Origin of the sequence: Nitrospira sp. (assembly GCA_024760525.1) — a bacterium.
Taxonomy (GTDB): domain Bacteria; phylum Nitrospirota; class Nitrospiria; order Nitrospirales; family Nitrospiraceae; genus Nitrospira_D.
This window is the reverse complement of sequence record CP060499.1, coordinates 3,088,350-3,319,035: the sequence shown is the minus strand read 5'-3', so window position 1 is coordinate 3,319,035 and position 230,686 is coordinate 3,088,350. Positions and strand designations below refer to the sequence as shown.

At 56.3% G+C, this 230,686-nt stretch carries 213 protein-coding genes, 2 tRNA genes and 3 pseudogenes (2 of these 218 only partly in view); 163 read left to right on the top strand and 55 right to left on the bottom strand.

Annotated features, from left to right (window positions below; all coding sequences use genetic code 11):
* The 4 genes from H8K04_15610 to H8K04_15595 all read right to left on the bottom strand — a co-directional run.
* Window positions 1-350, bottom strand: the 5' portion of a protein-coding gene (locus H8K04_15610) for a 2'-deoxycytidine 5'-triphosphate deaminase (GenBank protein UVT15226.1). The gene continues 808 nt to the left of window position 1, outside the view; the window shows 350 of its 1,158 coding nt (coding positions 1-350); its start codon is at window positions 348-350; the stop codon falls past the left edge of the window.
* A complete protein-coding gene (locus tag H8K04_15605) occupies window positions 347-1,540 on the bottom strand; it encodes a KamA family radical SAM protein (GenBank protein ID UVT15225.1) in 1,194 nt (397 codons plus the stop codon). The genes H8K04_15610 and H8K04_15605 overlap by 4 nt, the downstream gene beginning before the upstream one ends.
* Window positions 1,541-1,557: 17 nt before the next feature.
* The gene (locus H8K04_15600; GenBank protein ID UVT15224.1) at window positions 1,558-1,896 is read right to left on the bottom strand and encodes a glutathione S-transferase N-terminal domain-containing protein; all 339 of its coding nucleotides are present in this window, start codon (window positions 1,894-1,896) and stop codon (window positions 1,558-1,560) included.
* A 72-nt stretch (window positions 1,897-1,968) separates the two neighbouring features.
* Window positions 1,969-3,525, bottom strand: coding sequence for a hypothetical protein (locus H8K04_15595; GenBank protein UVT15223.1), 1,557 nt, complete (start codon window positions 3,523-3,525; stop codon window positions 1,969-1,971).
* A gap of 122 nt (window positions 3,526-3,647) precedes the next feature.
* Between H8K04_15595 and H8K04_15590 the strand changes: the two genes are divergently transcribed.
* From H8K04_15590 to H8K04_15565, 6 genes are all read left to right on the top strand, one after another.
* On the top strand, window positions 3,648-5,138 hold the full coding sequence (locus H8K04_15590; protein UVT15222.1) for a DUF2156 domain-containing protein: 1,491 nt from the start codon (window positions 3,648-3,650) through the stop codon (window positions 5,136-5,138).
* Complete coding sequence (locus H8K04_15585; protein ID UVT15221.1) at window positions 5,135-8,266, top strand: PAS domain S-box protein; 3,132 nt, start codon at window positions 5,135-5,137, stop codon at window positions 8,264-8,266. Before H8K04_15590 ends, H8K04_15585 begins: the two co-directional genes overlap by 4 nt.
* A gap of 117 nt (window positions 8,267-8,383) precedes the next feature.
* On the top strand, window positions 8,384-9,199 hold the full coding sequence (locus tag H8K04_15580) for a CbbQ/NirQ/NorQ/GpvN family protein (GenBank protein UVT15220.1): 816 nt from the start codon (window positions 8,384-8,386) through the stop codon (window positions 9,197-9,199).
* Window positions 9,200-9,231: 32 nt separating this feature from the next.
* Window positions 9,232-9,540: a DUF167 domain-containing protein gene (locus tag H8K04_15575; protein ID UVT18011.1), complete on the top strand. Its 309-nt coding sequence runs from the start codon at window positions 9,232-9,234 to the stop codon at window positions 9,538-9,540.
* Window positions 9,537-9,968, top strand: coding sequence for a hypothetical protein (locus H8K04_15570; protein ID UVT15219.1), 432 nt, complete (start codon window positions 9,537-9,539; stop codon window positions 9,966-9,968). The genes H8K04_15575 and H8K04_15570 overlap by 4 nt, the downstream gene beginning before the upstream one ends.
* A gap of 381 nt (window positions 9,969-10,349) precedes the next feature.
* Entirely contained in the window at window positions 10,350-10,784 is a 435-nt protein-coding gene (locus H8K04_15565) for a hypothetical protein (protein ID UVT15218.1), read from the top strand.
* A 28-nt stretch (window positions 10,785-10,812) separates the two neighbouring features.
* Here the strand turns inward: H8K04_15565 and H8K04_15560 are convergent, their stop codons facing one another.
* A complete protein-coding gene (locus H8K04_15560) occupies window positions 10,813-11,304 on the bottom strand; it encodes a hypothetical protein (protein UVT15217.1) in 492 nt (163 codons plus the stop codon).
* 318 nt (window positions 11,305-11,622) lie between these two features.
* On the opposite strand from H8K04_15560, the gene H8K04_15555 reads away from it, so the two are divergent.
* The 16 genes from H8K04_15555 (at window position 11,623) to H8K04_15480 (ending at window position 27,784) form a co-directional block, all read left to right on the top strand.
* On the top strand, window positions 11,623-12,480 hold the full coding sequence (locus H8K04_15555) for an NmrA family NAD(P)-binding protein (protein UVT15216.1): 858 nt from the start codon (window positions 11,623-11,625) through the stop codon (window positions 12,478-12,480).
* 11 nt (window positions 12,481-12,491) lie between these two features.
* Entirely contained in the window at window positions 12,492-13,376 is an 885-nt protein-coding gene (locus tag H8K04_15550) for a pirin family protein (GenBank protein ID UVT15215.1), read from the top strand.
* Entirely contained in the window at window positions 13,373-14,035 is a 663-nt protein-coding gene (locus tag H8K04_15545; GenBank protein ID UVT15214.1) for a DsbA family oxidoreductase, read from the top strand. The genes H8K04_15550 and H8K04_15545 overlap by 4 nt, the downstream gene beginning before the upstream one ends.
* 42 nt (window positions 14,036-14,077) lie before the next feature.
* Window positions 14,078-14,755 (top strand): ankyrin repeat domain-containing protein, encoded by a 678-nt coding sequence (locus H8K04_15540; protein ID UVT15213.1) that lies wholly within the window; start codon window positions 14,078-14,080, stop codon window positions 14,753-14,755.
* Between the two features lie 45 nt (window positions 14,756-14,800).
* On the top strand, window positions 14,801-15,229 hold the full coding sequence (locus H8K04_15535) for a VOC family protein (GenBank protein ID UVT15212.1): 429 nt from the start codon (window positions 14,801-14,803) through the stop codon (window positions 15,227-15,229).
* A 55-nt stretch (window positions 15,230-15,284) separates the two neighbouring features.
* Window positions 15,285-17,120 carry a glycoside hydrolase family 15 protein gene (locus H8K04_15530; GenBank protein ID UVT15211.1) on the top strand — a complete coding sequence of 612 codons (1,836 nt, stop codon included), beginning with the start codon at window positions 15,285-15,287 and terminating at the stop codon, window positions 17,118-17,120.
* Window positions 17,121-17,198: 78 nt separating this feature from the next.
* Complete coding sequence (locus tag H8K04_15525) at window positions 17,199-17,789, top strand: histidine phosphatase family protein (protein ID UVT15210.1); 591 nt, start codon at window positions 17,199-17,201, stop codon at window positions 17,787-17,789.
* Window positions 17,786-18,232, top strand: a complete 447-nt coding sequence (locus H8K04_15520; protein UVT15209.1) for a VOC family protein — start codon at window positions 17,786-17,788, stop codon at window positions 18,230-18,232. The genes H8K04_15525 and H8K04_15520 overlap by 4 nt, the downstream gene beginning before the upstream one ends.
* 32 nt (window positions 18,233-18,264) lie before the next feature.
* Window positions 18,265-19,059, top strand: coding sequence for an SDR family NAD(P)-dependent oxidoreductase (locus H8K04_15515; GenBank protein ID UVT15208.1), 795 nt, complete (start codon window positions 18,265-18,267; stop codon window positions 19,057-19,059).
* 128 nt (window positions 19,060-19,187) lie between these two features.
* Window positions 19,188-19,526 carry a hypothetical protein gene (locus H8K04_15510; GenBank protein UVT15207.1) on the top strand — a complete coding sequence of 113 codons (339 nt, stop codon included), beginning with the start codon at window positions 19,188-19,190 and terminating at the stop codon, window positions 19,524-19,526.
* Window positions 19,527-19,672: 146 nt separating this feature from the next.
* A complete protein-coding gene (locus H8K04_15505; protein ID UVT15206.1) occupies window positions 19,673-20,866 on the top strand; it encodes an efflux RND transporter periplasmic adaptor subunit in 1,194 nt (397 codons plus the stop codon).
* A complete protein-coding gene (locus H8K04_15500) occupies window positions 20,863-24,045 on the top strand; it encodes a multidrug efflux RND transporter permease subunit (protein ID UVT15205.1) in 3,183 nt (1,060 codons plus the stop codon). The genes H8K04_15505 and H8K04_15500 overlap by 4 nt, the downstream gene beginning before the upstream one ends.
* Before the next feature lies 1 nt (window position 24,046).
* Window positions 24,047-25,480: an efflux transporter outer membrane subunit gene (locus H8K04_15495; GenBank protein ID UVT15204.1), complete on the top strand. Its 1,434-nt coding sequence runs from the start codon at window positions 24,047-24,049 to the stop codon at window positions 25,478-25,480.
* A 50-nt stretch (window positions 25,481-25,530) separates the two neighbouring features.
* Entirely contained in the window at window positions 25,531-26,208 is a 678-nt protein-coding gene (locus H8K04_15490; protein UVT15203.1) for an SDR family oxidoreductase, read from the top strand.
* 28 nt (window positions 26,209-26,236) lie between these two features.
* The gene (locus H8K04_15485; protein UVT15202.1) at window positions 26,237-27,343 is read left to right on the top strand and encodes an NAD(P)H-dependent oxidoreductase; all 1,107 of its coding nucleotides are present in this window, start codon (window positions 26,237-26,239) and stop codon (window positions 27,341-27,343) included.
* Window positions 27,344-27,373: 30 nt separating this feature from the next.
* Complete coding sequence (locus tag H8K04_15480; protein UVT15201.1) at window positions 27,374-27,784, top strand: hypothetical protein; 411 nt, start codon at window positions 27,374-27,376, stop codon at window positions 27,782-27,784.
* A gap of 68 nt (window positions 27,785-27,852) precedes the next feature.
* Here the strand turns inward: H8K04_15480 and H8K04_15475 are convergent, their stop codons facing one another.
* Window positions 27,853-29,553 carry a cation:proton antiporter gene (locus tag H8K04_15475; protein ID UVT15200.1) on the bottom strand — a complete coding sequence of 567 codons (1,701 nt, stop codon included), beginning with the start codon at window positions 29,551-29,553 and terminating at the stop codon, window positions 27,853-27,855.
* Between the two features lie 660 nt (window positions 29,554-30,213).
* Between H8K04_15475 and H8K04_15470 the strand changes: the two genes are divergently transcribed.
* The 4 genes from H8K04_15470 (at window position 30,214) to H8K04_15455 (ending at window position 34,780) form a co-directional block, all read left to right on the top strand.
* Window positions 30,214-31,314, top strand: a complete 1,101-nt coding sequence (locus tag H8K04_15470; GenBank protein UVT15199.1) for a PAS domain-containing sensor histidine kinase — start codon at window positions 30,214-30,216, stop codon at window positions 31,312-31,314.
* 45 nt (window positions 31,315-31,359) lie between these two features.
* The gene (locus H8K04_15465) at window positions 31,360-31,989 is read left to right on the top strand and encodes a response regulator transcription factor (protein ID UVT18010.1); all 630 of its coding nucleotides are present in this window, start codon (window positions 31,360-31,362) and stop codon (window positions 31,987-31,989) included.
* Between the two features lie 279 nt (window positions 31,990-32,268).
* Entirely contained in the window at window positions 32,269-34,251 is a 1,983-nt protein-coding gene (locus H8K04_15460) for a response regulator (GenBank protein ID UVT15198.1), read from the top strand.
* Window positions 34,252-34,411: 160 nt separating this feature from the next.
* Window positions 34,412-34,780: a response regulator gene (locus H8K04_15455; protein UVT15197.1), complete on the top strand. Its 369-nt coding sequence runs from the start codon at window positions 34,412-34,414 to the stop codon at window positions 34,778-34,780.
* Between the two features lie 368 nt (window positions 34,781-35,148).
* On the opposite strand, the gene H8K04_15450 is transcribed toward H8K04_15455, so the two are convergent.
* Together H8K04_15450 and H8K04_15445 are read right to left on the bottom strand one after the other, a co-directional pair.
* Window positions 35,149-35,682, bottom strand: a complete 534-nt coding sequence (locus tag H8K04_15450) for a hypothetical protein (GenBank protein ID UVT15196.1) — start codon at window positions 35,680-35,682, stop codon at window positions 35,149-35,151.
* 286 nt (window positions 35,683-35,968) lie between these two features.
* On the bottom strand, window positions 35,969-36,931 hold the full coding sequence (locus H8K04_15445) for a universal stress protein (GenBank protein UVT15195.1): 963 nt from the start codon (window positions 36,929-36,931) through the stop codon (window positions 35,969-35,971).
* Window positions 36,932-37,154: 223 nt separating this feature from the next.
* On the opposite strand from H8K04_15445, the gene H8K04_15440 reads away from it, so the two are divergent.
* The 13 genes from H8K04_15440 (at window position 37,155) to H8K04_15380 (ending at window position 51,200) form a co-directional block, all read left to right on the top strand.
* Window positions 37,155-37,391 carry a CDGSH iron-sulfur domain-containing protein gene (locus H8K04_15440; GenBank protein UVT15194.1) on the top strand — a complete coding sequence of 79 codons (237 nt, stop codon included), beginning with the start codon at window positions 37,155-37,157 and terminating at the stop codon, window positions 37,389-37,391.
* A 79-nt stretch (window positions 37,392-37,470) separates the two neighbouring features.
* Window positions 37,471-39,012, top strand: a complete 1,542-nt coding sequence (locus tag H8K04_15435; protein ID UVT15193.1) for a sigma 54-interacting transcriptional regulator — start codon at window positions 37,471-37,473, stop codon at window positions 39,010-39,012.
* A gap of 332 nt (window positions 39,013-39,344) precedes the next feature.
* Window positions 39,345-39,485: a hypothetical protein gene (locus H8K04_15430; GenBank protein UVT15192.1), complete on the top strand. Its 141-nt coding sequence runs from the start codon at window positions 39,345-39,347 to the stop codon at window positions 39,483-39,485.
* Window positions 39,486-39,499: 14 nt separating this feature from the next.
* Window positions 39,500-39,991 carry a DoxX family protein gene (locus H8K04_15425; GenBank protein ID UVT15191.1) on the top strand — a complete coding sequence of 164 codons (492 nt, stop codon included), beginning with the start codon at window positions 39,500-39,502 and terminating at the stop codon, window positions 39,989-39,991.
* A 281-nt stretch (window positions 39,992-40,272) separates the two neighbouring features.
* Window positions 40,273-40,614 carry a hypothetical protein gene (locus H8K04_15420; protein UVT15190.1) on the top strand — a complete coding sequence of 114 codons (342 nt, stop codon included), beginning with the start codon at window positions 40,273-40,275 and terminating at the stop codon, window positions 40,612-40,614.
* A 138-nt stretch (window positions 40,615-40,752) separates the two neighbouring features.
* The gene (locus H8K04_15415) at window positions 40,753-41,937 is read left to right on the top strand and encodes an efflux RND transporter periplasmic adaptor subunit (protein ID UVT15189.1); all 1,185 of its coding nucleotides are present in this window, start codon (window positions 40,753-40,755) and stop codon (window positions 41,935-41,937) included.
* Window positions 41,938-41,946: 9 nt separating this feature from the next.
* The gene (locus H8K04_15410) at window positions 41,947-45,117 is read left to right on the top strand and encodes a multidrug efflux RND transporter permease subunit (protein ID UVT15188.1); all 3,171 of its coding nucleotides are present in this window, start codon (window positions 41,947-41,949) and stop codon (window positions 45,115-45,117) included.
* Between the two features lie 2 nt (window positions 45,118-45,119).
* Window positions 45,120-46,532, top strand: coding sequence for an efflux transporter outer membrane subunit (locus H8K04_15405; protein ID UVT18009.1), 1,413 nt, complete (start codon window positions 45,120-45,122; stop codon window positions 46,530-46,532).
* Window positions 46,533-46,537: 5 nt separating this feature from the next.
* Window positions 46,538-47,131 (top strand): nitroreductase family protein, encoded by a 594-nt coding sequence (locus H8K04_15400; GenBank protein UVT15187.1) that lies wholly within the window; start codon window positions 46,538-46,540, stop codon window positions 47,129-47,131.
* Window positions 47,132-47,163: 32 nt separating this feature from the next.
* A complete protein-coding gene (locus H8K04_15395; GenBank protein ID UVT15186.1) occupies window positions 47,164-47,895 on the top strand; it encodes a glucose 1-dehydrogenase in 732 nt (243 codons plus the stop codon).
* Between the two features lie 37 nt (window positions 47,896-47,932).
* Complete coding sequence (locus tag H8K04_15390; GenBank protein ID UVT18008.1) at window positions 47,933-48,574, top strand: DNA-3-methyladenine glycosylase 2 family protein; 642 nt, start codon at window positions 47,933-47,935, stop codon at window positions 48,572-48,574.
* Entirely contained in the window at window positions 48,574-49,455 is an 882-nt protein-coding gene (locus H8K04_15385; GenBank protein ID UVT15185.1) for an MBL fold metallo-hydrolase, read from the top strand. The genes H8K04_15390 and H8K04_15385 overlap by 1 nt, the downstream gene beginning before the upstream one ends.
* A 110-nt stretch (window positions 49,456-49,565) precedes the next feature.
* Entirely contained in the window at window positions 49,566-51,200 is a 1,635-nt protein-coding gene (locus H8K04_15380; protein ID UVT15184.1) for a hypothetical protein, read from the top strand.
* A 32-nt stretch (window positions 51,201-51,232) separates the two neighbouring features.
* Here the strand turns inward: H8K04_15380 and H8K04_15375 are convergent, their stop codons facing one another.
* The 5 genes from H8K04_15375 to H8K04_15355 form a co-directional block, all read right to left on the bottom strand.
* A complete protein-coding gene (locus tag H8K04_15375; protein ID UVT15183.1) occupies window positions 51,233-51,778 on the bottom strand; it encodes a DUF488 domain-containing protein in 546 nt (181 codons plus the stop codon).
* A 7-nt stretch (window positions 51,779-51,785) separates the two neighbouring features.
* Window positions 51,786-52,097: a TfoX/Sxy family protein gene (locus H8K04_15370; GenBank protein UVT15182.1), complete on the bottom strand. Its 312-nt coding sequence runs from the start codon at window positions 52,095-52,097 to the stop codon at window positions 51,786-51,788.
* Between the two features lie 3 nt (window positions 52,098-52,100).
* Entirely contained in the window at window positions 52,101-52,958 is an 858-nt protein-coding gene (locus tag H8K04_15365) for a class I SAM-dependent methyltransferase (protein UVT15181.1), read from the bottom strand.
* A 3-nt stretch (window positions 52,959-52,961) separates the two neighbouring features.
* The gene (locus tag H8K04_15360; protein ID UVT15180.1) at window positions 52,962-53,396 is read right to left on the bottom strand and encodes a hypothetical protein; all 435 of its coding nucleotides are present in this window, start codon (window positions 53,394-53,396) and stop codon (window positions 52,962-52,964) included.
* 96 nt (window positions 53,397-53,492) lie between these two features.
* Entirely contained in the window at window positions 53,493-53,699 is a 207-nt protein-coding gene (locus tag H8K04_15355; GenBank protein ID UVT15179.1) for a DUF1059 domain-containing protein, read from the bottom strand.
* Between the two features lie 246 nt (window positions 53,700-53,945).
* On the opposite strand from H8K04_15355, the gene H8K04_15350 reads away from it, so the two are divergent.
* The 4 genes from H8K04_15350 (at window position 53,946) to H8K04_15335 (ending at window position 59,049) form a co-directional block, all read left to right on the top strand.
* A complete protein-coding gene (locus H8K04_15350) occupies window positions 53,946-54,527 on the top strand; it encodes a DNA-3-methyladenine glycosylase I (GenBank protein ID UVT15178.1) in 582 nt (193 codons plus the stop codon).
* Between the two features lie 937 nt (window positions 54,528-55,464).
* On the top strand, window positions 55,465-56,541 hold the full coding sequence (dinB, locus tag H8K04_15345) for a DNA polymerase IV (protein UVT15177.1): 1,077 nt from the start codon (window positions 55,465-55,467) through the stop codon (window positions 56,539-56,541).
* Between the two features lie 361 nt (window positions 56,542-56,902).
* Window positions 56,903-57,343 carry a hypothetical protein gene (locus H8K04_15340; GenBank protein ID UVT15176.1) on the top strand — a complete coding sequence of 147 codons (441 nt, stop codon included), beginning with the start codon at window positions 56,903-56,905 and terminating at the stop codon, window positions 57,341-57,343.
* 215 nt (window positions 57,344-57,558) lie between these two features.
* Window positions 57,559-59,049: a sodium:solute symporter family protein gene (locus H8K04_15335; protein UVT15175.1), complete on the top strand. Its 1,491-nt coding sequence runs from the start codon at window positions 57,559-57,561 to the stop codon at window positions 59,047-59,049.
* Window positions 59,050-59,067: 18 nt separating this feature from the next.
* Here the strand turns inward: H8K04_15335 and H8K04_15330 are convergent.
* Window positions 59,068-59,429: pseudogene (locus H8K04_15330) on the bottom strand (response regulator).
* Between the two features lie 68 nt (window positions 59,430-59,497).
* Window positions 59,498-59,743: a hypothetical protein gene (locus tag H8K04_15325; GenBank protein UVT15174.1), complete on the bottom strand. Its 246-nt coding sequence runs from the start codon at window positions 59,741-59,743 to the stop codon at window positions 59,498-59,500.
* Window positions 59,744-59,967: 224 nt separating this feature from the next.
* Between H8K04_15325 and H8K04_15320 the strand changes: the two genes are divergently transcribed.
* The 3 genes from H8K04_15320 (at window position 59,968) to H8K04_15310 (ending at window position 64,054) form a co-directional block, all read left to right on the top strand.
* Window positions 59,968-62,268, top strand: coding sequence for a PBP1A family penicillin-binding protein (locus tag H8K04_15320; protein ID UVT15173.1), 2,301 nt, complete (start codon window positions 59,968-59,970; stop codon window positions 62,266-62,268).
* A 104-nt stretch (window positions 62,269-62,372) separates the two neighbouring features.
* The gene (locus tag H8K04_15315; protein ID UVT15172.1) at window positions 62,373-62,816 is read left to right on the top strand and encodes a polymer-forming cytoskeletal protein; all 444 of its coding nucleotides are present in this window, start codon (window positions 62,373-62,375) and stop codon (window positions 62,814-62,816) included.
* Window positions 62,817-62,956: 140 nt separating this feature from the next.
* Complete coding sequence (locus H8K04_15310; protein ID UVT15171.1) at window positions 62,957-64,054, top strand: AI-2E family transporter; 1,098 nt, start codon at window positions 62,957-62,959, stop codon at window positions 64,052-64,054.
* Between the two features lie 74 nt (window positions 64,055-64,128).
* Here the strand turns inward: H8K04_15310 and H8K04_15305 are convergent, their stop codons facing one another.
* From H8K04_15305 to H8K04_15290, 4 genes are read right to left on the bottom strand one after another with little or no spacing between them, the layout of a single operon-like run.
* Window positions 64,129-64,722 (bottom strand): DUF3365 domain-containing protein, encoded by a 594-nt coding sequence (locus H8K04_15305; protein UVT15170.1) that lies wholly within the window; start codon window positions 64,720-64,722, stop codon window positions 64,129-64,131.
* On the bottom strand, window positions 64,671-67,166 hold the full coding sequence (locus H8K04_15300; GenBank protein ID UVT15169.1) for a HAMP domain-containing protein: 2,496 nt from the start codon (window positions 67,164-67,166) through the stop codon (window positions 64,671-64,673). Before H8K04_15300 ends, H8K04_15305 begins: the two co-directional genes overlap by 52 nt.
* Window positions 67,163-68,308, bottom strand: coding sequence for a hypothetical protein (locus H8K04_15295; GenBank protein UVT15168.1), 1,146 nt, complete (start codon window positions 68,306-68,308; stop codon window positions 67,163-67,165). Before H8K04_15295 ends, H8K04_15300 begins: the two co-directional genes overlap by 4 nt.
* Window positions 68,305-68,739, bottom strand: a complete 435-nt coding sequence (locus tag H8K04_15290; GenBank protein ID UVT15167.1) for a response regulator — start codon at window positions 68,737-68,739, stop codon at window positions 68,305-68,307. Before H8K04_15290 ends, H8K04_15295 begins: the two co-directional genes overlap by 4 nt.
* Before the next feature lie 251 nt (window positions 68,740-68,990).
* On the opposite strand from H8K04_15290, the gene H8K04_15285 reads away from it, so the two are divergent.
* The 3 genes from H8K04_15285 to H8K04_15275 all read left to right on the top strand — a co-directional run bounded on the left by H8K04_15285 (window position 68,991) and on the right by H8K04_15275 (window position 70,711).
* Entirely contained in the window at window positions 68,991-69,230 is a 240-nt protein-coding gene (locus H8K04_15285; protein UVT15166.1) for a BolA family transcriptional regulator, read from the top strand.
* Between the two features lie 9 nt (window positions 69,231-69,239).
* The gene (locus H8K04_15280; GenBank protein UVT15165.1) at window positions 69,240-69,563 is read left to right on the top strand and encodes a glutaredoxin; all 324 of its coding nucleotides are present in this window, start codon (window positions 69,240-69,242) and stop codon (window positions 69,561-69,563) included.
* A 353-nt stretch (window positions 69,564-69,916) separates the two neighbouring features.
* Complete coding sequence (locus H8K04_15275) at window positions 69,917-70,711, top strand: cyclase family protein (GenBank protein ID UVT18007.1); 795 nt, start codon at window positions 69,917-69,919, stop codon at window positions 70,709-70,711.
* Window positions 70,712-71,103: 392 nt separating this feature from the next.
* Here the strand turns inward: H8K04_15275 and H8K04_15270 are convergent, their stop codons facing one another.
* On the bottom strand, window positions 71,104-72,363 hold the full coding sequence (locus tag H8K04_15270) for an adenosylhomocysteinase (protein ID UVT15164.1): 1,260 nt from the start codon (window positions 72,361-72,363) through the stop codon (window positions 71,104-71,106).
* Window positions 72,364-72,480: 117 nt separating this feature from the next.
* Window positions 72,481-73,629 (bottom strand): methionine adenosyltransferase, encoded by a 1,149-nt coding sequence (locus H8K04_15265; protein ID UVT15163.1) that lies wholly within the window; start codon window positions 73,627-73,629, stop codon window positions 72,481-72,483.
* A gap of 363 nt (window positions 73,630-73,992) precedes the next feature.
* Here H8K04_15265 and H8K04_15260 point away from each other — a divergent pair, with 363 nt between their 5' ends.
* Together H8K04_15260 and H8K04_15255 are read left to right on the top strand one after the other, a co-directional pair.
* The gene (locus H8K04_15260; GenBank protein ID UVT15162.1) at window positions 73,993-74,490 is read left to right on the top strand and encodes a TlpA family protein disulfide reductase; all 498 of its coding nucleotides are present in this window, start codon (window positions 73,993-73,995) and stop codon (window positions 74,488-74,490) included.
* A gap of 2 nt (window positions 74,491-74,492) precedes the next feature.
* The gene (locus H8K04_15255) at window positions 74,493-75,239 is read left to right on the top strand and encodes a sulfite exporter TauE/SafE family protein (protein UVT15161.1); all 747 of its coding nucleotides are present in this window, start codon (window positions 74,493-74,495) and stop codon (window positions 75,237-75,239) included.
* A 212-nt stretch (window positions 75,240-75,451) separates the two neighbouring features.
* Here the strand turns inward: H8K04_15255 and bamD are convergent, their stop codons facing one another.
* On the bottom strand, window positions 75,452-76,369 hold the full coding sequence (bamD, locus tag H8K04_15250) for an outer membrane protein assembly factor BamD (GenBank protein ID UVT15160.1): 918 nt from the start codon (window positions 76,367-76,369) through the stop codon (window positions 75,452-75,454).
* A 215-nt stretch (window positions 76,370-76,584) separates the two neighbouring features.
* Between bamD and H8K04_15245 the strand changes: the two genes are divergently transcribed.
* From H8K04_15245 to H8K04_15235, 3 genes are all read left to right on the top strand, one after another.
* On the top strand, window positions 76,585-77,577 hold the full coding sequence (locus H8K04_15245) for a ketoacyl-ACP synthase III (GenBank protein ID UVT15159.1): 993 nt from the start codon (window positions 76,585-76,587) through the stop codon (window positions 77,575-77,577).
* A gap of 72 nt (window positions 77,578-77,649) precedes the next feature.
* The gene (locus tag H8K04_15240) at window positions 77,650-78,267 is read left to right on the top strand and encodes a DUF47 domain-containing protein (protein UVT18006.1); all 618 of its coding nucleotides are present in this window, start codon (window positions 77,650-77,652) and stop codon (window positions 78,265-78,267) included.
* Window positions 78,268-78,361: 94 nt separating this feature from the next.
* Window positions 78,362-79,354, top strand: a complete 993-nt coding sequence (locus H8K04_15235; GenBank protein ID UVT15158.1) for an inorganic phosphate transporter — start codon at window positions 78,362-78,364, stop codon at window positions 79,352-79,354.
* Here H8K04_15235 and H8K04_15230 read toward each other — a convergent pair.
* The 5 genes from H8K04_15230 to H8K04_15210 form a co-directional block, all read right to left on the bottom strand.
* Window positions 79,327-81,183 carry a PAS domain-containing protein gene (locus H8K04_15230; GenBank protein ID UVT15157.1) on the bottom strand — a complete coding sequence of 619 codons (1,857 nt, stop codon included), beginning with the start codon at window positions 81,181-81,183 and terminating at the stop codon, window positions 79,327-79,329. The two genes, H8K04_15235 and H8K04_15230, sit on opposite strands and share 28 nt — an antisense overlap.
* Window positions 81,180-81,890 carry a response regulator transcription factor gene (locus H8K04_15225; GenBank protein ID UVT15156.1) on the bottom strand — a complete coding sequence of 237 codons (711 nt, stop codon included), beginning with the start codon at window positions 81,888-81,890 and terminating at the stop codon, window positions 81,180-81,182. Before H8K04_15225 ends, H8K04_15230 begins: the two co-directional genes overlap by 4 nt.
* A gap of 51 nt (window positions 81,891-81,941) precedes the next feature.
* A complete protein-coding gene (locus tag H8K04_15220; GenBank protein UVT15155.1) occupies window positions 81,942-82,967 on the bottom strand; it encodes a methyltransferase in 1,026 nt (341 codons plus the stop codon).
* A 75-nt stretch (window positions 82,968-83,042) separates the two neighbouring features.
* Complete coding sequence (locus H8K04_15215; protein UVT15154.1) at window positions 83,043-83,426, bottom strand: hypothetical protein; 384 nt, start codon at window positions 83,424-83,426, stop codon at window positions 83,043-83,045.
* 270 nt (window positions 83,427-83,696) lie between these two features.
* Complete coding sequence (locus H8K04_15210) at window positions 83,697-83,981, bottom strand: hypothetical protein (protein UVT15153.1); 285 nt, start codon at window positions 83,979-83,981, stop codon at window positions 83,697-83,699.
* A gap of 219 nt (window positions 83,982-84,200) precedes the next feature.
* On the opposite strand from H8K04_15210, the gene ispH reads away from it, so the two are divergent.
* The 28 genes from ispH to H8K04_15070 all read left to right on the top strand — a co-directional run bounded on the left by ispH (window position 84,201) and on the right by H8K04_15070 (window position 116,360).
* A complete protein-coding gene (gene ispH / locus H8K04_15205) occupies window positions 84,201-85,163 on the top strand; it encodes a 4-hydroxy-3-methylbut-2-enyl diphosphate reductase (GenBank protein ID UVT15152.1) in 963 nt (320 codons plus the stop codon).
* 268 nt (window positions 85,164-85,431) lie between these two features.
* The gene (gene smc, locus H8K04_15200) at window positions 85,432-89,109 is read left to right on the top strand and encodes a chromosome segregation protein SMC (GenBank protein ID UVT15151.1); all 3,678 of its coding nucleotides are present in this window, start codon (window positions 85,432-85,434) and stop codon (window positions 89,107-89,109) included.
* 332 nt (window positions 89,110-89,441) lie between these two features.
* Window positions 89,442-89,699: a hypothetical protein gene (locus H8K04_15195; protein UVT15150.1), complete on the top strand. Its 258-nt coding sequence runs from the start codon at window positions 89,442-89,444 to the stop codon at window positions 89,697-89,699.
* Between the two features lie 346 nt (window positions 89,700-90,045).
* On the top strand, window positions 90,046-92,226 hold the full coding sequence (gene shc / locus H8K04_15190) for a squalene--hopene cyclase (GenBank protein ID UVT15149.1): 2,181 nt from the start codon (window positions 90,046-90,048) through the stop codon (window positions 92,224-92,226).
* 38 nt (window positions 92,227-92,264) lie between these two features.
* A complete protein-coding gene (locus H8K04_15185; protein ID UVT15148.1) occupies window positions 92,265-93,050 on the top strand; it encodes a hypothetical protein in 786 nt (261 codons plus the stop codon).
* A 2-nt stretch (window positions 93,051-93,052) separates the two neighbouring features.
* A complete protein-coding gene (locus H8K04_15180; protein UVT15147.1) occupies window positions 93,053-93,820 on the top strand; it encodes an ABC transporter permease in 768 nt (255 codons plus the stop codon).
* A gap of 2 nt (window positions 93,821-93,822) precedes the next feature.
* Window positions 93,823-94,581: an ABC transporter ATP-binding protein gene (locus tag H8K04_15175; protein ID UVT15146.1), complete on the top strand. Its 759-nt coding sequence runs from the start codon at window positions 93,823-93,825 to the stop codon at window positions 94,579-94,581.
* A 12-nt stretch (window positions 94,582-94,593) separates the two neighbouring features.
* A complete protein-coding gene (gene mlaD, locus H8K04_15170) occupies window positions 94,594-95,037 on the top strand; it encodes an outer membrane lipid asymmetry maintenance protein MlaD (protein UVT18005.1) in 444 nt (147 codons plus the stop codon).
* Between the two features lie 64 nt (window positions 95,038-95,101).
* Complete coding sequence (locus H8K04_15165; protein ID UVT18004.1) at window positions 95,102-95,740, top strand: ABC transporter substrate-binding protein; 639 nt, start codon at window positions 95,102-95,104, stop codon at window positions 95,738-95,740.
* A gap of 29 nt (window positions 95,741-95,769) precedes the next feature.
* Window positions 95,770-96,966 (top strand): BamA/TamA family outer membrane protein, encoded by a 1,197-nt coding sequence (locus H8K04_15160; GenBank protein ID UVT15145.1) that lies wholly within the window; start codon window positions 95,770-95,772, stop codon window positions 96,964-96,966.
* Window positions 96,967-97,181: 215 nt separating this feature from the next.
* A complete protein-coding gene (locus H8K04_15155) occupies window positions 97,182-99,128 on the top strand; it encodes a 1-deoxy-D-xylulose-5-phosphate synthase (GenBank protein ID UVT15144.1) in 1,947 nt (648 codons plus the stop codon).
* Window positions 99,129-99,151: 23 nt separating this feature from the next.
* Window positions 99,152-100,336, top strand: a complete 1,185-nt coding sequence (gene ispG / locus H8K04_15150) for a flavodoxin-dependent (E)-4-hydroxy-3-methylbut-2-enyl-diphosphate synthase (GenBank protein UVT15143.1) — start codon at window positions 99,152-99,154, stop codon at window positions 100,334-100,336.
* Window positions 100,337-100,446: 110 nt separating this feature from the next.
* A complete protein-coding gene (locus H8K04_15145; protein UVT15142.1) occupies window positions 100,447-101,793 on the top strand; it encodes a DUF2029 domain-containing protein in 1,347 nt (448 codons plus the stop codon).
* 108 nt (window positions 101,794-101,901) lie between these two features.
* Window positions 101,902-101,976: transfer RNA gene (locus H8K04_15140), tRNA-Cys, on the top strand.
* Between the two features lie 367 nt (window positions 101,977-102,343).
* The gene (hpnH, locus tag H8K04_15135) at window positions 102,344-103,360 is read left to right on the top strand and encodes an adenosyl-hopene transferase HpnH (protein ID UVT15141.1); all 1,017 of its coding nucleotides are present in this window, start codon (window positions 102,344-102,346) and stop codon (window positions 103,358-103,360) included.
* Window positions 103,361-103,448: 88 nt separating this feature from the next.
* Window positions 103,449-103,841, top strand: a complete 393-nt coding sequence (locus H8K04_15130; protein ID UVT15140.1) for a hypothetical protein — start codon at window positions 103,449-103,451, stop codon at window positions 103,839-103,841.
* A 306-nt stretch (window positions 103,842-104,147) separates the two neighbouring features.
* Entirely contained in the window at window positions 104,148-104,561 is a 414-nt protein-coding gene (locus tag H8K04_15125) for a hypothetical protein (protein ID UVT15139.1), read from the top strand.
* 221 nt (window positions 104,562-104,782) lie between these two features.
* On the top strand, window positions 104,783-105,274 hold the full coding sequence (locus H8K04_15120; GenBank protein UVT15138.1) for a c-type cytochrome: 492 nt from the start codon (window positions 104,783-104,785) through the stop codon (window positions 105,272-105,274).
* Window positions 105,275-105,515: 241 nt separating this feature from the next.
* Window positions 105,516-107,228 carry a cytochrome ubiquinol oxidase subunit I gene (locus H8K04_15115; protein UVT15137.1) on the top strand — a complete coding sequence of 571 codons (1,713 nt, stop codon included), beginning with the start codon at window positions 105,516-105,518 and terminating at the stop codon, window positions 107,226-107,228.
* A gap of 39 nt (window positions 107,229-107,267) precedes the next feature.
* Window positions 107,268-108,080, top strand: a complete 813-nt coding sequence (locus H8K04_15110; GenBank protein UVT15136.1) for a c-type cytochrome — start codon at window positions 107,268-107,270, stop codon at window positions 108,078-108,080.
* A complete protein-coding gene (locus H8K04_15105) occupies window positions 108,080-109,015 on the top strand; it encodes a ubiquinol-cytochrome c reductase iron-sulfur subunit (GenBank protein UVT15135.1) in 936 nt (311 codons plus the stop codon). The genes H8K04_15110 and H8K04_15105 overlap by 1 nt, the downstream gene beginning before the upstream one ends.
* An 11-nt stretch (window positions 109,016-109,026) precedes the next feature.
* Window positions 109,027-110,154 (top strand): cytochrome bc complex cytochrome b subunit, encoded by a 1,128-nt coding sequence (locus H8K04_15100; GenBank protein UVT15134.1) that lies wholly within the window; start codon window positions 109,027-109,029, stop codon window positions 110,152-110,154.
* Between the two features lie 35 nt (window positions 110,155-110,189).
* Entirely contained in the window at window positions 110,190-111,173 is a 984-nt protein-coding gene (locus H8K04_15095) for a hypothetical protein (protein ID UVT15133.1), read from the top strand.
* A gap of 25 nt (window positions 111,174-111,198) precedes the next feature.
* Complete coding sequence (locus H8K04_15090) at window positions 111,199-113,046, top strand: cytochrome ubiquinol oxidase subunit I (protein ID UVT15132.1); 1,848 nt, start codon at window positions 111,199-111,201, stop codon at window positions 113,044-113,046.
* Between the two features lie 55 nt (window positions 113,047-113,101).
* Complete coding sequence (locus tag H8K04_15085; GenBank protein UVT15131.1) at window positions 113,102-113,725, top strand: cytochrome c; 624 nt, start codon at window positions 113,102-113,104, stop codon at window positions 113,723-113,725.
* A 10-nt stretch (window positions 113,726-113,735) separates the two neighbouring features.
* Window positions 113,736-114,452, top strand: coding sequence for a cytochrome c (locus H8K04_15080; GenBank protein UVT15130.1), 717 nt, complete (start codon window positions 113,736-113,738; stop codon window positions 114,450-114,452).
* A gap of 52 nt (window positions 114,453-114,504) precedes the next feature.
* Window positions 114,505-115,332 (top strand): hypothetical protein, encoded by an 828-nt coding sequence (locus H8K04_15075; GenBank protein ID UVT15129.1) that lies wholly within the window; start codon window positions 114,505-114,507, stop codon window positions 115,330-115,332.
* Between the two features lie 2 nt (window positions 115,333-115,334).
* Window positions 115,335-116,360, top strand: a complete 1,026-nt coding sequence (locus H8K04_15070; GenBank protein UVT15128.1) for a c-type cytochrome — start codon at window positions 115,335-115,337, stop codon at window positions 116,358-116,360.
* On the opposite strand, the gene ubiA is transcribed toward H8K04_15070, so the two are convergent.
* Window positions 116,357-117,250 carry a 4-hydroxybenzoate octaprenyltransferase gene (gene ubiA, locus H8K04_15065; protein ID UVT15127.1) on the bottom strand — a complete coding sequence of 298 codons (894 nt, stop codon included), beginning with the start codon at window positions 117,248-117,250 and terminating at the stop codon, window positions 116,357-116,359. The genes H8K04_15070 and ubiA overlap by 4 nt on opposite strands.
* A 103-nt stretch (window positions 117,251-117,353) precedes the next feature.
* Here ubiA and H8K04_15060 point away from each other — a divergent pair, with 103 nt between their 5' ends.
* Together H8K04_15060 and H8K04_15055 are read left to right on the top strand one after the other, a co-directional pair.
* On the top strand, window positions 117,354-119,375 hold the full coding sequence (locus tag H8K04_15060; GenBank protein ID UVT15126.1) for a hypothetical protein: 2,022 nt from the start codon (window positions 117,354-117,356) through the stop codon (window positions 119,373-119,375).
* A 95-nt stretch (window positions 119,376-119,470) separates the two neighbouring features.
* Window positions 119,471-119,546, top strand: a tRNA-Thr gene (locus tag H8K04_15055).
* Window positions 119,547-119,551: 5 nt separating this feature from the next.
* On the opposite strand, the gene H8K04_15050 is transcribed toward H8K04_15055, so the two are convergent.
* Window positions 119,552-120,622, bottom strand: coding sequence for a tyrosine-type recombinase/integrase (locus tag H8K04_15050; GenBank protein UVT15125.1), 1,071 nt, complete (start codon window positions 120,620-120,622; stop codon window positions 119,552-119,554).
* 403 nt (window positions 120,623-121,025) lie between these two features.
* The gene (locus H8K04_15045) at window positions 121,026-121,412 is read right to left on the bottom strand and encodes a hypothetical protein (GenBank protein UVT15124.1); all 387 of its coding nucleotides are present in this window, start codon (window positions 121,410-121,412) and stop codon (window positions 121,026-121,028) included.
* A gap of 507 nt (window positions 121,413-121,919) precedes the next feature.
* Here H8K04_15045 and H8K04_15040 point away from each other — a divergent pair.
* A complete protein-coding gene (locus tag H8K04_15040) occupies window positions 121,920-122,129 on the top strand; it encodes a hypothetical protein (protein UVT15123.1) in 210 nt (69 codons plus the stop codon).
* A gap of 65 nt (window positions 122,130-122,194) precedes the next feature.
* A pseudogene (locus H8K04_15035) lies at window positions 122,195-123,229 on the top strand (IS481 family transposase).
* A gap of 49 nt (window positions 123,230-123,278) precedes the next feature.
* On the opposite strand, the gene H8K04_15030 reads toward H8K04_15035, so the two are convergent.
* Entirely contained in the window at window positions 123,279-125,363 is a 2,085-nt protein-coding gene (locus H8K04_15030; GenBank protein ID UVT15122.1) for a hypothetical protein, read from the bottom strand.
* A 674-nt stretch (window positions 125,364-126,037) separates the two neighbouring features.
* Here H8K04_15030 and H8K04_15025 point away from each other — a divergent pair.
* The 3 genes from H8K04_15025 to H8K04_15015 all read left to right on the top strand — a co-directional run bounded on the left by H8K04_15025 (window position 126,038) and on the right by H8K04_15015 (window position 129,422).
* Window positions 126,038-126,595, top strand: coding sequence for a hypothetical protein (locus tag H8K04_15025; protein UVT15121.1), 558 nt, complete (start codon window positions 126,038-126,040; stop codon window positions 126,593-126,595).
* Between the two features lie 106 nt (window positions 126,596-126,701).
* Window positions 126,702-127,808: a caspase family protein gene (locus H8K04_15020; protein UVT15120.1), complete on the top strand. Its 1,107-nt coding sequence runs from the start codon at window positions 126,702-126,704 to the stop codon at window positions 127,806-127,808.
* A gap of 222 nt (window positions 127,809-128,030) precedes the next feature.
* Window positions 128,031-129,422 (top strand): hypothetical protein, encoded by a 1,392-nt coding sequence (locus H8K04_15015; GenBank protein ID UVT15119.1) that lies wholly within the window; start codon window positions 128,031-128,033, stop codon window positions 129,420-129,422.
* Between the two features lie 277 nt (window positions 129,423-129,699).
* On the opposite strand, the gene H8K04_15010 is transcribed toward H8K04_15015, so the two are convergent.
* From H8K04_15010 to H8K04_14995, 4 genes and pseudogenes are all read right to left on the bottom strand, one after another.
* Window positions 129,700-130,820 (bottom strand): IS3 family transposase gene (locus H8K04_15010; protein UVT15118.1). Its coding sequence is split into 2 segments (ribosomal slippage): window positions 129,700-130,559 and window positions 130,559-130,820, totalling 1,122 coding nucleotides; the frame shifts between segments, so codons are not numbered across the junction.
* Between the two features lie 45 nt (window positions 130,821-130,865).
* A pseudogene (locus H8K04_15005) lies at window positions 130,866-131,990 on the bottom strand (IS3 family transposase).
* Between the two features lie 771 nt (window positions 131,991-132,761).
* On the bottom strand, window positions 132,762-133,361 hold the full coding sequence (locus tag H8K04_15000; protein UVT15117.1) for a hypothetical protein: 600 nt from the start codon (window positions 133,359-133,361) through the stop codon (window positions 132,762-132,764).
* A gap of 1,763 nt (window positions 133,362-135,124) precedes the next feature.
* A complete protein-coding gene (locus H8K04_14995; protein ID UVT15116.1) occupies window positions 135,125-136,021 on the bottom strand; it encodes an SDR family oxidoreductase in 897 nt (298 codons plus the stop codon).
* A gap of 1,108 nt (window positions 136,022-137,129) precedes the next feature.
* On the opposite strand from H8K04_14995, the gene H8K04_14990 reads away from it, so the two are divergent.
* Both H8K04_14990 and H8K04_14985 read left to right on the top strand, forming a co-directional pair.
* The gene (locus H8K04_14990; protein UVT15115.1) at window positions 137,130-137,336 is read left to right on the top strand and encodes a hypothetical protein; all 207 of its coding nucleotides are present in this window, start codon (window positions 137,130-137,132) and stop codon (window positions 137,334-137,336) included.
* A gap of 71 nt (window positions 137,337-137,407) precedes the next feature.
* Entirely contained in the window at window positions 137,408-137,569 is a 162-nt protein-coding gene (locus H8K04_14985; GenBank protein ID UVT15114.1) for a hypothetical protein, read from the top strand.
* Between the two features lie 298 nt (window positions 137,570-137,867).
* On the opposite strand, the gene H8K04_14980 is transcribed toward H8K04_14985, so the two are convergent.
* The gene (locus tag H8K04_14980; protein UVT15113.1) at window positions 137,868-138,224 is read right to left on the bottom strand and encodes a hypothetical protein; all 357 of its coding nucleotides are present in this window, start codon (window positions 138,222-138,224) and stop codon (window positions 137,868-137,870) included.
* Window positions 138,225-140,383: 2,159 nt separating this feature from the next.
* Here H8K04_14980 and H8K04_14975 point away from each other — a divergent pair.
* The 24 genes from H8K04_14975 to fdhF all read left to right on the top strand — a co-directional run bounded on the left by H8K04_14975 (window position 140,384) and on the right by fdhF (window position 162,592).
* Window positions 140,384-141,820, top strand: coding sequence for a hypothetical protein (locus tag H8K04_14975; GenBank protein ID UVT15112.1), 1,437 nt, complete (start codon window positions 140,384-140,386; stop codon window positions 141,818-141,820).
* 94 nt (window positions 141,821-141,914) lie between these two features.
* Window positions 141,915-142,400, top strand: coding sequence for a thermonuclease family protein (locus H8K04_14970; GenBank protein ID UVT15111.1), 486 nt, complete (start codon window positions 141,915-141,917; stop codon window positions 142,398-142,400).
* A 788-nt stretch (window positions 142,401-143,188) separates the two neighbouring features.
* The gene (locus tag H8K04_14965) at window positions 143,189-143,668 is read left to right on the top strand and encodes a thermonuclease family protein (protein ID UVT15110.1); all 480 of its coding nucleotides are present in this window, start codon (window positions 143,189-143,191) and stop codon (window positions 143,666-143,668) included.
* Window positions 143,669-144,217: 549 nt separating this feature from the next.
* Window positions 144,218-144,439, top strand: coding sequence for a hypothetical protein (locus tag H8K04_14960; protein UVT15109.1), 222 nt, complete (start codon window positions 144,218-144,220; stop codon window positions 144,437-144,439).
* Between the two features lie 897 nt (window positions 144,440-145,336).
* Window positions 145,337-145,513 carry a CsbD family protein gene (locus H8K04_14955; protein ID UVT15108.1) on the top strand — a complete coding sequence of 59 codons (177 nt, stop codon included), beginning with the start codon at window positions 145,337-145,339 and terminating at the stop codon, window positions 145,511-145,513.
* A 212-nt stretch (window positions 145,514-145,725) separates the two neighbouring features.
* A complete protein-coding gene (locus H8K04_14950) occupies window positions 145,726-145,914 on the top strand; it encodes a hypothetical protein (protein ID UVT15107.1) in 189 nt (62 codons plus the stop codon).
* 187 nt (window positions 145,915-146,101) lie between these two features.
* On the top strand, window positions 146,102-146,290 hold the full coding sequence (locus tag H8K04_14945) for a hypothetical protein (GenBank protein ID UVT15106.1): 189 nt from the start codon (window positions 146,102-146,104) through the stop codon (window positions 146,288-146,290).
* Window positions 146,291-146,434: 144 nt separating this feature from the next.
* Window positions 146,435-147,652, top strand: a complete 1,218-nt coding sequence (gene nhaA, locus H8K04_14940; GenBank protein ID UVT15105.1) for a Na+/H+ antiporter NhaA — start codon at window positions 146,435-146,437, stop codon at window positions 147,650-147,652.
* A gap of 383 nt (window positions 147,653-148,035) precedes the next feature.
* Window positions 148,036-148,317 carry a hypothetical protein gene (locus H8K04_14935; GenBank protein ID UVT15104.1) on the top strand — a complete coding sequence of 94 codons (282 nt, stop codon included), beginning with the start codon at window positions 148,036-148,038 and terminating at the stop codon, window positions 148,315-148,317.
* A gap of 606 nt (window positions 148,318-148,923) precedes the next feature.
* Window positions 148,924-149,160, top strand: a complete 237-nt coding sequence (locus tag H8K04_14930; protein ID UVT15103.1) for a hypothetical protein — start codon at window positions 148,924-148,926, stop codon at window positions 149,158-149,160.
* 521 nt (window positions 149,161-149,681) lie between these two features.
* Window positions 149,682-150,386, top strand: coding sequence for a DUF3047 domain-containing protein (locus tag H8K04_14925; protein UVT15102.1), 705 nt, complete (start codon window positions 149,682-149,684; stop codon window positions 150,384-150,386).
* A gap of 289 nt (window positions 150,387-150,675) precedes the next feature.
* A complete protein-coding gene (locus H8K04_14920) occupies window positions 150,676-151,251 on the top strand; it encodes a hypothetical protein (protein ID UVT15101.1) in 576 nt (191 codons plus the stop codon).
* A gap of 205 nt (window positions 151,252-151,456) precedes the next feature.
* The gene (locus H8K04_14915) at window positions 151,457-151,894 is read left to right on the top strand and encodes a response regulator (protein ID UVT15100.1); all 438 of its coding nucleotides are present in this window, start codon (window positions 151,457-151,459) and stop codon (window positions 151,892-151,894) included.
* 311 nt (window positions 151,895-152,205) lie between these two features.
* Window positions 152,206-152,646, top strand: a complete 441-nt coding sequence (locus H8K04_14910) for a Slp family lipoprotein (protein UVT15099.1) — start codon at window positions 152,206-152,208, stop codon at window positions 152,644-152,646.
* A gap of 161 nt (window positions 152,647-152,807) precedes the next feature.
* A complete protein-coding gene (locus H8K04_14905; protein UVT15098.1) occupies window positions 152,808-153,356 on the top strand; it encodes a trypsin-like peptidase domain-containing protein in 549 nt (182 codons plus the stop codon).
* A complete protein-coding gene (locus H8K04_14900) occupies window positions 153,356-153,985 on the top strand; it encodes a PDZ domain-containing protein (protein UVT15097.1) in 630 nt (209 codons plus the stop codon). Before H8K04_14905 ends, H8K04_14900 begins: the two co-directional genes overlap by 1 nt.
* A 111-nt stretch (window positions 153,986-154,096) precedes the next feature.
* Entirely contained in the window at window positions 154,097-154,246 is a 150-nt protein-coding gene (locus tag H8K04_14895; protein UVT15096.1) for a hypothetical protein, read from the top strand.
* Window positions 154,247-154,456: 210 nt separating this feature from the next.
* Entirely contained in the window at window positions 154,457-154,774 is a 318-nt protein-coding gene (locus H8K04_14890; protein UVT15095.1) for a PilZ domain-containing protein, read from the top strand.
* 274 nt (window positions 154,775-155,048) lie between these two features.
* Window positions 155,049-155,708 carry a hypothetical protein gene (locus H8K04_14885; GenBank protein UVT15094.1) on the top strand — a complete coding sequence of 220 codons (660 nt, stop codon included), beginning with the start codon at window positions 155,049-155,051 and terminating at the stop codon, window positions 155,706-155,708.
* Window positions 155,709-156,570: 862 nt separating this feature from the next.
* Window positions 156,571-156,978: a MarR family transcriptional regulator gene (locus H8K04_14880; GenBank protein UVT15093.1), complete on the top strand. Its 408-nt coding sequence runs from the start codon at window positions 156,571-156,573 to the stop codon at window positions 156,976-156,978.
* Between the two features lie 349 nt (window positions 156,979-157,327).
* Window positions 157,328-157,840 (top strand): universal stress protein, encoded by a 513-nt coding sequence (locus H8K04_14875; GenBank protein UVT15092.1) that lies wholly within the window; start codon window positions 157,328-157,330, stop codon window positions 157,838-157,840.
* Window positions 157,841-157,889: 49 nt separating this feature from the next.
* Complete coding sequence (locus H8K04_14870) at window positions 157,890-158,360, top strand: NAD(P)H-dependent oxidoreductase subunit E (protein UVT15091.1); 471 nt, start codon at window positions 157,890-157,892, stop codon at window positions 158,358-158,360.
* A gap of 24 nt (window positions 158,361-158,384) precedes the next feature.
* Window positions 158,385-159,884 (top strand): SLBB domain-containing protein, encoded by a 1,500-nt coding sequence (locus tag H8K04_14865; GenBank protein UVT15090.1) that lies wholly within the window; start codon window positions 158,385-158,387, stop codon window positions 159,882-159,884.
* Window positions 159,881-162,592, top strand: a complete 2,712-nt coding sequence (fdhF, locus tag H8K04_14860; protein ID UVT15089.1) for a formate dehydrogenase subunit alpha — start codon at window positions 159,881-159,883, stop codon at window positions 162,590-162,592. The genes H8K04_14865 and fdhF overlap by 4 nt, the downstream gene beginning before the upstream one ends.
* A gap of 166 nt (window positions 162,593-162,758) precedes the next feature.
* Here the strand turns inward: fdhF and H8K04_14855 are convergent, their stop codons facing one another.
* A complete protein-coding gene (locus tag H8K04_14855) occupies window positions 162,759-163,112 on the bottom strand; it encodes a cytochrome c (protein ID UVT15088.1) in 354 nt (117 codons plus the stop codon).
* A gap of 498 nt (window positions 163,113-163,610) precedes the next feature.
* Here H8K04_14855 and H8K04_14850 point away from each other — a divergent pair, with 498 nt between their 5' ends.
* Entirely contained in the window at window positions 163,611-164,105 is a 495-nt protein-coding gene (locus tag H8K04_14850; GenBank protein ID UVT15087.1) for a hypothetical protein, read from the top strand.
* Window positions 164,106-164,168: 63 nt separating this feature from the next.
* Here the strand turns inward: H8K04_14850 and H8K04_14845 are convergent, their stop codons facing one another.
* The 4 genes from H8K04_14845 to H8K04_14830 all read right to left on the bottom strand — a co-directional run bounded on the left by H8K04_14845 (window position 164,169) and on the right by H8K04_14830 (window position 169,115).
* Window positions 164,169-165,167 (bottom strand): zinc-binding alcohol dehydrogenase family protein, encoded by a 999-nt coding sequence (locus H8K04_14845; protein ID UVT15086.1) that lies wholly within the window; start codon window positions 165,165-165,167, stop codon window positions 164,169-164,171.
* A 75-nt stretch (window positions 165,168-165,242) separates the two neighbouring features.
* Complete coding sequence (locus H8K04_14840) at window positions 165,243-167,186, bottom strand: acyl-CoA dehydrogenase family protein (protein UVT15085.1); 1,944 nt, start codon at window positions 167,184-167,186, stop codon at window positions 165,243-165,245.
* Between the two features lie 91 nt (window positions 167,187-167,277).
* Window positions 167,278-168,240 (bottom strand): helix-turn-helix transcriptional regulator, encoded by a 963-nt coding sequence (locus tag H8K04_14835; protein ID UVT15084.1) that lies wholly within the window; start codon window positions 168,238-168,240, stop codon window positions 167,278-167,280.
* A 119-nt stretch (window positions 168,241-168,359) separates the two neighbouring features.
* Window positions 168,360-169,115, bottom strand: coding sequence for an iron-containing redox enzyme family protein (locus H8K04_14830; protein ID UVT15083.1), 756 nt, complete (start codon window positions 169,113-169,115; stop codon window positions 168,360-168,362).
* Window positions 169,116-169,356: 241 nt separating this feature from the next.
* Here H8K04_14830 and H8K04_14825 point away from each other — a divergent pair, with 241 nt between their 5' ends.
* The 22 genes from H8K04_14825 to H8K04_14720 all read left to right on the top strand — a co-directional run bounded on the left by H8K04_14825 (window position 169,357) and on the right by H8K04_14720 (window position 191,797).
* Window positions 169,357-169,950 carry a VOC family protein gene (locus H8K04_14825; GenBank protein ID UVT15082.1) on the top strand — a complete coding sequence of 198 codons (594 nt, stop codon included), beginning with the start codon at window positions 169,357-169,359 and terminating at the stop codon, window positions 169,948-169,950.
* 32 nt (window positions 169,951-169,982) lie between these two features.
* Window positions 169,983-171,089: a homogentisate 1,2-dioxygenase gene (locus H8K04_14820; GenBank protein ID UVT15081.1), complete on the top strand. Its 1,107-nt coding sequence runs from the start codon at window positions 169,983-169,985 to the stop codon at window positions 171,087-171,089.
* On the top strand, window positions 171,086-172,099 hold the full coding sequence (locus H8K04_14815) for a fumarylacetoacetate hydrolase family protein (GenBank protein UVT15080.1): 1,014 nt from the start codon (window positions 171,086-171,088) through the stop codon (window positions 172,097-172,099). The genes H8K04_14820 and H8K04_14815 overlap by 4 nt, the downstream gene beginning before the upstream one ends.
* Entirely contained in the window at window positions 172,080-172,832 is a 753-nt protein-coding gene (locus tag H8K04_14810; protein ID UVT15079.1) for a hypothetical protein, read from the top strand. Before H8K04_14815 ends, H8K04_14810 begins: the two co-directional genes overlap by 20 nt.
* 21 nt (window positions 172,833-172,853) lie before the next feature.
* Window positions 172,854-173,852: a thiamine pyrophosphate-dependent dehydrogenase E1 component subunit alpha gene (locus H8K04_14805; protein UVT15078.1), complete on the top strand. Its 999-nt coding sequence runs from the start codon at window positions 172,854-172,856 to the stop codon at window positions 173,850-173,852.
* A gap of 27 nt (window positions 173,853-173,879) precedes the next feature.
* On the top strand, window positions 173,880-174,875 hold the full coding sequence (locus tag H8K04_14800) for an alpha-ketoacid dehydrogenase subunit beta (protein ID UVT18003.1): 996 nt from the start codon (window positions 173,880-173,882) through the stop codon (window positions 174,873-174,875).
* 106 nt (window positions 174,876-174,981) lie between these two features.
* Window positions 174,982-176,118: a 2-oxo acid dehydrogenase subunit E2 gene (locus H8K04_14795; GenBank protein UVT18002.1), complete on the top strand. Its 1,137-nt coding sequence runs from the start codon at window positions 174,982-174,984 to the stop codon at window positions 176,116-176,118.
* The gene (locus tag H8K04_14790; GenBank protein ID UVT15077.1) at window positions 176,115-177,299 is read left to right on the top strand and encodes a thiolase family protein; all 1,185 of its coding nucleotides are present in this window, start codon (window positions 176,115-176,117) and stop codon (window positions 177,297-177,299) included. Before H8K04_14795 ends, H8K04_14790 begins: the two co-directional genes overlap by 4 nt.
* A gap of 19 nt (window positions 177,300-177,318) precedes the next feature.
* The gene (locus H8K04_14785) at window positions 177,319-178,218 is read left to right on the top strand and encodes a 3-hydroxybutyryl-CoA dehydrogenase (protein ID UVT15076.1); all 900 of its coding nucleotides are present in this window, start codon (window positions 177,319-177,321) and stop codon (window positions 178,216-178,218) included.
* A 40-nt stretch (window positions 178,219-178,258) separates the two neighbouring features.
* Window positions 178,259-179,854 (top strand): methylmalonyl-CoA mutase family protein, encoded by a 1,596-nt coding sequence (locus H8K04_14780; protein UVT15075.1) that lies wholly within the window; start codon window positions 178,259-178,261, stop codon window positions 179,852-179,854.
* Between the two features lie 26 nt (window positions 179,855-179,880).
* Window positions 179,881-180,210, top strand: a complete 330-nt coding sequence (locus tag H8K04_14775; GenBank protein ID UVT15074.1) for a hypothetical protein — start codon at window positions 179,881-179,883, stop codon at window positions 180,208-180,210.
* 77 nt (window positions 180,211-180,287) lie between these two features.
* A complete protein-coding gene (locus tag H8K04_14770) occupies window positions 180,288-181,136 on the top strand; it encodes an MBL fold metallo-hydrolase (protein ID UVT15073.1) in 849 nt (282 codons plus the stop codon).
* Window positions 181,127-181,534 (top strand): cobalamin B12-binding domain-containing protein, encoded by a 408-nt coding sequence (locus H8K04_14765; protein ID UVT15072.1) that lies wholly within the window; start codon window positions 181,127-181,129, stop codon window positions 181,532-181,534. Before H8K04_14770 ends, H8K04_14765 begins: the two co-directional genes overlap by 10 nt.
* Before the next feature lie 6 nt (window positions 181,535-181,540).
* Window positions 181,541-183,145: a methylcrotonoyl-CoA carboxylase gene (locus H8K04_14760; GenBank protein UVT15071.1), complete on the top strand. Its 1,605-nt coding sequence runs from the start codon at window positions 181,541-181,543 to the stop codon at window positions 183,143-183,145.
* Between the two features lie 7 nt (window positions 183,146-183,152).
* The gene (locus H8K04_14755) at window positions 183,153-184,007 is read left to right on the top strand and encodes an enoyl-CoA hydratase/isomerase family protein (GenBank protein ID UVT15070.1); all 855 of its coding nucleotides are present in this window, start codon (window positions 183,153-183,155) and stop codon (window positions 184,005-184,007) included.
* Complete coding sequence (locus tag H8K04_14750; GenBank protein UVT15069.1) at window positions 183,985-184,929, top strand: hydroxymethylglutaryl-CoA lyase; 945 nt, start codon at window positions 183,985-183,987, stop codon at window positions 184,927-184,929. The genes H8K04_14755 and H8K04_14750 overlap by 23 nt, the downstream gene beginning before the upstream one ends.
* 23 nt (window positions 184,930-184,952) lie before the next feature.
* Window positions 184,953-185,684 (top strand): methylmalonyl Co-A mutase-associated GTPase MeaB, encoded by a 732-nt coding sequence (gene meaB, locus H8K04_14745; protein UVT18001.1) that lies wholly within the window; start codon window positions 184,953-184,955, stop codon window positions 185,682-185,684.
* A gap of 36 nt (window positions 185,685-185,720) precedes the next feature.
* The gene (locus H8K04_14740) at window positions 185,721-186,494 is read left to right on the top strand and encodes an enoyl-CoA hydratase/isomerase family protein (protein UVT15068.1); all 774 of its coding nucleotides are present in this window, start codon (window positions 185,721-185,723) and stop codon (window positions 186,492-186,494) included.
* 107 nt (window positions 186,495-186,601) lie between these two features.
* Window positions 186,602-188,005 carry an MmgE/PrpD family protein gene (locus H8K04_14735; GenBank protein ID UVT15067.1) on the top strand — a complete coding sequence of 468 codons (1,404 nt, stop codon included), beginning with the start codon at window positions 186,602-186,604 and terminating at the stop codon, window positions 188,003-188,005.
* Between the two features lie 19 nt (window positions 188,006-188,024).
* The gene (gene prpB, locus H8K04_14730) at window positions 188,025-188,909 is read left to right on the top strand and encodes a methylisocitrate lyase (protein ID UVT15066.1); all 885 of its coding nucleotides are present in this window, start codon (window positions 188,025-188,027) and stop codon (window positions 188,907-188,909) included.
* Window positions 188,910-188,922: 13 nt separating this feature from the next.
* Complete coding sequence (locus H8K04_14725; protein ID UVT15065.1) at window positions 188,923-190,101, top strand: citrate synthase; 1,179 nt, start codon at window positions 188,923-188,925, stop codon at window positions 190,099-190,101.
* On the top strand, window positions 190,076-191,797 hold the full coding sequence (locus H8K04_14720) for an acyl--CoA ligase (protein UVT15064.1): 1,722 nt from the start codon (window positions 190,076-190,078) through the stop codon (window positions 191,795-191,797). The genes H8K04_14725 and H8K04_14720 overlap by 26 nt, the downstream gene beginning before the upstream one ends.
* 448 nt (window positions 191,798-192,245) lie before the next feature.
* Here H8K04_14720 and H8K04_14715 read toward each other — a convergent pair whose 3' ends face one another.
* On the bottom strand, window positions 192,246-192,965 hold the full coding sequence (locus tag H8K04_14715) for a response regulator transcription factor (GenBank protein UVT15063.1): 720 nt from the start codon (window positions 192,963-192,965) through the stop codon (window positions 192,246-192,248).
* Window positions 192,966-193,036: 71 nt separating this feature from the next.
* Window positions 193,037-193,990: a hypothetical protein gene (locus H8K04_14710; GenBank protein UVT15062.1), complete on the bottom strand. Its 954-nt coding sequence runs from the start codon at window positions 193,988-193,990 to the stop codon at window positions 193,037-193,039.
* A gap of 512 nt (window positions 193,991-194,502) precedes the next feature.
* On the opposite strand from H8K04_14710, the gene H8K04_14705 reads away from it, so the two are divergent.
* Window positions 194,503-194,745, top strand: a complete 243-nt coding sequence (locus H8K04_14705; GenBank protein UVT15061.1) for a hypothetical protein — start codon at window positions 194,503-194,505, stop codon at window positions 194,743-194,745.
* Window positions 194,746-194,798: 53 nt separating this feature from the next.
* The gene (locus H8K04_14700) at window positions 194,799-195,143 is read left to right on the top strand and encodes a hypothetical protein (protein ID UVT15060.1); all 345 of its coding nucleotides are present in this window, start codon (window positions 194,799-194,801) and stop codon (window positions 195,141-195,143) included.
* 117 nt (window positions 195,144-195,260) lie between these two features.
* On the opposite strand, the gene H8K04_14695 is transcribed toward H8K04_14700, so the two are convergent.
* Entirely contained in the window at window positions 195,261-195,578 is a 318-nt protein-coding gene (locus tag H8K04_14695) for an RNA-binding protein (GenBank protein ID UVT15059.1), read from the bottom strand.
* A gap of 374 nt (window positions 195,579-195,952) precedes the next feature.
* Between H8K04_14695 and H8K04_14690 the strand changes: the two genes are divergently transcribed.
* Window positions 195,953-196,444, top strand: a complete 492-nt coding sequence (locus tag H8K04_14690; GenBank protein UVT15058.1) for a thermonuclease family protein — start codon at window positions 195,953-195,955, stop codon at window positions 196,442-196,444.
* Here H8K04_14690 and H8K04_14685 read toward each other — a convergent pair.
* From H8K04_14685 to H8K04_14675, 3 genes are all read right to left on the bottom strand, one after another.
* Entirely contained in the window at window positions 196,441-197,043 is a 603-nt protein-coding gene (locus H8K04_14685) for a class GN sortase (protein ID UVT18000.1), read from the bottom strand. The two genes, H8K04_14690 and H8K04_14685, sit on opposite strands and share 4 nt — an antisense overlap.
* Window positions 197,040-199,160, bottom strand: coding sequence for a marine proteobacterial sortase target protein (locus H8K04_14680; GenBank protein ID UVT15057.1), 2,121 nt, complete (start codon window positions 199,158-199,160; stop codon window positions 197,040-197,042). Before H8K04_14680 ends, H8K04_14685 begins: the two co-directional genes overlap by 4 nt.
* A 91-nt stretch (window positions 199,161-199,251) precedes the next feature.
* Window positions 199,252-200,070, bottom strand: coding sequence for an OmpA family protein (locus tag H8K04_14675; protein UVT15056.1), 819 nt, complete (start codon window positions 200,068-200,070; stop codon window positions 199,252-199,254).
* 523 nt (window positions 200,071-200,593) lie between these two features.
* On the opposite strand from H8K04_14675, the gene H8K04_14670 reads away from it, so the two are divergent.
* Both H8K04_14670 and H8K04_14665 read left to right on the top strand, forming a co-directional pair.
* Window positions 200,594-201,382, top strand: a complete 789-nt coding sequence (locus H8K04_14670; GenBank protein UVT15055.1) for an SIR2 family protein — start codon at window positions 200,594-200,596, stop codon at window positions 201,380-201,382.
* Window positions 201,312-203,729 carry a hypothetical protein gene (locus H8K04_14665; protein UVT15054.1) on the top strand — a complete coding sequence of 806 codons (2,418 nt, stop codon included), beginning with the start codon at window positions 201,312-201,314 and terminating at the stop codon, window positions 203,727-203,729. Before H8K04_14670 ends, H8K04_14665 begins: the two co-directional genes overlap by 71 nt.
* Before the next feature lie 101 nt (window positions 203,730-203,830).
* On the opposite strand, the gene H8K04_14660 is transcribed toward H8K04_14665, so the two are convergent.
* The 4 genes from H8K04_14660 to H8K04_14645 form a co-directional block, all read right to left on the bottom strand.
* Window positions 203,831-204,622, bottom strand: coding sequence for a hypothetical protein (locus H8K04_14660; protein ID UVT15053.1), 792 nt, complete (start codon window positions 204,620-204,622; stop codon window positions 203,831-203,833).
* A 172-nt stretch (window positions 204,623-204,794) separates the two neighbouring features.
* On the bottom strand, window positions 204,795-205,895 hold the full coding sequence (locus H8K04_14655) for a hypothetical protein (protein ID UVT15052.1): 1,101 nt from the start codon (window positions 205,893-205,895) through the stop codon (window positions 204,795-204,797).
* Between the two features lie 191 nt (window positions 205,896-206,086).
* Complete coding sequence (locus tag H8K04_14650) at window positions 206,087-206,389, bottom strand: hypothetical protein (protein ID UVT15051.1); 303 nt, start codon at window positions 206,387-206,389, stop codon at window positions 206,087-206,089.
* A 132-nt stretch (window positions 206,390-206,521) separates the two neighbouring features.
* The gene (locus H8K04_14645) at window positions 206,522-206,869 is read right to left on the bottom strand and encodes a 4Fe-4S dicluster domain-containing protein (GenBank protein UVT15050.1); all 348 of its coding nucleotides are present in this window, start codon (window positions 206,867-206,869) and stop codon (window positions 206,522-206,524) included.
* 270 nt (window positions 206,870-207,139) lie between these two features.
* Here H8K04_14645 and H8K04_14640 point away from each other — a divergent pair, with 270 nt between their 5' ends.
* The 10 genes from H8K04_14640 to H8K04_14595 all read left to right on the top strand — a co-directional run bounded on the left by H8K04_14640 (window position 207,140) and on the right by H8K04_14595 (window position 215,752).
* Window positions 207,140-207,673, top strand: a complete 534-nt coding sequence (locus H8K04_14640; protein ID UVT15049.1) for an AAA family ATPase — start codon at window positions 207,140-207,142, stop codon at window positions 207,671-207,673.
* Window positions 207,674-208,087: 414 nt separating this feature from the next.
* Window positions 208,088-208,627 carry a hypothetical protein gene (locus H8K04_14635; GenBank protein UVT15048.1) on the top strand — a complete coding sequence of 180 codons (540 nt, stop codon included), beginning with the start codon at window positions 208,088-208,090 and terminating at the stop codon, window positions 208,625-208,627.
* A gap of 134 nt (window positions 208,628-208,761) precedes the next feature.
* Complete coding sequence (locus H8K04_14630; GenBank protein ID UVT15047.1) at window positions 208,762-209,196, top strand: hypothetical protein; 435 nt, start codon at window positions 208,762-208,764, stop codon at window positions 209,194-209,196.
* A 251-nt stretch (window positions 209,197-209,447) separates the two neighbouring features.
* Window positions 209,448-209,987, top strand: coding sequence for a hypothetical protein (locus H8K04_14625; protein UVT15046.1), 540 nt, complete (start codon window positions 209,448-209,450; stop codon window positions 209,985-209,987).
* A gap of 950 nt (window positions 209,988-210,937) precedes the next feature.
* A complete protein-coding gene (locus tag H8K04_14620) occupies window positions 210,938-211,609 on the top strand; it encodes an isoprenylcysteine carboxylmethyltransferase family protein (protein ID UVT15045.1) in 672 nt (223 codons plus the stop codon).
* A 273-nt stretch (window positions 211,610-211,882) separates the two neighbouring features.
* Window positions 211,883-212,746, top strand: coding sequence for a hypothetical protein (locus H8K04_14615; GenBank protein ID UVT15044.1), 864 nt, complete (start codon window positions 211,883-211,885; stop codon window positions 212,744-212,746).
* Between the two features lie 270 nt (window positions 212,747-213,016).
* A complete protein-coding gene (locus H8K04_14610; GenBank protein UVT15043.1) occupies window positions 213,017-213,286 on the top strand; it encodes a hypothetical protein in 270 nt (89 codons plus the stop codon).
* 250 nt (window positions 213,287-213,536) lie between these two features.
* Window positions 213,537-214,562 (top strand): toll/interleukin-1 receptor domain-containing protein, encoded by a 1,026-nt coding sequence (locus tag H8K04_14605; protein ID UVT15042.1) that lies wholly within the window; start codon window positions 213,537-213,539, stop codon window positions 214,560-214,562.
* A 141-nt stretch (window positions 214,563-214,703) separates the two neighbouring features.
* Window positions 214,704-215,165 carry a DUF3574 domain-containing protein gene (locus H8K04_14600; protein ID UVT15041.1) on the top strand — a complete coding sequence of 154 codons (462 nt, stop codon included), beginning with the start codon at window positions 214,704-214,706 and terminating at the stop codon, window positions 215,163-215,165.
* A gap of 35 nt (window positions 215,166-215,200) precedes the next feature.
* On the top strand, window positions 215,201-215,752 hold the full coding sequence (locus H8K04_14595) for a GNAT family N-acetyltransferase (GenBank protein ID UVT15040.1): 552 nt from the start codon (window positions 215,201-215,203) through the stop codon (window positions 215,750-215,752).
* A gap of 45 nt (window positions 215,753-215,797) precedes the next feature.
* On the opposite strand, the gene H8K04_14590 is transcribed toward H8K04_14595, so the two are convergent.
* The 4 genes from H8K04_14590 to H8K04_14575 form a co-directional block, all read right to left on the bottom strand.
* Window positions 215,798-218,443, bottom strand: coding sequence for a sigma 54-interacting transcriptional regulator (locus tag H8K04_14590; protein UVT15039.1), 2,646 nt, complete (start codon window positions 218,441-218,443; stop codon window positions 215,798-215,800).
* A 5-nt stretch (window positions 218,444-218,448) separates the two neighbouring features.
* On the bottom strand, window positions 218,449-219,669 hold the full coding sequence (locus H8K04_14585; protein UVT15038.1) for a tetratricopeptide repeat protein: 1,221 nt from the start codon (window positions 219,667-219,669) through the stop codon (window positions 218,449-218,451).
* Between the two features lie 79 nt (window positions 219,670-219,748).
* Window positions 219,749-220,150: an HIT family protein gene (locus tag H8K04_14580; protein UVT15037.1), complete on the bottom strand. Its 402-nt coding sequence runs from the start codon at window positions 220,148-220,150 to the stop codon at window positions 219,749-219,751.
* 23 nt (window positions 220,151-220,173) lie between these two features.
* A complete protein-coding gene (locus tag H8K04_14575; protein UVT15036.1) occupies window positions 220,174-220,815 on the bottom strand; it encodes a hypothetical protein in 642 nt (213 codons plus the stop codon).
* A gap of 223 nt (window positions 220,816-221,038) precedes the next feature.
* Here H8K04_14575 and H8K04_14570 point away from each other — a divergent pair, with 223 nt between their 5' ends.
* The 10 genes from H8K04_14570 to H8K04_14525 form a co-directional block, all read left to right on the top strand.
* Window positions 221,039-221,854 (top strand): hypothetical protein, encoded by an 816-nt coding sequence (locus H8K04_14570; GenBank protein ID UVT15035.1) that lies wholly within the window; start codon window positions 221,039-221,041, stop codon window positions 221,852-221,854.
* Window positions 221,854-222,276, top strand: coding sequence for a YjbQ family protein (locus H8K04_14565; protein UVT15034.1), 423 nt, complete (start codon window positions 221,854-221,856; stop codon window positions 222,274-222,276). The genes H8K04_14570 and H8K04_14565 overlap by 1 nt, the downstream gene beginning before the upstream one ends.
* A gap of 37 nt (window positions 222,277-222,313) precedes the next feature.
* A complete protein-coding gene (locus H8K04_14560; GenBank protein UVT17999.1) occupies window positions 222,314-223,387 on the top strand; it encodes a trypsin-like peptidase domain-containing protein in 1,074 nt (357 codons plus the stop codon).
* 65 nt (window positions 223,388-223,452) lie between these two features.
* A complete protein-coding gene (locus H8K04_14555; protein UVT15033.1) occupies window positions 223,453-225,189 on the top strand; it encodes an AAA family ATPase in 1,737 nt (578 codons plus the stop codon).
* A gap of 83 nt (window positions 225,190-225,272) precedes the next feature.
* A complete protein-coding gene (locus H8K04_14550; protein ID UVT15032.1) occupies window positions 225,273-226,799 on the top strand; it encodes a proteasome accessory factor PafA2 family protein in 1,527 nt (508 codons plus the stop codon).
* Window positions 226,796-226,990: a ubiquitin-like protein UBact gene (locus H8K04_14545; GenBank protein UVT15031.1), complete on the top strand. Its 195-nt coding sequence runs from the start codon at window positions 226,796-226,798 to the stop codon at window positions 226,988-226,990. Before H8K04_14550 ends, H8K04_14545 begins: the two co-directional genes overlap by 4 nt.
* A gap of 91 nt (window positions 226,991-227,081) precedes the next feature.
* Window positions 227,082-227,855, top strand: coding sequence for a proteasome subunit alpha (locus H8K04_14540; protein ID UVT15030.1), 774 nt, complete (start codon window positions 227,082-227,084; stop codon window positions 227,853-227,855).
* Window positions 227,856-227,867: 12 nt separating this feature from the next.
* On the top strand, window positions 227,868-228,677 hold the full coding sequence (locus H8K04_14535) for a proteasome subunit alpha (protein ID UVT15029.1): 810 nt from the start codon (window positions 227,868-227,870) through the stop codon (window positions 228,675-228,677).
* Between the two features lie 4 nt (window positions 228,678-228,681).
* Window positions 228,682-230,169: a proteasome accessory factor PafA2 family protein gene (locus tag H8K04_14530; protein UVT15028.1), complete on the top strand. Its 1,488-nt coding sequence runs from the start codon at window positions 228,682-228,684 to the stop codon at window positions 230,167-230,169.
* A gap of 116 nt (window positions 230,170-230,285) precedes the next feature.
* Window positions 230,286-230,686, top strand: partial view of a hypothetical protein gene (locus tag H8K04_14525; GenBank protein UVT15027.1) — the 5' portion only. 58 nt of this gene lie beyond the right edge of the window; the window shows 401 of its 459 coding nt (coding positions 1-401); the start codon lies at window positions 230,286-230,288; the stop codon falls past the right edge of the window.

Sequence of the window (230,686 nt, the reverse complement as noted above, 5' to 3'; positions counted from 1 at the left end):
TTGGGGTTTGCCCGTGCACGAATTGTTTGCGGCAGAGCCAGCTGCTCCAGCAACGGAACGAGATAGACATGGCCCTTTTCCAGAATGGCACCGTCGGTCAGGTCCATCTCGTACATCACGAGGTCCGATTGATAGAAATCCAGCACATTCAATCTGGAGGAAATGGCCGAGAGTTCCGGCAAGAAGCTGCTGATAAGCCGATAGGCTTTACGGCCCAGACGGAGATCAAGGCTGGCCGGTTGGATCTGCCTGTCTTCAACTGCGGGAGATGCACTGATGGCTTTATTCGCGATCAGGCGTTTGATGTCTTGATAGGGAAGAATGCCGGCGCGGCGTGAATGAGTTGTCACAGGTCGTCCGAATCTCCGCCGCAGCTGTTGCCCCAGGCGGCATAGCCATCGCGATCAGGGTAACTATCACCGCAGGCCACATAGGCCTCTTCTGCATCATCACGCGATGATCGCGCATCAAGCATCGGAAGTTCGCGCCCGTGCTCAGCCTTGGGCTGCGGATAGTGGAATGATTTGTTCTCGTAATTACGGAGAAGCGCGCCGTCTTTATCAAGATGTACCAAGTAATTGTTCGGCAATAAAGGGATCTTTCCTCCGCCGCCGGGCGCATCGATCACAAAATGAGGCACGGCCATTCCACTCGTGTGCCCTTGCAGGGCCTTGATAATATTCAACCCAGTTTCGACCGTGGTTCGGAAATGATTGGTGCCCTTCGTCAGGTCCGCTTGATACAGGTAGTAGGGTTTCACCCGTGCCAGGAGCAGTTGATGGACGAGACGTTTCATGATTTCCGGATCGTCGTTCACCCCTTTGAGGAGAACTGTTTGGGCGCCCAACGGAACGCCGGCATCTGCAAGCCTGCCACAGGCCGCTTTGACTTCAGGGGTGAGTTCGTCGGGATGGTTGAAGTGTAGGTTCATATAGATCGGATGGTACTGTTTTACTAACTCACAGAGCTTCGGCGTGATCCGTTGTGGCAACGTTCCGGGGACTCGTGACCCAATCCGTATGAGCTCCAAGTGCGGAATCGTCCGAAGCGCTTTCAGCACACGTTCGAGCAGATGATCAGGGAGCAACAGCGGGTCACCGCCCGAGAGAATGACGTCGCGCACCTCCGTGTGTTCGCGAAGATACTGGATGGCGCGGTCCAATTCGCCCTTCTTGAGGAACCCAGGTTTGCCGACCAACCGTTTCCTGGTGCAGAACCGGCAGTAGATCGGACATTGGTTGGTGACCATGAGCAGTACCCGGTCCGGATAGCGGTGCACGAGATGGGGTACCGGGCTCATGAGGTCTTCTTCGAGCGGATCATCGTCGGCTTCAAGGTCGTCCAACTCCGCCGCGTCAGGGATCACCTGTTTCCAGATGGCATCCCCCGGTGATTTGATCGTCTCGAGTACGGTCGGCGTGATCCGCATGGGATACGGGCCGACGATCGCTTCCACCTCCTTCTCGTCGAGGCCGAACCGATCCGCCAGATCTTTGGCCTTTACGATACTTTCGGCTAGGACTTGTCTCCAGTCTTCCATGAATCGTCCTTTGGTGATCAGTTGATCCTGCAAGAAGGGAATTCGTCGTCCGGGCCCGACGCGTCGGGCGTCGTTCGGGCCTGCGACTGAAACTGTGTCGATGATGCGGACCCTTCGGCGCGGGCTCCGTATCGCTCATCCAGATAGGCCAGAATGTCTGCGGTTTCCGTCAGAACGAGATCTCCGTCCTTGATGACCGGCACATAATACTGACCGGACGCATCGTAGACTTGCGTCCGCATTCGTCTGCTGTCGGGCACGACGACAGCTTCATACGCCACTCCCAACTCGGCCAGCTTGTCGCGGACGACGTCGCACTCCGGACACCAATCAACATGGAAAAGCGTGAGTGTCACAATCGTATAAGGCTACCAGGAAAAGCCGGAAAGTGAAACGCCCATTTTTGAGGTTTATCGTCCGGGAATGCATCAGTCGGGAAGAAGGGCGCAGGGAGCCATGATCGCGTCCTTCATGCCATGAAGAATTTTTTTATCTGAAGGGCAGATCGTCGCGAGAATACCGGCGAGTTCTGTCCTCCCCTCTGAGACAAAATAGTAGGGAGAGAGTCTCGCTCGGCCTGACAGAGGTGCAATCGTGCCTCGGTCCTCGTCCATAAAGTTCATCTCAAACAATCGCCCCTTATGAAATTCTTGCAAAATATAGGGTGTCCTCGAAAAGGATCCAAGCGCTTCGCGAAGCGCTTGCGTCCATTCGGACTGCGGCATGTCGTGCCCGATCGAGACGCCACGGCTTCCCCACGCCAATTCGGAAAATCCGGAAGGCTTGAGGACGAAATGCCGCTCTTTCTGCGTCGCCGTCTCGAGAGCACCCCAATTTGCCACTGGGCGGGTTCCCACATGCAAGTCGGGAATCGTCGCGATGGCGGGAAGCGGGGTTGGATCAAGAATCCAGGTCTTCGGCAGGATCGCACTCAAATGGAGCATGCCGTCGGCTCCGAGCTCCTTTTCCCAGAAAGGCCGAAGCATGGGATGGTGGAGCAGCGCAAAGGCGGATTTTTCCTCCAGGGCCGGCTTGTAGGGTGGTGTGATGGAGACCACCCCTTTCTTGGCGGCATATTGGATGAGCTCGGCTTTGGGAATGTTCAGAAGGTCGAACAATTCGTAAAAGCGGTAGACCACGCTGATGGGGTGCTCGCTACCGTCGGTCTGGAGCCGAAGCCCGTCTTCCGTAAATCGAATGTCCCGTGGTTCGACGCACCAAGCGGAAATTCCGTCTTCGCGGAGTTGAGCGGCCAGCCAAGACATTTCCGGCCGATAGTCTTTGGATTCTTCAGAGACCAGAATTGCAATGCATCCCTCACGCTGATCACGATAGGATCGCAGCATGCGGGCAAAGCCCCGTACCATGCCGTCCCGTCCGCCGATGATCTGGGAGCGATCTCCGTCAAGGTCGTGATAGATGCGGGAGAGACAGGCGGTGAGCCCGATACCCCCTGGAACTGAATCGAGCTCGGTAATGACCATGCCGTCTTGGGTCGGAATGATATCCGGCCGGATGACGGCGGGCAATGTGTCCCGAAATCGTTTCATCCGGCCGTACTGAACCAATGCTTCCGGTTTGCCCTGATCCAAGTAGCCGGCGACCCAGCCCGGTTGAATTTCTTTGACGCTCTCGTTGTAAAGCCGATTCAGCCCTCGATAGAACGACAGGAGTTGCGGCCCCAATTGTGTGAAGAACTGCAGCTGATCAGAAGACAGGAAAAACGGGCAGGGGCTGATTCGCCAGGAATTGACCGCCGATACGTCTGAGGCTGTTTCTTTAGGGGGAGCGGTGGATGGAGCTCCAAACAGATTGGTAAGAGACAGCTGCGTGCGGATGGCGGCACAGCGATCGCGCGCAGCCTCGGTGGAGAGCGTCTGGCAGATGGCTTCGGTCTGTGCCAATAAAAGATCCTTGGATATTCCGGCAAAGCGGAAATGCGGCGTCGGATGATTTAAAAATTCAAATGCTAGCACGTAGCGCATGGGCGGACAAGGGGTCCGCGACTTTCTCGGGTGCAAACGTGAGGCGCGGAGGTACGGAGAGCGTTGATCGGAAACGAACCATCCTTGCTACCTTTCGGCTTGCGTCGTATGATTGGAAGCCGATGAATCTCATTACATTGGATTCCAAACTTCTTATGAGGACGCTGCCCCAGTTGGTGCCTGATTCAACGTGTTTACGCTGTGATGTCTGCTGCCGTTTTCCGGAAGCGGACAGTTTTTTGCGCCCATACTTTACGCGCCAAGAAATCGCCGATGCCGTGAGGCATGGAGTGTCCGATTCGTTCTTTCCCGACAAGTCCGGCACGCAGGTCAATCTCGTCGAGAATTCGGCAGGTGAGGGCTATCTCTGTCCTGCTTTTGATGGAGCGTCCGGCCGGTGTGGAATCTACGACGTGCGCCCGTTGGATTGTCAACTCTATCCGCTGGCACTGATGTGGGATGCCTCGGGACAGGAAATCCTTCTTGGCTGGGATACCAAGTGCCCCTTTATGCGCGAAGAGTCGTCAGATGCGATTCGCGTCTATGCCGAGCATGCGGCAACTTTCTTGGAGTCAGACCCCATTGTTGAGAGGATTGTTGCTCACCCTCGTCTGATTGGCCCCTTTCAGGATGATGTGGTCGTTCTCAGGACACTTTCTCACCTGACCGCCCGTCTCGCACCAAGGCGAATTGATTCTCGCCTCCGATCATTGACGGCCTCGGACGCGCCGTGTATCAAGGAGGCGATCGAACGAGCTCAGGTGCTCCGCCATGACTCGCCGGCCGCCTTCGCATTCCCGTACCACTACATATGGACGTCGCTACTCCCGTCATGGTGGATGGAATCCAATGATACGTTGTTTCTCTTCGCGAAATCTCCAGACGGGTGGTTCATGCTGCTGCCACCGCTCGGGGCGGGTCCTTTGGATCAGGCCGTCGATCAAGCCTTTGCATTGATGCATCAGTGGAATGGGCGGTCGCCGGTGAGTCGAATCGAAAACGTGACGGAGTCACAAAAACGCCTCTTGGAACGCGACGGGGTTTCGTTCAGGAAGAAGGATGGGGACTATCTGTACTCCGCCGCTGCGCTTGCTGCAATGGCAGGAGACCACTATAAATCCCAACGGGGGCTTTGCAATCGAGCCGGCCGAGACCACGCCATCGCGATCGAACCGTATCGTGCTGAATATGGAGGTGATTGCGCGCTCCTGCATCGACGGTGGGCCGACCAAAAACGTCAGGGGAATCTCGATCGCGTGGGGAAGCTGCTGTTGGAGGATGCCGAAGCCGCCCATGCTCGTGTCTTGCGAGAACATGAGCAAATTGGGCTGTCGGGTACAGTGGCCAAAATCAACCATGACATTGCAGCGTATACGTTCGGTTACTGGCTGACTCCTCACACCTGGGCCATCTTGTTGGAAGTTGCGGATCGTTCGATCCCAGGTCTCGCTCAGTGGGTTTTTCGCGAAACCTGTCGAACCGCGATGGCCAAAGGGGCTGTCTATATCAATGCCATGGACGATGCAGGCCTTCCCGGGCTGCGCAGGGCTAAGCTGGGATATCGCCCCATGGCCGTCATTGAAAATTGGACCATGACGGATTTTCTACGATGACATTGCCGAAGGCTTCGCCACCGGATGTGCAAGTGGAGGCACAAGCGGGAGGCACACCCCACCGGTATAGCTGGCTCACATTTCTGATCGTCTGGATCAGCGTGTTCGCGCTGGGGAACGGCATCATTCTTTTTGGTGCCGTCGAGCGTCGACTCGTCGCCGCCTCCGGAGAAGAGCTGATGCTGGCGGCGGCCTGTGTGTCGGACAAACTGGATCAACTGCTATACGAGCGCTACGGCGATACCCGGATGATAGCCCGGGCGCTGGCCAATCATATCGCCGACCAGCCTTACCTGACGAACTACCTCAAGTCGATCAAATTGAGCTACGTACCGGTCTATGCCTGGTTGGGGGTGACAAACCGACAAGGCATCATGACGGCTTCCACGGAAAGCTCACTGGTCGGGCAAGATTTCAGCAAGAACGAGTGGTTTCAGTCTGCTCGGGTGGATCGGAAAATTGTAGCCGACGATGTCGGGGGCCATCAGGCGGACAATGGGATCGAAACGGTGGCCTTCACCGCGCCGATGCTCGACCCGGAAGGCAACTTCCTGGGCGTAGTGATCAGCCGGATCGCGGTGACTACGGTCGAAGAGATCGCCCTCCGGACGATCCGATCCCTGGAACTCCGTGCAGGGTTTGTGGGGGCGGTTGAATATCAGATGATCACCCGACACGGTGACGCTTTCGTGGATTCCGACTTGGCCTACAAGGGCAACGTGAATCTGCGGGAGATGGGGCTGCCCTCCGCCGTGGTGAGCCGGGACGGCCGGACCGGATTCCTCGAAGAAGATCACCTGCGGCGGCATGTCCGGGCTGTCACCGGCTTTGCCTCGTCCAAGGGGTTCAGGGATTTTCCCGGCCTCAACTGGACGGTGTTGATGCGCATGGATCGCGACGATGTGCTCCACCCGATCCGATCCGTGCTGTGGAAGATCGGGACAGTCGGTATCATCGTCTGGTTGGCCTTGGTCGTGTTCCTGCTGTGGACGACGGCGCGATTGCGCGCAGAATATCGCCAAGCCCAACAGGAAAGCGCATGGGCGAGAGCCGCGGAAGCAGCGTTGCGGCAAAGTGAGGAACGGAATCGAGCAATCGTCGATACGGCGCTCGATGGAGTGATTACCATCGATGCTGCCGGGATCGTGACGGAGTGGAACGCCCAGGCCACGGCTATATTTGGGTGGACCCGCGACGAAGCGCTTGGGAAATTGCTTTCAGAAACCATCATCCCTGAACGCGATCGAGAGGCCCACGCTCACGGGATCCGGGAGTATCTTAGGAGCGGGGTCGGTCCCGTGCTGAATCGGCGGATTGAGATTGCTGCCCGCCACAAAGATGGTCACGAGTTCCCTGTTGAGCTCGCCGTCTCGCCGGCGCGCATCGGCGAAACGTATATGTTCAGCGCCTTCGTCCGCGACATCACGGACCGCCGCTGGGCGGAACGTCGCCTTGCCTCGCAGTATGCGGTCACGCGCGTGCTCTCCGAGGCCGTGACGATCGAGGAAGCGGTCCCAAGAATCATTGAAGCCGTCGGAGAGAGTCTTGAATGGGATCTGGGTGTCTTTTGGCGAGTGGACAAACACACGGGGACATTACGGTGTCTCCATCATTGGCAAACAGGGGCGATCTGTGCCGATGAGTTCGTGGCAATGGATCAGGGTCAGAGCTTTAAGCCAGGGATAGGGTTGCCGGGTCGGATTTGGGAATGCGGACGACCGGTGTGGATCAGAGATGTAGCGCTCGATTCCACCTTTGTGCGAGCGGATCTCGCGGCCAAGACGGGGCTTCACGGAGCCTTTGGGTTTCCCATTCGTATCGGAGGTGAGATCGAGGGCGTCATCGAGTTCTTCACCCATCAGATACGCGAGCCGGATGGGGAACTGCTGAGCATGATCGCCGATGTCGCCCTCAAAATCGGGCAGTTCGGGGAACGCACCAGAGCCGAGGAAGCGTTGCGCCAGACCGAGGCGCAATTGCGCCAGGCGCAGAAGATGGAGGCTGTGGGACGCCTTGCCGGCGGCGTCGCCCATGACTTTAACAATCTGCTGACTGTGATCCGTGGGTATAGCGAGCTGATCCTCAGCCGCTTGGCGCAGGGCGATGCTTCGCGACGCGAAATGGAAGAAGTGAAAAAAGCCGCCGACCGGGCTGCCGGACTCACCAGCCAGCTGCTGGCCTTCAGCCGACGGCAGTTCGTGGCCACGAAGGTTGTCGACCTGAACGCGATTGTCATGAACATGGACGGCATGCTCCGGCGATTGTTGGGTGAGGACATCATTGAACTCTGCGCCGACCTCCAAACGAAATTGGGATCGATCAAGGCCGATCCGGGGCAGATCGAGCAGGTGATCATGAATCTTGCCGTCAACGCTCGGGATGCCATGCCGACGGGAGGTAAGGTGACGATCGAGACCCGAAACGTCACGATCGGGAAAGGCCCTCGGCGCGAAACGATGATGCTCGATCAAGGATCTTACGTGCTCTTGGCGATCCGGGATACGGGACAGGGCATGAGCGAAGAAACCCAATCGCATTTATTTGAGCCGTTTTTTACCACGAAAGAGAAGGGGAAGGGGACGGGGCTCGGATTGTCTACCGTGTACGGTATCGTGAAGCAAAGCGGTGGAACGATCGGGATTGAGAGCAAACTGGGGTTGGGAACCACCTGCAAGATCTTTTTCCCGAGAGTCGAAGAGGCCGCGCAGGCCGTGCCGGTCGGCAGCGGAAACGTAGGCCGAGCCATCGGACGAGAAACGATCCTCGTCGTTGAAGACGACCCGTCGGTTCGTGGGCTTGTGCAGGATGCCCTTCGCCTGAGCGGGTATGAGGTCTTAGTGGCGCGTCATGGGATCGAAGCGCTCCTGACCGGCGCGAAGCACATGGGCCCGATTCATTTGTTGCTGACCGACGTCGCGATGCCGCAGATGAGCGGGCCTGAGGTTGCGGAAAAACTGACGGTTGTGCGGCCGGAGATCAAAGTTTTGTATATGTCTGGCTATCCCGATCATCCGGTGTTCGCGCAAGGAGGAGTGAAACGAGATACGGCGTTTCTCCAGAAACCATTCACACCGAATATCCTCACGCAAAAAGTTCGTGAAGTCCTCGACGGGAAGAAGGTTGCCTAGATTGCCAGGCCCTCCTATCGCTTGATCTTCGCGGTTTGTTCCGTTTATTGTTGCGGTGCTTGAAGCCTGCTGTGGTCAGCTGAACAGGTTCATGTCACGACCAGGAATGATGCGGTGATGCAACAGATACGCGAAATCGACGTGGCAGACTATCGCATCGCCCAGGAGCCGTTTTATGCCGAAGTCGCCGGAGAGGTCGGTCTGTTCACCATTGCGGCCGAGAAAAAGCTGCCGGTCATGCTCAAGGGACCGACCGGCTGCGGGAAAACCCGCTTTGTCCAATACATGGCCTATAAGCTCGGCCGGCCGCTGATCACCGTCGCGTGTCACGAGGATCTCACTGCGTCCGACTTGGTCGGTCGCTATCTTCTCAAGGGACAGGATACGGTCTGGATGGATGGACCGCTGACGATCGGCGTGAAGCATGGGGCCATTGTCTATCTTGACGAGGTGGTGGAAGCCCGGAAAGACACTACCGTCATCATCCATCCTCTCAGTGATGACCGGCGGGTGCTGCCGATCGAGAAAAAAGGCCAAATCCTGGAAGCGGCCGACGATTTCATGTTGGTGATCTCCTATAACCCGGGGTATCAAAGTGTCCTCAAAGATCTGAAACAAAGCACGAAACAACGATTTCTGGCGATTGAATTCGACTACCCCGCGCCTGAGATCGAAACAATTGTGGTTCAGCGTGAGGCAGGTGTGGAGTCTGTGATTGCCGGGAATCTCGTCAAGCTCGGCAGAAAAGTGCGTAACCTCAGAAATCATGGGTTGGAGGAGGGAGTCAGCACCAGACTCTTGATCTATGCCGGCACACTGATCAAGCAAGGCGTGCCGCCGGAACGGGCCTGTGATGTCGCCGTCGCACGTCCGATTACCGATGATGCGGACATGCAACGCACCATACTGGAATTTGTCAAAGCCATCTTTTGAATCCATCGATTCTTGTGGATTCCCTTCCTGTCATCGTACGGGACAGTGAGCGCGGCGCGCTCCTCACCGTGCGTGTCCAACCCAACGCTCCGGTTACCGAATGTGTCGGCATGCACGGCGATGCGGTGAAGATCCGGCTGGCCGCTCGTCCGATTGACGGCGCCGCCAACGAGGAACTGATCCGGTTCATTGCCGATCGCTGTGCGGTCCCACGTGCGAACGTGCGCGTTCAGGCGGGAGCTCAGTCTCGGCACAAGCGACTGTGCGTGAAAGGGGTTCCGGCCCGGGTGCTGTTGGCTCGGTTGCTGCCACGGGGCGGGAAAGGAGCGGAGCAGATATGAACGGATTACGAATAGGCGCCGCGATCGCCGTATTGATGCTCTCGGCTTGTTCCAGCGCGCGCCCAGTGCTCTATCCCAACGCGCATTTGGAGAGGATGGGAAAAGAGGCGGCTGACCACGATATTGAAGCCTGTCGGCAATTGGCAGAGTCGGCTGGAGCGGAAGAGGGCGGTGGAGGCAAGGGGGGGCGCGTGGTAACGAATACGGCTGTCGGCGCCGGAGTCGGGGCTGCAAGCGGAGCAGTGGGCGGAGCGATTTTCTGGGGAGTAGGGCGCGGATCGATGATCGGTGCCGCGAGCGGAGCGGTCTGGGGCCTTCTGACCGGTTTGTTCCACGCTGCCGGTCCTTCGCAACCTAACCAGGCGTACACGAATTTCGTCAACCGATGCTTGCAGGAGAAAGGATATGAAGTGACAGGGTGGCAGTGAAGGGAGCGGAGGGGATGGGCGGGAGCGTTTCGGCACGCGGAGATTCAATCAGAATCGTGATTATGGGCGGTGGTCGGTCAGCACACGCAGAAGGAATTCCTCTCGTACGCAGCCGTAGAGATAGAAAAGTGAAGACAAGGAACCGTCATTATTGGATGCGCGCAATGGAAACGACCTCGACACCAATCTGAGTGGGAAAGGGATATGAGGAGAAATGTGCTCGGACAAGGCGCGCGGTTGAGTGCCCCCCATCCCCGCTGAGAGAGAAGGGATGGGGAGGGGAGCAGCGACGGGACGATGTGCGCAATCGAAAAAACCTCGACATTTTCTCCAAAGGGTGAGAAGTGATGAAAAGGAAAAACCCCGCTCGAAGGGATGTTTGTGGTCAATCGGTCATGGCATCGTCTCGTTGTGTATGTGGCACTGATAAGCCTGGCCGCCTGCGCTGGGCCACAGCCGATCTTGCGGTCTAATAAGCAGCTTAATTTGTATGGCCGGCAGATGGCCCAACAAGAGATTGAATCCTGCCGAAAGAAAGTTGAAGAAACTGGATTGCGAGCCGGGACAAACCAAAGCGCGAATGCCGCGACCGGGGCCGTGCTCGGGCTGACGCTTGGCGGTGCGGTTGGCGCGTCCGCCGGGATTGTCGGTGGATTAGCGGGAATCGCGATTGGAGCTGCCGCCGGCAGCGGTCTGGGGTTGGTCGTCGGTTTGGCCGGAGGGACGTTTAAACCGCTCGAACCGGAACCTCCGTACGCTGATGCCGTCGCCCGCTGCCTGAAAGAGAAAGGCTATGAGGTCAGCGGTTGGGAGTAACGTGCAACGATGTGAGGCATGATGACTGTCAGTTTCTGGCCAGATCTAAAAAGCGGATCGTCGCTTCCACCGATGAACCGGCAGAGGTAGAACTCGCTGAAATGACGATCAGTACCAGCAAATCGATCTGTTGACCCACCTCCAGCATAGGCGCTTTCAGCGAACTGACATTCCTGCCACATGCTCCTTGATCGATAATCTCGATCTGTCCACTGTCATCCTCAACGGTGAGTGTCGTCCGTTCATATGCTCGTCCGCAGATCAGCCTATTGGTGACGGTCTCTGTCTGAATGGCCGTGACGATTCCGGTCAACCTGATCTCTCTCATCTGATAACGATCCGGATGCGCTAAGACCGTGGCGATCGGAATCCGTTCGTAAGAGATGAGTGGAATTCTCAATGCTCCGACTCGTGAAGACTGACGTAAGTCATCCGATGCGGCTTCTGAATGTGGGAAGAACACCCACGCGGTGATTGCGATGAGGATTGGCAGACAAGCTCGAAAGTCATACGCCGTCATGATGAGTCTCTCGCTGAGGGTGATTTTCCACAGGAGCCGACCATTCGGCACGGTGCCGCTACTTCGCCACTGATCCGCGTCCTCTCCATTTTCTCAAATCCAGGTTCGAACACAACCAATCCTCACTAATTTCAGCGGCATCGGAGATTTGCACATGTACGTTGTTTCAGTGGAACGCGATTTGCCAAGACATTCTTGCTATGAAGATGCGGTCACTCTTGGCAGGGTGGTGTGGAGATTTACAACTCAAAATCGTGACGCCATGATGCATGATAAGTACGATCGCTTGACTGCTCAGCAAGAAGAGGAGGGTTCATAATGTTTGTTGTGATCGGCGCCACTGGAAATACGGGATCGGCTGTTGTGGAGACATTACTCAGCAAGAAACAACCGGTGCGGGTGATCGTTCGCTCGGTTGAGAAGGGGGTCGGCTGGAACGCGAAAGGGGCGGAGGTTGCTGTTGCGTCTCTCGACGATGTGTCTGCGTTGAGCAAGGGACTGGAAGGGGCGAACGGAGTGTATGTGATGGTGCCGCCAAACTATGGTGCGGAGGCCTGGGTGACTGAACGACGAACGAGGGTTGAACGCGCGGCGCAAGCCGTTGAGCAAAGTGGGGTTGACCATATTGTATTTCTGTCATCGGTCGGTGGACACATCACGGGAGCGACCGGCCCGATTCGAACCGCGAGTTATGGTGAGCACGTGTTCGGTTGTAGCGCCAAACGTCTGACCATTCTCCGCCCTGGCTACTTTATGGAGAACTGGGCACCTGTCATCGGTGCAGCAAAGACAGAGGGAATCTTGCCGACGTTCCTTGCGCCTGAGGTAAAGATTCCGATGATTTCAACCAAAGATATCGGTCGGGTTGCTGCGGAACAACTGATCGCCGGGGGGTATGGCAAGCGGATCGTGGAAATGGCCGGCCCGGAAGAGTACAGTCCGAATCAGGTGGCGGAAGCGCTTGGTCACATTCTGGGGAAAAGAGTGACGGCCCAACACGCGCCTTTGAGCGCCGTTGTGCCGACGTTCACATCGTTTGGGTTTTCTGACGAGGCAGCGAAGTTATTCGAGGAGATGTACGCCGCCTTTTCGAACGGAACGATCAGGTATGAGGAGCCCGGCAAGCTTGTGCGTGGAACGATCACCTTGTCGGAAGCGTTACGGGGGATGGTGTAGAGGAGGCTGTCATGACAATAGGAACGGTGGCTAACAAGGAAGTCGTGGGTGTCTATCAACCCGGCTCAACTCACATGGTCGGCGACGGATTTCCCGTGCGGAATCTTTTTCCGAGCAACGATCTCGATCGAGAGGTCAGCCCGTTTCTCCTGCTGGATTACGCCGGGCCCCAGCATTTTCCGTCCACCGATCATCCTCGAGGGGTGGGGGAACATCCGCATCGAGGGTTTGAAACAGTCACAATCATCTATGAGGGTGTCGTGGCCCATCGAGATTCGGCCGGAAATGCCGGCGTGATCCGGCGGGGCGATGTCCAGTGGATGACGGCAGCGTCAGGCGTCGTGCATGAGGAGATGCATGAAAAAAAGTGGGCCAAGGAAGGTGGGACTTTGCAGGCCATCCAGTTATGGGTGAATCTGCCGCGTGCCGAGAAAATGTCGGCACCAGGGTACCAGGAGATTCTCAATACAGATATTCCAGTCATCGAATTGGATGGTGGGGCTGGACAGCTCCGGGTCATTGCAGGGTCATTTCAAGGTCGAAAAGGGCCGGCCCGTACCTTTACGCCGATCGAGCTCTATGATCTGCATCTGGTCGCTCGTGGTCGGATCGAGCTCAACCTGCCGGAGCGGCACAACACCTTGATCTTTGTTTTGCAAGGCCAAGCCTCAGTGAACGGATCGCGCGAGGCAGGAGAATCGGAATTGATTGTCTGCGCGCGCAATGGCTCTCTGGTGACAATCGATGCGCAGGCAGAAAGTCGGCTTCTGGTCATGGGTGGAGTTCCCATCGATGAACCGGTCGCGCGGTATGGCCCCTTTGTCATGAATACGAAAGCCGAACTCGTTCAGGCGGTGGAGGATTACCAAGCCGGCAGGATGGGGCACTTATCGTGACCGATCAGACTCTCCGGATCGAGGTGTATTCCGATGTCATCTGCCCCTGGTGCTATGTCGGCAAGCGACGGCTCGAACGGGCGCTCAAGGAATGGGGTGATGAGTCCCCGGTGGACGTGAAATGGAAGCCGTTTCAATTGAATCCGACTATGCCAAAGAACGGGATGGATCGAACGATATACCTTCAAACCAAGTTCGGCAGCCTGGATAGATTTAGGGAGATGGAACAGCGCCTGTTGAAGGCTGGAAATCAGGAAGAGATACCGTTTGCCTTTGAGAAGATTGGGAGAACACCGAACACTCTCTTGGCCCATCGGTTGATTTGGTATTCCGGGGCACAGGGCCACCAGGACGCGGTGGTCGATCAACTATTTAAAGGATATTTCGAAGAAGGTCTCGATATAGGCTCTCCGTCGACCTTAGAAGAGTTGGCCGATCGGGCAGGACTACGAGCGGGCGAGTTTCTCGTGGGCGAAGCGGGAGCCGCTGAGGTCAAAGCCGAAGAATCGATTGGTCACCGGTTGGGTATTCGAGGAGTGCCTTACTTCGTCGTCGATGGAATGTACGGAATCTCCGGTGCACAACCGCCTGAAGTATTTCTTTCGGCCTTTCAACGGGGAAAAGCCGATCGTGTGGAGGGTGAGCCACACCGGAGATGATCGCGTCCTCTTCACAATGGGGCCAAACTGGTTGTGTGAGCAATGACCGCACTGCAAAAAATCGGGTTCGTGTGTGTGACGCTTGCCGCCGCCGCTGCTGATACTCATGGCCAAGGCGGAAAGGCCGCAGACGATCGTGCGTTGATTGTCGCGGCAGAGCATGACGACGTCCCAACCGTGCGACGGCTGTTGGAGGGCGGAGCCGACGTTCGTGTTCGCGATGCCCATAGGCGTACGCCGTTACTTGCGGCCACTGCGCACAATCATATCGAAAGCGCCAAACTGCTGATTGGCGCCGGCGCGGATGTCAATGCGCAGGACGACAAGCTCGATAGCCCGCTGCTCCTGGCAGGCGCCAACGGCTATCTCGAAATTCTCAAGCTCACGCTACAGGCCGGTCCGAATTTCAACGTCTATAACCGGTTTGGCGGGACGGCGCTGATCCCGGCCTGTGAGCGCGGACACGTCGAAACGGTTGAAGCTCTGCTCAAGACGGATATCGACATCGATCATGTCAACAAGTTGGGTTGGACGGCGCTCTTGGAAGCGATCGTGCTCAGCGATGGTGGACCGAGACACCAGGAGATCGTGCGTTTGCTGGTATCCGCCAAGGCCAATCTGAATCTCCCGGATGGCCAAGGGGTCACACCACTACAGCATGCCCGGCGAAAAGGGTTCAATGAGATCGTCCGTATACTGGAGTCGGGCGGTGCCCGATAGCGGAGATAGGAGCCTGGGGTTCTTGGACCATAAGGGAGGATCTGCATGGCGGTGCAGGTGTATGGCTGCAATCACGTCGTGATCGAGGTTACCGATGCCAAGAAAGCGGTGAAGTTCTACTCGGATGTATTCGGTCTGAAAATGCTGAGAGGCGGCGAGGGAGCCGCATGGTGCAAACTCGGCGAACACCAATTCATGGCTATTTTCGAAGTGGATACGCTTCAGCCGGACCGCACGAAGCACTTCGGTCTCATGGTCCGCGATGCGGAGCAGATTGAAGAGGTGCGACGTAAGCTGACCAACAAGTACAAGCTGAAACTCCAGCCGAATTTCCGCTGCGACTTTCGAGATCCTTGGGGCAATCGTATTCAGGTTGGGGATCTCAGCGATGAATCGTTGGTATGGCTTCTGCCTTACCAAGAAGTGCAGAAAACCGGGCTTGTCTTCGCGTCAAAGAAAAAGAGAAGGGGCTAGCAGATGCCATCTCAGAGGTTCCAACAATGTGTAGCAAACAATCCGGCGTGAGACCATGGCCTATCTACCGATTAAAGACCACGGATTGATCGGCAACATGCGGACGGCGGCGCTGGTCGGTCTGAACGGATCGATCGATTGGCTGTGCTTTCCTCATTTCGACTCACCCAGCGTGTTCGCCACCATTCTCGACGATGAGAAAGGCGGTCGGTTTGAGATCACCGCCGTCGACACGGACATCTCCCCGAAGCAGCTCTACTGGCCGGAGACCAACGTGCTGGTGACCCGTTTTCATGCGGCGAACGGGGTCGCCGAGATTCTGGACTTCATGCCGGTCGGTGTGTCTCCGGAATTCCCATGGCAGAATCAGCTCATTCGGCGGGTTCGTGTGACGCAGGGGAGTATGAAGTTTCAGGTTCGCTGCCATCCGGCCTTCAACTACGCTCGGACTCCTCATCGTACGCGGTTGACGAAGCAAGGAGCCAGTTTTCATTCACCGGATCTCAGCCTTGGACTGGCTACAGATATTCCTCTCGAGCAAGATGATCGTGGAGTCCGGTCGGTCTTTATTCTGCAGGAGGGTGAGTCGGCCGTCTTCGTTCTCAGACCCATTGAATCCGATGAAAGCTGCGGTTCCTGTCCCTCGTCGGGCGAGGCCGATGAGTTGTTCGAGCAGACCGTGAGGTATTGGCGCCGCTGGTTGTCGCGATGCACCTACACAGGACGATGGCGTGAAATGGTCCATCGATCCGCGCTGTGCCTGAAGCTCTTGACCTTCGAGCCGACCGGCGCCATCGTGGCCGCGCCGACCTGCAGTTTGCCGGAAACCCCCGGCGGCGTCCGCAATTGGGACTACCGGTACACCTGGATGCGTGACGCGGCCTTCACCGTCTATGGTTTTCTGAAAATCGGGTTCACCGAGGAAGCAGACCGCTTCATGACTTGGCTGGCGGCGCGCGCCAAGGAGGTCGAGGCGGATGGTTCACTGCAAATCGTGTATGGCATCGACGGCCGTCACGACTTGACGGAGCAGACGCTCGACCATCTGGACGGCTACTGCGGCGCAAAGCCTGTCCGGATCGGCAACGGCGCGTACAATCAGCTGCAGCTGGATATCTACGGCGAATTGCTCGACGCCGCATACCTCTATAACAAATACGCGTTGCCGATCGGTCACGACACCTGGATGAGAATCAAGCAGCGGCTCGATTGGCTGTGCGACAACTGGCAGCAGCCGGATGAAGGGATTTGGGAAACCAGGGGCGGACGCCGGCAGTTCGTCTACTCCAAATTGATGTGCTGGGTGGCGATGGACCGGGGCCTTCGCTTGGCCGACAAACGCTCATTTCCAGCCGATCGCACTCGTTGGCTGCGCGTTCGGGATCAGATTTACGAAGAGATCATGCAGAAGGGATGGAATGCCGAGCGTCGGGCGTTCGTTCAACACTACGACAGCGATTCGTTGGACGCCTCGAATCTCATCATGCCGCTCGTGTTCTTCCTCTCGCCGAACGATCCAAGGATGCTCGATACTCTGGCGGCGATTACGCGCTCACCGAAATTCGGTGGACTGATGTCGGATGGGTTGGTGTATCGGTACGACAGCGAAACGGGTGAAGACGGTCTGCATGGGAAAGAGGGCACGTTCAATATGTGCACATTTTGGCTGGTTGAAGCCCTGGCGCGGGCAGGGCGTGTCGATCAAGCCAAACTTGAAGAGGCACGTTTCCTGTTCGAACGGATGTTGAGCTATGCCAACCACGTGGGACTGTATGCCGAGGAGATTGGAACCCGCGGGGAAGCGCTCGGTAATTTCCCGCAAGCCTTCACCCACCTGGCATTGATCAGTGCCGCGTTCAATCTTGATCGCGCATTGGAGAGGAAGACCTAATATCTGAATAGTGAGTGTCGGACTAGGCCAGGGTGTTCAGAAGATCAAATTGGATTGAGAGAGCAGCAGGTGGAAAACATGAGTGAGCCGCGCCAGGAGCTGTGGATGATTCGGCACGGTGAGACTGAATGGAGCGTGGCGAAGCGGCATACGGGGCGGACCGACATCGAGCTGACTTCGACGGGTGAGCGTCAGGCGGCCGCGCTGGGTCGATCTCTGGCCGGCCGACGATTTGCCTTGGTGCTCTGCAGCCCGCTACGCCGAGCCCGCGAGACCTGCCGGCTGGCCGGTTTCGGCGAGGCGGCGAGTATGACCGATGACTTGCTCGAATGGGATTACGGTATCTATGAGGGAAGAACGACTTCGGAGATCAGGTCGGAACAGCCTGATTGGTCGATCTGGACGGCGTCCGTTTCCAAGGGCGAGTCGCTCGAGCAGGTCCGGCACCGAGCCCAACGGGTGATCCGGCGGGCGCTGGCGGTCGACGGCGACGTGGTGCTGTTCGCGCATGCCCATATCCTACGCATACTCGCCGCCTGCTGGCTCGGTCTGTCACCCGACGCAGGACGGTTGTTCGTCCTCCGCACTGCTTCGATCAGCGTGCTCGGCTTTGAGCGTGAAACGCGTGTCATCACACGTTGGAACCTTCCACACGAGGAGGGACTATGAAAGCACAGTATTTGGGCCACGTGGTCTTCTATGTGAAAGAGCTTGATCGATCGCTCGGCTTTTACCGGGATCTGTTGGGCTTCAAGGAAGTCGCACGGATCTTCAATGGTGCTGCCGCCGCGCTGACATCCGGCCGGACGCATCACGAATTGCTGCTGATTCAAGTCGGCGAGGCACCGGGACCACCGACAGGACGTCACCGTGGCCTCTACCATATCGGGATCAAAGTGGGAGACAGCCTTGACGAACTGCGTCAGGCAAAGCGGGACTTGGAGCAGGCAGGAATTCAGATCGATGGCATGAGCGATCACACGGTCAGCCAAAGTCTCTATCTGAAAGATCCCGACGGGAACGAGGTTGAGCTCTATGTGGATGCGGACGAATCGGTGTGGAGAAACAACCCGGCGTTGGTGATGGCGCCGATCAAGCCGCTAAATTTATAAGTTCATTTCATTGATCGAGAGGGGTTCCACGCATGGACTTACAACTGTCGGGCAAGCTCGCGCTCGTGACCGGTTCGACCGGAGGCATCGGTTTGGCTATTGCTGCGGCTCTGGCCGGCGAGGGTGCGGCGGTGATTATCAATGGTCGATCGAAAGAGCGGGTAACCGAGGCAATCGCAAAGGTCCGGCAAAAATATCCTCACGTGAAGCTCGAACCGCTCATCGCCGATCTAAGTACAGCGAAGGCGGTGACGCAAGCCGTGAATGCCTTTCCTCAGGTCGATATTTTGATCAACAACTTGGGTTCCTATGAGCCAAAGCCGTTTGAGGAGATCTCCGATGAAGACTGGCAGACGCTTATCGAAACCAATTTCATGAGCGGTGTGCGGCTGAGCCGCCATTACCTGCCGAAGATGAGGACACAAAACTGGGGGAGGATCATTTTTATCTCGAGCGAATCCGGCGTCAATATCCCGGTGGAAATGATCCATTATGGCGTGACGAAAACCATGCAACTGGCGCTGGCGCGAGGCTTGGCGGAAACCACCGTGGGCACCGCCGTGACGATCAATTCGATCTTGCCAGGCCCGACGAAGTCTGAAGGTGTCGAGAAGTTCGTCGGCGATATGGCGAAGTCTCGCCACCTTGAGCCTTCGGTGGTGGAGAGAGAATTCTTTGAGACTGTCCGCCCAAGCTCGTTGCTCAAACGGTTTGCCTCCACTGAGGAAGTGGCCGCTTTCGTCGCGTTTGTCGCCAGCCCGCTGTCCTCTGCGACCAACGGCGCAGCCCTTCGCGTGGACGGTGGTGTCATTCGCTCGATTCTCTGAAGAGAGATGTGTGGAATATCCATCATAATGAAGAAGGCATCGGTGCTGCCGTCTCGCTCATGAAGAGGTCATGCCATGGTCCATCAATATGTAACTCAGATGTCAAGAACCATTCCAAGAGGTGCAAAATGATTCGTGTGGTTATGATGTCAGTGCTGATCGGCCTGCTGTCATTGGGATCCGGCGTGGACGGTTGGACAGCTGATGGCGCGGGCAAATGGCTCACGATCGTGAGTCCGACACAGGGCGCAGTGATAAAAGGGGATTCCGTCGAGGTTCGGTACACACTGTCCAAGAGTACGAAAGCCACGCACATCCATTGTTACGTGGACGGTGAATATCAAAAGGGGTTCAAAGGCGTGGTCAAGGGTCTCACACGCGGCTCGCACGAGATCAAGCTGGTCGCCGCAAGCCACGACCACGACGCGCTGGGAGCCGAAGCGATCGTGACGATCGAGGTGGAGTGATGCCGGTGCGCTCGTGAGTGAGCGTTTGGGGAAGGGTTCTATGCAAGCGCTTGTGGTGATCAGAATGATGAGCACACGCATGTTCGGTGCTCTTGAGGATCGGCGATTCAGTAGCCCATACTGAGCATCGATAGGTGGGCATGGTCATGAACGAGACGACCCGCAAAAGACTCATATTAGTCGGTGTTCTTTTGATAGGGGCCTCCGCCTTGCTCGGGTGCAAAGGCGAAGCCGGCTCTTCGGCGCCTCGCCCGACCCCTGAAGTCCAAGTCATCGAAACCACTTCTCAGACCGTCCCTGATGAACCGGAGTTTATCGGGCAGGCCGAAGCATCGAGCATCGTCGAAATTCGTCCGCAAGTCACCGGCATCATCAAGCAACGCTTCTTTTCAGAGGGACGCGACGTCAAGCACGGTGATCGCCTCTACGAGATCGATCCGGTGCCCTTCCAGGCAGCATTCGCGAGCGCCAAAGGACGAGTCGCACAAGCCGAGGCGCGGGTTGTCCAGGCCAAGCAAAATCTGGCTCGTGTCAAGCCGTTGCTCGTAGAAGATGCCGTCAGTCAGAAGGATGTCGACGACGCGATCGCGGAAGATCTCACCGCGCGGGCCGCGCTGGAGGCTGCACGAGGAGATCTCATCAAGGCCAAGTTCGATTTGGACAATACGCTCATCGTGGCTCCGGTCGACGGCCTGATCGAGCGTACGCGGTACTACCAAGGGCGGTTGGTTACCGCACAGACGGACCTGCTGACCGTCATTCATCAAGTCGATCCCATGTACGTCATCGTGAGCGCGCCGGAGAGTTTTCTTCTCAAGCGACGTCGGGACACCCTTTCAAAACGGATACAGCACCCCGGGATCTACAGTTTGACGGGCACCGCTATTTTTGTGGATGGAACAGCCTATGCGCATGACGGCGTGTTGGATTTTGCGGATATCGGGTTACGGGCCGAGACGGGTTCCCGGCAAGCGCGGGTCGTGTTCCCGAACCCTGATCGGGTGCTATTGCCCGGTCAGTTTGTGACCGTGCGCTTCCATGGAGTATCGAAGCCCAACGCCATTCTTGTTCCACAACGCGCGGTCCAGCAGGGTCCAAAGGGCGCGGTGGTCTATGTCGTCGGTCAAGGCGATCAAGTGGAAGTTCGAGACGTGAAAGCCACGGACTGGCAAGGGGACCAGTGGCTCATCGAGGACGGACTCCGTGCCGGGGAACGGGTCATCGTGGAGGGATTCCAACGACTCGTGCCCGGAGCTCAGGTCAAACCCGTCACGGTGGCCTCGACAAAGTCTGATACGCTTCCAACGCCGGCCGGTGGCGGCGTGGAACAGGCAAAATGAATCTCAGTTTTTTCATCGATCGGCCGATTTTTGCCTCGGTCCTTTCCATCGTCATCGTTGTGGTGGGGCTAGTGGCAATGCTGGCTCTACCCATCGCTCAGTTTCCTGAGATCACTCCCCCGGTGGTACAGATCGACGCTGATTACCCTGGGGCGAGCGCAGATGTCGTCGCGGAATCGGTCGCACGTCCCATCGAATTGCAGCTGCCCGGCATCGATCGGCTTCTCTACTTCGATTCGACGAGCACGAACGACGGTCACATGACCATCAAGCTGACGTTCGAAATCGGGACGAACATCGATATCGCGCAAGTTCAGGCCCAGAACCGCCAGAAGCTTGCCGAGCCGCAACTTCCGCCGGAAGTCGTCCGTCAGGGAGTGACCGTTAAAAAACTGTCGCCGGATCTGCTGACGGTGATGGTGCTTAAATCCGACGATCCGCAGCAAGATGCACTGTTCCTATCGAATTTCGCGATCCTGCGAATCCTCGACAATATCAAGCGACTGCCCGGAGTCGGCGATGCGCTGGTCTTCGGACAACAGAATTACAGCATGCGTCTCGTCCTCGATCCGGTGCGCATGGCGCAGTTGGGTCTGACACCGACCGATATCGCGAATGTCGTGCGCGAGCAGAACCGTGACTTTCCCGCCGGAACGGTCGGACGCGAGCCCATGCCGATTGCCACGGAGCTCACGCTTCCGCTCATTACCGAGGGACGCATGACCGACGTGCGCGAATTTGAGGAGATGATCGTTCGCGCGCTGCCGAATGGATCGATGGTTCGGCTCAAAGACGTCGCGCGGGTCGAGTTGGGAGCGCAATCCTATGTACTCGAAGGCCGCTTCAACCGCAAGCCTACCGCGCTGCTGCTCACCTTTCTCTCACCGGGCGCGAACGCCCTCGACACGGTCAAGCGAATTCGCGGAGAAATGGACAGACTGAGCAAGGTCTTTCCACCCGGCGTGACGTACGACATTCCCTACGACACGACACGCTTTGTCGATGTCTCCATCAAGGAGGTGGTGAAGACCTTGGGAGAAGCCATGGTCTTGGTCGTCCTGGTGGTGTACCTCTTTCTTCAAAGCTGGCGCGCCACGTTGATTCCTGTCTTGGCGGTTCCGGTCTCGCTGATCGGAACTTTCGCGGGGATGGCCGCCCTCGGATTCTCCATCAATACCCTCACCCTCTTCGGCTTAGTGCTTGCCATCGGAATTGTGGTGGATGATGCCATCGTGGTTGTGGAGAACGTGGAGCGTCACATGGCGGGTGGGATGTCGCCGAAGGACGCGGCTAAGAAAGCCATGGGGGAGGTGGCGGGCCCCGTGATCGCCATTGTGCTGGTGTTGTGCGCGGTCTTTGTGCCGGTGGGGTTTCTAGGGGGCATCACAGGCCAATTGTACAAGCAGTTTGCGATCACGATCGCAGTCTCCGTCGCGATCTCGGGGTTCGTGGCCTTGACGCTCAGTCCCGCGCTCTGCGCCTTGGTGCTGAAGCCGAGTCATGGGCCGCGCAAAGGCTTCTTTGGACTATTCAATCGGCTGTTCGAGTGGATTCAGATTCGGTACTCGACGAGCGTGAGTTTCACGTTGAAGCACATGGCCCTCTCATTGGCGCTGTGCGGGGTGGTGATTGGTGTCGCAGTCAAATTATTTGCAGTGATTCCCATGGCCTTCCTACCGGAAGAGGACCAGGGATATTTCATTACCGTCGTTCAGCTGCCGGATGGGGCGTCGAAAAAGCGGACGGACGCAGTCGTCGATCGAATTGAGCAGTACTATCATACCCTTCCTGCGATCTATGCAACACAAGCGCTGTCGGGACAGAACTTCGTCTTTAATACCAGAGGCACCAATACGGCGACGCTCTTCGCACCTCTCAAACATTGGGATGAACGGAAGGGGCGGCAGGACCATGTCAAGTCGCTGATCGGAGGGGCGTTCAAGGAATTCGGTAAGATTCCCGGTTCGCTGATCCTGGCGTTTAATGCTCCTTCGATTCGGGGTCTGGGCGCCACCGGCGGTTTCTCCGTGCAACTGCAGGACCCGAGCGGCGGGGATTTTAAACAGTTTGGCGCGGTGGCTCAGGAGTTTGTCAAAAAGGCAAGCCAGGACCCGGCGATCGGAGCGGTCAGCACGAGTTTCCGCGTGAGCGCCCCGCGAGTCCACGCCAAGATCAATCGGGAGAGGGCCAAGGCGCTCGGGGTGCCGATCTCCGAAGTGTTCGACACGCTTCAAGCCTATTTCGGCAACCTGTACATCAACGATTTCGTCAAATTCGGCCGTGTCTATCGGGTCCAGACCGAAGCGGAGCCCCAGTATCGATCGCGCCCGGCCGATATCAGCAAGATTTATGTTCGAGCCGTGAACGCCCAAGGCACTACTATGATTCCGCTCGACACCGTGGTGACGACGAACTACTCCAGCGGGCCAGACCCCGTGACCCATTTCAACGGATTCAATACTGCGCTTGTCTTGGGTTCAGCGGCGCCGGGCTACAGTTCGGGCCAGGCGCTCGATGCGTTGGAGCGGGTGGCGCAGGAAGTGTTGACCCCTCAGGGGTTCGACATCGATTGGAGCGGGATATCGTATCAAGAACGCAAGGCCGGTTCTCAATCGATTGTTGCGTTTGGATTCGGGTTGCTCATGGTGTTCCTGGTGCTGGCTGCCCAGTACGAGAGCTGGACCGTTCCGTTCGCCGTGATTTTGGCCGTCCCGTTTGGAGTGTTCGGCGCCTTATCCGCGGTATGGTTGTCGGGAATGGCGAACGATATTTATTTCCAGATCGGCTTGGTCACGCTGATCGGGCTTGCGGCCAAGAATGCCATTCTCATCGTGGAGTTTGCGAATCAACGGTATCAGCACGGTCTTCCATTGAGGGATGCCGTGGTGGAAGCGGCCCGACTTCGGTTCCGGCCCATCCTCATGACCTCATTGGCCTTTATTCTTGGCGTGGTGCCGCTGGTCGCCGCCGGTGGAGCCGGCGCGGCCAGCCGCCATTCGATCGGGACCGGTGTGTTCGGAGGCATGATCGCGGCGACGATTCTTTCCGTCCTATTCGTCCCCTTGTTCTTTACACTGATCCGAATGTTGGGAAAGCCGGCTCCCCGACCTGTCCGACAAGACAGAACCGGAGAAGACCGTCCCGGGCTTGCTTCGGCTTCTGTGCAAGGAGAACCTTGATATGCGAATCCTCCCGCTGTTAGGCCTTTCAGGCCTCCTGCTTTCCTGCGCGGTGGGGCCCGATTATTCGCGCCCTGATATTCCGGCCAATGATTCGTTTCGCATGGCCAAAGAAGCCACTGATCTCCCGTCTCTCGCCAATATGCCCTGGTGGGAATTGTACCGTGATGAGGAGCTTCAGAAGCTTATCCGTATTGCGTTGGAGGAAAACAAGGATCTCGAACGTGCCGTCGCGACGATCGAAGAGTTTGAAGCTCGGTTGTTCATCGCGCGGACAGACTATATTCCTCAAATGACGGGGACGGCCAATTTCCCCTTTGCGCGGTCGGGCGGAGTCCGTTTCGCAGGATTTCCGAGCCCCTTCAGCTACTACCTGCAGGGAAATCTCGCTTGGGAAATCGATGTGTGGGGACGGATCCGCCGGTCGAATGAAGCGGCCCGCGGTGATCTGCTGGCCAGGGAGGAAAGTCGGCGCGCGATCGTTTTGCAGCTGGTCGGAGGAGTGGCGCAGGCTTATTTCGACCTTCGGCAGTTCGATCTGCAACTGGAGATTGCCGAACGCACGTTGAAAGCATGGGACGAGTCAGTGCGAATCAGCCAAGCTCGTCACCGGCAAGGATTGATTCACGGGCTGGATGTCGAACAGTTTCAAGCGGAGCGGGAAAACGCGGCGGCGCGCATTGCGGATCTGAAGCGCCAAGTGATTCTGAAAGAAAATGAACTGAGTGTGTTACTAGGGAGGAATCCTGGCCAGATCGCCAGGGGGCAATCGTTGACCGATCAAGTCGTGCCGCCCATCGTGCCGGCCGGTCTCCCATCCGAATTGCTGCAACGGCGGCCGGATATCGTCCAGGCGGAGCTGCAGCTGGCTGCGGCGACGGCCAGAATCGGAGCCGCGAAAGCCGATCGTTTCCCAAAAGTCTCGCTCACCGGACTTCTTGGCCTCGCCAATCCAAGCCTATCCAAACTCTTCACGGCCGGAGGAGACTTCGCAGCCTTCGGTCCGACGCTGACCGGTCCCTTGTTGAATGCGGTAAGCCTCGGGTTTCAGCAGAAGGCCGCGGAAGCTCAGTCCCGACAAGCGATCGCCCAATATAAACAGACGATCCTCGTAGCCTTCAAGGAAGTTGAAGACGCGCTGGCAGGGGTCGCGATGGCACGTGAACAGGCGGCTGCGCAGGAGCGACAGGTGAACGCGCTGAAAGCGGCCCTACGCCTGGCCAATCTCCGGTACAAAGGCGGCCTGGCGAACTATTTGGATGTCTTAATCGCGCAACGGAACCTGTTCGACGCGGAATTGGCGCTTGCGACGACCCACCGCTTGTACCTGATATCGGTGGTCCAGCTGTACAAAGCCTTGGGCGGTGGTTGGTCGCCTCAGGAGTCCGATCGAGAACAGCCGGTGGCCTCCGCGATCCAAACGGGAGATCACTAGCGCGGCGAACTATCTTGTGCTTTGGCGCCTGTCATTCGTGGGGCGATCCAATGGGATTGGAAAAGAAGATCGTGCTGATTGCAGGAGGGGGCGGAGCCCTAGGACACACCGTCGTTCCGGCGTTCGCGCATGCCGGGGCGCAGGTGATTTCCGTTGATCGCCACGGATCTGCAGGCCAACCGGAGGGCTGGGTCGCGGTTACAGCCGATGTGACCGATGAAAAGGATGTGCGGCGGCTTGTCGAGGCGGTTGTACGGAAGGAAGGCCGCATCGATGCCCTGGTCAATCTGGTCGGTGGCTTTGCGCTGGGTCGTGTCACGGAGACGGACGTCTCATTGTGGCAGCGAATGCTGACGCTGAATCTTACGTCGGCGTTTCTGCTTTCCAAGGCGGTCATGCCACATATGCTGGGAAGGCGGAGTGGGAGGATCGTCCATGTCGCTGCCCGTGCCGCGGTCGAACCTTTTCCCGGCGCGGCGGCGTACATCGTGTCGAAATCAGGACTTCTGGCGCTGATCCGCGCGCTCGCGACGGAATTGGCCGGATCGGGTGTCATGGTCAACGGCATATTGCCGACCACCATCGATACGCCGGCAAATCGGAACAGCATGCCTGATGTGGATCCATCGACGTGGGTCAAGCCTGAATCCGTCGCCCAGGCGCTGATCTATCTCGCGTCCGATGAGGCCAGTCAGATCAACGGGGCCGTTATTCCAATGGGAACGTGAGTCGGGACAAACACTGCGAGGAATGTTGATGTCCGAGAGCAACTGGATTGATGTCGGGTCTGTCGAGGAATTGAAGAACAAGCCCTTGCAGGAAGTTGTGTGCGGGGCGACGGCCATCGCACTGACGCACAAGGACGGCGCGTTTGGCGCCATCTCCGGAGTCTGCAATCACGTGGGCGGCCCGTTAGGCGAAGGCACTCTCAACGGCGATTATGTAGTCTGCCCCTGGCATTACTGGAAGTTTCATCATCGAACCGGTCAAGGGGAACCCGGCTATGAGCAAGATCAGGTTCCGGCTTACGCAACCAAGGTAGAGAGCGGTCGCCTCTACGTCGACCTGTCCTCAGCGACAAAGCGCAAGAAGCAGGCGCATGCGCCGCATCCCTTGGCGAGACCGATCATTCGCCGGGCTGGCCCGATTCGGGTCGTCGGCATCTCTACGACGGCGATGACTGTCGCCCATCCGCGCTACAGCGGATCCGATGCGTTACTCGAGACTGCCTTGGAGCACGCGCAGACCGACCTTCAGCTCGAGATCCAGTACATCAAGCTTCGAGACTTGAGCTTTCGAGCCTGCGAAGGGTTCTATTCCAAATCGGCGCAGGCTTGCACGTGGCCGTGTTCCATCACTCAGATGGACCCGAGCGATCAGCTCGATCGTGTGTACGAAGCCATCGTGCATTGGGCCGACGTGATTCTCATCGCCACGCCGATCCGCTGGGGGAACGCGAGCAGTCTGTACTACAAGATGATCGAGCGGCTGAACTGCATTCAGAATCAGGAGACGATCGCCAGCAAACACTTGTTGAAGAACAAAGTCGCCGCTTTCATCATCATGGGCGGGCAGGACAATGTTCAAGGCGTAGCCGGGCAACTCTTGACGTTTTGGGCCGAGGTCGGCTGCCAATTCCCGCAATTTCCGTTCATCGCTCATTCCAGAGGCTGGAGTGCCGAGGATATGGAACGGAACGTCATCGAGGTCCAGAACAGCCGGGAACTTCGTGAAGGAGCACAGGAACTGGTGACACGCGCGGCAGACATGGCAAAGCTCATGATCGACGGACAACTTCCCGAGCATCCCCTGGCTCGCGGCGGGCGCAAAGCGCATCAACTCGATAGCGAGCCTACCGGCTGACGACCACGAATTCGACGAGGAGACGATGGTATGCCGAACCAAAGGGGAAGAGATAGCTCATTGGACAATCTCATTCAGGCCCTTCTTCATCTACACAAAGCGTTGTTGGACGATGAGCGGGTGTCCTACGAGCGTGTGCACGGGAGGATTCCGTCCAACGGGATGTTCTTGCAGTTGGTGCTGAACGATGGCTGGTTTGCCTGGTTGCGTCCGTTGTCCCAGTTAACGGCCAAGCTTGACGAACTTAGCGAAGCCGTTGAACCGTCGAACGACGAGAAGATCTCCGTGCTTGAGTCGGTGGGGAAACTTCTCACCCCGACGGAGGTTGGGGAGGGGTTCGGCAGACAATACTACGATGCGCTGCAACGGGGACCGGAGGTGATTCTGGCGCACGCGGCGGTCAGAAACTTGCTCGCGCAGTCCATTCCCAATCGGAGTTGATGGCGGATCGGGAAGCATCAGGAGTACTGAGCGATGCGAAAACGACGCTGGAGGGCCTTGCGACATCCTCAACCTGAATGCCGTTTCGTTTCCATAGATTGCCGGTACTGCTCCACATAGTCGAGAATGCGGTCCTTCGGTACCCCGAACCAGTTCAAGGCATGCCGGATCAATGTCGCCGATGCCTCGACTTCAGGCTGAATGACCTCGGTCGCTCCAATCACACCCAATCGTTCCCCTTCCGCGAGTCCATGTGCACGGGCCAGGATTGGAACTTTCGGATTGAGGTCATGAATACGACTCACTGTCAGCGCGGCGGGTTCGATCTCAGGCAAGGCCACGATGATCAGAGATGCATCCGCCGCTCCGGCCTTCATAAGCAATTCGCGGTGGGAGGCGTCGCCATAGAGGCAGGCCGCGCGTTTGGCTTGTAGCCGGCGAATAATGTCCGGATTTCGGTCGATCACCACGTAGGGAAGACTGAAAGCCTCCAACGCCCTTCCGAGCGCGCTGCCGACTCGTCCGAATCCGCAAAGGACGACATGCTGCCGGAGCGGTTCGCCTTCCGGCGGCCACGGCGCCATGTCGTGTTGATCGTGCGCGAGACGTCTCTGAACGAGCCAGCCGGGCACATACCTGACAAGAGCCGCATTCATGAGAATGGTGATGAGAGAGGCGGCAAGCGTCGCATTGTAGACTTCACTGCCGACATGGCCCGCCGATTTTGCGACCTGCACGAGGACAAACGAGAATTCGCCGATTTGCGTGAGGCCGACCCCCACCAGGACTGCGGTGATCCATGGGTAGCCGAACAGCCGCACGACGGTCATCCAAATCAAGAGCTTCCCGGCTACGATCAAGGCAATCATCGTGGCAAGGAGAGAAATGTTACTGAGGATGACGCGCGGATCGATCAGAATACCGATGGTCACGAAAAAGAGCGCGACGAAGGCATCACGTAGCGAAAGAAGCCGGGCCAAGGTTTCGTGTCCATAGTCGGATGCGCTGATAATGAGCCCGGCCAGGAAGGCTCCCAAGGCGAGAGAAAGTCCGACCATCTGTGTGACGGCGGCAGTCCCAAGGCTGATGGCCAGCGTGACGAGGAGGAAGAGCTCTTGATTCTGAGTCCTGGCGACGTGAGTCATGATCGGTGGGATGACTTTGGCGCCCAGGTATCCCACTGGCACCAGGATCAATAGAGCCTTTCCCAAGGCTTGACCGATCAGAAGCAATCGCCCCGAGTCGAACTCTCCGAGGGCCGGCATGAGCACCGTCATCCCTACGACTGCGACGTCTTCGACGAGGGTAATGCCGATCATCACCCGTCCATGCTTCGATCGAAGCTCGCCCCGATCTACGAGGAGACGCGCGAGTACCATCGTGCTCGCCATGGAAATGACCGCTCCAATCACGATGCTCTGGATGGTCGACCACCCGATCAGACTCCCGATCAGGATGGCCAATCCGATGGACATGAGAATGCCGAGCGGACCACCGGCAAGGGCAACCCATTTGACCCGCATCAGGTCCTTCACTGAAAACTCAAGTCCGATCGAGAACATCAAGAGAATGACGCCGATCTCTGCAAACAGCTCGAAGGCATGCGGTTCAGAGATCGTAAGGCCCGGGGTAAATGGACCGATCGCGATGCCACCCAGGACGTAGCCGAGGATCAACGGCTGCCCGGCAATTCGGGCGAGTACGCCGCCGGCGACGGCGGCAAGGAATACCGTGGCAAGATCCGAAAAGAACAAGGGATTTGGCTGCACGCAATACCTCTTCAGCGAACTCTATCCGCACATTGACCGGCCATGGCCGATCGACGGCGATGGCCACATGACCGGGGAACGAAAATACCATAGACGAGGTGAAGAATGTCGCCTCTTCATCTAGCGATCGTCGTCTTGCTTCATAGTTCTCGCATGGGTCCAAACTAAACGATCAGACCCCCTATCAGCCCAGCATAGCCGACGGGCCCTTAAGAGATCCTGATGCGACGGCCCCGGTTCGACAAGATCAGCTCTCACACGTAACCGACCCGGTCCGGGCTAAGATCGCATGCCATCCGAAGCCGAATGCCTTATCACGGCAGTGAGCCCTAAGACACTTTCCCGAGTGTAGAATTTAGGCTATACTTGCTGCCGATCCGACTGGCCATGAACATGAATTCCGCTCTGACGCAAGCCCTTGGATGGTCGCGAGCGCAGTCCCATCGGGCGCGGCCCTTCATTTCACGATATTAGCCGCGAGCCCGTCTGCGCGACGAAGCGCCGAGTGTAGAATTCCACGCGTGGGGAGAACGCCGATTCGATGAGTATCGCTTCTCTCTCAGCACCTCTCACATTGGTCCTCCCGTCGCTCTGGGTCGTTGCCGGTATCTTTCTCTGTTGCAGACCTATAAGGCGTGCAGCATTTCTGGGACGGTCGCCATGCGCAAGCGGACTGAGTCGGCGCTGCGGGTGAGCGAAGAACGCATCCGCGCCACCGTTGAAAACACCCCCTATGTCGCCGTGCAGTGGTATGACGACAACGGTCGCGTACTGTATTGGAATCGCGCCTCCGAGAATATGTTCGGCTGGAAAAGCGGGGAGGCGCTCGGGAAGACGTTGGAGCAACTCTTCCTGACGCCCGAGGACGCCGCCGCATTTGTCAAAGTTCTGGAAGAAATCCAAATGACTGGCCTGTCGCTTGGGCCTGCAGAATCTAGCTTCCATCACCGCGACGGCAGCCCTGGCGTCTGCCTTTCGACGACGTTCGGCATTTCAAGTTCCGACGGTGCGCCATGCTTCGTACGCATGGACGTGGACGTGACCGAGCGCAACAGGGCTGAGGGAGAACTTCAGCGGACCTATCAACAACTCAGGGGATTGATCGGTCAATTGGAAGCCTCACAGGAAGCGGAGCGCAAACGGATCGCACGGGAACTGCACAGCGAATTAGGGCAGTTGGTCACGGCCCTCCATTTGGACCTGATCTGGCTGAATTGCAAGCACAGCGAAGCAGGGGGTGGAGCGCAAGCAGGCGAGATCGCATGTCGATTGAAGTCCATGATGAAGCTGGTGAACGCGCTGACCAACTCCACCAGACGCATCGCCGTGTCCCTGCGCCCCAGCCTCCTGGACGATTTTGGACTGGTCGCTGCTCTGCGGTGGCAAACCCGAGACTTTCAGGAACGGACTGGCCTGGAATGCACGCTACTGACAGGCCCCGATGTGGCGCAAATGCACATCCAGGACTCCCAGGCCACGGCGCTCTTCCGTATCGCCCAGGAGCTTCTGACCAACGTCATCCGCCATGCGAACGCGCAGCGCGTGCAGATCTGTCTTCAGGAAGAAAGCGGCGCGCTGGTGATGACCATCAACGACGATGGGCGAGGGATTATGGAGAAGGATATGGCCAAGCCGACATCCTTCGGGTTGCGCGGCATTCGCGAACGACTGGTCTCGATCAAGGGAGAACTCACGATGCAGGGCGTCCCGCATCGCGGGACGTCCGTGAGCGTGCGCCTCCCTATGCCACAACAAGGGTAATGCCGCGAATCATTCCGAGCCGAGGAGGCTGGAGGCCCGACCATGCTGAGGGTCATGATCGCCGATGACCATGCCATCGTCCGACAGGGGTGGAGGCAGATCATCGCTGAGGGTTTCGAGCAGATGGTTGTCGCAGAAACCGGATCGGGACGCGGGGTGTTGGACACCGTGAAGGATGATCTCTGGAGCGCGGTGGTCTTGGACGTTGATCTACCGGACATGAACGGCTTGGATGTTCTCAAGGAACTGAAGGCCCGACGGCCTGATGTGCCGGTCGTGATACTCAGTTTTCACACGGAGACGGAGTATGCCGTTCGCGCCTTCAGGGCCGGCGCGAAGGCGTATCTGACGAAGGACAGCGCGCCGGACGAGTTGTTGGCCGCGCTGAAAAAAGCGATGCAGGGAGGCAGGTACGTCACGGTCTCTCTCGCCGAAGCGCTGGCCGAAAGTTTCGCGCACGAAGCTCCGACCTTGCTGCATCAGACGCTGTCGGATCGTGAACTGGCGGTCCTTTGCCTCATAGCCAAGGGCAAGACTCTCACGGAAACCGCCGATCAACTGTGCCTCAGCGTCTCGACGGTCGGTACGTACCGAGCCCGGTTGCTCGAAAAACTCAAGCTCCGAACGACCGCGGAACTGATTCGCTACGCCCTTCGTCATCATCTCGTCCAGTGAACGTTCCTCTTTCCCGGTCCACCCATCAGTTGCCCTGCCACGATGTTGTGTCTCCATTCGGGCACGGTCAGGTGTTGCTCACTTCGGCCCTGAGTTGCCTCCTGATGGTTCTTGAGGCTGTCCACATGCCGTCCCACGCTATCTTCGGGAATTCTTCGACACTGACCCACGATTTTCCGACAGGAAATTCCCATTTTTGCCGATAGACGCTTGCGCTGGTCCCATGCATGTTGAAACTAGGCAATGCTTGTCTACGACTAAACTGCGAAGAGGCAAGTCATGAAAGTGCTCATTGCGGATGGTGAGGCGATCGTGCGCCGCAAGTTGTATACGATCTTACAGGATGTCCCGGGCGTCGAAGTCGTCGGGACGGCAGATGAAGGGCAAGAAGTGCTTGCCCTCATCGAGAGGGAATGTCCCAATGTTGCGATTCTCGACATCAACGTGCCGGTGAAAACAGGGATCGAGGTGCTCCGGCGTGTCAAAAGCAAGAAGCCGGCGCCGATCACGATCATCCTGACGAATTACGTGGATCAGGAATACCGCGAAGCCTGTCTCGCGGCAGGGGCTGAATTGTTCATTGATAAGGTGCACGGCCTCGATCAACTCCGGTCGATCCTCCGGAGCTTGAGTGCGCAGTTTCAGGCGCTTCGCGCCGTGGTCCTAACCCACAAAGAAAGCGAGGCGATCCTTCGACAGACCATGGAACGGCTGCGCGAGACCATGGAGCGATTCCATCTCGCCGTCTCCGGCTCATCCGACGGCCTCTGGGACGTCACGTTCTTGCCGGAAATGCCCTGGCATAATCCGGCTCAGCCGGTGTGGTATTCCACACACCTGAAAGAGATGCTCGGCTACGCCGAGCATGAGTTGCCCCACGTCCTCGCGAGTTGGGACGCCCTGTTGCATCCGGACGATCGGGCGCGAGTCTTCGCCGCAATCACGGCCTACCTTGAGCGCCGAACGGTTCGTTACGACATCGAATATCGGTTGCGCACCAAACAGGGAGAAGTCCGATGGTTCAGGGCTCGTGGGATTGCGATCTGGGATGGGTCCGGACGCGCCTCCCGCATGGCCGGGTCGTTGAGCGATATCACCGATCGCAAGTTGCTGGAATCGCAGCTCCTGCAAGCCCAGAAGATCGAATCTCTAGGCCGCTTGGCCGGCGGCATCGCGCACGATTTTAACAACGTCCTCACGGCCATCCTGGGCTACAGCCAATTGATCGAAAGTCAACTCTCAGCAGAAGATCAGCTCTACAGTCATGTCAAGCAGATACGCACAGCGGGCGAGCATGCGCTCGCCTTAACGCAACAACTGTTGGCGTTCAGCCGCAGACAGGAACACCGTCCGCAGGTGCTGGACCTGAACTCGGAGATCAGCAAAGCGAATGATCTGCTGCAGCGTTTGGTCGGAACCGGTGTTCAGTTGTCGCCACGGTTAGCTCCTTCGTTGAGTTCCATTTTCGCCGATCCTTGCCAGGTCCAGCAGGTGCTCCTGAATCTTGTGATCAACGCGCGTGATGCCATAGGCCGCACGGGCACTGTCACGATCGAAACGGGTGAGGTTGAGTTGGACGAACTGTATGCCCGCTCGCACGTTGCGGTATCGCCCGGCCGCTATGTGATGCTTGCGGTGATCGATACCGGGTGCGGCATGGACGAGCAGACCAAATCCCGCATCTTCGAGCCCTTCTTTACCACGAAGGGCGACCGAGGAACCGGCTTGGGGCTGGCCACGGTCTATGGGAGTGTCAAGCAAAGCGGAGGCAGCATCTGGGTCTATAGTGAGCCGGGGCAAGGAACCACGTTTCGGATCTACTTTCCTCGCGCTTCCCAGGACGGGAATCGGAATGGGATGGGTAGCGCTCCCCTGGCTCCCCTGACAGTCGAGCGAGGCACCGAGACGATCCTTGTGGTCGAGAATGATGCCAACGTACGCTTGGTCGCCGTCGAGATTCTGAAGTCCCTGGGGTACCTGGTTCTGGAGGCGAGGAGTCAGATTGAGGCGCTGGCACTGGTCAGGATTGCCGAAGACCCGATCCAACTTCTTGTAAGCGATGTGGTCATGCCGATGATGAACGGGAGGGAGTTTGCCCGGGAGATGCTGCAGTTGCGTCCAGGATTAAGAGTGATCTTCATGTCCGGTTACTCGGAGGACTACGTGACGGCGCAGGGCTTTATGGATCCTGGTAGCGAGTTTGTGCAGAAGCCGTTCACGGTCCATTCGCTTGCCAATAAGGTTCGAGCGATTCTGGGATGAACCGACCATTCCAAACGAGCCTGAAGCGATGGCGAGTCTAACCCCAAGAGGTTGATCCATTTATGGAGCCACATATTTCGGAGTCCAACTCCGCCAAGTCCGGTGAATCCTCGATGAACTTGGGACCGGACAGGATGTCTGCGTAGCGTGTGAGGATCTTATGCCCACGATTCTTGTTGTGGATGACGACCCTCAGATTCGAGCCTGGGTGCGCCGGATTCTTGAGTCCAAGGGTTACCAGGTCGAGGAGGCCGGCGACGGAATGGAAGCATTGGCCTACCTCGAACGGGCTGAGCCTGTGGTGATCCTGCTGGACATCTTTATGCCTAATGTGGATGGTCTGGAAGTCCTGTTACATGTCCGGTCGCGTGCCAAGCCCGCCAAAGTTCTGGTACTTTCCGGCAGCCCAATCAACGGGTTCGATGTCTGTCGAACGGCTAAGGTCTTTGGTGCCCACGATATTCTAGTCAAACCCTTCAGCGCGCAGGGCCTTCTGCAGCGGATTGAATCACTGTTGTCCACAACGTGACGAAGTGAGTCTTGTCTGTTCCGACTTTCCGTTGGCCCAAGCTAAGGGGAAGCCTGAGCTGTGCCCGATTTCTCACACCACCTGAAATAAGGGTTCGAGCAGCTTTCATCGTACGCCACCCCGAAGTCATCAGCGTGCGCTCGATTCTCACCGCGTGAAAGGTTTAGTGATGAGAAGAGCCTCGAAAAGAGGATGAAAGAATGGGGGGTGGTCTGGGTGAGGATTTCTGTCGGGAGAGAAACCAGGTAGGGTTACTGATCAAACAGCTATACGGGTAAAGTCGGAGTTTTGTAGGAGGAACTTCCATCGTTCATTGGAAGCTCCTCCCGTAACAATGACTGAAAGGCGAGTAAACAGGAGATGGTTACCTAGGGCAATGTATACGTCAGATTCGGCCAGACCGCATACCCGATCGCTTGACCGCTTTTCCCTTCCTGCAGCTCAAAAACAATGCTGGTCTGGAAAGGGGTTGTTCCTGACATTCCGGTGAATCCACCGGAACCGCCCGTAAACGTGAAATCGCCCACACATTCTTTTAAATTTCCAGTGCACTTCCAGTGGGCATATCCGACGTCCTTGCCTTCATGCGCCACGATCGTGCAGAGGCCTTCTATCGCCTGATAATCCTTGCTTCTATTAAGATTCACGCGCACCGGACAGGTCAGTTTGGATGAATGGACAATCAGCTTGCCCCCGTCCTTATGACGGGAGATCAACACCCCTTTTACAATTCCATTGACGACCTGTTCTCCGTTTCCAAGTTCCAAGAACTCGCCGGTTCCGTTCCAACTCGAACTGGAGTCTCCTGACTCAACGGTCTTGGCATATGCTGAAGAGGCGTTGATTAGAAATGCGGACACACCTATACCTAATACGAAAATGAAGTGCAGAACGACTCGCATGCGATCTCCTTTCAGATAAGGCTCTGTACTGAAAAAATGCCAGGTCAGCTTAACGGCCTGAAAGCATCGGCAGTCCCTTATAACGAATACGAGGAGGTAAGATCAAGCGAGAGCATGCCCAATGTGGTCCCTGTTACAGGTCCGCCCGCGCTCGTTGGTACTGACCATAACCTCTTAAGTTCTTGAATGTCCTGAAAAGAGCCACCTCAACGGGGGCGGCGCGGTTGTGTAACTGACTGACGTTGTATCGCCGGTGATATTTCGATTCTCTGGAAGCCGAAGCGTATTAACGGGTACTGTTGCGCGGAGAGGAGCGCCTCGCACCGTTCGTGATGTCAAACGGGTTTCTCACTTGAGCCTTCACAGTAAAGACCGGGCACGCGGCTCTTCGAACCACAGCTTCGGCAACACTGCCGAGCATGAGTCGCTTCATACCGCGACGGCCATGGGTTCCAACGAGGATGAGATCGGTTTTCTGGTGTTTTGCCTGGTCAAGAATGACCTCAACCGGATTTCCCGTGATCACGACCTTATCGGCGATGACCTCATCTGCTCGGAACGTCGATATGATCTTCTGGAGCTGTTGGTCACAGCGCCTCCGCGAGAGTTCAACGACGCGAAGAGTGTCAGATTGCGAGGAGGCTGATGGCTCGGTGGCATGGACCAGCACCACCCGCGCGTTTAGCCGTTTTGCCAGCACGACGGCGGTCCGAAGCGCGGCCTTCGAAGAAGCAGAAAAGTCCGTTGCTACTAGAAGGCGAGATATCCTCAGCCGGTGTGGATTGACAGGGGTATGGTGCGTAACAGACGCGCTGACCGTAAGAACGGCGCAGAGCGTCCGGCGCAAGGTGCTCTCCGCAACGCTGCCTAGCCGAAGCCGATCCCAGCCGGTCTTACCTTGAGTTCCCATGGCGATAAGGACAACGTGAGAGCTATGCGCAACTTCCAGGATGGAATCCACAGGAATGCCCACCAGCAGTCTGTGATGGGCTATGAGGCTGTTCTCGTGGGCAAGGCGAACTATCCGGCCCAGTTCAAGCAGAGCCTTGGTTTTCAAGGAATGAAGGGAGCGGCGCGCGGCCGGAGACCAATGCTCGAAGCCGGGAGGGGCTTTCACGACATGCAGGACCATGAGACGGAGATTCAACGCCAGTGCAAGTTTAAGAGCATACGGAAACACCAGTTTCCCCGGCTTCGAAAAGTCGGTCGCCAGGAGGAGTGTTCCATTCTTGCGTGCGGTCGTATTCACGACGAACTCCGCGGGCCTGCCAACGGAGGATACGAAAATACCATAGAGGAGGTGAGGAATACCGCCTCTTCATGAATCAATCGTAAGGAGTCTGTAGAGGGCAGATCGAGTGAGAGGGAAGCGACTGGAGGGCCTCGCGCAAGGAGACGGTGCGAAGTGCGTCATGAAACGGTATACTTCGGCCGCGTAGTCCGACTTACCTATGACCGAGGGAGGCACACTCATGGGACAGCCACGCATTGCAGCCAAGCAGCCGGCGGTAGTGTCATTGGACCCGGGAACCTACTACTGGTGTGCGTGTGGACGTTCGCGAGATCAACCGTTCTGTGATGGGTCACATCAAGGGACCGGATTCGAGCCGGTCGAATTTACGCTCACAGAGAAACAGGAAGTCGCCTTGTGTCAGTGCAAGCAGACTAAGACCCCGCCGTACTGCGACGGAACGCATCAAACCCTCTGATGACCAGGGAGGCCGTTGTTGCCGGTTTAACGATGAGACCACTTGAGCTACCGCTGATCGGTAGTCCATACTTGCGCGTATGGATCGGCCAAGCATAAGTCCCTGTGAGACGCTCGCGGAGCGCTATGAGGCGCTCTTGGAAGTCGCACAGGTGATTGCTGCGCAACGAGACCTCGATCAGCTCTTCCATGATTTAGCTCACCGCTTACCTCGGGTTGTGCAAGTCAATTACGTGGACTTGTCCCTCCACGATCCCGTGAAGAAGGTGATGCGGTTGCATACGATCCAGGCCAATGTACCGGCTGATCTCGTGGGCGGGCATGAGGTGGCGATTGAAGATTGTCCTGCCGGATTAGTGTGGCAAATGCAACAGTCACTGTTGGTCCCGAACCTCTCGGAAGAACCCCGTTGGCCAAAGGTCATTGAACTCATGAAGGAGGATGGGACGCAGTCGTTTTGCTTCGTCCCTTTAACCACGGCGAGAGGGCGAATGGGTGCGATGGGCTTTTTGAGCTTACAGAAAGAAGCCTATAACGACACGGATTTAGAGTTTCTCCAGCAAGTCGCCAAACAAGTGGCTGTCGCAGTGGAAAATGCCCTGGCGTTTCAGCAAATTGAAGAACTCAAAGACAAACTGGCCAAAGAAAAGCTCTATCTCGAAGAAGAGCTGCGCATCGAACACGGATTTGAGGATATCATCGGCGACAGCCACGCGCTCATGCAGGTTTTGAAACAAGTCGAAGTCGTGGCTCCGACGGATTCGACGGTGCTCATTCAAGGGGAAACTGGGACTGGTAAAGAACTCATCGCCCGCGCCGTCCATCGACTGAGCGGCCGTAGCGAGCGCACGTTCGTCAAGCTGAACTGTGCCGCCATTCCGACCGGCCTGTTGGAAAGCGAACTCTTTGGACATGAGCGGGGCGCTTTCACGGGTGCTATTTCTCAGAAAGCCGGCCGATTCGAGCTGGCCGATAAAGGGACAATCTTCCTCGACGAAGTGGGAGAAATCCCCCTGGAGTTACAATCGAAGCTGCTCCGAGTGCTGCAAGAACAGGAATTCGAACGGTTGGGTAGTACCAAAACCATTCACGTTGACGTGCGGCTGGTAGCCGCCACAAACCGAGATCTCAAGAGTTTGGTGGAGGCGAAGCAGTTTCGCAGTGACTTGTACTATCGGCTGAATGTTTTTCCGGTGACCTTGCCCCCCTTGCGCGAACGCAGAGAGGACATTCCTGTCCTCGTCCGCTATTTCACCCAGCACTACGCTGTCCGCATGAAGAAAGATATCCAAACGGTTCCCGCCAGGACGCTCGACATGCTCTCCCGATATGCCTGGCCCGGCAACGTTCGCGAATTGGAAAATCTCATCGAGCGTTCCGTCATTCTGACGCAGGGGACGGATCTGCATGTGCCCATCAGAGAACTGCACAATGACCACCCGCTTTCGCTCGGCTCTCCGGCGACGCTTGAAGAGGCAGAACGTGAGCAGATCTTGCGCGCTCTGCGTGAGACAAAGTGGGTCATCGGCGGCACCTCGGGTGCCGCGGCCCGATTGGGGATTAAACGGACGACCCTCCAATCAAAGATGCAGAAGCTCGGTATCACCCGCCCTCTCGAGTAAGAGTTGGTCTCGCCACCTGACAGTCTGTCGTTGCGGTAGTCGGTTCCGATTCTTCTCCGGTACGCGTCAAGGCCGAGCGGTTAGACTCGTTCAGAAGCAACATCCTTTCAGCGCCTCCATTCCCGTCGCGTGACGAACTATTTCGTCACTTGACGACCCATCGTCTTCGTGGCCTCGTCATGGCGTAATCGGCAAGACTCTCTCCTGATGAAATGAAACGACATTCACTTGAGAATACAATAGGTTAGCGATCTAGTCCCGCGAGGGTGCAAATTGGAATACCTCTTGCCATAGGCATATGTAGCACCAATTGAGAGAACTGGAGGTGAGTCATGCAAGAACTAATTCTGTGGAGCTTGTGGTACGCCGCGCTCATTGCGTTGCCGTTGGGCATGACAAGGATGTTGATCAAGCATGCGATGTCGAGGGCAGTCGGAGGTCGTCGAGTGCTCTCCTTGATCAATCGTAGATAGGCGGGAGGTGTGCCATGTCATTGTTCAAGACTGACGATTCGTGGGCAGGATTGATTTTGCGGATTGGACTCGGAGCGGTGATCTTCGCTCATGGTGCGCAGAAATTGCTGGGCTGGTTTGGCGGTAATGGCTTCGAAGGAACGATGGGATTCTTCACTCAAAAGATGGGGCTGCCGTGGCTTGTGGCTTTTCTTGTCATCATCGGAGAGTCGCTCGGGAGTCTTGGTCTGATCATAGGGTTTCTGACTCGATTTACCGCAGCAAGTTTTATCGCGATCATGATCGGTGCGATCGCCACTGTGCATTGGTCACAGGGGTTTTTCATGAACTGGTTTGGGCAGCAGCAGGGAGAAGGCTTCGAATATCACTTGCTGGTCATTGCCATGAGCGCCGCCCTTGTCGTGATCGGGGGAGGCAAGTGGGCGTTGGACGGTGTCATTGCTCATCGGCTTGAGGCTGGCCATCGAGTCTTGCGGGCGCCCGTGATGAAACCTGCGGAAGGTTGAACAAGGGAGGTTGATCATGGCAACGGCGGGATTATATGAAAACACTCTGAACCGGCAGGAGAGTCCGGCTGGTTCCACACGATGCTTCAGATGCACGGGACTTATGGTCGCTGAGGAGTCGTTCGATTCTATGGTTGGTCACTCGCGTGCCGATTTTCTGGTCAGACGTTGTGTACAATGTGGGGAAGTGATTGATCCGGTCATTCTCCAAAACCGGCAGTCGCAACTCAGAAGTGATCTGGGTCGAACCTCCGAAGGAAGACTCCTGTAAGGATACGCTGATGTTAAAGATCACCGGTCAGCGAGATACGGCGCTGCAGGGAGTTTCGCTCCTCATAGAGGGGCGTCTTGCTGGCCCCTGGGTAGAGGAACTCAAGATGTATTGCCGTGTCGTGGTCGAAAATCAGCAGAAGTGCACGATGATCGATTTGACCGGCGTGACGTTTATCGACGCCGCCGGCAAGACGCTTCTGGCTCGCTTGTGGCAGGATGGCGTCGAATTGCGGGCGTCGGGCTGTTTGACCCGGTGTATTGTCGAAGAGATCACAGGGGTCGGCAGGCGTCATCCGTCGTGTAGGAATGGTGACAAAATCGGTTCGATGATCACACCGAATGAAACGTAACTTGCAGCCGTGCAAATCTCACCGCAATCTGGAGAAGTCTTCCCTGTCTTGGGCTTGCCGCCGTCTCACACCCCTGGGTAGAATGCAGTGTTTATCTTGCCATTGCGCGCTGATTGGCTTCTCAAAGAGGATGGTGGCATGTTGATGGATCGCAAATCGGCGCACTATGTCTCAGCGTGGCTTGTTGTCGCGGCCATGACGCTATCGGTCGGCTGCAAACAAGAAGCCGGTTCGATGCCCGCACAGGAAGTGCCCCAGGTGGAGGTCGTGACTGTGCAGACGCAGACGGTCCCCGATGAACCTGAATTTATCGGTCAAGCAGAGGCCTCCCGTCCGGTGGAGATTCGCCCACAAGTCACGGGAATCCTGAAGGCGGTCTTTTATCCGGAGGGCCGTGACGTGAAGAAGGGCGATCGCCTCTATCAGATCGATCCCGTCCCCTTCAAGGCCGCTGCTGCGAGCGCCAAGGCCAAGATTGCGCAGGCGGAGGCGCGGGTGGTTCAAGCCAAGCAAGACCTGGCTCGCGTGAAGCCGTTGCTGGCGGACCAGGCGGTCAGTCAGAAGGATGTCGACGATGCCGTCGCAGAAGAGTTGTCGGCCGACGCGGCGGTGCAAGGAGCACAGGCCGATCTCATCAAGGCCCAATTCGATCTCGATAACACCCTCATTACGGCGCCGATCAGCGGAATTATTGAGCGCAGCCGCTACTATGAAGGACGATTGGTCTCGGCTCAAACCGATTTGCTGACCACGATTCACCGTGTCGATCCCATGTATGTGGTCGTGAACGTACCCGAGTCGTTCATCCTGAAGCGGCGGCGCGATATCGAGTCAAAAATAATCACGCATCCAGGGGTGTACCAGTTACGAGGCCGCCTCACGCTCATGGATGGCACGGCCTATGCCCATGAAGGGGCCCTTGATCTCTTGGAGCCCGGCCTGCGAACAGAAACCAGCTCGCGTCAAGTCAGAATCACGTTTCCCAACCCACAGCGCACGCTGCTGCCAGGACAGTTTGTGAAGGTGCGGTTCACCGGTGACACGAAAACGGACGCCGTCCTCATTCCTCAACGAGCCGTCTTGCAAGGTCCCCAAGGACCCTTTGTCTACGTGATCAATCGGGACGAAAAGGTCGAAATTCGAGACGTGATTGCGTCCGACTGGAAGGGGAATCAATGGCTGATCGATAGAGGCCTGAATACGGGCGACCGTGTCGTCGTGAACGGGCTGATGAGGATCGGCCCCGGCGCGCCGGTGAAGGCCGTGCCATGGATCGCAGCGAATGCGTCACGGACGGAGTCTGCCCCCGCCGCTCCTCAGTAAGGATCATTTGTGATTTCGAATGTGTTTATCGACCGGCCGATTCGCGCGTCGGTGGTCTCGATCGTTGTGGTTGTGATGGGGCTGCTCGCCATGCAGTTCCTGCCGGTCGCGCAGTTTCCTGAAATCACTCCACCGGTGGTGCAGATCGATGCGGACTATCCCGGTGCCAGCGCGGAAGTGGCGGCCGAAGCCGTCGCTCGTCCGATCGAGGTCACGCTGCCCGGCGTCGACAATCTGCTGTACTACGAATCGACCAGCAGTAACGATGGACACGTCTCGATCAAGTTGACGTTTGAGATCGGCACCAATCCGGACATCGCCCAAGTTCAAACCCAGAACCGGGAAAAACTCGCCGAGCCTCAGCTTCCCCCGGACGTGGTCCGCCAGGGGATTTCGGTGAAGAAGCTGTCTCCCGATCTCGTGTTGGTGGTCGCCCTCAAATCGACCGATCCACGACACGATGCCGTCTTCCTGTCGAACTATGCCACGCTTCGGATCGTCGATGATCTGAAGCGGGTCAGAGGCGTGGGAGATGCGCTGGTGTTCGGACAGCAAACGTACAGCATGCGCATCATCCTCAACCCGCTGCTGATGGCGAAGCTCGACCTGACACCGAGTGACATTACGGCCGTCATCCGTGAACAGAATCGGGATTACCCGGCTGGGACTATTGGGCGTGAACCGGCTCCGAAAGGGACGGAGCTCACGATCCCGATCATCACGAAAGGCCGGCTGACGGAGGTGAAGGATTTCGAGGAGCTGATCGTTCGCGCTCTTCCGGACGGCTCCACGGTTCGGCTCAAGGATGTGGCACGTGTTGAATTGGGGGCTCAGTCTTACGGCCTGGAGGGCCGCTGGAACAGTAAACCCACGACGTTTCTCCTGACCTTCCTGTCTCCCGGCGCGAACGCGCTCGATACGGTGCGCCGTACGCGGGCTCAGATGGAGGAATTGTCCAAGAATTTCCCTGCGGGCGTGTCCTACGATACCCCATACGACACCACCCGTTTCATTGAAGTGTCGATCAAAGAAGTGGTGAAGACGCTATTGGAAGCGATGGTGTTGGTGGTGCTCGTTGTGTACCTGTTTTTGCAGACCTGGCGCGCGACCATCATTCCCACCGTTGCCGTACCCGTGTCGCTGATCGGGACCTTCATCGGTCTCTATGCGCTCGGGTTCTCCATCAATACGATTACCCTATTCGGGATGGTGCTGGCGATCGGGATTGTGGTGGACGACGCCATTGTGGTGGTGGAGAACGTGGAACGTCACATGCGGGAGGATCGCATTTCCGCGAAGGAAGCCGCCAAGCGGGCGATGAACGAGGTGACGGCGCCCGTCGTCGCGATTGTCCTGGTTCTCGTCTCGGTGTTTGTGCCGGTCGGATTCATCGGCGGCATCACCGGAGCGCTGTATAAACAATTTGCGGCCACCATTGCGCTCTCGGTGACCGTCTCAGGATTTGTGGCGCTGACGCTCAGTCCGGCTCTGTGCGGCGTCGTGCTCACGCCGCAGCATGGGAAGCGGAGCGGGTTCTGGGTTGTCTTCGATCGTGTATTCGGGCGGACGCAGCATGGTTATACGAACACGGTCGCCGCGCTCTTAGTCAGGCCGATTCGTGTCATGGCGGTATTCGGCCTGCTGCTCGCCGTCTGTGTGGGACTTTTCCAGACGTTGCCGAAAAGTTTCCTTCCCGAGGAAGACCAAGGCTATTTCATCGTCGTGGCACAGCTGCCTGACGGCGCGTCGAAGCAACGGACCGAGGCGGTCCTCGAAAAAGTCGAGCGGTTTTTCCAGGCGATCCCGGCGGTCCATTCCACCGATGCGTTGACCGGACAAAATTTCGTGTTCGGCACCAGAGGGCCGAACTCCGCGACGATGTTTGTCCCGCTGGTGTTATGGGACGAACGGACGGAGCCTCAGTACCATGCCAAAGCCCTGGTCGGCGCGGCCTATGGAGCGTTTGCTAAAATTCCGGAGGCGTTGCTGCTGGCGTTCAATGCGCCGGCGATCCGTGGAGTGGGCGCCGTCGGCGGGTTTTCGGCGCAAATTCAGGATCCGAGCGGCGGCGATTTCAAAAAGTTCGCGATGGTCGCGCAGCAGTTTGTCGAGAGCGCGCAAAAAGACCCTGCGATCGGGCGCATCGGGACGAATTTCCGCGTCTCCTCGCCGAGACTCTTTGCCAACGTGAACCGGGAGCGGGCCAAGGCGATGGGGATTCCGATTTCGGATATTTTCGATACGCTCCAGGCGTACTTCGGCAATTTCTACATCAACGACTTCGTGAAGTTCGGTCGTGTGTACCATGTGCAGACGGAAGCGGAGGCTGAGTACCGGTCGACGCCGCAGGATCTGTCGAAAATCTACGTGCGGGCGCGAAGCGAACGGGCCACCCATATGATCCCGCTCGATACGGTCGTGACGGCGGAGTATCAAAGCGGCCCGGATCCCGTCAATCACTTCAATGGATACAATACGGCGCTCGTGCTCGGCGCTGCCGCTCCCGGGTTCAGCTCAGGCCAGGCGCTTGAGGCATTGGAACGGGTGGCGAAAGAGGTGCTGGTTCCGCAGGGATATGCGATCGATTGGAGCAACATTTCGTTTCAAGAGCGGCGGGTCAGTGGACAGTCGGGCCAGGTGTTTGTGATCGGATTATTGATGGTCTTCCTGGTGCTGGCGGCGCAGTTTGAAAGTTGGGTCGTTCCGTTTGCGGTGATTCTGGCCGTACCGTTCGCGGTCTTCGGAGCGCTGACGGCCGTGTGGCTGCGAGGCTTCGAAAACGATATCTATTTCCAGATCGGCCTCGTGACGTTGATCGGCCTGTCCGCTAAGAATGCCATTCTGATCGTCGAATTCGCCAACACCCGCTACGAGGCCGGCCGTTCCCTGATCGAAGCGACGGTCGAAGCGGCTCGGTTACGGTTCAGACCGATTATCATGACGTCCATGGCGTTTATTTTCGGCATGATCCCGTTGGTCGTCGCCAGCGGGGCGGGAGCGGCAAGCCGTCAGTCTATCGGGACGGGTGTCATGGGCGGCATGTTGGCGGCGACGTTCCTTGCAATATTTTTCGTTCCGTTGTTCTATGTCTTGATCCGCAAATTGACCCAGCGGAGCGCTCAACGGGTCGTCACGGCCGACCAACCGAGTGTCGCGCGCTCGCCGGAGGATACGCCTTGACGATCCGCACTGTTCTCATCATCGGACTGTCGTTATCACTGCTCTCCTGTGCCGTGGGTCCGAACTATTCCCGGCCTAAAACAGATATGGACGACCGGTTCCGTATGGCTGATGGGTCATCGGATATGCCGACGATGGCGAATCTGGCATGGTGGGATCTTCTGCAGGATGAGCAGCTACGGCAACTCATTCGATTGGCCCTTGTGGAGAATAGAGATCTCCAGCGTGCCGTGGCGACCGTTGAGGAATTTCGGGCGAGGGCGCTGATCGCCCGATCCGATTATTTTCCAGGAATCACGATTGCTGCGAGCGCGCCGGCCGGCCGCAAGGCGAACTTCCTCTTTCCCGGGTTCGCGAGTCCGTTCAACTATTATCTATTGGGCAATCTTGCATGGGAAGTCGATCTCTGGGGGCGTGTGAGGAGATCCAACGAAGCGGCGCGCGGCGATCTGCTGTCCAAGGAGGAGAACCGGCGTGCGGTGACCATTCAACTCGTCAGCGCCGTAGCTGAGGCCTACTTCAATCTGCGTCAATTTGATCTGCAACTCGATATCGCGAAGCGGACGCTGCAATCCTGGGAAGAGTCGGTGCGGATTTCCGAGGCGCGGCTGCGCCAAGGAATGATTTCGAAGCTCGATACCGATCAGTTTGAAGCCGAGCGAGCCAACGCGGCGGCCCGTACCGCCGAACTCGAGCGGCAGATGGTTCAAACGGAGAATCAGTTGAGCGTGCTGCTCGGCAGAAAACCGGTTGCCATTACGCGGGGTCGTTCCTTGGACGAGCAAATCGTACCTCCCGCTGTCCCTGCGGGCCTGCCCTCTGAATTGTTGCAGCGGCGGCCCGATCTGTTGGCGGCGGAGCAACAGTTGGCGGCCGCCACCGCCCGGATCGGGGCGGCCAAAGCTGAACGGTTTCCCAGAATCACGTTGACGGGGTTGCTCGGTGTGGCTCATCCTGAATTGTCGCTGATCATCACAGATGCTTCCTCCTTCGGGGTGATCGGTGCCGGGTTGGCTGCTCCCTTGTTGAACGCTCAAGTGCTGGGTTTCCAGCAGGAAGCGGTGGAGGCCCAAACCAAGCAAGCATTGGCACAGTACGAACAGGCGGTGTTGACGGCCTTTCGTGAAGTCGAGGATGCGCTCGTCGCCGTTCGGACGGCGCGTGCTCAAGGTGAATCGCAGCAGCAACAGGTCACCGCATTGCAGTCGGCGCTGAAACTGGCGGAACTTCGCTATAAGGGAGGACTTGCCAACTATCTGGACGTGCTGGTGGCTCGAAGAAATCTGTTCGAGGCGGAGCTGGCCCTGACCAGCACACGCCGATTGCTGCTGGCATCGGTCGTCCAACTGTACAAGGCGCTCGGAGGCGGGTGGTCACCTGATATGCAATCAGTCGCAGATGGGAAGAAAGGATAGAGCCTGTGGACAAACCGGCACCCACTCAATTCCCGATCCATGACTTGCTCGCCCGTCGCTGGAGCCCGCGCGCGTTCGATGAGAGACTTGTCGCTCCCGACGTGGTACGAACGCTTTTTGAGGCAGCCCGCTGGGCCCCGTCGTCGAGCAACGAGCAGCCTTGGCGGTTCTTCGTCGCGAGCAAGGATAATGAGACGGCGTGGAACCGGCTATTCGAATGTCTGACAGAGGGCAACCGCAAATGGGCCTTCCGTGCGCCGGTGCTCGTCCTCTCGGTTGCCGGTATGAATTTCGAGGATGATGGAACGCCGAACCGGCATGCCCTTCACGACACCGGACTGGCGACCGAAAATCTTCTGTTGCAAGCAACGTCAAGCGGACTGGTTGCCCATCCGATGGCGGGTTTCGACGTCGAGAAGGCGCGAGCCGATCTCCAAATTCCTGAAGGCTACGAGCCGGTTGCCATGATCGCGATCGGCTATCCTGGTGATCCCGCCATTCTGCCGGAACGGCTGCGAGACCGTGAACTCCAGGCAAGGAGTCGACGGCCGATGGGAGAATGGACGTTTTCAGGACAGTGGGGGAGCCCGATTCTGTAGCGAGGCCGGAGTTCAAGAAGAGGAGTCTCTTGATGAAATCGTTGAGCGGAAAGGTGGCGATCGTCACCGGAGCATCCAATGGAATCGGTCGTGCTGTTGCGGAACGGCTGGCGGAAGACGGTGCCATCGTCGTCGTGAACTATGTCCGAAGTTCGGAAAAGGCTCAGCAGGTTGTCACGGGCATTCAAGGAAAAGGGGGCAAGGCGTTGGCCGTCCAGGCCGACATGAGTCAGGTGGCGGATGCGCGGCGTCTCGTGGTCGACACGGTCAAGCAATTCAACCGGCTGGATATTCTCGTGAACAACGCGGGGAAGTTCATGCCGAAATCGCTTGAGGAGACGACTGAAGCCGATTTTGACGGAGTCATCGCGCTGAACGCGAAAGGTCCATATTTCGCCATGCAGGAAGCGGCCCGAGTGCTGAAGGACGGCGGACGTATCGTGAATATCTCGACCGGTGGGACCCACCTGCATTTTCCAGGCGCCACGGCATATCTTGGCAGCAAGGCTGCTCTCGAACAATACACCAAAGGGCTGGCGCAAGAGTTGGCTTCGAAAGGGGTTACCGTCAATACCGTTTCCCCTGGTTTCACTGAAACCGGCATGATGACGGACGAATATCGGCAGATTGGGATTCAGCTGTCACCGCTGAAAAGGCTGGGGACCCCGAAAGACATCGCGGATGTCGTTGCGTTCATCGTCAGTGAAGAGGCCCGATGGATTACGGGACAGACCATCCATGCCGGCGGCGGTATCGTCATGTAGTCTCATCAGGATGACTGATCGGATCTCGGCTGGGGTGATGTACTGCGCAAGTTCGGACTCAACGGACTATCTTTCCACGGTGGATCCGGTCATGCGCCGGTTGATCATGGAGATCGGCCCTTTCTCTCTGAAACCGAAAGCGCGCCGTTCCCCATTCGAATCGCTTGTCCGCGCGATTGCGTACCAACAGCTCCATGATAAAGCGGCGGAATGCATTCTGAAGCGATTCATCGCGCTCTTTCCCGGCCGGAGATTCCCTCGTCCCGAGGAGCTGCTGGCCATGAATGTCCGATCGATTCGAAACAGCGGTTTCTCTCGCGCGAAGGTGCTGGCCCTTCGCGATCTGGCCGCAAAGACGCTCGACGGAACCGTTCCGACGGGACGAGTGGTTACTAGGCTCGACGACCAAGCGCTTATCGATCGCCTGATCGAGGTTCGAGGCATCGGACGATGGACGGTCGAGATGCTGTTGATCTTTCAGCTGGGGCGCCCGGATGTGTTGCCGGTCGACGATTTCGGCGTGCGCAACGGTTTCCGCATTGCCTACCGGCGGCCTGCGATGCCTACGCCAAAACAGCTGTTACAATATGGCGAGCGATGGAAACCCCATCGTACGGTTGCCGCCTGGTACCTCTGGCGAGCCGCCGATCGGGCCAAGCGGGCAATGAGTGTGCTTTGATGGCTGACCGACACAAGCGCCTTGATTCCAACGTTCCGGGTAAATTTTACGTCGATGCCACGTGCATTAACTGCGACACCTGCCGACAGTTGGCGCCGCTGAATTTCGAAGAGATCGGAGACTATTCTGCTGTTAGTCGCCAGCCGGACGGCTACGAACAAGTTCATCAAGCCTATCAGGCGCTTCTTGCTTGTCCCGTCGGTTCGATCGGGACGGAACAGAGCGACAAGTCTCGGCTGCAGGCGGCGATGGCAAGTTTTCCGATCCCTCTTGAGGACGAGGTAAGCTATTGCGGCTTCAATTCTGAGAAATCATTCGGGGCGAACAGTTTCTTCATCGAACATCCCGACGGGAACTGGCTGATCGATTCTCCCCGGTATCTCAAGCACCTGGTCGAAGCCTTTGAGCAGCGGGGAGGTATCGCCCATATCTTCCTCACGCATAAAGATGATATCGCCGATGCAGACAAGTATGCCGCGCATTTCGGCGCAAAGAGGCTCATCCATCAGGCGGATGCGGAAGTCGCTCCGACCGCAGAACGGCTCATCGGGGGTGAAGAAACGGTTCGGATCGGATCAGCGTTTCAAGTCATTCCCGTTCCCGGCCACACAGCCGGAAGCATGGTCCTATTGTACCGTGAGCGATTTCTCTTCACAGGCGATCATCTCTGGTGGGATTCCCATACCAAGTCGCTCGAAGCCCCCACTCGCCTCGTCTGGAGAAAATGGGTCTTGATTGATTCTCTCCGTAAGCTTCTCGACTATCCTTTTGAATGGGTGCTGGCCGGACACGGCGATCGGATTCATCTGCCACAGTCCGAGATGCATGCGGCTCTTCGGGACTTGATCCGTCGTCGGGCGCCGACTACAGTCGGTACCTAGAAGAGATCGAAAGGTTATGGATATCGCCTTCTCTGTGGATCGCAGGAGTTCCAACCGGATCATGGATCATTCCGTCCTGACCGACAGCGGCATAGGCGCCTAACCGCACGATGCCGAATACACTGGTCGCCTGGATTGATCGCAACATTCTCTCTCTCGGCCGTGAGGTGCGGCTGTCCTATCTGCCGCCGCTGATGGTCTACGTGGCCTACGGCATCTCGGGTCTCACCGGTATTGTCGGAACCTTCTTCGTCAAAGACTACCTTGGCCTCTCAGCTGCCTTTCTGGCCGCGCTCGGATTCTGGGCCGGGATTCCCTGGGCGCTGAAAATGCCGATCGGTCATACGGTTGATCTTTTATGGCGATGGAAGAGTTGGCTCGTTGGCTTGGGCGCCGGTCTGCTGGCTGTCAGCCTCGGGATCATGGCTCTGTTGATCGGTAACCGCGAAGCCATGACGGCCATCCTGCCGGCGGAAGTCTGGTATGTCCTCAGCGTGCTGCTTGCTCCTATCGGGTACGTCATTCAGGACGCGGTCGCAGACGCCATGACGGTGGAAGCTGTCCCGCGTGTCGATGACCAGGGCCGTTCTTTCGATGACCAGACGAGAAAGCTGATGCACACGACGATGCAGACACTCGGGCGTGTCGCGATTGTCGGAGGCGGTATCCTCGTGGCGCTGGTCAACGTCTACGTCTTTACCGGAACCGAAGGACTTCCACAGGCCGATCTCATTCGGCTCTATAAACAGATCTATCTTATGGCGATGGTGATTCCCCTCGTCTCTGTGATGGGAGTCGGATTGGCTTGGTGGATCAAACGGCGGCAGACGCGGCAACTCGTTCAGGAGGGCTTCTCGCCGGAACAGGTTCGGCAGATGGTGGATGTCCGTGATACGGACAACGAACCGACGAAACCGAATTGGTGGATCCTCGGCGGTAGCTCGGCCTTTGTCCTGTTCACATTGACGGTCGGGCTAGGCGGGTTTCCCTATCGGGAAGAGATCGTGTTTGCCGGTTCCATGGCCATTGTTCTGCTCTTGATGTCGAAACTCGTCCGGGAATTGGAGCCTGATAAGCGGCTCACCTTGGTCGGCACTGCCGCGGTGATCTTTGCGTTGCGGGCCATTCCGGGGCCTGGCCCTGGCTCGACCTGGTGGATGATCGACGATCTGAAGTTCGATCAGCAGTTCCTTTCCGTTCTTTCTCTGATCGGTGGCATGTTGGCCCTGGCCGGGATGTTTGTTTTCCGGCGCTTTATGGCTGAACGCTCGATCACATATGTGGTCGGATTTTTGACGGTCGTCGGTACGATTCTCTCTGTGCCGGTCGTGGGGATGTACTATGGGTTGCATGTGTGGACGGCGAGCGTGACCGGCGGGGTCGTCGATGCGCGTTTCATTGCCTTGGTCGACACGGCATTGGAATCGCCGCTCGTGCAGATTTCCATGATTCCAATGCTGGCGTGGATCGCGAACTCGGCCCCGGCCAATCTGAAAGCCACCTTCTTCGCCGTGATGGCGTCATTTACCAACCTGGCGCTTTCTTTGAGCCAGCTCGGTACGAAGTATCTCAACGAACTGTTCGTCATCACACGAGAGGTGCGTGACCAAGCGACCGGTGTCATTCAGACCCCTGCCGACTACAGCCAACTGGGCGAGCTGCTCATCACGCAAGTGGTGATCGGCCTGGCCCTTCCCTTCTCGGCTATCCTGTTTGCCAAACTTACCAAATTCAAGAGCGCGTGATCGTTCGATAGGCTCGTAATCGCATAATAGGGTTACGAGAATAAGTCCGGGCAGTCCTTTCGTTTTGGATAACGCAGACGGCCATCCTTCACGATGGCGAAGGACGTGAGCTGATGGTGGTCCGCATTCATCTCCGACATGATGTGTCGGACCTCCCAACCTCTCACTACTAATGCGTCAGCGATCAAGGACCGATGGCACCGCCAGGCCACCGCTTCCGCGCACATGATCGTTGTGTGACGTGATCGGCCTTCAGCCATCAGCTCGTCCAAGGCGTACCAGAACCCGTCTGTCTGCATGTAATCCGCGTAGCCGCGAAGGCTTTCATTCCGCCAGCCGATATTGAAGGAATCTTTCGTGGGCTTGCGCAATCCGCCGAGCCGGGGCATATGGCTGTACACCAACCCACTATCCACCAGCTTCGTTGAAAGATTGTCTTGGTTGAATTGAGGGTTGTGACCGGAACGAGGGACGATACGTACATCAACGAGCTGGTCAACACGATGAGCGTTCAGCAGGGCAAGAAACTCGTCGATTGACCTTGTCGAATGCCCGATCGTCCAAAGCACATTAGACATGAATTTGCTATGCTCCGACTGAGCGCATTGCCCACTCGGTCAATGCGTCCGCGTCCTCGATCACATCGATCGGCACTTCATAGAAGGATTTAAGCGTTTGTTTGGTGTTCGGGCGAAAGGGTTTCATTCCGTGGCTCTTATACAGAGGTACCGTCGTTGCGGTGACTTTGAAGTAGAGGCGGCCTTTATGAATGATGCCGAAAAACGCGGCTCCATGGTAGAGCCCGTGGCCGCCGAACATGGCGCGTGCGGTCAGGTGACGTAGGCTGGCAAGCTGATCCAGGATGAAGTCTTTGAAACCCTCGTCCTTTGGCGGCATTCCTCATCCGGACTTGCGCCCGGCGACCATTCGTACTGCAATCGGCAATGCGACGACCGATCCGTTTCGATACCGCTCCGCCGTTTCAACGAGGCGCTGCGTGGCTTCACCCTGTTGTCCCGGGCTCAACTTGGCCCAGAGATTTTGAATCGGGGCAGCGATGTCCATGAGACTCGAGAAATACTCGTCCGCTGTCGCGAATCGTACGTCTCCGAGAAACTCTTGCTCAGAGACCTCGGTGAATCCGGCTTGTTGCAGCACGCCCGCCAGCTCCCCGGGCTTCGCCAGGCGGAAAATTCCCGGTGCCGCCGGATCAGGAGGTGGGAGATCGATGAATTGTTTAATGATATCCATGGGAATTTTCAGATAGGGGTTCTTCCCCGGATCAGACCATACAGCGGCAGCCACCCAGGTATTGGGCTTGAGGACACGGGCGATTTCAGCGACGGCTTTCTGAATCTCGGGCAGGAACATCAGGCAGAAGCGGGTGATCACGGCGTCGAATGAAGCAGCCTCGAACGGCAAGGCGGTGATGTCCCCCGCGCGGAATGTGACATTGGAGAGCTTCAGGAAAACCGCTTTCCGTCCGGCGGCTTCGAGCATCTGCTCGGCCAAATCAATTCCCACTACGCTCCCGCTCGTCCCGACGGTCTGAGCCGCGAGTAAGGCGGGATAACCCGTGCCTGATCCCAGATCCAACACGCGCAGACCGGCGCGCAACCGTGCGTCGCCGACGAGTCGGTGATTGAGGAATGCCATCTGTTCGTCGAAGAATCGATCCCATTTCTCCCAACCACCGGCAACGCGGTTCCAATCCTGACGTTGGCTCTCGATGACTTGCTCGGGTGACGGCGATGCCATGAATTACCTCAAGGTTTGCAATGTCTCGCGTAGTTCCTTCACTTCCGACACAAAGAGGTTTAAGTGTTGATCCCGTTGTGGCTGATCGTCTTTGAACTTCCACAGCCGTCTGAAAATAGCCTTCAGCTCCTTGTTGTGCGTCACGGTCAAGGCATACGCCGGCTGGTCGCTCACCGATTTTTCGACGCGGCAAATGTTATCGTTGATGGCATGAAACTGATTGTGGAGATCGTCGAAAGATTGATCGACTCCCTTCCCTCCTCTGGCTGCGTTGGCCGAGACCTCCGCCATGTGAGTCAGATTGATCAGCGTCTCGACGCCCGTGGCTCCCTTTGCCTTTGCCGTAAATTCTTTTGCATGAGGATAAAATAGATAGCTGCAGCCGCTAGTACTCAATAGTAAAACCACGGCGATTGGGAGTGCTGTCTTCCAACTCATAGGTCCTCCTTGACACGCGCCTTGGACTTGAAAGGGGAAACTTCCCCTGGTATGTAACCGTACGAGGGAATGGTCCCTGCCACAGGACGAGCGTCACTAGACGGTGACGGGCACGGTTTTGATCGCTGCTTTTACCTTCTCGACCATTTCGTGTGGGATGGACTCCAGCTTGTGGCATTGCTTTGCATGCGTGGCGACGAGTTGCATGAGTTCAGCTTCAGTCTCGGCTCGCACCTGAAAACCGCAGCCGGCGCTGGCGTCGACATCGAGACATCCCAGTTGCTTATACTGTTTGGTCGGCATGGTCTCCTCCTCTTAGGGTTGGAATTGTCGATGCATCATCAATTATGAGGATGATAGTGGATTTGTGTTAAGGAGATCAACCGTCCCCTTGAGGCGGGTCTGTGGATGTACCGTCATGAATAAGAAGGCACGTGGGGCGACATCTTTGAAATTCGTTACGGTGGAGAATGCCGAACATTGTTTTCTCGTTCGGATCGCTTTTACAATTAGGTCTGAGTAGTTGTCTTGCTGGAGTTGGTCGAGCCGATGACGGAATCAGATGGGAATATCCGGTGCACATGGGTAGGGGATAAGGCGCATCTCATTCGCTACCATGATGAAGAGTGGGGTGTGCCGGTACATGAGGATCGCAAACACTTCGAAATGCTGATACTCGAAGGGGCTCAAGCAGGTTTGACTTGGGAGACGATCCTATTGCGTCGCGAGGGATACCGCAAGGCTTTTGTCGGGTTTGACCCCGCCCGAGTGGCCCGCTTCACAGCTCAAACAAAGGCCACGCTGATGAAAGATGTCGGGATCATCCGCAATCGATTGAAAATCGATGCGGCCGTGACGAACGCCCAGGCTTTTCTCGAAGTGCAGAAAGAGTTTGGTTCATTCGACCGATATGTCTGGCGGTTTGTCGGTGGGAAGCCGACGATCAATCATTGGAAGACTGTGAAGCACGTGCCGGTCACGACAGCCGACGGCGATGCCTTATCAAAGGATCTAAAAAAGCGCGGTTTCCGATTTGTGGGCAATACGATCATTTATGCCTACATGCAGGCAGTCGGTTTGGTGAATGATCACACAGGAGATTGTTTTCTCAACAGGAAGGTTGCTCAGTGAAGGCACTTTCCCCTTCATTCTTCGAGAAGAGGTCAGTACGATTCATGGTCAGAAGGGGAAGCCGGCACACCACGACATCGTGTTCGACTTCCAGCGAAACGTGTGAAGTATCGGTCAGGCTGCCTGATTATGGGAGCTTGGCCATATTGACAACGAGGCGGCAACGACCAGGTACACGACACCAGCGACAACGGCCCCTAGATTGAGATCGTACCATGCATTTATTCCAAGGAAGAGCTCATTCAATAAGAACCCTAATATCAACATTACGAATCCAATCCAATTGTAAAACGCCATGGATCGTCTCCTTTCGTTGATGATCTCCAGGTTTATGCGCCGATCGCTGAAAAGAACCACTTACTGTGACTGGGGGCGGATTATACGCCACCCCCATCACGAAAAGCTATAGCCAAGAGGACCAGTGTTTCCTATGCCGAGTTGCTCACAGCCCGAGTTCCCCCCACCTTTTGGTGGTGCTAGCTACGCTATAGCTGACCCGCTTCGGACTGCCGGTTGGTCATTGGAAAATTGATGGAGGGAGTGCCATCAAGCTTGCTGGTGATTCGACCCTCCCCAGAGTGAGAGCCAAAGTGCAGTACCGAAGTATGCTATCGCGACAGCAACCAAAAAGAAATTGGACTCGTGCCACACGTTCAGATACACAACCTCATTGAAGAACAGAGCGAGAAACAGCATCACAAACCCTAGAAGATTGAACCAACGCAGGCCCACGACTGCCTCCTTTCGTTGATGATCTCTAATGTGTTTCAAACGATCTATTATAGGATCGTTCCCTCGGAACGGGGTGGGATTTTATGTCAGCTCCACTTCAAAAAGCTAGAGAGAAAGTGAGTTGCGGTTTTCAGTCTGAAGTTTTTTGGTCGTGAGGTTGTACCTGCTGTACCCGGATGTCTTCTGTTCACGCGGTGAGAATTAAATGCTGAGGATTATCGCCCATTTGGACATGGATGCGTTCTATGCTGCGATTGAGGAGCGGGATACCCCGGCCTTTCGCGGTATTCCGCTTGTGGTTGGGGCCGATCCGCTTGGCGGAAGAGGGCGTGGAGTCGCTTCTACCTCGAACTATCTCGCTCGCGCCTATGGGATCCATTCAGCGACTCCGATCTCCACTGCCTGGCGGTTGTCGGAAGAGGCTCGGCGAGCCGGTAAACCCCCGGTGACGTTTGTGTCCGTCGATATGCCGAAATACACGCGGGTGTCCGAAGAGGTGTTGCAGATTGTTCGGCGCTTCATCCCACAGGTGGAACAGGCCAGTATCGACGAGGTTTATGGTGATCTGAGTTGGACAGAATCCTACGAAGAGGCGGAACGACTGTCCTATCGTCTGAAAGAGACAATCCGTTTGGAACAACAACTCACGGCCTCTGTGGGCATCGGACCAAATAAGTTGATCGCAAAAATTGCCTCTGGCTGGCAGAAGCCGAACGGCCTTACGATAGTGAACGAGGAAGGGGCAGAAGCTTTTCTAGCTCCTCTCTCGATCAGAGTCATTCCTGGTATAGGGCCCAAAACGGAAGCCATGTTTAGGGGAAAGGGAATCACGGTCGTCAAAGAGTTGAGAGCGTTGACTCTGCGCCAGCTCGACGAGCTGTTAGGCAAGCGCGGCAGGATACTCTATGATAAAGCTCGCGGCCGAGATGATTCACCAGTCGAGGAATATTCCGAACCAAAATCCATTGGAGAACAGGAAACCTTCGAGTCCGATACCCTTGACAGTCAGATCCTTCTCAACCAGCTCGATTCGCTCGTTCGAGGTGTCACCGACCGCCTACATCACGATGCGTTTCAGTGCTTCCGGACCGTCGTCCTGACCGTTCGCTTTGCGGATTTTGTGACCAAATCGCGCACTCAGACATTGGCAATGCCGACCGGTGACAGAGCCGTCTTAGGCCGTGAGGCTATGAAGTTGCTCCTGCCATTTCTCGATCGGCGAGAAAATCCCCACAGAAAACGAATTCGCTTACTCGGCCTTCGCGTAGAACGGCTGAGTTGACAAGATGTTCGATTCCATAATCGCTCGTTAGAATGATTGATGTTGCAGTCCGACGTGAACGCGCTGTAGCTAATTTCCCGCCAATGAAAATGTGGTGCAGACCTACGTTTCGGTGAAGGTCACATCTACCGCGCTGTATGGTTTGCCATTCACCAGATAAATCATATTTATATTCAATCGTATATACGTATATCACATGAAATGGTGAATCCATATTCCTTCGCATCCCAATATCAATGATTCCACAAAATAAGGACTTTAGGAGGATTTGCCAAGAATTCTCATGAACATTCGCGAACACTTCATGGGTATGGCATTTGCTCCATACCCAGCACGGTTTCAGTACATCTGTGAGGACATCATGAACATTGGATCAAAAGAAGCTGTTCGGGAAGCTCGTTTCTACCGTCCAAGGAGTCTCAATACCAAGCCTGCCATTGCGGGTGTCTGTGAAGGTCAAGGAGAATCTCCTTTTCCTTCTCGTCGGCAAGAGGTGCGAGTCAATGAACAGAAGGTATGTGCCTATGGTCTGTCTGAATCAATAGACGGTGGACGTGTGATGCTCGAGCAGGGCGAGGTGTACTGCCTCAACCGAAGTGAGCACGGGGTTCTCGTGCTGATGGGAAATCGGCCTCGATACCGGCAGCTTATTGAACTTCATGTTCCTGAAACTCGGTGGGAACATTCTTTAAACTTATACGAAGTGCAGTGGACAAAAGCGGTATCGGTTGAGTCACATGGTGATCTCTTTCTCGTCGGGTGTCGCCTCGTGTTCGGAGCATCTCGATACTGGGCTTTCTAATTTGTGTCTGAATCGTTCTGCCGCTGCGTTTGGTACGTTCCTTTGCTCAATGTGATGATCCTCAATGATCGGCGTGCGCTTCTTCACTCAACGTCGGTTTCTCTCTTCAATCTCTCCTCGCTTTTCTCTGTGGATGTCATTCAGGCGCGGTAGTCCTGCCTCCACAATCATGAATACTCATTGATTGCGAACTAGGATCGCTTTATCCTGCCCGGGTGGTGCTCTGGTTCGTCATCCTCTACCTCCTCCTTTCGGTCGGTATCGGGCTTTTCGCCGCGACACGTGTGCAGAATTCCAGGGATTTTGCCGTAGCCGGAAGGAGCCTGCCACTCGCTGTTGTCACGGCGACTGTCTTTGCGACCTGGTTCGGTGCCGAAGCGGTATTAGGCATCTCGGCCACTTTCGTCAAGGAAGGGCTCCGTGGTGTCGTTGCCGACCCATTCGGGTCCAGCATGTGTTTGATGCTCGCCGGACTCTTTTTCGCCCCCCGGCTGTATCGACTCAATATGCTCACAGTGGGCGACTACTATCGGTACCGCTATAACCGGACCGTCGAAGTCCTCTGCACACTCTGCATCGTCGCCTCGTACTTGGGATGGGTTGCAGCCCAATTCAAAGTGCTCGGTTTAGTCCTCAATGTGGTCACAGAAGGAAGCGTCAGTCAGTCGGTCGGGATTGTGATCGGTGCAGCGATTGTTCTGACCTATACGACCTTCGGCGGTATGTTTTCCGTAGCGATTCTGGACTTCGTTCAGATTTCAGTCATTGTGGGGGGACTTTTGTATATTGCGTCGATCGTGGGGAATCTGGCTGGTGGGGTGCAAACGGTGATCTCTCATGCAGCCGGCACCGGCAAATTGGACTTGTTTCCACCGGCCACGATCACAGCCTGGATCCCCTTCATCGGAGCTTGGATGACCATGATGCTCGGATCTATCCCGCAGCAGGACGTGTTTCAACGCATCACGTCAGCCAAGAATGAACAGACGGCCGTGCGGGGGGCGTTGCTGGGTGCCGCGCTGTATTTTGTCTTCTGTTTCGTCCCCATGTTTCTCGCGTATGCGGCGACTCTGATCGATCCCGTCAAATTCGGGATGCTGTTGGAGCAGGATTCGCAGCTGGTGTTGCCCACATTGATTCTCCAATACACGCCACTTCCGGCGCAGATCATTTTCTTCGGAGCCGTTCTATCTGCCGTCATGAGTTGTTCGAGCGCAACATTGCTGGCACCGTCGGTGGCGCTGAGCGAGAACGTCGTTCGACCGTTGCTCGCGCATGTGAATGACTCGGAGTTTCTCCGCTTGATGCGTGTTGTGTTGCTCGGCTTCGCCTCGGTGGTTCTGGCCATTGCACTCTGGTCAGATGCGACGATCTACAAGCTGGTGGTGAATACCTACAAGGTTACTCTGGTGGCGGCGTTCATTCCATTGGTTGCGGGGCTCTATTGGAAGCGAGCGACGACACAGGGCGCTCTTTACGCCATTGTCGCCGGGCTTACAACTTGGGTGGTGCTGGAATTGTTGAGCCAGCCGACGGATGTCTGGCCTCCGCAACTCGTTGGATTTCTAGCGGCGGGAATCGGCATGTTTGTGGGATCGGTGTGGCCTTCGCAAGTGCTCGAATCCCGGAGTGCCAACGAAAGTGCCGGGAGAGGTGAGAGCAGCGTTGTGCCTGATTCTGCAGGCAAGCCTCCGATGGCTCCTTAAATTCGCCGTTCTAATGGGCTAATGTTGGAGCGTGAGGCGCACGACTCGACGGATTTCATCCGATGAGAAGGTCTTCTTAAGAACACGTCGTGCGCCGAAGAGCTTGGCGACAGTTGGAAAGTTGTAGTGACCGGTTGCCTTGGTTAGGGCTATCACTCTGGCATCCAGAAATTCCTGCGTTAGAGCGAGAGTGACATCCATCCCATCTCGCTCCGGCATCAACATATCAGTGATGACGAGATCGGCGGGTGTGACGCGATAGAGGTGAGACCGATGTGGCCATTGGCAGCTTCACGAATCTGATGGCCGTCCTCTTCAAGAATGCGACGCAACAATACCCGAATCGGCGCATCGTCGTCGACGATCAAGATGGAAGCCATGTCTCTCCTTCGCAGCTCCGACAACGCACACCAACGGGCTCGTGAAGCCTCATACCTTAAAGCTGAAATCAGGCTGCTTGTGGCATGGCCGATTGTACTTCAGGGTGGAGCTGGCCTTTGTTGATGTCCAACTCCCCATTCGAGAGGACCAACGCCTGTTGCTCTCTAGCGAGGCGATGTCGCTCGATGACCGGGTCATGGACATTCCCACAATTCATGCAACGGTATCCCTTGGCCCACATGTGCCCGATGGTTCCATTAAAATCCAAAAAATGGTCATTCACCATGAGGCCGTGGCAGCGTGAACAGTTCATGATTCTCTCCCTGTTACAAGTTGTGGGGACTCGCGTTTGTTATGAGAAAGATAGCTAAACCCTTGCAGATGAGGTAGACCCGGAGGGGGTAACACGGAAGAGGGGTGTCGAGGGTAGAATATGCTGATACGTCGGCAAAGAGACCGTTCATTTGCTGCTGAAATGGTGCTGGCGGCAATAGGCCTGCTTATGCCCCTATATTGTCCAAATGAGGAATGGCTCTGATGGCATCGGCTCGTGTTTGGTTCAAGAGAGGAATAGGCGCCACGCTGGCATTGGCGCTATGTGGTCTCATCGGCCTCGTGATTTATGCTGCCGTGCTCTCGGCGAGCCTGTCGCTTCCAAGGAGCGATGAGCATCCTCCGCTCCTTATTTACGGAGCTCCGTTCTTCCTAACGCCGGGGCTCCATCCCGTGGATTCAGGCTTATTGGACCGCCTGCATCGGCTGGAATACAGGCCGGTCACTGGGACGCCGCGGGGAGCCGGTGAGTATTTCGTCACGAACGATGCGATTGAGATTGTCCTGCGTGCTCAGGAAGATAATCGACTTCCCGCCCGATCCATACGGTTGATATTGACTAACGGCATTGTGACCGAGGTGTTGTCGGTGCCGGACAATCAGCCAGTCTCACTTGTAGCTCTCGAGCCGGTCTTGATCAGCGGCATGCGGGCAGGAACCAAACAAGTTCGTGAATGGATTCAGTTGGACCAGATACCTCCCGCGCTGATTGAAACGTTGCTAGCCGTCGAAGATCGTCGCTTTTTCTCTCACTATGGCGTTGATCCTCTCGCCATCGGTCGGGCGCTGTGGATCAATGTCACTCGCGGAGCCGTCGTGCAGGGGGGCAGCACCCTCACTCAGCAGCTGGCAAAAAACCTCTTTTATTCTCCCCAACGCACCATGGGGCGGAAGTTCCGGGAGCTTGTGGCCGCGATCGCGCTCGAGTTCAAATACCGCAAAGAAGAAATTCTGGAGAGTTATGTGAACGAGATCTATCTCGGTCAAGCCGGGCTGGTGTCGATCTACGGTGTGAGCGAAGCGGCGCATCGCTACTTTGGCAAAACACCCGGTAATTTGTCGATCGAGGAAATCGCATTGATCGTTGGATTGATTAAGGGACCCAATACCTATTCGCCGGTGAAAAACGTGGAGTCGGCAACCAAGCGCCGCAATGTCGTGCTCCGCCGCCTACGCGAAGAGGGCATTCTGACAGAGGAAGCCGTAACGGTGGCCCTGAACCGCCCGGTTAAAGTCGTCCTGACCAATGATGCGCTCACCGATGCGCCGTACTTTGTTGATTATCTGTTTAGGGAGATTGAGCAAGGAACCGGGATGGGAATTCCGGAAGGAGCGAGAATCTATTCGACTCTTGATCCCAGAACGCAGCAAATCGTTGCGCAGGTCTTACAGAAAGGATTGGCAAAACTGGAGAAGAGCTATCCGGCGCTGGCCGGCGTTGAGCCGTCGCTTCAGGGCGCTGCAGTTGTGTTGGACGTGAAGCGTGGCCATGTGTTGGCGATGGTCGGTGGACGGGACTATCGACTGAGCCAGTTCAATCGTGCGGTGCAGGCGCATCGATCAGCGGGATCTCTCTTCAAGCCCTTCGTCTACCTGGCAGGATTCGAAGCGGCCCATGATCAAGGGATGACCGGTCTGACTCCGGCGACGCTGCTAATGGATGAACCGGTGACCTTGGAATCCGGCACCGGTCCCTGGTCACCTCAGAATTACGATCGGCAGTATCGAGGGCAGGTCACGGTCCGAACGGCCCTTGAGCAGTCACTCAACGTTCCAGCCGTCCGAACGGCTCACCGGACTGGAATTGTGACGCTGACGGGCGTGCTACAGAAGTTCGGGATTACCACGCCACTAGCCGACAATTTATCTTTGGCCCTGGGGAGTTCAGCGGTTTCCTTACTGCAGATCACATCAGCTTACGCAGGACTCGCCAATGGAGGAGTTGTCATCCGCCCGGTCGCCTTGTCCAATATGGCGAATGTGGGTGGTGAGACCATCTGGAGTCCTACCCTTGATCGACGTCAGGCGGCCACTCCACAAGGGACATTTCTTGTGACATCCTTGTTGAAAGGAGTGGTGGATCGAGGTACCGCCGCCAAGGCCAAAACCTTCGGAGTTCAAGGGCCGGTCGCAGGCAAAACCGGGACGACGGATGGCTATCGAGATGCGTGGTTCGTCGGGTACACCCCGGATATCGCGATCGGTGTCTGGGTCGGGTTTGACGATGAGCGACCGCTTACGTTGACCGGCGCGCAGGCCGCGCTTCCGATCTGGAGTGAGTTGGCGGTTCGGCTCCTACCACAGGGTGCGCAGGATTTTGAGATGCCGTCGGGGGTCGTCCAGCGTCGGATCGACCCGAGAACCGGCCAGCTGGCGACTTCGCAATGTCCCGAGAAAATATCAGAGTTCTTCATCGCCGGGACTGAGCCGACGATCTACTGCGAAGTTCACGGAGGCGGCTTCTGGGAACAACTGAAGCACACGTTCGGCCTCTCCTCGCAATAAATGGCGGCACAGCCCCCCGGATTGCCGGATTCCACAAACCGTTAGGCGTATCTCCGGTCCTAGGGTACCCTTGGTAAGGGTTGGCCTGCACAGAGGAGCGTCCCATGAAAAAGACCGGGTATGTGGATGACGGCAATATCACGCTGTTGGCAAAAGGCGTTGAATTGAAGGGTGAAATCAAAGTCGACGGTACAGTCCGGATCGATGGCCGCCTGGAAGGCGATGTGCATACCAAAGGTGAAGTGATTGTGGGAGAAGATGGAGTCGTAAAAGGAGCCATCCATGCCGATTCACTCATCAGCAGCGGACGCATCAAAGCGACGGTGACGGCGACCGGGCGTGTACAACTGCTCAAAACGGCGATTCTGATCGGCGAAGTGCACAGTCCTATGCTGCTGATGGAAGAGGGAGCCAAATTTCAGGGAGTGAGCGACATGGGAGTCACCGGCTGGCCGGAAGAATCCTCTCGATTGCCCAGCAATGTTCGTGACATGAATGCGCATCGTGGAAAGGCGGTCGCGTTGATCGGCAGAGAAGCCGACCTGTAGGTTCGTTTGCACCGCTTACCCTCAGTTTCGTGCCTGTCTAAAGCTCAGTCTATTCTCTTATCCCGCTCGTTCCTTCCGTGACAGATGCCGCCGGATCTGCTATTTACTGACTATCTCCTCAAGAGACTCTGATCTTTTTCATGACTCGACAACAACTCTTTTCCATCGTGTTCTTCTCTCTCCTGGTCTTACTGCTCTATCAGATTGGGTTGATGTTCAAACCCTTCGTGCTGTCGGCTCTCTGGGCGGGACTGCTTGCCCATTGGGGGTTTCCCATCCATCTTCGGTTGACAAAACTCTTAGGTGGCAAGGAGGCGGTATCCGCTGCAGTGCTGACGATCGGTGCGTTGGGTGTTGTGATCGTCCCGTTGGTCGTGATGGGAGCTATGCTGGTACGGGAAGCGGGAGCAGCGGAACAGGAGATTCGAGTGTGGATTTCGTCTGGCGGGCTTCAAAGGTTGCCGAATCAATTGGCGACCATCCCCTTCATCGGCGGTTGGCTGAAGTCGGCTGTATCGGGAACCGGCGCACCGGTGCTTTCCGTGGAGCAGTCGTTGATGACCGGAGTGAAAGAGGTCAGCCAATTTTTAGTCGGCAGCATGGGCGGCCTGCTGAAGAATGCGTTCGCGCTCGTGACGGATTTTTTCATGATGTTGCTGGTGCTGTTTTTCCTTTTCAAGGATGGCCGACAGTGGCTCACGGTGTTATACGAACTGATTCCGATGGAAGAGTCGCATAAGTCCAAGATCCTGACCCGGTTGGATCAAACGATTCGTGCGGTGGTGAAAGGGATGTTGGTGACGGCTATTGTTCAAGGCCTGCTGGCGGGGCTGGCCTACCTTGCGCTCAGTGTGCCTTTTCCGATCGGACTCACGGCATTGACGATCGTTCTGGCCCCGATTCCATTCGGTGGAACGGGGTTGATCTGGGGCCCGGTGGTCCTCTACTTCTTCTGGATCGGTTCTGTCGGAAAAGCGCTTGCGATGCTGGTTTGGGGGATCGGTGTGGTCTCGATGGTCGATCAGTTTCTTCGCCCATGGCTGATAGGCCAAGATGTGCAGATTCCCGTGTTGCTGCTCGTGCTCAGCGTGTTGGGCGGGCTGGCGCTGTACGGATTGCTCGGCCTTTTCGTCGGACCGATATTGGTCAGTTTGCTCATGACCGCGGTTCAGATTTATCGGGAGGAGTACCAACTCAAGCAGACGATTGCCCCCGCGAGTTCGTCAACGCCATCTTAAGGTCCTCGTCACGCGTTGACCCTCATTCGCACACAGTCGCTTTCTTTTGGCGACCATGACGAGAACGTCTTCTGTTATTCCAGCGGGATCGTAATCGCGATGCCACCCATCACATCATTCACCTTAAAGTCCTGCTTGGGACTCAGCGGATGACTATTGTGACAGGTGACGCACGCAGAAGAGACGGCTCGGTCCGCATAGATGGCTTGGAAGTATTGTTTCTTGCCGCTTGAGACAATTCCGGTGATCGGCCGATCGGGCTGGTCTTTAAGCACCTCCAGTGCCTTTCGCTCGAAGTCGGTAGCGGGGGCATTGCGTTGATAGATCGGGGAGAGCCCGATAAGTCGGTAACGGATGCCTCGGCCGCTCTCGGCGACCAATCGGCCTGAATGTTGGAGAAACTGGGCCGGCAGGGGAAGCGCGTTGTCCTGCTCCCAATGTTCGGTTGCTGCGACAATCCCTTTCCCCTGCATACGATTCACGACCTGAGTCGTATAAATCGTGCGATCTGCCTCGACGACAGCATGGACGTAATCCGCGACCCTTTCAGGTGAGATCCCGACGGCGATAGGGCTCTCTTTGGCGGCGAGGAGAGCAGCTAGACCCCAGCACCCCCCTAAGATGAGTGTGACGGTTGCGGCTCGGAACGCGAGGCGGAAGTTGCCCATGAGCCTCCTTTGGGTGATTGAGGCACACTGATCGGCAGGGTGACGATGCAGGTGGTGCCTTGGCCTTCGAGACATTCGATGCGGAGGTCGCCTCCGAATTTTCGGATAATGCGTCTCGCGACGGTCAGTCCAAGTCCCGAACCCTCCCCCTGTCCTTTTGTTGTAAAAAATGGGTCAAAGACCTTCGAGAGGTGTTGCTTGGAAATACCGGGTCCGGAGTCGGTGATGGTTGCGGTCACCATATGGTCTGACTGGACGGTGGCTAAAGCGAGGGTACCCTCGCCTTTCATGGCTTGCACAGCGTTGGTCACCAGATTCACCAGCGCTTGCCGGAGTTGATCAGGAAAAGCGAGGACGGGTGTCTCGCCCGCATAGGTTTTCTGGATCACGATGCTTTTCATTTCAACGGTGGTCTGTGCCGTGGCTAACGCTTCGTCCAATTCACGCTCCAAAACGATCGGAACAGGCTTGTCGGAAGTGTCTCGGCTTGCCATGCCGGTGAAATCTCGGATGATCGTCGACATCCGGCGACCATGGGCCACAATGTCCTGAGCATAGCTCTTGATCCGTTCAAGGTTGTCTTCTTCTTGGATGGCTTCTCCAAGCCCGATGACTCCAAATAAGGGGTTGTTGAGTTCATGGCCGATGCCGGCGGTCAGGACGCCAAGGCTTCCTGTTTTCTCCGCCTGGACCAATTGATCCTGCAGCCGACTCTCATCCGTGGTGTCTCGAAGCACCAGACCAATGCTGTCTTCTTCCCCGGGCCTCGCGGGCAATCGGAACCATTGATAGTGATAGACACGCGATCCGATGTGGAGTTCCGACCGATGACGGGCTGATGCGTGATCGGCAGTAGGTTCCAACGGATCCCTCGGTGCTGCCTCACGCTCGAAGTCGGCTGTGGGAAATGGCTTATCTCCATTGGTCCGGAACTCCGCTTGAAGCTGTTTCTGAACGGCTGGGTCGAGCGGAAGAATCGTGAACAGCGACGCGCCCGACATCGGCTCTTGGACCGTGAAGGATTCGCGGGCCGCCCGATTGATGTAACGCACAATTTCGTTCGCATCGATTAAGAGGATTGGAGTGGGAACGGCGTCTAGAATTTGATCCGTGGATTGCTGGAGGACTTGGACTTCCTGGGTTTTCAATTTGACTTGATCGGTCAGTCCGGCGAAAGCGGCGTTCAATTGCTGATTCATGCGGTTGAATTCTGCGGCCAAGTCCTCCAATTCGTCACCGGTGTGGATCTGAATCGGGGTTCGCAATTCACCGCGCCCGATGGACTGCGCCGCCTGTTGCAGCTGCCGTACCGGGGTGACAATGCGGCCGGCAGACACGTAGCCAAGCGAGGCCAGCAGCACGATGGCTACGGCTCCAAACACGGTCACCCAGGCGAATAGATGTTCGATCGGGGCAAAGAGTTCATCGGACGATTGCCAGACGAAGGTGTGCCACGACCCATCGTCGCTGGCTCCGTTGGTGACCCGGCTGGTTTCCGAGAGCGGGGCAAACCCGATAACGGACGTAGCCTGCCCGCCGTGACCATCGCTTGAGGCTTGTACCCAACCGGGCTGCTGCGGTGTTACGAGCGGGATTAACTTCGGATCGGACAATGGGACGCCCGTGGGAAGAATGGGGCAACTGACGACGATTCCGTTGGTGTCAATCAGCATGACATGGCCGGTTTTTCCAAATCGCGTGACGTGAGTTGCAGGAGAGAAGAACTCCTTGGCGTCGATCACGCGGTGAAGGACTCCGACGACTTCATACCGAAGACTGTCCATGACCGGGAGTGAGATGGAGAATACATAAGCGTTCACCTTCTCGTCGAAATGGACATCTTCGACATAGAGCTTCCCCACGGCTTTGTTGAAGGTCCCCTTCCACCATCGGGTGGTGTGGTGGCGGAACGCCGGATGGTCGGTCATCGTTGCCACGAGCACACCTTGTGCGTCCGTGAGGTACAGCATCTTTGTCGAGGAGCGGACGACGTGCGGAAGCAATTGACCAGGTGCACTGTGGACGCCGGTATAGTACTCGTGGAGCAATGCGCTAAGACGGTTGTCCGTGATGGATTTGATCGCAGCCGTGTCTCGATCTGTCCAACGCCGCTCCAAATCAGTGATCGCGGCCGCCGGATTCTTGGAGTCGCCTCGCGCATCACGCCGGTGCTCCAACTCACGAATGATCGCAGTGTCATTCGCGATACGCGCGGTGTGCGCGATTTCTTCGGCAAGGAGGAGATCAAGTTTGCGGGCGGCTTCAGTCGCAAGCGCTTCAAAACTTTCCCCGCTGACCTCCCGGATTTCTTGGGAGCCCTGCCAGAATGCCATGCCCAAACCCACAACGAGCGGGATGATACCGACGAGCAGCATGGAAAGAATGATCTTGGTCTTCAACCCCCATCGTGTGCCTGGCTGCGATGATATCGGCGTCTCGCTCATGACGGCGTACTCCTCGCATCGGCTCCGGATTCTCCGGGAAATGTGAGCGTAAACGTTGCCCCGTGACCAACTTGGCTCTGGACCTCGATGGTCCCCTTCATGTGATAGATCACGTTTTTGATGTTGTAGAGCCCCAATCCCGTTCCTTTCCCCGGGGGTTTCGTCGTGAAAAAGGGCTCGAAAATCCGACTCTGTAACTCAGGGGAGATGCCGTAGCCGGTGTCCGAGACACGAACCTGCGTCGCGCCGGCCACCATGGCGGTTGCCAACGTCAAGGTTCCGTGGTGTTCCATCGCCTGGACCGCGTTCGTGATGAGATTGACGAACACATGGAGGAGTTCGTCAGGGTTTCCCTTTACGACGACATCCGGCTGGTAGAGTTTTCGAATTTCAATGTCTTGAAGGGCCACGGCGTATCGGGCAATCTTCAAGGCTTCATCCAGCTTGCCGTTGACGCTGATCAGGCAGTCTTGCCGCAACGATGCTCGGCGAGAGTAGGAGGTGAGATCTCGGCAGATGGCTGTTGTGCGTTTGACTGCTTCAATGATGTCCAGCGCTTGGGCATGTACGGTATCCAAGTCGACTTCTTCAGCCAGATTTTCCGCCATGCCGAGAATGAGCTGGAGCGGATTGTTCATGTCATGAGCGATCCCGGCGGCGAACGAGCCGATTCCGGCCAGTTTCTCCGCGTGGAGCAGCTCAGTCTGTAATATTGCTTCATGCTGCACGAGTTTCCACAGAAGTCGTGAAGCTTGTCCGCTCAAGATATCGACGCTCGCCGGCAGCTGGTCCTGAAGTATCGATTTCATCGCGGGATCGCCGGTGACGTCCATCACAAGGTTGACCTCTTGGTTGTTAATCAGGTCGGCAACCCGCTCGTAGACCGGCACGTTGAGCTCTTGAGCCCGTTTGAGTCCGGGAGCTGAGGAGACCTTATCGGCAATTCCGAGGATCTCGATCGTACCGATCTGATGCAGCACATCGAGCAGCGCGGTCCCACCCCGGCCCGCACCGATGATGGCCACCCTTGTCGGAAGTAGGGTGGGCGCCGGCTCACTCTGTTCACCCTCGATTTCCGGATGAGCAGCAATCGGAGAGGGGGCCGCAACGCCCTTTCCCTGTGATGTTTGCCAGTCCCTCATAGATGAGCCAATTCACGCTGTTCCATGGCACGAGCGACAGAGGCTTTCAATTTTTCGCCTTCCACCGGCTTCACGAGATAATCCACAACACCCTGCCGGAGTAAAGACGTGGCCATGTCGGTGTCCGGGAATCCGGTCAGGACGATCAAGGGGACGCGCGGATAGTTCTGGCGGAAGTAGGCGATTGCTTCGATGCCGTTTACCTTCGGCATCCGGATGTCGCAGATGATGACGTCAAGAAGGAGGCGATTCTCACCGGAGTTGATGACTTCGATGGCCTTTTCTCCATTTTCTGCTTCCAGGATATCGTACCCCGCCTTGTGCAGCGTCATTCGGACGACCTTACGGATGTCGGGTTCGTCATCGACGATCAGCACTCGACCATTACAGCTTTCCCCTCCTACAAAAAACCCGGATTTGAATTCGCTCATAACACCCTCCTTTGTGACGGACGAAATGAAATATTTTCAGTTGCTGAAAGGGTAGGCGCAAAGTTGATGCCGAGCTTGATAGGATTAAACCTATAGAATCTCAATGACTTGCTCATCGGGGTTTCGTGCCTTCTTGGCCAACTGGTTCAAATGCACCACCAGTATGTTGAAAGCCACCAACGTGGATGCCGCATTGCGTTTCCACACCGATTTCAGCTAGGGTATTGAAAAAACTAGCGGAGTTAAGGCCCGTGATCACACCCGATGCAGTGACCGATTATGTTCGCAAGTGCCTGCCGGATGCCGTGGTGACAGTGACCGACCGGACGGGAACGATGAATCATCTGAAGGTCGTTATCGTTTCGGATGGGTTTCAAGGAAAGAATCTCTTGGACCGGCACCGCATGATCTATCAAGCCTTAGACGCTCCGATGAAGGATGGACGGATCCATGCATTGGAGTTAACGGCACGAACCAGAGATGAGGCATAGGAGGAGACAATGGCCGATCCGATCGAGGACGAAATCCAAAAGGAAGTAAAGGCGCATAAGATTTTGATCTACGGTAAGGGAACCAAAACCATGCCGATGTGCGGATTCACGAGGGAGACCATGCAGTTTTTTGATAAATATGGGTATCCCTACGAGCTTATCGACGTTTTGTCACAGCCTGCCAAACGGGAGGCCCTGACGAAGCTGACGAATTGGCCGACGCTTCCCAAAGTATTTATCGACGGCACTTTTTATGGCGACACCGATATCCTCGATCCCATGGCCGCCAAGGGTGAGATCGAACCGCTCCTGAAAAAGGCGTTCGGGAAGTAGCAGGTCATCCCTGCTAGTCGCTGGCTCCCCGAGCCCGCACACGGGGGCAATCACAACTCACATTATGGGCGGTGCTCGCTCGACAGGCGCAGTGAGACCAGTAGGGACGCCCTGCCTGGATGACAAGGTGAGGGTGCACCCCATACATCTGCCTGTCATGTTCTCTCCGGGAATGGCCGAGACTCCTTGTCTTCTGGGAGCCAGGAGGAGGTGGAGCTGCACGTAACTCATCTATGGCGCGAACCTCACCGCGCATCTGTTCGATCCGAGACTAAGCAAAGACTAGCGATGCTACTGCGTTGCGGCTTTCAAACTGTAGAACATGGTTGTCGCATATGAAGATGCTGCCTCCCATGATTGTGGCACTGATCGTGGTCGTGGGGTGCTCCTCTGCCATTCCTCATCGCGATCATTCTGTCTGGGAGCACTCACGGATTGTTGATCTCACCCACTCATTCGGGTCGGATACCATCGTCTGGCCAACGGAGCAGGACTTCAAGCTCGTCGTCCAGCATGCAGAGGATGCGCCTGGCGGGTACTACTATGCCTCCAACCGTCTGGAGATGGCTGAGCATGGCGGCACGCACATCGACGCCCCGATCCATTTTTCCAGAGGGAAGCAGACGCTGGATCAGATTCCAGTGGAGCGATTAGTCGGGACAGGCATCCGAATCGATGTCACGGAGCAATGCGCGCGTGATCGGGATTACCGCGTGGCGATCGCCGATTTCGAGCGGTGGGAAGCCGAGCATGGGCGAATACCAAACGGCGCCATCGCTCTGTTGGACACGGGCTATGCGCGATCCTGGCCGGATCGGAAAGCCTATCTGGGAACAGAGGAGAGAGGACAGGAGGGAGTACGCGCGCTGCATTTCCCTGGGTTGCATCCTGAAGCGGCGGCTTGGTTGGTACGTGAACGAGGAGTGAAAGCCGTGGGCATCGATACTGCCTCGATCGATTTTGGCCGATCGACCAAATTCGAAACACATGTCGCGCTGCTATCTCAGAATGTGCCGGTATTCGAAAATCTCGCCACGCCGCATGATCTGCCGCATCGCGGGTTCGACGTGATCGCACTTCCGATGAAGATTGCCGGCGGCACGGGTGGCCCGCTTCGGATCATCGCGGTGATACCACCTGCGCACTGATTTGTCCCACTGATTGCGGCAATGCAATTTGACTGGGAGAATGAAGAAGCTCTTTTCTCAGATTGAAGAAAGGATCGAGGTAACCATTCCTGCCTGAAAAACGATCAACCTGCAAATCCCCAAGCAGCAAAACAAAAAGGCCGCCTTTTCAGGCGGCCTTTTTTCTCTTCTCTCAGTAGGTGCGATGCGGGTGCTCTCAATTGCGCGGACTATCCTCAGCCGCCCACCCGAGACGCGCTCTTGACCTCAGCGAGCATCGCCCGAATCAGGATGCTCAAAATGGTTCCCGGCTAGGCCGCAGGGAGCTCGGTGACCGAAGCGTACCCTTGTGCGGTACGTTGCAGGGAGACGAGCGACTGAGAACGACGCTGGGGGACATTTCCAGCATCCTGCTACGTGCCCATTTCCCAGGATGCCAGATACTTTTTCTGCTCCGCCGTCAACGTATCGATTGCCACACCCATGCCGGCCAGTTTGAGCCGGGCAATCTCTTTATCGATAGCCTCCGGGACGGGATACACTTTCTTTTCGAGCTGTTTGTAATTCTTTACGATGTATTCGGCGCCAAGCGCCTGGTTCGCAAAGCTCATGTCCATGACGCTGGAGGGATGTCCTTCTGCGGTGGCAAGGTTCACCAGCCGGCCTTCACCGAGCAAGCTGACACGGTGGCCGTTTTTCTTAAGCGTGAATTGCTCAACTCCCGTCCGAACAGCTTTGCGCTTGCCGGCCAACTTTTCAAGAGTCGGGATATCCAGCTCCACATTGAAGTGCCCGCTGTTGCAGACGATGGCGCCGTCTTTCATCACAGCGAAATGTTCTCCTCGGATCACGTGGATGTTACCGGTGACCGTGACGAAGAAATCTCCAACCGGAGCCGCTTGTTCCATCGGCATGACGCGGAATCCGTCCATGACGGCTTCGAGGCCTTTCAAGGGATCCACCTCGGTCACGACCACGTCCGCGCCCATACCTTTGGCCCGCATTGCGATACCGCGTCCGCACCATCCATAGCCCACTACCACAACGACTGAGCCGCAGACCAATCGGTTGGTCGCGCGCACAATGCCGTCCATGGTGGATTGACCGGTTCCATAGCGGTTGTCGAACATATGTTTGGTGTCGGCATCGTTGACGGAAATGACCGGGAACTTGAGAACTTTCTTTTCGGCCATACTGCGCAAACGAATGACACCTGTGGTGGTTTCTTCCGTACCGCCGATGACATTCTTTAACAGTTCTTTGCGTTTGGAGTGCAGGTGCGACACGACATCGGCGCCGTCATCCATGGTCAGATGGGGCCGGTGCGCAATCGCGGATTCGATATGGCGGTAGTACGTGGCGTTGTCTTCGCCCTTGATGGCAAAGGTTGGAATGCCTTCATGTTGAACCAAGGCAGCGGCGACGTCGTCCTGAGTACTGAGGGGATTTGAGGCACAGAGACGGACATCGGCCCCGCCGGCTTTCAACGTGATAGCCAGATTCGCCGTTTCGGTAGTCACGTGCAAACACGCGGTGACGCGAACTCCCTTTAATGGTTGCTGCCGCTTGAACCGTTTGCGAATCAGCCGCAATACGGGCATCGTTGCTTCCGCCCATTCGATTTTCGATTTGCCTTGGTCTGCCAGCTTGATATCTCTCACATCGTAGTCCACGAAAATCCTCCTTCTAAAAATGCCAATCAGGATTGGTCGGTCGTCTATTGCCGTCATGAAAAGGGGGGCGGGTGGAGAACCCGTCCCCCTTTGCTGACGTCGCGAGGCTCACGACGCTTACAGGCCGGCGTCTTTGCGGAGTGCTTTGGCCTTGTCGGTCTTCTCCCAGGTGAATTCCGGTTCGTTGCGCCCAAAGTGTCCGTAAGCGGCCGTCTTACGGAAAATCGGCCGTCGGAGCTTGAGATGATCGATAATCCCTCGAGGAGTCAAGGGGAAGTGCTTGCGCACAAGTTTATCGAGAATATCGACCGATACTCTTTCGGTGTTCTTCGTGTCGACGAGCACGGAGACAGGATCAGCAACCCCGATTGCGTAGGCTAACTGGACTTCGCACTTTTCGGCCAAGCCGGCGGCAACGAGATTCTTGGCGATGTAGCGCGCCATGTACGAGGCGGAACGGTCCACCTTTGTGGGATCCTTGCCGGAGAAAGCGCCGCCGCCGTGACTGCCATGTCCACCGTAGGTATCGACGATGATCTTTCGGCCCGTAAGCCCTGTGTCACCCATCGGACCGCCGACGACGAAACGGCCGGTGGGGTTGATGTGATGCTTCACGCCGGTCGGGTCATAAAGGCCTTTAGGCATCACAGGCTTGATAATCTTTTCCATGATGTCACGTTCAATCTGCTTGTTCGTCACATCCGGGCTATGCTGCGTGGAAACGACGATCGTATCGATCCGCACGGGCTTGCCGTTTTTGTATTCGACCGTCACTTGGGATTTGCCGTCCGGTCGCACCCAATCGAGAATTTTCTTTTTGCGAACCTCAGCCAGACGCTTGGTCAGTCTGTGGGCCAGCACGATCGGCATCGGCATGAGTTCATCCGTTTCATTGGTGGCATACCCGAACATCAGGCCCTGATCGCCGGCCCCGCCGGAATCTACGCCCATCGCAATATCACTGGATTGCTGGTGAATAGCGGTCAGAACTGAGCAGGTATGGAAGTCGAACCCCCACGATGCATCACAATAGCCGACATCCTTAATGACATCACGGATAATATCCGGAATTTCGACATAGGCCTTGGTGGAAATTTCACCGGCCACAAACGCAATGCCCGTGGTCAGGATCGTTTCGCAGGCGACACGGGAATGTTTGTCTTGAGCGATGATGGCGTCTAAGATGCCGTCGGAGATCTGGTCGGCGATCTTATCCGGATGTCCCTCAGTGACCGATTCCGAAGTAAAGAGATAATTGTCTCGCATATGCCCCTCGTGGGTTCAGGTTATGAAAAACCATCGCTGGTCTGTCTGCTGATTGGGAATGTGATGAGTAGTGCTGAGTGATAAGCCGAGCACAAACTTTGGCAATTCTAGAGGAGATCGGTTGACTTTGTCCATCACTTCGATAGTAGGGGATGAGAATTTGTCACGTGCCCTTTACTTGACTCAGGTTTTTGCGGACTTGTAACATGTGGTGTTGTTATATGAACCATCTGATCCAGAACTCTTAAGCCTAACGACCGCGATGATGTCAAGGACAAAAGCTTGAAGCCCTCGCTGCTCTTAGCTATGAAACATCCTCCAGCGGCTGCGGTGTTTATCTTCATAGTAGTCGGCCTGCTTTTCATGGCACCTTGTTCCGAGGCAGCGTCGCTCCAAACCAAAACGTGGCAAGTCTTCGAACGTGGTGTCGTCCAGGTCGGTGACGAAGCGCCGAATTTCAAGCTGCGGGACCTTGCCGGCAACGTCATGAGTTTGTCTCAGCTGAGAGGAAAAGTCGTGCTGCTGAATTTTTGGGCGACCTGGTGTGGGCCATGTCGTGTTGAGATGCCGGCGATGGAACAGCTCTATCGAACCTTTCCACGAGGCGAGTTCGAAATTTTGGCGGTGTCTACTGATCCGCAGGGTGCGGCCGTGACACGCCCGTTTCAGAAACGAATGGGGTTCACATTTCCCATTCTGCACGATTCGGAGTATCGCGTAGGCCTTACCTACGGAGCACGGACGATCCCAATCACCTTCATGGTCGACCGTCATGGTATCGTGCGGCAAAAGATTTTTGGCGCTCGTGACTGGGACTCGCCAGAAGCGCGTGATTTGATTTACGCACTGATGAAGTCGTGACCATGACTCAGTCTATCCCACAGATCTCGCTCATTGCCGCCTTCTCAGCAGGGCTCCTCTCGTTCGTGTCCCCATGTGTTCTGCCGCTGGTGCCGAGCTACATTTCCTACATCACGGGGTTATCCGTCGAACAGTTGGCGGATGCATCTGAACGGGTGAAGTTCAAGAAAGCGATTGTTCTGAACTCGTTGTTGTTCATCGCCGGGTTTTCTTCTGTCTTTATTGCGTTCGGCGCATCAGCCAGTTTTCTGGGTCAGGTTCTGATCACTCATCAAGACACGATTCGACGCATCGGTGGGGTGTTGATTGTCGTGTTTGGGCTGTATCTGCTCGGGATTCTGAACTTGAAATTCTTAAAGATGGAGCATCGGTATCAATTCCGCAGTCGCCCCGCCGGGTATCTCGGGTCATTCTTGATCGGGGTCGCCTTCGCCGCAGGGTGGACTCCGTGTGTGGGGCCGGTACTAGGATCCATCCTTCTCTATGCCAGTACGACGGACTCTCTTCTCAATGGGGTCGTGTTGTTGACGTTTTACTCGGTCGGCTTAGGGTTGCCATTGTTCCTGACCGCATTGGGTGTTGATCGGTTCTTGGCCTATTTCAAAGAAGTGCGGGCTTATCTGTGGGGCGTTTCGACCGTGAGCGGAGTTATGTTGGTCTTGGTCGGCGTGATGATCTATGCGAATTCACTGACGATGGTGACCAGTTTTTTGGAGCGATATGGGATCGGCTGGTATCTGGGCCAGTAGCCGGCGTTGAAACAGAACTCCCACAATGTCGTTCTTAGTCCTGCGTTGGCCCCACGGCACCTCAATCGTAGACCTCAGGATCCTCACGCCTTAGGGCCTCGTTGGATGGTCTTTTGAACGATCCTTCAAAGCAGTCAGCAGGGTGCTGGAGAGCGAACTTCAACTCGCTGTGTGCAGCCCCCCCTCCACGCTTCGGACTTTTAACGACGGAATCAGCACCAGGCGCCAAGGCGGCAGGCTGTAAAGCCTTGCCCCAGCGTGTTGGTAGAGGGAGCAACAAAGGAATCGAGTGACGGAGGAACGCCAAGCGTCGTTATCGGTGGAGATGAAAGTGGGGAAGCGGATGATCGATTGGTGGGTTCTGGTCGGCTGCTTCGGAGCATCGTTGTGGGTCCAGCGTCGGAAACGAGGGCCGAGTCCGACTTCTGCGCCAGCAGCGTGCTTGGCTGCGCCCCGCCGATTTTCTCCAACAGGTTCTTTCCGGACCCTGAAGAAGGACTATCCGGATACTTTTCCGCCAATAAGATGAGCTTTTCTCTTGCCCAATCGTCGGCTCCCATTTCATGATAGGACTTGGCCAGGAAGTACAGGGCGTCAGAGGCGACGGGCTTATTGGGGTAGGTTTTGATGATCTGTTCAAACCGATGCGCAGCCGCCAGGTAGGACCCTCGCCGGTAGTAGAATTGCCCCACGAAAAGATGCATCTGAGAGAGCCAATCGTGGCACTCCTCGAGCTTTTGCTGGGCCTGTGTGTCATAGCGGCTACCAGGGAAGTCTTTTCTCATCTGATCGAATGCGGTAATGGCCTTTTGCATCGGTTCGGGATCGCGATCGATGGTCTTCGCCATCTTAAAATGAATCTCGCCGATCCTGAAGGCCGCATATGGGGCCAGAACGTGATTGCGGTGGAGATCCATGAAGTGTTTGTATTCGACTAAGGCCTCCGCGTACTCTTCCTTTTCAAAATACGCTTCACCCCGCTTCATAATCACATTCGGGTGATAGTGGTTCTCAACGGTATCTCCGATAAAAATCTGCTCGTCTGTACCGCTGAGGGCCTTCTTTAACCCTTTCCGTACGTCGTCTGTACCGATATCTCCGGCACAGGAGGCCAAAAAGAGGGAAATCATGCCGAGCCACCCCGCCATCCATATACCTGACAACCAGGATGACGGACCAGCAACAGTTCGAATCGCGCGTGGGACCATGACGGACACACATAGCAAGGATGCGGGCAAAAAGCAATCAGAAGAGTGGTTTGGTTGACCTGCCTTCTCACGCTCCCTATAATCCTGTGCGCATTGGAAATCTGGACAATTCCCCTGGAATATTTGGTGGTTTTGGCATGATTCGAGCACGGATTATTGGAACTGGCAGCTATCTCCCGTCCCGGGTGGTGTCCAATGAAGAGATTGCTCCTACGCTGAATTTGTCCCCGGCCAGAATCCAACGGCTCACCGGTATCCGGGCGCGCCATTGGGCCGGTGAGCACGAAGCGCCGTCTGATATGGGCATTGAGGCGGGGCGCCGGGCGCTCGACGCGGCGGGCTGTGCTGCGTCTTCCATCGATGCCATCGTTCTTTCCACGACCTCTCCCGATATGGCCTTTCCGTCCACGGCCTGTGTTGTCCAACGCGGATTAGGGTGTAAGCAAGTGGGGGCGTTTGATGTGTCTGCCTCCTGCTCAGGATTTCTGTACGGACTGTCGATGGCGCAGGCCATGGTTCAGAGCAGACAGGTACAGACCTGCTTGGTTGTGGCCTCAGAAGTAAAGTCTCGATCGCTCGATCCTCAGGATGCTGCGACGGCCTTGTTGTTTGGGGATGGGGCTGGGGCCGTCCTCATTCGAGGCGAGGAAGATCAATGCCCGGAACCGCGGGGGATTCTCGGAATCAGGTTGTTTGCCGATGGATCTCACCATGGGCTCATTCGGATCCCCGGTGGAGGATCACGCAGGCCCTTATCATCCGACACGTTGAACAAACGGGAGCACATGCTTCGTATGCAGGGAGCACCGCTGTTTCGATTAGCCATTCGACGGGTCGAGCAGGCTGTGCTGGACATCCTGAAGGAATTCGGCATGCGTCCGGCGGACCTGAAGCAGGTTGTGCTCCACCAGGCGAACGGCCGAATTCTGGCTCAAGTGGCGGACCGGCTGGGAATTGAGCCGGGCCGACTCGCGTCGGTCATCGAACGCTATGGCAATACGTCTTCTGCGTCTCTTCCGATCACGCTCGATCATGCGGTCCGCAGCGGGAACATTTCGTCGGGGGATTTGGTGCTGTTGGGCAGCTTCGGCGGCGGGCTGACATGGGCAACCGGACTTGTTCGGTGGTAATGATGGTCAAGGCGGTGATTTGTATATTCGCGTATCATGCGCGAAAGCACTCGACATAGGGAATTGGAAATGATCTTCGGCCTGCTTCCTAAAGAAGAAGCCTTTTTTGATCTCTTCAAACAGGCAGCTCACAATGTCGTCGAAGGCAGCCGCTTGCTCAAAGAGTTGATGGAAGACTACACGAACATTCATGAAAAGACGAAGCGGATTAAGGAAGTGGAGCATGTAGGAGACGGAATTACCCATGACATTGCGTTGCGCCTCAATCAAACCTTTCTGACTCCTCTCGACCGGGAAGATATTCACGATCTCGCCAGCGCATTGGACGATATTCTCGACGCCGTGGAGGCCGTGGCGGATCGATTGGTGATCTACAAGATCGTGCGGCCTACCGAACGGGCGATCCGGCTTGCCGATATTCTTTACCACACGTCCATTGCCGTGGGTCGGGGAGTCGATCGAATCGGCATGTCTCACACGGAGATGAAAGAGTTCACTGTGCAGGTGAACAGCTTGGAGAATGAGGCCGACCGTGTGTCACGTGATGCCATAGCAGAATTATTTGAGAAAGAGACGAATCCGATCGAGGTCCTCAAGTGGAAAGAGATTTACGAAACGTTGGAGGAAGGAACCGACCGGTGTGAAGATGTCGCAAATGTGATCGAACGCATTGTTCTGAAACAGACGTAGCCCTCCGTGAAGAATGGCTCAGTTGTGAACTCCCTCTTTCAAGTTCTGCACACCTCGACGGTTGCCAAGCCAGCGAAAAACATTTTGGTTAGATGTGACTGAACTAAGCGGCTTGCTGCTTGTAACGGTGGTGTTGGCTCTTCTGTTTGACTTTTCAAACGGGTGGCACGATTGCGCGAACGCCGTGGCGACGGTCGTCTCCACGCGTGTATTACGTCCACTCACTGCCGTGTTCCTGGCCGGGGCATTGAATGTTGCCGGAGCGTTCTTTTCCACGGCTGTGGCGAAAATGATCGGAGGAGGTATCGTCTTTCCCGACGCGATTACCAACACGGTGGTCGCGGGTGCGATGGGTGGCGCGATCCTGTGGAATTTCTTCACACTGGCGCTGGGATTGCCGACTAGTTCGTCTCATGCGCTGATCGGCGGACTTGTCGGAGCGGCAGTGGCTCATGGCGGCTGGGCCGTTGTCCAGTTCAACGGCCTGGGCAAGATTGTTGAGGCCATGATCGTCTCACCTCTTTTAGGGTTTGGGATGGGATTTCTCATCATGGTTGCGGTCAGTTGGGTGTTTTTTCGAGTTCATCGGGGTGTCGCAAGTAAAATATTCAGTCGACTCCAACTCGTGTCAGCAAGCTTCATGGCGTTCAGTCATGGAGCGAACGACGCTCAGAAAGTGATGGGGATCATTACGCTTGCGTTAATAACGTCCGGCCAGTTGACTTCGTCGGAAGTGCCGACGTGGGTCATCGTAGCCTGCGCACTGGCCATGGGGCTTGGAACCACCGTCGGTGGGTGGCGGATAATCCGGACCCTTGGGATCAAGATGGTGAAACTCGAACCGGTTCACGGATTCGCAGCAGAAACGGGCGCAGCAACAGTCTTACTGTTCGCAGCACACTTTGGGTTGCCGGTGAGTACGACTCATACCATCACTTCCTCGATTTTGGGAGTCGGCTCGACCAAGCGGCTGTCTGCCGTTCGATGGGGAGTCACGAGCAAGATTTTCTCGGCGTGGGTGTTGACATTGCCCGGGGCTGCGCTCTTGGGAGCGGGCGTTTATACCTTACTTGCTTCCGTCACTTGAGCCAGACCTCTGGCCTTGGGGCTGAGCGGCAGGCGAACGACGAATCGACTGCCCTGCGGCTGGTTGGCTTCTACCCACACGTGCCCTCCATGTCCTTCCACAATATGCTTCACGATGGCGAGCCCAAGCCCCGTGCCGCCCAGCTCTCGGGATCGGGCTTTGTCGACACGATAAAAGCGCTCGAAGACGCGGGGACGATCCTGTTCGGGAATCCCGATTCCGGTGTCGGCAACGCTGAGCTCGATCGTCTTTGCCGGGTGATCAGTCCCAAACGAAGGGATGAGCTTGGCGCCGACGGTGATGGTCCCGCCTGCCGGCGTGTACTTGATCGCGTTATCGAGCAGATTGGTCAAGACTTGCACGAGCCGGCCTTCGTCACCCGCCACCGAGGGGAGCGACGAGTCGATCACCGTGACGAGCCGGTGCCGATTTTTGTCGGCGATCGGTTTCATGATCGACAGGGTTCGGTCCACAATAGTGCGCAACTCAAGGGGCTCCGCTTTCAACAGGACACGGCCCGATTCGATCTTTGACAGCTCGAGGAGGTCTTCAATGATCAAATTGAGGCGATCGCTTTGTTTGAGGATGATTTCCAAGAACTTTGCGGCCACGGGGGGGTCATCTTTGGCACCGTCGAGAAGCGCTTCAACGTAGCCTTTGATGGACGTGAGCGGAGTCCGAAGTTCATGTGAGACGTTCGCGACAAAGTCCTTCCGTATTTTTTCCAGGCGCCGCAGTTCGGTGATGTCGTGAAATACCAAGACGATGCAGGCCTCGTTTTCCCGTTCGCCTCCCGCCGGGGACGCCTCGATCTGGAGGTACCGTCCGCTGAGCGGCAGCATGATTTCATCCTCGTGGGGGGCGCGAGATTGGAGAATGGCCGTCACCAGATCGTTGAGTTGTTGATGGCGGAAGAGTTCCGCGCAGGGACGTCCACGGGCCTCTACTCGTGAGATGCCGAACATGCGTTCGAGGGCCGGGTTGATCTGTAAGACCTGGCCGCGATAATCCAGAACCATGACCCCTTCAACCATCGAGGTGAGCACGGCAAGCAGTTGGGCGCGATCTTCCGAGAGTTCGTCGATCTTCGCGTGAAGCTGCTCCGCCACATGGTTGAGCGTCGTGGCCAAAAGACCGACCTCGTCCTGTGTGGTGGCTCGGAGGGGAAGGGCCCGGCTGCCGGAGCTCAAGTATTGGGCCGCCGCCGCAATGTCCGAGAGGGGCCTGCTGATACTGTAAGCCAGCCAGATACTGACCATGAGGGCGACGAGGAGCGCGATGCCGAAAGCCAGAAAGAGCTGTTGTCGCAATTCCGAAAGCTCGCGATCCAACACAACCATGGGAAGGCTCACGCGCACGACGATCGGCGGAGCGGCCTGAGGCGGCCGCAGCAGGACGGCGCGGTACATCGTTCGCTCGCCGGTGGTGTGACTCATCCGGATGTCCTGCCCCTGTCCTGTGGAAAAAGCTTGCTGGATCTCAGGCCGAGACTGGTGGTTCTCCAGGGCGGACAGGTCGATATCCCGCACGGCGCTGTCGGCAAGCACCGTTCCGTTTGCGGCGATCAACGTGATGCGAGCGGATGCGCGGTTGCTGAGGTCTCGCGCCGTCTCTTGCAGGGAAGCCGGTGTCGGAGGTGAAGAGTCTGAGTGAAACAGCGGCTGGACCGCGTACTCAACGAGCTGGGTTTTGGTTGCCAGCACCGCACTCAGTTCGAGGAGGGCTTGTCGCTCGAAGAATTGGACCAGGATCACTCCGGCGAGCACGAGGCCACAGACGACCGCCGCGAGCGTGCCGACCGTCACTTTCCATCGAATCGACCACGTCATCCTGATCCGTCGAAATCTTTCAGTTTGTATCCGAGGGATTTGACGGATACGATGGCTTCTTCGAGAAGGGGGAGTTTTTGTTTCAGACGGCGGATATGCACGTCGACGGTTCTGGTCGTGCCATAATAGTCGTATCCCCACACGGCATTGAGCAGCACCTCGCGGGTCAGCACGCGACCGCGATGCCGAAGGAGATGCTCCAGCAGACCGAATTCTTTCGCGGTCAACGGGATCTCTTGTTTACCAAGGCTGACCTCATGGCGGGACAAGTTCATCGTGAGCGTATCATAGCGATACAGATCCGGGCCGGTAGTCGGTGAACGCTCCACCCGACGCAGCAGGGCTTTGACCCGAGCGACGAGCGCCTTGGGGCTGAAGGGCTTGGTCACGTAATCATCGGCGCCCAACTCGAGTCCAACGATCGTGTCCGATTCTTCAGCTTTTGCCGTCAACATAATGATCGGCAGCATCGCGGTATCCGCTGCGGAACGCAACCGCTTGCAGACTTCGAGCCCGTCCATCTCGGGCAGCATCAGGTCGAGGACGACGAGATCAGGTTTGTCTTCTTTGACCTTCTTGAGCGCCTCGAGCCCGTTCATCGCCGTGACAGGTCGAAGCCCCTCCTTTTCCAGATAGAGTTTGACGAGTTGCAGAATATCCTGCTCATCCTCGACTATGAGGATTTTCTTGTGATTGGTGGAACCCATAGGCTGCCTCAGCGTACGGGGGAGGGGAGACAGAGTCAAGTAATGGACCGTCTATTTATAGGCAATAGCCGCGCTCGACGGCCCGGCGAGGTGCATGACCTCGAAGCGCTTGAAGCCGACGTCACCGCACCATCGGCGGAAGTCCGCGCCGGAATAATCGAACGCATCGCCGAATTCGATGAGCATGTTGAGGGACATCAGTAGTCCCTGCACATTCTCCCGGCGGGCATCATCGATCAACGCTTCGATGGCGACGAGTGCGCCGCCCGCCGGCAACGCGTCGTAGGCTGATCGGATCAAGCGCATCTTGTTCTCCAGATTCCAGTCGTGCAGAATCATACCCATCGTGATGAGGTCGGCCTTCGGCAGCGGGTCCTTGAAGAAGTCGCCGGACGCCGTGCTCACGCGAGCTTCCAGCTCGGAAGCGGCAATGTGTTTCTTCGCGATCGGTTCGACAACCGGCAGATCGAAGCTGATACAGGTGAGATGCCGATGTCGCTTCGCGACCTCAATGCTGAGCAGGCCGGTCGCGCCGCCGACGTCGCAGAGAGTTCGGAATCGGGAAAAGTCAAACTTCTCCGCGAACGTCTCGAAGTTGATGCGCGAGGCGCCGGTCATCGCACCCATGAATTGTTCCAGCCTGGGCACGTTCGAGTAGAGTTCCTCGAACATGCCTTTCTGTCCGTGTTTGACCTCGTTCTGCGGTCGGCCGGTCCGCAAGGCTTGGGGCAGATCGTTCCAAAATTTGAACAGCCGTGCGTTGAGCATGATCAGAAGCCCGCCGATATATCGTGGGCTGGCTTCGTCCAGGAATACGGCACCTTCGGGCGTGTTGAAATATTTTGCCTCCGGTCCGTCGCCGGCTCGGTCGAGAAACCTCATCGACACAAGCGCGTCAAAAAAGTCGGCGATGGCGCGTGGATGGAGGTGCAATTCCCTACCCAGCTCCGTGCCGGTGAGACGCCGATCGGCGAGCGTGGTGAACAGGCCGATCTCAACCGCCGTGAGCAGGACCTTGGACCCCCAAAAACCAAAGGCGGTCTGCAAGATGGAAGACGGATTCACAGCAGAGTGCATATGGTCGTTATTTCCTTGGTCATGGTTACGAGTCTTTCATCCGGGAATTTCCGCTCGCCGAGTCCGCTGCTTTCTTCATACATCGGTGAGAAGCCCGCAGATATCGATAAATACCCTCACGTTGGCCGAGGTATCCTTGCGCGCGACCGTAAAGATCAGGTCGGATTTGGGATCCGCGTAGAGGGTGACTTCCTGACTCCCAAAATATCTTGCAGGAAATTCGGGATCAGCGATCTCAGAAGCGCCGGCAGGCGCAATGGGATAGATGCCTGTTTTCGACCGTGTGGTCACGTGAACTGCATAGAAGAGCGGTTGATTCGGCTGTCCGAATCCATTGATCCCGACAAATCTGACATCGAATCGTTTTCTGGCTGGAATGGTCAGGACAACGATGTCCTTGACGCTTTCTCCATTGCTAAGATTGACGGCAGCTCCCGTTTGAAATGGTCTTTGAGCCATCTGAGGCACCTCCTTGTACAGTCAACAAAAAGGGAAAGGTTCAGTTGCCACAAAGATATGAAATTTCAGCAGGCACTGAGCGTACGGGGGACCGGAGAGAGAGTCAAGATAACAGCGTGATGACGACATGACGGCGTCTATTTGTTCGGGGACATGGACATGACTCCGAAAAGGTCGGATTTGGCGTCCGCGTACAGAATGGTTTTCCGACTCTCAAAGTGCCGTGTAGGAAATTCGGGATGGACGATCTCAAAAAGACGGGGCGTTCGGCTATCCCTTCTTCACGACTCGTGTGACAATCTGTTCGGCGCGGCCGATCGCTTGGCCCAGGAAGCCGCCGACGGCTCGGCCGACCTTTCTGGCCTGACCGCTGGTGGGCGTGGATTTCGCCGTCTTGACCCCTTTCTTGAGCCGCCGGCTCGATGTGGATAGAGCCTGAGTGACGGTTTTTTTGAGTGTACGAGCCGTTGCGCCCGCTTTGCCTCGTAGAGTCTTGCCTTTCCGAACAAGCTGTTTTCCGATGTTGGCCACTGTCCTAGCAGGTGTCTTTTTCATATGACCTCCAAGTTTGGAATCATCCCTAGAATCCGCAACATACCAAGCCTGTTGGAGGCGGGCAAGATCTCCGGGACACGCGCCCTCGGTGATACCGTCGTGGCTTTTCGGAGGCAATTCTGTTGACGGAACGAGCTGATCTGACGTATCGTGAATGTTCAGTAAAGACTGCGGACAGGACGATCTGGTAGAGTGCCGAGCGAAGGAGCTGCGACGATTATGAAAATCTATCTTGCCAATCCCCGTGGGTTTTGCGCCGGTGTCGATCGGGCGATCGATATCGTCGATCTTTCCCTCAAGAAGTACGGCGCACCTATTTATGTCCGGCATGAGATCGTTCATAGCCGCCATGTCGTGAATTCGCTCCGGCAAAAAGGCGCGGTCTTTGTGGAAGAGTTGAACGAAGTTCCGGAAGGGTCGGTCGTCATTTTCAGCGCGCATGGTGTTGCGAAGTCGGTGTGGGAGGAAGCGAATCGTCGGCGCCTGCATGTGATCGACGCGACCTGTCCGCTGGTGATCAAAGTGCATAACGAAGTGAACCGCGATTATACCCAGGGGTACGAACTGATTCTTATCGGTCACGCCGGTCACCCGGAAGTGATCGGGACGCTGGGCCAGATTCCCGACAAGTTTCATCTCGTGTCTTCGGTGAAAGATGTGGAAGAATTGCTGGTAGAAAACACCATCAACCTCTCGTATGTCACGCAGACCACGCTGAGCGTGGATGAGTGTCGGGACATCGTCAGCGCGCTCCATCAGCGGTTTCCGAACATCAAGGGCCCGCATCAGGAAGATATCTGCTATGCGACGCAAAACCGGCAGAATGCCGTGAAGGAATTGTCCCGTCTCGTGGATGTCATTCTCGTGATCGGGTCGCCGAACAGCTCCAACTCCAACCGCCTGCGGGAACTTGGAGAGCAGTGCGGCATTCCCTCGTATCTCATCGATTCAGCCAGCGACATCAACCCGGAATGGCTGCAAGGTGCCAAAGCAGTCGGAATTGCCGCCGGGGCTTCCGCTCCGGAAATCTTGGTCACGGAAGTGGTCGCATTCTTGAGAGCTTCGGGACCATCCGAAGTCGAGGAGCTCACCGTCATTGAAGAAGACGTGGAATTCCTGTTGCCGAAGGAACTTGTCCAAATAGAATCGTCCAAGAAATCGATGGCCAGCATTGCCGGGTAGTGCACTGTAGATACAGCCTTCGTCCCTTCGCTTTCTGCAGTTTCCAAGGACGGTCGTCTTGCGCTGCCGGTGATGGTTCCGAAGCCATGTATCGGATTCCAAACCACTTTTGAGCTTTTCCTAGCCCCCACCCTATACCTTGTAGTGGTCACCTGCATCTCCTCTATCGGCTGTGTTTTTCTTTGATTTCTTGAAGCTCCTATGATACAAGGGCCGGAAATTTTTATTTCCATGGGAGCGCCCCACTCGCGCGTGAAAGGGTGAGCTGATGTACTTGAAATCATTGGATATGTTGGGATTCAAGTCGTTCGCTGAGGCCAAGATCGAATTCCCCGAGGGTGTCACGGCGATTGTTGGCCCAAATGGGAGCGGAAAGAGCAACGTCGTGGATGCCATTCTGTGGGTGATGGGCGAGCAAAGCACCAAAACACTCAGAAGCGAAAAGATGGAAGACGTCATCTTTAATGGCACCGAACTCCGAAAGCCGTTGGGGATGACGGAAGTGTCGTTAGTCATCGGAGGCCTCGATCAGACGGCGGTGAAGTTGGATGGCGGCGCGGGGCTTCCCGGCCAACTGACTGAATTTCAAGAACTGATGATTACCCGCCGTTTGTACCGCAATGGCGAGAGCGAATATCTCATCAATAAGACTCCGTGCAGGCTCAAGGATATCCGCGGCTTGCTCCTCGATACCCGTGCGGGCAGCAAAGGACACACGGTTATTGCGCAAGGCCAAATCGATCAGATCCTGAATGCGTCTCCGCAAGATCGACGAGAGCTCATTGAGGAAACCGCCGGCATTGTCCGCTACAAGAAACAGAAGGCCGAGGCATTACGGAAGTTGGAAGCGACGCAGCAAAATCTCCTGCGAGTCCGAGACATCGTGGCTGAGATCAAGAAGCAACTCAATTCCCTCGAACGGCAGGCGCGCCAGGCGCGCACCTATCAGACATTGCAAGGAGAAGCGCGCGGGATTGAAGTGACGTTGTTGACCCGGGAATTCCGGGCATTGCGGCAGACGTTGCGGGAGGTGGAGGACGACGTCCTGAATTTGGACCGACAAGAATCCGAGAAAGCCGCCGAACAGGCTCGGCTCACGACGGATCTCGAACGGGCTCGCCTGGATGCCATTGCGACGGCTGACTTGATCGGAAAGACTCGAGAAGAACTGGCGGGAATCGAACATCAGCAGGCCCACGCGCTGACCGCGGCGGAGGTCGAGCGCAACCGAGGTCAGTTATTGAATCAGCAACAAGTTGAAGAGTCGGCCGAGCTGGAAGAGCTGGTCCGTTCACGGGACAATTTGGCCGGCGCGCTCCAGACTGTTGAGGCATCATTGCATTCCGTCGAAGAGGAAATGGCGATTCGAGATCGTGCCCTCGGTGAGCTTGATCAGGAGATGGGGCGCTTGCTCCAGCAACGGGCTGCCGCAGTCGCGGAAGAAGAGCGAGGGCGCAAGGACGTGTTGCAGCTGGCGGTCCTGGTCGCGAATACCGAGCAGGGCATCTCGCAGCTCACGAAACGAGTGGAAGACCTCGCGGGCCGTGGAACTCGATTGGTCTCGGAGCGAGACGAGCTTCGTAGGCAACGTGAAGCCGCGATCGATCGTCATGAGGCGGTGCGCAAGGAATACGGAGAAGCCGACCGCCTCGTGGCGAAACTGCGGGAGGACCAACGCTCCGTGCAAGAGGAGGCCATTCAAGCTGCCGGGATGATGCAGTCGCTGGATCAGGCGATTTTACGACGCTCAGAGGAATTGGCGGGCGTGGATTCACGCTTGGAGGCCCTGCAAGGCGTGGTGCGCGAGGAGATGGGCTATGGCCGGCAAGGGGCTGAACAGGGCCCCGCCTTGAAATCGTGCGAAGGGGTGCGGGATGCAGTCGCCGAATGGCTGGTCATCCCATCAGGGATGGAGCGCGCGGTCGAGGCGGTGCTAGGGGAGCGCGTTCGAGGGTGGTTTGTGGATGAACCGTCCGTGGGACGGCGGTTGATCCGTTTCCTCCAGCAGGAGGGACTGGGGCGAGGCAGCTTTATTCCGCAGCACCCTCGATGGGAAGGGGCAGGGACCCATGATTGGTGGCCGGCAATAGCCGAACAGCCCGGCATCGTCGGGCGCGCCGTGGATCTGATCCACACCGACGCCGCTCGAACGGGGGCACGGGACTCGTTGTTCGATCGCGTCGTGATTGTTCGGTCGTTGGACCATGCGATGCAGGCATGGGAGCAACATGCGTGGCACGCTCCGAATGGTCCGATCCTGGTGACGCTGGACGGTGAAGTGGTGGATGCATCCGGTATCGTGACCGGAGGTCAGGTCCAAGGAACCCCGGGTCTCCTCGAGCGTCGGCGAGAAGTGATCGATCTGGAAGTCAAGCGGCACGCGCTTGTGGACGAGCTCGATCACAGTAAGCAGCAGCGAGACGAGGTGTTCGCTCAGACCCAGCTCCTGACCCAGCGAGACCGCCAGCTAGGGGATTCGCTTCGTGATGCCGAAATGCAAGATCTCTCGCTCCGTAAAGACGAAGAGAAGCTTCAACATGTGCTGACGGATCTTGACCATCGACTGAATGCGGTGGAGACGGAGATTCAAGAAGGTCTCGGTGAGCGAGAGCGGCTGGAGCAAGAATCGCAATCAGCCCAGGCTCAATTGGGGCAATGGGTCGCTGAAAAAAACGGTCAGGAAACGTTGTTGGGGCGTGTGCGTGAGCGACTGGGTTTGTTTGATCAGAATATGAGAGAACAGCAAGAACATGTAACGCAAGCGAAGCTGACGGCAGAGGGTTTGCGCGCAAGACGGGAACACGAGCAACAGAATCGGGTTCGAGTGGCGCAACAAATTCAAGAGACGGAGGATCGGCGCCGTTTGCTGGGGGAACATCTGAATAGTCTGAAGGGTTCAATCGAGCGGAGCCGGGATGAGCAAGCCCGTCAGGAGGCGCTCTGCCAAGAACTTGGCGTGTCGGCAAGTCGGGTGAAAGCGGAGTTGGTCGCTGCTCAGGAGCAACAAGCGCAGCAAACGGGGGCCAGCCAGGCTTTGGAAGCGAGTCTGGAAGAAGTGCGCCGAGGAGTCTCCGCGATTCGCGATGCACGGATGACGGTGGAAGTGCGCCGTGCGGAACTTCGCACGCACTTGGGCACAGTCGAAGGAACCTTATCGGGAACGTATCAGCTCGATCCGCTCGCGCTGGTCGACGATGCGCCGGCATCGAGTGAATCGGTCATAGAGAGCGATGCCACCGGTCAGGAGGCGGCCCAACGTTCCGATGCCGAGTTGAAAGAGCAGTTGCAGAAGCTTCGTGATCGGCTCGATCGCATGGGGCCGATCAATCTGGCGGCCATCAGCGAGCACCAAGAGCTGGAGGAGCGCCACAAATTTTTGTCTGCGCAGGAGCAAGACCTGTCGAATTCGATTGTGTCGCTCAAGGAGATCATTCAGCGGATTCACCGAACGACGAAAGAAATGTTTGCGTCCACGTACGACGAACTCCAGCAGAAGTTTTCCGAGGTATTCGTCCAATTCTTCCCCGGCGGCCGGGCCGAGCTGCAGTTGGTCGACGAACCGGCGCCGGAAAACGGCGAGCCTCCCGGCAGCCAAGAGCCGGGTATCGAAATTGTTGCACAACCGCCTGGGAAGCGGTTGAAAAGCATCACCATGCTGTCGGGCGGGGAAAAGACGCTGACCGCAATGGCGCTCTTGTTTGCGAGCTTTCTCATCAGGCCGACGCCGTTCTGTCTGTTGGACGAAATCGACGCTCCGCTGGACGAGGAAAACATCGGGCGCTTTACAGGTGTCTTGAAGGAGTTGGCGCAGAATGCCCAGTTTCTCGTCATTACACACAACAAGCGGACGATGAGCATCGCCGATTCTCTCTTCGGCGTCACGATGGAAGAACCGGGCGTTTCCAAGCTGGTTTCCGTCAGGCTTGGTGACCTGCAGCCGGCCTGAGAGCACGTTCTCCAGTCCAGGCGCAAGCATTGGATTGTCACGCTGGGCTTGACCGCGGCAGCCATCCATAGCCTTCTGGGAATCAGGCTGTCGGGCGTATCCGTTTCAACGGCTGTCTCCTATTCGGGTGATTCCCCCTAAAGCGGGTGTTTTGTTCGTTCAGCGATGCAGCCTGAGGTTTCAGTGCCGGAGTGTCCCCATCCAGTACCGACCTCTTTCCCGTCCCGTGCACTTCCTGGAAAGACGGTTTCATTATGAGAACCGCAAAGCCTGCGATATCCTTGTTGCGAGTGTGAAGTTGATTTCACCGACTGCAAGGAAGGAGGGCGACGATGGCACCTTCACGGACCCCGGGCAGAAGGCCATATCCGCAATCGGTCGGCAATCTCGCTCTCGACGATGCGCGATTAGCGAGATTGTTCATGTCCAACGCAAACGCCGGCCAAGGGTCGCTGCGAAGGGTGCACGACGGAGTGCAGGAGGAACAGGAGGATGATCCGTTCGGGCCCGCCACGGGGATTGTCAATGGACTACGCCTATCCATCACGTTGTGGAGCTTCATGGTTCTCGTGATTCTGTTGATGCGATAACCCCGTTCCTACTTGTCTCGATCATTTTTTTGCGTATTCTGCTCGTGTCGAGCACCTGCTAGGTGTGCGGCCACCACGTGTGTTCGACGCCGCAGTAGACGGGCAGAGGCATGTTGTGAGACCAGGTTATCGATGCTGTAAAATGCTGTCTTCGATCACATACACCCGCGAAAAAATATATGTACTTCAGGCACTTCACAACTCGGTTGCTTGACTCAATTCCCAGCGTCTGTTATAAGCCTGCCGTACATTCGAGGGAGTGTAGAGGAGCTTTTCACGAGGGAGACCATTGCGAGATGCCGGTCTTTCACCCCCCTCAGCCCTGTCTTTCAAATCATAACGATTCATGAACATCATCAAGGCGTTATTCAGCCGCCTCTCTGACAGCCTGCTTTCGACCGTTCAGGGACGATTCGATCCTGCGACGGAGTTTACACCCATGGCTCCGCTTCGATTGGTGTCCGACAAGCCGGTTGTCCTCCCTTCGTTAGATCCTTCTTCTATTCGTCGTCCCATCGCACATGCTGTCAGCCAGCCTGATGCAGTGGATGACGCGATCCGGCGGAGTCAGTCATGGTTCCTGAACCGTCAGCATGCTGAAGGGTACTGGGTCGCCGAGCTGGAAGCGGACACGACACTGACATCCGAATACTTGATGCTCCGTCGATTCCTCGATCGTGTGGACCCCGATCGGGAGGAGAAGGCCGTTCGGTATCTCAAGTCGATGCAACTGCCCGACGGCGGATGGCCGATTTATTACGGCGGGCCGACTGAAATCAGTGCGTCCGTCAAGGCGTATTTTGCGCTGAAGTTGAGTGGTGTGTCGGCGGACGAACCGTGTATGGTTCGGGCGAAAGAACGAATCTTGGCAATGGGGGGAGTCGTCCAAGCCAACGTGTTTACAAAAATCACGCTGGCGTTGTTCGATCAGTATGATTGGGAAGGCATTCCCCATATGCCCGTCGAGATCATGCTGCTGCCGAAGAAGTTCTATTTCAGTATCTACGCGATCTCCTATTGGTCTCGAGCCGTCTTGATTCCGTTGCTGATCGTCTTTGCTCACCGTCCGGTCTGCCAAATTCCCCGTGAACAGGGTATCGAGGAACTCTATCCGATCCCGCGAGCGGAGATCCGGTATTGGAAGTATCCCCCGTTCAACAAGGATCAAGCGTGGTTCACGCCCCATAATTTCTTTGTTGCTCTGGATGCGATGTTGAAGCTGTACGACCGGATGCCCATGCGGGTATTGCGGGAGAAGGCGCTTCATAAAGCCGCCTGTTGGATGTTGGAGCACCTCAAAGGGTCTGGCGGGCTCGGTGCGATTTATCCGGCGATGGCAAATTCCATCATGGCACTCGAATGCTTGGGCTATGGCGCGGATGATCCCCTTGTCGTCAAGGCACTTCGTGAGATCGAGGAGCTGGAAGTCTACGATTCCGCCATGGTTGACGGTGAACTTGCTCCTACTCTCCATCTTCAGCCTTGTTTTTCTCCCATTTGGGATACCGCGTTGCTCACGAATGCGCTGGTTGAAGCGGGGTTGCCACAAGATCACCCGGCGCTCCAAAAAGCGGGCCGGTATCTCATCTCCAGGCAGACCAAGTCGGTGGGTGACTGGATTGTCTCCTCGCCGAACGCGGAACCGGGCGGATGGTATTTCCAGTTTGAAAACGAGCTGTATCCGGACGTCGATGATTCCGCCGTAGTCCTCATGGCGCTGTCAAAATTGAAGATTCCGACCGGGGAGGGCGAGCTGAACGAATCCATCCGTCGCGGTATGCGATGGGTGCTGGCGATGCAGGGATCCGATGGAGGGTGGGGCGCCTACGATAAGGACAATAACCGTGTCGTGTTCAATTATATCCCGTTTGCCGACCACAAAGCGCTTCTTGACCCGAGCACGTCCGATCTGGCTGGACGATGTCTGGAGATGCTTGGCGCCTTGGGTTATGACAACACACATCCAGCCGTTGCGCCGGCTCTGGCCTTTCTGAAGAAGGAGCAAGAAGAGGACGGCAGTTGGTATGGGCGGTGGGGGGTCAACTACATTTATGGAACCTGGTCCGTCTTGGCCGGGCTGAGAGCCATCGGCGAAGATCTCTCGGCACCCTATATTCGGCGGGCTGTGTCCTGGCTGGAATCAAAACAGAATTCTGACGGGGGATGGGGAGAGTCCTGCCTTTCTTACAATGACCTCGAGCATCATGGTCAAGGAGAGAGTACGCCGTCGCAAACAGCATGGGCACTCATGGCCATGATGTCGGCCGGAGCGACTGACTCCTTCAGTGTCGCGCGCGGAGTGCAATTTCTTCTCCGTCATCAAATGAAGGACGGATCGTGGGAAGAAATCTCTCACACCGGGACCGGGTTTCCGCGAGTGTTCTATCTTCGGTACCATTGGTACTGTCAGTACTTCCCGTTGTGGGCCTTAGCAATGTATCGCAACCTCCGTTCTCGCGGGAAGATGCGAGCCGATGAACTTCGCCATCACATGCAAGGAAATGACTCATACCGGTCCGAGCGTTGACCCCCGCCGGTTCGCTCCCCCTGCCCTCATCTGACACCGTGCCGCTCAAACGGATTGCCATTTTTGCCGCGACCCCATGGGAGATGAGAGCCGTTCGGTCGGCATTTCCTCCTGGCAGCGGACGACAAATCGCCGGCCCCTCTGGTTTCGTACACACTGTCGGTGACCGGGAATATTGGCTTGTACAAACCGGCGTCGGTCTGGAGAAGGCGAGGCACAGCGCCGCTCAGCTCATCGACGGCCGGCCTTTCAGTCTCATGATATCGACCGGATTTGCCTGTGCGCTTGTCGCGGCGGATATCGGAGCACTCCTGGTCGGCCGCGAGGTCGTGTATAAGACAGGGTCAAGTGGGGAGCTTTCACCAGTTACGGCTGTGCCGGGTGATGAACGAGATCACGTGCTGGCGTTTGTCGAGACTCTGGTGCCTCCTGCACACATAGGACGATTCGTCTCGACGGATCGAATCATCGGTCGGGCTTCGGATAAAGAACAGTTTGCGCGAAGCACGCAAGCAATCGGCCTCGATATGGAAAGTTCCGTCTTGGCCGCTCACGCGCACCGCATGCAGGTTTCTTTTGTGATCATTCGAGCTGTTTCCGATCTTCTCGACGAAGATCTTCCCCTTGACTTCAATCTGTTTCTCAGGCCCACTGGATGGCTCAAGGGTCTCGGTACTGTTTTGGCCGCCCCCTCATGCCTCTTGGGTCTTGGCCGGCTTCGTCGACAGAGTGCAGTCGCAGCAGAGGCCTTGACGACATTTTTCAGGCGTTATACTGCGGCGATGGCAACGGAGCGGCAAGAGCGAGAATTCTCACCGACGTGACCATGAACCTTCCTGAAGCAATCGGCCGATGGGCGCTCGGATACGTGGCTGAAATGGGCCGGATGCTGGTCTTCGTGGTGTCCTCTTTCGCCTGGTTGGCCCGTCCGCCGTTGCGGATCATTCAGATCGTCAAGCAGCTGCACTTCATCGGCTATAAATCGACGTTTGTCGTCGTGCTGACGGCGGCCTTCACCGGGATGGTCCTGGCCCTGCAAGGATACTATACGTTACGAAAATTCGGTTCCGAAGGGCTGTTGGGTTCCGCCGTGGCGCTCAGCATGATTCGCGAGCTGGGGCCGGTGTTGGCCGCACTTATGGTTACGGCGAGAGCCGGTTCGGCCATGACGGCGGAAATCGGGATCATGCGGATCACGGAGCAGATCGATGCGCTCGATACCATGGCGATCAACCCGCTCCAATACCTGATCGCTCCGAAGCTTGTGGCCGGCTTGATCGGTGTGCCCCTGTTGGTCGCGATCTTCGATGTCGTCGGCATTTACGGCGGCCATTTGGTCGGAGTGGATCTGCTTGGCGTGAATGCCGGCTCGTATTGGAATTCCATTGAATCCGCGGTGGAATGGAAAGACATCTATGGCGGCATTCTCAAATCCATCAGTTTTGGGCTGATTGTGAGCTGGATTTGTTGCTATAAGGGGTTTTACACCAGAATGAGCGCCGAAGGCTTGGGGACCGCGACGACCGAGGCGGTCGTGTTGTCGTCGGTCTTGATTCTCGTGTGGGACTATTTTTTGACCTCGGTCTTGTTGTAACCATGCTGAAGCTCGTGGGGGTGACGAAGACCTTGGGAGGGCAAGCAGTCTTGCGGGGTGTCGATCTCGCGGTTCCTGAAGGGAAGCTCACCACGATCATCGGCCGAAGCGGCGAAGGGAAGAGTGTCCTGCTGAAGCACATGATCGGCCTGCTCCAGCCGGATTCCGGAGAAGTGTGGGTAGACGGCGTGGAGATTTCGAGGCTTCGCGGCCATGCGCTCAACGAAGTCCGTAAGCGGTTCGCTATGTTGTTTCAAGGGGCGGCGCTGTTCGATTCGCTGACGGTATTTGAGAATGTCGCGTTTCCGCTCCGGGAAAAACTCCGGATGAAAGGTCAAGACGTGACCCGCCGCGTCGAGGAGATGTTGGACCAAGTGGGCTTGGCAGGGATGGGGCACAAGTTCCCTGCGGAATTGAGCGGCGGGATGCGCAAGCGCGCCGGTCTGGCACGCGCGCTGGTGATGCAGCCGGAGATCATTCTCTTCGATGAGCCGACCACGGGGCTTGATCCCCTGATGGCCAAATCGATTCATGATCTCATCACGAGTATGCAGCGGAAGTTCGGATTTACCGCCGTGATGGTCAGCCATCAGATTCCGGAGATATTCGGCATTTCAGATTACGTGGCGATGTTGAAACAAGGGAAGATTGCGGCGATGGCCGAGCCGGCTGAATTCCAGCGAACCACGGATCCTGAGATCAGAGAATTCATCTCGGTCGGCGGGACGGTACCGCTGGCCAGAGAGGTCTCCGCGGGTTAGAGGGGAACCATGATGGATAAAAGCAGACTGGAATTGATCGTCGGTGTGTTTGTGCTGGTCGGGATTGTGTGTCTGGGGTATCTCTCGATCAAATTGGGAAAGTTGGAGCTCATCGGAGGAGATGTGTACGAGGTCGATGCCCTGTTCAACTCAGCGTCGGGACTGAAACCGGGAGCCACCGTGGAAATCGCCGGCGTCGAGGTGGGCCGAGTGAAGGCCATTAATCTGAAAGAGGATCGGGCCATGGTGAAGCTGGTGGTCCAGAACGGAACGAAGCTCTATTCCGATACGATCGCCTCGATCAAGACTAGAGGGATCATTGGAGAAAAGTACCTTGCGCTCTCGCCGGGTGGGGGCGGAGATCCACTGAAACCAGGAGACGCCATTCGCGATACCGAATCAGGCCTTGACCTGGAGGAATTGGTCAGCCAGTACGTTCACGGCAAGGTCAACTAACTCGGTCTAGGGTAGCCGGTCGGCGAGCATTCAGATAAATCGGTAGAGGGGAGATCGTGCGATGATGGCGATCAGGAATGTGTGGGGCAGGCAAGCATGGTTCCGTTGGGGTGCGATAGCGTTTGTGGTGGTGGCAGCGGTCGGGCTGGGAGCGGTTCCGGGGTACGCGGGCGCTCCGACCGACTCCATGAAGGTGACGATAGATGAGGTTCTCCGCATCGTCCGGGAAAAAGAGCTCAAACAGCCGGAGAAAGCCGATGAGCGTCGCCACTTGCTTGAGAAAGTGGTGGCGGTTCGATTCGACTATACGGAAATGTCCCGGCGGGCACTCGGCGCGCCTTGGAATCAGCTGACCGATCAGCAGAAACAGGAATTCGTCGACCTTTTTCGGACGTTACTGACGAACTCGTATGCCGATAAGATCGAGACCTATTCCGGAGAAGGCGTGCAGTACTTGAATGAACGGACGGAGAAGGAGTACGCGGAAGTTAGGACCAAAGTGCTCTCCGGAAAAACGGAGATCCCGCTCGACTATCGCCTAATCAACAGGGCTGATGATTGGCGGGTCTACGACGTCATCGTCGATGGCGTCAGCCTGGTGAACAACTATCGCGGGCAGTTTACCAAGATTATTCGTGCCTCTTCCTATTCGGATCTCGTCGATCAACTCCGCAAGAAATCCGATAAGCTCAAGGCACCATAACGTCGTGTAGCAGGACCACGGGTACGTGTATGCGTAGCCTTGCTGTCAGTATCATTCTCGTACTGCTCGGGAGTCTGTGCCCGATCTCTCTTGACCGAGCCCAGGCCGACGTGCGGTATTTCCCCATCCCTGCCGTCAGTTCCAGCAAGAACGACGGCAACGATATCGGCATGATTGTACCGGCTCTCATCACGGGACCGGATGGGGATCTCAAATATCTGGTTGCGCCGATGGTGGTCTACAATTCGATCGTCGGCACTCGAGCAACCGTCAATCTGTTCCGGTACGAACCCGGGGGCAAGGAACTCCGAGGGATTGCGTCCTGGACAGAGCAAATCGAACGAAAATTCCTTTTAAGCTATGTTGATCCAGGATTCAGCAATGGTCGGTACAGCATCGGGTTCAGTGCCATGCATTTCAAGAATGCGACGGTGCGGTTCTTCGGACTTGGGCCGACTACCGTGAAGGAAAACGAGTCAAATTACACGGCCGCTGAGACGAGGTTGAATTGGAAATTCGGGATCCACGCGAACGAAGTCACGCAAATCGCGGTCAGTCAGCGATTGCGGCATATGCAATCGATCCAAGAGGGCGGCACGAACCTCCCCTTTTCGGGCGATCTGTTTCCGAATGCGCCGGGCGTGGAAGGGGCTACGGTTCTCGGGCAGCGGGTCAGCTTCCATTACGATACCCGTAACAATCTGGTCACGCCGACCGATGGGACCGCGATTACCGCCTATGCCGAGCTCAACTACAACTTCAAGCCGGGATCGGAACCGCTCTATTCCAGGTATGGGCTCGAGGTGAAGAAGATGTTTGCGAGCGAGTCCAAGCGCGCCATCCTTGTGGTTCGTGGTGATTTGCAGGCCACGCTGGGTTCGGATGTGCCGTTTTATGAGCAGAGCTCCTTGGGCGGCCAGAACAACCTGCGCGGGTTTGGGGTAGACCGGTACATCGACAAGCAACTGATCGCGTTCAGCGTGGAGGAGCGAATTCATATCTTGCGGGCGCGTCTTGCCGGAGTCATGGCGGATTTTGAGATAGCGCCGTTCATCGATACCGGGCAGGTGTTCAACTCATTTAAGAATGTGAGCTTCAAAGACTACCGCATCACGCCGGGTATCGGGTTTCGGGGTATCATTCGGCCCAACGTCGTGGGACGGATCGACTACGGGTTCAGTAAGGAGGGCGGAGCCATTTTTGCCGGGCTCGATTTTCCTTACTAGGCGACCCATCGGGTGTGTGTGCTCAAGGTCATCGATCGTGGCCCGTTACGCCTCGATCAACGTGAGAGGCCTGGGCAGGGGATCTTTCATAAGCGCTTGACATCATGCGGTTCGTGTGTGAGACTCCACAAAATTTAGAACCTGCGCCAAAGGTGCACCCTGGACGTGTCTTTATGCCACGTCGCTGATAGAAGACGAAAGTAAGGAGACCATCCATGTCTATTCTTAAAACGATCCATAGTCCGGCCGATCTGAAGCGGTTGTCCCCCGACCGATTTCCGGCGTTGTGCCAGGAGATTCGTGAACAGATTATCGGAGCGGTCTCCAATGTCGGCGGGCATCTGGCTTCGAACTTGGGCGTGGTTGAGCTCACGGTCGCCTTGCAATATCTCCTGGATACACCGGCTGACAAAATCGTTTGGGATACGAGCAATCAATCCTACACGCACAAACTCCTCACCGGCCGCCGTGAGCAGTTCCACACGCTGCGCCAGTACGGTGGATTGAGTGGATTTTGCAAGCGCGAGGAGAGCGAGTACGATACGTTCAATGCCGGCCATGCGGGCACGGGTGTGTCGGCCGCCTTCGGCATGGTGGAAGCCCGGGAACAGTTGAAACAGAAACATAAAGTCGTCTGTGTCGTGGGTGACGGTGCCATGACGGCGGGAATGACTCTGGAAGGACTGCATCATGCCGGAGGGCTCGGCAAGGACTTCCTTGTGATTTTGAACGACAATCAGATGTCGATCTCGAAGAACGTCGGGGCCATTTCCGCCTACTTGAGTCGGACCATCACAGGGGAGTTCTACGGACGAATGCGCGAGGAAACCGGTCAGTTGCTGCGCAAGATTCCTCACATCGGCTACGACATGCAAAAACTCGCTCGCCGGGCCGAAGAACTCGCCAAAGGCGTGATTCTTCCGGGATTGCTCTTTGAAGAGCTGGGATTCCAATACAGTGGTCCCATCGATGGCCATAACTTTGAACATCTCCTGCCGACGATTGAGAATGTCCTCAAGATGAAGGGGCCGGTCCTGCTGCATATCATCACGAAGAAAGGGCTCGGCTACGAGCCGGCCATGAAGAATCCGGTGTGGTTTCATGCCTGTCCTCCGTTTGTTCGGGAAACAGGTGCGCCCGCGAAGAAAGCCTCCCGCCCGTCCTACACGGCGATCGCCATGGATACGCTCGTCAAGTTGGCGCGCGAGGATAGGCGCGTCGTGGCCATCACTGCGGCGATGTGCGAAGGCACGGGATTGACGACCTTCGAAAAGGAATTTCCGGATCGGCTGTATGACGTCGGCATCGCCGAGCAGCATGCCGTGACGTTCGCGGCGGGGCTGGCCGCTCAGGGGATGAAGCCGGTCGTCGCGATGTACGCGACCTTCCTCCAGCGGGCATATGATCAGGTCGTGCATGATGTCGCGACCCAGAATCTTCCGGTGGTCTTCTGCATCGATCGTGGCGGGCTCGTCGCTGAGGATGGGACGACGCATCACGGCGCCTTCGACTATGCCTATCTGCGCCATGTTCCCAACATGGTGGTGATGGCTCCCAAAGATGAAAACGAGTTGCAGCATATGGTGAAAACCTGCCTGGAACATAACGGACCCATTTCGGTGCGGTATCCGCGAGGCGTGAGCCTCGGCGTGAAGATGGACGAGGCCCCCAGGGCGGTGCCTGTGGGAAAAGGCGAGCTTCTGAAGGACGGAACCGACGTTGCCATCGTTGCGATCGGGGTCTCGGTCTGGCAGGCCGTGGAAGCAGCGGAACGTCTCAGCCAGGAAGGGGTCTCCGCAGCGGTGGTAAACGGCCGGTTCGTCAAGCCACTTGATCACGAACTGATTGTGGATGTGGCGAAGCGAGTCAAGTATGTCGTGACGGTGGAAGAGGGCTGCAGGACCGGTGGGTTCGGGTCCGCGGTATTGGAAACACTTTCGGAAGCCGGCGTGACTCATCTGAAGACCAAGGTTATAGGCTTGCCCGATTGGTATATCGAACAAGGCCCCCAAGATCTGCTTCGTGAACGGTATGGCTTGACGAGCGAAGGCATCTATCAAAGCGTCAAGGAACTGATCGGCACGGCTCCGTCGGTGAAATCTCAATTTGCCGGTGCTGGTCTGGCAGACCATCTTCCTCATGGAGACGAGCAGGGCAGCTGATTGCAGAAGGCGAACAATCACTCATGCACATAGCAAGGCGAAAAACTCGACAGATTTCTGTCGGGAAGGTGAAAATCGGCGGCGATGCTCCGGTGTCTGTGCAGTCGATGTGTTCAACGGACACCCGCAATGTGGCTGCGACGGTTGCTGAAATTCACCAGCTTGAGGCTGCCGGATGCGAACTCATTCGCGTGGCCGTGCCTGACGAGGAAGCCGCCGCTGTTCTTCCGCAAATCAAAGCGGCCATGACGGTCCCGCTGATTGCCGACATTCACTTCGATCATCGTCTTGCCCTGAAAGCCGCACAGGTCGTCGATTGCGTCCGCATCAATCCCGGCAATATCGGCGCCTGGTGGAAAGTGGAAGAAGTGATCAAGGCCGTGAATGAGCGGGGGATTCCACTTCGAGTCGGCGTCAACGGAGGGTCGCTCGAACGGCCGTTGTTGGAAAAATACGGATGGCCCTCACCCGAGGCTCTGGCGGAGTCGGCGCTCAACGCCGTGCATGCGCTGGAAGACGTGGGCTTCACCAACATGAAAGTTTCACTCAAAGCGTCGGATGTGCATCATGCCATCGATGCCTATTGGCTCTTCGCGCATCAGTCGAACTATCCGCTTCACATTGGGATCACAGAAGCGGGAACGGCCATGACAGGGGCGGTGAAGTCTTCGATCGGACTCGGCTACTTACTCGGACAGGGCATCGGAGACACGCTGCGCGTGTCGCTGGCCGCCGATCCCGTCGAGGAAGTGAAGGTCGGGTTCGAAATCCTGAAATCACTCGAATTGCGTCATCGGGGCATCAATGTCATCGCCTGTCCGACCTGTGGGCGCGTTGAGATCGATGTCGTCCGGATGGCGAATGAGTTGGAAAAGAAACTCGGTCATATCAAGACTCCATTGAACGTGTCGGTACTCGGATGTGTCGTAAATGGGATCGGAGAAGGGAAAGAGGCCGACATCGGGATCGCCGGCGGCGAGGGGAAAGGGATTTTGTTCAAGCGGGGTAAGCTCGTCCGTAAGGTCCCCATGGAAGAATTGATGGATACGCTGATTCAGGAAGTGGAACTGCTTGCCAAAGAAAAAGAAGCCGAGGGAAGCGGCGAAGCCGTCGCTTCTATCCCTTCGAACGGATGGGAATCACTCATGCCCCAGTCGGATCTCCCCTCGACGCTTGGAAAAGAAATTCCCGTACTGCCTCGTCGGTAGGGGCACTGTTTTAGTCCGAGAGTCTCCCGCTACCCGAGCAACTTCTAGCCCATCTCACCAAAGAAACGATTGACGCGCTCCGGCGGGTCATGTATCAGTGCCGTCACACAATGGAATCAAAGCCTCTCATCCACCGGATCAACGAATTTGTCAGGTCGGCTCTGTTTGCGCGATTGGTGAAGATCGGGCTCATCATTGCAGCGATAGTGCACGGCTACATCATCTCCTTCGGACGGTCGTTCCACTTCCGGGACATCGATATCCATCGAGAGATTGGAAGGCGGTTACTTTCCGGAGAGTATCTCTACGCCAATGACTACTGCTACATGTATCTGCCGACTACCGGCATCTATTTCGCTCCCTTGCTCATCCTAGACAGAAACCCGAGCCTGGCCCTGCGGTACGCCGTCGCTGCCGGATGCTTAGTCCTCACGGTCATGCTGTTTTACCGCATGATATGCGGTTCATCGGACTCGAGAGGGTGGGGCCGGCTGCTGGTTGGTGTCGGTGCGGGAGCATTGACCTTGCAGTTTATTTTGAATGATCTCGACGATGGCGGCCCCCATCTCATCCTGTTGGGCATTCTCACAGGGGGGATCTATGCGATATGGGTGGGGAAAGAACGGCTGGGTGCGGTCTTGATCGGGCTGGGTATCGTACTCAAAATCACCCCCGCGCTCTTCGTGCTGTTGTTTTTTTGGAAGCGGCAGTGGCGAGTTGCCTGGTACACCATGGTGGCCACGCTTGCCTGGGTCGTGCTGCCCGTTCTGTATATGGGACCCACGAGCTGGTGGGACCATCACACAGAATGGACGAGGAATGCCGCCCTGTCTGTGCTCGATCGGCAGGCGGAGGGCCGGCAAGAAAACGAATTGCAAAAGGCCAATCTCTCGCTCCGGCATACCATGCTTCGATACCTGGTGACCTATCCGCCCACCCATCGGCTTCGACAAGTGGACCGGGGTTACCAGCCGGTACTGGATCTCTCGTCACCGGTTGCCAACGCGATCGTCGGAGTGGCCGCGCTGAGCCTGCTTGGCCTGTTCGCATGGTCCAGCAAGCGGGTGTTTCAGGAGCCTGGAGATCCCGCCTGGGCGAGGGATTGCGCGGGAACCTTGATGTTGGCGTTGTTCTTCTCCCCCATTACGTGGGATCAGCATCTCGTCTGGATGATACCGGCTGCCTGTGTCGTCGTCGCCGCCGCCATGAGAATGAGCGGCGGGTTGAGCTCTACCGGATATGTCATGTTGGGGGTCTATGTTGTGCTGACAATGGTGCTGAACTATGAAGTCGTGGGTTCGGCAAGATGGGAGGCCTTGAAAAGCTATCATCATCTCGGTATCGCGATGCTGATCTTGTATGGATTGCTGCTCAGCAGTAGAGGAGAGTGGAGCCATCCGAACCCGCAGCCGGAAAAAATGCATTCCGGCCCTTCGCGTATGGTCACTGAGGCATAATCTGTCTACCCAGGAGAACCTCCAACACACTGAAGCCGATTCACCATGCGAGGTAGCTTGGTCTTGTGTTGTGTTCCAGAAAAGGAAGCGACTATAATGCGCCCCCGGGGCGCCGTACCCAAGTGGTAAGGGAGCAGTCTGCAAAACTGCGATGCAGCGGTTCGAACCCGCTCGGCGCCTCCATACCAACCTGCGGTTGACCCGCGCGCTATTTAGCGTTTTATCGTGACTGGTGCGCGCGGATAAAATCCTCCAATATCCGGCTATGCACTTCGAGTGTGCCGCTCGCTCTTCATTGTTTTATCGTGATTGATGCGAGCGGATAGACCGCTCCAGCGTCTTGTCATTGCTTCAGTAAGCCGATGCCTTGCCGATACCCTCGGACGTGTTAGTGTTGGACTGGATATGGACAGGCCCGAGAGAGACAAATTGACGGCATCAATACGGGATGGTACAATCCCCCCTATTCTAGTGCCTCCACATAAGCTGCCTAAGGCGGCTGGTCGCATAGAGCAGAGAACCAAAAGCCACATTACGTAAGGAGAGCGGAATGGCCGTTCCGGTTTCCCAGATGTTTGCCGTGTCGAAGTATGTGCTCACCCAGAAGATGAAGGGGGTGAAGCGATACCCCTTGGTGTTGATGTTGGAGCCGTTGTTTCGCTGCAACCTGGCGTGCGCCGGCTGCGGGAAAATTCAGTACCCCGATCATGTCCTCGATAAGCGGTTGACGCCCGAGCAATGCTGGGCAGCAGCCGAAGAATGCGGGGCCCCCATGGTGAGTATTCCCGGAGGGGAACCGCTCATTCACCCGGAAATGGCGAAGATCATCCGAGGCTTGGTCGATCGAAAAAAGTACATCTATCTCTGCACGAATGCGATCTTGCTCGAACGGAAGTTGGATGAGTATGAGCCGTCTCAGTTTCTGACGTTCAGTGTCCATATGGATGGGCTCAAAGATGAGCACGATTTGGCGGTGTGTCGGGATGGCGTGTATGATGTCGCGGTCAAGGCCATCAAGGCGGCGGTCAAGCGCGGCCATCGAGTGACGACGAATACCACGCTATTCGACGACGCGAATCCTGAGCGAGTCAGGAAGTTTTTCGATGAAATGATGGCCCTCGGTGTCGAGGGTATGACGATCTCCCCCGGCTACAGTTATCAAAAGGCCCCGGATCAGCAGCATTTCTTGAAGCGGTCGCGAACCCAGGAACTCTTCTCCAAGATCCTTGCTCGCCCCAAAGCTGGTTGGCAGTTCAATCAATCTCCGCTGTTTTTAGATTTCCTCATGGGACGGCGTGAGTATCAATGCACTCCCTGGGGCAATCCGACCTATAATGTCTTTGGATGGCAGAAGCCGTGCTACTTGCTTCAAGAGGGATACGCAAAAACCTTCCGGGAACTGATGGAGTCCACGGAGTGGGATCGCTACGGCACCGGCAGAAATGAAAAGTGCGCCGATTGCATGGTCCATTGCGGTTATGAGGCATCGGCTGTCGAAGATACCTTTAGCACCGTCTCCGGATTCTCTCGGACAGCCAAATTGACGCTCATGCCTACCTCGCGGTGATGCTGCGCGTGAAGCGTCGTTCGTCTCTCGTCGTTCGCAGGGCGATCCCGCGCTTCACGAAATACGTTTCACGAACGACGATCTCCACATGACCGATACAAAGAATCATACGGCTACGATCACCGGTTCACTCGAAGGGCGGGTATTCAAGCCCGTCTCTCCGGCCGAAACGACAGAGGCGGTCGAACTCGCATTCGACTACCGTGGCGACGTGACCTTGACGTTACGGTCCGGCGAATCGGTCATGGGATATCTCTTCAATCGTCAGCTGGATGCCGACAGCTCGCATCTCGAACTGTTTCCCTCCGACCGTCCGGATCCCCGGCGCATTTCGTACGGCGATATCGTTACTATTGCATTCACCGGGGAAGATACGGCGAACGGGAAGTCCTGGGAGGCGTGGGTGTCGAAAAAAGAGTCCGAGCGTCAAGCAGAAGCGGCAAAAATTGAGGCGGCCGCGCGCACGCAGGGCTACCTCTAAGGTTTTCTTTTATCCTGCCGATTCTCAAAATGCCACGGCCGTGGACGGCCTTTCCGCAGTATCAAAAAGGCCTGCCGTTTCGTTGACAAAGATTTGGCGCTGTGCTAGAAACGCCTGCCCGAATGTAGCGCGCTCGCGGTCGTGCGGCGTGCATTTCCTCGTAAGGAGCGAGCGACGAGTCAGCAATCGAGTTCGAAGCTTGGCAGACGAAGTCCGGTTGGGCTGATTGTGTTCGTGTGCTGCCTCGCACTGAGTGCTGCATTCCCCCCAGTGGTTCCTGCCACCCACGAAGCGGATCACCGTTTCATGGTTGAAGGGTATGTTTGTGGCGGGGATGGCAAGGGGGTGTCGAACACGGACGTTCTGGTCAAAGACACCAGAGTCTCATATGGTCAGGTTGTGAGGACGGATGGAGATGGCTACTACAAAGCGATGTTTCATCTGCACAACGACAATCTTGGCGATCCCCTTCTGGTAGAGGCGAAGGGCGAACAGAAAAATCTCAAAATTGAATTCGATCCCAAAGATCTTGAAAGTGAGCGAAAAGTCCGAGTTGATTTCGGCGCCGGCTGCGATGCGAGTGGTCCTCCTGTTTGGCTGTGGTGGGGTGGTGGGGCGATGGTCGCCGCGGCCGGCGGTCTTATCGGTATGAGACTTGTCCGTTCTCAGCAGAAGGCAGAACGGGTCAAGGGGAAATCGCAGGGAAAAAGAAAAACGTAATCGCCGTTGACGGTTCTTCGGGGGCTGCGGGGTCCCTCGGCGAATCGGTGGATGGGTGGGCGAGGACCGGTGTACAGCGTTATCGAGATGGGTGTAACTGGAGCGCTTTTGTTTGAGGTGCGAACACCTCGACAGAAGCGTTTTTTTTTGGAGGCCGCTTTCTATCCCTATGTCGCCACGTGTGCGACAACCGTGCGCTCCTTAGGGAATGAATCGTCGTCATGGCAATGAAATTGGGTTCGTTTCGTGTTGCGATGGTGATGAGTATGGGGTTACTCATCGGTTGCAGTGGTGGTGAAGAAGGCGCAGAGGGTCCGATTGTGCCACCACCTCCGGCTCCGGCTGAATATGCCGATAAGCATATGCCGTCCGACTGGTGGGGAGATGCTCAAAAGCTGGAAGAGGGGCGAAAACTCTTCATCGGGGAGGCAAATCCGGACGTCAATTGTGCCAGCTGTCATGGGAAGGATGGAAAACCGGTAAAGGCGGGTGCCACAGATTTCCGCAGACTCGAGCGCATGAAGCTCTATTCGGACTCTGTGTGGTTTTGGCGTATTGCTGAGGGAGTGCCGAACACCAAGATGAAAGGCTGGAAGAGCAAGCTTTCGGATGAAGACCGGTGGAAGCTCGTGCTCTATGAGCGGAACTTTGCGCTGCCGGGGAAGGTCTGGAACGAAGAGAAGAAACAGTGGGTCGATGCCGGCACGAAATAGCGGGAGGGCTTCGGCTTGTACCGGTCAGGCTCAGGTCGTTTTCAGATGTTGGATGGGGAACATCCCGATAAATAAAACTGGAAAAACTAGGATACTATACCGAGCCTTTTTGAGGCACAATGCACCGAATATTTTTGCCGGATACCGTCCAAGATTTCAGTTCATCGAAGCGTTTGTTTGGCCCGAAGGGTGAGACTAGGATCCTTGACTGGGCTCTTAAAGTAGGGGGCATCGAGACACCGTGAAAAAACTATCGAGCAGTCTCTTGGCTCTCGTTGTGTTGCTTGGGCTGTCTGCGTTAGGTGCACCAATCGTCAACGCTCAGGAAGTTGCAGCGTCTGCGGTAGAGTTCCCGTACACGGGCAATCGAACGGCGGTATGGATCGTCGCACAACTCCATATCCTATTTGCCGCGTTTATCCTTGGCGCGCCAATCTTCGTCGTCATCGCGGAGTGGCTGGGGTATCGGAAGCAAGACCCCCGCTATGACCGTCTGGCCAGGGAGATCACCAAGGTCACGGTCATTCTCTTCAGCATGACGGCTGTGACCGGCGGTCTATTTATCTTCGTCCTGCTCGCAGCGTATCCTCAATTCACGACCTCGTTCATCAATCAGTTCTATATGGTCTTCGCAGTGCTGTATCCGGCCCTGTTTATCGCCGAGACCATCTTGATGTATGCCTACCTGTACACCTGGGATGTCTGGAAAGGCGAGAAGAAAGGGCGACATATCGCCCTTGGCGTGCTCCTGAACCTCGTGTGTCTGCTCATCCTGTTTGTCATCAACGGTCCAACGTCGTTCATGAATACCCCGCCGAAGGCGGAAGGAGTCTCGCCGCAGGATTTCATCGCCGCGGCGACCTTATGGGATAAGATCGCCAACCAAAGTTGGTTCCCTCTGAGTCTCCATCGGATCGACGGGAATGTCGCGTTCGGTGGATTCATTGCCGGGTTGATCGCCGCCTATATGTATATGAGTGCGAAGACGCAGGAGGAGAGAGCCTACTACGATTGGATGGGATTTGCCGCCATCTGGATTGCGGTGGGGGGATCGCTCTTGCAGCCGTTTACGGGACTCTTGTTGGCGTATGAAATGTGTGACTACGATTTTTCGTTCTGTCCGTACATGATGGCCGATCAGCTCTCCATGTTTTTTGAAATGCAGGGCGTCATGATCGGGCTCCTATTCCTGGGCATCAATTATTATAGTTGGCTCAGCGTCAAACGAATTGAAGGAGCGGAAAACGTCCGAATCACCATTCTGGCTCCCATCGTCTTGATCGTGTTGCTCCCTGTCACAATGTGGGTGATGAACAATTATTGGATTCCCGATCCGATGTCGTTGGCATTCCTCCTGCCGCTGACGTTGTCGCCATTCCTCTTAGGCCGGTTCGTTCCCAAGACCGTCTCCGCGCGGACCGTCATCAAGATCGGCTTTATCATCATGCTCATCAGCGATGCGGTGTGGCTCACTCCGGCCGGGTTCGTGGCGACCGGCACGGATATGCCCGATGAGATGAAACTCCCGGAAGGGTGGGACTATTTGTCGTCGATGCCGGCCAAGCTTTCCGCGATCATCGTGTTGGTCTTTGTGACGGTCGTCAACTATGTGTTGTATAACCGAACGATCAAACAAGGCACGATTCTCTGGGGGAAGATCGATTTCGCATCGCAATTTGTGCTGATTTTTTTGGCATTCACCTCCACGTGGATCATGGGGTTGATGGGCGCGGTGCGGTCGTTGCTCAAGAAATATTTCCACACCTATAGCCTGGTGTCGGACCTCAGCGCGGAATCGTTTACCCCAACACTGTCGTATTCCGCCGGATGGATTACGGCGATTGCCGTGGTGTTTATCGCGATCGTGAGTCTGGCTGCGCTCGTGGCTCTTCGACCCTCCGTGGCAAAGGTGCGGGAGCCTGAGAGGAGTCCTGTTCCTGTCGGGGCGAAGTAATCAAGGATTAAGGCGCCTACCGAGGAGACGAGAATTCGTATGGGCAACATATTCAAAAAGCTTGTGATAGGCGTGGTGGTCGGTGGCGCCCTGGTTGCTGTCGCGCACTCGCAGGAGTTGCCGTCCTCCTTTCAGGTGCTGTTCTTCGTCGTCTCGATGACCGGGGCGATCCTCTTCATGCTGCTTGACGCGCAGCCCGTCAAGACGATGAACGGTGGGAAGTCCCTCTTTGCCGTCATTGTATTCTGGATCTTTTTGGTGACGGTCTGTGTGGCTGGTGCGTCGCTCCTGCCTCAATTCGATCCCGAAGACGAAAAGGCCAAGATCGGGAAGCTGTTAGACCGGGAGAAAAAAGGGTCCGCGCAGGGGAAGGCCGAGGAACTGATCGCGCGCGCCAAGGCGCTTGATGCACAGGTCAAAGCTCTGGAGGAGCGGCTCAAATCGTTGGGTCAGGGTGTGGCCGCGACGCCAACGCCTCCGGCCGGAGATGCGAAGCCCGCAGCCGCCGGCGCGGCGTCCGGCGCTTCCGGCGATGTGATGAAGGTCGGAGAGGAGCAGTGGCAACTCCAGGAATGTTACAACTGCCACAAACTCAGGGGGGAAGGTGGAAAGAAGCGCGGTCCTGAGTTGGACAATATCGGCACGTTGCTGACAGTCGAGGAGATTCAACAGAAGATTGCCGACCCTAAGAGCTTTATGGCTGAAGGGTATGAGAAGGAATGGCAGAAGGGCATCATGCCCAATAAGTTTAAAGACCTCATGGACCCAAAAGAAATGCTGGCGCTGGCGACCTGGTTGGGTACCTTCAAAAATACCGCGATCAACACCCCGAAGCCTATCAAGAAGAACTAATGCTGCAACCGAAGCTGAAATCCAAGGTCCGGTGCACCGACCTCGACATCGGCGAAGTCACGAAAGTCGTGCTCGATCCGCTCTCGCACGAGATCAGTCACATCGTGGTGTCCATGAACGGCAGCGGCGAGCGACAGGTCGCGATGGGACACGTGCAGGCTGTCACCGAAGACCTCGTCCAGTTGCGCGCGCCCTCACGGGATATTCTGGCGTTGCCGCCGTTCAAACGGGAAGACTATGTCACCACCCATGAAGTGGAGATCTCGCATCTCGAAGACAACATCCATGTGACGCCGGGCGAGGTCCTGGTTCCTCTCCCTGATCTGGAAAAGAACGTCAAGCGCCGCACGTTTTTCATGAATTTCACGCATGTCATCGGGTTCTTGATCGGCCTCCCGATCGCCTTCCCCATTCTGCGTTTTCTCATGAAGCCGATGTACGCGGACTTCGACAATGGATGGCTGAATGTGGGGAACGTGAGCAAGATCAAGCAGGACGACGTCGGCACCCAGTTTAAGTATAAGAAAAAAGTGAAAGAAGTGTACATGCCGGAGTATGAAGTCGAGAAGAACGTGTGGATTCTCCGAGCGACTCCGGAACTTCTCGATAAAGTGTACCAAGGGAAGGACGCTGAATTTCGCGATGCAAAGGGAAAGCCCATTTGGACGAACAAGAAGGATATTCCGTACCTGGCGTTCTCCGGCAAGTGTCCGCATTTAGGCTGCGGGTTCAAATGGCGGCAGCACAAAACGCTCGGGCAAGTGTTTCTGTGCCCGTGTCACTTGAGCATCTATGATGCCGCAGGAAAAGTGCTCGACGGTCCCGCTCCACGCTCTCTGGACGCATTACCCCTCAAAGTCTCTGCGGGGGGAGACGTGGAGATTATCGATATGGAGTTCAAGGCTGGTACGAAGTCGCAAGTCAGGATAGTGTGAAAGCTGGCGACATGGACATCAAGCATTCGTCTCCCGCAACAATCCCCGATCAACAGCCAAGCGCGACTGAAAAGCTCGTCGCTTTTCTCGACGAACGTCTTGGGCTCAAGGAGATGCAGGCCAAGATGCTCAACGAGCCGATTCCCGGCGGCTCTCGTTGGGCCTACGTATTCGGATCCATCCTGTTGTTCATCTTTGCCATGCAGGCGCTGACGGGCATCCTGCTCATGTTCTATTATGTGCCGACCGCCGATCACGCCTATGACAGTACCCAATACATTATCCACGATGTCGATTACGGATGGTTTCTACTGAGCTACCATTTCTGGGGATCCAGTGCGATGGTCGTCTGTGTGTTCGCGCACATGTCCCAGGTATTTCTCTGGGGCGCGTATAAGAAGCCGAGAGAATTGCTGTGGCTTGTGGGGCTCGCCTTGTTCGGGATCGTGATCGGCTTCGGTTTTACAGGCTATCTGTTGCCCTGGGACCAGCGGGCATTTTGGGCGACGCTCGTGGGTGTCGAGATTTTGGATAAGACGCCGCTCATCGGCGATTTTATGGCCCGGTTTCTGAAGGGTGGAGCAACCCCGGGTCAGATGACATTGAGCCGATTCTTCGTGATTCACGTGATGATCCTTCCGGCGGCGCTCATGGCTCTCGCCGGACTGCACCTCTTTTTGTTTCGTGTGGCCGCTCCAGCGGGACCCTTTAGCGGGACGCCTGAGGAGATCAAGGCCAAAACCGACTATTTCTTTCCTCGTCAGATTTGGAAAGACATTGTCGGGATGGCATTCGTCTTCGCCGGAATCTGCGCCTTAGCCCTTTGGGAGCCGGTTGTCTTGTTGGACCATGCCACGCCGGACCCCGGGGACTACCACCCTGAGCCCGAATGGTATTTCCTTTTCTACTTCCAACTGCTGAGGCTCAAGTTGTTTGCCGGCCAGTTTGGTCAATTCATGGGCGCCGTCGCCTTGCCGGTCGTGTTCATGGGGTTACTGATTGCGCTTCCGTTTTTCGACAAAGATCCCGAACGGAATATTTTCAAGCGCCCGATCGCCTTAATCAGCTGGATTGCGATCATGGTGGTCATCGCCTTGTTCACGGTTGCAGCCGTGATCAACCGTGAGTTTCTGGATTAATCCTCACACACGTTATGGCTGAAGAACGCGAATCGATGTCCCCAACGAAGATAGGGTTCGGTATCCTCTGGCCGGCGTGCTGGACCGGCATTCCTATCAAGGCCGTGTTTGCCGTTCTTGCGATGACGATGGGGTTGGTGCATTTCGAAGGCAGGTTCGGTCTTGCCTTTTTGATGCTGTTGGCCAGTCCCGTGACCGTCTTTGCCGCTCCCATCATCATGGCTATCTTCGACACGCACTTTGGTGAAGGGATCGGTTTGCCGCTCATTTTCGGGATGTCTATCCCCGTCGACATCTGGGCGCTCGGGCTGGTTGGGCGAACCTTCTTCCTGGAACGGCTTCGGAAAGAGCCTCCCCACGATGGGCTGGGTTTTGCGATTTGGTGGAGAACGGCGCTCATCGGGACCTTCTTTCTTCCGCTCCTCTGGTGGATCGTCAGCCGCGTCACGGAGATCGCCATCACCGCTTCGCACTCAATGGCCGAAATGGAAAGCATGAGACATCTCTTCGACACGGGTCTTCCGGTCGCAGAACGAATCGGCCTCGAACTGACGATCTGGGGATCCATTTCTTCCGCGGTGCTGATCGTCCTCGCGGTGATCGGTGTGTCCATCCTTGGACAAATCATTCGGCGGATAGCGGAAAATGCCCGCCCGGCGCCTGAAAATTATCAAGGGCTTGTGACCCGTTGGGACTTGATGCGTGTGCCGACTGATCAGGGATTGCTGCTGGCGTCGTTGGCAGGAGCCGGTGTGGTATTGTCGCTGATGTTTTGGTCCATCCTTCCGGTGACCACACCCCATCCGCATGAATGCTGCAAGAAGCCTGAGGTGGAGGTCGAGCCGGTTTTCAAACCGATCGAATCATTGAACAAAAATACGCAACGGCTTGCGTCGATCACAGCGCAAGTTGATGCCATCGAACAGCAGAAGGCGGAAGCAAAAGGCCAAAAAGATAAGGGCAAGGGGAAGACCGAAGGCGGGACCACCGCCGATTCACCTGCCAAGACGAAACCGTAACTTGCGAGGTGGTGAGGTGAGTGCCATGCGACAGGGGATCGGAACGATACAACTAGCTCTCCGAGCTGTCAGCGGCCATGGCGGATGGCTTGCAGGTCTCTTGTTGACGGCGGTCTGGCTTGCGCTTCCTTCGATCGGCGTGGCTGCGGAAGGCACAGCGACCGGCCCGACTGAGTATCGCGATATTCCCTATATCGGCAGTCGGAACCTGGTGTGGATCGTTGCGCAGCTGCACCTGTTGCTGGCCGGGTTCGTGTTGGGTGTGCCGATCTTTGCATGGCTCTGCGAAGTGATTGCCTGGAGAGGAGGCGAAAAGCGCTACGATAAGCTTGCCAAGGAATTTACCAAACTCCTGACGTCGGCCTATGCGACGACCGCCCTGTTCGGCGGCATTCTGTTGTTTCTCTTGGTGGCGTTCTACCCAAAACTGATGAACTATCTGACGGATGTCTTCTTCCCGTCATTTTTGCTCTACTGTCTCTTGTTCTTGCTCGAGACGGCGACGCTCTATCTGTATTGGTACGGATGGGACGCCATGCAGTACGGTAAGCTGAAAACGTTGCACGTGGTTTTGGGGTTCCTCCTGAATTTCTTCGCACTCTTCATCATGATCGTGCCGAACGCGTGGGCCACGTTTCAGTCCAGCCCGGTCGTCATTTCAGAAGGCACGGCCATCGAACGAGCGTGGGCGGCGACATGGAATCCGACGTGGTGGCCGATCAACATCCATCGTCTCATTGCCAACGTCGTGCTCGGCGGATACATCTGTGGAGCCTATGCCGGAGTCCGATACTTGTCGGTCAAGAATCCCGAGGAGCGTGAGCACTACGATTGGATGGGCTATGTCGGCAACTTCATCGGCGTTTTCGGCTTGTTGGCTCTGCCGTTTGCCGGCTATTGGCTCATGCGGGAAATCTATCAGTACAACCAACAGATGGGCATTACCCTGATGGGAGGGTTCCTGTCCTGGCTCTTCATCATCCAGGCCATGCTGATCGGTGTCTTGTTCCTCGGGTCGAATTATTATTTCTGGTTGGGGATTACTTATCGTATTCCCGGATCGGAGGGAAAATATCGGCGGGCGATGTTGATGATGCTCGTCAGTTTGTTGCTGTGTCTTGCCGTGTGGATGACGCCACACTCCCTTGTCGCCAGCATCGAAGAGGCCCAGAAGATGGGAGGGGCTCACCACCCCTTGTTGGGCGTCCTGGGCGTCATGTCCGCCAAAATGACCGTGTCCAATCTCATGATTCTTATTACCTTCATGAGTTTCGTCATGTATTGGCGGGCGGGTAAACAGGATACCGCCGGATGGGCGAAGTTGGGAAAGGCAGTCATGGGCGCCGTGTTGGTGTTGGCCAGTCTTGCCGTCATCGTCCTCGGTGTGTGGGGGTATTTTGTTCCGGCGATCGTCCGCATCAACTATTTCTCCACGTCTCAGGTGCTGATCGTCATCTTCGTGATTCTGACCATCACCCCGTTGACGGCGCTGTTGCTTAAGAGTGCCAAGACGACGACGGAAATGGTCTGGGGCAGTATGCCTCCTCGCGCTGGGTATGCGCTGGTGCTCAACGCCGTCATGGTGATTCTACTGATGACGCTGATGGGCTACGCGCGATCTTCATCTCGGGTCCACTGGCACGTGTATGGGGTCATGCGCGATTCGTCGCCCTATGCCTATTCACCGGCCCTCGGCAGCGCGTCGCTGATCATGGCTTTCTGTACGTTTTTCTTCTGCATCCTTGTGGCGTTTATCTTCTGGGTGGCCACCATGGGCGATAAGGCTAAGGCTGCTGCGTCAGGGAAAGGCGAGCTGCCGCACGGCATTCCTGCGATGGCCGGAGGGGCGCCGGAGGAGCGGCAACAGGGATAGATGGAGTCGTGAGTGAACCAGGCAATGGGCTACACACCAAGCAAGTTGGAGAGCCATGAGTGAAGTCGCACAACTACAATTGATCGCACTGTCAATCGTTGGGTTTGGGATTCTCATCCTCCTCTTCATCCGCGCCACGTTTGTCCGGGTGACGGGATTTGTCTTCATTGTCCTCGGGCTGTTTTCGCTGATGTCACTCGCCGTGCCGCAATTGGCCTCGTTGCCGCCGGCCGAGGAAAAGGTCGACCTCGCGAGTATCAAGACCCCAACCGATATTGCGGCGATCGGCCAAACGGTGTTCTTCAGTAAAGGCCAATGCGCGCTGTGCCATTCCATCGGCCCCAGCGAATCCGCGCGTTGCCCGGATCTAAAGGGAATCGGCGCCAAATTGAGCAAAGATTTCCTCTATGAAAGTCTGACCGATCCCCAGGCCTTCGTCTATCAGGACTACCGGCATGGCGGGGTACCCAAGGAATATCCGGCTACGATGCCGCGTATCGACAAAGACCCGATCGGGCTCTCGAAGAATGAAATTTTGGCCGTGATCGCCTTTCTGCAACAAATGAGCGGCGAGCCGATCTCCGTCAGCCTGTCGGATCTTGAGATACCGGGCCAGACGCCGAAGGCTCCCGTCAAGGCAGCCGAATCTGCACTCGTCGCCAAGGCACGCACGCACTAGGGAGGAACGTATGGGCGCGTTAGGTAAGCCGATCATACTCATGGTAGCCATGTATCTGTTCCTGAAGTTTGTGCTGCCGAATATACCCGGCTCGGCGCCGCTTCCCTCCAGTCTGATTTTTCTGTATCTCCTCCTGACCGCGTCCGGCATCGTCATCTATGAAACGTTGAGTGGCGAGTCGAAAGATGCCTTCTGGGGACCCATGCAGCGGTTCCTGACCGGAGAGAAGATCGGTGGGCTGCAAGCGCTTCGATATGGCGTGCTGATTTTCTTCCCTCTGCTGGTCGGATGGCAAACCTACGGCAGCACGGCGACGAGCGATCTTCCGCCGGTGGAGAGCAGAACGATCCATCCGGCGCCGCCGGGAGAGTATACCGGGCTGTCGAATCCCGTTCCCAAAACCCCTGACAATATCATGCAGGGAAAGGGATTCTACGCGGCATTTTGTTCCCCCTGTCACGGGGGCAACTTCGATGGCAAGGGACCGGCCGCCCGTGGTTTTATTCCGGCGCCTGCCAACTTCGCCGATCCCACGACGATCGCGATGTTGCAAGAGAGCTATCTGTTTTGGCGCATCAAGAAGGGCGGAGTCGGTCTTCCGATCGAAGGGACACCATGGAAGTCCGCGATGCCTCGTTGGGAAGTGGAATTACCGGATGAATGGATTTGGAAGATCATCATGGGCGAATACGACGGAGCCCATCAATCCCCGCGAACATGGGAGTAAGCGCGCGAGGAAACGCGCATGGGTCTAGGCAAGTAGGGAGAACGAGGCCAGTATGAAACCGGCGAATCGCGTAGTGAGACAGGTTATGCGAAGTGGGACGGCAGTGATCGTGGCCATGGTTCTCGGGTCGGCATCGTTCAGCTTCGCTCAGGAGAGCGTGGCGGTTCGAGCGACGCTGATGACCGGTGGGCTGCCTCTGGACGATCCGAACGCTGCGGCCTGGACCAGCGCGGCGCCGGCTTCCTTTCCCATGTCGCCACAGGTGCATTGGAAGGACCGTATTCAAGAAGTCACCGTCAAGGATGTGTCCGTGCGCGCGTTGCACGACGGCAACCAAGTCGCGATCCTTCTCGAATATAGCGATCCCACCCAGGATCCAGACGATGCCGCGGCGCTCGAATTCATGGTTGGGGACAAGAAATCCCATTTTGCTCATGGCCAGCCGATGTTGCAGGTGGAAGGTGGGCCGGTCAACATATGGTTTTGGAAACATAAGACGGACAAGGCCGTCGATATGACCGCCAAGGGCTTCGGCACATTGAAGCCGCAAGAGCATCAAGATGTGAAAGCGAAGGGCGTGTATTCAAACGGGACCTGGAAAGTGGTCTTTTCCCGTAATCTATCGACCGGCCACGACGAGGAAGATGTCCAAATTACGGCGGGGCAATTCATTAGCATTGCCTTTGCGGTATGGGACGGACGGAAAGATGCCGCCGGAGAGTTGGTCGAAAAAGGATCTCAAAAGGCTGTTTCGTCCTGGTGGTATTTCCGGGCCGATGCGCCGCCGGATTATTCCGCTTATATGTATGCGGCGGTTGCCGCGGCATTGGCCTTGGGATTTCAGTTTGTCCTGATCCGAAAACTCAAGAAAGGGCAGTGAGCATGAAGGCGGCAAAGCTGGGTGTCGTTGGATTGGCGCTTGGAATGATGGGAAGCTTGGCTTTGGTCGCCGGTGGCTGCGCGAACGAGCAGGAGAAGCGGGGGAAGGAACTCTATACGCACTACTGCAGCGATTGTCATGGCCCGAGCGGTAAGCAAAACGAAGGATTTAATTGGTCGGCCATGCCTGACCCGAAGCCGAAAGACTTGTCCAATAAGTCGGAGATGGGCACGTTCAAGGATGAGGAACTTTTCAATACGATCTCACGAGACATGTTGGACACCAGTGAAGAAGGTGGAGATGAGATCGGGGACGACGATTTTGCCGTTCCAACGATGCCGACGTTCAAATACACGTTGTCCGAGGACGAAATCTGGGCGATCGTCGGGCACGTGCGCACGTTGCACGGCATGAAGATGGAGTACAACGTTGCCGCGCGCAAGACCTCGCTCGAAGAAGGGATGAAGGCGGCGCAGGCGAAGTTCGAACAGGCCAAGCAAGCGTATGAAGCGGCCGAAACGAAGGCAAGCGAGGAAGCGGAGCGGAAAAGCGAAGCCTTGAAGAAAGATGTCGAAGTGGACGAATCCGCGTATGCCGCGGAGCAGGAAGCCATGGTCCAGGCCAAGAAAGAGATGGATCTTGCCCAGGTTGCGTTAAACAACTTCTCGACCAGGCCGGGAAAAGGCCTCAGTATTCCCAGGCCTGATCTCACGGTAAAGCCTGCGGAAGCCACACAACTGGCTGATCGTGGGAAGAGACTGTATGAAAACAAGTACGGCTGCAACGGCTGCCACGGTCTTGCCGGTGAGGGTGGGAAAATCGGACCGAGCCTCGATCGGGCAGGGTTTCGGCTGAACGCCACCTGGATCTACCGCTGGCTCAAAAATCCTCAAGCCATGGATTCGGCAACACGCATGCCCGCATTGGGATTGAATGATGCGGATGCGAAGGCCGTGACCATGTATGTGTCCACGTTACGTGCTGAGAAAGCGGAGCCTGTCGTGGAAAAGCCGGTCGAAAAGCCTTAAGCCAACACGCCCGCCAGCAGTCCGGCGAGGATGGTTACGCCAACCCAGACATGCGCTCGAAACATGACAAAGGCTTGTGATGGCGTAAGAGGTCCTTGTAGCTGACGGATCTGGAACAGGAAGAACAGGATCGCTCCCGAGAGAACCGCGTAGTAAGGCCATCCCAGCTGAGTCAGCCATCCCGCTACGATCAAGCAGGCCACCATGGCTCCGAATGCCAGGCCGACTCCATAGTGCACGGACGAACCGAAGTACAGCGCAGCGGACTTGACTCCGATGCGTCGGTCGTCCTCTTGGTCTTGGATGGCGTAGATGGTATCGTAGGCGACCGCCCAGGCCGCCGTCGCTCCGAAGAGGCACCAGGCCGGCGCCTCCAATGTTCCTTGTACTGCAGCCCAGGCCATGACCGTTCCCCAACCAAAGGCGATACCGAGTACGGCTTGGGGGATATGGAGCCACCGTTTGGAATATGGGTACAAGGCCGCTAGAAAAATTGCCACCGGGGTAAGCCAGGCCACGATGGGGCGAAGGAAGAGCAGAAGGCTTGCGGCGGCGAATAACAGCACGCTGAGCAAGATATAGGCATGGCGTCGCGATAGTTCACCCGAAGCCAGCGGGCGCGTCTTCGTGCGGGTGACCTGCCGGTCGAACGATTGATCAGCCAAATCGTTCAAAATCACACCCGCGCTTCTCATCAAGAACGAGGCGACGATGAAAATCGCGAGCAAATGGGGTGGCGGAATTCCCCGAGCGGCAAGGACCAGGGACCACATGGTGGGGAATAATAATAAGTAGGTACCGGTTTGGTTTTGCAGACGAATCAATCGCGCAAGAGCGGACCAAGGAATCCCTGAGGAAGTCGGGGAAGAAGACACCGCCGGAGTTGACATGCAGGCGACCTTAGCCTAGGGGAAAAGGGCTGTCAATGCGCTTTCCCCGGTTGTGACACTCATGGGGAATTCGGTATAACCACGGCGGAGAGGACGACACACAATGCCGACCAGTTGCTTCCCACCGCGCCGATATCTTACGACGTCCTGCGTGGCTCTGTTGCTGGTCTTGTCGGTCGTCGGCTGCTCCTTGCTGAATCGCGGGCAGGAGCCGATCTATTCCCAACCGATTCCATTAACGCCGGCCATATGGTTCTCACCCAGCGGCACCACGGCGGAGGTCCCATTCCAGAATGCCTGTGGCGAGTCGGCGTCATTTCCATTGGCCCAGGTTCTGAAGGGGTCGGTCCCGAAAAGGTTGAACGAGATATTTACCGGCATCACGACCCAGAGCCTGCCTGAAGAGACTCTCGACTCCGATGGGGTGATTGAAGTGGGCGTGGGACTTAGACGGATCGATCTTGCCATTCCGAAGCAAGCGCCGGGGACATATCCGGCGACGGCGACGGTGGGGGTTGAAATGGTGTTTTTGGCCCGTGATGGGGCTCTACTCTTCAGCAAGAAACTCACCGGCACCGGGCGGGGGATCGTCACGGTCGGTGATCAGTCTTGCGAGATAGCGGGGGTGGAGGCAATCGTTCAGGAAGCCATGGACTCAGTGGCCGAAGGCCTGGCGAAACAAATGGCGCAATCCGTCCAGATCCGAGAATACGCGGCCCAGCGTGATACGTGGGTTCCCATGGCTGCGCGTCCTCGTCCCACGGCGGTGGCGCCGACGGCTGAGACCGCCGCGGTGCCCCCTGCGGCGGTCCCTGAGATGGTGGAGCAGCCGTCCGTTGCTCCAACAGACGTAGCCCATCCGGTGCAACTCAGCTTTCGTGCCATTATCCGAGACGAAAACCGTGACCAGCTGCTTGGCCCCGACGAAGCGATCACGATCGAAATTGAGGTCAAGAACGAGGGATTGGCGGAAGCCAAAGACGTAGCGGTTACAGTCGAGGGAAAAGCCGAGGCGGCCTCCCTGTTTCCCCCCGAGATCTTAATCGGCGCGCTCCAGCCGGGAGAGATCAGGCGTACGTCACTGACGAAACGAGTCACGGTGCCCGAACGAGCCCATCCGTTTGAACTGACGCTGAACTTGCGGACTGCCAACCCTTTGGAATCCGTTCCACCGCCGAAAATATTCAGTTTTGGAAGCAAACCCAAATATGCGGCGGCAGTGTCGGTACCGGATGTCGACCATATGCCGAAGTCGCTCGCGGCATTCAAACAGCCGAAAGCCGTCATCATTTCGATCGGAGTCGGAACCTTTCGCGACAATCAGATGCCGGAGGTCAAATATGCCGGCCATGATGCGGCGGTGATGGCGGAGTATTTGCACACCATCGGGAGTGTTCCGCGCGAACGCATGAAGATCTTGCTTGATCGTCAGGCTCTGCAACGGGAGTTTGAAGAGACGTTTGAGCGATGGCTTCGCAAGCGGGCGGACGCCGAGACCGTCGTCTATGTGTTTTTTGCCGGGCGGGCGCTGGTGGATGGAGCGACCGGTGCGGTGTCGCTCGTGCCGTTTGATGGAACACCCACTGAACCGAAGCAGCTCTATCCGCTCATTCGGCTGCAGGAATCTCTTTCTCGGCTGTCGATCGAGCGAGCCATTCTGATGTTCGATGTTTCGCTGGAACCGTCTCCGGGCGCCAATCTTGCCGCGATGCCGTCACCTGATTGGATGTCCAGTGCGGGTGACGGGCGAAAAGATGTGGAGATGTGGATGGTCGGCAATCGTCACCTACAAGAGGCTCACGCGTTCGAAGAAGGGAAACACGGGTTGTTTACGTATCATCTCTTGCGAGGGTTGCAAGGGATCGCGGATGTGGATCGGGATGGCACCATTGTCGCCGGGGAACTGTGTACGTATGCTCGGGGGCAGGTGGCGCGTATCGCTCGCGAACAATTCGGGAACAAACAGGATCCGCTCTGCTTGCCGTCGGTGGGGAAGGAAGCGATGGTCAGAATCCATCCGTTGGCCAAAGGGAATAACCCCAAGCCGGCTCCGACCCCACGGCAACCGGAACCCTCAGCCGACTCTGTTGGTCCGACTCCAAATCTGAAGCCTATGGGGCCATAGCGTCAGACGAGGCCGATTCGCTTCATTGACAGGCTTACCGATGGCCGTTATCATGCCTCCGAAATCGGGCTCCATCCCCTCCGTCTCACCAAGGCGCCGGCGTAGCTCAGTTGGTAGAGCAGCGGTTTCGTAAACCGCAGGTCGCCCGTTCAATCCGGGTCGCCGGCTCCATCCTTTCAATAGCTTAGAGAAGCCTCACCAGGCCGAACCTGCGATTGTGCTAATTTTGTGCTAAACGACCGGCCTGACTCCAGCGCCTCTACTCCTTCTCGCAAGCTTTCCGGGTAATGATGGGCATAACGCTGGGTCATGATCGGTGATTTATGCCCGAGGAGACGCTGTACCTTGTACAGGTCCACCCCTGCCTGGACGATCCGCGTTGCAAACGTATGGCGAAGATCATGGAAATGGAAATCGGAGATCTTTGCCAGTCGCAGTGCGGCATTAAGTCCTCGCCGAATGTTGCTGCCATCGAGGAATGTCCCGGCGTGGCTGTGAAACACCACATCAGTCATCCGTGATCGCACGGCGTGCTTGCGTTTTAGGACATCGAGTACGATTGAGTTGACCGGGATGGTCCGCCGTTCGCCATTTTTTGAACGAAAGACGGTCACGGTTCGACGGACCAGGTCGACTCCAGTCCACGTAAGAGCCAGAATCTCACCCATCCGCATCCCGGTATTGAGCGCGAATACAATCACGTCACGCAGCCCCAGGCTTACAGCCTGGAGGAGCCGCTGTTCTTCCTCTACGGTCAACCAGCGGTCCCGCGTATTGTTCTCTCGCTCCATCGACACGCGGCACACTGGATTATCCGTGCACCATTCCCATTCGCGACGAGCCAGGTTGAACGCCTTCTTCAAGGTGGCGAGCTCCCGATTGATCGTGGCGGGCTTGACCCCATCTGTATAGCGCTTGTTCTTGTAGGCCACGATTAGCTTTGGCGTGATGTGATCCAGTTTCGGATTACCAAAGAATCCTTTGAGATTTTGAATACTGGTCAACTCTCGCCGGTGATTCGCTCGTCTTGCCGCATGTTCACTTGCATAACGATCCAAGAGCTCGGTCAAGGTTCGTTCTTGCGCTTCCTGCTTCTCGAAGAACCGGCCTTCAATGATTTGGACCTTCACCTTGCCGAGGATTGCTTCGGCGAGGCGTCGATCCGAGGTCCCTGTTGAGCGTCGAACCTGTTGCCCTTGGAACATAAACGACATCCACCACATATTCCCTCGTCTAGCGAGCCCCATTATCCATCTCCTTTCTATCAGGGCTCGGTGATATGGTTTCCCCGTGCCGAGGAGTATAGGGGCCAGCCTTGGCCCCTGCAATGAGGTGATCTACGTTACGTGCTGGTTGATTGGCTCGGATGAACATGACGTTCGTCATCTCGCTTCGGGATCGAGCTGAATAAGTTTAGAAACTTCCAAGAACATGCATCGATAGTCGAGGGAGTCTGACGACACCCCCGATCCCCCGTAAGCGGTTCGCTCGCGTCAGCACGCCAGCGTCTCGATCCTGTGGCGGGCTCCGCTGGGAGCATTCAGCTGGCCCTCCTGCGACCTCCAGGCCCGCCGACTGCACGGAGCGCAGCCTCGCCGTTCGGATGAGGGTTCTGCCCCCTGCGGTTGGTGGGGGGCAGAACAGACGTTGTTATCGGACCAATGCCTTCAGTTGGTCTTTGTCCAATCGGGTCCCAAACTCCCGTTCAAGCCGGTCTCCCATTTCCTGCCAGGTCCGCCCGGCGGCCTTCATCTCCTTCAGGACGGACAAGGCTCTTGCCAAAGAACGATCCTCTCCATCGGTTTGCTGGCCCAGTCGGCTCTGTAGGAGTTGGGTCAGACTATGGTCGTGGACTTGTTGAAGGGACGCCACCGTATGTCGGATGCGCCGGGGTCGGTCCCAGTAGGGGCTCTTACACCCAGGGCAACGGGCGGGCTTACGTGGCTGACGAGGCCACCACTCTTTCCCGCAGCGGTGACAGCGCAGTTGGTGAAGTCCACCCGGCGGTTCAACTCCGGATGAGAGTACTCTCGACATAGCAGGGTTTCCGTCTACTCGATTGAAACTACTCATGATCTGCTCTCAAGAAATAGCGCCCCCGTATTACTATGCGGGGGCGAACCGGCCTGGCGCGGCGTCGGCTGGCGCCGCCGGGCGCGCCGAACGGGGTCGTCCGATAAAAAGGATCCATATCGAAACCGACCTTCTGCTGACTCACTGGAGGGGCTCTAGCTACCACCTGTGCCCAACTATGAGTTAGTGGCGCGTGTTCTTGCACCTACGCCAATTTGTCTTGAGAGAGTACTATTCTGCGGGCACCGTGGGAATTGATCAGATGTAGTCGGATGTACTCACACGTTCGCAGAGGTAGCGAAGGCCGGGGAGTTCTCCAGAAATAATGAAGGTGGATGTTCATGTCTAAGGGTAATCACAAATGATGTCATGTCCTAGCAATCGAATATAACCGCGCCTGATTTGATACAGAAAACGGCACTTTCAGCCGCGAGGGGATGCCATAATGAGGGAGTAACCAAGGGCATCGAAGTGTCAGCCAATCGTATCACCGCCATTATCAAAGGACAGCGTGGTGTCACCGGAGATACGGCGGTTCTCCTTACGACATTGTTCAACATCACTGTTGAATTCTGGATGATTCTACAGAAGACCTATGAGCTTCGGCTTGCTGAACAAGCGTTATCGGTGAAAGTTAGGAAGCAAATTGAACAACGCAGAGCAGCACTTGCCACGATCTAAGGTCTGTGATCCGTTGCGTAAGCAAAATCCTATAGCGATGGCGAGTCTTCCGACTTATGAGGACGATGACCACCGAGCAGAAGATCATCAAGGCGAAGGTCGGCGTGTTGGAATTGGCAAAGCAACTCGGCAATGTGTCGAAGGCCTGTCAACTGATGGGCTATAGCCGCAACAGCTTCTATCGCTTCAAAGAACTCTATGCGACCGGCGGTGAGGCGGCGCTGCAGGAGATCTGCCGCGAGAAGCCGCTCCTAAAGAATCGCGTCTCGGCGGAGGTGGAACAGGCGATTGTGCAGATGGCGGTGGCCCAACCAGCCTGGGGTCAGGTGTGGGTGGCGAATGAACTGCGCCAGCAGGCACTGCCCATCTCGCCCGCGGGCGTCCGCTGTATCTAGCTCCGACATGATCTGGAGACCATGCGCAAGCGGTTCAAGGCGTTGGAAGCGAAGGTGGCCCAAGAGGGGCTGGTGCTGACGGAAGCTCAGGTCGTAGCCTTGGAGAAGGCGAAGGCGGACAAAGAAGCCCACGGGGAATTCGAGAGTGAGTGTCCCGGCTACTGCGGCGCCCAAGACACCTTCTACGTGGGCACGCTCAAGGACGTGGGGCGTATTTATCAACAAACGTTCATCGATACGTACAGCAAGGTCGGCTTCGCGAAGCTGTATGACCGGAAGACGCCGGTCACCGCCGCGGAACTCTTCAATGATCGGGTGCTGCCGTTCTTTGAGCAGCACGCCATCCTGCTGAACCGGGTTCTGACCGATCGCGGGACAGAGTACTGCGGGGCGCCGGAGCGCCACGAGTACGAACTATATCTGGCCGTGGAGAACATTGATCACACCCGGACCAAGACGCGGCATCCCCAGACCAACGGGATCTGCGAGCGGTTCCACAAGACGATGTTGAACGAGTTCTATCGCGTCGCGTTCCGGAAGAAGATCTATCGGACGCAGGAGGAGTTGCAGGTCGATCTCGATGTCTGGATGGAAGAATACAACCAGCAACGCTCGCATCAAGGCCACTGGTGCTATGGCAAGACCCCGATGCAGACGTTCGTGGACAGTGTGCCCTTGGCGAAGGAGAAAATCCTAGCGGCGTAAACCCGGTGAGGATTCGCTGTCTGTCAGATGAAGGGTTGAATTATACACCTTAACGTACATCAATACATATGTCTAATTGCAACGCAGAAGATCTTGTGCTGATAGTGGTATTTTTATCTTTTGTAACTGAAGAAGCCGTAAGTGGAGCTGGAACCCACTGTCGAATTGGCTGTCCCGTAACAGGGTTGCGATTAACTGGGCAATAACACCAAGCGTTGCCGTTAGCGGATTTTACTAGTTCTCTTGTGCATTTCCAAGTCTCTGTTGGGCCAAATGTACTCATTCCTCCGCTGACGTTCATGTTTGATGGAGCAGTCATGGCTCTAGAGCGGCCGCTTGGAGTATCGGGGGCCGGATCAATCACACCACTCCGTAAACTGAGGCGATGCTGGGGCACTGCGCCCGATATAACAGGCTTCTCTTCGGCTGGATCGATGGCCCCACTTTGTGGCTGGCGAAAGACTACCTGTGGTCCGGTACCTTTGACACCTTTCTTGTCTGTAGTGTGAATCAAAGGGGCTAATCTTTTGAACAAACCATCAGAAGTATAAATATGAACCTTCCATTTTGTGGGATCCGTCCCTCCTGCGCGATGCTCCGTATCACTCGGAGTGGTACCTGTGGTGCCTGTGTTTTCGGTATTTGGCTCAGTGTCGTCCTCGTCCTCAGATGCACTAGCTGCTTCTCCCTCGTCGCTATTGTCATCCTCCTCCTCGTTGTTCTCTACACTACTAGTATCATCTGCTCCGTTATTAGTATTGGAAGTATTGTTAGAACTTGCATCTGAGCCAGTTGAATCATTAATATCGACTGAGCCGTTTCCACTTGTGTCATTAGTGCTCAGTTGCGTGCCGGTTCCGATCGCTGCTCCCTGAGCTGTTGCCACAACGCCATAAGTTCCTGGCTCTGGTTTTGGACCGGTCATACTCCCACCTTGGTCGCCTTGCCACACTTCGTCGCCATCCATATCCTCATAAGTTTCGCTTCCGATGGGAATAGCGTTTCCGCTTGCGTCATATTGATAAGCTGCTATCTCAATCGTGCCGTCCCCATTGTGTGCAACAGTGACGAAGACACCATCCGGGTTCGAACCCTCCTCGGCTGCTTGTGCTGGGTTCGTTGCTTCTTGGTTTTCTGGTCCCTGGGTCCCTCCCCCAACTCCATCAGAGCCGGGTTGTCGGTGAGGTTGCTGGTCTGTTTGTGGTGGAGTCCGTGCTTGCTGGGGATTTCCAGGAGACTGTTCAGGTCCTGAATGTCCTCCACCGTTTGGCTGAGTCATTGATGGCTGGGTTTCTCCACCGGGGCTGCCTACCCACTTCTTAATAAAATCGTCCTTTCCCATCGAGCCTTTCTGCGTACGGCCAACGTCTCGCCATAGATCCATATTCTTGGAATCGCCGCCTACCTTTTGAATGGTGCCGAGACCATTCAGAAGATCCTTGGAACTTGCTCCAGGCATTGCATTCTTCGGAATGCCAAACTGCTCTCGGAGCCGTGCATCAAAATTCTCCCACCACTTAATATCTTTAGGATCTCCGCCGGCTTGTTGTATCACCGCAACAGTCGCAACGATGCTGTCAATATCTGAAGACTGAGCTACTGCAGAAGGAATACCAAAAATATCGATAAGAGCGCTGCGAACGACTTTAGCTGTACCATTAGTTTGTACGGTTTCCCACGTCTTTTTCTGTTGCAGTAGGTGTCCTGCACCAACCCGCTGCATTTGAGACACGAAGTCAATCAAGTCTGAACCAGTTACACCACTGCTCTTGGCCTCATTCGGCAAACCCAGAGACTGGAAGATAATGTCATTGATCGCGGCATCCACGCCACTTGTGCGTGCAGTTGTCCAGATCTTGTTGTCTGTTAGCATCTGTTTCTGGTTAGTGGATGTCGCGGTTGCAGCTAGTCGTAAATAATCGCTGACGCTTAGTCCCGAACGTTTAGCCGCCTGAATTAATGTAGCGCTTTCAGCCGATTTTGACTTACTGGAACCGGTTGTATCCGTACCGCTGGTACCTGAACTGCTGCGCGGTAGAACAAACTTTTCTCGTTCTTCCCCGTAGATGATAGAACCATGAGTCATTATTATATTCCCGAGCACTACAAAAATGATGGTTGCGAGTTTTAGCATGGGGCGATCCTCCTATAGGCATGGCCTGAGGAGCTATTATTGGCCCATCGTTCTCCTGAAGTCTCGCGCTAAAGGAGCGTATTTCATCAATGCGCTAATAGAGCAACATTAGTGAGGTGGAACCCGGTTGACGAGAGGTTCCACAAGGTACCAATATCACACGGTGTCCAGACAAATAGGAAAGTGGAGTGACTATGAGTAAGCGCGGGGAGAGACCCGAGATGAACGGCATGGCCACCTCGTCAGGCGTTATTATAGGCGGGAGACGGAGCATAGTACAGGGCATCAAAAGGAATTCAATAACGCTGTGGGGCGAATTGTAATGGCGACTTTGGTCCTCACCAGTCCTAATTCCAGGGCATGGCTAGGGCAACACCATTCAGGAGAGGTATGGGTGGCGGAACCCATGGCCCCTGACGTTGGTCACATGCTCGATGGGGTGGATAGTTCAATAGACTAAGGCAGTAAGGATCTATAAAGGATCTATATTAGATAGTCCCAATGGCTCTAGTCGCAAGAGGTATTTGCCAATTTGAATCGAAGGACTAGTCTAGTGACCAGAATGAACACTAACTCAAGCATTAACCTACTTCGGCCAAACCTTAGTTTGGCAGTGGGTGGTAGCTTTGCGACTGTGATTCACGGATGAAGATGCGACACAGAGGAGGTTTGACATGAGTTGGAGTGGTTTGATCAAATGTGTATTAATACCTAGTGTTTTACTATTCACGGCTTGTAATGGTGCTGACTTTAAGGTAGTGAATTTGAACGGGAAGGATTTTGTCATCCCGGCTAAGTGTGAATCAAGCATTAAGTATTCCGGCAAAACCTGGGGCGCAGAAGGAATAAAGATTCCGATTCAATTGGGCACATTTACGTTGCCCATCGAAATCGGAAAATTACATACAGACTACAAGCAGATTCAGGAAGCATCAAAAATCGCTGAAGTGCTTGACCAGCGTAGAAGAGAAAACTGTCAGGCTTTCCAGGTCCTGGCAGGTTTAGACGAGACAAAACGACTCGATTTGCTAATGGAAATCAGAAAAGATTCTGAAAGGGTGCAACAACTTGCTCTCCTGATGACCACTTCATGCGACGATTGTATAAAAAAGTGGATCCTTTCCTATCGTCCAATCGCAACAGCTCTAAATACTCCTGATGCAAAAGCCCTCGGAAAATTGCCTTCACATGTAGACGTTGTTGTGCCCTTCGAAACATTGCTGGGCTCGTAGGGGAATTTCCATGCTTCTGGTCCGAATGCTATTCTTGACTTGTTGTGTGCTAAGCTATGCATTGGATGCCCTAGCCAAGCTATGTCAGGATCCTAAGCCGGCTATCATGATTGCATCACCCGACCAAGGTGCAGCAATCAAAGGAGATACAGACCTAGATATATTCGTCGACGGCATTGACGCAGACGTGATTAAAGTTGATATAGTGATTAATGGGGGACCGCCAAAAACCATTTCTGAGCTACCACCTAGCGCCAATTTGAGCCCAAAACAACGGAGGGTCAAACAAAAGCTATCCACCATTGCACTGCGTGCCACAGATGCCTTAATTTTAAGGGAAGGGCCTAACACTATTCAGGTTAAAGCGTGGGACAAGACTGGAGGTTGTAAAGAACAAACAAGGATTGTCTCTGCTTCAGCGGGAACTTTTCGTGTACTAGTGGTAGGGATAAGCCGCTATGAGACCATTCGTCAACTCAATTTTGCTGACAAGGATGCTATTTCCTTCAGTGAACATGTACGAAAGAATTTTGGACTAGTAGACAACAAGAATCTCTTTGTATTAACGGATAAACATGCAAACAGGCGGAGTATTCTTAAACATCTCGACGAATTTGGAAAATCGGAAACCTCAGATACTCTGATCGTTTTTTTCTCGGGGCATGGGTTCTACTCTACTTCAGGAACAGGGACAGGTAAGGTGTTTTTGATGCCTTGGGATGCTGAACTTGGTTATGAATCTACCTTCCTCGAACAGGAAGAGATAATTGAGAAGATAGGCGCAGCGCGTGCAGGAAAGAAACTTTTCTTCTTTGACGCATGCTTTTCTGGCTCTGAAGGATCCAAAAACATTGGATGGGCTAATGATCCGTCGGGCAGTAAGGGCATCGTCGATCTGGGCGATATATGGAATAAACTCAATGCGCAAGGAATTGGAGGGGTTCTTTCAAGTAAATCGACTCAGCCTAGCTGGGAGGATGCGGAATTGGATGGCGGGCATGGTGTATTCACATATTATCTATTAGAATCATTCTCTAAGGCGGACACAAACAATGATCGTATGGTAACTCTTAATGAGGCGTACGAGTATTTAAAAACCAAAGTTTCAACATTCACTGAAAAGAAAAAGCCCTCTCGTCAGGATCCTGTGCTTCAAGTACAGGGTAGTTCAATCCTTGATCTTCCGCTGGGGCTAATCGAGACGAAACCATAGATTTACTTCTTTGTCCTTATGGCTAAAGGCTTCTTACTCATCATATCTGCGGTCATACTTCTGGGCATCGTGGGATGCGCGTCCGTTTTAAGGCCAGTCGAAGCCCCTCCCTTCCTAAGTGGTTCTTTAACTCTCGACCTATCGACTTATAGGGGGCGCCCTATCGGTATCCTGCCTGTTGCATATGGAATTGGGAGACCCAACGACGACTTATCTGTAGCCATGAACCAGCTTGCATCGAGTGCTGCTCATGAAGTATTTGGCTTCACAGATCTTCGTCAGGTAACAGCCGACAATATCGCCCCCGAATCTAATCTGCCTTGGTCTTCTGGTTCTCAGCTTGCAGAAATTGGTAAACGTGAAGGTGTGGCAGCAGTCCTAAGAGTGGCGATTCTCTTCTATAGAGAGGGGGACGAAATCAGTCTCTCTGAAATGACACTCAACATCGACTTTATTGATGTCAATGACCCTGAACGAAAACACTGGAGATTGGCGAGACGATGGAAGAGTGAGTCTAAAGGCCAGGACCTGATTCGTCTGGTAACACAAAACTTATCTAAGGACTTCAGACAAGTAAAAGAGATATTTGATGCACATGGTGCCTCTAGATCTTCTTCCGGGCCACTCGTAAACATAATCGCTCCAGCACCAAATGGTGTAACCAACCGGCCTTTCGCCTCCGTTGCGTTTGTTGTTGGTGATGATAGAGGTATTGAGAATATTACACTCATCAACAAGACTCTTAATACAACTAAGCCTTTTCAAGGTACTGATTTCAGCGAAAGTTCAGACAATCCAACCTATATAAATGCAAAAGTAGAAATACCTCTTACTCCAGGGGAGAATGTACTTCAACTAACCGCATATAACAGCAAAGGGGCATTCACATCCCAAACTATAACGCTTCTCAGAAATGAGGATATTTCGCGCACTTGGTTCGTTTTCGTTGCAATAGAAAAGTATGAGCACGATTCATTCGGCTTAATGTCAGATAACGAATATGCTTCGAGATTGGCTTCATATGTTGGGATGAGCCAAGTGGTTAAGGAGGAATCGATCGTTCTGTTATTGAATGAGAAGGCCACACTTCGAAACATTCGAAAAGCTCTTGACCAATTGAACGCTCGGGCAGGCCCTAAGGACAGGATAGTTATTTATCTGGCAGGAGCTTTTAGCCGCAACGGCCGATCACTAATGCTAATCCCTTATGATGGCATCCCCGATTATCCAAGTACTCTCCTTGATTTGAACGGGCAAATTCTCTTGGAGAACCCTAGTCAGTCGTGTGTAATGCTGGTCGATGCTAATTATGTCATCAACGATCCGGATAATCGATCGGACCCAATCAAAGACGTGCTAACCTATAATTTACCACCCACAACTTTGCTCTTTCGTCCTCATGCGGGAAAAGTGTTAGAGGTGGATAAGTATAATGCACTTGGTAAGGCCCTGTTGCGGGGAGTAGGAGGTGAGGCCGACATTGATAGGGACGGAGTCTTGACGGCTCGTGAATTATGGAAATTTGCTGGTTCAAGGAGAGAAATGTTTTCGCCTTGGCTGTTCATTGTAGCTGGACCTCTTGACGTACCTATAGTAAATCTTAATAAGTACTAAGACATTTACGGATATCTCACCCATTTAGGATATTTGGGGGCCACTCTTTGCAGACATACCGTGTTCGTTAAGAATCCGATCTTGAAGCACGGCTTTTCCCTACTTCCATTCCTGCAATTTAGCCGAGTTGGCAACCACTTCTTCGTCCGCATTGTAACTCAGCAACCACTCCCCACTGATCTCTCGAGCTTGCTCCAGTCGTAAGCTTCCCCGTCAAGGAGACATTCTCAAAGGAGAAGTTCTGGCCCCTGACGTTGGTCCCATTCCGAGACAACTCTTAACTAGAGCAGAAGGCTTCTTCGACGATCTGTTGTCCCTGACGTTGGCTGACGAACTCGCTCGGCGTCAGGTGCCCGAGTGAGCTGTGCGGGCGGCGTGTATTGTAGTCGAGCCGCCAGGCTTCGATGAGGACCTGCGCCTCGGTGAGCGAGGCGAACTGATGCACGTTCAAGCACTCGTCGCGGAGCCGCCCGTTAAACGATTCGATAAACGCATTTTCCACGGGTTTCCCTGGTCGAATGAAGTCGAGTTGGACGCCGCGTCGATACGCCCAATCTTCAAGGGCTCGCGATTGAAACTCAGTCCCATGATCCACCGTGATGGAGCGCGGTCCTGACCTATCACCGAGCACACGATCAAGCACTCGACTGACGAGCTCGCCCGACATCCGAAACTCCGCCTCAAGGACCGGACTTGAGCGACTCCAATTATCCACCACCGTCAAGATCCGAAACGGTCGCCCATCGGCCAGGGTATCATGCACGAAATCCATGCTCCACCGTTCCTGGGGTCCCACGGGAATGGGTGCCGGGCCCCGGTGAAGGGCGATGTGTTTCCGGCGCCGGACCCGCATGCGTAGCTGTAATCCATCCAGGCGATACAATCGTCGGACGCGCTTGCGATTGATCAGCCAGCCCTCACGCCGGAGCAACACCCAGATCCGCAGATAACCAAACCGCGGTCGGGCATGAGCCAGATCCCGAATGCGCAGCCGCAGGGCCGATTGATCCTTCGCTCGACTCTGTCGATACCACGAGGCCCGTCCGAACTGGGCGAGTCGGCAGGCTCGCGCACAACTCACCTGAAACGTCCCATGAAACCACTGGGCCAGTTCCCGGCGACGGGCGGGCCTCAAACTTTTTTTCGCAGCGCCTCCGACAACATGTGTTTGTCGAGCGAGAGATCCGCCACCAGTCGCTTCAACCGGCTGTTCTCCTCTTCCACCTGCCGTAACCGGTGGAGCTCGCTCACGCCCAGATGCGCGTATTTCTTTTTCCAGGTGTAGAAGGTGGCCTCGCTGACGCCCAGCTGCCTGCAGAGGTCGCCGATTGGGGCCCCACTCTCAGCTTGCCGAATGGCATAGACAATCTGCTCTTCGGAGAATCGTGACCGCTTCATCGATCCACTCCTTTCGTCGAGGACCGCCGAAGCCGGCATCTTACTCTAGTTCTGAACTGTCGTCGTTTTCTGGGGAGACGTCACCCCAAGTTGGGCCCGATACATGGCCGGCGGGAGCCCCGCCAGCGCCTCATGGGGCCGCTCCTCGTTGTAACTCTGTAACCACTCGGCACTGATCTCTCGGACCTGATCCAGCGACTCGAACACATAGGCATTGAGCACTTCTGTCCGATACGTGCGATTGAACCGTTCAATGAACGCATTCTGATCCGGCTTCCCCGGTTGAATGTACCGCAGTTCGATGGCGTGCTCCGCACACCAGGTCATGAAGCGTTCCGCGATGAGTTCCGGGCCATTGTCGAGCCGAATGGCCTGGGGGCGTCCGCGCCACGCCACCACTTGTTCCAACACCCGGACGACACGTTCAGCTGGGAGTGCGGTATCGATTTCGATCGCCAAGCCTTCTCGGACACCCTCATCCAACACGTTCAACGTCCGGAACCGCCGTCCGCCATACAAGGTGTCGCTCATGAAATCCACCGCCCAGACCGCATTGGGCTGAGGGAACACGACGAGCGGTTGGCGCAGCCGCAGGGGCAATCGTTTCTTCGTCCGCCGCGGGGAGATTCAGCCGCAACTGGCAGTACACCCGCCACAGCCGTTTGTGATTCCAGGGATGCCCATCGAGCCGCAACCGATCACAACACTTCCAGAAGCCCCAGCGACTCTTAGCCGCCACGAGCGTGGTCAGTGCCGCGATCACCGGCGCATCCCGTCGCGCCCAGTCTATGAGTGGGCGGTAGTACGTGGCTCGACCGAGTCCCACCGCTCGACAGGCCCGCTGAACCGGAAGGCCGCTCACCGTCACCAGATGAGTCACGACCTCCCGCCGTTCAGCAGGCCCTAGAGCTTTTTTGCGATCACATCCTTCAGGGCCGCGTTCTCCAGCGACAGATCCGCGTACAGCCGTTTGAGTCGACTATTCTCGTGCTCCAATTCCTTTAGCCGCTTCACATCCGAGGCCTCCAACCCGCCGTACTTCGCTTTCCACTTGTAGTAGGTCGCCGAACTGATGCTGTAGTGTCGCCAGATCTCCTTGACGGGCCGGCCCGCATCGGCTTCTTTCAGAATCGACACAATCTGCGTCTCGGTGAACTTCGATTGGCGCATGGGAACCTCCTAGCTAGGGTGGCTATTCTGCCAGAAGATTCTCCTTATGGCTGTCTACCGTTTCGGGGAGCTTACGCCTGAATCGAGAACTCGAGGCAGTCGTTGCATGGATTCTTACGTTACCGGGTAAAAGAGTTGAATCGTCAATTTAGGACAGCGGGCTTCATTGTGCTTAATTTGTACTAAAAGTTGTTCCAACCGGTTCTAATCTATGACACCCAATGGACCTAATAGAATGTTCCCAAACCACCATATTTAAAGAGAAAAACGGGGAAACCATTAAAACACCGAGCGTTATAGTATTAACCTTTAAGCCATTCGTAAACCGCAGGTCGCCCGTTCAATCCGGGTCGCCGGCTCCATATCGCGCAAAGCTGTTTGTATAATATGGTGCCTGCGGACTAGCGGCGGGCCTCGGTCCACTGTGTTGAACGGGCGACCTGAGGGGATTCGAAGGGGATGTGTCCCCTTCGTGGGGATTCTACAAGGGGGCTGGCCCCCTTCGTAGGAATCGGTGAGGCGGGCTTCAGCGCCGAACCGATGACAGGTTGCTCCGTTCAATCCGGGTCGCCGGCTCCACTTTTCCTCCTTTATACTTTCTTCAGTTCGGCATCATTCATTCTGCGGCTCATCTCATTCAGCTTCGCTGGTTAATTGAGTCGCCAGCAAATACTCCCGGTACCTTTTTATCGTGCACTGTAAGACTTGCAGCATCTCCACCTGTGCTTGAGCCGTCGTGGGTGCATTCCCCTCTGAGCTACAGATGGTCCTTTAGGAAGAGCCTGCAGCGTTGCCGGTACCACTATTTACCCACGCCTCAAATCTTTGAAGGAATGCTAGTCCGTGGATGAATTCATATGCCCTAAGATACGCCTCAAAAACCGGCCGATTCTCAGAAAGTTCTTTTACGTAGTAGGCAATCGGATACCTAATGTCCTCGAATTCAATAAGCTTGGATGTAATTGAGTGTTCAAGCCTCCCTAAATGATAAAAAAGGTTGTCAAATGCATCACGAATGAACTGCTCTTTAGTTGAAAATCCCTTCTGCGGAGGTGTATGGCGTACCCTCAAGGCAACAAGCATGTCTTCCCTTTTAATGTTGTCTTTTGAACCATCATCAAGTGTGAACTCACGTCCACTCCAGTCAAGCATTATCAGAGCTGAATTCGCTTTTTTATCCTCCAGCATCTCGTCATTCAGCGACTTCCCGGCTTGTGCCTTTCTCCACCGAAGGTCCTCTTCGCGCTGTATGCGAGACTGTTCGAGTTCGTTCGTAAACTTTAGGAATCCGAGTGCGCCTCCAACTATCGCTGCAATCCAAGAGCCTCCTTGAAGTAAACTCATGAAATTCGGCAAGTCGTCGCTTGACATGGGCTAACCTCCTAGTTGAGGGATGTCGTTAGCGATCGGAGTAATAACCGTCACCGTGCTAGGACACTCATGTTAGCTCTTGGCCACTTCAGTGCTTTCGCTTGGATATGGCCTCGTTCGTTATATATCCTGGAAATTCATTGAGTTTGTTATCGCTCACCGGGCAGAAGTCGAGGGCCCAACTAGGCATGCCTATACAGATTTGCTTGTTAAGCGCGGAAAGATCTGTGCAAGTTGTGCGTCGTAATCTATTTACGTCAGCTTGTCTGATTACTTAAACCTAAACATTGTGGTTAATATGAACTCAGAGGGGCGCGACTTCGCCACATCTACAGAGTGTCGAAACATTAGGAACATTCACAGGTGAGAAAACCCCATCCGTTCCGTAAGACGATTCTTATAGGCTGGCACTTCCCATTACCAAAACACTCGCCCACACACTCCGATACGCCCCCTGGAGAAAGACCGAACGAACAAGATGTCCTTCCTGGCGTGGTATCAACTGGATCCTTTCCGCGAATGCATACGCACCCCTTTCCAAACGTAAGTCCCTGCAAGGAACGAACAATCTTAGGCACACATGCCTTCCCTTCGCCCGATCCTGCAGCACAAGCGAAGAACGCCAAATAATTTCCGAACGGGTCTGGTACTACGAATAAGCCTTTGGCATTTTGGGGGATCTTTGCTTTGGAAATCCGGATACCTTTGGTGAGCTTTTTATATTCATCCTCAGACATATGAAGCATCACGGGTCTTTTAGGCAAAGGCTCGCTGAACAGAGTTCTTAGGTTGCGGGTTACCGGAGTTGGGATTCTTTTATGCGGGTCCACTAGCACCTCCCTCTTTTCAGGCGTGAGTCACCTTCATCATCGCTATCTTGCTAAAACGCACACGGCTTCTCGGTTTGTTGCCTTCGGGTTATTCACCTTACTCAGCAAATAGGATGCCGACATGTTAGGAAATCACCGTGTCGGTGGATGGCATCCCGTAATCTCGTTGAATTGCATGGTTACGAATTGATGGGCGTGGATAAACCTGATATGCGAATCCCTCGATCGGAAGAATTCACGCCCAAAAGGATTCATCAGGTGAATCTAATCCGATCCACGGGAAGTGCTCTGACGATATTATGTAGTTTTAGAATATTGACCAGAGCAAGGTCATTTGAATACTTTCTTCTCTGATCGCTTTTTCCTGTGATGCTGCAAAGCCACAACGAAATGCTATTTGTGATTAAAGAGAGGCGGGATTGCACGAATCTTCAATGACTTGAGCGATACCTTTTTACTGATTCGTAAACCGCAGGTCGCTGGTTCGAATCCGGTCACCAGCTCCAGAAAAGAGAATTGAGCCAGTGAGCTGAACTGATTCGAAGGGGGCTGGCCCCCTTCGTAGGAATCGGTGAGGCAGGTTTCAGGGCCGAACCGATGACAGGTTGCTCCGTTCAATCCGGGTCGCCGGCTCCAGACTTCCCCACGGAATTTCAGGTATTCGCACAACCTCTCCGGTCTGGGGATTCTGTGTGTTACCCACTTCTGCTACCGTTTTGCTGCCACGAGCCACGGTGGGCCTTTAAACCCTACGCAATTACACTCATCTGTGACAATCGCATCTAATCGATCCAAGGCCCCCGGTTTTTTCTTTCCGATCCTTCCGGGTGTGCGCGGCATGGTCCTATCCCTGGTCGGTCCTGGAATAGAAAGAGCGAGGAACCCTCGCCAGGCGTGCAGGGTCCGGTGTTGAGCGAGGGGTCAGGCGGCACGTCAACGCTTCTGTGATTGCGCGATTGCGTTTGCGCGCATGGCCAACAGCTCCCCACGGCTGACTCCGAGCGCATCAGTCATCGGCGTGGCAAGCGTGGGGTCCATATCCCAACTATGTCGGGGTCCGATCGTCAACCCACCGTCAACGGTAAGGGCCGTGCCAGTGATGAAATCTGCCTCATCACTGGCAAGGAAGGCTACAGCCTGCGCAATGTCCTCCGGTCGACCGGAGCGGCCGACTGGGTTGGCCCGGCCGCTGCGCTCGGCGATCCGCTCGGCCATGCCCTGCGCCTCCTCGCTGCCGAGGCCGAACATTCCGCCGAAGATACGCGTGGCGATGAAGCCCGGCACCACCGCATTGATGCGAATGCGCTGCGGCGCTAGTTCTGCCGCGGCCACGCGCGTGTAGTGGAGCACGCCGGCCTTGGCCACTGAGTAGGCGAGCGGCATGTAGCCTGCTTGCAGCGCCGACACTGACGACGTGTTGATGATGGCTCCACCGCCGCGACGCTTCATGTGCGGCACCGCGTAGGCAGTTCCGGCAGCCACAGCGCGCAGAAGTAGGGCATGGGTAGCATCCCAGCCGGCGGCATCAAAACCTTCAACGCCGGCGGGAGCACCCCCAGCACCAGCGTTGTTAAAGAGAATATCCAGCCCCCCGAAGTGCGCCACAGCAGTCTCTATGGCGGAACGCAGCTCCTCCAGCTGCGTCACATCGCATCGCACGAAGCGAACTGCCGCCCCAAAGCGTCCTTCAAGCATCACTTGCGCCGAACCATCCTTGTCTGCGGCAAGGACCCGTGCGCCCTCTTCGACAAAGCGGACGACGGTTGCTAAGCCGATTCCCGAGGCGGCGCCTGTGACGACGGCCACCTTGCCAGAGAGACGTTGTGTCATGGCTTGCTCCTCCTTCGTGATAGTTCGACGCGACCTGCGGCCACCGATGAGCGTGGTGTGTGCCGCCTAACTGTGTTTAGGCCGGTCCACATAACAGCTTGTTCTCCCAATTCTGCGCGTATAACTCGCAGCGTGGGATTCAGAGACTATGTCATTCTTAATATCGTTTCAATGCCCTGCGACTGCCAAACCAACTCGCAGTCAATGACATGTCTCATCGTTATACCGCTCTGGAACAGGAGGTGAAATCTCCACGCTGCCCTTCGTTCGTAGTTTCATCCTGCGTATTGTTCCTATAACACACGTATGTACATCAGGAGGAAATATGGCATAGGTGCTTGAACTTGAATTGGTTTCGATTCGTATGACCGGAGCAGCGAAAGCACCCCGGTGTTGCTGAAGATTACAGCAGCGTCGGCTTTATCCCTGCTCCATTACCAACATGCCGGTGGAGGCCAAATCGGCTTTGATGGGTCTATTCTATCGTGTGGTGGGAACTGAGGCTGGTATTCGAGGCGTTCGGGATAACAGAGAAAAGTGGCTTCATGTGGATGTTCGAGCCTAGGACAATTGCTAGTATGCCAGACACCTCCTAAGATACTACCGTAAAGCAGCATTTCCACCTAAGCGCTGTTGCAGAGCGTCTTCCTCAGCTCGACCGCCGACCCTGTTCGTAGAAAGGGCGGCTCTCCCATGTCCCTCCGAGAAGAAATTCGGCAATACGCAATACATGGTGTGCTCGGAAGCCCTGCTCGACAGTAAGGTGAAAGTCGAGGAGTTGACCTACATTAAAGCCGAACTCATTCAGTATTATCTGTCGAAGATCGCTCAGAACTTTCCAGGCTGGTCACTGCGTAGTGAAGGAGAGGAATAATGCCGGACTATAAGAGACACTGGATCGAGTTGAGAACTCCGAGTCAACACATAGATGGGACCTGGAGCTGTCGGTATATTATTCTGCAATTCGACACCACGCGATGGGGATACACGAAAGGTTGTTCTGACGGCAGGTGCACATCCCGTGACGAAGCCCAAGTGGCCGCCCTGATAGAAGCAAAATGTCTGGTTGACTCTCTCGAACCTTGCGCACTGGTTGGACAGCGGGGCCATGACTAGGAATTTGCACCAGCTCACGGACATCGGAGTCGAGATCGACCAGAGAAGCGGCACAATGGATCAGATCATCTTCAATAATTTTATTCGTGCAAGTCTTGAGATGACAAACGCCTTTGAGCGTGACTGCTATTTCAGCGATCTAGATCAGTTGCGGCTTGAGAACTATATGGCAGTGATGCGGATGGCGTATACCGAATAGAAGCGGAGAAATGTGTCACGAAATCTCTCTCACTTACACGTCCCAGACGTTTGAGAGAAGGGAATCGCACCATGGTGAGCAAACTGTCAAAACGGATGGAGGAATTTGAGCTCCGACTTCGAGAGGCGGAGGGCTTAGAGCGTGACAAGTCCTACAAAGCCGTCCTTGAACTCACGAGCTTTGTCCATGAACTGTCACGGAAGATCGATCAGCATCAGGAATCCATCGCTTAACGAGACTGTCTGGGAAGGGGCTTACAGCATCTCGAGAAGTGCCTGAACCGTCGTTGGGGCGTTACCACTGTACAGTTGTTGACCACCACACCAAAAAAGAAAGCTCCATCCTTTTTCAAGAACGGAGCCCTCCCCGAACAGTACGATTTGTATATCATGTTTCCGATAGCGTCTCTGCTACCGGATTCATCATGTTTCCACTGCGCTGTTCTGTTCCCATCCTATCGGTTGAATGCCCCAATCGGTAGGGGGAGGGAGGTCTACCGTTTGGACCCTTCAGCACCCACCTCAGTGGGTCTCAGCGGTTAATGGCTTGATCCGTCAGAAAAGAGATGGCATGATTCTGCTCATTATACTTTGCGATGACATTGTCTCCTAAATCGGGGCTCAACATGATGTCCTTCCTTGTGGTCGTCTTGTCCACATGGAGAACTACCACATGACCGGTGTCGTTATCCTTTATCGACACATGCCACGTCTGTGAAGCCTTCTCGTCCACATTCACACTCATGACCTTACCTTTGATGGTTTTCCCTGTCTGCACCTCCGGTTTGTCATAGACCTCACGGTCTACTGACAGCGCGACCGTTGAAAAGCCCGCGCAAAACAGAACTGCCAACAATGCCGTTCCTATTGTCTTGGAAATGAGTCTCATATTCGACCCTCCTTTGGTAGCTTCTTGGACGCAATGCATAAGGACTTTGAACTCTCTCCATCTCACCTATGCTTGTACGATACACTTGTATCGGCTTCAGTCCACCCAGGAAGATCCCTACAATGTTGCCCTATCGTCATATCTGCTAAAGCAGCCTAGCCTTGGTGGCCTACAGTCCTACCCACAACCTGCCGATGGCCTCCTGGAAGGCCCGACCGCCGACACCTGGCGAGAAAGGCGGTGCTCCCCATGGTGACCTCATCGCCCATGCCCTTCTCTCACGTACGTAATGAGTTCGAAGAATACATCCGTTCCTGCGAGCGGCTCCTGTACTCTGCGCTTTCTTCGTCGAATGCGCGAACTGAGCAAGTTGGAGCACGACGCCGTTCATCATTACGTGTCCATGGTTACTGCAAAGTTTCCTGCTCTCTTAACAGACCGACTTTCCTCTTCGTTTAGGCATCTCTGGGCTACCTTGAGTCTCGTCGATTATCAGGCCTTTCCCCTTTGGTGTTGCAAACCCCATATACTCTTCTAGTATGTAGTTGAGGCCACTCTCCTTCTCGCTCATATGCATAAGCTACGATAAAACCTTCCTCGGTCTAGCCAGCAATATCCCTACAATGTCGTTTGCCTGGCGTGCATAGCATGTTAGTCATTCACTCGCATTATCCCCCGTCTAGCCTCTCCGTGGCGGCCTTTCGATCCCTGTAAGGGCTTCTTGCGATTCACGAAATACCCGCACATAATGCACCCGCTGTTTCGCTGACCATAACTGACGCCTACGGGGAACGGAGGCAGTGGAATGGTCACCGCCAAAACACCGCCAAAGTCGTGCGTTCCTTGCTGGGAGCCTCCTTCTTGCTGGGAGCCTCCTTCCTGTTCAGCTACTTGCCTGACATGAAGCGTACCCCGGAACCCATAACCAATATCCAATTTTTCAGGATCATCCTCGTCCTCCTCCTTGTTGGGTGGGGTATCGCGGTGCTCGTGGACAGTCCGTTCGTCTATCGTTTCCTCACCTGGCTCGTTGGCGAGTGATGGCAACCAAAGTGTGCTGATTCTGCTGTCGCAACAGAGGGGTTCACCTCAAAGGGTTGGGTTAAGGTTGCAATAAAAACGGCCTTCAAAAGGCGAGACCAGTTGGAGTCTATGCAGACAGTAGAAATTGCCTATGCGCTCGATATATTGATGGAAGTGGGGAAACCATTAAAACACTGAACCTTTAGAAAACCATCTCTCCTCTATTCGTAAACCGCAGGTTGCTGGTTCCAATCCATTCGTCAGCTCCAGAAAGAGAATTGAACCAACGACCTGGAGGGATGCGAAGGGGATGTGTCCCCTTCGTAGGAATCGGTGAGGCAGGTTTCAGGGATTAGGCTTGTAGGTGATCTGTCCCTCTCCAAGATGCGAGGCAAAGGGCAACCACGAGGTACGTTATCGCGACAGCAATCAAGTACAGGTTAGAGTCGTGCCATACGTTCAGATAGACCACTTTATTCACAACGAGCGCGAGAACCAACATCACAACGCCAACTACGTTAACCCACCGCAGACCCATGATCGCCTCCCTTCGTTGCTATTGCGACGTTTGCGACACTGAAACTGTACGCAAGCCGGCTTGTGTGGTCTATGCCTCTTTGGGTGGGAACTCAGGACGGGGTGCGTCTAGGCGCTGATTTCTTCCCCAGGTTCGGAAGGTGCTTCGATGTTGATGGGTGCTTAGGAGACGAAGGGCTTGACACTCGTTCCCCCTCCACTGTAGGCGGCGCTATTAGAGCACTCGGTTTTTGTCCGATCGCCTCTTCCAGTTAAAACCTGATAGCCGACAGCGGGCCGCTCGTAGAACTGGATATCCTTGTGCTCCCAGGAGTACATCAAACCAAGCGTTTCAGTATGTGTACCCAGGGTCAAGGCGGTGAATCATTTCAAGGTCGCCACTCTAAGGGCTCCCTTGCACCGTACAGGCGTTCCCTCCTACAATACGCCCCCCAGTTGAGGTGCCTCATGACCTACCGGCTGATTTTCTGCGTCGTTCCCGAGTACCAAATGTTCTTACATGCGATAGGCACTCCGGTATGTGATCTGAAGCTTGGTGAAATAATTCCAGGACCGTGATGGTTCTTCTCTGTGCGAGGGTTCTGATTGGAAGATAGGATATGCGACACGCTCGGTGGCTCCTCCTCATATTCGTCGTCTGGACAGACCTCGCGCTAACCACGCCATCATGGGCATTTGATGGGGATATCAATTTTGTCGTCGGCACCCGAGCTATGGTGTCGGACAAATGGCAGTGGCAACAAAGCGCGTTAGAAGTTCCTCTGATCCCGGAACTTACCAGTTACGGGTACATCGCGAAAGCGCCATCCAATCAACAAGTTGTCGTAACCGAAATAATCACGCTTCCTGATCGACCCAGAGCGCTTCCCAAAGAAGCCAAGTTATCGAAGGATGGACGAACGATTACCCTGACGAAAGCTCGAACACCTACGAAACAAGGAAACATATGGAATCTTTGGACCGTTGCACCTGGAGATCCGCCAGGATCGTACTCCATGACGGTCCTATTCAATAACGAACCCGTCAAAACATTTCATTTCAAGATGGTGGTTCCCAATGGAGCAGTCTCTCCATCTCTTGACCCAGTGAAGGCAATAAGTGATTTGTTGGACGCAAAGCGTAGTACTGAGGGATTCTGGCAAGCATGTTTCGAGAACCCGTATACCGTTCCTGCCGACTATTTGACTCTCAGCTATCGCGACGCGCTGGTTCAGATTGATCGACTCATCGCTCGACATCATCAGTACGCCGATAATTGGAGGGCCTGCTCAAAAGGAATTCGTTCCAGGACGGATGGCCTCAATCAACGTCTGGTGGAAATCATGCCAATTCTCATGGGCGAGAAAGATCCTCGAGCCAAAGACATTGGACAGCTTCTCACGAATAGCTTTAAGGAATCGTCAAGGCAAACCACGGAACTGAGCCACAAAATTATCCAACTGCATATGGAATTGGAACGGTTCTTTCGCGACTTGCAGCTCAATCCTCCAGAACCGTCACTGCAAGTTATCGATGTACCCAAGTCTGTTGGTTATCTGGAGCGAGGAGTTATTAGTGACATCCGCCATACGAACGATGGGAGGGTAGGGGAGTTAAGCGCAGCCTATAAACTGTATCCCTCGACAAAGCTGGCTGCCCGATTAGACAACGCCAGAATCATGCAGACATGCACCCAGGCAATCGAAGTATTTTATGAGGTTGATGCGCGTAACGACGTGCAGAAACTCCAAGACGCCAGGAAACAGCTGCAACTCGCGATGTTTCAAGCCTATCAGGTGACGAGCAATGATGAAATCGTCAAAGCGTATCCCGAGGTCGAAGAGCAGTACCGTCTGGTGATTGCCGACCTGAAGGGAATCACACATATCTTTGACGCGTACCTTAAGCGCCAAACACTGACTCCCGCGCAAATGGCTAGCCTTTCCGACAAGAAAGATTTTCCAGATCTATACTCGCATTCCACTCGCGAGCTTGAACAACTTGGCAAACAACTCGACCAGCGACTGCTTTTACTCGACCAGATTTTTACCAGATAGATATCAGGTATCGGTTGGTACTCGTGATCGCTTGGCGCGATCATTGAAGTGGAATAGCGGGTCGCGAAGGAGACAACGCACGGGGACAAGCCTGATGAGACTGCTCGTCATCTTCTTCTCTCTGTCCTTTTGCTTCCAGGTCATAGACGCCTTCCCCTTCACCGGCCAAGTAATTTCAGTTCAGGGTGGCGGCACATTTGAAGTGCTCCGTAACGGCAAGCCTGAACGTATCCGTCTGCATGGGATTTATTGTCCCGAGAATGGTCAGCCGTTTAGCAACGATGCCCAGCAAGCCACCTCAGACCTCATCTTCTCCATGGACGTGACCATTGAGAGCCACGGCAAAGATAAATATGGGCGGACCGTCGCAGAGGTGCAGCTCTCCGACGGCACCAACGTTAATCACGTGTTGGTCAGAGAGGGTTGGTGCTGGTGGTATCGGAAGCACGCGCCAAAGGATCTAGTTCTTGAAGCGTTAGAGAATGAGGCACGATTAGCGCGGAAGGGGCTATGGAGTGATCCTAAACCGGTGCCACCGTGGGAGTGGCGAAGCGTGGGTAAGCAAAGGCCTTCGTCATAAAGTATGTACAGGTTTCAATAGGCTGTTCTACGGAGTCTGTATTGTTTAGTGGTTGTTCTGCATGCAGAAAAGGCAGCGGTGAACCGCCAGTGGTCAGAGATATTTACGAGGTAGTTTCCATGCATTACGATCACTGTAGGCTCTCGCTCGTAAATGTCGCCTTGCATTGTCAAGATACTCCCGACGGTAATAATCTACCTCCTTCGGACCGATCCGCATCCACCAGCCAAATCCCGCGTCTGGGCCCATATACAGGCGTCCAAGCAGTGGTGTTCGAAGGAACAAAAAGTTGGCAATCTCCAGCTCAAAATGCGTCGTTCGAAACATCATCATGAAACCTCTTATTCCAAATGGAAGATCATAGAAGCGTTACATACAAGCTATATCACCTCCTATTGAGATAGAGCTGTATTTCTTGCTCCTCCTTTTGTAGGGCAGCTACAAACCAATAGGGAGCGGGAATGCCCGCCACGGAGTGGGTGCACCGGTTCGGTTGAGTATTGTTTGGCGGAGTAGGTTTCCAGCAGTCGTTAGCTGGAATGATTTGTAAGGGGTGGGCTTGAGCACAAAATGAGCATAATTCCTTCGTTCAGCCTTCTGTTTACGTCTCCCCCGGATCTGAGGGGGCTGTTTGCGCTCGGCTATCCCCAAGCCTGCCGATTTCATCTCATATAGAGACCACAGCTCACGGATTAGGTTGAAGTTATATAGCGTGCACTTTTGACCATTTCTCGTATGTGAGCAATGCTATCGTGCCGGTCTAAGGTAACCCCCGATCAGGTGCTCATATGGCGGCTCTCACTCTACGATTCCTGATCGCAATATTGCTCCTTCTCTTCAGCGACGCCAAAGCATACCCCTTCACCGGCGAAGTGGTGAGAGTCGTAAACGGGGACGTCATCGAGATCCTACATAATGGAAAATCCCATCAGGTCCGATTGTATGGTATCGACTGCCCGGCAGAGGGCCAGCCTTACGGCAGTAGCGCGAAAGACGTGATTTCTATCCTGAGCTTCGCGCTGGAGGTCAGCCTCCAGATTCATGGCAAAGATCGATATGGGCGTATCCTTGCCGATGTCGTGCTCGCCGATGGGACCAATATCAACCATACACTCGTCAAAGAAGGCTGGTGCTGGTGGGATCGACCGCATGCGCCGGGGAACGCCATATTAGAAGCCCTGGAAGCCGAGGCCCGAGACGCAAGCAGAGGCTTGTGGGTTGATCCGTCTCCTGTATCGCCATGGGCATGGCGGAAGCTGAACAAATGAGTAGGTTTTCATGACTTCCTCCCACAGAGAATCATCACAGCGCACGAGGAACACGTCCGGCCTAGGGATCTGGAGCATGGACAGTTTTGTAATGGAGCGTAGCCTTACAGGCCTACAACCTAACCACAACTTGCCGTTGGGTCATGGAAGGCCACCCGGCGACACCGTGTGAGAAAGGCGGTGGCGTATGGCAGCCTCTTCCATTCCTTCCGTTTGAAATGACGTACACCGAGTTCCATGTCAAGTCATACCTAAACCGATAAACCCGAGGAGGATCGGGTGCAGACCAAGGGGTTCTTCGTCGCATCAATACTTATGGGGCTCATTCTGTGTGCTCCACTTACCGCGATTTCAGCCGGAGAACAGGACGCAACCCACAGGAAGCTTACCGGCGTTGTGGTGACGAAAGCAGGTGGGCTCGCAGTCAAAACAGCGAACGGGACTACGTACTGAACAAACGAGAATGCTTCTCGGCGACACGGACATGAACCATTCAAAGCAGGTGATGAAGTCTCGTTCATCCTGGACGGGGATAATCTCGTCATTGATATGCATCTCAAGGGCGAGGAAGGTGAACATCAATTTGTGACTGGGAAGTTGGTCTATATGGGGAGGGATAAGAAGATCGTCAAGCTGCAAACCAGCGAGGGCGATAAAGAGTTCCCGCTAGAGAGACTTGAGGTGAAAGCCACAAATATCGCTGAAGGCTCCATGGTCACCGTGGAACTAAATGAGGCAGGAACGGTAATCGACCTGCATCGGGCCAAGTAGGGACAGAAGTCCAACCCTCTGAGGACTGTTGGGAATCGTCCAGTCGGTAAAGGTCAGAGAGGTGAGGAGGGCCGTAGGCAAATAATAACTGGTGGCTGATCAGGAATATGTAACATTGCTGAACTCCGCGCTCGGTCCGCTATGGCTCATTCACTTGAGGCAGGTGGCTCTGCGAACAGCGCTTCTCTTGCGAGTTTGGTTTTGGTGTTTCAGCCGTCTTCAGATTCAGTGTGATCTAGTCAGCAGGAAAGTCACAAGAAACACAATCCCCCACACGACTGCATACGCAAGTAAAACCAGTTCAGCGCGCATCCGGAATCCCATAGGCCGATGTCCCAACTGCGATTCTCCGGTCCTGCAGGCACTTTGCAGAGGCTGGACGCGATGACGGTCGTGCTTCGAACAAACGGAGTAGAGACTGAGGAATCAAACGCGCCGGAGTTTGGGAGGGCAATGCGCGAGAGATGGGACAGTCGGGTCAATATGTCATACGATGACCCTGAGCGCATTTGCCGCCGGAGTCAAGCGCTATTAAGAGGAGGACGGCCTTGGCGCCCTCTCTGAGGCTGACTTCAAACGTCTCTGTCGCCTCGACTGCTCCAGATCATATTATAGTGCTTGACTCTGATGCCCATTACGCCCAGGGTAATATGGTTCGGTGTAAAGCTTCGGTGACTGTCCCATCTCTTGCGCTTCCTGGTTCTTCTCAGCGTGATCGATTCCTCAGTCTCCGCCGCTCCGATACCAGAGCTTCTCTGAGCGACTGTATGCCTTGAGTAGCCTGGTCTGCGGGTGGAGGCGACTAGGACACTGAGTGGTGTGATCGGAGTTGTCTGATTGTTCGACGACGTGACGGCTGACTCCCAATACTGAATGTTTGGCATGGAGGAGGATGGTATGAACGATGACCGGTCCAAGGAGAAGTGGGTGCAGTTCATAGGCGAGCTGCAAAACCAGTCGGGGAAATTAGCCAAGACTGTCTTGCATGAACTCGGAGGAAACTACCACAAATTTGTCGGCAGGCTTCGAAAACGATATGGAGATAAAGTACGAGTGGCCATCAGAACTGTCTGAAGGAGATAGGCCAACCATTGACATGAAAAGCGGCCATCCAAGACCGCGAGGAAGAAGACATCCGGCGACGGCCTTGCAGGGTGCGTATACGAAACTCGATATCCTTCACGCCATCACCGAACGTATTGTCACATGTCTACAATCCAACGCACATCTTGCCGCCGGTCCCGGAAGGCCCACCGCCGACACTTTGTGAGAAAGGCGATTCCTCTATGTCGGCGTCTATCAGTCCATTCTTTCCGTTACGCAAAGAAATCCACGGGCTCATTCGTTCCTGCGAAACGCTGCTTTCCTCGTCGATGCTCTTTGGCCATGCGCCGCTGTCTCCTCAAGAGCGAAAGATCGTTCAATATTACTCAGAGCAGCTGAAAGCCTACCTCCGCGCACCGCAGATCCACTGAGTGCAATACAGGGGTTCAGGAATCGTTGAGAGGAGGGATAGGGCTGGACGGTGAATCGGCGCCCTGGTGTAGTCGTTCTACAAGCCGGTGCGTGCACGATGCACAGGCGCTCGTGAGACAGCAGGGTGAGCCCGAGAGCAGCGTGCGAACACACTTGCGAAGAAATGATTGATTGGATGGAGGGGTGATGGACAACATGGTTCAGGTGAGCAAAGATCTTTTCCTCAATATCACGGAGGCGGTCAAGATCGAGGCGCATGGCAAGATTTTTCGCATCTCGATCAGAAACAGCAATGGTTCCCTCAGCGAACATTATTGCCACCCAGATGCCCCGGGGTACAACAAACTGAAGGAACTCCTCACGAAAGCAAAATGAGAGGCGCCCATAGAGCGGAATGAAGCAAATAACGGACATGCTGCCGGTGCTCCTCACTAGAGGAGTTCCATCCTCCGACCCTCGAAAGCCTTCTCCATTCTTCAAGACTTAGGACAACGGCAGGCAACTGTTCATACGCTATAAATGATTAGTACCATCCGCACGTTCCTTAAACTGGAATCCGCCGGCGGCATTCTGCTGATTGTGGCTGCCGGACTCGCCATGCTCTGCGCCAATACCGACCTGAAGCATCTGTATGAGAGCCTGCTCCAGATCCCAGTCGGGGTTCAGTTTGGGAGTCTCCAGATTCACAAACCTCTCCTGCTCTGGATCAACGATGGTCTCATGGTGCTCTTTTTCTTTCTGGTCGGGATGGAGCTGAAACGAGAGGTCCTGGAAGGCGAACTGTCCGATATGGCCAATGTGGGGCTTCCTGCCATGGGCGCACTGGGCGGGATGGTGGTGCCAGGATGTATCTATTGGTGGGTCAATTACAACAATCCAGCCGGTCTGGCTGGGTGGGCGATTCCCATCGCCACCGATACAGCCTTCGCTTTGGGCATCCTCTCCCTGCTGGGCCAGCGGGTCCCGCTTTCCCTGAAGGTGTTTCTGGTGTCGCTCGCCATTTTTGATGATATCGGCGCCATTCTTATCATCGCATTCTTTTTTACGTCGAACCTCTCTGCGGCCATGGTGTGGACCGCTAGTGGCTGCCTGATGATCCTCTTGCTTCTCAACCGTAAAGGCGTGACGGCCATTTCCCTCTATGCCTTGGTGGGCCTCGTGATGTGGGTCGCGGTATTGAAGTCCGGCGTGCATGCCACCCTTGCGGGCGTCCTGCTGGCAATGTTTATTCCCCTCACTGATGCTAAGAATCGGGCTCATTCTCCGCTCCGTTTCCTGGAAGATGAGCTGCACACGGCAGTGGCCTTTGTCACCTTGCCCCTGTTTGCCTTCTTCAATGCTGGAATCTCCCTGAGCGAGGTGTCCCTGGGCAGTCTCACCCACCCGGTCTCCCTCGGCATTACGCTGGGGTTGTTTCTCGGCAAGCAGCTCGGGGTCTTTCTGTTCTGCATGGCGGGGATCCTGCTGGGGATCGCCCGCCTACCGAGGGCAGTCACCGCGATCCAGCTCTATGGGGTCGCCATCCTGTGCGGCGTCGGCTTCACGATGAGTCTGTTTATCGGTGCCCTCGCCTTTGAGGAACTGCAGCGGCCTGCGCTGTTCGATGAGCGCATTGGGATTCTCCTCGGGTCACTCCTCTCCGCGATGGCCGGATATCTGGTGCTGTGGTTGACACTCCGCAAAAGGCCAGGTACGAGAAAGCCAAGGACTGAAGAAGCGCGAGGCGTGCCTCTCTGACCAAGCCCATACACTGGTTTCATGCCGAAACTAAAGTCTGGTCGAAAGCCCCTGACAGCCGACTGTGGGTCAAGAGGGATGCCGAATAGTGTGCCAAGGGTTTGGTAGATCGTGAATCGTCGTTTTCCGGGGAAGGGATCTGGTCATGTGAAGCGCCCGCTCCGTATTCCTTGTGATCGTGCCAAGATCGGCCGCCGTTCAAGCGCTTCGGCCCTCGAACTGCTTCAATCTTTCATTCTCGATGAACCCCCAGATATTCACGATCACAAAGGCGCGTCGCTTCTTGGGCAGACACTTGAGTACGTGCTATTTCTTCCCATTGCGAACTCCTTGCAAACAGGATATTCTTCGCCCCTGCTTGCTTGATCGGATAGATGTGAACGATGAAGACCCTAAGGCTGTGTGGTCAGCGAATGGGCTCAACGTGGGTGGTGCTCTTCCTTTGTGTCTGTGTGGCTATACAGATCGTCGACGTCCCGGTGACCCTCTTGAGTCTCTTGACCACCGCCGACGTGTTCACAGAAGCGGACTCCGAAGATCCCTCGGTGCTTCCCCCGGTGCCTGAAGTTCGTCCGTTCAGTGCGTTACGGCTCCAAGCCGACGGGCATGCCATTCCGCATCTTCCCGTGTTGCTCACATCGGTCTTCCATCCACCACTGATCTAATCCGGTTCCCTTCAAGCATCGTCCATAGTCCGGCGGTATGTTGGGCGTGTCGGTCCTGCTATGACCGCTGTCTTCGATTGCGAGCAGGGGACCATGCGCGCGGCTCTGCGAAGGCCCACGTCATACAGCTGCTCGAGACCCACCGGGCGGAGATGGGGAAGAAGGGGATTTTGGCGAAGAGCAAAGAGTCGAGTGTCCCAACAGTGGTGGGGATCAGCCATAGCCGTGTGTTCTCTTGAGAGAGGAGGCATTTATGCAAGTAGCGGGTGAGGACACAGGAGAGTATTTCAAAATCGTCTGTCGATGCAATCCAACTGGAACACCAAAGGTCAGGTATGTTGGACAACGCTCGCACGGCGCCCCGGCAATCGAAGTCTATTGTTTCCGATGTGAGGAAACACAGGTTTACAAGTTGACCAGAGTCCAAGGTTGGGAAGGACTTCCGTATGACCCGGAGTAATTCATCCTTATTCGACCACATTCCACATATCGGCACTGAAACGTGTGTCTCCCCCGAGCAACCCTCGGGTTACGGGAGAATCATGCGTACGATGCCGTGGCGCTGCACCCGACATTCTTCCTCGCGTGGTAGGAGCAGGTTGTTGAATGAGCGATGACAGCTTAAACACACGCCCGACTTCCGGGTACTACAAGAGACGTCAAATTGTGTTGACTCCTGACCGGCAAGGAGGCGGAACCTGGGGTTGTACATTCACCGTGATTGAAGCGTTGAAGACCTCTTTTCGATCGTACAGCGGTTGCACCGAAGAAAGTTTCGCGACTCCGAGCGAGGCCAGGGCGGCGGCGCTCCAAATGGCCGTGAAGCGAATCGACAGCGCGTAACTCAAAACCATGTCAACACGAACCACTGCCATCCCCAGCAGCATGCGCCGCTCAAAATGCGACTTCTGGAGGCACACTGGACGCTAACTATTCTGAGAGAGGACGACGGTGAATCCCGTCCGACACGATATTCCGGAGAAGGTTCAGCTGATTACGGATTGCCTCGGGAAGCGGTTTTATGATGTGCGTCCGCATAGCTTGCAACGAGACCGGTTAGTTTTTCACGATGGTCAGCACTTCTTCCAGTTTGGATTCTTTCGCCCTGTCTTGGAGGATCTGCCTCTAAGACAACTACGAACGTTCATGGAAACCGAGGTTATTCCGATGATCGTTCGAAATCCGGGCATGCAGATAATTTTTGGAACTGATGGACTCAGCGTCCGAGATAGCGCGTTGGACTGACCTGCATTCTTGGCGTCAACCACCCCCGAGAAGGATCGGCAGCAGCGCTGACACGAGACTCTCTGTCCCCTGAGGGGAGTAGCGGGCGCACTTGAGATGGTACGACTGGGAGGAAGCGCATGGCAGGCAAGCATTGGGTCACCATCGGCCTCATCGTAGCGTTGGCAATGACAGCGCCGGTTGACTTGGCCCGCTCGACGGACAGCTTGAAGCGAGGTGTGGACTTTTCAGGATTTTCCGGCGGATCTGTTTTGAATTGGCTCGGATCGAAAGGCTTCGAGCCGAAACAAGACGCGAGAAACGTTCGAAGGGTCGTGTATTCCGCCTTGCCGAGCGCCATCGCGCTCGAGACGAAAACGCGCGCCTTCGGCCTGCTCCTGAACGAAATGGATGTCCGCGACTATTCGCGCGTGCGCATCGAATGGGGTGTCCACGCCTTTCCTTCCGGTGCCTCGTATGAGGAGGGGGCACGCGCCGAAGCGATTATGGTCTACATTTTCTTTGGCAAGGAGCGCCACTCAAGCGGGTCACTGTTCATTCCCGACAGCCCCTACTTCCTCGCTCTCTATCTCTGTGAAACCGAGGCGACGAACAAGCCGTTCAAGGGGCGCTACCATCATGCCATCGGTCGCTTCATCTGTGTCGAGCGGCCGCAATTGGGTGCGACCGTTGAGACAGACTTCCCGTTCGCCGACACGTTCCGGCGGGTGTTCGGCAGAGAAGCTCCGGACATTAGCGGTATCGCGCTCGCCATCGACACGGCCAACGCGAACGGTACCGGCGTCGCCAAGTCGTTCATCAGAAAGATCGAGTTCACCCAGTGAATCGGCGAGACTTCGCGGACATGGGCTATCCGGGTTGAACCATCGGCTCGCAACTAGCTACAGTTCAACTACAAGTACTTTCCCGCGCGGCGGCATACCATTACAGACCCTCTGTCCCGTCCGGATTGTCCTGCCCTCCTCGATCGGTTACGACCCATCTACGCCCCGTCGCTTGTAACCTTTCCGCCATTCGCTCCGTCTAATGAGTAGAACAAGTTGTTAAGCCAGGGGAGCGCGCATACCCGAACATCCAGCGGTATAGGGTTCTGCCCATAGACAGGGAGATCTCATGTTGCAAATACGACTATATCGGTGGGCAATGCCCCTGTGTGTGGCAAGCATAGGCCTGGCCGCCGTCTTGCTCGCTCCGAGCGAAGGCCGTTCGCATCCAGGCCCAGGAGGCGCGACGTTTTATGATGGAGGTCACCAGAAGGATTTCGCCGGCCGAACCTTCCGCGTGCTCCTATATAGCCAAAAGGATTTCAATCTTTCCGCGGAGCAAGTCGGAAAGATCGAATCCCTCGCCGCAGACTATGCCAAGACCCGCATTCGGAACCAGGCGGCGGTGGAACTGGCGGAAGTGGACGTGAGAAGCCTCATCAAGAATCCTCAATCGGAACTGCCGGCCATCGAGGGAGCGCTGCGGAAGTCCGAAGCGGCCACCACGGCCGAGCGGCTTGATCGGGTGAAGGCGATCCGGACGGCGCTCGCCGTGCTGACGCCGGAACAGCGCGAATCCTGGAATACGAAGATGCGAACTCCTCGCCATCACCGGGATAAACATCACGGACCGGCCTGTGGAAATGGGCTCAGCCGTCACGAGTCGGCCGTCAATCGGGATACGGCCGTGGGCGTACATTCATAGGAAACGGCAATCTCTCCCTGACAATGGGCCGATGGATACGATTGGAATGTGAAATCGATCGCTTCGATGGAATACCAATGATGCTGATCGTCCGAGCGCTATGCCTCCCAGCTCGGACCGAGTGCGGGGTGGAGGTCGCCCTCCTGTTTCCTCTACCCCGACCTCAGATCCAGTCATAAGCACGTATTCCTGATGGAAGGAGGTCATGATGAGTGGATACGGTAGGCGCGTATTAATCGTCGATGACGAAGAGGCGGTGCGGCGTCTCCTCCTCGAGCAACTGGAACCGTACCGTTTTGCGGTGGTGGCGGTCGCGGACGGACTGCGGGCCTGGAGGGAACTCCACCGGCGTCATTTTGACGCCGTGATCACCGACCTCCACATGCCGTACCTTGATGGCCTCGACCTCCTCCATCAATGTCATCTGGTGTGGCCTGAGCTATCCGTCCTTCTCATGTCCGGTAGTTTCGCAACTGATATTGATGAGCTGGCGATGACTCAGGGAGCCGCCGCGTGTCTGCCTAAGCCGGTCGAGAGAGAAAAACTGATCCATGCTCTCAACGAGGTCATCCCCGACAGACTAATTCCCCACCCCGATCAGACGGGTATCACTTCCCACCAATTGGAGATGGAACCACGATGAGTGGTGAGAGCTCTAGAAAGAACAGTCATGTCGGCATATTGAGGAGTAGGGGGCATTCCACAAGCGTGGGTTCAGCGGGCCGAATCGAGATTATCAAATGGCGTCTTAGTCCGGTATTCGGCAGAAAGGAGAGGCACCATGCGTATTCTAGGATTGGCGGCAATGCCGATATCGTTCAGCGCGTGCACGGCCACTCCCATGTTTCCCCCGGCAGTGATGAAGGATGTCGAAGCCAACACCTTTGAGGTCAAGGCCTGGGAGGAAGAGCCTATCACCCGTCCAGCCTCACCTTCGTCTCTCACAAGGTGGAGTTGGCCGGTGAGATCATACGAGTCATTCAGAAACCTGCTCGCCTGGTCATTCTGGTTGAAGAGAGGCCTGTCGAGGGGAATTCCCTAACGAGCCCAATGAGCGTTGAACAAGACAGCGCACCATGGTTTGCGGTCACCTTCACAGGGTCTGTGGAGCCGAGCATGTTGCAAACAGGCAATCGGCTCATTGTGATCGGCACGACCTATCGGCCTGGTCCGGAAATGTTCGGCGACGCTCCACGAGTACTGCCGCACCTGAGGGCGCAATGCCTTCATATTTGGAATACCGAGGGCGTCAAGAACAAGTATTTCTCTTCTGAGACAGGCGGTATAGAAGCCTATCCTCCGGCTGAACGGACTATCTGTCTTGGAGACGGTCGAGCCGGTTCTTCGCCTCGTCACAGTCAAGGTGCGGAGAACCAGAGCTTCGAAAGCTCGTGACAGGATCGGCGCAAAATCAGTTTGGAATTGGGCTCAGCCCTGCGTGACGGAGATCAGCAGAAATAGAGCCACAACAAGGTGTGGCGTACCGAAGACGACTGCCTCACCTGAGGTTCACTTTTGTTCATGAAAGAACGGTACAGACGAGGAGGAGGACTACCATGATTTCTGGGGGATTCACCGGTCGCCGTCCGTATCGCAGGTGCTGGCGTACTTGTAATCTCCTCTCGCTCAGTCTCTGTCTGTATCTCGGCCTGTCGAGCGTGCCGGGGCAGGCGGCGACGCCGACTACCCCTGAAGAACTCAACAACATACGTGTCTATAAACATATTGCGAGATCGACGGTTCTGATCACCTCCGCCTATGTGAGTCACCACCATGTGACGCAAGCCTCGTGGAAAGGGCTTGGATCAGGCGTCGTGCTCGACGATCAGGGTGTGATCCTCACGAGTGCCCATGTTGTCGATAGAACTGCGAAGATCACCCTCACCTTGCATGATGGGAAACGGCTTCCAGCGGAGCTGGTGGGAAGCGATCCGCTGACGGACGTGGCATTGCTCCGAGTGGCCATGCCAAAGGGGTCTGCGGTGGCTGCTCAACTAGGCGATTCCGACAAACTGGAAATCGGACAAAAAGTGCTGGCGATTGGGCATCCGTTCGGTCTGGGTACGCCTTTTCAACGGGGATCGTCAGTGGGTTTGGCAAGGTGATGGGAACCAAACAGGAAAACTTTCAGCAGGCCATTCAAACGACGGTTCCGATCAACCCCGGTAATAGCGGGGGGCCGCTCGTCGATTCTGATGGTCGCGTGATCGGCATCAAGGCAAACGTCATGCTGGAGGCTCAGAACATCAGTTTCGCAATTCCGATCAATACCGTCAAATCTCTTGTCGCCGACCTCCGCGCTCATGGCCGGGTCATCCGTCCGTGGCTCGGTGTGAAAGGGAAATTCGTCACCGATGAATTGCGAAACCTGTTCGCGTTGCCCCTGGTCGACGGATTGCTGGTGCTCGACATCGATGACGGGAGTCCGGCTGAAAAACTCGGCTTGCGGGCCGGCAAACTGGATGTGGTCATCGGAGGAGAGCCTTGGGTCTTAGGGGGCGACATCATCGTCGCCATCAACGACCAGACCCTGCATACGAGAGAGCAGTTCGTGAAGGTCTTCCACCAATTACAAGCCGCCCAGTCTGTGGAGCTCACGATTATGCGAGGGGGCGGGTCCTCCACGCGAACGGTGACATTAGGGGAGCGGCCCTCGCCACCCAGCCCGGCACCGCGTCCAAACCTTGATATGCCTCCGACGCTCTTTCAAGAGATGGGTGTTGTGCCATTCTGATGTATGGGTGAGACGCCGGCCACGCCGGAGGCCATGGCGAACCCGGTTTGACTTCTCGTCACCTTCTCACTAGGCTTTTGTGCTCTTGAATACAGTAGTTGGAGGAGCTTCATGCAACATTCCAATGCGCAGCTGCTCAGAAACCTGGCGAAAGAACTCCCCGCGCCACAAGAACTTGACGAACCGTCAACGAAGGCCCTTTGGAGTATTCTCATAGACATGGCCGACCGAATCGAAAAACTTGAAGCACGGTTGAGCTGATCGCGTCTCATGCGTCGATCCAACTCGTGCCAAACCTAGCGGTTCGGTCTTGGTTTGGGAGGTCCTTAGCCTGTGCGTCACGTGAGATGTTTTGCCGCCGATCCCTCTTGAGATATTCTTGGCAGCCGGTTCATGACCGGCACTCTCCTAAAGCCCGCTTGCAGATCGATTCTGCTCTCTCCTACAATCGGCTTCCCCGTCGAGGTGGCTATGGCGTATGTCCTCCGGCCCTACCGTCGCGTTCCTGCATTTTGTCCTGTGCGGTATGAAAATCGATTCTATAGTGCCCACGGAACGGTCACGAATCTCTCCTCTCGCGGGTGGAAAATCCATGGCGACGCGCGGCTACAAGCCGGGGAGGTGTGCTCCATGAAGGTCAGACTGTCGACCGGCAAGTGGGTGTCGGTGTCTGCCGGGATTGTGCGATGGGTGCGCGGAGAAGAGTGCGGTATCGAAACGCTGGTGATGGATGATGAGTCACAGGCGAGACTGAATGACTATATCCAAGAGCGGATGAAGGCATTATGAGCAGCGACCTGCCCAAACTTGAAACCAAGGCTCTAGAACTCCCTCGGGTATTTCTCTACCGCAAGCGAGTGGCGACCACCACATACTAACCGACTACTCGAACGGGATTACTCATTGAACGTCTTGCACTAGGGCATGCTGCCGATGGTGCATGCGGGCGTAGTAGTGTATTTATGCGCGCCTCAGTGGGGCGCGTCATGTCCTTCCAGACCGTTCTCATCGCTGAGCCCGATCCTCACACGTTAGATATCTTTCCGGAGAATGGGTAAATAGGATGCCGCGATGGGTGCGTCAGATCCTTCTCCCTCTCACGTTTCTGCTGCCGTATTCGGCAGTTCACGGCGCCGACCTCTCAACTCTTGTGGGCACCATCGGCGTTCAGTTTCAGTCGGTCCAAGCGGGAGGGAAACGGCAAGGCTGTTCTCTGGTTTTTAGCGTGGTCGGTCAGGACCAGGCCTATCGGCGCGGTGCCTTCGTTGCCTTGGTCGGAAACATTACCTTTTGGGCCAACCAGGACCAAACTGCCGCCGTCGTGTCATTCAAATTGGGAACGTCAATGGCGCCGCACGCAGATGCGGAAGCCGAGGCCCCATACTTCGCGTATCTTCAAACCCCTCATGGCACCACGGCGACCAGCAAGTTTCTTCAGTATGAGGCGCCGGACACCCCCGGCACACGCATCTTTGCCTATGCTTTAGACGACAAAGTCCTGAGCGTCCTCAAAGACATTGTGGACGGTGCCCAAGTCACGATTGGGTTTAACCGGACCAAGGATGGACTCGATGTGCTGGTTCCGCTTGATCTGAGTGTGGCGGAGACCACGCCTTCCGGAACAGGGTTCAGCCGAAGACACTCGAAGGAAATGGTATCGCAGTTTGCGTCTTGCAATGCCGAAGTGGCAAAACAGATTGCCCGTCAACCCAACAGGAAATAGCGGCTATGGCGCGTATCATGGCCGGTCATCGGGTTTAGCTTTTCCGGCGGTTTCGCTTTTGACGCCTGTGCGTTTTACGAAGCCTTCGCGGGGTTGAGTGGCGGTATGGTCGGTTATGGCAAGGTAAGACTAGGGCAGAGGAAAGCCCCAGGATATTAAGGTGGCGTCATCATACGCCGGGACTGGTCTACGGATCTTCCTTCTTAAGGCCTTTCGGTCTGCCTCAGTATGTTTCGGAGACGCCCACTCGAGGCGCCAACGTGGAGTAGGAGTGCTGGAAGAGGTATGGGTGTCCAGCCACGTCTCAACACGATCGGGCGGTGGCGCTCCAGAGACCCATCCTCTCGGAGTCAGATGCCATAGATAACCGACTGCTTCCGTCGACATAGAGGGCCCTATCTCCTTCCTGCCCGTATCGGTTGACAACTAATCACAATGAAGCCCGGCGTGGTTTCTGTGTGTATCCACGTCTCAACCAGAACCGCCGGTGTGGGCATCAGAGATCGGGGAGGATTTTTTGCGGGCCTATTGCCCCGAACCAGACCTCGCGGAGACTGATGCCATTCAACACAGAATGCTTCACTGGCCATGTTGAATGGTGATCGTTGGAGAAGCTGAGCCGAACAAGGTGCAATGCAGGCCTCCGACATATTCACACAGCGAAGATGTCATTAGCAAGACGAAGGAGTTCACGAAACTGACCGCATCGGTTCGGATGGCATGGCCTGAGCTGGAACGAATCGACCCTTCGGCAACCACCAGCGGGTGAAGAACGGATAATGATTCATTTCCTTTACTCAAGATGCCGTATGCCGGCTGGGCGGGGAATTGTCCCGGATTCAAATGCAGGTTATTTCTTTGTATGCCTCCTTTTTCAAGCTATACTTCCGAAATGGCTCCTCAAACGAACGCCGGCAAGCTTTCGACTCTCGAAACGGTTCTTCGTCTTCAAGGCTTGTTCCGCCACCGATTGCAGGCCCTTGAGGTCTCTCCCGTAGAGGCCGGAATGTTGCTCTATCTTGATCGGCACCCTCAGTGCAAATTGGTCGAGATCGCGTCGGCGCTATGCATTGAACACCCATCCATGGTCGAGACCATACAGCTCAGTCAGCGAAAAGGATGGCTACACAAAACACAGACCCACAAGAACAGGAGAACACTCCTGCTACGGCTGACCGTAAAAGGCAGAGCCCTGGCTCGGAAGATCAGACAGAACATAGAAGTGACGGACAGACTCTTTTCTCTTGTCCATAGCCGCAAAGCCGCTTAACCACCCCAGAATTTTGCACCGCTCAGACGCGATCCCGACAGACTGGATTGCACCAGCTCGGTTCCTCGCCCGCCGGTGGTATTCGTTACGCGCATGAAATGCAATTGGGATCGTTCCTCCGCCCGTTGTACCGGCGACCCAACGAGTGTCGACAGGGTCTCAGGCACATGTCAAAAACTTTGGGAATGATGATTTCTGCCACAGTATTCTTGTACGAACTGTAGCAGCAGGCCCCGGCGGGCCTGCACGAACGTGCGGCCTATTCATTTTGGCCGGATTTATCGTACGCAGCACCAGTTAAAGCCGTAGGCATCGTGCTTGCTCAGTCATGTAGGCTGGGGGGAGGTCGATGGGCGAAACGACTCTGTTCAATCAGATTTTGTTGCCGGTCGACTTTTCCCCCTGTTCGAACGAAGCGTTTCGGATCGGGTGCCGTCTTGCGCGCATGTCGGGCTCGGAGGTCCTCGTTCTGCATGTGATCGACACGAGCATAGTGGCGACCATCCAGCGTGTAGGGCTCTCCACAGTGCCGTCCGATGTTGCGAGTCAACGCCGGCGGCTTCGGCATCACGCACGCGTAAACCTACGCCGCCTCATGGAATCCGGCGAAGCCAAAGGCGCGAACTGCACCAGACTCATTCTGGAAGGAGCTCCGTTTGTAGAAATTGCTAAAGTGGCTCGCACCCAGCCCATCGATCTGATTGTCATGGGCACTTATGGGGTCCGCGCAGGCAGCGTCGACAAACTGTTTTTTGGGAGCACGGCGGAAAAAGTCGTGAGAACCGCAGGCTGTCCGGTCCTCACCGTCCCGCTCCCGGCACTACTCAACGTACTCCCACCAGAGAAAGAAACATCGCGATGAAGATGAATGGACGGTGGATACGCGGTGTGATGCTTGAAGGGGTGACGCATTGACGGAGCGGGTCAGAGGAGCACTCACCGTCCTGCTGAGCGCACACCGTCCGGAGCCAGGCCGCCGAGCACATATCCTCAGTGTCTTGTCGGCGGTTCAAGAGGCCTTCGGATATGTGCCGACTGAGGCCGTACCGTTGATTGCCGGCACACTTGCAGTCACGGAAGCCGACGTGACAGGCGTACTGTCATATTATCCCGATCTTCATACCGTCCCTCGAGGCCGACACGTTGTTCGTGTGTGCCTCGGAGAAGCGTGTGTGGCGAATCGATCGACGGCTCTGCTCGAGTCACTGTGCCATGAAGTTGGTGCCGGTCTAGGACAGACCACTTCTGATGGACGCCTCACGATTGAACGGGTCTACTGCCTTGGCAATTGCGCAGTGGGGCCAACCGTGATGGTGGACGAGCAAATCTATGGCCGAGTTGGTCCGGAAGAACTGCACACAATTCTCGAGAGCCATCCGTAGGAGAACTCGCACCTGTCCGAAGCTATGACCACGACGCTGTATCTCTCCAACGATACCTCGGCGCGAGCAGCCGGCGCTGATCGGCTTGCACATGCCTGGGCGGGAGAACGCGACCTGCAGATGGTCCGGACGTCGAGTCGCGGCGCTTTTTTCCTGGAGCCGCTCGTAGAGTGCGATAGCCCGGCTGGCCGTCTGCTCTGGCCGCGGGCGACGCTGAGCGATCTGCCACGCATCCGGGCGGGCATCGGGGGTGTGCAACTGGCGGACGTGCCGTTCCTGGCACAGCAGCAGCGGTTCGTCTTCAGTCGCTTCGGTCAAACCGAGCCGCTCTCGCTGACGCAGTACCGTGCGCATGGCGGCTGGCAGGCCGCCGATCGTGTCGCAGGCTGGTCGTCGGAAAGGATTATCCAGGAAATGAAAGCTTCCGGCCTGCGTGGACGGGGCGGCGCTGCGTTCCCGGTCTGGAATAAATGGGACATCGCGCAGCGGACCGCCTCCGATCAGAAGTACGTCGTCGCCAACGCGGACGAGGGCGATGCCGGGACCTATTGTGATCGCATGATCATGGAAGGAGAGCCGTTCCGGCTCATCGAAGGCATGCTGATCTGCGCCAAGGCCATCGGGGCAGATTGCGGCTATATCTACTGCCGCTGGGAATATCCGGCTGCCGCCGAGACTATGCGCGCCGCCATCACTGAGGCTGAGCGGGCAGGGGTGCTGACGGTCGAGGGACGACCATTTCGCTTGGAAGTATTTCGCGGAGCCGGTTCTTACGTGTGCGGTGAAGAAACGGCGCTGCTTTCTTCGCTCGAGGGTGGCCGCGGCATGGTGAAGGTCCGCCCGCCGTATCCCGCGGTGGCAGGTCTCTATGGGAAGCCGACCATCGTCAGCAATGTGCTGACGTTCGCGACGGTCACTGAAATTGTTTCCCGGGGGGCTGCCTGGCACTTGGCTCTGGGTACGGAACGATCAAAGGGAACGGTGGCTCTGCAACTCGGAGGCCGTATCCGGCAGCCTGGCCTGATTGAAATTCCGTTCGGCGCGACACTCCGCGAGGTGCTGGAGCGGTTCGGCGGCGGCATGGCGGACGGAGGCCGCTTCAAAGCCGTGCAGGTCGGCGGCCCACTAGGAAGCTTGTTTCCTGAATCCCAACTCGACATTCCCCTGTGCTTTGATGCCTTCAACGATGCCGGAGCGGTGTTGGGACATGGAGGCATCGTCGTCTTTGACGATCAGACTGACATGGTGGAGCTCGCACGGCACTATATGACGTTTACCGCTGAGGAATCGTGCGGGACATGCATTCCATGCCGTATCGGATCCGTCCGGAGCCGGGAACTGTTGGAACGCATCGAACGGGGCCAGGGAACACCGGTGGATCTGGAATTGCTGGCGGATCTCGGCGAGACCATGAAAGCGACCAGCCTGTGCGCGCATGGCGCGCGCGGCCCCTATCCCGTCCTCACCGCGATTGAACATTTCGGACCGGAGTTCCGAAGCAGGCTGCGCAACATTGACCCATGACACCGATGGCACACATCACCATCAACGGGAAACGGGTCATTGCTGAACAGGGCGATACCGTCTATCAAACCGCCATTCGAGCCGGCATTGCGATTCCCAGTCTGTGTGCGTCGGCGCATCTCGCTCCGTACGGATCCTGCCGGCTGTGCCTTGCGGAAATCGAGGGCATGAAGGGCGTCCATGCGACATGTTCCATGCCGGTCCGTGATGGGATGGTCGTTGCGACGGAAAGCTCTCAGTTGACTCGGTATCGGCGGAATGTGATCGAGCTCTATTTATCCGAGCGTCCAACCACTGAGTCTCTCGGCGAGCTGACCCGCTTGGCGGATCTCTATGGTGTGACCGACGTTCGATATCCGGTCGGCGCACAACGCGATCAAATCCGCGACGAGTCCAACCCCTTCTTTACATTCGACAACGTCAAATGTATTTCATGCGCACGGTGCGTGCGGGCCTGCGATGAGATTCAGCCTGCTCGTGCTGTCTCCATGATTCGAAGCGGATTCGCGGTGAGGCCGGGATGGGGCGGGGCTATCGGCACCGGCCGGCACAGCCGGATTGCCGACTCGAATTGCGTCTCCTGCGGCGCCTGCGTCAAAGAATGTCCAACGGGGGCTCTATCTGAAAAAACCGTGCTCGAGCACGGCCCTGCCACTCGTCAAGTCCGCACGACATGTGCGTATTGCGGAGTCGGATGTACCTTTCACGCCGGTGTTCGAGACGGCCGTATCGTTGCCATGGTGCCGGCCGACGATGGCCCGACCAATCATGGCCATGCCTGCCTGAAGGGCCGGTTCGGGTGGACGTACAACGATGCCGACGATCGAATTCGGACACCGCTGCTCCGCGAAGGCGATGGTTGGAAAGCCGTCGGGTGGGAGCAGGCGCTGGATCTCGTAGCCCGTTCGTTCAGCCGGATCAGAGAGACAGCCGGTCCGGACGCCGTCGCTGCAATTTCCTCAAGCCGCGGGACCAATGAAGAAAATTATCTGTTCGGCAAATTTATACGCTGCGTCATGGGCACGAACCATATCGACAACTGTGCCCGCGTCTGCCACAGCGCGACCGTGACCGGCATGATGGAGACGCTTGGCGCCTCCGCTGCCACCAATTCCATTCGCGATCTGGACGACGCCAAGCTGATTCTCGTTGTCGGTGCAAATCCGACCGAGTCGCATCCGGTCCTTGGCGCCAAACTGCTTCAGCTAGCCCGACGAGGCGTGCCGTTCATAGTCATCGATCCGCGGCGGACCGAGATCGCTGGGGTAGCCACGATTCATCTGCAATTGCGGCCCGGCACCAACGTGGCGCTCCTCAATGGTCTCGGGCACGTAATCGCCGAGGAAGGCTTACTCGATCAGAGTTTCATCGCCGGGCGTACCGAGGGGGTTGAGGACTGGCTCGCGACGGTAAAAGCCTATCCGCCGGAGACCGTCGAGCGGCTGACCGGTGTGCCTGCCCATGACATTCGCCGTGCGGCCAGGATGTATGCTCAAAGCGGGGCGGCGCTTGCCCTTCATGGTCTGGGGATGACGGAGCATCGCTGGGGCAGTCACGGCGTCATGGCGTTGTGCGATCTTGCCCTCGCAACGGGCAACATCGCGAGGCCCGGCACCGGCATCAACCCCCTGAGAGGACAAAACAATGTACAAGGGGCTTCGGACTCCGGCTGCCTGCCGACGCACTTCGTCGCGTATCAATCCTTGAGCGATCCCGTGGTGGCGGCGCGGCACGAGTCCATCACGGGAAAGCCTTTGCCGAGCAAACGAGGTATGAAGATTCCGGACATGTGGGAGGCGGCGCTCGATGGACGGCTGAAGGCGCTGTGGATTGTAGGCTATGACGTGGCGCAGACCGATCCGAATCTCAAAAAAGTGAGAGAGGCTCTGTCGCGGATCGAGTTTCTCGTGGTGCAGGATCTCTTCATGAGCGAGACCGCGAAATTTGCGCATCTTGTGCTCCCCGGCGCGTCATTCCTGGAAAAAGATGGAACCTTTACCAACTTGGAGCGGCGCATTCAGCGCATCAGAAAGGTGGTGGACCCACCTCACGGCATTCTTCCGGACTGGCAAGTAGTCTGCGAAGTTTCCCGCCGAATGGGATACCCGATGCATTATGGACATCCTTCCGAGATCATGAAGGAAATAGCGGCGTTGAGTCCGATATTGGCCGGTGTGACGTACGAACGATTGGATCAGCCGGACGGTTTACAGTGGCCGGTGCTCGACAACGAACATCCGGGGACAACGCTCATGCATGCAGACGGTTTTCCCAGAGGCAAAGGTCGTTTTGTCGGCGTGGATTATCTCCCGCCGGGTGAACAGCCCAACGAGGACTATCCGTTCGTGCTGATCACCGGGCGTATTTTGGAGCATTACAATTGCGGCGCACAGACGAGGAGAACCCCTCTCATCGACTTAGTAGACCGTGACGTGCTTGAAATGCATCCCGACGATTGTGCTCGCCTGGGGTTGGATGGAGATCAGATGGTACGCCTTGTGAGTCCCCGAAGCGCGGCCGTTCTGCCGGTTCGGCCCAGCACGCGCATGCGGCCGGGCGAATTATTCACCAGCTTTCATTTCCCCGGCTCGGATGTGAACAGCCTGCTTTCGTCCAGCGCAGATGAAAGCTCCAAATGTCCTGAATACAAGGTCTCCGTAGTGCGCGTTGAACCGGTGGACGGAAAGACGCCTGACGCAGGCAGGTAGGTAGGTTCGGCAGAGGCATACGCCCGGATCATCTGCGGGCATGTATTATCGTGAATGCTTCTGTCCGTCTGCGATTCGGCGGAGCATCTCTTCGGCGCTTGAACACTATTCTCAGATGAAGACGGTCTCCAGAACCGAGCAGTCTCTGATTCAGTTTCGCGTATGGCTACTTGGCGAGAGTCCGTACATACACGAGCACATCGCGCGCGTCCTGCTGAGACAGGCGAATGTTCCATGAAGGCATGGTTGCTTTTCCTTCATGTATGGAGGTGAGAAGAGCCGCATCCGACTTGTTTTGTGTCGCCGGCGATGTAAGGTTGGCCGGATCGGCGCCGAGGAGTTTGTACCCGTCCCCTTTTCCCTCGGAACCATGACACCCGGCGCAATGCTTAAGGTAGACCTGTTTCCCCTTTGCCATCCGATCCGATGCGGATCGAGAGGTCGCTTTTCCATGCGGAGGCATAGAAAGTATGCCCGCTGCCGTCAGTGTGAGAAGGATCACTGAACTGACCAGTCTCATCACAGCATTCACAATCCTGATACGACCGAACCGCAGTGTTCTCTCCTAAAAACCGATCATGGCTTCGAATCTGTCGCCGGCACCCGGATGTCGCGGCGGCACAGTATCAGGGGTGATGGAAGATGTCGAGCGCAATGTTGTCAGTGAACCGTTACCGGTGTGCGGCCCCCGTGATGGAAAAGTAAGACTCTAGCGACGGTCTGCGGAGATGGAATGAGAGCGGAAGCAAGCGTCGGCATGACCCATGACTATCGAAGAGAATGGTGACAAAAGCCCAATCCTGTCGCAAAAGGCTACAGCGATATGCCTTCGACGATTAGATTATTCGGATAATAACCGGGCCAATCAATAAAAGAGACATGGCACTGGGCTTGCTTCGATCCTGGCCATGGAGCCTCTCTCCTTGTTCGGACGGAGAATGCCCGGATCGAGGAAGGTTCATGGCAACTGTGAGAGATTCTCCCTTCGGAAACGTGCGGCAAAAGTCGCAGTGCAGCCGTGACCAAGACTTGGAGTGTTAAGCCATCAGTCAAGACCGGGTTTACGTTCGGTTTGACCTCCGGCGTTATTACCACCATCGGACTCATGGTGGGGCTGGACTCGAGCACTCATTCGAAAGCGGTTGTACTCGGCGGGATTCTCACCATCGCCATTGCTGATTCTCTGTCGGATGCGATGGGCATCCATCTCTCGGAGGAATCGAAGAACACCGGTTCGACTGTACACGTCTGGGAATCGACAATCGCGACATTCGTCGCAAAATTTGTCATCGCGTTGAGCTTCATCGTGCCGGTGCTCGCCGCTCCTCTTCCGATCGCAATTCTCGCAAGCATCCTCTGGGGCCTTTTCCTCATTGCCGTCCTTAGTTTTTTCCTGGCGCGAACCCAAGGAATCGCACCCTGGACGGTGATGGCGGAACATGTATTCATCATGCTGTGCGTGGTAATGCTCTCGTATTATGTCGGAATTTGGATAGAAGGGTGGAAGGAGTAGAACGGTGACGGGCTCGGCCCTCTCGTTGCGGAGCCCGTTTGACCCAAGCCGTCTAAAGCCATGCTAGTCGGCCACCCGTATCACTACTTTTCCCATGGGACCCTGCGCGAGTCTCGAGAATCCCATCATGACGGCTTCGAATGGGATCACGCTGTCTACCTGTGGATGGCGTCCGATCGCCTTCAGCCGACCGACAATGTGTTCCCACGCTGCCTGTGCGGCCTGGCTTGTGTAGTCTCCAACCGCGACGCCGCCGATGCAAATGCGCCGGAATAATAAGGTCGCTGGATTGAACTCCGGAACTACGCCTCCGCTCCGGCCCACGATGCTGATTCGGCCACGATGGCCGAGAAGCGCGATGACGTGAGAGAGCAGCTTGCCGCCGACGCAGTCGATAGCCAGGTCCACTCTCTTGGGATGGATCGCCGCTGAGACGGATTTCACAAGGTTGTGGGCCGCAGGATCGAATACGAAGTCCGCTCCCAGCGCGTTCAATTTGGCTCTCTTCTCCGCATCGCGCGATAGACCTACGACGACCAGACCCATCGATTTTCCGAGCATCACCGATGCCACGCCGACTCCACCCGACGCGCCGGTCATGAGGAGAACCGATCCCCCTGGTGGCGGAGCCGGAGGATCATTCCACTGAGTCAAGGCCTGCCAGGCGGTTAAGAAGACGAGCGGGGCGCCGGCCATTTCTTCGAGGGACCAACCGGCGGGGATACGGACGAGACTGTCCGCAGGAACCACGACTTTCTCAGCCAGGGTTCCCGGGATTTCCACTCCCGCTTCACAGCGCAGAATCCCGACTGTGTCACCCCTGCGAATGTTGTTCACACGCGATCCCACGCTCTCGACGTTGCCCACGCCGTCGCGCCCGAGAATATGAGGCAGAACGGGCTTGGCCGGATACAGCCCTTGTGCCAGAAAGGCATCCGCCGGATTGAGCGCGGCATACCGCACGTTGAGCCGGACCTCTGCCGCCCCGGGCTGAGGATCGGGCACCTCGCCGAGACGCAACTGGTCAACTCCGTTATAGGAATCCATCAACCAGGCACGCATGCGTTGATCTTTGCTCTGATGTATTTTGTGATGGGTGAATGTGTCCGAACGCTCTCCTCGAACGTCCCCTTGGAATCACACCACCTTACGCATATGCTCTTCATCGGGCTTCAAGGCCCTCTCCCGCCTCACGTAGTCTTGAAGAGCACGCTGTATGATTCCATCGGTCAGTGAAGCATATCGACCGCTCAGGGCCTTGCTCCCGATGGATGCCACCCCTGCGTCCCGATTACGAATCAATCCTTGAGTGTTATGAGCGATCCGGTCCGTCGCTTCTCGAACATATCCCTCCACGAGTTCCCAAACGTCCGAATGCGCGGCGATCCGTTCCTGTGTGTCGGCGTATAGCGCCGTGGCTGCGATCACCAGAAGATCTTCGCCGATCATTTCGATCCGGTTTTGCCGGCCCTGATCGTCTTGAAGCGTCTTCCGATGAAGCAGCATGGCATAAAAGATCGTCCGCGCCAGTCGACGGCTCGCACGCTCCACGAATAGCAGCTTGGAGCGGACATTGGAGCGCTGGAATTCCGGGCGTGGCGGTAGTCGGCGACTTCTCCATTGGCTCATGTACCAAGGAGCGTAGAATTGGAGGAGTCGGCGCAACTCGATGAATTGACGAATGCCCGTCGTTCGTTCGTCGAAGAGATGCCCGGCTCTTTCGAGATGCATGTTGAGACCCTCGCGGGCGACGAATGGTCGCAGGATATCCGTGGCCCCTTCTCCGATTCGGTACATCTCCGCATCGCGGACCAGCTGCTCGATGCCGAACGCAGGCTCTCCACGGACCCACTTGGAATGGGCTGTTTCGTATCCCATCCCGCCGAAGATGACTTGGGCGTCTTTTAAGAACTGAATCGTTCTCTCGGAGCAGAACAGCTTGGCCAGAGCCGCTTCGATCCGGACGTCAAACGTGTGCTGATCCGCCATTCGCCACGCCGTGAACGCGAGGGCCTCCATCGCGAAGAGGTTCGCGGCCATGCGGCCCAGCCTGATGCGTTGCGTCTGCCTGGTGCCTAAAGGCTTCTGGAAGGTGAGGCGCTGGTTCGCCCGATCGAGCGTAGGTTGCCAAGCTTGTTTGGCCATGCCCAAGCAAATGGCCGGGATGCTGACCGCGCGGCCCACGTTGAGGATGGTCAGCGCGTACTTGAGCCCTCGGCCGACCTCACCGATGACATTCCCCGCCGGGACGTGAACATCCGTGAACGTCATGTGAGCATTCTCGATGCCCCGGCATCCCTCGAACTGGCAGTGCTGTCGAATATGGACACCGGGTGTGTGCATATCGAGGATGAAGGCGGTGTGCACGTGATCATCTGCTTCTTTGCCGGCGGGAACCGGTTCCCAGCTCGTTTGCCCATTCTGCGCTTTCCGTTTGGCCGGTACCCGTGCGATCAACGTCACGTAGCGCGCGATGGGGCCGTTCGTGCACCATAGCTTTTCCCCGTTCACGACAAACGCCGTTCCGCTGGAATCCAGGACGGCCTCCGTCGCAATGTTTGCGGCGTCAGACCCGGTAATCGGTTCCGTGAGAGCGAAAGCCGATATTGCCTCCCGCGCCACAAGCGGAAGGTACGTGCGGCGCTGCTCCTCGTTGCCGAACATGAGGATCGGCATCGCGATACCGATCGATTGCGGCACGGCGACTGTGAGAGCCAGCGCGTTGCTCCAGCTCGCCATGAGCATGAGCGCGCGGCCATAGTTCGTGTACGAGAAACCGAGCCCGCCGTACTGCCGGGGGATCTTCATGCCGAAGGCGCCGAGCGCGAAAAGTCCCTTCAGGACGGAGTCGGGGATTCTCGCGGTCCGTTCGATTTCATCGGGATCGACATTCGTCTTGAGAAAAGTTTCCAGGCGTGGGCGGAATGCTTCCCAGGAAGCCTTGTCTTCCGGCGACTCGTCCGGCATGAGGAGGAGCGAAAAGTCGGGCCTTCCCGCAAATAGCCCCACCATAAAACTCCGGCCTGCCAATCGCTCTCTGGCTTCTTCGATCCGTTCGAACCCTTTGAACAGAGCGGCCATGATATTTCCTTAGACGGTCATCGGTTCCAGGGTCTCGTCATCTCCAGTGCATGATGATTGACGGATCGAGCGCACGGCTCGGAAGGGAATTTCATGCAACCGACCTCGTGAATCGCTCCAATTCCTTCTTGAAAGCCCGGGGTTCGCAAAATTCGAACACATATCGGGTCATGTCGAAGAGCGGAGCCGGATCGAGGTCCCGCAACAACTCCGGCTTCCACGTGATTTCCAGTTGGTTGATCATCGTAATCGGTATGGTGGGCGCCACCATGCCGAGCTGGACTTGCCCGTAGGATCGGGAGAAGATCAGAATCTCTCTGTCAAAGATGGCGGTATTGAGATCGCGCGCAGCCCCTTGTTGCCTGTAGTCTTCCTCGAAACGTTGAAAGGCGGCCGCCCGTTCCAGCTCTTCACGAAACGCAAAGAAGATCTTGATGCCGGCCCGATATTGGTCATCCATGACCTGGATGGCATCCGTGACGACCGATTCTTGTCGCATCTGTTCGCGCGTCAGGACTATGAGGCGGCGAATCGTAACCCCCCGCTTGACCGCCGCTTGGTTGGCCAACAGGTAGCTTGGGTACAAGGCCTCTCCCTTTTTCCAGATGTTCCATCGCTCCATGATGGCGTCCATGGATTGTTCCGCGGTTTGGACGAGCCGAACGGCTTCCGCATTTGCTTCGGCGCCTTCGTAGAGCAACGTCTGTGTTTCAAGCTGGCGGAGTTCTTGGCCGATGGCTGCTACTTTGCGTGGAATGTATTTCGGGCTCTTCGGAACGTGGAGCATGACACCGACGGCGGTCTGGGCCAAAGTCCAGTACTCTTTGGCCTGTTTCGGGGCTTTGTCTTTTTGAGCGATCAGGAGGAGTTCAACCGGATTTTTGTTCAGGAGCTTGGCGATCTTGATGCACAATTCCGGCTTGGGGACTTTGAGCCCTCGGCGCATCAGGTTGGCTTCCGGCTGAGCGATTCCCAGTTTCTCCGCCAAGGCGTAATCGCTGCTCAATCCGTACCGTCCCTTGACCAATTCGAAGTATTCCGCGATTTCCGTCATGCTGACCTCATCATAGGATGACCTCATATTTAGGGGTGGTCTGCGGGGAGTGACGCACTCCACCGGCGGTTCCACCGCAAAGAGTTGTATCTTGACTCCAATCTCCCATCACATGTCCATCATCGGTACTGCTCAGTGACCGTCATTCGCACGTCGCTCTGTGCCGACTGTCGGATGTTGCCGGATCGCCGCTCATCGAGTCCCAGCCAAAATCCTTCCAGATAGTTCAACACTGCCTGCACGCCCTCTTGAAAGTCTTGTTCCTGCTGAACCGCGAGAGTCGCCGATCCTGGTTCACCATCCATGACTTGAACGGCCTCTTTCATGGCTTCTTCATGACTCTGCTCCAACTGCCGGTGAAAGGTGAAATAGGTCAGGTCCATGTGCGGGTGGCGAGCGGCTTTCAGGTGCATGAGACCCGGGATCAGATGATCCCACATCGTGATGGCCATGTTTTCAAGACCGAATGAGGCGCCCAAGGCTTTTGCGTGATTGCCATCACTGTATAGCCTCTCCATCCCTTCGATATAGGCACGAGTTGAAGGCAGCATGGAGCGGGTCATCGCGTCGTGAATACCGATCCCCAGAGACCGCAAAAAGTCACGATACAGCAGCTCGTGGCGACGCCGAGTCTCTCCGTCACCCAATTCAGAGTACAGCACTTTCGTCAGCTCGTCGGCGATTTGTTCATCTTCGGTATTCACGAGCTGAGCGACGAGAACTTGCGGGAAAAATCTGGCGAAGTTGTAGAACTCCACCGCAAATTCTTTGAGTTCGCCGTCGGTGAGGTCTCCGGAGCGAAAGCGATCGAGGTAGGAGTTGTTGATGGCTCCATGTTGGAGCACGAGTTGCCTCATTTCTTGGTAGAAAGTCATAGGCACCTCCGAGGTTCCTGGCGAGGCCTGTTTCGGCATCCATGATGATATATATTCTATATCATTACAGCAATAGTGTGCAATTATGGACTTCTATAACAATTAGTAGTAGCACGAAGACTTGTAATTAAATATAGTCATATAAAGCGTCTTGCCATAGCATAAGAAAAATAGTAATATTCGATTATGCAATATAATAATACTATAAACTAGAGGTCCTTGATGGCGATCCGGAGGCACCATGAAACAGAGCACGGGTTTTGATCACGTCACTCTCTGCGTCGACGATCTGGCAACCGCAGAATTCATTTTTGCCAAGATTCTCGGGTTCGAGGTGATCTGGTCCGCAAGAGACGTGGGAAGCGACACGTCGTCCATGGATACCGTCGTCGTCCAGCGCGGAAACGCCAAGATTGCCCTGATGCAAGGCAGAGACAAGATCGGGAAGTCTCAAATCAATGAATTCATAGAACGGTACGGACAGGGCGTCCAGCACGTGGCCCTCGAGGTCGACGATATCGAAACGGTGTGCCGGGAGTGGGAGGCGCATGGCGTGCGGTTCAGTGGGCCGGTGAAAGAGGGGAGGGACGGCTTCGGACCGCTCAAACAGCGCTTCACCTATCCCCTGTTTTTAAACAGCGGCCTGTTTATCGAGTTGACGCAGCGGCAGCACGGAGAAGGAACGTCGAGGACATTTGTCCGGAGCACGGTGGAATCGCTGTACAAGGATATCGAGCGTGAGCAAGCCTCCGGCGTGACACGGACGATCGTCGATTACGACTCACCTTCCATGCCCAGGAGCGAGCAAAAGAAGCGAATGAAAAAGGCATCGTGACGGCGTGATCCGATGTTCGTCGGGAGTCGGTCATGTACCTCAAAAAGAGAGGAAAAGTCCCCAACCAAGCTCATGTCGGGATTCCCGAGGGGCTTTACGAAGAAGAACATGGGCGAAACGGGTTTGTAGGCGCCGTTTCCCACCTCTATCGCCGGCATCCGCCGACTGCATGGACCGCGATCGAAGGAACATTGAAGCCACGGGCCTTTGACTGCTCGCAGTTCCCTGAAACCGCATTGGCGGTCCCCACGCAGTCAGCGCTGATGCTGCACAGCCCGGATGCCAATCTCTACCTGTCCTGTCCACATGAAACGACGCCCTATTTCGTCCGCAATGCGGATGGAGACGAAGTTCATTTCGTGCATAAGGGTCTTGGAAGATTTGAGACTGACTATGGGTTTCTGGCTTATGAGCCGGGCGATTACGTCTTGATTCCCAAAGGTACGACCTATCGAATTCATGTCGACGCAGGCCCTTCCGTTTTTCTCACTATTGAAACACCTCTTCCTTTGACGGTGCCGGATCGGGGGGCGCTCGGACAGCACGCGCTTTTCGATAAAGGCGTGCTTGTCGCTCCGGACTTGGAAACGGTGGAGCCGGTAGAGACGGTCGGTCGAGCATGGGAAGTGCGGATCAAGCGTCAAGGCGTCTGGACGCGAGTTGTCTATCCTTTCTATCCCATGGATGTGGTCGGGTGGAAAGGAGACCTATGGGCGGCGAAACTGAATGTGCGGGATTTCAGGCCGGTCGTCAGTCCCCGCTATCATTTGCCGCCAAGCGTCCATCAGACGTTTCAAGCCGGCGGGTGTCTGATCTCCACGTTTGCTCCAAGACCGCTGGAAACCGATCCGGAGGCGTTGCGTGTGCCTTTTTACCATCGAAATACGGACTACGACGAAGTGCTCTTCTATCATGATGGAGAGTTCTTCAGCCGCGCCGGTATCCGATCGGGGATGCTCACCTTGCACCCCCAGGGAATCCACCACGGCCCACAACCGCAGGCGGTCCAAGGCAGCCGAACGAAGACGTACACAACCGAGGTGGCGGTGATGGTGGAGTCTAAGACTCCCTTCACGGTTCAGCCGGAGATGGAAGCTGTGGAGATCAAGGATTACGCATTGAGTTGGAGTCGCCCATGAAACTCGTCAGTTTCCAAGTGAAAACTCCTGTCGGACCCTTCACAAGAGTCGGAGCCATACATCTCCAGTGGGTCATAGACTTGAACATGGCCTACGCCCGGTGGTTGGCGGATCAACAGGAAGCGCAACCGCGTCGCATCGCCGATGCGCAGGTTCCGCCCACCATGTTGGAGTTCCTCGAAGGAGGAGAATCCACAATGGCCGCGGCACGCCGCGCGAAAGACTATGTCACCGCGCTACCCACATCAGTCGCAGGGCCATTCGGTGAGACGATTTTGTATAAAGGAGCAGAGGTTCAAGTCGTCGCTCCTCTCCCCAATCCATCTTCGCTCCGGGACTTTATCGCGTTTGAAGATCATATCGCTGCGACCTCGAAGAAGCGGGGACAGCCGATTCCTCCTGAATGGTACAAGGCGCCTGTCTACTACAAGGGGAACCACCGCACCATCATCGGGCCGGACGAGGATCTTTCATGGCCGCTGCACACGACGAAGTTGGATTACGAGCTGGAGCTCGCCTGCGTGATCGGGCGCCGGGGTAGCGACATACCCGAACGGCTGGCCGGAGACTATATCGCGGGATACACGATCATGAATGACTTCAGCGCGCGCGACATCCAATTCCAAGAAATGGCCTGTCGACTGGGGCCGGCGAAGGGCAAGGACTTCGCGACCGCACTGGGTCCCTGTCTCGTGACTCCCGATGAGATCGCGGATCTCGGCGCGTTGACGATGATCGCGAGGGTGAACGGAGAAGAGTGGTCGCGAGGACGATTCGGGACCATCCATTGGTCCTTCCCTCAAATGATCGCGCATGTGTCGAGAGGTGAAATGATCTATCCGGGAGATATCTTCGGTTCGGGAACGGTGGGCGGCGGATGCGGGCTGGAGATAGACCGCTATTTGAAGCCGGGCGACGTGGTGGAGCTGGAGACCCAGCCGATCGGCGTTCTTAGAACCCGTGTGGTGACTGAAGCACAAGGGGGTGAAGATGCTTATCGGCATGGTTGAGCAGGTCCTCTCGGAGGTGATGGAACGACATCGTGCGCTCTATGACGGGCCGACGATGGACGCAAAGCTGAGAGCTATTATCCGCCCCGGTTCGCACACTGATCTGACTACGGAAGACATCCTGCATGTACTGCGTATGTCCCGATCCGTCTTTTTCGATACCCATGTGGAGGTCGTATCGGGGCATCACACCGCCACGTATTTACGGTTCGATTCGATCGCGCGTTATCCTGAACTCATCCGAACGTTGGCCGGAGACATGGCCGGCTGGATCAGGCAGACGTTTCAAGACCGTCCCATAACCGGAGTCGTGGCAACGAGCTCAGCCGCGGAGCAACTTGCCCGAGCTATCGCGTCCGAGCTTCGAGACACGATGCAAGTGCGCATCGGATTGACGCCGTATAGCTGTGAGACAGGACGAATCGGCACGGACATTACCGCCGGCGCCATTACGGCCGGTGAGCGTTTCCTGGCGCTCAACGATGTCACGACACGCGGCAATTGCGTGAGTAAACTCGGGACAGTCATCACGGACAATGGGGGTCTGTTGGCAGGAATGATGGTCTTCGCCCGCCGTGACAGCGGTCAGTTTCCGCTGATGGATGAACTCGTCGCACGGCATCCATTTTATTACACGACGGATCTCGACATGCCTCAATGGGAGCCACAACATTGTCCTCTATGCAGAGACAACAAACCGTTGCTCTCATGGAGGGACATGCCGGCTCTGTAAGCCTGTGGCTTGGAGGTGGTCATGGACTGTGCAGTCATCGCCAGAGAGATCAAGCGAGACGATCTACTCCAGATGTACTACTACCTGAGGCTTACCAGAGCGCTGGAGGACAGGATTACCGCGCTCTACCGACAGGGACGCATTGTCGGCGGAGTCTATACGAGTCACGGAATGGAGGCGATCGCGGTCGGGTATGCCTCCGCGTTGGAACGCGACGATATCATCGCTCCCTTTCACCGGGACATGGGCGCCTTCCTCATTCGAGGCTTCACGCCGGGCGAAGTTCTCGCCCAGTACCTTGGAAAGAAGACCGGTCCGACCAAAGGAAAAGACGGGAACGTGCACATGGGCGACCTGAAGCGGGGAGTCTTCGGGTTCGTCAGCCATCTCGCGGACAATCTACCCGTGGCGGCCGGTGCGGCGCTGGCATTCAAGATCAGAGGAGAATCCCGCGTCGTCTTTGCGGGAACCGGTGACGGTGGATCAAGCAGAGGCGATTTTCACGAAGCCATGAACTTCGCGGCGGTACGAAAGCTCCCCGTCGTGTTCTTCTGTAACAACAACCAATACGCGTATTCCACCCCGCTTCGTCTGCAGATGGCGGTTGCGAACGTCGTCGATCGGGCTCAGGCGTACGGCATGCCGGGCGAGATCGTGGACGGCAACGATCTCGCCGCGGTCTATGTGGCGGCGAAACAGGCGATCGCGAGAGCCCGCGCCGGGGAAGGACCGACCTTTCTGGAGTTCAAAACCATGCGGATGCACGGCCATTCCGAGCATGATCCAGCCAAATATGTCCCGCGCGAGTTGCTGGAGGAGTGGAAGATGAAAGATCCGATCCTGAAAGCGGAGAAGCTGCTCCAATCGCTTGGGTATGGCGGGGAGAGGTATTTTCAGGAAGTCGTCGACCGTGTGAAGCGGGAAGTCGAAGCCGGTGTGGAATTCGCTCAACAGAGCCCGCTGCCCGAAGGACCGGACGTATTGCTAGGCGTGTTCGCGGACAGCGCCGACAGTCATTGACTGCCGGCCAGGAAGGAGCCTCCGATGATGACGACCACGACGCAAGCTGCCGGAGAAGTGAGTTACTTGGAAGCGATCTCACAAGCCTTGGACGAAGAAATGGCCCGGGATGAGCGGGTATTTCTGATGGGTGAAGATATCGGGGCCTACGGAGGCGCGTTCAAAATCACCGAAGGCTTTCTCGAAAAATACGGAGAATGGCGGGTGTTAGATACGCCGTTGTGCGAATCCGGTTTTGTCGGCGCCGCCATTGGGGCGGCGATGATGGGGCTGCGTCCGGTCGTGGAGATGCAGTTCGCCGACTTTATTTCATGCGCGTTCGACCAGATCACTGAGGTGGCGGCGAAGAATCACTATCGGTGGGGAGCCGCGGTGCCCATGGTTATTCGGGCTCCGTTCGGCGGCGGCGTTCACGGCGGGCCGTTCCATTCTGAATGTCCGGAAGGCTGGTTCTTCCACTCCCCGGGACTCAAGTTGGTCGCCCCGTCCACACCGTACGACGCGAAGGGGCTCCTCAAGGCGGCGATTCGCGACCCCAACCCGGTGATCTACTTCGAGCATAAATTCCTGTACCGGCGCATCAAGTCTTCGCTCCCGGAGGAGGATTATGTCGTCCCGCTGGGAAAGGCCGATATCAAGCGGACCGGCAACGACATCTCGGTGATTACCTACGGCGCGATGGTCCATCTCGCGCTCGAGGCCGCTCAGACCTTGGCTCATGAAGGAATCGATCTGGAAGTGGTCGACTTGCGCACGCTGATTCCCCTCGATAAGGAAACCATTTATTCGTCGGTGAGCAAGACCAGCAAAGCCATTGTTCTACATGAGGACAACAAGACCGGCGGCGTCGGGGCCGAAATCTCGGCGCTGTTGGCGGAGGACTGTTTCGACTGTTTGGATGGGCCGATTGTTCGTATTGCGCCGCCGGACACGCCGGTGCCGTTCAGCACGCCGCTGGAGGAATTTTTCCTTCCGAAGACGAGCGACATCGTTGCCGCGGCACGGAGACTGGGGGCGTATTGAGGCACGCCATCGGTCCGGTGTGGCGCGCCGGGGAAAGAACGAGCAGAAGAGGTCATGCCTTCGACTCATGAGTGACCATTGACGTCCGGCGAGGTGCCGAGTGCCCATCGACATCATCATGCCTCAGCTTGGAGAGAGCATCGCCGAGGGAACGGTGATCAGATGGTTTGTTCCAGTCGGAGGGACGATTCAAAAAGACGAATCGCTCTTGGAAGTCGAAACCGAAAAAGTCACATTGGAAATTCCTTCGCCTGCCACCGGTCGGCTCAACGAGATCACCGTTCATGAGGGCGAGACTGTCCCCGTGGGAACGTTGCTGGCGCACATCGACAGTCTTCCGCCTTCGGAAGTCGTCAATCGAGTTGGAGGAGTCGTTGTCCGTCCTATGGCGAAGGCCTCGGCGGGGGACCAACACCATTCTCCGGCGGTTCGGCAGTTGGCAAGGGAGCATGGAATCGATCTTTCGCGGGTGAAGGGAACCGGGTCAGGCGGCCGCGTAACCAAGAAGGATCTGCTCGACTTTCTCGCCGGGAACGGAGCGCAGCTCAAGGTCGCCCCTGCAGGCGGCGAGTCATCCATGGGCGAAGACATTCGCCCGTTGACGCAGATGCGCAGGACCATCGCGGATCGGATGGTCAAAAGCAAGCACACCTCCGCGCATGTCACCACCTTTTTCGAAGCCGACTTTTCACAGATTGCAAAATTCCGAGAAGGGCGACAACTCACGTATCTCCCGTTTGTCGTCCGAGCCGCGACCAAAGCCATCCGAGATGTCCCGATTGTGAACTCGTCATGGGGAGAGCAAGGGATCGTGGTCAAGAAAGATATCCACATCGGGATCGCCACGGCGATTGAGGAAGGACTGCTGGTCCCGATCGTGCGGTACGCGGATCGTAAAGGGCTGACGCTGCTGGCAAAGGAAATCGGGGATCTCGCCGAGCGGGCTAAGTCCAAGAAATTGAGCCCTGAAGAGGTTCAAGGCGGGACGTTTACGATTACGAACCATGGCGGATTCGGCAGCTTGTTCAGTACGCCGATCATCTATCAGCCGCAGATCGCCATTCTGGGCGTCGGCGCAATTCAGAAACGGGCCGTCGTCATCGATGATGCCATCGCCATTCGACGGATGGGCTACCTCAGTCTGTCATTCGATCACCGCGTCATCGATGGCGCGACCGCGGATCGATTCATGGCCAAGGTCAGGCACTATGTCGAACAGAGTCGTTGGGAGCAGGTCTTATGAACCGGATATCACGAGCAGTGATCGTCAGCGCCGCGCGGACGCCGATGGGAAGTTTCAACGGCCTGTTCAGCCAGGTGCCGGCGACGAAACTGGGCAGTTCGGCCATTGTCGAAGCGTTGAAGCGTGTTCAACTGCCGCCGGAACGCGTGGACCAAGTCTATATGGGGTGTGTTCTCGGCGCCGGTTTGGGACAAGCGCCGGCACGGCAGGCATCCATCGGGGCTGGAGTTCCGAATTCGATCGGAGCAACGACCGTCAACAAAGTCTGCGGGTCAAGCATTCAGACGGTCATCATGGCATCCCAGGCCATTGCCCTTGGAGAAGCGAACATTGTCGTGGCAGGGGGAATGGAAAACATGACCCGCGCGCCATATTTGCTGGAGAAGGCTCGGCAAGGATATCGCCTGGGACATGCGGAATTGGTCGACAGTCTCGTCAAAGACGGACTGTGGGACGTCTACAACGATTTCCATATGGGCAACGGAGGCGAGCTCTGTGCCGCCAAATATCGATTGACGAGAAGAGAACTGGACGACTTCGCGCTCGAGAGCTATCGGCGCGCGCGCGAGGCGATCGCCACCGGAACCTTTCAACAGGAAATTGTGCCTATCGAAGTGCCGCAGCGTAAGGGACCGGCGATGACGGTTGCGGAGGACGAGGAACCGAATCGAGTGGATCTCAGCAAGATGCGTGAGCTGAAGCCGGTATTCCAGGACAACGGCGTCCTGACTGTCGGCAATTCCCCTTCCTGTAACGACGGCGCAGCCGCGCTGGTCGTCATGGCGGAGGAGGAGGCTGCGCGTCTCGGGCTCGCTCCGATGGCCCGGATTGTCGGATATGCCGGAGCAGCGCTGGCGCCGGAATGGTTTACGATTGCGCCCATTGATGCGATTCGACGGGTACTCAAGCAGACGGACATGACGATCGGAGACATCGATCTGTTCGAAATCAACGAAGCGTTCTCAGCCGTCTCTCTCGCGATCAATCGGGAATTGGGACTCGATGAGAAGAAGGTGAATGTGAACGGCGGGGCGGTCGCGCTCGGCCACCCCATCGGGGCAACCGGAGCGCGCATCCTCACGACACTGGTTCATGCCATGGCCGCGCGGGGAGCGAGACGCGGTTTGGCTGCTCTCTGTATCGGCGGCGGGGAAGCGTTGGCGATGATCGTAGAACGATAGCAATCATCAATGGTGAATCGTGAAGCTCGTTGATATCAAGACCATCGGCGTGGTCGGAGCCGGCCAAATGGGCTGCGGCATCAGCCAGGTATGCGCCACCGCCGGTTATGACGTGCTCCTCGTCGACGTCGCCGAGCCGCCGTTATCCGAGGCCGTCTCAAAAATACGCGTCGGGTTGGAACGCGCAGTCGAGCGAGGCGGTCTTACCAATCATCAAGCGCTGGAGGCGTTGGAACTCATTCATCCATCGACGCAGCGCGGCCGCTTGCGAGACACGCAGCTGGTCATTGAAGCGGTCCCGGAGAATCCACTGCTGAAGCGGGAACTCTTTGCCGAGTTGAACCGGATCTGCGCGCCGCAGGTGGTCCTTGCGAGCAATACCTCGTCTATTTCGATCACGAAGTTGGGAGCCGCCTCCGGCAGGCCGGACCGCGTCATCGGTATGCATTTCATGAATCCTGCACCCGTGATGCGGCTCGTGGAAGTGGTGCGCGGACTGGAAACTTCCGAACGAACGACCGAGCTCGCGCTGGACTTGGCCAAGCGCTTAGGGAAGACGCCGGTTGTGGCGAAGGATGCGCCGGGATTTATCGTGAACCGTGTGCTGATGCCCATGATCAATGAGGCCGTGTTCGCATTGGAAGAAGGTGTGGCCTCCGCAGAAGACATTGACTGGGCCATGACGACGGGTGCCAATCATCCCGTGGGTCCATTGGCGCTTGCCGACCGTATCGGCCTGGATACGGTGCTGGCCATCTGTCATGTCTTGTATCAAGACTTGGGTGATCCAAAATTTCACCCGTGCCCCTTGCTGAGCCGGTATGTCGAAGCGGGCTGGCTGGGGCGGAAAAGCGGCCGCGGGTTTTATGTCTACGAAGGGAGGCACGAACGGCAAGAAGCAGTAAGCAGGAAGTCTTGATCTAGGGCCTCGGTTCTTCATCACGATCCGGAGCAGGTCGATGCAAGAGCGCAAACCGCGATTTCCCTCCCTCTCAGGCTTCGATACCAGCCGTGTGTATACACGCAACGATCTGAAGGACTGGTCCCCGGACGAAGAGCTCGGCGCGCCGGGTGAATTTCCATACACCCGAGGTGTGTATCCGACCATGTACCGTGGTCGGTTATGGACGATGCGCCAATTCGCCGGGTTCGGGTCGGCCGAAGATACCAATCGCCGCTTCAAATATCTCCTTCAACATGGCCAAACCGGACTGAGCGTGGCCTTTGACATGCCGACCCTGATGGGGATCGACGCGGATGCCCCGCTCGCGCACGGCGAGATCGGCCATTGCGGCGTCTCGATCTCGTCGATCGACGATATGGAACGGCTCTTCGACGGGATTCCGCTTGACCAGGTCACCACCTCGATGACGATCAACGGCCCGGCCGCCGTGATCTTCGCGATGTACCTCGCGGTGGCGGAGAAGCGCGGTATCCGTCTTGAACAGCTGGACGGCACGTTGCAGAACGATATCCTGAAAGAATACATCGCTCAGAAAGAGTGGCTCTTTCCTCCGGAACCTTCACTCCGCCTGATCACCGACACCATCGCATTCTGTGTCGAGAACGTGCCCAAATGGCACCCCGTCAGCATCAGCGGATATCACATCCGGGAAGCAGGCTCGACCGCCGTACAGGAATTGGCCTTCACTCTCTACGACGGCTTGACCTACGTGGAGGCGGCGGTGAAAGCCGGTCTCCCGGTGGACCGATTCGCTTCTCAGCTCTCGTTCTTCTTCAACGCGCACAACGATTTCTTCGAAGAGATCGCCAAGTTCCGGGCGGCCCGTCGACTGTGGGCCCGCGAAATGACGCGGCGCTACCGGCCGAACGATCCGCGTTCGGCGCAGCTCCGGTGCCACGCGCAGACCGCCGGCTGTTCCCTCACCGCGCAACAGCCCATGAACAATGTGGTTCGCACGACGATCCAAGCCCTCGCAGCCGTCTTGGGCGGCACGCAGTCCCTCCATACCAATTCGATGGACGAAACGCTCGCGCTGCCGACCGAGGGCGCGGTAAAACTGGCGCTGCGTACGCAGCAGATCATCGCGCAGGAGAGTGAAGTCACCAATAGCATCGATCCTCTCGGCGGTTCCTATTATGTCGAGAGCCTCACGAATCGCCTCGAAGAGAAGGCCTTGGATTACTTCCGTCGCTTGGACGACATGGGCGGTATGGTCAGGGCGATCGAACAGGGATTCCCGCAGCGTGAAATCCTCGATGCCTCGCAGCGGTACCAACGAGAGTTGGAACGGAACGAACGGATCGTCGTCGGCGTCAACGAGTACGTGGACTCAGAGGAGCGTTCGATTCCGATGCTCAAGATAGGGCCGGAGGTCGAACGTGAGCAGGCGGCATGTCTGTCGGACCTGCGCAAATGTCGCGATTCCTTCAGGATGGCCGGCGCTGTCGAGGCCCTGCAGGAAGCAGCTTCATGCGGCGAGAACGTGATGCCGTATCTCCTTGAGGCAGTGAAAGCCAAGGCGACGTTGGGTGAGATCTGCATGGCCTTGAAGGAAGTGTTCGGAACGTATCGGGAACCAGTGGTGTTGTGATGGCGGCGGCGATCAGGATGCCTCCTGTGCTCGCGCGACGCGCACACAAGGCAAATCTGATTGCAATCATAGCGGGCGGTGCTCGTCGCATGCGCGCAGTTGGACGCATCCTGATCACCGCCGCCGAAGGGGAGGATGGAAAGGATAAGACGCGCCACTCGGCCCCATCCCTTCCAGCTGAGCCGTTAGAGGGAGAGGTTGAGGGGGGTGGATCAAGCGGGTGGCGCGACGAACGGGGTGCCCCACCGCGCGCAACGGAAGGGCCCCACTGGGGGATGGGGCGCACGGCGCGAGGAATAACGAGCGCCAGGTTTGTGCGCGCCGGCGAGATGGTGAGCCGGCCGGGTCTTCAGTGAGCACGGTGGGGCTGTTCGTCGTGACAGGACCCGTAAAAAGGTCGTGATGGCGAAAACACGGCGGCCGAGAGATTCTCATGAAGCTCGGGGCGTTTGATATTTACCCGGTGAGTGACGGCCGGTTTCGGCTGGACGGTGGGGCGATGTTTGGCGTCGTGCCGAAACCCTTGTGGGAGAAATGTTGTGATGCCGACGAATTGAATCGGATCACCCTTAGTCTCACCGCGTTGCTGATCAGGGCGAACGGTCAGAACATTCTCGTTGATACCGGGTTAGGGCCTAAGGAGGATCAGAAATTTCACCGTATGTTCGCCGTCGAGCGAACTCCGACCATCCTCCAATCGTTGAAGCGGTTAGGACTGGGGGCGGATGACATTCATCTGGTCATCAATACGCATCTGCATTTCGACCATGCGGGTGGAAACACAATGAGAGAGACGGATGGAAGCATTCGATCAGCCTTTCCCAAGGCGCGCTACCTGATTCAACGGGGCGAGTTTGAAGACGCTGCCCGGGCCAATGAACGAACCAGGGCCAGTTACCGTCCGGACAACTTTGCGCCGATCGACCGGATCGATCAGTGGGAATTTCTCCACGGCGATACGGAGGTGGTTCCGGGTGTCACCGCGGTCGTCACCTCCGGCCATACGCGCTGTCATCAGAGCGTCAAGATCGAATCGGAAGGGGAAACGGCGTTCTTTCTCGGCGACCTGATTCCGACCGTGTCGCATCTGCCGCTTCCCTACATCATGGGCTACGATCTCTTTCCACTCCAGACCCTGGAGACCAAGCGATGGGTGTTGGATCGGGCATTCGAAGAGCGATGGATGCTGCTCTTCGAGCATGATCCTCTGGTTCAAGCCGGGTATGTTCGGAAGGATCAGGAAGGCAAGTATTTTCTGCGGGAGGTGGCGGCATGGCAGTAGCGAGCACTTCTCTTCGCGTCCTCATCGGCAAAGTCGGCTTAGACGGCCATGACCGGGGTGTGAAGCTCATCGCACGCGCGCTGCGAGACGCCGGGATGGAAGTCATCTACACCGGGCTGCATCAGTCGCCGGAACAGGTGGTCAATACGGCGATCCAGGAGGATGTGGATGCGATCGGTTTGAGCGTCCTTTCAGGCGCGCACAATACGCTGTTCCGACGCGTCCTCGAACTGCTCAAGGAGCAGGATGCCGAGGATATCGCCTTGTTCGGCGGCGGAATCATTCCCGATGAAGACGTTTCGTCGCTCACAGCGGCGGGGGTGAAGGCCCTGTTTAGGCCGGGGGCGCCCATTCAGGAAGTCGTGAATTTCGTCAAAGGGCTCAAAACACCGCGCTGAGGTCCTATGCGTACGTTGACATCGTCTGTAGTCGCCACAAGCAGTGAGTTCGCCGCGAATCGAGCCCACTATGAGGGCCTGATAGCCGATCTCCAAAAACATCTCGCCCTCGCACAAGCCGGAGGGCCGCCGGAGGCGGTCGCGCTGCATCAACAACGGGGCAAATTGACTGCGCGTGAGCGGATTGCCGCGTTGCTCGATCCCGACGGTCCTTGGTTGGAGCTCAGTCCTTTGGCGGCATCGGGGATGTACGACGATCATACCCCGGCTGCCGGTCTGATCACCGGCATCGGCTATGTGTCGAAACGGCCATGTGTCATCGCCGCCAACGATGCGACGGTCAAAGGCGGCACCTATTTTCCCATGACGATCAAGAAACATCTCAGGGCTCAGGAGATCGCCCTGGAAAATCGATTGCCGACGATCTATTTGGTGGATTCAGGCGGAGTATTCCTGCCGATGCAAGCCGATGTCTTCGCCGACAAGGAACACTTCGGACGGATCTTCTACAATCAGGCGCGCTTGTCCGCCCTCGGTATTCCTCAGATCGCCGTCGTCATGGGAATGTGCACCGCCGGGGGCGCCTATGTGCCGGCCATGTGCGATGAAAACGTGATCGTCAAAGGGACCGGCACCATTTATCTCGCGGGGCCGCCGCTGGTCAAAGCGGCGACCGGCGAAGAGGTTACCGCCGAAGAACTCGGCGGCGCCGATCTCCATACAAGACTCTCGGGCGTCAGCGATCACCTGGCCGACGATGACCATGAGGCGCTCGAGATCTGCCGGTCGATCGTCGATACCCTCCCTCGCCGGCAGATCCTTCGCCGGCCGGCCACAATCGAGGAGCCGCGTTATCCCGCCGGCGAACTCTATGGGCTCATTCCGAACAATCCCCGCCAGACCTTCGACTCTCGTGAAGTGATTGCACGCTTGGTCGACGGCAGCCGCTTTCACGAGTTTAAGGCGCGCTATGGCCGGACACTGACGTGTGGCTTTGCACGCTGGATGGGGCATCAGGTCGGCATCGTCGCGAACAACGGCGTGCTCCTCTCCGAAGCGGCCTTGAAAGGCGCGCACTTCGTGCAGCTCTGCGCCCAGCGGCGGCTGCCGCTCGTATTTCTACAAAACATCACCGGCTTCATGGTCGGGAAGGACTATGAGTCGCGGGGGATCATCAAGGACGGCGCCAAGATGGTACAGGCGGTAGCGGCCGCCGATGTCCCAAAATTCACGATCATTACCGGCGCCTCCCATGGCGCGGGGAACTACGCCATGTGCGGACGCGCCTATGCTCCGCGGTTTCTCTTCTTGTGGCCCAACGCTCGGACGTCGGTGATGGGCGCGCAACAGGCGGCCCAGGTACTCTTGACGGTGAAACAGCAGCAGCGAGCCCGTGACAAGGCCGCCTTGCCGGAAGACGAGCGGCGAAAAATCACGGATTCCATACGGGCGCAGTATGAACGGGAAGGCAGTGCCTATTTCAGCACCGCTCGGCTCTGGGATGACGGGATTATCGATCCCCTCGAGACCCGCCGGGTTCTGGGTCTGTGCCTTGATGTCGCGATGATTACGCCCGTCCGTCCGTCACACTTCCCGGTATTCCGTATGTGAGGCGCCGATGAAACAGTTTACCTCGATCATGGTCGAATCGCACGAAGGCTGGGCGCGTGTGACTTTGAATCGGCCCGACCGGCGGAACGCGTTCGACGCCTGCATGGTGGAAGAACTGTGCGAGGCCTTTTCCTTATTGGGTCAGGACTCATCGGTCCGGGCGATTACGCTGGCCGGGAACGGCTCTGCATTTTGCGCCGGTGCGGACATCGATTGGTTGGGAGCGGGAGGTGCGGTGTCGGCCTTTCAAGCGCGGAAGGATGCTGAACAACTCATGGAAATGTTGCGCACCATTGACGAATGTCCGTGCCCGGTGATCGGACGAATTCAAGGGGCCGCGTTCGGAGGCGGGATCGGGCTGGTCGCAGCCTGCGACATCGCCGTTGCGGCTGAAGAAGCGACCTTTGCACTCAGCGAGGTTCGTTTGGGGATGGTGTCGGGGGTGATTGCGCCTCTCTTGCTCCACAAAACAGGAGAGGTCTTTGTGAGAAGATTCTGCCTGACCGGCGAAATATTTCCCGCCTCGGCCGCCAAACAGTATAACCTCGTTCACGACGTCGTCGCGACGGACAAACTCGAATCTCGCACCGCTGAGTTGGTACATGCAGTCGTAAGCCTTGCGCCGCAAGCGGTACGGGATACCAAGGCTCTATTCCGCCGATTCCGCACGGCTTCGGACAATGAGCGATGGCACGCGGGTGTCAAAGCCAATGTCCGTGCCCGTTTGTCGGCCGAGGCACGAGAAGGATTTCAGGCCTTTCTTGAAAAGCGCCGTCCTGTCTGGCCGGCGCTGTCAGCAAACCAGAGCAAGAAATCTTCCTCAAAAGGGCAACCGAACGATGTCGAAGCAAGAAGAGCATAGCACGGCTTTACGGCCGATCCGTATCATCGAGGTCGGTCCACGGGACGGACTCCAGAATGAGAGAAACATCGTTTCGACCGAGGACAAGGTGTCGTTCGTGGATGCTCTGTCTCGGACCGGTGTGGCGGAGATCGAAGCGGGGTCGTTCGTGTCAGCTCACATGATCCCGCAGTTGGCGGATTCCGATGAAGTGTTCCGTAAGATCAACCGGAAACCCGGCGTTATATATTCAGCGCTGGTGCCGAACGAGCGGGGATTGGAGCGAGCACGGGCGGCGGCGGTCACTAAGATTGCCGTCTTTACCGCAGCCTCCGATACCTTCACCCGAAGGAATATCAACTGCACGATCAACGAGTCGATCAAACGGTTCAAGCCGGTGGTATTCGGCGCGAAACAGGACCGCATCACCGTGCGTGGGTACATTTCTACCGTGACACATTGCCCCTTCGAGGGGCCTGTCCCGCCATCGCAGGTTCTTGACGTGGCGCGACAGTTGCTCGACCTGGGAATCGATGAGATCTCCCTGGGGGAGACTGTCGGGAAGGCCGCTCCCCGCGACATTCGGCGACTGTTGGATCAAATAGTGCCGCGCATCGAACGAAGCCGTCTCTCGCTTCATGTTCACGACACCTGCGGGATGGCCGTGGCTAATGTCCTGACGGCGTGGGCCGACTACAGTATCGAGGCGTTTGATACGGCTGCCGGAGGGCTGGGCGGATGTCCCTACGCTCCGGGTGCGTTGGGAAATGTCGCCACCGAAGATGTGGTCTACGCACTGAAAGCATCGGGGGCTTCCGTTTCCGTGGATGAACGGGAAGTCATTGCGGCAGCGAGCGAGCTCGGCAGAATTCTACGCCGTCCGCTTTCGTCCCGCTTGTCGCGTGTGCAGATAGAACAAACGGCGTACGAAGGTGTGGCATGAGTGTGTCGAGTCCACACCTGTCCATGCGCGGTGTCCACGGCGTGGCGAGCTTGGTTGAGCAGGTCAGAGCCGGGAATATTCGTGCCGTGTCACGCCTGATCACCTTGCTGGAAAATCACATGGAAGACAGAACGGCGCTGCCGTTCCTAAACGGCACTCCGGGAAGCGCCACAGTGATCGGAGTCACGGGGTACCCCGGAGCGGGGAAAAGCACCGTTGTGGACCGCTTGGTAAGCGTGTATCGGCGGAGTGGTCTGAAAGTCGGCGTGCTGGCGGTCGATATCAGCAGTCCCGTCACGGGCGGCGCGCTATTGGGTGACCGTATCAGAATGCAGGGCCATGCGCTGGATCGGGGAGTCTATATTCGCAGTATGGCGACCCGAGGGCACTATGGAGGACTTGCCAGAGCGACCCGCGATGCAACAAAGGTGCTGGAAGAGGCGGGATATGCGGTGATCTTGATCGAGACCATCGGAGTCGGCCAGAACGAAGTCGACATTGTCGATCTGGCGCAGACGGTGGTGGCAGTCGTCGCACCGGGGTTGGGGGACGAGGTTCAAGCGATGAAGGCCGGGTTGTTGGAAGTCGCACATATCGTCGTGGTCAACAAAGGCGACCTCCCGGGCGCGGACACCACATTGCGGGACTTGCGGGAATGGTGTCCTAAGGTATTGCGAACCGTCGCGACGACAGGCGAGGGGATTCCGGAACTTGCCGCCGCGATCATCGATGAACACAGGCTCCGTGCCCGATGAGCCGCCGGCTCGGGCGACGCTTGGTATGGAGGACTTATGCCGCATCAATTATTGACGATCTCTCACCATATCGCACGAATTACCTTCCATAATCCGCCGGCCAACGTGCTCAATCTTTCCGTGATCAAGGAGCTCGAACATGTCCTGAACGAATTGGAGGAAGACGAGTACGTCCGCGCGGTGATTGTGACGGGCACGGGACGGTTCTTCTGCGCCGGGGCCGATATCAACGAACTGGCTCACCTCAATACCGTGCATGGCGGGTCGGAATTCGCCGTTCGTGGACAGTCGCTGTTGAGCCGGATCGAGCGATCGGACAAGCCGGTGCTCGCCGCGATCAACGGAACGTGTGTCGGTGGAGGTCTCGAGCTGGCCTTGGCCTGCCATATCCGGGTCGCGGTGGCAGGGGCAATGTTGGGATTGCCCGAAATCAAACTTGGTCTCATTCCTGGTTTCGGCGGCACGCAACGGTTGCCGCGAATTGTCGGCCCCTCCAAGGCCGCCGAGATGATCCTGACGGGAGAAAGCCTATCCGCTGAGGAAGCGCAACGAATCGGTCTGCTGAATCGAGTGGTCCCGTCACAGGAGTTGATCACGCATGTAGAAGCGATTGCCGCTTCCATTGCGACGTGCGGGAAAACTGCGGTCGAATCCGCGCTGCATGCGATCAGAGGAGGAATGGATATTCCCTTGTCGGAGGGACTGGCGAGAGAAGCGGAACTATTCGGCCGATTGTGTGTGACTTCCGACAAGCAGGAAGCCATTCGGGCGTTTCTCGACAAACGACCGTCGAAGGTTGCGAGCGCATGAAGTATGTCGATCGAACACACAAACAACAGGGTCGTATCATGACCGCAGCCGTCTCCACGAACAGCGGATGAGGTTGGACGATTGACGTTCGGGTTGCGAGGTACAGAATGCTTGCCGATCGCCTCGCTCGGTATGGCCGGTCGCTGCGCTACGGCGATCTACCGCATGCCGTCGTGCACGAAGCCAAACGGCGCGTGCTCGACAGTCTAGGCTGTGCGCTCGGGGCCTGGAATGCGTCGCCCTGCCGTATCGCCCGCCGAATAGCTCGGATCGTCAAGGTGCCGCAGGGTGCCACGCTGTGGGGCACGCATCACAAGACTCTTCCCGACCTCGCCACCTTTGCCAATGGCGGGCTCGTCCGGTATCTCGATTTCAATGACACATATCTTTCGAAAGAGCCGGCGCACCCGTCCGACAATATTCCGGCCATTGTCGCGGTCGGCGAAGCCGTTCATGCCTCCGGCAAGCAGGTGATTGAAGCCATCGCGCTCACTTATGAGATTCAGTGCCGCCTCTGTGACGCGGCGGCGCTTCGCCCCCGCGGTTGGGACCACGTGACGTACGGCCCATTTTCCTCCGCGATCGGCGCCGCGAAGCTCATGAAGCTTTCATCCGCGCAGACCGTCCAGGCCGTCAACCTGGCGGGTGCCGCGAATGTAGCGCTACGGCAGACGAGGGTCGGGGATCTCTCCATGTGGAAGGCGTGCGCGTTCTCGAACGCCGCTCGCAACGGCGTGTTTGCCGCCGGGCTGGCGCAGCAGGGAATGACCGGGCCGTCGCCGATCTTTGAAGGAGAAAAGGGCTTCATGAAATTGGTGTCGGGACCATTCGAGCTGACAGCGTTCGCGGCGGAAGCAGGATCGACCCTCGCCTTGGGGGACGATCGGCCTTCTCGATTCAAGATTCTGGACACGTATATCAAGCGATACCCGGTCGAGTATCACGCCCAGACTGCGGTGGAGGCTGCCTCGGCACTTCATGCCGATTTGATCGAAGGAGAAGGAGTTCATGCGATCGAACATATAGCGGATATCGAAATCGGGAGTTATGAGGTGGCCATCGAAATCATCGGCCGCGATCCCGAGAAATGGCAGCCGACCACGAGGGAAACGGCCGATCACAGTTTTCCTTACTGCGTCGCGACGGCATTACGCGACGGCCGCGTGACGCTACGGTCGTTCGGCGCGAAGCGATTACGGGATTCAGCCCTGCACGACTTGATGAAAAAAACCCGTGTCGTCCGGCAACCCGAGTTCGTGGAGTGCTATCCCGAGAGTATGCCGACCAGAATCACAGTCAGAACCGACGCTGGGAAAACCTACATGAGACAGGTCGAGCTGCCGGTTGGACATCCCGGCAATCCGATGTCGGATCGAGACCTGGAAGTGAAATTGCGCCGGCTGGCTGCCGGCCGACTGAGTGGTCCGCGTATCGATCGGCTGATTGAATTCGTGTGGCAGCTTGATCGGGTTCGAGACATCGGCGCGCTTATGCCGCTTTTGAGGATCTGAGGTGAGGGGCGCTGCGTAGATGACAAGTCGAGATAAGGATACGGCAACGCACACGAAGGCTTCGCGTCTGCGTGAATTACTGCATGCGCGCACGCTCGCGATTCCTGGAGCATTCAACGCGCTGGCAGCAATGCAGATCGAGCGAGCGGGATTCGAGATTGCCTATGTCTCGGGGGCGGCGATATCTGCTTGCCGTGGGATACCCGATATCGGCCTGCTGTCGCTCAGTGACATGGCGGCGGAAGCAGGAAGGATCGCCCGTGCGGTTTCGATTCCGACCCTCGTCGATGCGGACACGGGGTATGGCGGTCCGGCCCAGGTTGCCGAAGCGTTGAAGGTGTTCGAAGACGCCGAGCTTGCCGGCATGCAGATCGAAGATCAGGACGCGGCCAAGAAGTGCGGCCATCTTTCGGGCAAGCGGCTGGTGCCGATAGGGGAAATGGCGGACAAAATCGAGGCGGCCGTTCAGGCAAAAAAGGATCGAAATTTCGTGATCGTGGCGCGCACCGACGCCCGTGAAGTGGAGGGGTTGGACGCCGCCGTTCAACGGGCGATGACCTATGCGGAGGCCGGCGCGGATGCGCTGTTTCCCGAGGCCCTCGAATCGGCCGAAGAATTCCGGACATTTGCCCGCGAAATGGCGAAACGAGGGATTACGGTTCCATTGATCGCCAATATGACGGAGTTTGGGAAAACACCTCTTTTGAGCGTCGCAGAATTCGAGAGTTTCGGGTATCACGGGGTGCTCTTTCCCGTGACGGGCTTACGGACGGCCTTGCAAGCCATCGAGAGATTGCTGGGCGAACTCAAGCTGTTCGGATCGCAGAAAGACTGGCTCCATCACATGATGACGCGACGAGAACTGTACAGTCTGCTCCGGTACACGGATTCTCACGAACGCTGAGAAGGGAGGATCTATGAACACGGTCATCCACGAGTCTCCCGCGACTGAGATGAAGGAGGGCTCAACGTATAGCCCCGGTCTCGAAGGAGTGATTGCCGGAGAATCGGCTCTCTGCCTCGTCGATGAAGGGGAGTCCGGTCTTCTCTATCGAGGCTATGCGATCCGTGATTTGGCGCAGCACAGTGTTTTTGAGGAGGTGGCGTATCTCCTGCTGTTCGGTCGTCTGCCGAATCGGCAAGAGTTCAATGACTTCTCGGCACGGCTCATCGATCAAGCCATGCTCCCTCACCTCCTCCAAGTATTCCTCGGCGCGGTTCCTTCCGGCTCGCATGCGATGGACGTCGTCCGATCGGGTGTTTCGCTGTTGGGTGTGGTGGATTCGGACACGACCGACCACTCGCATGAAGCCAACGTTCGCAGATCGATCCGGCTGCTGGCACAAATCCCGCTGATCGTGGCGACATCCTATCGACTCGTCACCGGCAAACCGCGCCGCAGGCCGCACTATGATCTGACCTTTGCTGAGAATCTCTTGTACCTGCTGACCGACCGAAGAGGAAATGATCGGGCGAAAGCCATGGCCCGTGTCCTGGACGTCTCGCTCACGCTGTATGCCGAACATGAATTCAATGCCTCCACCTTCGCCGCCCGTGTCACGGCATCGACGATGACGGATTTGTACTCCGCCGTCACGTCGGCGATCGGGACGCTCAAGGGATCGCTCCACGGAGGAGCCAATGAAGCGGTGGCCGGAATGTTCGTGGATATCGGCCATGGTCACCGCGCGGAAGCCTGGGTTCGGGAGGCGCTGGCAAAGAAGCGGCGCATCATGGGTTTCGGCCATCGTGTGCTCAAGAAAGGTGACAGCCGCTCGGCCATCATCCAACAGCATGCCGAATCGTTGAGCCGGGTCTGCGGCAACCGCCGGTGGTATGACATTGCGACGACGATCGAGCATGTGATGGAACAAGAAAAAGGCCTCTACCCCAATCTCGATTTCTATACGGCGGTGGCCTATCTCCTGATGGAGATTCCGCTCTCGCTGTATACGCCGCTGTTCGTCTGTTCGCGCATTACAGGATGGTGCGCCCATGTCATCGAACAGCAGGACCAGAATCGGTTGATGAGGCCCCGCGCGCTCTATACGGGACCGTCGCGGAGGGAATATGTCCCCCTTGATCACCGTGCCTGATCACATCGCGCGGGCGCGAACAGTCGAAGAGCCATGCCTCCAGTTCCCCTGGAACTCGTTCGCCGAGTTCTTCAAAGCCCGTGTCCATGATCGCGCCGGGATCAGCAGGACCTTCATGACCTATTGCGATGACGATAGAGCGGTGCGCTACACCTACACCTATGCGGAATTCGGCACGGTGGTCGAACTGTTCGCCGCCTTTCTTCATGATCATGCGGGAGTACGGCGTGGGGATCGACTGGCGACACTCCTTTTTAACCACGACGTCACCGTGGTGTTGTACTTTGCAGCCTGGACCTTGGGCCTCACCATCGTGCCGATCAATGTCGAGGAATCCACGGAGAAGAAACGCTACATCCTGGAACATTCCGAAGCGGCGGCCGTCTGTTGTTGGCACACGTATCTTGGTGAAGTGAAAGATCTTCAACCGGAACTGCCCGCCTTGCGCCATGTGATCGTGCTGAATGATGAAGGTGTCGTGCAAGGGCCGAAACATAGGGAGACGGCCAAGGTTGGAGCAGCCCCATGTATTGGTGCCGCATCTCACGCTCCCGGTCTGGAGGATGAAGCGCTCATCGTCTATACATCCGGAACCACCGGTCCTCCCAAAGGCGTGGTTCTCACCGTAAGGAATTTGCTCGTCGATGCCGACGCCATTGCCGGGTGGCATCGGTTCGGAGCGGACTCCCGCCTCATGTGTGTGCTTCCGATTCACCACGTGAATGGGATCGTCGTCACGGTGATCACACCGTTCTATTGCAGAGGCAGCATCATCCTGAATCGCAAGTTCAAGAGCGCCGCGTTCTGGCGGAGATTACACGAAGAGCGGGTCACCTGCGTCAGTGTCGTTCCGACCCTGTTGGAGTTCCTCCTGGATGCAAACGAAGACATCGCCGCATACCGGCTGGACGAATTCGGCGGATTCATTTGTGGCGCCGGCCCCTTGCTCAAAGACACCGCAACACGATTCGAAGACCGATTCGGGTTTCCGATTCGCCACGGCTATGGCTTGTCCGAGACGACCTGCTACTCTTGCTTTCTGCCCAATGAACTGTCGCGTGAAGAGCATCGTCATTGGCTCAGCGATTACGAGTTCCCCTCGATCGGAGTTCCGCTCCGGCACACTATGATGGCGATTCTGGATGCCGAAGGGCACCCGCGGCCGGAAACCACGAGGGGAGAGATTTGCATTCGTGGGGGGACCGTCTGTGCCGGTTATTTCAAGCGGGACGATGCGAACGATGCCGCATTTCAATGGGGCTGGTTCCGTTCCGGGGATGAGGGATTTTATGTCAGAGATCCATCAGGCCGGCCGTTTTTCTTCATTTCCGGTCGGCTGAAGGAACTCATCATTCGAGGCGGTGTCAATATTGCGCCGTTGGAGATCGACGACGTGCTGAAGAGTCATCCGCTCGTGCGATTTGCGATGGCTGTTCCGTTCGAGCATCGTTACTATGGTGAGGAGATCGCCGCGTATGTGGTGCCGAGGGACGAAGCCAGTCCGCCCACCAAAGCCGAGTTACTTGCACACTGCCGGCGACGGCTGCCGTTCTCAAAATGTCCAAAAGTCATTCTCTTTGGACAAGACGTACCCTATACCTCGACCGGCAAACCCAAACGTCTGGAGCTCAAAGCCTCCCTCGTTTCCGTATTGGCGGCCTACCGCTACCATCAATTCAAGGAATTACAGTTCTAGAGAGGAGCATCTTACCGAATCAGCATAAAGAGACGAATACATCCCCATCAGTGATGCCCTAGAGGAAGCAAAGGGCTACCCTGCCGTATCCAAACAGGTTGGGCAGCCCTCACCTCCGTGAAGGGTCGCAATGGTTACCTGCCCTTCCGGCCACAGCTACGGATCAGCCCACGAACCCTCCCATCATCAACGCGAAGACAACGATTCCGAGAAAAATCAATCCATACAAATACACCCATCCTGGCTCGTGTGTTATGTCGTCCTTGATTTCCTTTAAGTGTACATCACTCATAGTCGTTTACCTCCTTGCTTGGAACGTCAAGTTACGTGGCTCAGGGTGTCTGACGATCTCTTCTCTTGATGAATAGTAAGATAGCGGACTGCTCCTTTGCCATCGCCCAGAAGATGGAAATGCGGCCTACACCGATCGGGTGATGAATAGGAGCGCCTACTGAGCCTGGAGGTAGGTGAGGATTGCCTCGACGCGTCCGTTCACGGAAAGTTTCTGATAGATATGATGCAGGTGTGTCTTCACGGTATCGACGGAGACACACAACTGATCGGCAATTTCCTTGTTGCTCCGACCCGATGCTGCGCAACCCAATATTTCTTGTTCCCGGTCGGTTAAGTTCATGAGTACGGGGGTGTGGTGCTCCCGTGCCTGCCCCACCGCACCGGGAACGGTGCGAGCGAAGCTGTCGGGCATGACCGGCGACAGGATATGTTCTCCTCGAACGGTGGCTCTGATGATGCGCAGAAAGTCCGTCTGATCGGTGTCCTTGAGAACGTAGCCGAACGCGCCTGCCTGCATGGCGGTGACAATCCGTGTGTCTTCATCGTACCGAGCCAACAGCAGCACCCGCGTGTCGGGGAGGTGCTGCTGGATGAGTTTTGCGATCGATTCCACATCGAGATCCGGCATGTCGACGTCAAGGAGCACGATATCGGGCTTGTGCTCCACCGCCAATCGATAGGCCTCGCGCCCATCCGGCGCCTCTACGACGGAAGCGACATCCCGTTCCCGCTCCAACAGCAGCCGCAGACTTTGCCTGAACAGCCGTTGAGCCTCGACAATGAGCAGCCGGATGGAGGTGGGCTGCGCTCCATGCTTGCGGCGGTATCCGGCGCTTCCCCGGCGTTGGGCGGACGTATGAATCCCTCCTTTCATGCGAATGACCTCACCCGAAGGCTTGCACGCATAATGCTGTGCCGAGCGACGTGATGCCCCGGGCTCGTCGATCATGCAGCCATGCGATACACCCAGCGATCTGCATCGCGTCTGATCTGAGCGAGAGCTCTTGCTTCTCTGCCCTGCGCGGCCAGTGAGAGCGCTCCAAGGAAAACCGCCGACAGCATGAAGCCGGCAACAACCAAATAGCCCATTGGGATTTCAGGCCATGCCATCGGTTCGCTCACGGCGACAAGCTCGCCCTTCGCTGATGAGCCGATAAGAGCCGGCGCGGTGATGCGGGCCGTCGGTGTTTCACTGCGCACCGCGGCAAATATTAACCCCGCCAGCTGCTCTTGTTGTGTGGCTTGTCCTTGTTCCATGCTCCGTTGCGCCTCAACCACCCGGACCAGAGCCCACCCGAGCCGTTCCTGGATCGCACCGGCCTGTATCCAATCGTGCTGAGCGGCCTCGACGATACGGCGTCCAAGCGTGGCTTGCCAGGTGGAAGCGAACGCATGATGAAGCTGTTGTCCCCTGGCTTCGATCACGCCGATCATCTTCATGTTGTACATCGAACCATAGTGATCAGCCGTCAAGAGGCCGCTCCGAACGCCGCGCGTCGTGGAGTTGACGATCGCTCGTCCCATGACGCCCTGCACGCGAGCCAGGTGATCAGCCGGAACGGTTGCCGCTTCATTGAGGACAGTCCCGAGCAAGCCGCGTGAGCCCGAGTACAACTCATGATGCGCCATGGTCGCGCGATTCCATTCGGAGACCGATTGAGCCATGGCGTGATTGGAGCGGCGCTCGAAGAGCACTTGATCGAGGATGGCTTGACCGAGTGCCGGTTCGAGGGCGCGCATGCCGTTCTCGATACCCGATGTTTGTTCCAGGGCAAAGGCCTGCGGCGCGACTGCCTGATAGGTTCCGTTGGCGGCAAGGAACAAGAAGAGCGCTCCAAAGACGATGGCGCACATTCCGACACCCACGATGATGTCGATGGTGTTATAGCGGTAGGACATAGATGCCTCCTTGCCACATCGAGTCCATCGCCCGTGTGGCGGCGCGCGACAAACGAGATAGCCGTCGGGTCGGCAAGTCTGCCGGCGCGACAGAAGATAACTCAGTGAGATGATTGGTTAGAGACGAACTAGGGCAGGGGCCGCACTTGCCATGCTCAGCCTGTTGGTACTTTGCTCCAACGACGAACATGGCCACCACCTCCTCGAAACCGAGGCGGTATCGACGTTTCACTCTACGCCTCAGGGGTAGAGCGGTCAAGGGCGTATGCTTCCGACCTTCATCTCCGTTGACAGAGGATGAGTCATGCTTGTAGGCTGGTAGGATGACGTACTGAGCTACGCTGACTCTCCCATCGCTCGCGCCGTCCCTCCCCATCCCGTTCTTGCGCGTCTGATTCTCCGGTCTTCGCTGCTTCTACGCCTGAGTCTCCACGAGTGCCTCTCTACTAAGTTGCTGGACGCATCTTGGTGCCGGGAGGAGTGGAGGCCTCACATCTCACCAAGGAGTTCACATGAATAAGGAACAGTTCGGACAGTTCTGGGGGCAACTCAAGGCGCCGCTTAAGGCAAAGTGGGTGAGAATCACCGAGGAGGACCTCGTTGAGATCAAGGGGAACCTCGATACGTTCGACACCGTCCTTCAGAAGCGGTATGGCGAACTTCAGAAGGATGAAGTGACGACATGGGCCCACCGGCGCTATTGCCATTGGACCGGAAACTACCTCGGTTATACGGAAGAGGCGCCGGCGGTATAGACCGGTCGTCATGCGGTGTCGAGGAACGGCTGCTATCTATGAAGGGAGCGAACATGAAGCAAATCGTGATCAACAGAAGCTATGACCAATTCTGCATTAGCCATAAGGCACTGGTCCGGTTGCGTGAGTTGGGGCAACAAGAGGCGTTGAACGAAACGGATACTGGGGCGTATTGGCCTCAGGCTGCGGGGCCTCGGGAACCGAGCCTGAATCAATATGGGAAGCTCATTCCACGGGATGATGAGAAACTCGTTCGCGTGGTCGCGGAACTTGGGGAAGCAGCCGATGGGCATGCCGCGGCGCTCAAGATCGTGACCATCCCCGACGATGTGCAATGGGTGGTCAACAAGATCGAGGGTGGCGAACAGGTGAGTGAAGTCCACCGCACGTGGGCATGAGCGAAGAAGCCATGTTCTCGTAAACGGGGTTGTAAAGACACGGGGTGTGATCGGTAGATTGAAGGGGCGCTTCAATCGAAGCGCCCCTCCCGCAGTCAGGTAGTACGCGTGACGCAGTTAATAGCGGTTGCGGTTCTGTCCACCGCCGGAACGGTTGCCGCCGCCACCACTGCCACCGAAACGTGGTTCCATCGGTTTCGCTTCATTGACGGTGAGCGACCGTCCATCCATCTGTGACCCGTTTAAGGCCGTGATCGCCGCCTTGGCTTCCTCGGCGCTCGACATTTCGACAAAGCCGAAACCTCGAGATTGGCCTGTGAATTTGTCCGCAATCACGCGGGCCGATTCGACCGTGCCGTGCTCGGCAAACAGGGTGGTGAGTTGAGATTCCGTTGCCGAGTATGGCAACCCGCCGACATACAGTTTTGAACCCATGGGGGTTCCTCCTTCTAAAATGACATCGTCCATGACGCGAGAGGAACTTCGGAGGGGAAGGAGAGGGCCAAAGACGTACTGGATGAACGGCTCAGGTCAGGCTTCCAATCAGATTCTCGGCAGGAACAACATCGGTGACAGGCCATTGAGATTCTTGTTTCATGCGAGGCCCTCCGCAATGAGACACCAGCATCCTATCAGGTGCGTATGCGAATAGCTACACTGAGGGTTTGGAATAGATCCCGTTCGGTAGAGCATCATCAGGCTCTGACGCACCTCGCAAGACCCGCCTATCTATCCTCGGTGAACGTCGTCGTGTCTAATAATCGAGAAATGATTGGCTGAATGTGCCGCTGACGGTAGCATACGACATCATGATGAAGCGTCGCCTTTTCACATACCTGGTGCTCGCCTTGAGCATGACCTCCCCGGCGATTGCCCAGGCAGATTTCATTGCGCGAGTCCTCATCGTCCACGAAGGAGATCGTCTCACGATCCATCATCAGGGTCGGAAGGAAACGATTTACCTCCGAGACATTGATTGTCCTGAGATGAAACAACCGTACGGGAAACAGGCCAAACATGCGACGACCGTCTATGTCGCCAACCGTGACGTGGTGGTGCGGGATCTGAAGCGTGACCGGCAGGGTCGGATCACGGCAGACATTCTGCTTGAAGACGGCAGGCATGTCGCCCATGAGTTGGTGAAAGAGGGACTCGCCTGGGCACAGCAAGGAAAATCCGGCGATCAGACCCTGAAAGACATGGAAGAGTTGGCCAGAGCCTCCGCTAAGGGCCTATGGTCCGAGCCGAATCCTGTCCCGCCATGGAAATGGAAGTCGGCGAAGACGACCGGTCGGAACTAGCCTCCCGTTCCTATTGCCGCACGCTCCGCAGTCACTACGTATCTCAACGGCCCACCAACTATCATCGAATCGAATGGATAGCAGGTGACGAGGACGAGTCTGGTCTGTGGGTGATCGAGTGCAATGGTTCCGGATCGTGAATCCACAATGCGACTTTCCAAGACCCTGTAGCGCCGCCGCTTTCCCTTTATGGTTTCGATCATGATCTCATCGTGCGGCCGCAGGCGTTTCAAGAACTTGAAGTGCGTGTCGCGGTGGGCCGTGAGAATCGTGGTGCCGGAGGAGCCGGGCAACGCACTGGATTCCACATGGCCTGGCCCGAATGCCAGAGTCCGCCCGTAGGCGCCTTCCAACACAATCTGATCAACTCCCAACCGCGGGATGACTAATCTGGCAATGGGCCAAGTGTCGGCCCAGGGCCAAGGTTTCACCTCCGTTTCACCGGCCAGGGTGCGAGACCAAGCTCGCTGCAGGAGATACTGCGCGAGCTCGGCCTTCACATAGATCGACGATCCTTCTCCGACTTGCCAGAGCCCGATCGCGAGGACGCATGCGACCAGCGCGCCGTGAGCCGGTCGAATGATTCGGCTCCGATTCATACCGTCCATTTTCGATGGCGCCATGCCAATCCTGCGATCGTCAGCGACGCCAGCCCGAACAGGATCTGCAACTGCCCGATTGTGGCGGTCTTCGGCAGTGCGGCGATTGAAGCTTGATCTTGAACAGCGGCCGGAGCCTGTTCAGTACTTGAGTGATCCGTCGGCCTGGCGGGCGTGACATCTACGGCAACCAGGCTCGTGTATTTGCTGACCAGGTGATGAGCCACTGCGACATCGATCACGGCGCTCTTGATTGCCTCCTCGACTCCGCCTTTGTATGTCTCATCCATCAGCGCGGAGATCTTCTGTCTGGCCCAAAAGACGGAAAGACCTCCCTGTGAAGCCGCCTGTTTGAATGAGACCGGCAGGGTCCAGGGGCGATGGCCAGCGAGTCCCTTCAGCGTCGCGTGTGGTGGGAGTGAACGCGTCTTCATCGCGAGCACGATCGGTTCACCCGCATACAGATCGGCGATCTGTGAGGGGTACTGTTCCATGCCCGGCCAGCCGGTGGGATCGAAGGTAATGTCATGGAGAACAGGCCGCTCCAACTTGTTGAACAGCGCATCGAGCCGGTCCTTGACCTCTTCGATATTGCCGATATGGGTAAATGTTCCCCGGCCGACCTCCGCTGTCTTGCGCATGAGGTAGCTGTTCGGCGTCGAACCGATGCCGATCGTAAACAGTCGCCTGGTGCCGAGCTTGTAGTGCAGCATCTCGAACAGCTCTTCTTCATTGCCGACCTGTCCGTCGGTCAGCAACACGATCTGTTGAATTCGAGACGAATCTTGCGGATTCTTCAAGGCCTGCCTCAGCGCGGGAAGAATTTCGGTCCCTCCATCCGCCGACATCTGCTCGGTGTATCGGACAGCCTTTCTTATACTGGCTGCCGTCACGGGTTCGAGCGTAGGGAACAGGGAGCGGACTGTATTGTTGAATTGGATCACATTGAAGCGGTCCTGCGTGGTGAGCCCTGTCAGTGCCGCCGTCACCGAAGCTTTGGCCTGTTGGATGGACGGGCCTGCCATCGACCCGGACGTGTCGATCACGAAGATGAGGTCACGCGGCACGCGTACGGCCTTCTCGTCCGGCTGAGTCGGCGGGGCAATCATGAGCATGGCGTAGGTTTCTCCATGCTTCTGTTCGGTGAAGATCGTCGCCAAGGGAGCTGCGTGAGGGGCGGGATGCCAAATAAGCTGGAAATCCTTATCTGCCGGCACCGCTTCCTCCTTCAAGCTGATCTGAAATCCACCGTCAGGATCCGGGATCACGATGATCGGGTGGTAGGGCGATTCCACCTTGGCGACCGGGAATCCCGGGTTGAGAACGAGGGCGAGGCTCAAAGGGTTGATGGACCCTTGACCAGGTGAGTGAACCGGAGGCGTGATGCGCGAGCTATCCGGGACGCGATCGGTGTCGAGAGCCATGCCCGTGCCTTCCGGTTCTTGGCCTTCGATGATCACCGGTGTGCCGGGGATATACCGTTGGCCGACGGCCATGGGAAAGCGGAGTTGAAACTGTCCGTTGTCGTACCGGACGGTTTCCTGATACTCGATCTCGACGATGATGCGCTCGCCTGGTGCGATGTTGGCGACCGAGGTCGTGAAGACGTTGGGCCGCTCCTGCTCGACCAGGCTTGTCCGCTTGCCTTCGTACTTCGCCTGCTCATAGGTTTTCTTCGCCTCGGCCCGTTCCTTGATCTGGCCCTCGACGATGCGCTCACCGATCTTCATGCGGAGATGGTCGACCGCGGCGGTTTCCGGGAGCGGGAACACATAGATGCCTTCGAGCCAGTCGCCTTTCTTCTTGTTGGGGTTCGTGAACTCTTGCCGCACGGTCGCGCGGGCGATCATGCCGGTCACGGCGATCTGTACGTCTGTTTTCAGAAGCGGAGCCGGCCGGTAGCGGCCCTGCTGATTGGTCTTGAACAGGAGCGTGCCTTCCTTCACGTCATGAAGCCCCATCGTCGGCACGATGCCGGTGCTGAGCGATTCGGGTTCAGCCGGTTCGGCGGGTGAGGGAGTATCGAAACAAAAAATGAGCAGTGCGGCGCACAGTACGAAGGACGTTGCCAGGTGAACGACACGGCGCGGCCGTGCCAGGAACGAGCGATGCAGCATGATAGCCTCGCGAGTTGGGGTGGTGGTGAAGGTGAATCGCAGAGGCGCCCCCGGGAAGGACGAGCTTCCCAGGGGCAATCCCTGCGCGTGGTCAGCTCCCGCCGGCGGTTTCGTCCAGCGGTGTGACGCCGTTCTCATCCGAGGCGTTGGTGGAAGGCACCAAGCCGTCGGTCGATGAACCGGTATCGTCGGTGTTCTGATTCGATTCGATTGCGCTTTGAGTCGTCTCAACCGCGAGAGTGTCAGCCACGGCTGGTAGTGCCATGTGCTCCTGGCCGACCTTCCGCACTTCCAAGTGCACTCGCCGATTCATGTGCCGGCAGGTGTCGCTGGTATCGATGCAGAGCACGCCTTCTTCGCCCAAGCTCACTGCCTTGATCCGGTGCTCGGCAATTCCGGCATTGACCAGTTCCGCCTTGACCGTTTCGGCTCGCTTCATGCCCAACTGCTTGTTGTAGCTTGCCGACCCCTGTTGATCGGTATAACCCTGAATCAACACGCCATAGTCCTCGTTCCGCTTCAGCATGTCTGCCTGAGACGACAACTGCGCCTTCCCTTCATCGGTCAGCCCCTTGCGGCCGACTTCGAAGTAGATATCGGTATGGATAATGTCCGATATCGCTGCCGCAGGGATCACGCCCTGGGCAGAGTGTGTGGTCAAGATTCCCGCCTGATTCGAAACCGCAGCTTGTTTGAGAAGATCCGGCACATTGGCATTCCCAATCGCTCCCGTGGCGGGAGATACCGTCACCTGGTCACTCGACTGGCTGTAGTACCACGCAGCGGCGAGCAGTCCACTCACGATAAGAATCAGTGCGGTCAGGATCGTGAACTCTTTCGTGTCTCTCTCCGGTCCCTTCACCGCGGGAGCGATAGTTCCTGACGAAACCTGTGCTGAACCCTGTGGCATGATGGCAATCCTCCTTTATTGATTAAGCGAGCAACTCAACATTCAATCATTCACAACCCGAAACCCGTCTCCGGCCTTCCCCGAACCACCTCCTTTCACTTGTCTTGCTGTGCGCTGACTGAGGATTGCTTGAGCAACCGGAATGCCGATGCGAAAACGCGGGAAAGTTCAGAAAGTTGTGAGGAAAGTTCAGGGGTTACGAAGATGGACTAGTCAGTCGAAGCATGCGGGGACGCGATATCCAGCATCCCATGCGGGGCCAGCCCCGCAGCCAGGATGTTGAAACTGGCCTCCCGCTGCGTTCTCGCGTCGCTCAGAGGCTCAGCGTACTAATCGGGAGAGAGCTGCGCTGGCAGCTCGGGGTGGCGCTGTGTGAGAAAGGATACGCCTTCGCCTCTTCACTTGCTGCGGTCTTGCGGGAGGATCAGTTTGAATACTCTGACCCTACCAAATACAGGCGCTGGATACCTATGAGACTTTGCAGTAGACTTGCCCTTCCGGAAACAGCCGATAGGAGCCTTCTGTGGCAGAGTCAGAAATTCCCCGACATCTCATTGATCAAGTTCGTGAAGGAAGGGTAGTGCTTGTATTAGGAGCGGGTGCCTCGCTGGGTGTAAAAAGAATTGGCGGCGGGACAGTTCCCTCAACAGACGTCCTTGCAAAATCTATTGCTGAGAAATTCTTGGGCGATCAGTTTTCAGGTAGTGATCTGGCGTGGATCGCTGAATTGGCGATATCTGCATCGAGCCTGTCGATCGTGCAGGATTTTGTTGCTTCTCAATTCCTAAATCCCGACCCCGGACCGCATCACAAATTGGTCCCAACTTTTAGGTGGCGGGGAATAGCAACTACCAATTACGACAGGATAGTCGAGACAAGTTACGAATCCGTGCACAACAGAATCCAACAGGTCGTACCTTTTCTCTCAAACGAAGATAAGGTAGACGCGAAACTACGAGATCCGTCATGCGTTGGTTTGCTTAAACTCCATGGTTGTGTTACCCGCACGCACGACGAGAAGCTGCCACTAATCCTCACAGTCGATCAGTATGTGACTCATCGGACGAATCGCACTCGCGTGTTTCAAATGCTTGAAGAATGGGCAACTGAAAATACTCTAATTTTTATAGGGCATTCTATTCGTGATTTCGATCTCCGAAGACTCCTTCTCGATCTCATCAATAACTTAGGCGGACACCCGCGTTTCTATATTGTCCGCCCCGAAGTCGATGATCTTGAGCGTGATTTCTGGGGAAAGAAAAGCATCACAGTTCTCAAAAATGTCCTATGCCCAGTTTTTAGAGAAGCTTGATGCTTCAATACCACGCCAGCTGAGACCATTGCTCAAGCGTATCGAAGCTGACCACCCAATACGAAAGCATTTCATTACTCAATCGCCTCCGACTCGTGCTCTGCTGGAATCGCTCCAATATGACTGGGAGTATGTACACGAAGGAATGGCCATTGAACATGGGGATCCAAAGCAGTTTTATTCGGGTTTCGGACTAGGGTGGTATCCAATCCAAGCAAATTTGGATGTTCGCCGCAGCCTTAGCACGCAACTGATTGACGATGTCTTCCTTCGTCCAGAGGAAGATCGACTCACAGCACTCGAGCTTTACCTGGTCAAGGCAGAAGCCGGAGCAGGGAAGTCGGTGATATTGAGGAGGACGGCCTGGGATGCTTCCATTCAAGCCGGAGCATTAGTTCTATACGCGCGAGCTGGGAGGTTGCCTGAGGCGAGCGCTATCCAAGAATTGAGTGTGTGCACAGGACAAAGAGTTTTCATATTTGTTGAAAATGCAGCCAGTGAGCCAGCAGAACTTGCACGATTGTTGACAGACGTTCGTCAGAGAAAAGTTCGAGTGACATTCATAACCGGAGAGCGGGTCAATGAATGGAATGTACGGTGCGAGGCGCTCGAGGATTATTTGTCAGGGGAGCACACTCTCGGATATCTGAATGAAAAAGAAATAGGGTCTCTTGTTGACCTTCTTGAAAAGCATGACGCCCTGGGCAATAGACTTATTAAGCTGTCCCGCAATGAGCGCATTGAAGAGTTTGCCAAGCAAGCTGAGCGACAACTGCTAGTTGCCCTTCATGTAGCTACGTTTGGGAAACCTTTTGAGGAAATTCTGTACGATGAGTACAAGAGAATCATCCCGCAAGAAGCCCAGCGCTTATATCTTACCGTTTGCGTTCTAAATCGATTAAAAGTGCCGGTGAGAGCAGGCGTAATTTCGAGGGTCCATGAAATACCATTCGAGCAATTTACTCAAAAACTGTTCAAGCCTCTTGAACATGTTGTCCATCCCATAGAATTGCCATGGGGCGATATGGCATATCGCACGAGGCATCCTGAAATCGCAGAGATCGTTTTTAGACGCGTGTTGGTTGATCCAACAGATAGGTACAATGAAATTGTTAGATTATTGCACGCACTGAATCCGATTTACTCTACAGACCTACAAGCGCTCAAAGGACTTTTGCGAGCTCGTACTGTGCATGAACTATTTCCGACCCATCAAGATGCGGCAGCACTGTATCAGTCAGCGGTTCAAGTAATGGGGGAAAATAGTGTGTACCTGTTGCAGCAACGAGCTAACTACGAACGCATCAGGCCTGAGGGAGATCTCCAAATGGCTAGCGCACTGTTATTGAAAGCAAGAGATTTGGATCCGAGAGATGAGTCGGTAATTCATACTTTTGCAGAAGTAATGCGAAAACGTGCAGAGAATGCAACAGAAATGCTTGAGAGAAGGAAGCACAGAGCTCAAGCGATGTCATTGCTTCAACTTATTAACATGGAAGGACCATCGGGCAAGTTTGCACTAGCCACCCGTGCCAACATAGCCATTGAAAACGTTGCAGATTTCGTTAAAGAAGCTACAGCAACCGATCGTGATGTTGATGAAGCAATTCGTGACGCAGAAAAAATCATCATTGAGGCACGCCAAAGATACCCGGGTGGTTCGCACATCGCAACCTTGGAGGCTAGATTAGCCCATGTTCTGGAGGACGACACGCGAACCTACAATGCCTTAGCTAAAGCTCACAAAGCCAACCAGCGAGACCCATTCATTACAACGAGTCTGGCGGCAATTTTACTGCGCCGAGGTCAATTCAGTGAAGCAAAGTTGGTCGTTTCAGAGGCATTGGCAACCAATCGTAATGATAAGCGATTGAACTACATGCTCGCTGAGATCGAAAGGAAATTTGAAGCGAATCGAAAAATAGAAGACTTGGTGCACTATTACCGCCGGGCTTTTACTAGGTGGGACTCTAACTATGAATCGCAATTTTGGTTTGCTCGTTTTGCCTGGGAGGTTGGGACAGACGAGCTGAAAACGGAGGCTGAGGAGGTCTTCCGCCATTTGAGAGGCATTGCTCTCCCGCATAGTGAGCGTGTTCGCATACGAGATGTCATCAAAGTGTCTGGACAGCAGATGCAGTTTCTGGGATCTGTTGCACGAATAGAATCAACGCATGGTTATGTTCGGCTCGACGGATCAGGCGACTGGATATTTTTTCATCGCAATAACACCATTGGGAATGTGTGGGATGATTTGTCGAGTGAGAAACGAGTGCGATTTCGGATCGGATTTTCCCTTGGAGGAGCGGTCGCAATCGATATTGGATTAGAGGGGCAAAGTAGGTAAACCTGAAGCAGTTTAAGGGGTCGGAACCCGTTTGTTTTTCTCCGCCGACGGAACCGAGGACCTCATCAACATTGGCGATATCTTCACAGTCGTGTTCCGTATCACCGCATGATGGAGCAGCTGTCCAGGTGCACGTATTCGTACTCGAAGCTTGTGACGATGCATCTGAATTTAAACAGCTCGTCTTCGCTGATCCCCTCGATGTCCTTCAGATTCGGGAAGTACAGAACCAGCGCTCGGCTGGTGAAACCATCGGCGATGTGAATAGCCACGCCGCCGTCGCTGAGTTCGAACAACGGACCCCGGCGTCCCTCCAGCACCAAGGTCTTGCCTCCGTGACGTGCGAGGGCCGCATCGGCGTCCTTTTTAAATTCGCGATAGAGCTGGTTGGCAGACGGCAGTGGGCCTTCATCACGGGGGGCTGCAGGGGCGTCAGGTTTGGGCTTGCCGTCCCGGGTCAAACGCCCGCTGTAAAGGATGGCATCTTCCCCCTGCCAGTTCTTGGGCAGGGTTATGGTCAGTTCGTCGCCAGACGCTATCCATGTGAATGTGCTGCGGCCAAGGCTGTCCAACTCGATCACGCCCTGGCTATCCTGGCCGAACCTGCCGGTAACCCGATTGCTTCCTATCCGGTTGCACGAATAAATGGATATCCCGTAGACGCCCGGGTAGGCAGTGCAGAAGTACTGCCCCCAATTTCCACGGAAAGCGCCGTCTTTTCCCACATCGATGTTGAGGTATAACGCGGCACCTGTCAGGGCGGGGTTGGTGAAGGTTGCGTGGCCCGGTGATTGCCAGTTGCCGACTGGGATTTGTGGTTCTTGCGCAGACGCCACGACCGCGGCGGCGACTAGGCTGGCCACAACTGCTCGTTGTACCAGTGCCGTCTTCATGCGCACCTTGGTGGAATGGTTATGTGAGCTACGCTTTTCCTACGGGGACTATATGGCTGGTCGTCATGGCTGTCAACTTGATGAGGATCTGTAAGAGAACGAGGAATCGAATGTACGGGGTCAGACCCCTTTGTTCTTCGTCTGTAGATCTCCGAACCCCGCCTTTCGATTTCTATGGGTCCAGTACGATACCGTTCGCGGCGAAGAGCGCTTCGAGGGTGTCCCACTCATCGCCGTCGAAGTTGTAATCGAAGGCACCCACGTCGGTTCCAGGCATCGCGATGAGTTGATGAAGTTTCGGCGCGACCTGGGATCCAACCAACTTGAGAATCGCCTGTTCATCGTCATCACCACATGAGCCCGCAAACATATTGAGGATCAGCTGATGAACCGCTCCGATATGTAAATGGGAAAGTTGATAGTATGTGTGCGTGGTGACAAAGAGTCGAGACGCGTCGTCGTCCATGGTCTTGAAGCTGATGAGTCCGCACTTCAGCAGGACGATAACCATTTCATCCCACTCCTCGCCGTCTACACACCAAAGCAGTTTATCCAACCCCACCCCTTTGACCACGTTGCCCATCTTTGAACAGTTGTTGCTTAAGGCGCGCAGGACCTTCAGTATGGCTCGTTCGTCGTCATCCCACGTTGAACCGTCGCACAAGTCGTTCAGCAGTTTGATGAGCGACGGGACCTCCATACGCTCCAGGTCCTCCGGAAGCGCATGACCGATAAGTTTGCGTGCTTCATCGTCGGTGGTGTCGTTTAAGGCGCCACTAGCCACAGCCACGGCCGCCTTTGCAATCGCGACGATGAAAATTCCCCAGAAGCCGGTGGGATTAAGACGGCCGGGATGATTATCGTCATCAGGATCGGTAATCGCATCGACGATCTCCCCAAACGAATCGTCAACTTTCTTCTCCCGCAAGTCTTTTTGGATTCGACTGACTCGCCGCGAGATATCTTGAAGCGAGACGCGTTCACCAGTCACTTCAATGAATGGAGCTTTCTTGTCGATCCCCAGGAGCTTCAGATCTTTGACCACGTCGTTGGTGAGGGTCGCGACTGCGTCGACTCGTCGTTGGAGGCGCGACAGTACACGGTCGTCGAGCCGGTCATGCCCCTCACGCTTCAGTTCGGTAAACGCTCGTCTCGCTCTGGTCAGCGCATGCGAGGCTTCGACGAGGCGGCACATAGCCGCGCGTTTTGAGGTGTCTGAAATCGGATGGGCGAACGAAACCGGCTCGAAGGAATCAATCGTGCGATTGGGCATGTGTTGCTCCTCAGCCTGACCGAGTAAGAACGTGGTTGAAAGATTTACAATGCGTTTTGGCCGCATGCAGGACCACTAGCGGAGGAAAGTTGAGGCCAAGTCGTGCTCTGTGCAGCGAGCGGTGAGGGATCGAACTCTCTTCTTTGGATTAGGCCGTCATGCAGGTATCGCTGAATCGGTATGATTCGAGCCTAAGATTCGTCTTTGGGGGACTCCTCGCTCTGTTTCAGCCAGAGTTCAAGCAGTCTTGTCTCACGTTCAGACTGGGAAATGTGCTCCAGCGCGAATGCGCCCGTCAAGCGATCCTCATAAAAGGCCCGTTGCTTCGCATAGGTTTTCTTAAACGCGTCCCGCTTCAGGGTTTTCCAATTCGCATCGGATATTCCGGCATGGGAACGCAAGAGATTGATCTCGATGGCTTGGAATGCAAAAACCTTCGCCAACACCTTGATGACGGTTGCGTTGGTCAAAAACCTTGGAACTTTATCAGCCATGACTAATGGTTCCGGTTAAGCCAAGGCAACCGAGACTATATTGGCAGTCTTTCACCATCCTGGCAGGATGCTGAAAAAGTCCTGCCAGCTTCGTTCAGCCTGCTGGAGCGGCACGGAGCCTCAACGTGGAGATCAGTTCCGTACGCCGCTCCAAACCTTTGCCGGATCGATCGGCTTGTCAGGGTTGAGTGTCTTCGCCTTTTCCAGCAGGACATCGGTCCCCTCCGGATACGCTGGATCAGAAATACAACAATTATCGACCGGACAGACGGCCGCGCATTGAGGTTCGTCAAAATGGCCGACACACTCGGTACACCGATCGTGAGTAATCACGTAAATGCTGTCCCCCACCCCCTGGCCGTCGCCCACATGATTTCCCTTCGACTCCGCATCACTGCGAGTTTCGAAGATGGCCTCGTTAGGACATTCCGGCAGGCAGGCGCCACAGTTGATACATTCTTCGGTAATCAGCAGAGCCATGATCCTGGCCTCCTTATTGTCTAAGATTTAACACAGCGCCGCACGTTCTCTTTATCCATCTTATTACCCGCACACACCCTTGATGACGGAATGCGTATGTTGCACTTTCGTAAGCGCCTCTGTCAATGCGGCGGTCGATACGTAGAACTGCCGGGGAAGAGAGGTTTACGGGGTCAGCCCCCGGTTCTTTCGTACATTATTGTCCGGTTGCCAAAGATCCCGATCCGAGATCTGATATTCTTGCTGAACCATGGGATGCCTTCTGTTCTGATGCAAATCGCTATTTCCGGTACGCACTGCGTAGGCAAATCCACCCTTGTGGATGATGTGATTGAACGATTGCCACATTGGGAATCGATAGCGGAACCGTATTATGTGCTGGAAGAAGAGGGGTATGATTTTGGGGACGTGCCGACGCTTGAAGATTTCGAAGCGCAACTCACCCGCTCCCTGCAATTGGTTCGTGAGCGGCGCCATAATGTCATTCTTGACCGATGCCCCCTGGATTTCGTGGCCTATGCTCTTTGCCTGGCAGATTCTGAGTCGTTCAATGTGCGTGTCTGGTTACCACAACTCCGCGAGACAGTGAGCGCCCTCGACTTGATCGTCTTCTTGCCAATGGAGCACCGGATCCCCGTTCCCTTGTCCGAAGATGACGACTTCAGAATCGCCGTTGATGAAAAGCTTCGGGAGATTCTCCTCGACAATATGTTCGACCTTGAGATGGTCGTGCTTGAAATCACAGGCACGAAAGCGGAACGAGTCCAGCAAGTCGTGGAGCGCCTTTCCCACCGAAAGGTTTGATTGCCGGGGCTGTGAACCCCGACTACTTCACTTGCGGGCGTAGGCTTCCCGATCGACGCTGATCATGCCGATGGGCTCTCCGGGGCTCGCACCGAACCTTCTTTCCCGTCTGTTGCTCCTTCGCTCTAAATCTTCGGGTCGAAGAAGCTTTGATTTGTCGATCCTCCTTCCAAATTCGATAGAGGACCGGTTCATTCCACCCTTAAGAACAAGGGGCAAGTAGTTTAGGCAAGGTCACTGCAACGGCACGATGAGTGCGATGGCTAGTTTAAACAACCTAATAATGTATGACTAGATATCGAGGTGACTTTACGTTAGACTTCCTCACCAATTGGGTAGGTAGGGACGTCCTTGCGGGTTACAAGTAATCTATGGGCGACGCGGCCTAGCGAAATCTGAGTCAAGGAGCCTCTCATGCTGCCATTAAGCCTAGCCCTAATTCTGGCAGCGGCGATCACCTCGCCCGCTGCTGCTATAGAACAATCGGCGTGCTCTTTGCTGACCTCCGGCGACGTCGACAGTGTCATCGGCGGCCCATTGGGCGTCACCCAGCCGCTAAAATTTGACGATGTTCCGGCAGGCCCGAACAGGGTCATCAAAACGCTTGGCTGTCTGCTGAGTGTCCCTACTCACACCGGACAAGTCTCCATCGGCTGGTACGTCGGACCCATCACCGATCAAGAGATCGACCAATTGCTCAAGATGTCGAAAGATAACGTAGGAGTCAACAACCTCAAGAAGGCGAACTACAAGGAGGTTTCGAAGGATTTTCCCCAGGCCTCGTGTTCCACTCTGTCACCTCCGCCCTCCGCCAAGGACGGCATGTACTTGTCCACCTGTGCGGGCGGGGCAAAGGGCCACGGTCTTTCGATACAATTCATGAGCCCGACCAAGGCGCTCACCATTGATCAGGCAAAAGCCCTTTTGGACAAGGCGGCTGCGCACGTTCCCTGAGAATTGGTCGAGCGGTGTGCTGAAGACAGGACGGTAGCCGACGGATTCTATCACTCGACCATCGAGACTGCGGCGCGGGAGGAGAGACGGGGAGAATAGGGTCCTTCATCTTCAACGGACAAGGAGGCAGGCACGTGAATGTATTGTCTGTGGGCCTCGCGACGACCGCGGTGTTGGCGTTTTGGACGGGACCGGCGCCGGCAGAAACGGCGCCGCTCACACCGGGATACTATGAGGTGGTAGTCTCCGGTGCGCCCGGGGGTGGAACCCAGACACGTAAGCGCTGTGTGACCGTCGAACACGTCGCTGACCCTGATAGCGTCTTTAATTATGCATTCGCGAAGCCATATAAACCCTTCCCTGACCATAAGGTCATCAATTACGCGTCGCAAGGAGGTGCGATCAGCTATGACGTCGAGACCTCCTTTACGACGACGCATGTCGAGGGGACCGTGTCCAGTTCCGAGTTTTCCATCGTGCGCACGACGAAGGCGAAATCGGGGAAAAGCACAGCGGTCACTATGAAACTCGATGGCAAGCGCACCAGAGACTGTCACAAGGGGGACTAGCCAAGCCCGAATATGAGAAGGCCGCGTATTGTGCTCGCACCCACCGTGATGCTGAGAATCCGTGCCAAAGTTTTCGTCGGCAGAGGGCGGTGCACGCCGTGATAGACGGCTAGGACGGCTGAACCCGTCCTCTGCTCTCGCTCCGCTGCGTCATTATCCCTCCAGACTCTTGATCTCGACGGACGCGGTCCGTATGATCGCGCGCACGAGCCACCCGCGTGACCTGTTCAGTCTTGGAAGCGAGGTTGACGATGCGACGATTCCTACTTGCTCTCTTACCCTTGGTGCTGGCCGGATGTCCGACCACGACGGCTTTGTTTGTCGGGGCCCCGGCCCTTCTGTCCAAATCCGAGTTCGATGAGCGGCGGACGGAAACCAAGCAGCAGATCGAGAAGGGTCTGATTTCGAAGGAAGCCGGGGAAACCAGCTGTCGCCAGATGCTGAATACGGTCGATCGGAATCACGCGGCGCCGCCACCGGTGGATCCTGCCGTCTGCGAATTCGGGTCATTTGCCGACAAACTCTACGAACTGACCAGGTCCACGGAAAGCGGAGCGCTGACACCGGAACTTTGGGTGACCAAGTGTAAACAACTGTCCGGGAACCTCTCTGGGAAGGATGTTTGTGTGTACGACCCGTTTGCCGATCGGATCGCCCAATGGCGTCGGTTGGTCAGCGAAGGCAAATCGACGAAAGAAGGCGCCGAGATGGATTGCCGCAACTATGTGAAGCAGGTTCGCCAACACCCGATCCCTGGTCCGGAGATCACAGAGGACGCCTGCAAATTCTAATAAATCGTTGAACGAGTCCTTGGGTTTCGTTCCCGCATCGCGGCGAGTGCAGCGGCCTTCTCCGGCACAAACCTAGAAGAAGGCCGCGTCTCAGCCTTTCGTACAGACATTTCTTTTCTGTCGTGCTGCCTCCCTCCGCTGTCAGCATGCTCCTCGTTCGGAGGGGCATGACGCTCGGAGAGAGTCAGGTGCCGAGTTTAGCCCGCCGTCATCATGGCAAACACAATAACCGCGAAAACAAAGATGCCCAAGAAGAAGTATGAGAGCGCATCGTTCATACCAGGCATGTGCATTCACCTCCTTTGCCGGTCAAGATTGTGGCTCTATAGCTCGTTCAGTGCACCGGCAACTCTCGCGCTGAGCCTAAAGAGGTCCCCCTAGACAGAACACCATGAGCCCGACACCTTTAGGGTCCACACATCGGAACACCGACGTATCGAGATGATGTGATGAAAAGGAGAACTACGCTTGAGGAGGATGAAAGACTGAGGTCACGAAGATCGGATGGTGTAGCAAGGGCTCGGTTTTCTCGTATAGACGAGGACGGCTTGCCGGTCCTAGTTCGGGCGTGATCGGAGCAATCGAAAAGTCTTCAGAGACAGATTCCACCGGTATATCAGATGTGAGTAGTCCGATCAGCGTGACCGGTGTCCCCATCATTTGCGCCAATACGCAGAGACACGCGAAGAACACCCAAAGTGCCAAGTCGGTTCCCCGGGGTGAAATGGAGAATCGTTTTAAGCCAATTCTACTCATGGAAATTACTATACTCCCTCCGGCAAAGGCGGGCAAGCGAGCTGGGAGCCCCTTCTCGTCTGGATATGCCCGGATAGTGTGGAGACAATCGACCACGACCGACTGACTATTCGGATAGTATGTCGGTGGTTTGGTATCGTATGGAGGACGTGGCGCGGTTCTGAGCCTGCAACGCACTATCAGAGGCCATTTTTATGGATAGCAATGCAGCCTATGGTGTGTGGTGGCTGGTCCTCGTCAACTCCGTCTTCTTTATTCTTTTCGCGCTCAGCTTCACGCGCCCGCGCACAGGGCGCGATTGGCGATCGCTCGGCGCCTTCTCCGCATTTATCGTGGCCCTGTTTGCAGAGATGTACGGATTTCCCTTGAGCATGTATCTCCTCTCAGGATGGCTTGCGAACCACTATCCCGAGGTCGATCCGTTTGCTCACGATACCGGCCATTTTTGGCACACGCTGCTCGGTAGAGAAGGCCCTGCGCATTCCGATCCGTTGCATATTTTCAGCGAGGTGCTGGTCTTTGTGGGACTCATTCTGCTGGCGGTTTCATGGCGCATCTTGTATTGGGCGCAACGCGCCCGGACCCTGGCTGTGACCGGACCTTATGCCTGGGTGAGACATCCTCAGTACACGGCCTTCATCATGATCATGCTCGGCTTCCTGCTTCAGTGGCCGACGTTACCGACATTGCTCATGTTCCCTGTGCTTGCGGGATTGTACGTCCACCTTGCTTATACAGAAGAGGCGGAGGCCCGTGCGGCGTTCGGCGAGGCCTATGAGCAGTATGCGGCGGTCACACCGGGCTTTTGCCCATTAGGGAGAAGGCGGGTCCGAGAACCGGAGGATGATGAACCAGCCAGCCGATGAGCTGAATGTCAGGACGCCATTCGGTGTGATCCCCATGAGAATCGGTGGTCGATTGTTCATGCGGACGTATTGAGTCCTCTCTTTCTATAAGCATTCCTAGCTTTCCTCAACCCGCCATACTGGAGTCGTCAGGAGCTTTTCGGTAGACTTGCCCCCCTCCCGCAGGGAGGGGGAATTGCCCTCGCAAACCGGCGGAGAGATCTGGCTATCGAGCACGAAGAACCTGAGGATGCAGCTCCATCAATAGTCGTTCCCGACAAAAGGAGATTGGCGATGACATTCACTATGCGTTTCATGGCCTGTTGTTTCGGTATGGCGATCTGGTGCGGGGGCTCCGCAGTCGTGTCTGCGCATGAGCCCCAGGGAAGCCCGCAGCCGGCCGGTTCGGATGGCCCGTCCTCGGAGCAGGTATCGAGTAACATTGCCTGGGACACGATCGAATGGGTCGAGCGGCGCTATAAGATAGAGGCGCTAGGCTTCAAGGCACGGGACGAGAGCGGTATAGACTGGTTGGGCTCGGACGAGGTCATGATCCGTACCGACGATGCCAAAGGCTGGACCGTCTCCGATGAGATCGGCAGTGTCGATTCGGGTGAAACGCATAAGCTTGAGCCGGCTAGGAGTTGCGTCATTTCTGTTCGTGCCGGGATCGTGGTGCTTGGGAAGACCTCGGTATGCAACGATACCGGCGAGCCCGCCCCGCTGGAGTTTCGGGTCGAGATGTGGGAGAAGGACTTCAGTATGTTCGGATTCCCTAAGAAATGCCTGACGGGAGGGCCCTCGATGCATGGTGGGCCGCACTGCGCGGACGATGGCTATGGTGATGACTTCATCGGCAGCGCCCAGGTTGATCTGTCCGTCCAGCAACTTGACGCGGTCCTGCGCAACGTCGGCGATGAATATATCGAGACCGTCGTGCTGAATCCTTGCAGCGGCGGCGAGAGTGTGTGCGACGTGACATACGGTCCGGACTACAGTTTCACGTTCCGCGTCACGCGCTTGCCTGACGTCCGGACCGATCTCCGCTCGACACTCGATGAGGCGATGCGCCGGAGCGGGGCACGCTCTGAACTCGAAGCCATCGCGGCCGGCTTGCGGTCCTTGCGCGCGCCGAACCTTCGTCAAGTCGAGCCGTAAACCGCTGGGCCGGAAGCAGCCAAGTCGGTTGAGCTAAGTACTCTTCCATATCTTGAGAGGAGTCGCATTAACTCGGGGGGACGCAAAGTCCCCCTTTCTTTTCGTCAATCAGGATAACTCCTCGCAAGCCGGGTGTTTGATTCGGTCGCGTCGTGTTTTTCTCAACCAAGCGATGGTGTTGACGACGATTCATGCATCGGAGTTACAGGATGTCCCGCTGCAAAGCGCTCGGCACCTATGATACGTTGCCTCTCTTCATGGAGGACGCACATGATATTCAGACGGCCGGAACTCGAAAAAGATAATCCAATTGCTCCCGAACCATACGTGGGCCCACGCCGACGGCTGGCCATGGCGCGCGCGGCGGCATCGGAGAAATTGAGCAAGCCGGATGATACGAGAGAGACGTTGCAAACCTTGACGGAAGCGGCTTCTCGGTTCGTGAATAGTCTGCCGAAAGCGAGGAAAACCGAGAAAGCGCTGAAGACATTACGGGAGGCGATCGCACAAGCCGAGCGAGCCCTAGCTGCGCCAGGCTAGTCCTGACTTCACAGAGGGTAAAGATCCAAGCGATCAGACATCCTTGAGCTTGGTTCTATACCGTACGACAAGGCGGAGATCAAAGCCGTATCTCTTTTGGGCGATTATGTTGTTCTCGACGCCGGTGGATAGCGGCGCCACTTCTCGCCTGTTTATGGTCGTTTATTGAGGGTGCTGTCGCAGGTGAATTCGAATTGGGTGGGACGTTTGGCTTTCGCTCAGGTGTCGAGAAGCATTACACTGAGCGCCCATGAACATATTTCTGTCCTATTCGTCATCCGATCGTGAGCTCGCCGAGCGGATCGCGTATGGCCTGCGGAATGAGGGCGATTCGGTGTTTTTTGACCGGACTTCCCTCCCTCCCGGTGAAGGCTATCATGCACGCATCCGAAGCGCGATCGACGAGTGTCAGTTGTTTATCGTTCTCGTCAGCCGCGACGCCGTGTCGTCGGGCAGTTATGCGCTCACAGAATTGGGGATCGCTCAACAGAAGTGGGTTAATCCATCCGGTCGAATTCTCCCGGTGATGACCTCAGACCTCGCCCCCGATTTACTCCCTCCCTATCTCCATGCGGTCACGGTCCTGCGACCGCAAGGCGATCTCGTGGCCGACGTAGTCGTCGCAGTCAGCCGCCTTCGTCTCCTCGTTGCTGAGCCCGTCAAGATCATCAGCAGCCTCACCAATTCCGGCTGGATGTGGACTCTCGAAATCCTGACTCATGAGCCGGTCACGGAGATTTTCTATCGGTTTGCGGAGGAGAATATATTCACGAGCACCGGATTCTCTCAGGTGCGTGACCGAAGGACCGGGCTTCCTCAACCGAAATGGCACCTGGAAGTTCCGCTCTTTACCGGCACGCGGACTCTGTTTGTGAAGTACACAACGTCCACGGGGGGCGGCTATGGCCCCTATACACTGCGTGTCGACGCTGTTCAGTATATTGCAGCCGAGACCAAGGCAGTCCTGGAAGCAACCGAAAGCGCATGGGTGTCGTTCAGAGAGTATCCGGAGAAGAGGATGCTCCTCTACGTTACCCACCTGGTGTCCTATAAGAACGGTCTGAAATACATTCACTATTCTGTCGACGATCAATCCTTGTCCCACCGTATTCGATTTACACCGGACTGGTCCGGCCCAGGGGCTCCAGGAATAGGGGAGGATGATGAGACATATGTCGAAATTCCGATGTCCTCCGCCTATGTTCAGGTCAAATTGGTGTTTGTCGATGGAAGCGAGTGGCCGGCCAGGCGGTTCCCAGTCCGTGTTTCGCGATAGAGCGGCTCATGGTCCGGAGAAGATGAATAGTGAGCCTGGCCGCTTCTCTTTGTGGCCGAGCGCCCAAACGTGCGAAGGTACAGTAGACTCTGTCATTGCTTCATGCGCCCATTCATCGGACGTCACGGAGGTCCAATTCTCATGCGGATAGATTCCATTGCTCCCAGACACATCGCGGCAGGGATAGCTCCTCGCAGCGCGCTTGGGAGTGTGTTGGGTTCTCTGCTGCTTCTGGTCTCGGCCGTGGGCTGCGCCACCAGGAATATCACTCCCTGTGGTGATGGGCAGCTTGCAGTCCAAGAGTTGTTGTACCTCGGAACAGAAACGCCATCCGGTCATGTCACTCCGGAAGATTGGGCGAAATTTCTGAGCGATACAGTGACTCCACGGTTTCCGGAAGGGCTTTCAACCTGGCAAGCCGCCGGCCAATGGCGATCTGCTTCAGGGGAAGTCATTCGGGAGCCGTCCTATGTCCTGAGCCTCGTCCATCCTGACGACGCCAAGCTGGATAAGGCCGTTCAGGAGATCGTCGCATCCTACAAAGCGCGGTTCCGGCAGGAAGCGGTGCTTCGTGTCAGGTCCCATGCCTGCTCATCTCTCTAGCCAACGACCCGCGCGAAGGCCGTTCACGGTGTCGCATGCCTGATCCATTGTTCCCCGTTCACTCCACCCTCAGGGACGGATCTACGGTTCAGCTATCTCTGGCCGATGAGCGAGATGTTGAACCCCTCAAGACGCTGTATCGCAAGATTGTAGAGGAAGGAAATTCCTATCCCCACGATCGCTTCCCCATACATGACGAATTCATGGACTATTGGTTTCGCGGGAAGAAAACGGTGGTGGCATATGTACCGGATCGAAAGCAGGTGCCCGAAATGGCCGGCGCATTTTATCTGAAATCCAACTGGCCTGGACGGGCAGGGCATGTGGCGAATGCCGGCTTCGTCGTCGCGCCGGAATGGCGCAACAAAGGCTTAGGCCTGCTATTGGGCGAAACGATGTTGAGCTATGCCAGACAACTCCGCTACCGCAGTGTGATCTTTAATTTGGTGTTCTCCGAAAATCTCGACGCTCGCCGTCTATGGGAGCAACTTGGGTTTCGGCATCTTGGCGTGATTCCCGGCGCGGTCCGCAAGAACGACGACACGTACCAGGACGCGATCATTATGTTTCGAACGCTAGAGACCTAGCGGCTTCCTGAATGTCTCGCTTGTCGGCTGAAGAGGAAGTGGAGGTCAATGTGTCAATTCAATTGATTCCAGCCGACCATGCTGAAAATATCGTCGCACCAGCGTCTCCACAGCCGTGAAGTGGCGTTCGGGAAGATTCTTGAAACGGCGTCTGCAATCGGCAAGAGCGTCTTCGGCGGTGGAGAACGGTTCGATCACGGACTGCAGATGACCATAGTAGTCTCTGAGTTTCAATTCAGCAGTTCGTAAACGGCTCGAATCACCGGCAATGGTCAGTGCAGCCTTAGTCTGGTCGCCCTTTGAATCCACCAGCGCTTGGAAACAGAGCCCCTTCAAACGTTGTGTGACGGTACTGCGGTCCCAACCAAGGGTGGTGGCCGTGGCCTGCATGTCGAAGCCGTGCTCTCTCAGACAGTTCAGGACCGCGGCATCGCCGGCAGGGTCGGGGAAAATCTGTTTCGCGCGCTCAGTCAGTCGCGCACGTTCATCGCCTAGCCTCAGTGCCTCTTTGGTTAAGAAGGGGCCGTCGTTCAGGGTCACGGCCTGTTCCAAACAGTGGCGGAGCTCGCGCACGTTGCCTCTCCATTCATGCTCGGTCAATGCACGAAGCGCTTCGTTCGTCACCTTTGGAACCGGCCTCCCTAGCTGTTCGGCGACTTGCCTCACGAAGATGTCGGCGAGAAGCGGAATGTCTCCCATACGTTGACGCAGCGGCGGGAGGTGGAAGACCATCCCATTCAGCCTGAAATACAAGTCCTCACGAAACCATCCCTCCGACACCCCTTTCCGTAGGTCGCGGTTGGTCGCGGCCACGATACGAACATCCACTGTGGTCGTCGTGGTGGCGCCGACTCGATAGAATGACTTGTCTTGCAGCACCCGCAGCAGCTTACTCTGATGATCCATCCGGAGATCGCCGATTTCGTCCAGAAAGATCGTGCCGTGGTCGGCGAGTCCGAAATAGCCCCGGCGATCAGCCGTTGCGCCGGTGAAACTCCCTTTCATATGGCCAAAGAGTTCGCTCTCAAACAACTCCGGAGAGATCGCCGCCATATTGACGGCGACGAAGGTGTTCCCTGATCGGAGGCTGAGCCGGTGGACGGCACGGGCAAAGAGCTCCTTGCCGGTTCCCGGTTCCCCGAGAAGCAGAACGGTCAGCGGAGACTTGGCGCTCTTCTTGAGGTCGTGAAACAAGCGAAGCAGAGCGCGATCCTGTGTGATGATTCCAAAACGGCCCGATTCGGCTTGAAGCCGCGCGAGTTCCGCATCGCTGATGGTATTGGAGACGGTGCTTGCCGCTTGGAGATCGGCGAGCTGTCCTTCCAGGTCCCGCAGGTATCGGCGAGCTTCCTGTTCTTGGTTCTGAGTCTCTGCGATTTGGGTCCGCAGTGCCGCTGTCGTTCTGGCCAACTCTTCCTGTCGGCCTGTGGAATAGGCAATTGTCGCTTTGGCTGCTTCTAAGTCTTCCTGAAGCGCTTCCGCCCGATCCTCACGAAGAACCAGTGCTTCTCTGACGGCAGCAGACTCTTGTTGGACACGGATCATGTCTCGCTCGATCAGGATCAGGCGTGTGCTTGCCGTCAGATTCGCCCAGGCCGTCGTGCCGATGAAGACGAACAGGGAGGTCGTCAGCGGGAGTGCGACCGGTGTCACGAGCGATATCGTGCTCAAGACGATGACGCTCAGTATGCCATAAAGTACGACGACAGCACCGGCAAGCAAGAGGCCGATCGTTCCGCGATGGTGCAAGAGGCACCACGCGACAAGCGACGCCACCAATAGGGTGATGATGAAGTTGCCGAACCAATGGAGAGCACGGATTTGTTCATGGTTGAGCAAGGCATTCAAGTGATGGAGGTGGGCGGTCATGCCGTCGACCGAAGAGTTGGACGGCAAGAGCCATGTTTCCGGGCTTGAGGGGCTCGAACGAATCACGACGACTTTGTCTTTGAACCAGGTCTCCAGTTGCGGCTCATCATGGCGTTGGATCGTCTCCCAGACCGATGACAGTGGAATGGGCTGAAGAGCAGCGAGTGATCCATCGCCGACGATGTTGAGCAGCACCGTCGCATCAGGAGGGCCGGAACCCAACTGCGTGGGCGCTGCGGTTTGCCGGCGAAATACGTCGTGCAGCATCGAACCGAAGGCCGGTACGGTTTGAGTTCCAACCCTGATAAACAGCGGAATGCGACGGGAGACGTGATCAGGATCGCTCCCGACCGCCGCGTGCCCGGCGATCACGGCCTCCGACTGAAGGAATGAGTCCGTATCGTACATCAGGACCACGGGTGAAGCCGTACGAAGAGCTTCCAGCAAGAGCGTATCGCTTGCAGCTCCTCCGCGCTGAGCAGGACTCGCATGATCCAGCCGATGGTCGATGCCGATCGAGGCGGAACCCGCTTCATGTAGAGCGACAATCAGCTGTGCCAGGATGGCGCGGTCCCACGGGCCCGAGCCGAAGCGTTCCTCACTGGCTGCGTCCCGAACAACAACGGTCAAAGAGGGATTCACGCCGATGGTTGTGCGGTGGCGAAGCCAGGCGTCGTAGGCGGCATAATCCAGCGCCGTAAAGGTCGCCGAGGCGGCGGACCACAGCGTCGCTGAAAGGAGCGTGGCCAGTACGCCTATGCCCAGCGCTTGCAGAGGAACAGACGTGAGAAACAGACGCCAAAGGTTTTTGGGATCACGCATATGAACTAGCGGACGCCTAGCTCATCGAGCAGAGATTGTGCTTCTTGTTTCGGGATGCCTTTGAGAGTCGCTTTGGCTTTTGCGACATCGGCATCGAGCCCGAGTCCTTTTGCATAGATGCGAGTCAGGGCTTTCTTCGCCGGGATGAAACCGTCCGATGAGGTGGATTCGAAGCAGCTGAGAATGTTCTTGTCGAACGGCTTCAGGTATTGGTCCCATCCCGTTTCATAGAGTGTGGCCAATTGAGCTTGCGCCTCTTCGCTCAGCGCGAAACATTCCTTCAGTAGAACCGGAACTGCGTCTTCCGCCCGGCTCTGCTCAAGGAGAATCTTTCCCAACGATTGCTGTTCTGTCGGACGACTGATATCGGGAAATTCGTTCCATAGTACATTGCGATAGCCCCGCAAGGCTTTCTGCCATTCCATTCGATGCTGTTTTGTGGACTCAGAGGATAACGCCTGGCGTCTCGCCTTGGACAACGCATCGGCGGCAGTTTGTTGGCCGAGATCAGCGGCTTGCATCCACCAAAAAATCGCCAGCTCCAGGTTTTTCTCAACTCCCTGCCCATTTTTATAGGCGTTACCGAGAAATAACCGAGCTTGCGGCACTCCGCCGGCCGCCGCCGTCTCCAGATGTTGCGCGGCTTCTCGCGTCTGCCCAGTGACTTTCAGCAGCAGCGCCAAGCGGTAATGGGCATCGAGAAAGTGGGGACGCAGTTCGAGCGCCCGTCGATAGGACTGAACGGCCGCAGTCACATTGCCGAGCGAGTAGTGGACACCTCCCAGGCTGTAATGGGCGTGAGGCGAGGCCGGTTCCAGCCTGATCGCCTCTTTCAGCGCGGAGGCAGCTGCACGCCAGTCTTGTTTCACCGTGAGGAGCAGGCCAAGTTGGAGATGTGCGTTTCCGTCATCCTGCTGCAGCTTGATGGCGGAGTGACATTCTTCGATGGCAGCGTCCAGATCACCGATGTGAAGAAGCGCGTCGGCTAGTTTCAACCGGTAATCCGGGACATCCGGCAAAAGGCGGACGGTCCGACGCAACGCTTCGAGGGCTGTCACGGCATCAGGTCGCTCGTTGAACCACAGTCCGGGAACTGACGCTGATGACTCAGCGGCCTCTCCGTCGCCTGATGAATTATGCTCTCCCGGTGCATGTGAGAAAGCAGGAAACGGCGAGAAAACGAGTGCGGCGACGGTAAGGGACAACAGGATCAATCCGTGATGCATTGCCTAACTTTCATACGTCGGGAGCGAGTCACTTCAGCCTTAAAGTATACCATCCGAGAAGAGACAGCACGAATGGAGTCTACCCAGCGTTTTGAAGGGAATGGGCCAGCCGGGCGATGGTTTCTTGAAGAACCGATCCTGAGAGAAGGACGGGGCTATGCGGCACCCGCCAGACCGGTTCCGTGGGGGCCGGATCACCGGCACGTCGTGGGATCACGTGCCAATGGATATGAGGGAGCTGGTTGCCGAGAAGTTCATAGTTTATCTTCTTGGCTTGATACACTTCGGCTAAGGCCTTGGCCACGCGATTCACCTCTTCGATCAGCTGAAAGCGTTCAGTGGGTGCCAGTTCGAATAACTCGGTGGCGTGGCGCTGAAAGACCACGACGGTCCAGCCGGGGAAGAACTGGTCATCGTGGAGATAGACCTTTGACAATCCGAGATCCGCAGTAAAATGGTCTTGTCGGGGCCAGCTTCCCATGCAAGCTTTGCATGTCGGGTCCTTCATGGCTGATTGGCTTTGCGCCATTCTGCTTCTGTCAGGACGCCCTTCTTGATCAACAGCTGAATCAACTTATCGACGGTATTGCGACTGGCGGCCGTAGGTGATTCTGTGGCAGGAGATACGGGAGAGGTCGGAGATTCCCCGCGCTTTGGGTCCGGAGGAGGCCGCTTCTGCCCCAACACTCTGAACGATGGGGTGAAGACCGCCACATAGTCCCGGTTCCTGATCCGAACTACGGCAGGAAGACTATCGGTTTGCGGGGAGAGGTCCGGGGCAGTCCCCGCTGGGATGTGAAAGTAGGGTTTCCCGTCGCTCGTATATCCGTCTTGGTCCAGCACCTCAAACCGTTTCAGGAAGGATTCGCCTGTCAGCCCCTCCCGGTCTTCGCCGGCCAAATTAGTAATTTTCTCCAACACGATGACCAGAGAATCGCCGGTGATCGCATCCGGTGAGAGGTTCCTGACACTCACGTCATAGCGGTATTCACTGGTGAAGTTGTCACGACTCTTCAAGGTCACAATCGCCTGCACCTTCCCGGTGAAATCTGTCAGCTGATCCAGTGATCCTGCGAAACTGGTATCCAGCTCCGCGACGCTGAGCGCTCCGACGAGGAGGTAGCACACTCTAAGCCAAACCATCATGATAGAGGCATCATCTCAACGTGATTTACCGAATGGCAGCATAGCAAACTTGAAAGCATTCGGCGAGCAATCACGCGCATGTCGCCTTGACACACCAATTCCGCCGACGATATTCTTCGCGCCGGTTTGCGTGGTTATTCAGGGCTCTCGATTACCTATGACGCTGTCAGCCCCTCACCGACTAAAGGTCCTGGAGGTCTCCCGCTCCCTCGTGAAGGCCCTGATGAAACTCTACGACTATCCGCATCCTCTCAAACGGGGGCGAGTTATTCGCGGCTATGATCGACCGCATGCCGTGCGGACGGCAACGATGTGTGTTGCGGTCGCCAATCGTTTGGGACATCCTCGCGATCGGGTCCAGCTCTATCACGTTGCCTGTCTCTTGCATGACCTGGGCCGTGCCGGCCTTGATCGGCAACTCTTTGGATCTATTTGGTCTTGGGCCAAGCAACGGGGTATTCCGACGAGACCTCGTGAATGGCGGGCCATTCATCCGGAGACGACGTACGGCCGGGAGACGGAAGCGTTTGTTTCCTTGTATCGCCGCGATCTTGCAGCTTCCGGCGTGCGGATGGATACCTGGGCTGTCGAACAAATCGAGATGCGGTTGGGCTATGCCCGGCGTCTTGCCCGGCGATTGCGGGCGGTGAAGCCGACCTTGAAGAAACTTGGCGTCGGCTGGCAGCCTTGGATGCGACTGGTGATGTTGTATTACTATTACCCCGAACGGTTGGCTCAGGCGAAGGCCTGGGTGAAGCAATTGGCCGAGATCCTCGTTGCCTGCGAGCAGTTTGAGGCCTATAGCAACCAGCGACGGGGTCGTGATTATTATGTGAGGAGCAAGGAGAGCTTGTCGGAGGCCTTTGCGTATCTCGATAAGCTGGAGCGGGAAGGCATCCTCGGCACCGAGGTCCTGAATGTGGTACGGACGCTGACGGCGGAAGGCGCGTTCGATGCCGTATTGGAAGAGGCACGGGGCGAACCGCTGACGCGAAACGACCACCGCTACCTACGCAATCTTATGAGTGGGAAAATCTGATGGCTGTCCAAACGGTGCCGCTGACGATTCGCATGGAGGGTGGCACGCAGCTCGAGAACATCACGAAATCCGTCGCCGATGCCGTGGCCGGATCGGCTCTCCGGGCCGGGATCGTGACGGTCTTTGTGAAACACACCACTGCCTCCGTCATGATTATTGAGGATGAACCGGGGATTCGGGCCGACACGAAAATGTTCTGGGATCGCCTCATTCCTCCCGATCCTCGTTGGCAGCACAATACGGTCAATCCCGGGGAAGACAATGGCCATAGCCACCTTCGAGGGCAACTCCAGGGCCCTTCCATCACTGTACCGTTCACAGCCGGGGTCCTTCTATTGGGAACCTGGCAGCAAATCGTGCTTGTCGATTTTGATACTCGCGCCAGAACCCGCGAACTCGTCGTGCAGGTCCTTGGTGAATAACGGTTTCCGATCCATCGTGCTCCTCCTCGCCGCCGCAATGCTCGGCTCCTCGGTCAACGCTGCGGAATGGGGCAAGCCGCTGGGTGCCGCTTATGACGGCCCTGAAGGCAAGCCGCGCCCGGTGACACCCTCGACCGCGGAACTCAGTGCTGACGAACGATCGACCATTGGGGTGTTTGAGCGAGCGGCCAAGTCGGTGGTCTTCATTGCCAACACGGCGATCCAACAGGACATCTGGTCGCTCAATGTCATGGAAGTGCCGCAGGGGTCAGGATCCGGTTTTGTGTGGAGCAAGCAAGGCCACATCGTCACCAACTTTCACGTCATCTATGGGGCCGACACGATCAAGGTCACCTTGGCCGACCGAAGCGAGCACCAAGCCAAGCTGGTCGGCGCCGATCCCGATCATGATCTGGTGGTGCTGCAGATTCAGGTGCCGGATGGTCACCTCGAGCCGCTGGCCATCGGTTCCTCCCATGATTTGCGCGTCGGACAAAAGGTGCTTGCGATCGGAAATCCCTTCGGGCTCGATCACACCTTGACCACCGGGATCGTAAGCGCGTTGGGACGCACGATCAAGTCGTTGTCCAACCGGACGATCGAAGGGGTGATCCAAACCGATGCGGCGATCAATCCCGGCAACTCGGGCGGACCGCTACTGGACGGCGCCGGCCGGTTGATCGGCGTGAATACGCAAATCATCAGCCCAAGCGGAGCCTACGCCGGAATCGGTTTCGCTGTGCCGGCCGATACGGTGAACCGCATCGTTCCGGAACTCATCAAGCATGGAAAGCTCATTCGTCCCGGGTTGGGCGTTTCTCTTGTGCCGGATGCGATCGCAAAGCGATGGGGGATCAAGGGGTTGATTATCGGCAAGGTGACGCGTGGCGGTGCCGCCGATCGCGCAGGTCTCAAGGGGGCGCGTGAGACCGGGATGGGGCAGATTCAACTCGGCGACATCGTCGTATCGGTTGCCGGAAAGCCCGTCGCCACCGCCGATGGTCTGATGGATGTGATGGAGGAGCATAAAGTCGGCGAGGAGGTGAGTGTGGAGATTCTACGCGGGAATCGTCGCGAAAAGGTTTCGGTGATCCTTCAGGCCGTCAATTAGTGGGACGGTATTTCGAGACATGCGTATGGTAGGATCATCCGGTCGAGTCTTGTGGAGGGCCACCAATGAGTGATCGCAGATCTCCCGATCAGGATGTGTCAAAAGACCAGAGTGATGAGCCGCCGTTGAAGACCGGGACCGATCCGATCGAGTTGATCGAGCAGTGCCTGGCCTCTTTCCCCGACGGTGATCCGCGGCAAAAGCTGCTGTATAAGTTGCGTCACGCTGTGATGCTGTCTCAAGCCACCAGTCAACAACGTGAGCTGGAATTCAAAAAGGTCAGCGAGGTCGTCGCCAAACTGACGGCACCGGCGAATCGCATCGGCACCTTACTTGAGGTTCCAGGGGAAGGACTCGCCCGTATCGTCGTCGGCGGGGCCGAGTATTATGCCAATGTGGATCCCCGCGTGCCTCAGTCCGACCTGAAGATCGGAACCCAAATTCTCGTCAACGAAGCCTACGCCGTCATTAAAACACTAGGGTATGATCGAAACGGCCCTATTTTGAAGCTGACCGAAGCCATGCCGGACGGTCGATTACGGTTCGAGCAGGAGATGGGCCGACAATCATTGATCCTACAGCGGTCGACCGATCTTCTCGGTGTGGACCTCAAGGCGGGCGATGAAATTCGCATCGATCCCAGTCATCGCGTGGCGATCGAGAAAATGGTAGACCGCAAGGCAAGCCGGCATCTCCTCGACGAAGTCCCTGCGGTCACGTGGGCGCAAATCGGGGGGCAGCACGAGGCGATCGACGCCATCAGAAAGGCGATCGAGTACCCCCTGTTGCATGCCGAGACATTCGAGCGCTTCAAATTCTCCCAACCGAAAGGCTTTCTTCTTTATGGCCCGCCAGGATGCGGAAAAACGCTCATTGGACAGGCGGCGGCGGGCAGCCTTGCCAAACTGGTCGGCGAATCCACAGCGGAGCGCGCTGCTGATACGGACACACGCCCGCCGGTGACGAGCGGTGCGTTTCTCCACGTGAAGGGGCCTGAAATCCTCAACATGTGGCTTGGGGAATCGGAGCGGATGGTCCGTGACCTCTTCGAACAGGCTCGTGCGCGGCGCAAAGACGGCGCCTTGCCGTTTATTTTTATCGATGAAGCCGAGTCGATCTTGGGAACACGGCGCGCGATGCGGTCTTTCAATATCTCGAACACACTCGTCCCGATGTTTTGCAGTGAAATGGACGGGATCGAGTCGCTCCGGGATGTGGTCATTATTCTGGCCTCCAACCGGCCGGACTTGATCGATCCGGCGGTGCTGCGCCCCGGCCGCATCGATCGAAAGATCAAAGTCGGTCGCCCGAGTAGGGAGGCGTCGGAAGAGATCTTGAAAGTATACGTGACTGCAGACCTCCCGCTGGATCCGGCGGTGGTGAAAGAACGAGGCGGCGAGCAAGGGCAGGTTGTTACATCGCTCGTTCAAGATGTCATTGAGGCGATCTTTCGGCGGACGGAAGAAAACCGGCTTCTGTCCATCCGACTGAGGAACGGTCAAAGCAAGGTGCTCTATCGGGGTGATCTCGTGAGCGGAGCGATCTTGGCCTCGATTGTCCAACGCGCCAAGGAAAAGGCGATCGACCGCATGATTCGGGCAGGACAGCCGGCGGGATTAGGGGCTCAGGATTTATTGGACGCGGTCTCGGAAGAGTTCAGAGAAGGCGAAATGTTGCCGCCGGACGATGCGGCCGAAGAATGGCTGAAATTACTCGATCATCATCCGGAACAGGTCGTAGGCGTTTCCTCATTCCGGCGAGGCCGCCAGACTGAAGAGCGTCTCGTGAATCAAATTATTTGAAAAGAGGAAGAGCCTGGGGAGAGGTAAGCGCCTCGATCGCGATCATCCCGTACCTTCCCCTGGGGTGTGATGCCTGATTGATTATGTCTCTCTTCGGTATCGAAACAGAGTATGGGATCACCAGGGATGATGTGCCGGAGATGGATCCGGTCGTCGAATCAATGGAATTGGTGCGGGCATATCTGACGGCCTCCTTCGAACGACGGTGGGATTATGCCGGCGAAGATCCGCACGAAGATGCTCGGGGCTTTCGCGCGTCCGGCTTGCAGCAGGATAAGGAAGAAGATGAGTTCGCCAAGGTCGATGCTCGTCGCCCCTTTTCATTCCACGAGATGAAAAGCGACCTTGTATTGCCGAACGGCGCGCGATTCTACAACGACCACACACATCCGGAGTATTCCACTCCTGAGTGTCGGACGCTTCGAGATCTCCTGGCTCAGGATCGCGCGGGAGAACGTATCGTGCTGCGAGCCGCCCATCGGCGTAACCAGGCGCTCGGCGGCGCGCGGGTCCGGCTGTACAAGAACAACACGGATTTCCATGGCCACAGCTACGGTTGTCATGACAACTATCTCGTCCCGCGGGCCGTTCCCTTTTCTTCTCTTGTGGCGGGCCTGGTGCCGTTCCTGGTGAGCCGACAAGTCATCGCAGGCGCGGGAAAAGTCGGAACTGAAGCGCAGGAATCGAGATATGTTCCAGGGGGCTATCAACTCTCGCAGCGCGCAGACTTCATGGAAACGGAGTTGGGTGTTGATACGATGCATGACCGGCCGATTCTCAACACCAGGGACGAGCCCCATGCGGATCGCCGGAAATATCGACGGCTCCATCTCATCATCGGCGATGCCAACATGTGCGAGTATGCGACTGCGCTCAAGGTCGGAACAACACGGCTGGTTCTCGATCTCATCGAGCGGGGGGCGGCACCTTATGTAGAGCTGGATCAGCCCGTGATTGCTCTGAAACAGTTGTCGCGTGACCCGGACCTCAAGGCTGTGGTCAGGACCAAAGGGGGCCGTACGCTTTCTGCTTTGGCGATTCAAGAACAGTATTATGAGGCGGCTTCTCGAGAGTTGACGGGTTCCGATGAAGAATCAGATTGGTTGTTGGAGGAATGGGGCGAGACCTTGCATCTGCTGACGCGAGACCGCTCACAGTTGGTCGGGAAGTTGGATTGGGTCACCAAACAGTGGTTGCTCGAGACCTTCATTCAGGAAGAACGGCTCGGTTGGGACGATCCGTGGTTGGCCAGTTTGGACCTGGAATATCACAATGTGAACCCTGAACAGGGGCTCTACCTCGGGTTGGAAGCGGAAGGGAAAGCTTGGCGTATGACAACCGATGAACTGATTGAAGAGGCGATTCGTAACGGGCCGGGCGATACACGCGGCGGGCTGCGTGGCGTCTGTGTACAGCGGTTTTCTCATCAGATTACGTCGGTGCAATGGGAAGGCATTCAGTTTGCCGGTGGGATTCGAGCCCACCATCTGGACATGGGAGATCTGTTCGATCCACAAGACGTGCGACGCTGTATGAACGTCTTCCAACGTGCCCATTCTCCGGCTGACGCGCTGGCGACGTGGAGTCACAGAAAGGATACAGGGACATGAAACACATCATGACGCTGGAACGGCGGGAAGGGCCGGTCGATCCCATGCCCAAAGCACCTCGTCCTCAAGAAGAAGGAGGTGGCCCGCGTCGCCCTGATACCGGATCGCCGGATAAGGATAGCCTTATGAAGCGGATGCGCAAGGTTGACCCGAAGCAGGCGGAACGATATCGGCAGCGAACGGGTGAGTAATGGAGAACACGGAGTGACGAGCGTGTGAGGGAGCAGCGAATTGAGGCCGTCGCTTGGAAGTCGACACTTTTCATTGAGGATCGGTGATGAGATGGGTATGCAGGGCGATTTCTATCAGCTCTTGAAGGAACAGGGCTATGTTTTTGGAGTTCCGGGGCAGGCCGGAGCGGGTCAGGAACTGACGACGGCTACGACGATCCTCGCGTTCAAGTATCGCGATGGTGTTCTCGTGGCAGGGGACCGTCGCGCCACCGCCGGCAATATGGTGATGTACGACCGCACCGACAAAGTGTTGGAGATCGACCGGCATAGTGTCATGGCCATCGCCGGAGTGCCTGCCACTGCCTATGAGATGGCGCGTATTCTCGAGCATTCTTTCAAGTACTACCGGCGGACACAGCTTCAGGAGCTCAGCTTCGAGGGCAAGCTCCGCGCGCTCTCCAAACTGCTGAAGGATAACGTCGCCGCAGCCTTGGCGGGGACAGGAGCTGTGGTCCCGATCTTTGCGGGTTACGACGCCGAGCAGGAAACGGCCAAAATTTACTTCTACGACATTCTCGGCGCGGAGTTCGAGGGAGTGGAATATGCCGTCTCGGGGTCCGGTTCGCCGACCATTCGAGGAATTCTTCACTACTTAAACACATGGGGAGAACAGCCGCTGAGTGCGATGCCGGAAGGACTGGCTACTATTCATGCATTGCGGTTACTGACGAGCGCCGCAGAATTCGACAGCGCGACCGGTGGAGTCAACCGAGATGCCGGCCTCTATCCGGTCATCAAGTTCATCACTGCCGGCGGTGTGAGAACGATGCCGGATCCTCAGCTCCGGTCGTTGTTTGAAGCAAACGTTTCTCGAAGCCTGTAAGGATCATGCCTTATGTATGAAGAGCCGTATAGATGGGTCGAGGCGGTCGGGAACCGCCGGCAGTATCTCGACGAGCAGTTTAAGCAAGGAAGCCCGGTCGTCGGCGTCGCGTATGAGACCGGTATTCTGCTCATGACAATGAACAAGGGGACACCGAAGTTGTATGAGGTTTATGACCGTCTGGGTTTGGGTGGGATGGGACATCCGGCCGATCTGGAGAAGCTGCGCTTCAATCTGTTGGAGATGGCGCACGTCGAAGGGTTCAACCGCTCACCGTCTGACGTGACGGGCGGTCGTCTGGTGAAGTATGGCATTGCGCCGGTGATCAAACAGGCGTTCGAGGAGGTATTCAAAGCCCCCTTCATCGTGAAGATCTTGCTGGTCGAGTTAGGCCAGAAATCCGGGAAAGATAGTTTTTTGACGATCAACTACGACGGAACGTTTGAGGAAAAGAGTCGGTATGCGGTGCTGGCGGCTTCATCGGCGATTGAACAGGAGATGACCGCATACCTGAAACAGCAACCGATAGCCTCGCTTGAAGAGGCTATCGGTTCGGCCATACGCACGTTGGCACTTGGGGATCGTGCTCAACGTCACGCGCTCGAAGAGGGCGGAGAACATGGCGACGTTCGGACGGGTTCCGATCAGCAGCCGGTCGACTCCGAGACGCTGTATGCCCATATGCGCCAATGCCTTGCCGACAAAACGATAGAATGCGCCCTGCTGGATCGCCAAATGCAGGGTCCTACCAAGTATCGAACGATCAGTTTAGATGAGTTGGGAAAAGTGTTGCCAGGGCACCTGGTCACCCCGCTTACGTAATCTCATGCTGAACCGAATTTTTGGCTTGGAGACCGAATACGGGCTGTTGATTCACGAAGATCGTCCCAGCCACACGCCGACCTGGTTTGCCCATCGGATCCGTGACCACCTGTTCCATGTCCTGCGCCGCGGCGTGCTCGATCTCCATCACCGGGGGCATGACGAGGCTCCTGGTAACGGGGGATTTCTCACCAACGCCGGACGAGTCTATCTGGATATGGGGCATTTGGAATATGCCTCGCCGGAATGCCATTCTCTGGCCGATGTGGTGGCATCAGACCGCGCCGGAGATCTTCTGCTGCAGCAGGCCATCGAGGATCTCGGTTTCTCAGATCGAGTGTCTTTGATCAAGAACAACATCGATCATGAGACGGATGCGACTTTCGGATCACATGAGAATTACCTCGTTTCGCGGCGGTTTCCGTTTTCGAGGCGTGGAATGGCTCCGCTCGTGACGTTTCTCGTGACGAGGCAGATTTTTACCGGTTCCGGACGTGTCGGCTCCGCTGGTCCACAGGAGGCTTGGATTCAGGTGGATCGGTTGATTGTTCCACGGGCGGGCCTCGGTGGTCGTCATGGCTCGGAAGTGCCGTTTCAAATCTCCCAACGTACCGACCATATTGTGAATGATTTCTTCGAATGGGTTCAGCACAATCGGGCGATCGTGAATACGAGAGACGAGCCCTTGGCCGACCCCAATCAATACCGGAGGATTCATCTGCTGTTGGGCGATTCCAACATGGCTGAATATGCGACTGCGCTGAAGCTGGGCACGACAGGGTTGGTGCTGCAGCTGATCGACGAAGGCCATGCGCCTCAAGATTTGGAGATCGACGAACCGGTGGAAGCGTTGCAGGAGATCTCTCAGGATCAGGAGCGGAACTGGCTGATTCAGCTGCAGCCTCACAGAACGATGTCGGCTCTGGACATTCAAGAGCGCTTTCTGGAGTGTGCCGTGCAGCATTGCCAGGGGCAGGATGAAGAAACCGATTGGGTCCTCGCTCAATGGGCATCGGTTCTCCACGATCTGCGCGGCGATTATCAGAAACTGGTCGGGCGAGTCGACTGGGCGTCCAAGCTTTGGTTGCTCGAGTGCTTCCGAGAAGCGGAACATGTTGCATGGACTGACCCCATGCTGAAGAGTTTGGATCTGGAGTATCACAATCTGAATCAAGGAAAAGGGCTGTACTATGGATTATTGGAAGAAGGGCGCGTGCCTCGTTTGACCACCGACGCTTTGATTCATCTGGCGATGGAAGAAGCGCCCAAGAATACACGTGCGTATGGCCGCAGCGCGCTGGTGAAGCACCTCTTGAATATGTGGCCTGCCACCGAGGCGGATCATCTCACGGATTCCGACGGGTTGTTCCCACCCTATGTCATCAACTGGTCAATCTTTCAACTGCGCGGTCGTACGCCGTTTCCCATGCCGGACCCCTTCAAGACCTATCTCGAAGACGTACGAGCCCATCTCGAGAACGTGATCGTCTAAGTCCTCCAGTTTCATTATTAGCAGTTTGTTTCCCAGCAGAGATTCCCCCGTGCTAAGCTTTTGTCCGAATGTCGGACGGCATGTCAGCACGAAGGACTCCGGACTGGAGATAGGTCATGAAAACGCGCAGGTGGATGATGGAGTATGGCGTGGCAACGGGTCTGGCGTTCCTCCTGGCGATCATTCTCAGCGAGATTCCGTTGTTCCGGGAAACCTCGGTGGGCAAGCTGCGGGCGTCGGACCTCGTCCAGTTCGCAGGCTATGGTGGATCATTAGTGATTGCCTGGCTGGGCGCGCGTGAATTGTCTGTCGATCCGCCGGCGGAATGGAAATGGATCGCGCCATTTCAAGGAGTGATTCTGCCGTTCGCAACGCTGCTGGCGCTCGGCATCGCCTACGGTGTGTTGCTCTATCTCCTCGAGCCGTTTCTCGGGAAGCCGGGAAAAGTGATGTACAACTGGGTCTTCATTGCGGCCATCGTTGCCGACAGCGTATGGCTGATCCTGAGTTGGATCCG

Bases quoted from the DNA above. Each gene is read 5' to 3' on its own strand.
- H8K04_15605 (UVT15225.1), bottom strand. From the start codon at position 1,540: ATGGAAGACTGGAGACAAGTCCTAGCCGAAAGTATCGTAAAGGCCAAA.
- H8K04_15595 (UVT15223.1), bottom strand. From the start codon at position 3,525: ATGCGCTACGTGCTAGCATTTGAATTTTTAAATCATCCGACGCCGCAT.
- H8K04_15590 (UVT15222.1), top strand. From the start codon at position 3,648: ATGAATCTCATTACATTGGATTCCAAACTTCTTATGAGGACGCTGCCC.
- H8K04_15585 (UVT15221.1), top strand. From the start codon at position 5,135: ATGACATTGCCGAAGGCTTCGCCACCGGATGTGCAAGTGGAGGCACAA.
- H8K04_15580 (UVT15220.1), top strand. From the start codon at position 8,384: ATGCAACAGATACGCGAAATCGACGTGGCAGACTATCGCATCGCCCAG.
- H8K04_15570 (UVT15219.1), top strand. From the start codon at position 9,537: ATGAACGGATTACGAATAGGCGCCGCGATCGCCGTATTGATGCTCTCG.
- H8K04_15560 (UVT15217.1), bottom strand. From the start codon at position 11,304: ATGACGGCGTATGACTTTCGAGCTTGTCTGCCAATCCTCATCGCAATC.
- H8K04_15555 (UVT15216.1), top strand. From the start codon at position 11,623: ATGTTTGTTGTGATCGGCGCCACTGGAAATACGGGATCGGCTGTTGTG.
- H8K04_15550 (UVT15215.1), top strand. From the start codon at position 12,492: ATGACAATAGGAACGGTGGCTAACAAGGAAGTCGTGGGTGTCTATCAA.
- H8K04_15540 (UVT15213.1), top strand. From the start codon at position 14,078: ATGACCGCACTGCAAAAAATCGGGTTCGTGTGTGTGACGCTTGCCGCC.
- H8K04_15535 (UVT15212.1), top strand. From the start codon at position 14,801: ATGGCGGTGCAGGTGTATGGCTGCAATCACGTCGTGATCGAGGTTACC.
- H8K04_15530 (UVT15211.1), top strand. From the start codon at position 15,285: ATGGCCTATCTACCGATTAAAGACCACGGATTGATCGGCAACATGCGG.
- H8K04_15525 (UVT15210.1), top strand. From the start codon at position 17,199: ATGAGTGAGCCGCGCCAGGAGCTGTGGATGATTCGGCACGGTGAGACT.
- H8K04_15520 (UVT15209.1), top strand. From the start codon at position 17,786: ATGAAAGCACAGTATTTGGGCCACGTGGTCTTCTATGTGAAAGAGCTT.
- H8K04_15515 (UVT15208.1), top strand. From the start codon at position 18,265: ATGGACTTACAACTGTCGGGCAAGCTCGCGCTCGTGACCGGTTCGACC.
- H8K04_15510 (UVT15207.1), top strand. From the start codon at position 19,188: ATGATTCGTGTGGTTATGATGTCAGTGCTGATCGGCCTGCTGTCATTG.
- H8K04_15505 (UVT15206.1), top strand. From the start codon at position 19,673: ATGAACGAGACGACCCGCAAAAGACTCATATTAGTCGGTGTTCTTTTG.
- H8K04_15500 (UVT15205.1), top strand. From the start codon at position 20,863: ATGAATCTCAGTTTTTTCATCGATCGGCCGATTTTTGCCTCGGTCCTT.
- H8K04_15495 (UVT15204.1), top strand. From the start codon at position 24,047: ATGCGAATCCTCCCGCTGTTAGGCCTTTCAGGCCTCCTGCTTTCCTGC.
- H8K04_15490 (UVT15203.1), top strand. From the start codon at position 25,531: ATGGGATTGGAAAAGAAGATCGTGCTGATTGCAGGAGGGGGCGGAGCC.
- H8K04_15485 (UVT15202.1), top strand. From the start codon at position 26,237: ATGTCCGAGAGCAACTGGATTGATGTCGGGTCTGTCGAGGAATTGAAG.
- H8K04_15480 (UVT15201.1), top strand. From the start codon at position 27,374: ATGCCGAACCAAAGGGGAAGAGATAGCTCATTGGACAATCTCATTCAG.
- H8K04_15470 (UVT15199.1), top strand. From the start codon at position 30,214: ATGCGCAAGCGGACTGAGTCGGCGCTGCGGGTGAGCGAAGAACGCATC.
- H8K04_15460 (UVT15198.1), top strand. From the start codon at position 32,269: ATGAAAGTGCTCATTGCGGATGGTGAGGCGATCGTGCGCCGCAAGTTG.
- H8K04_15455 (UVT15197.1), top strand. From the start codon at position 34,412: ATGCCCACGATTCTTGTTGTGGATGACGACCCTCAGATTCGAGCCTGG.
- H8K04_15450 (UVT15196.1), bottom strand. From the start codon at position 35,682: ATGCGAGTCGTTCTGCACTTCATTTTCGTATTAGGTATAGGTGTGTCC.
- H8K04_15440 (UVT15194.1), top strand. From the start codon at position 37,155: ATGGGACAGCCACGCATTGCAGCCAAGCAGCCGGCGGTAGTGTCATTG.
- H8K04_15435 (UVT15193.1), top strand. From the start codon at position 37,471: ATGGATCGGCCAAGCATAAGTCCCTGTGAGACGCTCGCGGAGCGCTAT.
- H8K04_15430 (UVT15192.1), top strand. From the start codon at position 39,345: ATGCAAGAACTAATTCTGTGGAGCTTGTGGTACGCCGCGCTCATTGCG.
- H8K04_15425 (UVT15191.1), top strand. From the start codon at position 39,500: ATGTCATTGTTCAAGACTGACGATTCGTGGGCAGGATTGATTTTGCGG.
- H8K04_15420 (UVT15190.1), top strand. From the start codon at position 40,273: ATGTTAAAGATCACCGGTCAGCGAGATACGGCGCTGCAGGGAGTTTCG.
- H8K04_15415 (UVT15189.1), top strand. From the start codon at position 40,753: ATGTTGATGGATCGCAAATCGGCGCACTATGTCTCAGCGTGGCTTGTT.
- H8K04_15395 (UVT15186.1), top strand. From the start codon at position 47,164: ATGAAATCGTTGAGCGGAAAGGTGGCGATCGTCACCGGAGCATCCAAT.
- H8K04_15390 (UVT18008.1), top strand. From the start codon at position 47,933: ATGTACTGCGCAAGTTCGGACTCAACGGACTATCTTTCCACGGTGGAT.
- H8K04_15385 (UVT15185.1), top strand. From the start codon at position 48,574: ATGGCTGACCGACACAAGCGCCTTGATTCCAACGTTCCGGGTAAATTT.
- H8K04_15380 (UVT15184.1), top strand. From the start codon at position 49,566: ATGCCGAATACACTGGTCGCCTGGATTGATCGCAACATTCTCTCTCTC.
- H8K04_15375 (UVT15183.1), bottom strand. From the start codon at position 51,778: ATGTCTAATGTGCTTTGGACGATCGGGCATTCGACAAGGTCAATCGAC.
- H8K04_15370 (UVT15182.1), bottom strand. From the start codon at position 52,097: ATGCCGCCAAAGGACGAGGGTTTCAAAGACTTCATCCTGGATCAGCTT.
- H8K04_15365 (UVT15181.1), bottom strand. From the start codon at position 52,958: ATGGCATCGCCGTCACCCGAGCAAGTCATCGAGAGCCAACGTCAGGAT.
- H8K04_15360 (UVT15180.1), bottom strand. From the start codon at position 53,396: ATGAGTTGGAAGACAGCACTCCCAATCGCCGTGGTTTTACTATTGAGT.
- H8K04_15355 (UVT15179.1), bottom strand. From the start codon at position 53,699: ATGCCGACCAAACAGTATAAGCAACTGGGATGTCTCGATGTCGACGCC.
- H8K04_15350 (UVT15178.1), top strand. From the start codon at position 53,946: ATGACGGAATCAGATGGGAATATCCGGTGCACATGGGTAGGGGATAAG.
- dinB (UVT15177.1), top strand. From the start codon at position 55,465: ATGCTGAGGATTATCGCCCATTTGGACATGGATGCGTTCTATGCTGCG.
- H8K04_15340 (UVT15176.1), top strand. From the start codon at position 56,903: ATGAACATTGGATCAAAAGAAGCTGTTCGGGAAGCTCGTTTCTACCGT.
- H8K04_15325 (UVT15174.1), bottom strand. From the start codon at position 59,743: ATGAACTGTTCACGCTGCCACGGCCTCATGGTGAATGACCATTTTTTG.
- H8K04_15320 (UVT15173.1), top strand. From the start codon at position 59,968: ATGGCATCGGCTCGTGTTTGGTTCAAGAGAGGAATAGGCGCCACGCTG.
- H8K04_15315 (UVT15172.1), top strand. From the start codon at position 62,373: ATGAAAAAGACCGGGTATGTGGATGACGGCAATATCACGCTGTTGGCA.
- H8K04_15310 (UVT15171.1), top strand. From the start codon at position 62,957: ATGACTCGACAACAACTCTTTTCCATCGTGTTCTTCTCTCTCCTGGTC.
- H8K04_15305 (UVT15170.1), bottom strand. From the start codon at position 64,722: ATGGGCAACTTCCGCCTCGCGTTCCGAGCCGCAACCGTCACACTCATC.
- H8K04_15300 (UVT15169.1), bottom strand. From the start codon at position 67,166: ATGAGCGAGACGCCGATATCATCGCAGCCAGGCACACGATGGGGGTTG.
- H8K04_15295 (UVT15168.1), bottom strand. From the start codon at position 68,308: ATGAGGGACTGGCAAACATCACAGGGAAAGGGCGTTGCGGCCCCCTCT.
- H8K04_15290 (UVT15167.1), bottom strand. From the start codon at position 68,739: ATGAGCGAATTCAAATCCGGGTTTTTTGTAGGAGGGGAAAGCTGTAAT.
- H8K04_15280 (UVT15165.1), top strand. From the start codon at position 69,240: ATGGCCGATCCGATCGAGGACGAAATCCAAAAGGAAGTAAAGGCGCAT.
- H8K04_15275 (UVT18007.1), top strand. From the start codon at position 69,917: ATGATTGTGGCACTGATCGTGGTCGTGGGGTGCTCCTCTGCCATTCCT.
- H8K04_15265 (UVT15163.1), bottom strand. From the start codon at position 73,629: ATGCGAGACAATTATCTCTTTACTTCGGAATCGGTCACTGAGGGACAT.
- H8K04_15260 (UVT15162.1), top strand. From the start codon at position 73,993: ATGGCACCTTGTTCCGAGGCAGCGTCGCTCCAAACCAAAACGTGGCAA.
- H8K04_15255 (UVT15161.1), top strand. From the start codon at position 74,493: ATGACTCAGTCTATCCCACAGATCTCGCTCATTGCCGCCTTCTCAGCA.
- bamD (UVT15160.1), bottom strand. From the start codon at position 76,369: ATGATTTCCCTCTTTTTGGCCTCCTGTGCCGGAGATATCGGTACAGAC.
- H8K04_15245 (UVT15159.1), top strand. From the start codon at position 76,585: ATGATTCGAGCACGGATTATTGGAACTGGCAGCTATCTCCCGTCCCGG.
- H8K04_15230 (UVT15157.1), bottom strand. From the start codon at position 81,183: ATGACGTGGTCGATTCGATGGAAAGTGACGGTCGGCACGCTCGCGGCG.
- H8K04_15225 (UVT15156.1), bottom strand. From the start codon at position 81,890: ATGGGTTCCACCAATCACAAGAAAATCCTCATAGTCGAGGATGAGCAG.
- H8K04_15220 (UVT15155.1), bottom strand. From the start codon at position 82,967: ATGCACTCTGCTGTGAATCCGTCTTCCATCTTGCAGACCGCCTTTGGT.
- H8K04_15215 (UVT15154.1), bottom strand. From the start codon at position 83,426: ATGGCTCAAAGACCATTTCAAACGGGAGCTGCCGTCAATCTTAGCAAT.
- H8K04_15210 (UVT15153.1), bottom strand. From the start codon at position 83,981: ATGAAAAAGACACCTGCTAGGACAGTGGCCAACATCGGAAAACAGCTT.
- ispH (UVT15152.1), top strand. From the start codon at position 84,201: ATGAAAATCTATCTTGCCAATCCCCGTGGGTTTTGCGCCGGTGTCGAT.
- smc (UVT15151.1), top strand. From the start codon at position 85,432: ATGTACTTGAAATCATTGGATATGTTGGGATTCAAGTCGTTCGCTGAG.
- H8K04_15195 (UVT15150.1), top strand. From the start codon at position 89,442: ATGGCACCTTCACGGACCCCGGGCAGAAGGCCATATCCGCAATCGGTC.
- shc (UVT15149.1), top strand. From the start codon at position 90,046: ATGAACATCATCAAGGCGTTATTCAGCCGCCTCTCTGACAGCCTGCTT.
- H8K04_15180 (UVT15147.1), top strand. From the start codon at position 93,053: ATGAACCTTCCTGAAGCAATCGGCCGATGGGCGCTCGGATACGTGGCT.
- H8K04_15175 (UVT15146.1), top strand. From the start codon at position 93,823: ATGCTGAAGCTCGTGGGGGTGACGAAGACCTTGGGAGGGCAAGCAGTC.
- mlaD (UVT18005.1), top strand. From the start codon at position 94,594: ATGGATAAAAGCAGACTGGAATTGATCGTCGGTGTGTTTGTGCTGGTC.
- H8K04_15165 (UVT18004.1), top strand. From the start codon at position 95,102: ATGGCGATCAGGAATGTGTGGGGCAGGCAAGCATGGTTCCGTTGGGGT.
- H8K04_15160 (UVT15145.1), top strand. From the start codon at position 95,770: ATGCGTAGCCTTGCTGTCAGTATCATTCTCGTACTGCTCGGGAGTCTG.
- H8K04_15155 (UVT15144.1), top strand. From the start codon at position 97,182: ATGTCTATTCTTAAAACGATCCATAGTCCGGCCGATCTGAAGCGGTTG.
- ispG (UVT15143.1), top strand. From the start codon at position 99,152: ATGCACATAGCAAGGCGAAAAACTCGACAGATTTCTGTCGGGAAGGTG.
- H8K04_15145 (UVT15142.1), top strand. From the start codon at position 100,447: ATGGAATCAAAGCCTCTCATCCACCGGATCAACGAATTTGTCAGGTCG.
- hpnH (UVT15141.1), top strand. From the start codon at position 102,344: ATGGCCGTTCCGGTTTCCCAGATGTTTGCCGTGTCGAAGTATGTGCTC.
- H8K04_15130 (UVT15140.1), top strand. From the start codon at position 103,449: ATGACCGATACAAAGAATCATACGGCTACGATCACCGGTTCACTCGAA.
- H8K04_15125 (UVT15139.1), top strand. From the start codon at position 104,148: ATGGTTGAAGGGTATGTTTGTGGCGGGGATGGCAAGGGGGTGTCGAAC.
- H8K04_15120 (UVT15138.1), top strand. From the start codon at position 104,783: ATGGCAATGAAATTGGGTTCGTTTCGTGTTGCGATGGTGATGAGTATG.
- H8K04_15110 (UVT15136.1), top strand. From the start codon at position 107,268: ATGGGCAACATATTCAAAAAGCTTGTGATAGGCGTGGTGGTCGGTGGC.
- H8K04_15105 (UVT15135.1), top strand. From the start codon at position 108,080: ATGCTGCAACCGAAGCTGAAATCCAAGGTCCGGTGCACCGACCTCGAC.
- H8K04_15100 (UVT15134.1), top strand. From the start codon at position 109,027: ATGGACATCAAGCATTCGTCTCCCGCAACAATCCCCGATCAACAGCCA.
- H8K04_15095 (UVT15133.1), top strand. From the start codon at position 110,190: ATGTCCCCAACGAAGATAGGGTTCGGTATCCTCTGGCCGGCGTGCTGG.
- H8K04_15090 (UVT15132.1), top strand. From the start codon at position 111,199: ATGCGACAGGGGATCGGAACGATACAACTAGCTCTCCGAGCTGTCAGC.
- H8K04_15085 (UVT15131.1), top strand. From the start codon at position 113,102: ATGAGTGAAGTCGCACAACTACAATTGATCGCACTGTCAATCGTTGGG.
- H8K04_15080 (UVT15130.1), top strand. From the start codon at position 113,736: ATGGGCGCGTTAGGTAAGCCGATCATACTCATGGTAGCCATGTATCTG.
- H8K04_15075 (UVT15129.1), top strand. From the start codon at position 114,505: ATGAAACCGGCGAATCGCGTAGTGAGACAGGTTATGCGAAGTGGGACG.
- H8K04_15070 (UVT15128.1), top strand. From the start codon at position 115,335: ATGAAGGCGGCAAAGCTGGGTGTCGTTGGATTGGCGCTTGGAATGATG.
- ubiA (UVT15127.1), bottom strand. From the start codon at position 117,250: ATGTCAACTCCGGCGGTGTCTTCTTCCCCGACTTCCTCAGGGATTCCT.
- H8K04_15060 (UVT15126.1), top strand. From the start codon at position 117,354: ATGCCGACCAGTTGCTTCCCACCGCGCCGATATCTTACGACGTCCTGC.
- H8K04_15050 (UVT15125.1), bottom strand. From the start codon at position 120,622: ATGGGGCTCGCTAGACGAGGGAATATGTGGTGGATGTCGTTTATGTTC.
- H8K04_15045 (UVT15124.1), bottom strand. From the start codon at position 121,412: ATGTCGAGAGTACTCTCATCCGGAGTTGAACCGCCGGGTGGACTTCAC.
- H8K04_15030 (UVT15122.1), bottom strand. From the start codon at position 125,363: ATGCTAAAACTCGCAACCATCATTTTTGTAGTGCTCGGGAATATAATA.
- H8K04_15025 (UVT15121.1), top strand. From the start codon at position 126,038: ATGAGTTGGAGTGGTTTGATCAAATGTGTATTAATACCTAGTGTTTTA.
- H8K04_15020 (UVT15120.1), top strand. From the start codon at position 126,702: ATGATTGCATCACCCGACCAAGGTGCAGCAATCAAAGGAGATACAGAC.
- H8K04_15015 (UVT15119.1), top strand. From the start codon at position 128,031: ATGAACCAGCTTGCATCGAGTGCTGCTCATGAAGTATTTGGCTTCACA.
- H8K04_15000 (UVT15117.1), bottom strand. From the start codon at position 133,361: ATGTCAAGCGACGACTTGCCGAATTTCATGAGTTTACTTCAAGGAGGC.
- H8K04_14995 (UVT15116.1), bottom strand. From the start codon at position 136,021: ATGACACAACGTCTCTCTGGCAAGGTGGCCGTCGTCACAGGCGCCGCC.
- H8K04_14990 (UVT15115.1), top strand. From the start codon at position 137,130: ATGACTAGGAATTTGCACCAGCTCACGGACATCGGAGTCGAGATCGAC.
- H8K04_14985 (UVT15114.1), top strand. From the start codon at position 137,408: ATGGTGAGCAAACTGTCAAAACGGATGGAGGAATTTGAGCTCCGACTT.
- H8K04_14980 (UVT15113.1), bottom strand. From the start codon at position 138,224: ATGAGACTCATTTCCAAGACAATAGGAACGGCATTGTTGGCAGTTCTG.
- H8K04_14975 (UVT15112.1), top strand. From the start codon at position 140,384: ATGCGACACGCTCGGTGGCTCCTCCTCATATTCGTCGTCTGGACAGAC.
- H8K04_14970 (UVT15111.1), top strand. From the start codon at position 141,915: ATGAGACTGCTCGTCATCTTCTTCTCTCTGTCCTTTTGCTTCCAGGTC.
- H8K04_14965 (UVT15110.1), top strand. From the start codon at position 143,189: ATGGCGGCTCTCACTCTACGATTCCTGATCGCAATATTGCTCCTTCTC.
- H8K04_14960 (UVT15109.1), top strand. From the start codon at position 144,218: ATGCATCTCAAGGGCGAGGAAGGTGAACATCAATTTGTGACTGGGAAG.
- H8K04_14955 (UVT15108.1), top strand. From the start codon at position 145,337: ATGAACGATGACCGGTCCAAGGAGAAGTGGGTGCAGTTCATAGGCGAG.
- H8K04_14950 (UVT15107.1), top strand. From the start codon at position 145,726: ATGTCGGCGTCTATCAGTCCATTCTTTCCGTTACGCAAAGAAATCCAC.
- H8K04_14945 (UVT15106.1), top strand. From the start codon at position 146,102: ATGGACAACATGGTTCAGGTGAGCAAAGATCTTTTCCTCAATATCACG.
- nhaA (UVT15105.1), top strand. From the start codon at position 146,435: ATGATTAGTACCATCCGCACGTTCCTTAAACTGGAATCCGCCGGCGGC.
- H8K04_14935 (UVT15104.1), top strand. From the start codon at position 148,036: ATGAAGACCCTAAGGCTGTGTGGTCAGCGAATGGGCTCAACGTGGGTG.
- H8K04_14930 (UVT15103.1), top strand. From the start codon at position 148,924: ATGAGCGATGACAGCTTAAACACACGCCCGACTTCCGGGTACTACAAG.
- H8K04_14925 (UVT15102.1), top strand. From the start codon at position 149,682: ATGGCAGGCAAGCATTGGGTCACCATCGGCCTCATCGTAGCGTTGGCA.
- H8K04_14920 (UVT15101.1), top strand. From the start codon at position 150,676: ATGTTGCAAATACGACTATATCGGTGGGCAATGCCCCTGTGTGTGGCA.
- H8K04_14915 (UVT15100.1), top strand. From the start codon at position 151,457: ATGATGAGTGGATACGGTAGGCGCGTATTAATCGTCGATGACGAAGAG.
- H8K04_14905 (UVT15098.1), top strand. From the start codon at position 152,808: ATGATTTCTGGGGGATTCACCGGTCGCCGTCCGTATCGCAGGTGCTGG.
- H8K04_14900 (UVT15097.1), top strand. From the start codon at position 153,356: ATGGGAACCAAACAGGAAAACTTTCAGCAGGCCATTCAAACGACGGTT.
- H8K04_14895 (UVT15096.1), top strand. From the start codon at position 154,097: ATGCAACATTCCAATGCGCAGCTGCTCAGAAACCTGGCGAAAGAACTC.
- H8K04_14890 (UVT15095.1), top strand. From the start codon at position 154,457: ATGGCGTATGTCCTCCGGCCCTACCGTCGCGTTCCTGCATTTTGTCCT.
- H8K04_14885 (UVT15094.1), top strand. From the start codon at position 155,049: ATGCCGCGATGGGTGCGTCAGATCCTTCTCCCTCTCACGTTTCTGCTG.
- H8K04_14880 (UVT15093.1), top strand. From the start codon at position 156,571: ATGCCTCCTTTTTCAAGCTATACTTCCGAAATGGCTCCTCAAACGAAC.
- H8K04_14875 (UVT15092.1), top strand. From the start codon at position 157,328: ATGGGCGAAACGACTCTGTTCAATCAGATTTTGTTGCCGGTCGACTTT.
- H8K04_14865 (UVT15090.1), top strand. From the start codon at position 158,385: ATGACCACGACGCTGTATCTCTCCAACGATACCTCGGCGCGAGCAGCC.
- fdhF (UVT15089.1), top strand. From the start codon at position 159,881: ATGACACCGATGGCACACATCACCATCAACGGGAAACGGGTCATTGCT.
- H8K04_14855 (UVT15088.1), bottom strand. From the start codon at position 163,112: ATGAGACTGGTCAGTTCAGTGATCCTTCTCACACTGACGGCAGCGGGC.
- H8K04_14845 (UVT15086.1), bottom strand. From the start codon at position 165,167: ATGCGTGCCTGGTTGATGGATTCCTATAACGGAGTTGACCAGTTGCGT.
- H8K04_14840 (UVT15085.1), bottom strand. From the start codon at position 167,186: ATGGCCGCTCTGTTCAAAGGGTTCGAACGGATCGAAGAAGCCAGAGAG.
- H8K04_14835 (UVT15084.1), bottom strand. From the start codon at position 168,240: ATGACGGAAATCGCGGAATACTTCGAATTGGTCAAGGGACGGTACGGA.
- H8K04_14830 (UVT15083.1), bottom strand. From the start codon at position 169,115: ATGACTTTCTACCAAGAAATGAGGCAACTCGTGCTCCAACATGGAGCC.
- H8K04_14825 (UVT15082.1), top strand. From the start codon at position 169,357: ATGAAACAGAGCACGGGTTTTGATCACGTCACTCTCTGCGTCGACGAT.
- H8K04_14820 (UVT15081.1), top strand. From the start codon at position 169,983: ATGTACCTCAAAAAGAGAGGAAAAGTCCCCAACCAAGCTCATGTCGGG.
- H8K04_14815 (UVT15080.1), top strand. From the start codon at position 171,086: ATGAAACTCGTCAGTTTCCAAGTGAAAACTCCTGTCGGACCCTTCACA.
- H8K04_14810 (UVT15079.1), top strand. From the start codon at position 172,080: ATGCTTATCGGCATGGTTGAGCAGGTCCTCTCGGAGGTGATGGAACGA.
- H8K04_14805 (UVT15078.1), top strand. From the start codon at position 172,854: ATGGACTGTGCAGTCATCGCCAGAGAGATCAAGCGAGACGATCTACTC.
- H8K04_14800 (UVT18003.1), top strand. From the start codon at position 173,880: ATGACGACCACGACGCAAGCTGCCGGAGAAGTGAGTTACTTGGAAGCG.
- H8K04_14790 (UVT15077.1), top strand. From the start codon at position 176,115: ATGAACCGGATATCACGAGCAGTGATCGTCAGCGCCGCGCGGACGCCG.
- H8K04_14780 (UVT15075.1), top strand. From the start codon at position 178,259: ATGCAAGAGCGCAAACCGCGATTTCCCTCCCTCTCAGGCTTCGATACC.
- H8K04_14770 (UVT15073.1), top strand. From the start codon at position 180,288: ATGAAGCTCGGGGCGTTTGATATTTACCCGGTGAGTGACGGCCGGTTT.
- H8K04_14765 (UVT15072.1), top strand. From the start codon at position 181,127: ATGGCAGTAGCGAGCACTTCTCTTCGCGTCCTCATCGGCAAAGTCGGC.
- H8K04_14760 (UVT15071.1), top strand. From the start codon at position 181,541: ATGCGTACGTTGACATCGTCTGTAGTCGCCACAAGCAGTGAGTTCGCC.
- H8K04_14755 (UVT15070.1), top strand. From the start codon at position 183,153: ATGAAACAGTTTACCTCGATCATGGTCGAATCGCACGAAGGCTGGGCG.
- H8K04_14750 (UVT15069.1), top strand. From the start codon at position 183,985: ATGTCGAAGCAAGAAGAGCATAGCACGGCTTTACGGCCGATCCGTATC.
- meaB (UVT18001.1), top strand. From the start codon at position 184,953: ATGCGCGGTGTCCACGGCGTGGCGAGCTTGGTTGAGCAGGTCAGAGCC.
- H8K04_14740 (UVT15068.1), top strand. From the start codon at position 185,721: ATGCCGCATCAATTATTGACGATCTCTCACCATATCGCACGAATTACC.
- H8K04_14735 (UVT15067.1), top strand. From the start codon at position 186,602: ATGCTTGCCGATCGCCTCGCTCGGTATGGCCGGTCGCTGCGCTACGGC.
- prpB (UVT15066.1), top strand. From the start codon at position 188,025: ATGACAAGTCGAGATAAGGATACGGCAACGCACACGAAGGCTTCGCGT.
- H8K04_14725 (UVT15065.1), top strand. From the start codon at position 188,923: ATGAACACGGTCATCCACGAGTCTCCCGCGACTGAGATGAAGGAGGGC.
- H8K04_14720 (UVT15064.1), top strand. From the start codon at position 190,076: ATGTCCCCCTTGATCACCGTGCCTGATCACATCGCGCGGGCGCGAACA.
- H8K04_14715 (UVT15063.1), bottom strand. From the start codon at position 192,965: ATGAAAGGAGGGATTCATACGTCCGCCCAACGCCGGGGAAGCGCCGGA.
- H8K04_14710 (UVT15062.1), bottom strand. From the start codon at position 193,990: ATGTCCTACCGCTATAACACCATCGACATCATCGTGGGTGTCGGAATG.
- H8K04_14705 (UVT15061.1), top strand. From the start codon at position 194,503: ATGAATAAGGAACAGTTCGGACAGTTCTGGGGGCAACTCAAGGCGCCG.
- H8K04_14700 (UVT15060.1), top strand. From the start codon at position 194,799: ATGAAGCAAATCGTGATCAACAGAAGCTATGACCAATTCTGCATTAGC.
- H8K04_14695 (UVT15059.1), bottom strand. From the start codon at position 195,578: ATGGGTTCAAAACTGTATGTCGGCGGGTTGCCATACTCGGCAACGGAA.
- H8K04_14690 (UVT15058.1), top strand. From the start codon at position 195,953: ATGATGAAGCGTCGCCTTTTCACATACCTGGTGCTCGCCTTGAGCATG.
- H8K04_14685 (UVT18000.1), bottom strand. From the start codon at position 197,043: ATGAATCGGAGCCGAATCATTCGACCGGCTCACGGCGCGCTGGTCGCA.
- H8K04_14680 (UVT15057.1), bottom strand. From the start codon at position 199,160: ATGCTGCATCGCTCGTTCCTGGCACGGCCGCGCCGTGTCGTTCACCTG.
- H8K04_14675 (UVT15056.1), bottom strand. From the start codon at position 200,070: ATGCCACAGGGTTCAGCACAGGTTTCGTCAGGAACTATCGCTCCCGCG.
- H8K04_14660 (UVT15053.1), bottom strand. From the start codon at position 204,622: ATGAAGACGGCACTGGTACAACGAGCAGTTGTGGCCAGCCTAGTCGCC.
- H8K04_14655 (UVT15052.1), bottom strand. From the start codon at position 205,895: ATGCCCAATCGCACGATTGATTCCTTCGAGCCGGTTTCGTTCGCCCAT.
- H8K04_14650 (UVT15051.1), bottom strand. From the start codon at position 206,389: ATGGCTGATAAAGTTCCAAGGTTTTTGACCAACGCAACCGTCATCAAG.
- H8K04_14645 (UVT15050.1), bottom strand. From the start codon at position 206,869: ATGGCTCTGCTGATTACCGAAGAATGTATCAACTGTGGCGCCTGCCTG.
- H8K04_14640 (UVT15049.1), top strand. From the start codon at position 207,140: ATGCAAATCGCTATTTCCGGTACGCACTGCGTAGGCAAATCCACCCTT.
- H8K04_14635 (UVT15048.1), top strand. From the start codon at position 208,088: ATGCTGCCATTAAGCCTAGCCCTAATTCTGGCAGCGGCGATCACCTCG.
- H8K04_14625 (UVT15046.1), top strand. From the start codon at position 209,448: ATGCGACGATTCCTACTTGCTCTCTTACCCTTGGTGCTGGCCGGATGT.
- H8K04_14620 (UVT15045.1), top strand. From the start codon at position 210,938: ATGGATAGCAATGCAGCCTATGGTGTGTGGTGGCTGGTCCTCGTCAAC.
- H8K04_14615 (UVT15044.1), top strand. From the start codon at position 211,883: ATGACATTCACTATGCGTTTCATGGCCTGTTGTTTCGGTATGGCGATC.
- H8K04_14610 (UVT15043.1), top strand. From the start codon at position 213,017: ATGATATTCAGACGGCCGGAACTCGAAAAAGATAATCCAATTGCTCCC.
- H8K04_14605 (UVT15042.1), top strand. From the start codon at position 213,537: ATGAACATATTTCTGTCCTATTCGTCATCCGATCGTGAGCTCGCCGAG.
- H8K04_14600 (UVT15041.1), top strand. From the start codon at position 214,704: ATGCGGATAGATTCCATTGCTCCCAGACACATCGCGGCAGGGATAGCT.
- H8K04_14595 (UVT15040.1), top strand. From the start codon at position 215,201: ATGCCTGATCCATTGTTCCCCGTTCACTCCACCCTCAGGGACGGATCT.
- H8K04_14590 (UVT15039.1), bottom strand. From the start codon at position 218,443: ATGCGTGATCCCAAAAACCTTTGGCGTCTGTTTCTCACGTCTGTTCCT.
- H8K04_14585 (UVT15038.1), bottom strand. From the start codon at position 219,669: ATGCATCACGGATTGATCCTGTTGTCCCTTACCGTCGCCGCACTCGTT.
- H8K04_14580 (UVT15037.1), bottom strand. From the start codon at position 220,150: ATGGGAAGCTGGCCCCGACAAGACCATTTTACTGCGGATCTCGGATTG.
- H8K04_14575 (UVT15036.1), bottom strand. From the start codon at position 220,815: ATGATGGTTTGGCTTAGAGTGTGCTACCTCCTCGTCGGAGCGCTCAGC.
- H8K04_14570 (UVT15035.1), top strand. From the start codon at position 221,039: ATGAAACTCTACGACTATCCGCATCCTCTCAAACGGGGGCGAGTTATT.
- H8K04_14565 (UVT15034.1), top strand. From the start codon at position 221,854: ATGGCTGTCCAAACGGTGCCGCTGACGATTCGCATGGAGGGTGGCACG.
- H8K04_14560 (UVT17999.1), top strand. From the start codon at position 222,314: ATGCTCGGCTCCTCGGTCAACGCTGCGGAATGGGGCAAGCCGCTGGGT.
- H8K04_14555 (UVT15033.1), top strand. From the start codon at position 223,453: ATGAGTGATCGCAGATCTCCCGATCAGGATGTGTCAAAAGACCAGAGT.
- H8K04_14550 (UVT15032.1), top strand. From the start codon at position 225,273: ATGTCTCTCTTCGGTATCGAAACAGAGTATGGGATCACCAGGGATGAT.
- H8K04_14545 (UVT15031.1), top strand. From the start codon at position 226,796: ATGAAACACATCATGACGCTGGAACGGCGGGAAGGGCCGGTCGATCCC.
- H8K04_14540 (UVT15030.1), top strand. From the start codon at position 227,082: ATGGGTATGCAGGGCGATTTCTATCAGCTCTTGAAGGAACAGGGCTAT.
- H8K04_14535 (UVT15029.1), top strand. From the start codon at position 227,868: ATGTATGAAGAGCCGTATAGATGGGTCGAGGCGGTCGGGAACCGCCGG.
- H8K04_14530 (UVT15028.1), top strand. From the start codon at position 228,682: ATGCTGAACCGAATTTTTGGCTTGGAGACCGAATACGGGCTGTTGATT.